The sequence below is a fragment of the Paenibacillus sp. IHBB 10380 genome (genome assembly GCF_000949425.1).
Lineage (GTDB): Bacteria > Bacillota > Bacilli > Paenibacillales > Paenibacillaceae > Paenibacillus_AQ.
The window spans coordinates 3,919,859-4,150,544 of record NZ_CP010976.1; the positions used below are offsets into that span (position 1 = coordinate 3,919,859).

Here is a 230,686-nt window from a genome sequence, read left to right on the forward strand (position 1 = left end):
GATATTCCACCTTTAGGTAATAGAATAAATTTAGAAATTTAGAAGTTTTAAACTGTAGCAGACATACCGATAATAAGCCTTTGCAATTATGCTAGGCTTATTTCACCTTATTCAAAGTAGCCTCATCATACTTTATTTCCTAATAGTGATTTCTAAACTCCGTCTTACTATTTAAGAGTTATTGTCATGATCACTAATCAACCAAACTGGATAAATATAATTCTCCATAAAGATTGCTAGGCGTTATTAATGATCAAATAATTCGTTTATCACTTTTGCAACTAATCTTAATACACGTTGATCATGTCCGAAGTTACTTTGTGAAGATGGATGAAAGGCAGAATTACGTAATTCTCTCAAAGCTTTATATTGCAATTCTTGGTCTGATTTTAATATCCCTTGTTCTATAAGATTTCTTATTTTCGTGTTGAGGTTTAATTGACGTGTACCTTTCTTGTCATAATTAGTACCCATTATCTCATTATGTTTATATGATATTGCACACTCAAACGCTTTATATGATTGCTCGTTTGCTATCGTAAAAAATGCCCAACAAAGAAAGCCGTATACATGTAACGCTAAAGAAACCTCAAAAAGTGACTTCACTTCATCAGGAACACTCGTATTCAAAGAAATATCTTTGACTGAATCAATATAGGTCTGCTCGGTCAAAGCTTCTATCATCCCTGATGCTGTATTTAGCTTTCCAAGTGCCTTAACCTGTTCACATGGAAGATAATAATTCTCTTTTGTTATTATTTTCAATTTCAATATCACCCTTCAATAATCCAACTATTTTTAACGATTAATTCCACTTATCAATATTCAATAAATACCTACCAACCTCTACTCTCTTCATAAATAAAACCACAATTCTATCTAAGGTAAGAGCATATGCTATTGTCGTGCTACGATAACGCGTTAACGTAAATTGTTAATGACTCATTGATATTCTCTCTTGTTTGCAGATAAAAAGTTCAATGTTCTTATCGTGAAGCGTGACATCATTGGCTCTTCTTTACACTTCCATCCGAAAAGTCTATTGAAATATTTGTGATAACTATTAGATGTTTCATAGGATTGTCATGACGGTGAGTCAACTCTTTATCAAATGGCTCGTTAAGGATTTAATCAGTAGAGATAAAAATGAAGGAATTTGGATAAATTTGTCGAATTAATGTCTGATGATAATCAATACTATGGTTGTTCTCTTAGAATTGGGTGAGAATCCTAGAGTATTGGTTTAGGAGTATTTAATTCAATTAATTACTTTAACATCACTTTCATGGAGGACAAAATAATGGAACAAAAACATATCTACATTTTTCTAGCCGTAGTTATCGTTGCAAGTTTACTACAATTTATTAGTATTGGATTCTTAGGCAATAGCATTGCTAGCAATACTCCTGTGCTTGGAGAATTGCTTACATTTATTGATTATCTTTATTTTACTAACTATCTTAAAAACGGATTAGATATGAGCAACATGGTTCCGTTTGGGCTTAGGGCTGTAAGCTTAGTTGCAACTGCGTACACTGTAATTATACTATATGACATTGGGTTTTATAAATTAAATGAATTGTTTAATGATTCAAAAGAATTTGCTCCTATAATAAAAGGAATCACTATTATAGCTGCGATTGTTATCCATTACTTCATATATTATTTTCTTCATACCATATTTATTGGAATTTTATTTCCACTCTACCATAAAATTGAGGAAATCAATAAAATGATTCCAACAATTGGGGTATAATTTAAACATCATTTTGGAAATTAAAATTAACGTGACACATTAGTTCAGTAACCGACACCAATTTGTATCTTTCAGATACTTTTGAATTACCTCATACATATCTGTATCGAAACTCAAGACTCCAACCTTCTTTGATTATCAAGTATCTCATTTTACAGACCATTCACATGTTCATTAATATCTCCGAAACCAAGATTTTCAATAGTGATCAGATAAGTATATGTTATAAATCGTTATTGCTAACCACAATTGCTGGTCTAAGCTTATCTATATCTACAACCTAAACTTCTTACACTTACACTTCACCTATCTTTTAATCGATCCAACGCTTCATTGTAATTGTTAAATAGGAAGTCTAGTCCTTTGTTAAATTCCTCTTGTTCTTCATTTAATAGCTTAACTGCATATTGTTTTAACTTGTTTAACTTTGATTCTGGTAGCTTTTCAATAATCACTTGAAACTCAGCGTTTGACACCACCATTTTTGAACCTCCATTCTCACTAATTAGGGGTACGAAACACTACTCTAACTTAGCATTGTCAATGGTATATCTCGTATTATAAAAGGCTTCATTACTTTATTATTCCCTATAAATGAAGAAGCGAATCCCTCTCCACCATAGTTACTGATGGTATCTAGGGTAGTGTCTATCCCTAACACAAATATGTACTCCTATAACTTCAACCCTTAATTACTGCTTAGCGTTTAAACTTTGAATCCCTTTCACTATGATTTCTATTTCCTCTTTCTTGTCCACATTGAAATACTCGTTAACGTGCTCTATCGCTTTCAAAACGAAATACATGCTAGAGAAAAGTATTCTCGGATATGGCTCTGTATAATGCCCATAATTAAAAGCAACTAACTCACCTTCTTCTATAATAAGGTATGCCTTCTCTAATGTATCAAAAGAGGAATGAACATATCCGCTTAAGTAACGATATGCTAATTGATAATCCATATTCATACCCGATCGTATTGCTAATTCCTCAGTTTTAAAAGTCCTTATTTTTCCATCCTTGAAAAAGGGAGATAATTCATCTTTTAATTCATCCCTTTTAGTAGCATCAATCTTCGCTACTTCAAACACATTCTCGTTTCGTTTATCAAGTAGTACGTTATAAAGCGAATATTTATTTGCCTTATCATTTCTTACAAATTCATCAAAAAACTTTTCATCTATCACTAATAGACGTATAGGTATCACACTTTCCAACATAGAACGTACAAGAATATCAGCTTCGACTGATAAGCCCTTTTTAAGTAACAAAATAATAGATTGAAAATGATTCGATATCTTTGTAACTAGCATATGAATGAGTATTTCCTTATGCTGATCTCCATCGACTTGAATACTTTGTCTTATTTCATTTACTAATCTGTTTACATCATAGGCTAAATTAAACCAAGGAGCGTAATCTTCAAGGGCTTCCTCCATTAATGAGTCAGCTTCAATTCCGAGAAAGCCTTCGCATTCAAAATCCATAACATCACCTTAACTTCCTAAATAAGTTAATATAACTATACCATGCTCTTGATGCTTCATTGCAAACTTCAAATTGCTGTGCTTCTTAAAAACGATTGTACACTCTCCAGACAACGTTCATAACCAAACTAAACAACATGGAGCATAGATGCTAGCGTGCAGTTATGTACTTTACTTGAGATCAAGTTATTATCCTCTTCAACCTCTACCCTACGCCTTAACTCTTAATACTTCTCCATTTTTGAACCCAGTGTACGTTTTGAGGGTTAATAGGTATTTATATTAATTAGCACTTCCAAAGGTCTACCAAAGCACTTCCCTCAGCACTACCTCTACCTACAACCCTCAACCAGCTAACTAAGCAACATAGGCAAAACTATCAAACTGCTTTCTTGACAACAGCTTTCTTAATTGAGACTGAGTGTAGTAATGATTAAAACATGCAACGATACCAGAACTACAATCATCATCTGAAGTAGTGAATGTACTATTCATCACGCATGTTTGTGGTTTCATTTCATCAACCAATTTAATATCACTATCATTAGAATCTAATGAGTCAGTTAATTCATTAACATTCTCCAATACTAATGTCATTCGATATAAATTAGGTTTCTTCCTATGAGTTCCACTCTGCACTCGATTCCGTTCTACGATTTCAATTACTCCAATCTCAGCAAGTTTGTTCATATTCCTTTCAACGGTACTCTCCACAAGACCTGTTGCTTCTGTCATTTGCTTAAGCGTCATGAAGAACACTCCATCACCTCTCGCAAATCGTTTTGCATGAACCAGCATAGAGTAGGTTAAAAGCTTATAATTCTTCATTTTGCAACGTTCAATTATTGCATCAACTTCGCCCTTGCTCACAAAGACTTCCTTCTGTTTCGGAACTATTGTTGAATCGTTCAAGTAAATATAGCTGACAATTTCCTGAATGTCTCTAAAGCATTCATTCTCATCGCTTCTGTAGAATGCTTTATTCTGTTTATTCATCCAATCAATCAGCATCTGCTCTGTCAATTCTCTGTCATTACCCAGATACTTTAAATACAATCCTATCTTAAATAAAGAATTATGCCTTGTTCCAGAAATCTGTAATCCATTCTTCAGTAACTCAATTGCACTGTCTATAATAGAATCTTCCGTATTAAAGTAGATAGGTAAATCTCTGTGTTCAGTAAGAATTTCTTCAGTGTCTATAATGTCAGTTTCAGCAGGTTTATTATTGCTTACCACAAATTCATGAACATCATCATTACGTTCGAGAATATTATGAATTATAGTGCTACTAATTTTCTTGATTTCGAGTAAATAAGTTCCACTATTTTCTAAATTCATAACTGCTAGTCCTGTCTCAACTTCACAATAGCCGCAAAAGTTGCCACTAACCTGATGAATACCAAGTGGAAGTTTAACGCCTTGCTTATCGGTAGGTCTAAATTCAACTTCGCCTTTTTCACATTTTTGAATATCTGCTTCCTTCAAGACAAACTGATAGAACCTTTTAGCTGTAACAAGATCAATTAATTCATTAAAGAAGATTTCAATATGATACCCTTTGTTGCCGCTGAAGCTTATATAGTGATTGTGCACCCCGATACTATCCAATACATGTGAAATGCGGTAGGTCTGCCATCTAGCATACTCAAGGTCTTTATAATCAACATCAAAACAAAGAAATTTGCTGTAAGCTACACCACTAAATACACCAACTGTATGTTTCTGTTCCAAATGACGTTCCATTATGTATGGTAGAAGTTGTGGCATTCCTTTATTCCCATCTCCTGAAACCTTTTTGCTGTTGACTGTACTGTATTTACCATTGCAATCTTGAACTAAATACTTCTTGGTTTGAACTATGTACAAATCATACAATCTATTAATCACATTATCTTTTCTATCCCCTTTTTCCCCTTGATACATCTAAATCCTCTCCTGTCGTATGATAATAAAGAGCATCCACATTAAGTAGATGCTCTAATAATTTTTAATTTTGCTTGATATGAATACTTTCATTTTTTTGCATCCATTTTCATAAATCTTCATGAGAAATATAGCTATTCACAATAACAACTCATTTGAGAAGCTTGTTTAGTCTAATTCCGCTTGATACATATTCTATTTGATATCCCAATTTCGAATCTACTTCTTCATCCGTTTCAAGATCGTATTTTACGTATCTGGTATTCACCACTACACGATACTTGGGACTCTCAGTATCCTTCACATCGCCATTCTGAGACTGTACCAATAGTTTCAAACCATTGCCCAATGTAACTATGCTTCCACTGTCCAAATGCTTTAGTGTCGATGCTGGCACGTTGAACATCGTTTTAACTAACTTCTTTGCATCAGCGACACTTGGGAAATTGTGTTCCTTAATACCAGTACCTTCAAGGATACATATCTGGACAGGCTTCACATTTGCTGTATAACTGTTAACTCCAAATGGCGACACCTTCAGATTCTTGAGTACATAGTTACCATTACTATCAATTCGATCTAGAGTTGGACGATCAGACATATCCTTAGTGACTAAGAATATATCCGTTTGTGCTATCCAATCTGAGTTAATTGTAGGATCATTCTGTAGAGTCTTCACGAACACGTCTACGCTTGGGTATTCACAGAGAATACCACTATATCCCGACTTATGATAATTAGGTTGACCACGACCGAAAGCCTTAATACATGACTCCTTTAGTAAATAAAGATACGGATCGTCCTCAAACTTCTTTAATCTCCACTCTCTTGTGTAATTTGTTCTACATTTCTTGCAGTACGAGTACAACCCATCTTTGTTCTTTTTCTCTTGGTTAAACTCTGTAGTTGGTAACATTTCTTTGCATTTCAAACACTTTTTAGTTTTAATTCCCATAATTATCATTCTCCTTAAGTATATTTTTAGAATTGGTATAAATATTTTCTTTGTAACGTTCTTTCTGATAATTTCATAACATTTTCATAAAATTGCATGACAAAAAGTCTATCCAAACTTAGCTGTAAGGTTCAAGCCAACGACAATTGCACTAGAAAAGTCTACCGTTCCCGAATACTGCGTTCGTCCATTCATATTAATGACATCAGAACTTACGGTTATATCAGAATAACCATATCTTCCAGAACTTATATAAGCACTACTATTGAAGTATATTGTCTTATCATTCCCTCCACTTGGGTCACCTATATGAAGATTATTCCCTACAGTAATATCTGTTCCCACATTAATGGTCGTTCCTGATTCAATTGTTCCCCCAATAATTTTCCCACCTGTAATAACTCCACCACTGATATTCGGTGACTCAATGGATGTTGAAGTTATTCTAGTATTTTGAATGTAGCTTGGCAAAGTTGGAATATAAGGCTTATCAGGTACTTGATCCCAATAAATTACTGCATTTCTTCCCATATGTACATTCCTGCCAACTTCTAATGGTTCAATGGAATTAACTGATATCCTATTCCCAACCAAGGCATTTACTCCGCCAATTTTAAACTCCTTCGCATCTATTGAACCATCCATAACCAAGTTCCCTGAATTAACATCATAGTAAAACTTATCAACCCAATTACCGTTAACATTCTTTTGGAACTTGAGTCCATCTGTAGCATTGAATACTGCTTTTGTTTGGTTGTCACTTCTTGTTACGACTAATCCATTGGTTGTATCTAGTTGAACTGCATCATTCTCATATTTGGCATATCTAATTGGACGTGAATCAATAATTTTTGATTGGTATTCTATAATTTGATCCTTATCAAGGAAATAGTGTGTCAGTCTACCGCCTATCGTTTCACTTGAATGCGTTTCATAAACAGTTTTAAATAATGCATGATTATCTAGTTTTCCATTCAATGACTCTACAAGCTTGTTGGTATTTTCACCTATAACGCCCATGCTCATTGTAATAGTTGATTTTTCACCTTCAATACGTGTGATGTTGTCTGGATTGCTAGAAGAAATGTTATAAATCACAGGAGTTGTGCCTTCCACTTTTGCAATGACAAATTCAGCATGAAGTGTATCACCCAAATCAATATTCGCATTCTTATCAAAAAGTTTCACATGCTTATTTGTAAGCAGTTGTAGCTTTTTCATGCTTCTGTTATCCGTTTGAAGGTATTCGTCCAATACAAGTCTTGTTATTGATTCACTACCACTTCGAAAGACAACCATGTCGTCAATCTTTATGATCTTCTGGCACTCTCCAAGAGCGTACTTCTTTCCACCAATACCAATTGATGTTCTACTATCTCCCGCAATGAAGATTCTGTCTTGTTCCAATATAATTACGCATAAACTCATACCACTTCACCGTCCATTTCTTTGTTATGTTCATCAATAAACTGCATATACTTAACCAGTTTATCGTAACTCAATCCACTGTGAGCGTTTTCAAAGTTGCTGACCTGAGAAACGCTACAACCCATATACTTTGCCAACTCCTTGAATCTAATTTTCTTCTTAAACCTCAAAATACGGTACTTTTCACGAATTTCCATAATTAATAACTCCCTTCGATTCTTATTTTTCCAACGCAAAATAAGAGGATTTCCATCCCCTCAACTGGATAAAATCAAAATAACGTACAAAAGACGTCCCAGAGTTAGGAACGGTCTTTTCTGTAATATTTCAACTATACTTATATTATACCAAAATTTAGATTACTTGTCAAGTTCAGGGATGTTTCCGTGATATTCATAGTGTTTTATTAAGAAAACCCGCTTCTTCATTCTAACAATTGACCTATGAATAGCTATCGAATGTAGATAAAATATAATCCTTGCAGAAACGTTTGTAACCGATTCTTCGACATTGGCTAACACAAGTTAGGTCACTGCAAGTAAACCGCAGACAGGGACTCTGATGTGGTCTGAGTTGTATACTAGCACAGCACCTAGAAGCTGATTAGCACTCCACTCAGGTTGTATGTGTGACAAATGACAGCTATCACGTACATCAAGTATTCCAGAAAGCGTACGAAATCATAAAAATTAGGTACAAAGACCGCGAAAAACACAATAATAGATAATAATGGTAGATACTTAATCAATTTATTAGTAGAATGAACATGCACAAAATCAAAGCCCATACTAGGAAAATTGATTCTATGTGGAGTTAAAAAAGACAGAAGGGGATATGAACCGTGAAGAAATTTCCATTGTTTAGCTTTAGTTTGTTAGTTGCTTGTAGTGTCGCTTTAGGAGGGTGCGGAACCGAGACAACGCCAGTCTCAACATCTAATGTAAGCCAAAAGGAATTGAACTACAAAATCGTTGTCGATGAAAAGTTCAAAAATACTGAACAACGTGAGATTAGAGTTACTACAGAAGAGACCGACTTTGAAGGTATCACTCAAGAAATTCAAAGCAAGTATAAAGATCAAAGCCTCGATTCTCTACATTTATATATACATGCACCTGATGTTAAAGACAACTTCGGAGTGCTGAAGGCACACTCATTCATAGCTTATACACAAAAGGGTGCAGTACAGGCTGGTTTAACGGAAAAAGATTCTTATAAAGTTGAAGTGGAAGCTGATGTCTCTACAGATACGTCAACAACTAATAATAAGGATGACCAAACTAGCAAGGAATGGCAAGATTCCTTCAAAGAGATAGCAGTTTCTCAAGCAGGGACATATGTTGAACTTACTGAAAAAAAAGGGGCATTGCCAGCTGATAGAATCGAAGAATATTCAAAGGTAGTTATACAACAAGCCAATAAAATCGTGGACTCCTCAGTGAAGGATGAATTAACAGAGTTAAGCAATTTAATAAAAGAAGATAAACTTGAAGAAGTAAAATCTTTTCTAAAAAAGCTAGAATAGCTGAACGACTAGAAATAACAGCCCTTAATTTCTTACTCTTAAGGGCTGTTATTCATTGTATAAGATATCCTCTTCTTAATTAGCTACAGAGACTGTCTTTTAAGTGGTCTAATGTGATTTTTAAGTATTAATGAGATAGTACGGCTCCATCATGTCTATAAACTCATTTAGAAAGCATAGTATATTCAATATGTTACATTTGCTCGTTCATCTTTCGAACCGCTTAGATATTTAAAGAATTTAATGGATTATATTTATCATTTTGCTCTCTTAATTCATTCCCCCACATGGCAACATACCTCATCGTGACTACAATGTTTTGGTGTCTCATTAGCTTTTGAATTGCAAAAGCACTCATTCCAGACATAGCAAGCCGATGACAAAATGTATGTCGAAAAGTGTGAGCAGACACTCTAACATCTTTAAAATTCATTTTTTGTCCAAGATATTTAAAAACTAACATCAACGCATTTTCAGTCATTTGATTATTATCCCTTTTCACAAAAACATAGTCACTTAAATCTCCCCAATGCTGCTTACAAAAGATTTGATAAGCTGCTAATTCCTTAGATAACTTATCAGTTATCGGAAGGGTATCTTTCCTCCTACTTTTCCCGAAAACTGCAATAGTTTGATTGACGAAATCAATATCAGACCACTGAAGACTTATGATTTCACCTCTTCTAATTCCCGTTCCAAGAATAGTGACTATCATCATATAATCCCGATAAGCAACATAGCTTTTATCTCGTTGCTTTATACGTCTGTAGAAGTTCAGCATCTGTCGTATTTGTTCATCAGTGAAAACATTAATCTTAACATCTTCTTTTTGCATTTTAACTCGTTTAGCAGGGTTTTTCGTTATGACTTCACATTCCACCATATAGTTCAAGAAGGCTCTAATTCGCATGATTTTAGTATTGATTGAACCTGCTTTATTACCTCGTTCTTGACATTCCATAAGATGTTGACGCACATGGTTATAAGTAATGTCTTCTACACTTACAACCTCATGCTGAATACAATACTCCACAAATGCACCGAGCATGGTTTGATAGTTCCTAATGTTCTTCTCTGTCGTGTTCTTGAACCGTCTGTCATCTAGAAAATCCTGATAAGCAAATTTTAATAACATAAAAAAGACTACCTCCTGTTTTTAGGAAGTAGTCTATACTTTAGAAAATAGTTTTTTACGTGACCAGTTCTCAAACTGAGCGAAAAATAGCCTTAACTATTTCTCAAATGCAACAAGGGTTTTATCCCTTATCACATCATGCCGCCCATTCCACCCATGCCGCCCATATCAGGCATTCCACCGGCTTTTTCTGGTTCTGGCTTATCAGCGATTACTGCTTCAGTAGTCAAGAACATAGCTGCTACAGATGCTGCATTTTGCAATGCGGAACGAGTTACTTTAGCAGGATCAACGATCCCAGCTTCGAACATGTTCACCCATTCGTCAGTAGCCGCATTGTAACCAATACCGATAACTTCTTTTTTCAAGCGTTCCACAATAACTGAACCCTCTTGACCAGCATTAGCTGCGATCGTGCGGATCGGTTCTTCAAGAGCGCGCAATACAATGTTCACGCCTGTTCTTTCGTCGCCTGTTACATCTACAGCATTTACTGCATTGTATACGTTCACGAGCGCAGTACCCCCACCGGATACGATACCTTCTTCAACCGCAGCGCGAGTTGCATTCAGGGCATCTTCGATGCGTAGTTTGCGTTCTTTCAATTCTGTTTCTGTTGCTGCTCCAACTTTAATTACGGCTACGCCGCCTGAAAGTTTAGCAAGACGTTCTTGCAATTTCTCTTTGTCGAATTCAGAAGTTGTATCTTCCAATTGAGCGCGAATTTGATTCACACGAGCATCGATATCCGCTTTGTTGCCGTTACCGTCAACGATAATTGTGTTCTCTTTCGTTACACGTACTTGACGTGCAGTACCCAATTGTTCAACTGTTGCTGATTTCAGATCAAGACCGAGTTCTTCGGTAATCAGTTGTCCACCAGTCAATGCAGCGATATCTTGAAGCATAGCTTTACGACGGTCGCCAAATCCTGGTGCTTTAACAGCAACAGCGTTGAACGTACCACGCAATTTGTTAACAACTAGCATAGCTAGTGCTTCGCCTTCGATATCTTCGGAGATCAACACAAGAGGTCTAGCTTGTTGTACAACTTTTTCAAGCAAAGGTAGAATTTCTTGTGTGTTCGTAATTTTCTTATCTGTAATTAGGATGTATGGATTCTCAAGTACAGCTTCCATTTTGTCCGTATCTGTAATCATGTATGGGGAAATGTATCCACGATCGAATTGCATACCTTCTACAACTTCTAGTTCAGTAGCGAATCCACGGGATTCTTCTACAGTGATAACACCGTCATTACCTACTTTTTCCATAGCTTCAGCGATCAATTCGCCAACCTCATCATCAGCAGCAGAGATTGATGCTACTTGTGCGATGGATTGTTTACCTTCGATTGGCTTAGCAATGTTCTTCAATTCGATTACAGCAGCTTTAACTGCCTTCTCGATCCCTTTACGGATAACCATTGGGTTAGCACCCGCAGTTACGTTCTTAAGACCTTCGCGAATCATCGCTTGAGCAAGTACAGTAGCAGTAGTAGTACCGTCACCGGCTACATCATTAGTCTTCGTAGCTACTTCTTTAACAAGCTGTGCGCCCATATTCTCAAAAGCATCTTCTAGTTCGATTTCTTTAGCAATGGTAACACCATCGTTAGTAATGAGGGGACTACCGAATTTCTTCTCTAGAACAACGTTACGACCTTTAGGTCCTAGTGTTACTTTTACTGCATTTGCCAAAGCATCTACCCCGCGTAGCATAGAGCGACGAGCGTCTTCACTAAATCTAATATCTTTTGCCATGGTGATGTATTCCTCCTTATGGATTATATATTACATGTGTTCTCTTATGTTTAGATGTCATACAAATTGAACTAAAGGGTTAGCTTTAGTTCATTTCATATAATCAACCTACAATTGCGTGAATGTCGCTTTCTTTCATAATCAAATATTCTTTACCTTCATATTTGATTTCTGTTCCGGCATATTTGGAGAAAAGCACCTTGTCGCCTTCTTTAACTTCGAGAGCAACACGAGCCCCGTCTTTTACCAATCCGCTACCAACAGCAATTACTTTACCTTCTTGTGGTTTTTCTTTAGCGGAGTCCGGAAGGACAATCCCAAATGCCGTTGTTTCCTCTTGCTCGATTGGTTCTACCAAAACGCGGTCACCTAAAGGTTTGATCATGAAAAATAGCCTCCTTATTAGTATGTTGTGATACAATATCAAACTGTCGAATATGTATTAGCACTCGACAAGCATCAGTGCTAACAACCACTATTTATGATACTCAACTTGAGCGAACATTTCAAGTCCCTTTACATATTTTATCCCAAAAAATATGCAAACCACTCTACATTCTCTCCTCATCGTCTTGAAATAGCCCTAATACCCAGCCTATTTACATTCCTTTGTGAAAAATCAAACGATTTATAGAAGATGCCTCTCATGAATTTTTCACAACTTGAAGGTCTAGCTTGCTACATCTGTGGTGCACGGTTAACTTATACGTTGGTTCTCGCTACTTCCTTCACAAATGTAATGTCTCTCTCTTTTATAAACTGACCGACATAATTCTTAGGATGGTCGTTCTCCAATAGAGAAATAGCCTCTTCAATATGTACCCATTTCAGAATAAAACCTTGATTTCTCTCTTCTTCCGTATAGCTGGGATCTACCCCTTTATCAGCCACTTCACCTAAATAGCAATACGATATTTGAAGAAGTCTATGTTCATTCCTATACTCGATGATCATTCCAACTTCATCTAAGATACGAGCTTCTACGCCTGCTTCTTCTACTAATTCCCGTTTCAAGGCGGTCACATGATCCTCGCCCTTCTCTAACCCACCACCTGGAAGCTTATGATATTTATCTCTAGAAACATAGATTAACGCCACTTGCTTCGAAGAATTGAATACAACAGCCCTTGATGCCTTTCTAACGGTATATGCAATATTGGGATTACTCAGTTCTTCACGTTCAATATCTGTATCATCTATTTCTCGGATTAATCTCATGCTATGTTCGCCTCCATAACTAACCTAATAAGGCCTTTCTCTTAAACACAATAATAACTTCAACGGTTTGTCCTTGCATGTTGCTCGTATCAAAACAAGATACAAGTTCCCATCCATCGAATCCGTATTGATTCAAATCCTCCTCAAATTGTTCCTCATCCACCTTACCTCCAAGAAAGCCTATGGTCTTATATTTTATCGTTTTATATTCCCATTGATCCATGGTCTCCCCTCCTTTTCTTAAGGTCACGATTAATGAGAATGGCGTTGGATAAAGTGATCTAATTGACTCATATGACCCTGATCATGCCATATGAAATCTTTCAAATATTGTGGAAGACGAAAGGGTTCCTCTGCACCATAGCTTGCCAGATACGACTCCTCAGGTAACTTACGAATATGCTGAATAATCTGTTCTCTATAGTCGATGGTTTGATCAATTAATTGTCTGATGCTAGTCTTCTTCCCGTATTCCATGGCCTTGTCGTTAAATTCATTGAAGTCTTGATGCTGAAGCGTCAATGTCTCTTCCTTGTAAATCTTCTCAATGGCTGTTTCGAAGAAATACTTATCCCATAACATCATATGACTTACTAGTTCACGTAATGACCATTTGCCCTCTGCTATTTCTTCATTCCATACGTCCTCACCATATCCTTCGAGCTTCTTTACGTAACTTATCCACTCACTAAATTGTTCTAATAATTGTTCCTTACTTTCAATAGTCTCCATCATGTCAAACCCACCTATCTTATTGTCTTATTTAATCTACTGAACTTTCTTCAAGTCTTTCATCTTGTTGTCCATTCACATTATGTATTTCACTTCTCCTTGTGATAACTGCATCCCTTCAATATAACCTTTGCTGACCCTGAGCTTCCTCACTAATTATACCAATTTTTTGAAAAAATATGAAACTACTTTTTTTGCTTTTACAACAAAAAGACGAGTTTATCGATCAGAGCCATGATTCTACTCTTGATAGGTTCACTCGCCCCTCTTTATTCATATTCATGCCGCTTATTTTAATTTTCCATAATCCTTCTCAAGCATTGTTTTAACCCTTTTCTCGCAAATACATCGTCCATCCAGCAACATCTAACGGTTCCATGGAAGCGTCATTTGCACCAGGTTGATCTGCCGCCGCACTTTGCGTTGTTAACCTACCGTCGTCATAATGATCATGTAAATCTTGAGCTACCCTTGCGTTATACTCTTTACGAAGCTCCACGTCCTTGCTCTCATTCTGTGTACTCCACATCAGCACGGAGGGACGGTTGTATTGGGAGAAGATCATCTCTCTCCACATTTGATCGGATAGATGTTTCTCCGCTTGAATTTCAAAATGTTTCGTATCAAACTGCCAGATCGGTACCTCACTCATCGTAGCTATGCCAAGTCGATCGGTTAACAAATACGTATACACATGGTTAGGGTAATGTCCTAGACGAACAAGATTAGCGTTTAGATTTAGAATTTCATTTTTCGATCACGATATTCCTGAGGCGTCATTCCAAAACACTTTCGAAATACTTTTATAAAATAAGCTGGATCTAAATAACCGATCTCTTCACTCACTTCGTATGCCTTCATACTCGTGTTGAGCAGCAATTGTCTTGCTTTATCCATCCTCATTTTCAGAATATATTCACTCAGATGAGATATTTAACGATTTTCGTAAAGAGACAAACTTTGTAATAGAAGGTAACGTTGGAGATGCAACAAGTTATCTTATACCCATGAGAGAAATGGTAGATTATGTTGCTGTTTGGATGAATAAGAAAAGAATTTGAAGAAATATTTAATTTAAAAAGGTTCTAATTCATAATCAGTTCTTGCTGAAGATAGAATTCTATGCTGGTTGTAGCGAAGAGGATGGAATTGTCGTGGAGAAGCGTAGCGTTCGCCTTTGCCCCTGAATTTCAACCAAAAAAAACAGTATATTCAAAAAAATTTGGGGGCAACAGCGATCGGAAGGACAATCCATCCGCGTAGCGGTCACTTATCAACGGAATATATTTATCAAGCACTGACTTTGGTGTTGCGCCTTAAAAAAGCGCACTTTTTCTAAATGAAAAGTGCGCTTTCTTGTTTATTCATTTGATCCATCTGTTGGTTTACGAAATCTTTGCTCCAGCTCTTCATCCGCAGCTAACTGCTTGCGATAAATTAAGGAGGATAGAAACACGCTGAACTCATACAATATAAGTAATGGGATGGTCACTAAGAAGTCTGAAATGAAATCTGGTGGTGTGACAACAACCGCTATAAAGACGAGTACAAAATAGGATATTTTACGCATTTTCCGAAGACTCAGTGGATTCAGAATCCTAATTTTGGTTAAAAACATTACAATCACAGGTAATTGGAACAGTAACGACAAAGGCAGTACTAGGCTAAACATAAAACTGAAATACTGTGTCATGCCGTATGTTTCTTTTAACCCCATACTTTGTGTGATAGAAGTCGTAAATGATAATGCCATAGGAAATACAATGTAGTAAGCAAATGCTAGTCCCACTAAGAATAAGATAAAGACAAAAGGTACATATCGAAGTGCAGCTTTACGTTCAATTTCTCGCAGTCCTGGACTCACAAAGGCCCATAATTGGTAGACTATAGTGGGTATAGATAGAACCAAGGAAACAACCATAGCAATCTTCATATAGATCCCGATACCGTCCCAGAAGGAGAAGGCATTGAGCACATAATCTTTAGCTGCATCTGCATTAATCAAGTAAAAATATATTGGCTTAGCGAATACTAGTCCGATCACTAGCCCAATGACAAATACGACTAGGACATATATGATGCGTTTGCGTAGCTCACCTAAGTGTTCGAACACAGACATGCTATCTTGTTCTTCTGACATGATCGCCCACCTTTCGCTATCTACGGCTTTCTGAACACAAGAAGAAACGGCTTCACCGTGTCCTTAAAGGGACGGTAACCGTTTCTCGTAGAAATATAAGCAAAGTATCGTGATAACTTATACCCTTCTTATATTTAAACAAAGCCCCTCCCCGAAGGAAGGGACCTAAGATCTAGCCATATTAAAGTTACCTCTTACTCTGGAAGACGCTTGGATTCAACCTCTTGATGTGTAATGACGGGCTGAGCTACTTGTTCAGTCTTACGCGTAGTAGGCTGGTCGTCCATAATATCACGTGCACCATCCTTAAATTCTTTAAATGTACGCCCGACAGCACGACCTAATTCAGGTAGCTTATTCGGTCCGAACAACAGTAGTGCCAAAATAACAAGTAATATAATTCCTGGCACTCCGATTGAATTAAACATGGATATACCTCCTCATGAATAAAAATCAAGTCAGTTACATTAAAACAATGTGATCAATTTCTAACAATACTCAATAAAGTTATAATACCATAACTTTAGTCACATAAAAACCAAGTAAATGAAGACATATTTGTCTTTATTGTAACTTTTATTGTTTATATTGACCTGTAACCATGAGTAAGGCTTCGGGTAGTTGGTCCATAATTGCTGCTAAACATTCATGAACTCCCTTCGGAGTCCCTGGTAGATTGACAATAAGCGTGCGACCTCTTATCCCACAGATGCCACGAAATAACATAGCGGAACGATCTCTCTGCATCACTGCTGTACGCATAGATTCTGCAATCCCCGGTACTTCCCGCTCAATGACCCGCATCGTTGCCTCTGGGGTTACATCTCGAATCGCAAGTTCAGTTCCTCCTGTAGTCAATACAAGATCTGCTCGAAAATAATCGGTTAACTCAATGAGCGATGCAATAATCTCATCCTGTTCATCCGGCACGATGCGATATTCCACAATCTCTCCGCCTAGCTCCTCTTCCACCAATTCCCGGATGACCTGGGCACTCGTATCTTCACGTTCGCCTCTGGACCCTTTGTCACTCGCTGTTAAGATCGCTGTTTTCCACACCATATGATCACCCTCCTTCTTCACCTCTATATGTTCTTTACTGCTCTAACTGATAATCGCCGCTTTTACCACCTGACTTAGATTGTAATTGTGTGGGTCCGATTACCATGTCTTTCTGCAACGCTTTGCACATGTCATATACTGTAAGAGCTGCAGCTGATACTGCCGTCAAAGCTTCCATCTCTACGCCTGTCTTCCCTGTAGTCTTAACGGTTGCCTCTATATAAAGTTCATTATTGTCATTGTCAGTAAAATGAATATTGATACCTGTCAAAGGTAAAGGATGACACATCGGAATCCAATCCGACGTCTTCTTGGCTGCCATAATACCCGCAACTTGAGCTACGGCGAGTACATCTCCCTTACCGACTTTCCCGGCTTTGATGCTAGCTAATGTTCCTGGCTGCATCGTAACTATCGTCTGTGCTACGGCTGTCCGGGCTGTCACTTCTTTATCGGTTACATCGACCATCCGTGCTCTTCCTTGGTCATTAAAATGTGTCATCCCCATCTATGTAGTCTCCCCCTTGCAATTCACAATACCATTCTCTGTAATGAGAACATCCAGCGCCACATCATGCCCGTCCATGGGTACTTTACTCAACACCTGCATCTCAAACCCAATTCCGATTAATAATGGAGCAGGTCGGGAGATATCTACATGCCGTAGTCGCTCATATAGGCGATCATAATAACCACTTCCGTAACCCAATCTTCCCCCTTTACCATCAAACGCAAGTCCCGGCAAGATAATCGCCTCTGGCACAAAGTCATGTGCTAAGCTTACCGTTTGCGCTACATTAGGTTCAGGTATTCCATACGCACCAGGTGACAAATCACGCCAGTTCCTAATGGTATGTAGCATCATGGAACAATCTTCTTGATGACATCTGGGAGCTAGAACTTGTAGTTGTTGTTGCCAACCCCATTCAATAAGTGACACTGTGCTCAGTTCAGACCGAAATGGAATATACGTTAAAAAGCAACGTATGCCCCTGTTATTCAAATAAACAGAAGCATGATGACATGATTCATACGACCAAATCTCACGTTCACGTTCAGACAAAGCATTTCGCATGCTAGACATATATATACGCAAGTCTTTTTTGATGTCGGATATTCCACGATTGTCCCTATTCATTTCTATACAGCTACCTTTTACGTGTGATTTGCTCTTAGTTTACCACTGTTAATGTCTTTTCGCCAAGAATGGTCTGAAGTCCTGCTCCTAAGTCGCGTATTCAACTCTTTTCATGTAAACTACCTATATATAAGAACATAAATGGAGGTTCCCAAGGCATGCTGCTTCAAGCTACTGGAATTAAAAAATTATATGGTGTCCTTCCCGTTCTTGATGGAATTAACTTGCAAATTCTTGAGAGAGAACGGGTCGGATTAGTCGGCGTGAATGGCGCCGGTAAGTCTACATTTCTACAAATATTAGCGGGTGAAATGTCTTATGATAGTGGCCAAATTTTCAAAGCAAAAGAAACAACCATAGGATACTTAGCCCAAAATAGTGGGTTGCAATCGGATCGTAGTATTTGGGAAGAGATGCTGAGTGTATTCACTCCCTTAATTGAAGCGGAACAGGAACTAAGAACGATGGAGCAGCAAATTGCTGATCCTGCCATGATGGAGAATGACAAGAAATATCAAGACCTCCTAGATCGGTATGCCGTACGTTCTGACTGGTTCAAAGATCAGGGCGGTTATGAAATGGAGACGCGCATCCGTAGCGTTCTACACGGTATGGGATTTGGAGATTTCGCGCCAGATACTTCCGTATCCACACTCAGTGGTGGTCAGAAGACTAGGCTTGCATTAGCTCGTATTCTCCTCCTTGCACCCGATCTACTTATGCTCGATGAGCCGACAAACCATTTGGATATTGCTACATTGACGTGGTTGGAAGATTACCTTAGATCTTACTCAGGGTCGCTATTAGTCGTCTCTCATGACCGTTATTTCCTAGATAGACTTGTCACAACTATTGTGGAAATAGAAAGACATCAATCCAAGCGTTACACAGGCAATTACAGCCGTTATATCGAGCTCAAAGCTGCCGAATATGAATCACAATTGAAACAATATGATAAACAGCAAGATGAGATTTCCAAAATGGAAGCTTTCGTCCAGCGGAACTTGGTACGTGCTTCTACGACCAAGCGAGCTCAAAGTCGCCGTAAATCACTTGAGAAGATGGATCGATTAGATAAGCCTATGGGCGAGCTTAAGAAGGCACATTTCTCATTTGAAGTGGCTTATACATCTGGTAAAGAAGTCCTACAGGTTAAAGAGTTATCCATCGCATTCAATCCCAAAGAACCCCTATTTAAACATGCGTCATTTGATATGCGCCGTGGGGAGACTATTGCTTTAATTGGTCCTAATGGTATTGGTAAATCCACGTTGCTAAAGTCTATGATTGGTACACTCACGCCAACGGAGGGTACGATTCATTGGGGTACGAAAGTCAAAATAGGCTATTACGACCAAGAACAGACTAATCTCGCAACAAACAATACCGTGCTTGAGGAACTATGGAGCGAATATCCACATATGGAAGAGGCACGCATTAGAACCGTTCTTGGTAATTTCTTATTCAGTGGTGAGGATGTACTCAAGAAAGTATCAGCACTTAGTGGTGGCGAGAAGGCAAGGGTTGCTTTAGCGAAGTTAATGTTATTAGAAGCCAACATGCTCATTCTGGATGAACCTACGAACCATCTTGATCTATTCAGTAGGGAAGTACTCGAATCTGCATTGATTGATTATGAAGGCACACTTCTATTCATATCCCATGACCGCTATTTCTTGAATAAAATGGCGGAACGTATTGTCGAGCTTTCAGCTACTGGAACCGAGCAGTTCCTTGGAAATTATGACGATTACACAGAGAAAAAACAAGAATTAGCCGAAATCCGCCAGGAAGCATTGGAGCTAGCTGCCCGTTCTTCTAAAGTAGATGCAGGGATAGATGCTACCGACAAGTCAGGGGTATCCTCCTTCGAAGCAGACAAGCAACTTAAACGTGAAGAGCGGAACCGCCAACGTAGACTTATCGTGTTAGAGGAAGACATCCAGTTACTTGAAGGAGAAATATCCGATTTGGAAGCAGAAATGGCTCTTCCCGACATATTCCAAGATTATATGGCTCTTCAAGAGCGTCAACAACAGGTTCAGATGAGAAAACATAAACTTGAACAAGTATATGAAGAGTGGGAAATACTTGCTGTCGATTAGGCAAATTTCATAAGACCATGCAATGATATTTAAGACATTAAATACAATTGTCAATATTCAAAATAATTTTTTTTATACATGTAGAGAGTTATACACAATCTTATCCCCGATAAAAGTGTATAACTCTCTCTATCTTTTTACATTTAGAGCTTAATATCCTCTATATAATCGCGTTTTGTGTAAAATTCCACTTTTATCCACTAACTTATACACATTATCCACAGTTTTTGTGAAAAAGCTATCCACGGATTCAGTATTATCTCAAACCCCTGTAAATTATGAATTGAGTCGATTTGTACACAATCGTCCTTGAATATGTGGATAACTTTGTCCACATCTTGACAAATTCCAACTTTGTTCGCAAAAAGACAACAGCCGCATACTACATTGGGACATCATGTGCCTTAATCGTTAACCATACCCTATATCCATAATTTTTCTATGTTGTAGGTATATCGCTATGGCTAGGTAGTGTTAGGAAATACTGCTGAAATTCAGCATCCTTGACGTATCCAAGTAGTTCATATAGAGATTGTGCTTTATTGTTGTCTAAGCCCGTTGATAAAGCAATTCCCTTTGCTCTCGTCTCGATTGCAAAATCCTTTACATGATATAATAACTCCTTGGCAACTCCCTTTTTGCGATATTCCTCAATAACATAAAGGTCATTTAGAATCCAAGATCTCTGCATCGAGATAGATGAAAACGTTGGGTACAGTTGAGCAAAACCAACAACCTGATTAGCGGAAGACGCTCTAGCGACGTAAATGACAGACTCCGCATGTTCAAATCGATCCAATAAAAATCGTCTTGCTTCTTCCCGATTAGAGAATTGCTTATAAAAAACACGATATAAATCAAATATGAAACTCAATTCATTTAAAACATTAATCGTAGCTTGAGATACTTTAAGATTTAGATTTATGCTATTACTCATCAAATAGTCCCCCTTCTCCAACATTATGGTATTCATTTGATATCTACACTAATTTTTTTTGCAGGCACTCCGCTATGCAAGCATAAGCTTCCTCTAGGATTTAGAGAATATAGAAAGCGCACTATTGCAAGCGGCGACATAGGCGAGACCTGCTGCCATGATGATGTCTTGATGCACGGCTGTACCTCGATAAATTGTACCTTGCCACTCCACCGTTACAGCAGCTTCCGCATGAGCCTCTTCTCCTGCGCTGAGAGAGTGCAGTTCTAGATCCCCGAAGATTATTTCAGCGTCAATGCCTTGACTAATGGCCGCGATGACCGCTTCCAGTGGACCGTCGCCTGTACTTGTATGAGAAGATTCTCTATTCTCATGAAGATGTCGCAATGTAATAGCTGCCACACGGTTCTGGGCACTTCCTGCCAACACCTGTACCTCTCCTAGCTCATAGTTCTGTGCTGTGATGCCTATTGTACGGCTCACCATTTGCAATAGAAGATCATCACTAACGACCTTAAGCCGATCTGCTGTTTCTTTAAACTCATTATACAGTACCTCTAATTCCTCATCCTGAATCTGTAAACCATAGCGTGCAATTCGATCCTTCAAGGCATGACGGCCAGAATGTTTACCGAGAATAATCATATTCCGTGGAATACCTAATGACTCTGGATTCATAATCTCATAGGTGCTACGATCTTTCAGCAGTCCATCCTGATGAATACCCGATTCATGCTGGAAGGCATTACGTCCCACAATCGGCTTATTGTAGGCCATTGGAAAGTGCATTGCACCACTAACTAATCGAGATACTTCATATAACTTCTCCTTCACAATTCCAGTAGAAAATCCTATCGATTCTTGTCGAATCGTTAAAGCCATAACCAATTCTTCAAGTGCGCAGTTCCCTGTCCGCTCTCCAATCCCATTCACCGTCACTTCAATCTGAGTTGCACCGTTCTGAATGGCTGCCAAACTATTCGCAACTGCGAGCCCTAGATCGTTATGGCAGTGAGCGCTATATTGAACATTGTTGCCGCCCCTTACCCCTTCTCTTACTCTGCGGAACATATCTCCATATTCCCCAGGAAGAGCATATCCTACCGTATCGGGCAAATTAATAATGGTTGCTCCTTCCTCAATCGCTGCTTCAACCATTTCAATCAGATCATCAATTCCCGTCCGAGCCGCATCCATCGCTGTGAATTCAACACGGTCACAATACTGCTTCGCATAGGCGGTCATCTGCCTTGCCTTTGCGACAGCTTCTTTCCGGCTTATTCGCATTTGATGCTGTAGGTGAATATCCGAGGAAGAGAGAAACAAATGTATTCTTCTTCGCTCGGCATCGCGTGTAGCTCGAACGGCAGCATCAATATCACCTTGTACTGCACGTGCAAAACCACATATCTCCACCTGCTGAAACTTCCGCGAAATGGCTTCTACCGCAGCAAATTCACCTGGACTTGAGATGGGAAAACCTGGCTCGATAACATCAACACCTAATTCTACAAGTTTAGCTGCTAACTGTATCTTTTGTTCTGGCTGTAAGCTTGCCCCAGGTGCCTGTTCACCATCTCTTAGCGTTGTGTCAAAAATCGTGATATTCGGTATTGTTGTCATTTCATAAAACCTCCTCAAATTTATACTTTCTGATAACACAAAAAAGCCAGCCATCTCTATATAAGAGACGACAGGCTTTCACCTTCCGCGGTACCACTCTTGTTGATGCCATTACGACTTAGAATTACAGTCTAGACACCCCACTTATCCTCTTCAAAGTACGCTATCCAGAGCCGTATCTGTCAAGAAGTCCCTATATCGGGGGTAAGCCGAAGCTGGTGTACTTATACTTCCACCGCTTGCGCTCCCGGGCGAGATTCGAAGGATTCTGCCGCTACGTCACACCGTCCCGTAGCTCTCTGTAGACATTGGCCCTTTACTACTCCCGTTCATTGCGTTTTATGTTATAAAAATATACAAAAAAGCCCGTCATCTCTCTAAATCAAGAGACGACAGGCTGTTGACCTTCGCGGTACCACTCTTGTTGCTCTTCCTTCTCCCCTAAAGATGGGATATTAACGGAAAAGCCCCTCAAACGCTATGCAGCCATTCTTATCCAAGATAAGAACACACTGATAAGCTTACCCTCTCACGGAGGTCATCGTAACGGTATACTTCCCGGCGTGCACTTACCGAGCCTGCGCAGAGATTTCATGCGCCGTGTTCCACCGTTCCGCTCCCAAGTGAGTTCAGGTTCCTTCGACTGCGTTGCACCACCCCGCAGCTCTCTGTGATTCCCGGATTACCATACTAATCTTGTTCATCGCGTTTGCAACAATCTGGAATTTTATTGATTATACCGAGCATCGCTAATCATTGTCAAGCCCAAATATAATTATACCATTTTATTGGCAGCCCAATCTTCTAAAGAAAGCTGAGGGTCTGCCAACATATCAAGCGATGTAAATTGTCCTTCACACCATTTCAGATAAGCAGCAGCACCAATCATAGCCGCATTATCCGTACAATACTCAATGGGCGGTATAGCAAGATTGATGCCTTCCTCTACACAGCGGCGACTCAGTTCGGTACGAAGCCCACGATTGGCAGCGACTCCTCCACAAAGTAAAAGCTGTTTAACATCATAGGATTTGACAGCTCGTATAGCTTTCGTAACAAGTACCTCTACTACAGACTCTTGAAATCCACGTGCAATGGCTTCGTAAATGGGAGGGTCCCCACGCATTTTCCGCTGATTAATGACGTTTAGAACAGCCGATTTCAACCCACTGAAGCTGAAGTCATAGGAATCAGGTTCAAGCCATGCTCGTGGTAATGGGATTGACTCTTCTGCCTCCATCGCTGTCCGGTCCACATGTGGCCCACCTGGGTACGGGAACCCAATCGATCGCGCTACTTTGTCATATGCTTCACCAACAGCATCATCACGAGTACGCCCAATGACGTCGAATTGACCTTCCTTCTCCATATACACAAGTTCTGTATGTCCGCCTGAAACAACCAGTACCATACATGGGTACTGAATTTCCTGAACCAATCGGTTCGCATAGATGTGTCCTGCGATGTGATGTGTACCAATCAATGGCTTAGATAAGGCAACGGCAAGACTCTTCGCTGCTACCACGCCTACCAGAAGTGCACCTACAAGCCCAGGTCCTTGGGTCACCGCAATGGCGGATAACTCACTCTTCTTAATTCCTGATGCTGCCACAGCCTCATCCAACATAAGTGTGATACTTTCCACATGCTTACGAGAGGCTACTTCGGGCACAACACCGCCAAAAGCTTTGTGTGTCTCAATTTGACTCGAAATCAGATTGGACATCACTTCATGACCGTCTTTAACAACAGAAACAGCTGTTTCATCGCAGCTCGTTTCGATAGCTAGTATATAACAAGGTTTGTATTCATTATTATGTTCACTCATGAATCTATGCGCTTCCTTCCTGACTAGCATGCTCTCGGTATGGAGCCAAATCTGCCCACATAATCACAGCATCTTCATGATTATCTGAATAATAGCCTTTTCGAATTCCTACGGATGTAAATCCTTTTCTCTCGTACAATTTTTGAGCAATCATGTTAGATACACGCACTTCTAATGTGATCCGTAACATGCCGATCTGTGAAGCTGTATTCATCAGCTCTTCCAGCAAAAGACCTCCAAGTTTACGACCACGATATGCTTCCAAGAGAGCAATGTTGGTCACATGGGCCTCATCCACAATTGTCCACATTCCTGCATAACCGATAGGATTTCCATTGTTTTCTAGCACTACATATTTGGCAAAAAGATTGTTTGTCAGCTCATTGCGGAAAGCATCTTCTGTCCATGGTAATGTAAATGCCTCTCGTTCAATAATCATAATGCTAGGGATATCCACCAGTTTCATCGGTCGAAAAGTGAATGAATCATGCTCTTGTTGATGCTCCTGTTCCATGACCATAACTTGAACTATCTCCCTTCCTTAAGGGCTCGTAAGAGATTAGCTTCCGCTTCAGCAAGCTGGGTATAGTTCGGCACCAGCGCATGCATATCATCCATGTCTCCCTTTAATAATCTGTCCGCTCCCAATATCCCCACAAAACGTCCTTCCAAATCGTACGGGACAATGTGAAGATGCTCACCCAGCAATGAAGACAGCTTCGTCGCTGCTTCTGCATGCAGACTGACATCTCCCACAACCCACACAGAGTCAGGTCTATCTTCAACCTCTAGTGTTTCAATAAGACTGATTAACTGTTCAACCCAAGTCTCCATTAAACGAATGCCATCTTGTTCTAGACGATTCGGGATATGTGCCTCGTGATCCATACTAAAGAGCGCAGTAAACACCTGACCTCGACGCGCATCCAACAACGGAATGATCCAGCTAGTGCGCTCCTTATGATCCTGTTCCGTATTTTCTGCTAATTTATTCACTCCAAGGGTATAACCCCCATAAGCTAATGCATGTAAGCTAGAAATTCCTACAACAGGAACCTCCCAAGCCCATGCTAATGTTTTGGCAGCTGTAACTGCAATACGAGTACCGGTATATGAACCGGGTCCGATACCCACAGCAATTCCTTCTACCTGTATATTCGTGGTATTGGATACTTTCAACGCTTCCTCAATAATCGAGAGGATTCGAACCGAATGATTGCGTACACCGTATGCGTTAATCTCGTGCAGCACCTTATCGTTCTCTATAACCGACACAGCCAAAGATGTCGTGGAGGTATCTAGAGCAAGGAAACGCGCTTGTGATTCTGATTCTTGTTGTATACTCATCACTTAAAGACCCCATTCTTATTCAGATTACGGCATAGCTCTTCGTAAGGCTCCCCGAAACCACGCACCGTAATTTTACGTTCTTCAAGGCCTGTAGTCTCTAAATATAGATGCAGATGGGACTCGGGTAATAGTTCATTAATCATCTGAGACCATTCCACGAGACATACACCCTCGCCGTAGAAATATTCGTCCAAACCTAACTCTCCCGCCTCATCTATAGATAGGCGATAGACGTCCATATGATATAAAGGCAACCTACCTACATATTCTTTAATAATCGTAAAAGTAGGACTATTCACAATCCCCTTCACACCTAAATGTGTGGCAAAGCGTTGTGAGAAAGCGGTCTTGCCCGCACCTAAATCACCATCAAGACCAATGACCGTCCCCGGAAGTGAGGCTTCAGCAAGCCATGCTGCTAATTTGTCTGTATCCTCCAAATGATGGGATATGTATACATACTGCTCCCCATTATGATCTTTTTCCACCCTACAAACCACCTTTAATTCCAATTCCAGTTCCCTTACTTAACTTTGACCTTTATTATATCGGTCTATGGTAGGAGCCGCAACAAGAGGCCTCAACCTCTTCCCAGAAGTTAAGACCTCTATACTGCTGTAAATGGCTTATTACCCTGACATCACGCTATTTTCTCTGATCCTACTTTTTCTTTTCATGAAGCCGATCAACACTTACCGTATGCGTATTCGTTGGACGAGACCCCACCTGAACTGTAGCCATACCATATACTTCATCTATATGCTCAATCCATACAGGTTCTCCGTCCAATTGAACAGCAATATTATCCTTATCGCGATAAATATCCAGGGCTCTTTGTAAATCCATAGCATTTACTCCTTCTTATCATCATCTTGGAATTCTGTACTCTCACCAATAAGGCCATTATCTATGGTGACATTCCCTCCACCTAAGCCTTCGTTTACCATACGATCAATATCCAATTCATGAGACTCTTCAGGTCGCTCAGAATCCATACTTGGAATAGCGGTGACGCTCTCCCAATTAATTATGGTTCCGTCCATTTGTTCTAGTTCTTCTTCCTTCATCGAAGATGGCCTCCCAGCATGTTAAGTACCCATAATCCTAGCATCGGCTCTCCTTAATATTCCCCACAGGGAAGTCATTCATTCACCGATTCAGACAGCTCCTAAACATGAAATGAATAAGAGTTGGTTATACTAATCGTTAAAAAAAGCAAAGGAGACGACAAGTCCTATGCATACTGTGTGGAAAGGCGCGATCAGTTTCGGGCTGGTTCATGTCCCTGTAAAAATGTTCTCTGCAACAGAAGACAAAGATATTTCGATGAGGTATGTTCATACCATTTGCGGTAGCCCCCTCTCGTATATTCGTAAATGTCCAGTATGTGATAAAGAAACGCCATGGGAAGAAATATCCAAAGGCTATGAATATGAGAAAGGGAAATTCGTTCTATTTGAGAAAGAAGAGATGGAGCAACTATCTGAACAGGGGAACAAGAATATAACGATTATGGATTTCGTTGATCTAACGGAGATTGACCCCATCTATTTCCAAAAAACCTATTACCTTTCCCCAGATCAGGCTGGATCTAATGCCTACATGCTTCTGCTTGAAGCCATGCGACAATCTGGTAAAATTGGAATCGCCAAAATATCCATACGGTCCAAAAGTAGCTTAGCGGCCATCCGAGTATTAGATGAGTGTCTAGCGATAGAGACTATTTTCTATCCTGATGAAATACGGCCTGTGTCACAAGTCCCTAACTTACCTGAAAACGCAGAAATTAAAGATAATGAACTTACCATGGCCAAAATGCTCATTGAACAACTTTCTACTCCCTTTGACCCAGATAAATATACAGATGACTACCGTGAGGCACTGCTCCAACTCATTCAAAGTAAAGTAGCCGGTCAAGAAGTGAAGATTGCCCCAGTACGCCAAGAAAATAATGTCATGGATCTTATGGCTGCATTACAAGCAAGTATCGAAGCAGTGAAACCTATCGTTAGTGATCCAGGTAAACCTAAGAGCAAACGAGCCAGGGGTACTACAGCTAAATCTGCGAAAACAAGCTCTGAAAGCACCTCAGACGGAACAGAGATTCCTAAGCCAAAACGACGTTCAACAAAATCAACTTCTAAATCAACAGTCTCTTGAAGAGGAACTTAAATGGGAGCATACAGATTAATGGTCATTCCTTACTAATTACCAATCCGGACAAGTTGCTTTGGCCCGAAGTAGGTATTACGAAGGCCATCTACTTACAAAAGTTAGCTTTCCTCGCTCCCTATTTACTCACCTACTGCCGTGACCGACTTCTTACTACCATTCGTTACCCACATGGCGTTGGCGGCACTTTTTTTTATCAGAAAAATGCACCTGAACCGCTGCCACCTTATGTATCTACGTCTTCGCATGAAGATATTAACTATATTCTGCTCAATGGACTCCCTGAACTGTTGTGGCTCGGAAATTTAGCTTCGTTAGAATTTCACCCTTCCCTTCATTATGCTGGAAGTGATCTGCCCTGTGAGTGGATGATTGATCTAGATCCATCAATGGAAGAGGAGCCGCGCATTATGGAAGCCGCCAATATTGTAGGGGATATTCTGTCCTCCCTTGGACTACAATCTGTACCCAAAACGTCTGGAGCTACGGGAGTCCAGATCATTGTACCCATCGAGCAAGGGATTACGTTCGAGGAACTGAGAAGCATAGGTCATTTTGTAGGTCAATATGTCACCGCAAAACATCCTCATTTGTTCACTTTAGAAAGACTAAAGAAACACCGCGGTGACAATATCTATTTCGATTACTTGCAGCATTATGGAGGAAAAACATTAGCCGCTCCTTATACACCAAGGGCCCGTACACTAGCTACCGTATCTACCCCTCTAACGTGGGATGAAGTGAGGCAAGACGTCCGTCCTAGCGACTTCCATCTTCTTAATATCGAGCAAAGACTTCAAGTCAAAGGTGATCTGATCGCAGCCCTCCCCCCCCAACCGGTTAGGCAGATTATTAAACAGTTAGTATAGGCACGCACTCTATAGCAAAAAAGAACCGAAGAGGTATTTAAACTGTACCCTATAGGGTATAGTTTAATTCCTCTTTCGGTTCTTTCATATAGTCTGCTAATGAATCGCTTTTTTCTTAAAGCGTCCGCCTTTAACATCATGGATATTACCAATAGCGACAAAGGCTTGTGAATCCCAATCCTCGACAATAGACTTCAGTTTAGCTTCTTCTAGGCGCGTTATAACGACAAAGATTACTTTCTTATTCTCACCCGAATAAGATCCTTCGCCCTCTAAATAAGTAACTCCGCGTCCTAGACGATGTGTCAAAGCATCTCCTATTTCTCGATGCTTATCACTGATAATCCAGACTGACTTGGACTGATCCACACCTTCATTGGTAATATCTATCAATTTAAAAGCAATATAGTAAGCGATGAGAGAATACATTGCATGGTCCCATCCGAAGACGAAGCCGGCACTACCTAGAATAAAGACATTTATAAACATAACGACTTCCCCAACAGAGAAGGCAGATTTCTTACTGAATAGGATCGCTACAATCTCCGTTCCATCTGTAGAACCTCCAGCACGAATGGCAAGACCTACACCAACGCCCAAGATCACGCCTCCGAATACAGCTCCAAGTAAAGGGTCTATCGTCAGTGGTTCAACAGGGTGCAATAAAGTAGTACCTATTGACATGACTACGACTGAGAAAAGCGTAGATAAGGCAAATGTTTTACCAATTTGCTTATAACCAAGAAATAGAAATGGTAAGTTTAATAACAATAAGAAGACACCAATGGGGATACCGAAAAGATGGGAAAACATGATCGATATGCCCGTAATACCGCCATCAATAATATTATTGGGTACCAGGAAAATTTCAAGCGCTACAGCAACCAGAGTCGCTCCAATAATCATGGTGAAAATTCGGACTAATAGCTTGAGCTTAGACTGAGTTTTCTGTGGTAATTTAGGCTCCTGAGGCCTTTCTTCTACAAATACATTTGAATTTGCTACCATATAATCCCCCCATAGTTCTTGTTAATTTGTATTTCGGTCGAAATATTCATATGTAAGCATTGGGTACGGACTCACTGCCTAGGAATAAGTGAAGGAAATATAATTTTTAGAATGAACAGTCTATATAGTAAGTCAAAATATTGTAGTCCAAGTCATATCCTTGTAAATCCCCTTACAGCATTTGATCTAATTCATCAACATCCTTAACCTTTGGCTGTACCTTATGGCTTACACCCTTATATTATGAATATTACATGATATATATTATATCATAGAAATATTATGAACAAAACGAAAGCAGGTAAATAACTATAATCTTATTATTTACAGTTGCAGGTTAGATAGAAATTAGTGGAGGTATATTCATGTACTATGGGGTTGATGAGGGTTGATGAGGGTTGATGGGGATTAGTGATATTATTTCACGTACAACAGGATATTCAGCATATCCCCCCCCCACTTTAAAGTAGAGGAGATAACATACGACATAGTATTTCTTCTGCCTTTTGTAGACGTGTTCTGTGCCGAAAGGTGTCTAACTGCATTTCAGAGCAAACCTTCAGATCTTCTTCAAAATCGTGTACTAGATGGGCAATGGGCTCTTGTTCAAACAACACAGCTGTCAACTCGAAGTTACAGAAGAAGCTACGCATGTCCATGTTCGCCGTTCCTACAGAGGCAAGTAAATGGTCCACTATAATAATTTTGGCATGAACGAATCCTTTACGATATTGAAAGAAGCGCACACCGGCTAACAATAACTCTTCAACATAGGATAACGATGCCAGATGTACCAATCTTGAATCCGATTGATAAGGAATAATAATTCGCACATCCACCCCACTCACTGCCGCTGTTTTTAGTCCTTCATAAATACTTGAATCGGGTATGAAATAAGGTGTCGTAATCCAAATCCTTTCTTTGGCTATCGTTATAGCTCCGAAGCACATCTCCTGTACAGCGTTCCATGTTTGATCTGGCCCACTGCTTAATATTTGTATTTGCTCCTTTCCTACACATTCATGTGCAGGAAATAAAGACATATCCACGATTCGTTCTCCTGATGCTAATTTCCAGTCATTAAGAAACACATTTTGCAGAAAATAAACAGCATCCCCTTCAATCTCAAGATGTGTATCCCGCCAATAACCTACCTTGGGGTAGAGCCCTAGGTAATCATCTCCTACGTTAAGCCCCCCCACAAAACCCTTTTTTCCATCTACGAGTAATATTTTGCGGTGGTTGCGGTAATTAATACGACGATCTAACGTTGCAATGAATGGCGGAAGGAAGAAGTGAAACTCTACCCCCGCATCCTTGAAGCGCTGTAGGAAGGCACGTTTAAGTTCATAGCTACCAACACCATCACATACCACACGAACCTTCACACCTTCCCGTGCTTTACGAATCATGATATCCTGAAATTTCGTACCGATAACATCTTGCCTAAATATATAGAATTCTACATGGATATGGTCTACTGCCGTCTCCATCGCCTCAAACATAGCTTGATAGGCTGCCTTGCCATCTGTAAGTACACCACTTTTGTTGCAGCCTGTTATGGGGTTCTCAGATAAATGAGTTAAGAGATTAAACAATCGTTCCTCATGGAGAAACTCATCATTACTCATTTCGTCTGCTTTCTCTACAATGACCGCTTCATTCCACAAGTGTCCACGAATTTCCTGAAATAAGCGGGATCCCTGTGAACGTATTTTCGTACGCTTCTTAAACTCTTGAGCTACGAAATAATAAGCTACAAAACCGAAAAAAGGAATAAAAATTCCAATAAACATCCAAGCAACTGCTTTTGATGGGTCCCGAAATTCAAGGATTAGAATGGTTATCATTTGAAAAATAAATATCAATAGTACGATCAGGAGCCACATCATGCAGCTGTCCTCCTTAAGTGACGCTTAAAAAGATACGTCTTCCAAAAATATGTATATATTAGCATTGACCATAACGTGCAAGCTTTATTCAATACAAACCCCGTAGAAGACAAACTGTAACTCTATTTTTTAGAAACTTTTGACATATTCCGAGTAGATTCAGAATAAATAGAGTATAAACAAGCTTTCGTAATTTCTTCACGGTCCAACTAAATCGAGCAACAGAAAGGAGTTGCCATGAAAAGTGCGAAATCAAAACAACACTTGACCCTGCTCGTTCTGCGTGATGCTCAGCATGCTGTTAAGCAAATACAGATTTCAAAGCCCCTACTTATAGCTGTTCCCACGGTTGCCATTCTATGCTTATCTGGTCTAATTGTATCCATGCAGGTTCATTCCTCGCAGGTCATTACGAAGATGGAAAAAGAAATAACATCACAGACCATTGCTAATATGCAAATGGAGTTAACGGTAAACAATCGAGAGGAAGCTATCCTTCGGCTGAAGAATGAAATTGTAAATCTATCTTCTGAAGCAGATGACATGAAGAGCAAGATGACGCGCGTAAGTGAGCTAGAAAAAGAGTTACAGAAATTCATTAAGAAACACGATATTAGTATGCTTCCTCAATCTACAGAAACCCGTACAGTCCCACTCTCTTTAGATGCTTCCAAACACGTAGGAGGAGAATACATCGCTATACATCATAGCGAGATTCTAGATCTTTCTCAGGAAACAAAGGATGATTTCGAGCAAATGAGGAAACTACTAGACACGATGGAACATCATATTCCTGATACGCTTGAAAAGGCCCAAGAAACACAGAAGATCATCTCAGGCACACCCAATGCTTGGCCAACGGTATCTAAAGTACTGACCTCTAGCTTTGGTTACCGATCCGATCCTTTTACGGGTAAAGCTGCTTTTCATGCAGGTATTGATATAGTTGGACAAACGGGCGATCCAATCTATGCCGCTGGTGCAGGCCAAGTGTTGAGTGCCGAACAAAGTGGTGCCCGGGGGCTCTATATCGTCATTCAGCATCCTGAGGGTCTACAAACATCGTATATGCATATGAGTAATATGAATGTATCTCCCGGGGATCAGGTATCTAAGGGAGACGTCATCGGAGAGATGGGTAGTACAGGCCGTAGTACAGGATCTCATTTACACTTTCAAGTCATGAAGCACGATAAAGTTATAAACCCACTTCCCTATATAGACTAAATCAATGAATGAATGGAGGTTATCTCTTATGGCAAGATCGAGAAAATCACGAAATCAACTAACGGCGACAGATACCCTTATTGGATTAGGATCTGAACTAACAGGCACCATAAATTGTGAAGCCAATCTTAGAATTGAAGGGAATTTCAATGGAGAAATTGCATCCCAAGGACATGTGACCGTGGGGGAATATGCGATAGCTCGTTCTAATATTAATGCAAGAGAGGTCATCATTGCGGGTAAAGTATACGGCGATATAGCAACCTCTGGTAAGCTGACTATTACGGCAACAGGTGAAATGTTTGGAGATGTAACTGCCTCTGCCCTTATTATTATGGAAGGTGGCGCCTTAAGCGGTACGAGTACAATGAATCAACCCGAACCTGTTCCTTCCGTTGCTACCTCTTCGAAGGATGCTAGTTCACACTTTTTACAGCCAGAAGTTAGTTAACGACATATGATAGTTCCAAAGAGCCCCGTTGATATAGAGTTATACTCTACATCAACGGGGCTCTAAGTGTTACTTATACTTACGATGAAACATCCCGCTTCTTAAAGACAAACCATGACAACAACAAGAAAAAAATATAATATGCTGCTAGCACGGATACCGAGAAGACAAGTGTACTTCCCGCAGGACCTACAGTACTATTCAAATATCCACTCAAATCCATATGCGTGAATATCAGATATTTCATCCATTCATATCTCTCTGGATTAAATAATGCAGTAAAGATATCTTTTGTGAACATGATGAACAAAGATAACCCAATAGCCAGTCCACTAGAACGAAATACACTAGATACCATGAAGGCGATCGTAGCGACCAAGATGAGTTCAACATATTTAAGTAGTAGTAACATCAATGTGTAATTCATATCATTCCATGCTCCTGAGGTCATTCCAGTGCTACCACCATCAAAGGAGAACCAAATGTTAGACGAAAGAAAAGTAGCAACGAAAAGTAGAGTCGTAGTAAATAAGCTAAATATCACTACAGAAATATACTTTGATAATAAAATCTTGGAACGTTTCCAAGGTCTAATTAACAATAGTTTAATCGTCCCCCAAGAAAATTCACCTGCTACTGAATCAGCTGCAATAACCACGACAAATATCATGTTAAGAAAAAAAGAAACCGTCATCACTATGGTTGTAATTTCCCAGACATTCGGTTGTTCAGATCCCGATGAGAGAGAGAATAAAAACGGCAACAGAAATGAAATAACAACTAATATCGCTATCATAATCCATGTACGAATACGACGATAAATTTTCATATTCTCATTTAACACAAGATTAAAAAAACTACCCAATCTGATCAGCTCCCGTCATTTCCAAAAATTGATCTTCTAGGGAGCGTGTTACCTCACGGATACCATATACCTTAATTCCCGCTTGAACCAAACGCGCATTAATATCTGCCACTTCCTCACGTGACGCTCGCATAACCAATAAATTATTCTCCACTCGGCCTACACTAAGAACGATAGCAGCTTGTTGCGGGTCACTTACATCAAAAGCTATTTCAGTTGCCGAGACAGCGATACCATCCTCTGTTTTCAGTTGGCGAACATCAATGAGGCGACCATTCTGAATGATCGCTACTCGATCGCACATCAGTTCCATCTCAGAGAGTAGATGGCTCGATACGAACACCGTTGTACCTTCTACCTTACATAATTGTCGTAAATAATCACGTAATTCACGTATCCCTTGGGGATCAAGACCATTCGTAGGCTCGTCCAAAATAAGAAGTTTCGGGCGATGAAGTATCGCTTGCGCTACACCTAATCTCTGTCTCATTCCCAGTGAATAAGTTTTGACCTTATCATGGATACGATTGTCTAATCCTACAAGTTTGGTGACCTCTTGTATCCGTTCTTCCGTAATTCCTGACATCATTCGAGCGAAATGTCGTAAATTCTGATACCCTGTCAGAAATTTATACATTTCTGGATTTTCCACAATCGCTCCTACATGAATAATCGCTTTTTCATATTCCTTGATAATACTATGTCCGCATATTACGATATCTCCCTTGGTGATGGATATTAAACCAACCATCATCCGGATCGTCGTTGTCTTCCCTGCGCCGTTAGGTCCTAGGAATCCAAACACTTGACCAGGTTGAATATCTAAAGAAAGATCATCCACTAGTGTTTTGGAAGAAATCTTCTTTGAAACCCCCTCCAGCCGAACCACTGGGTCTTGCTGCATCCTACTCACCCCTCTACGAATAACAAACTTCATGATGTTAAATCTTCATGATCTCATCATAGTTTAGCATATTATCCATGTTGATTCTCCACAATCTTACAATCTTGATATAAATGGGGTTGATTATTAATACAATCTACACAGCAGCCCATCAGTAAGTTATGTCGATAAAAGCCTGTTTTGAAAATCATACTTTTCGTTTCACTTCGAACCATTGTCTCACAATACACACAATAAAATTGAATATATTCAACCACACGGAAAACCTTCCCCTCACGGAATCAGTTCTGTTTTCGACAAAATGCATCGATTAATAAAAAAAATAGTTACATTTTGTATCATTAACAGTAATGTACTTGACATTTATTATATTGTCAAGAGATTCCTTATGTGTAAGGTGTATGGTTCTCTTACATTATTCTTGTCTGTCGAACTTGATATTCGCTAGTTAATTTTTCTCCACTGCTTTAAACTGTTTCCATCTAGTACTTGAATATCTGAAATGATAAACCTACGTCCTTCAATATCACTTAGAATCCAGCTAACCAAGCTCAATGGATGTAAACTTTCGTGCATTTCATTCATTCGAAAGGTCGTTCTACCGTAACTGGTATCTACAACCCATAACCACTCGCTTCCCGTTCGTTTTAAAGAGATTATCTTCTCAATGGTAGGAATCATATAATAACGCTGTAGCTCCTGCTCTGCTTCCCTTCTGCTCTCATCTTCTAACAACGAAAGATCTGCAATCATTGTTATTTCCTCGTCGGCTTCTGATCGAACCGAAATATATTGATTGGGCATAGTTAATGGAAACGTTCGAATCAATTTCACACCTTTATATTTTTTCCCCTCTTCTTCAACTTCAAGTATCCCCTCAAAGTTCCTCGACAGTTGTATCATATGTATTCTTCAACCTCCTGTGGCTCTTCATTCATTTGTTTCTGAGATTCTTGAAGCGCTTGTTTTCTTTGATTTCTAATACTTGAAAGTTTCCTGACGGTGAGGATAGTTCGTCGATAAGTAGTTTTGAAATATAGGGGGGGAATCAGACCGATCGCCACAGAAACAACGAGCAGGCTTGCGTTAGCCAATAATGCTTTCTTGTACGGCTTGCAATAGCCCAATATCCGTTGCAACGAATGATATTTTCGGGTACAACGAAGACACTTTTTGCGCCCAAGTTTTAGGGTTCTTCCTCATTTGGAGCACACGTGAAGTTCAAACTGCGGAGTTCGTTCAGGTATCGGTTCATTACCTTCTGATATAAGCCATCTTTTGTATTTCAGGCAGAGCGCTCTGAAAAGCATCAATATATGGGAGTGTAAAGCGACCCACTTCTATCTCGCAGTCATCCGTGACTACTTGAAGTGAGCCTCCTCCAACCGCTCCCTAATAGATACATTTTGTATCTTTAATCTTCTAATATATTTGTGCTCCTCTTGATAAAGGGATACATACTCACTCCATACCAAGGTAATTCAATGTTTCCACGGCGCTGAATCCATTTCGCAATCATCATTGTAGCTTCATCCATAAGTTAGCAAACCAATAGTCATCATCAATTCATCCAGAAAGGTTGTGACGTCTTGTTCTACTTGATTGCCATCTGCAGGTGATCTTCAATCAAATTATGGACTCGTTCCTTCTCTGTACCTCCTATGGTGTAATAATAAATCCCGTTTATTCTCTTGCCTTGACCATTTAACTCCAAGGTTTCAATCTTATTCAGATCGGAGCGATAATCCGTTATAAATTTCTTCATTTCATCAAAGGTAATATCTGTTTTCACATTATTTCCAACCTCATCAAGCATAGATTGGACGTGAACGATATTGGACATCTGTAGAGCATTCTTCATCGTCTGCTTCAGTATCTCTCTTTGTCTCGCGTTACGTCCGAAGTCTCCTCGCGGGTCATCATACCGCATACGTGAATATGCAAGAGCCTCAGCGCCGTTTAAATCCAACTGGCCTTGCGCAAAATCATGACCCTCATACTGAAAAGAAAAGGGATTCTCAACCTTTACTCCGCCTAGCAAATCTACAATTTGGCTAAGCCCCTCCATGTTTACCTTGATGTAATAATTAATCGGAACATTCAAGAAATTCTCTACCGTCTGAATGGCCATGTTTATTCCACCAAAGGCATAGGCGTGATTGATTTTATCTGTGGTGCCATGCCCTATAATTTCAGTTCGAGTATCCCTTGGAATGTTGAACATAAGAATCGATTCTTTGGATGGGTTCACACTCAATACAATCATAGTGTCGGATCGACCGACATCATTCTTTCGTTGATCTACACCCATGACTAGCACTGTATAAGGTTCTCGTTCATCCATTCTCACAGGCCCTCCACCTTTGAGGTCTAAGGGATCTGTACTTATCGTTACAGGTTTAGTTGGTTCTCTGGGTTCATAGATTGCATTAGCTGTCGATTTCACAGATTCGTACAGATAGATTCCGTAGCCAACTATAATGAATATAAATAAAGATAGAGCCAGCAAGGTAATTTTAATCCAACGTTTCATTAGGTGTTACCCCTTTATTCTTCTTTTTAGATCGATATCATAATAAATGTTCTACTTCAGTTGCAACATGGATCTAATCCTCTTGCTTAGCCTGCGTAAATAGCGATTACATTAATGGAGAACGACTGTCACATGTTTATCATCATCGATCGTATTCAAGTTAGGACGGCCTACCGAATAATAAACAAAAGGTGAGCTTTCTATTTCCTTCGGACCGTATACATTTCGACCATCAATCATTACAGGTTGCTTCATGATAGATGCAAGGTCAGTAAGGTTAATTTCTGCGAACTCCGACCATTCCGTTAGCAAGCAAATCGCATCACAACCTCCAGCCGCTTCCATAGCACTCTTTGACCACTCAATCTCAGGAGCATTAAGCACGAGTCTAAAGTTATCAATAGCAATAGGATCATAGGCCTGTACAAGCGCCCCCTTTTGGATCAAAGTGTTAATAATATCAATCGCAGGTGCATCACGTACGTCATCTGTATTGGGTTTAAAGGCTAACCCCCAGACCCCAATTCTTCGGCCATTTAGTGTTCCTAGTGCATCCTCTAGCTTGTGGATCACATTGAAACGCTGATCCTTATTCACTTCGACAACCGACTTCAGTAGCTTAAACTCATAATCTACGTTCCCAGCGATTTGAATAAGTGCTTCTGTGTCTTTAGGAAAGCAGGAACCACCATATCCAATCCCAGCTTGTAGAAAGGTATTCCCGATTCGCTTGTCATATCCCATGCCTTCCGCTACCTTCGTCACGTCTGCTCCAACCTTTTCACATATATTCGCAATCTCATTAATAAATGAAATTTTGGTAGCCAGAAAAGCATTAGAAGCGTATTTGATCATTTCGCTTGAGCGAATATCCGTGATGACGATATGATCCGTTAATGATTTATGAAGCTCTATCAAAGGTTCTCTAACCCTTGGGTTATCTATTCCAATAACCACACGGTCGGGGAATAAAGTATCCTTGACTGCCGTACCTTCCCGGAGAAATTCGGGTATAGACACGATATCGAATGGATGATCCGTTAGCTCACTAATCCATTGTTTCACTTTATAGTTGGTCCCGACAGGAACAGTACTCTTCGTAACCACGATTTTATATCCATCCATCACTGTGCCAATTTCTATGGCAACCTGCTCAATATAACTCAGATTGGCTTCTCCATTAGGCATAGAGGGAGTTCCAACAGCGATAATAATCAATTCTGAATCCCTTACAGCTTGCCCAATATCTGTTGTAAAGGATAACTTGCCTCTATACACATTGTTATTCAGAAGCTCTTGGAGTCCAGGTTCGTAGATCGGGATTTCTCCGTTTCGTAGCATCTCCACTTTACTCGGATCATTATCAACGCATACCACGTGATTCCCTATTTCTGAGAAGCAAACACCCGACACCAGACCAACATACCCTGTACCTATAACTGCAATTTTCATGGTATTACTCCTTATCTATATACAATTGGCCATAATATCAGACCATTCCATCTTCAAGCGAATAATATCCTCTTCAACCAATTCACTTCCCATTTGCACTTCAATAATCTCCAAATCCCCAATTGCTTTTACACTGTGGCGACTGCTTTCTGGAATTACAAGAACATCTCCCTGCTTAATTCTCCTATGCCTTTCATTAAGTACAAACTCTCCCTCACCCGAAATGATGGTCCACACTTCCCTTCGTTTCAGATGAACTTGATAACTCAGGTTGTGGCCTGCATTAATACAGATCCGTTTCGTAAGAACTTCTACAGATTCTGTATTCTTAGAATAGTCGAGTACTTGGTAGTAACCCCACCTACGTTCTTCGTACATAGGTCGATTGTTCATTCCCTTTAATATTTCTTTGATTCTCGGACTCGCTTCTTTATCACTAACTAGAATGCCGTCAGGACTCGTTGCCACAATAATGTTGGATAAGCCTAGAATGGTTACAGGGATATTAAGCTCATTGATCAGATGAGTATTCAATGAATCCTCTGACACGACACCTTTTCCAAGAATAGGAGAACTCATCTCATCAGTAAGCGTATTCCATGTCCCCAAGTCCTTCCAGCTTCCCTCATACGGCGTTACTACTAAGTGCTTGGTTTTCTCGACAACTTGATAATCAAAGCTGATTTTAGTCAGTTTACTGTACTGTTTAAGCATTTCCTCATACTGGATCGGCAGATTCATTGAGATCAAGAGGTTGATAAGATAATCTAATTTAAATGCAAAAACCCCACAGTTCCAAAGCGCAGCTTGCTTCATCATCACTGCCGCTTCTTCTTCGTGGGGCTTCTCATGAAATTGTTTAACTTTTGAATAATCTACCAAGCATTCGTCCTCTTTGTAAGATTCAGGGATAATGTAACCATATTTCTCGGAAGGATACGTTGGTCTCACCCCGATAAGTGCTATATCCGCTTGAGATCGATCTAGGATGGAATCAAGTTCTTTGACTTTAGTGAAGAAGTCAACTTCGACGTAAGGATCAACAGGTAGAACGACAACCGTTTCCTTAAGACCGATACCCTTTATAGAATAAAGATACGTTGCTGCGAGAGCAATTGCAGGAAATGTATCTCTTCTCTCTGGTTCTACAACAAGTCTTGCTCCATATCCCAACTGGTTTTGCAATATTTCTACTTGTGCCTTACTTGTAGTGATGTGTGTTTGTTGTTCCAATCCTGCGTGTTGAATCTGTCGCCATACTCTCTGTACCATCGATTCTCTAAGTCCACTTGGATCATCCAGCACTTTCAGAAATTGCTTAGAACGCGAATCGTTCGATAAAGGCCACAGCCGCTTTCCAGATCCACCTGACAATAAGACCAGTTGCATGGAATCCCCACCTCCTAAGTTAGAACATATATATCTAATGCGTTAGAACAAAAGACGATCCTCGTACTGTTGTTTGTAATAGTTCTTGTACTCACCAGTTTTGATTCTTTGCCACCATTCCCTGTTATCCAGATACCATCTAATCGTTTCCTGAATCCCAATGCCAAAAGTATAGTGGGGTTTCCATTGCAACTCTTCCATTATTTTTGATGGATCAATGGCATAACGTTGATCATGACCTTTACGATCCTCCACATACCTAATTGAGTCCATCGGTTCGCCTAATAAAGTTAGTATCTCTCGTACAATATCTATGTTACTCCATTCATTATGACCGCCAATATTATACACTTCTCCAGGACGCCCAGCTTGAATAACTAAATCAATAGCTGCTGCGTGATCCTCAACATGAAGCCAATCACGAATATTCAATCCATTTCCGTATATAGGTAATTCTTTATTCTCTAATGCATTCGTAATCATCAAAGGAATAAGCTTCTCTGGGAAATGAAAAGGACCATAATTGTTGGAGCACCTCGTGATATTCGTATGTAGCCCATATGTCTCATGGTAGGCTCTTACTAATAAATCTGCCCCCGCCTTGCTAGCTGAGTATGGACTATTGGGTGCAAGTGGCGTCTCCTCCGTGAAGTATCCTGTCTCTCCAAGCGAACCATACACTTCATCCGTCGAGATCTGAATATACCTAGTCACTTGTAATGCCTTGGCTGCCTCCAACAACGTCTGAGTTCCCATTATATTCGTCTGTACAAAGATATCCGGTTCAGAAATACTCCGATCCACATGAGATTCAGCCGCAAAGTTAACAATAATATTAATATTGTGTTTCTTAATAACAGCATGTACCTGTGATTTGTCGCAAATATCTCCTTTGGTGAAATGATACTTCGGATTATGCTCTACTGAAATGAGATTCTCAAGATTACCCGCATATGTTAATTTGTCAAAGTTAACAATTGAAATACTAGGGTACTTGTTCAACATATATCGTATGAAATTACTTCCGATAAATCCGGCTCCACCTGTAACCAATAGCTGCATTCTATCCATCTCTCCTCCCAAAGTTATTCTCGGCCTGACTTAATCTAGGATGAATCTTATCTTTATCCGATAAAACGATATGGCTGCTATGCCAATCAATTTCAAGCTCAGGATCAGACCACAGAATACCCCGGTCATGCGCTGCAGAATACAGTTCATCCACCTTATATAACACTTGCGTATTTGGCGTTAACGTACAGAATCCATGAGCAAATCCTTTGGGAATCAGAAATTGCCTTTTGTTACTTTCACTTAAGATAACTCCAGCCCATTGCCCATATGTAGGTGAATACTTCCGAATATCTACAGCTACATCATATATAGCTCCCGTAATAACTCTCACAAGTTTCGTTTGTCCCTTTGGCTCCAACTGATAGTGTAATCCTCTCAGCGTACCCGCCTCTGCAGAATAGGAGTGGTTATCTTGGATAAATTCCTGATGAATTCCCACCTCTTCAAATGCGGCTTTATTGTAGCTCTCCAAAAAGAAACCACGATGATCCCCATGCACGGTCGGCTCTATCAACAGGGTACCCTGTAATTTCAATTCTGTAACCTTCAAATACTCCACTCCTTATAGTAGGAAGATTAGATTCATGTGATGTTTAGCCTAAGACAGCAACCCTTTTACCAAAATTCATATCAAACTCCTGATTACGTACCAGCTCATTGGAAAAAGCTAATGAATCGTGAGTACCGGCATCTGTCCACCATCCAGATAAAATATCATAAGTTAACAGTCCTTGATCAATATAGGCATTATTAACATCTGTTATCTCCAATTCCCCTCTTCCTGATGGCTTCAAGTTTCTGATAATATTGAATACTTCAGGATCGTACATATATATACCTGTGACAGCGTATGAACTCTTCGGCACCTTCGGTTTTTCTTCAATGGATTTGATAATTGTATCATCCAATTCAGCCACTCCGTAACGTTCTGGATCGACTACCTCTTGAAGCAGTATCTTCGCTCCCATACTCTGTCTTCTGAAATTATTAACATAATCGGATAACGAATCAGAGAAAATATTATCTCCCAAAATAACCGTCATGGACTGCCCTTGTACGAAATCTTCTGCTAATCCTAAAGCCTGTGCAATTCCACCTGCCTGATCCTGAACTTTGTAAGTGAAATTCACACCAAACTCATATCCACTCCCTAACAAATTAACGACATCTCCCATATGGTCACGTCCCGTGACAATGAGGATATCGTTAATATCAGCATCTCTGAGTTTGTGGATGGAATGATATATCATCGGATACTTTCCTACAGGAAGTAAATGCTTGTTTGTTACCTTTGTTAAAGGATAAAGCCTCGAACCTGTACCCCCTGCTAAGATGATTCCTTTCATGAATCTCCACTCCTCTATTTGATTAAGTTTAAATAAAAACCAGACCTTCAAAAAGGCACTTTCTTCAACCTATAAATTTGTGCTTCATTTTATTTAATATAAACATGGTGACTTTCTCTCGGAATATACACAGGACAAACAAATATACAGCAACCCCAATCACGACACCAACGCCAAACGAAAGGAACAAATTATCCATTGTATTCCGAATTAAGATAACAACTCCACCCATAAGTATTGCTGCAAATAAGTAACTCATGGAGGATTTATTAATAAATTTTATCTCTTTATACTTCAATTTCTTTTTCGCTATAAAATACCTAATACTCACAGCACTAATCTCAGAAATGACTTGTACGATGCCAGCCCCAATGACACCAATGATAGGAATTAATATTAAGTTCAGTACCAGACTTAGTAAGCTAGTTATTATTGCGCAATACAACCCAATTTTCTCTTTCCCTGAAGCTACAAGCACTTGGTATTGGAGATAACCGGATAATGGAGAAAGTATGATTGTCATCGCCATTACCTGCAACAGCGTTCCAGCCTCTAAAAACTCAATGCCCCCTAATATATACATGATGTTTGATGCTAAACAAACGCAACCTACAGTTATAGGTATGGTTATCCATAAAATATAATTAGGTATTTCCGATAAAAGGAACCTAAATTTTTCTTCGTCATTCTCTTTATAATACGAAGCCCTTGGCAAGGTGACATTAGAAATTGCCGTGGAAACAGCGATTGCCATATTAACAAGCGTCTTACTTCTATTCATAAATGCTACTGCTTTAGTATCAATAAAAAAACCAAGCAACACTTGATCCAAATTCGTATAAATACTAACAATAAAAGTGTGGAAGAAGAATACACTAAGCCTCTTAAAGTGTCTGAATGGATTGATGCCCGTGAATCTCAACCTAACATGTTTTCTACTATAAATGTAATTTAATATGCCACTTAAACTTGTAGCTATAACACTGATCAACCCATATATGACGTAGTGATCTGCCTGCTTCACAAACAGAAATATACATATTAAAGATATTGATTTAAAAATTGTACTTCTAATGATAATATAGCGATACTCTTCTATCCCCTGAAAATACCAGTCAATTGCAAACATGTTTAATATAATACTTAATGACATGATGAGATACAGTGGTAATTCGGTATAAAATTGTTCTATATTAAATACGGCAATAAAGTAAATAACTACTACTATTAATGACAGCATTACATTAATAACTACAATCTCCGAGAATATATGTTCAAGTTTTTTTTTATCGTCTCTGGATTTTGCTACTTCACGGACACCATATGTTGCTGTACCATATGTAGCGAACAGAATAAACCAACTAACAATGGTTGCTGCTAAATTGACTTCCCCCAAATTTGAGGCACCCAGAATTCTTGAAACATATGGTGCTGTTATCAATGGAAAGAGTAAGTTTAGACCTGTATATAAAAAATTGTAGATTGCGTTCTTGATTAAAGACTTTTGTTTCATTGATTATGTCCCACCCCCTCCTTTCACGAGTACAATTCGCAGACTTTCGATACACATGTTCTAATATCGAATTCACTAGCTCTTAATTTCTCCTTTTCAATCATGTCCTGCACATTAATTCTATTAAATTGTACATCCATAATATGTTGATATAATTGTTCAACATCTCCAGGATTATATTTCAATCCTGATTGACCATGATCAACAATCTCATCGAGTCCGCCAACGGCAGTAACAATCAAGGGATTTCCAAAATGCATAGCTTCAATAGCAACTCTTCCAAAGGCTTCATTTCTGGAGCACACTACTTCAACATCAGAAGCCTCTCTTAGTGTCATTAAATCATTTGTATAATCTATGAACTGCACCATATCCTGAACACCATATTCCACTACTTTCTGAAGAAGTTGACCATAATATTTCTTTTTTGTTTGACCTATAATCAAAATTCGATAATTCCCCTTTGTGTCTTGTTTCAATCTTTTCGCCAATTCGATTAAATCTTCTTGGCCTTTAATTTTGTACACCGTACCAACACATGTAATTGTAAACGGTTTGGATACAGTAGCTTCTATTCGATTCTTCGTTGAATCTGCTGTAACTGCATTGAGGGGAATACCGTTATAGACAGTTATTAATTTGGTTAAGTCGTGATGTATGCCGTGGTAATTCAATACATTTTGAAAATCCGTTCTTAACTCATTTGAAACAAAGACTACTTTCTCACTACTACCAATGATGGTCGAAGAATACTCTGATAGAAGCTCTTTCTTGATTTCAAACATTTCTTTAACATCTTCACGAACGTGCCATATATGTTTAACACCAGACAATTTAGCAAGATCAGCGCCGAACTTAACTACACTTGTATTGGAATGGATCACATGAATACCTTCTTGTTCCACTGTCCTTTTCATCCTTTGGAGTTGATCTTTTCGAATAAGGGCGAAAAATTTCTTTTTTAACCAATGGATATCTTGCCTAATGTTATCGTAATAATAAAAAGCCTGATAATACGGAATCCCCCGCTTATCAAGCTCTTTTTTTAATGTATCTGAATAAATCAGATCATTCTTCATTTTCATTATAATACTTGAAATATTGAGTGTTTTGGGTATCAACACATAGGGTTTAATGTCAGAAGGCAAACAAGCCAGCAAGTTAATTAAAGAATGCGTTGCTCCGCCTTTGATATTCTCATGGGCTATATACAGAACTTTTTTCATGGTTAAGACCTCTAATTTGTTTTATGGATGATACTAAATGATTGTTACTAACTTCGTTTTCGATCCCCCTTTTCTTGGTGTTTAAGTAGAATATAAGATAAATCAACAATAACGATACAAATATATAGTGATCTCTAAAAGGTTGAGTAGCATAGGAGGATATTAACAAAGTACTAAATATAACAATATAAATGACAATCTTTTTGTTAACACTTGTTATATTTGAAAATAATTTTAATACAAGTACAGAATACAAATTAATTACTGAAATTAAAAGCACAATACCACCCTGAATAAGAACTAAAGAAGAACTATTTATTCCTAAATGAACATGAATATTCTTATCTGGAATGGTAACATTGCCCAATCCAATTCCTAAATCGTTAGCATTATATTTATGAAAAGCCATGTAATTTAGATACGCACGTTCATTGTTCGCATTCGGAACAGTAGAATCACCTGATAAAAAATCTCCAACAAGATCATTAATCTTATTTGCTTCTTCAGAATAATTAGTGAAGCTATAAATCAGGATACAACTAACATAAGCTAGAAATACAATAGGAAGTAATTTGACTATAGATTTTGAAGATATTTTGTGATTTATAAAGTAAAAAACAAAATAAGCGATTAGAAAAGGAAGAAAGGTAATACTAAACATTTTATTATCGTTCAAAATAGAGAGTACCAAAATCACAATAAACTCAACAATTAGCAATGCTAATCTCCATTTAGACTTTGATTCAAGAAAAAAATACAAATTGAATAGTAAGGTAGCGATCCAGATGTAGTTTAGAACACTCACACCATTCATTCCAATTAACCCTGCCATATGATCAAAGATAAAAGAATTATAAACAATAAATTTCCCCATCATAAAGGTTTCAGTTCGATATTGAATATATACAATAATAGCGTTTAATACAAAGTAACAATTTAAAAAAAGAGTCAAATTTTTGGCTAATAACTCTAGTACATTCACAGTATACGTCTTTCTAAGATAGATAAAATACAATATTAACGTACCTGGCATAAAAAGCATTAGTATATTGCTAATGACATTGCTATTGAAGCCAAACTTTTGAATATTTATTGCAAGAACAGTCATAACAAAAAATAATGATAAATAGACTATAAAGTCAAACTTAATCTTCTGCTTTAATAACTGAACTGCAATATAACACAATAAAAAAACATCAAGTATATACCATTCAGGGTATAACACCTTTATGTATCGCAGAAAAAAAGTGTTGATAATAACTATTAGAAGAACTGCCCTATCGAGCTTTTTCATAGTTTCCACGGTAATTAACCCTCTTCAATTCATTTTGAATTCTAAGACCCACTCTCTTCGCATCATTGTTAAACAACATGAAATATTTTAGTTTCAAACGACTCCACAAATATTTTTTCCTTAACTTCTTCTTATTCTTATTCACTAATTGGATTTTATCCTCTTTAAATGATGTACTCCCATAATGATAGATAAATGTGTCATCCGCTAAAATATTTATATATCCTTTTTTAATAACTCGGTAGGAAAAATCAACTTCTTCTCCGTAACCCATCCCGAAAGTCTGTTCATCTAGATATCCAATCAGATGGATAACTGTGCGTTTGATATACAATCCATGACCTACTCCTGTAGGAATCACAGGATAGTGTTTATTGGAGATATATTCAACTAGATTTGAGAACTGCTGTATTGTATATCCTTGGGGTAATTCATTGTCCTTGTTAAATGACGGAACAGAAGCAATGGTTCCATTATTTGTAAGTGTTGTCACAGTGCCTATACGAGGGTTGGAACAAGCAGCTGCATGTAACTTATCAATCCAATTGTCTGTTACTACGGTATCGGAATTCAGTAATATAACATCATTATCTGCATACTTCATACCTCTATTTGCTGTTTTAACAAAACCTAAATTCTTTTCATTTTCAAGTAATATAATTCTTCCATCATCTAATTCACTTAAATATTCATTAATTTCTTTCTCGGGAGAATGATCATTTATGAGAATAAATCGATGTTCTACCTTGTTTGGGCAGGTTAGCAACGATTGAATGCATTCTTTTGTTTCTTCAATCCCCTTATATATAGGAACTATTACATCGATCATAATACACTTCCTGTTCTACCAAATTGAGTTAGTGGATAACTCTATCTCCACATTTCTCTCTACTTGATTGAGATAATTTGTCGATTTAGAAGTCATTAACTCCCTGTAAGATCTTGCAACTGCATCCCATTGATAGGTACTATACAACCGCTCTTTCATTCCTCGGCTCTGATCTTCCATGTTGATAACTTCTCTAAATTGTTCAGCTAGTCTTTCCTTCGTAAACAGTAGTCCATATCCACCTAGGACTTCTTTGCTAAATGGACCATCAATGGCCATAACTTTCTTGCAAGATCCCATTGCCTCTAATAAAGCAGGGTTCGTTCCACCAACTGAATTTCCATGGAGATAACACTCGGCATTCTCTCTCAATACCGCAAGTTCTTCTTGATCGTAATTAGCAGGTAAAATACGAACACCTTTTTTTTGATCAAGGGCCATTAACATTTCGGAATACGGAGTTACATCTCTATACCCTACTAATACAAATTGATATCCTTCTTCGTATAACCTAGATTTAATAAATCCTTCTATGATCTTCAGAGGGAGGTTGTCGAGTTCAAATCTGGTAATTTGAATAAAATACTTTTGTCCATTTAGTTCGTATTTTTTCAAAATATCTAGTTTCTTTTCTTCATCTATTTGCGAAATCATTGGTGCTCCATATGGAATAAATTGCGTATTTCTGAGAAATATAGATTTATAGTAATTTTGAATGGACACGGAATCTGAAATTAATTTTTTGCAAAACAAACATATGAGTAAAGAAGAGAAAAAATAATATAGTTTGAACGGCCATGACCATTTCATTCTTCTCCATTCTAATCCGTCTGTATTTACAGCCATCGGAATTCTAGCCAACCTAGTAAGGAGAATCCCAGGTAAATTAGCATTATTAAACCAAAACACGAAATCGTATTCTTTTCGATGTTTAAACAAGTATTTTCCTGTATTTATTGATGAAACGAAGGTGTCCAGCTTTCTTGATGGACTTCCTTTTACATTAATAATTTTCCTATCATCAATTGAATCATTGTTACCCTCAGATTCAGATCGTCCAAACACATGACAGTCGACACCTTCTTGAACTAATCTTAAGGTAATCTCATCGACAGCCGTCTCAAATCCACCATAAGCAGCAGGTATTCCTCTTGTACCGCAAAAAGCAACTGTAGCTTTCATATGCACACCCCGTTCGACCTAACTTTTATAAACACACATTGATAGAACTTCTTGTAAGGAGTTCAGATATGACTGTGCCGCAGACTGCCATGTCCATTTGGCTGCTTGAGAATATCCCAAAGAAATAAGCTCTGTTTGAAGGTTAGGTTTACCCAGAAGTTCTCCCATTCTTTCGGCAATCCCCAACGCGTTGTTAGGATCAATCAGAATCCCTGCATCACCAATAATTTCTGGGATAGCCGTTGTGTTGGAGGATACAACCGGAACACCGCAAGCCATCGCTTCAATTGGAGGAATACCGAAACCTTCTGCAAAAGTAGGATACACAAAAAGTCCAGCTGCCCGATAAATATGAGGAAGCATCTCGTCATCTACTGAATCTATTATTTTCACATCTTCTTCTAAATTGAGTTCTTTAATTCTTCCGAAAAATTGTTTGAATCCAAAATCAGGACTTCCAACAATAACAAGGGTACCCAATTCATCACACTGCTTCTCTTTTAATATCTTGTATGCATGAAGAAGTTGTATATGATTCTTCCTCGGTTCAATTCTACCCACTGTTAATATATAATTCTTAACTCCATACTTTTCGTAAACAATATCTCTCGATAATTCCTTGTTATTAGGACAAAACCTAGTAAGATCTACACCATTCGGAACCACTTTCACTTTGTGTTCCGGCACCCCGTACAATTCAATAATTTTGTTTTTTGAATATTGAGATACCGTATGAATTTGCTTCGCTTTTTGAGCGGAGTATCTAACCAGGATTTTGTTCCTCAGCACTTCTTTCTTCGTGAAAAATTGAGGATGTGTTTCAAATAAAACATCATGTATGGTCACGATCGTGTCACAAGGAACCATTAAAGGTGAGATGTAGGTCGTATGGTACAGATCAATTTTATTTTCTTTTAGCAGCGGACTCGTTTGATATGTCAACCTTTTGATCTTAGAAGCTGACTTAAATTCAACATATTTGGGTTCATTTCCATAGGGGTATCCTAAAGACCAGTGACCAAAGAAACAGTAGTTATTATCATCCTCCTGCCTCATCACTTCATGATATAAATTTAACAGATAGGTTCTGCTCCCTTGAAACTTACCTGCCAGTACGTGGGCATCTACCCCAATTCTCATTTCTATTCTCCTTTGAACTATCTTTAGAATGCATCTTTGGTTCCAAAGAGCATTCTTATGGTTTTGAAAATAATCCTGAGATCATATGTAATACTTCTCTGATCTATATATCGGATATCCAGTTCCACCATTTTTTCGAATCCAACACTATTTCTACCACTCACCTGCCAAAGACCTGTACATCCCGGTGTTACACGAAGTCTTTGTTTATCATAAGTGGAATACTCTGCAATTTCTCTCACGAGTGGCGGTCTAGGACCCACCAGGCTCATCTCTCCACGAAGAACGTTCCATAATTGAGGTAATTCATCCATACTTGTTTTCCGAATGAACTTCCCTATTTTGGTAATACGGGGGTCATTCTTCATTTTAAACATCGCACCACTGACTTCATTCTGATCGAGCAACTCATCTAGTAAATCTTCAGCATTCGAGACCATCGACCTGAATTTGAACATATGGAATTTCTTCTCGTTCTTACCTACACGAATTTGATGAAAGAATACAGGTCCTTTTGGGTCCTCTAATTTGATAAGTAACGCTACAACTGCAAATAAAGGAGACAATAGGAGTAGACCCAATGATGCTCCCATCACATCCATAGTTCTCTTCATAAAAAGATACAGTTTATCGGAACGAGTATGATTAGGTACGACATGTGGATAAGGTAAGTGTTTCTCAAGGAGTACATCACCTTCATTCCTTCGAGATGTTGGAATCATGTATACTCACCTCTACCTACCAGCAATTGTTGTGTTGCTTGTTTCTCCATTAATTCTTTAAGAGCAACAAGCATCGGAAGTCTTAACTCGTTATTCTGAAGTGCAAAATCCAAAGTTGTTAAGATAAACCCAAGCTTCTCCCCTACATCGTACCGGATGCCTTCAAAATCATAGGCATATACTCCTTGATGTTCATTCAGAAGTTGGATTGCATCTGTCAACTGAATTTCTCCTCCAGCACCTATTCTTTGCTCTTCTAAAAACCGAAAAATATCAGGAGATAATATGTATCTACCCATAATGGCAAGATTAGAAGGAGCCTTACCTTGTGCTGGTTTTTCAACAAATTGATGAACTGAACTCAGTCTACCTTCCGATTTCAAAGGATCTATAATTCCATAACGATGCGTCTGATGAGGCAAGACTGTTTGCACTCCAACAATGGATCGTCCTGTGATCTCATACTGCTCAATCAGCTGCTTCGTGCACGGTAATTCCGAGACAACAATATCGTCACCTAATAATACGGCAAACGGTTCGTCGCCAATGAATTTCCTAGCGCACCATACCGCATGCCCTAATCCTTTGGCTTCTTTCTGCCTTATATAATGAATATCTACATTAGAAGACTTCCGAACTTCATCTAATACTTCTAGCTTTCCTTGTTGAATTAATGTGTGTTCGAGTTCAAATGCATTATCAAAGTGATCTTCAATGGCTCTCTTCCCTTTTCCGGTTACAATGATAATATCTTCAATACCAGAAGCAATAGCCTCTTCCACGATATACTGAATCGTGGGCTTATCAACAATCGGCAGCATTTCCTTCGGCATTGCCTTCGTAGCCGGTAAGAAACGAGTGCCTAAACCTGCTGCCGGGATAATTGCCTTCCTCACTTTTTTCATCACTTACCATCCTATCCTTTTATCTTTATTTAAAAGCATGATTTGTACTGGTTTACATAAAAGTAAACCAGCACAAATCTTACCTTCAATGTGCAAAAATAGGGCATTAAACCCATCCTCACTTCACACCATTGACGATTCACGTCTAAGGTCCAAGGGACCCACAGTATGACCGAGTGCCTACAATGATATAGATATAGTAGGCATTACCTGTAGCTGCATTACAACGCTGTGCTATTTATTTCTCACCATAGTAATAGTAATAAGGGTTATCTTTGCCCACATTTATATTATTCAAGACCACTCCGAGAAATCGTGCATTAACATGTTCTAAGTTTGCCTTTGCCTTCTTAACTACTTCCTTTTTAACTTTGCTCGAGTTCACGACGAGTATGACTCCATCGCAGAATGAGCTCACAATTAATGCATCGGTGACAGCCAATACAGGTGGCGTGTCGAATAAAATGACATCATACAGATCTTTAGTCTCTTCCAAGACCGTTTTCATTTTTCTTGAACTTAACATTTCAGAAGGATTCGGCGGGATGGGCCCAGATGTAATGACATCCAAATGCTCTACGAATGTTTCCCTCACAACATCTTGAAGTTCACATTGATTAGACAATACACTTGTTAACCCAGTTTGATTAGAAACAGTAAATACCTTATGTAACGAGGGCTTACGAAAGTCTACATCGATCAGGAGTACTTTCTTCCCTTCCTGCGCGTAAGCTACAGCCAAATTACTAACTGTAATGGTTTTACCTTCACCAGCCTGAGCAGATGCAACCATGATTGTACGGATCTGCTCATCAATGGAGGAGAAAAGAATATTAGTGCGAAGCGTTCGGTAAGCCTCTGATATCGGAGATTTAGGATTAATTGAGGTAACTAGATTGTGATTCTCATTGATTGAGCGTGGCATAATTGCCTTCACCTACCTGTGTTTGAGATTGAGATTTGGATTTCTTATTAGCCTTGGTGTCATCTTTCCTTATCGTGGTGATCATTGCCAGCGTAGGTAGATTTAGCTCTTTAAGAACTTCAGCTTCATTCTTAAACGTGTCATCTAAGTAATCCAACAGAAATACCAGACCTATTGCGAGCATCAGACTCATTATAAAACCGATCATAATGCTTATTACCGGATTGATATTCACCGGGAATACTTCATCGGTTAATTTAGCCGAACTCAGAAGGGTAACATTATCTACCTTCATAATCTTGGGAACTTGCTCCTTAAATACCGCTGCTATCGCATTCACCGTTTTGGCTGCAACTTCATAAGATGGATCTTGATAACTCAAGTTCATGATTTGTGATTCATTCGTAGTACTGACGACAACGTTACTAGCTAATTCTTTTACTGTTACGTCTAGATCAGGGTACCTCGTAACTACCTTCTCCATCACTGCCGATGATTTAATGATTCCCATATACGAATTAATGACCATAATATTGGTCTGGATCGTGCTATAATCCAATAATTTTGTACCTTCAAATTCATTTGCCTGATTTACGATAAGCTCTGCATCAGCTTGATAGATAGGTTCTGTATAGTACACACTCTTCACAGCTGCGAATGTACAAACCACTATAACAATCGCGATGATGAGCCACATTTTCTTCCGCATGATATTTATATATTCCTTGAGTTCCATAAATCGTTCCTCCTGAGTTTGTAATAAAGCTTCCTTAATCCTCCCTATGAATATCTGATGAAATGAAATGTAAATACATTCTTTTTACATAAATTAAGACACTACTTCTAAACCTTTCTTCTAAAACATTTATGCACTAACTAATGCACTTCCAAGTGATTTATAGTAGAATGAAAGTAAGTATGTTCATTCAGAAGGAGCATTCTTTTAGATGGACAAATTAATATTTCTGCGCATTCCACTTACGTGTAAGTCTTTGGAAACAAAGAAATAATTCAGGTTGAGAAGCATTCTTTTTAGAAGACTTGTATTATATAATTGATGTTCTTTCGTGCTATGTAATTCGACACGGTATTGATATGATTGTTCATAAATCCCTTTACTATCTAGTTTTCCAGAGAGCTTAACCACAGAACTAGAATCTTCAATATCAAAACCAAAAATGACATTTTGTTTCATGGGTAGATCTAAATCACTTAAAAAGCATATTGCATTATCACATAATTCCATTAAAAATATAGGGCGTCGCTTGCTCATTATTTTATTTCCTGCTACTTCTCTAATGTATATATGCGCATTTAGAGAAAGATTGGCCCAAACATGAATATTGGGATTCATGGATTCGCTTCATTCCTTTGAGATCATATTTGTTACATGGATTGAACTAAAATAAGAAATGAGGGTCCTACTTTAATTCAATCTATATGAGGTATAAAAATAATCTGATTAGGAAACTATAGTTATTATCCGATACAATTCGTAACCTATTATCAATTTACGATACAAAATGTATCATGTCAAGCATAATTTGGGATTATCTTTTTTGTGCATTCAAAATAGAAATGGATAGCCTTAGAAGTCTAATTGGGAGGATCATTCATGAATCATGGGAATCGCATAGCAGAACTACGTGAGATACGAGGGTGGACACAAGAAGATCTATCTCGTTCCATCGGCATTACAAGAGCATCACTTTCCCATTATGAGAAAAATCGACGCAAACCTGATTTTGAGATATTAAGCAAACTTGCCGATAAATTTGGTGTTTCTATTGACTATTTAATTGGTCGAACAAACCATACAGAACTAGTAATGGATGACGATGTAAGAGAGTTTGTAGATAATTTAGAACTATCTGATGACAAAATTCTCGAACGCATTAATCTAACGATCGACGGTCGTAGCTTAACAGAGGAAGAAGCCAAGCGATTTATTGCTTTCGTCCGTATGGAACGCATTATGAAATAACTAATCATTCAAAAAAAAAGCCTTAATTCCTAAAGTTATTACTTGGGAACTGAGGCTTTTTATATTTAATGTAGCTTACTATGTCTTTTATTAAGACCAACATGTCATTTCTGTTGAGCCTTTATGTAATCTTTCCATTTTTCAGGATGAATACCACATTGTTGCATTATTTTTAGAATGTCTATCTCTCTCTTCTCCGGTTTCTCTCGATTTGACCGGGCTTCGGTACCAACTTCTTTTCCTTCTTTCATCGAAGATAACCTCACTCTACTTTTCATTTATAGTTTTTCATCCTGATTACTCTTACGTCTGATAAGCCTAATCTTTAATATTATAGCTTACGACCTTCTTATTTGTTGTCGTCTAATGGAACTATCCCGACAATATAATGGTTCTAATTTTGTCGAAAAAAATGGACTTACATCCCAACTCGCAAGAAGCGATCGGGATGTAAGCCCATAATGAAAAACATTGCGCGATTGTGAAAAAAATCAGTATTTTCAGTTACCTCCGGTACGAGCTAGTTCACGCATATTGGCTTCAAAAGCTGCAAGAAGCGCAGCTTCTCCAGTTAATCCACTCTCACGTACTTTCTCGATTTGCTGCGTCATCCGTTTATAATCTTTCGGAATAACACGAACGAATGAATTCAAGCACTCATTCCAGTTATCTAGTATCGATTGTCCTACAGTACTCCCCGTATAAGACACATGATTCTGAATCAATACACGAAGGCTTGCTGCTTCTGCAGCATCTTCTATTCTTTCTAACAATACCATTTCAAGATTACAGTCCCTTATAAAGGTTCCTTCTTTATCGTATACATAAGCAATACCGCCAGACATTCCTGCAGCGAAGTTACGCCCTGTTTCACCAAGTACAACGACACGTCCGCCTGTCATATATTCACACCCATGGTCGCCAACACCTTCAACAACCACCTTAACGCCAGAGTTCCGAACTGCGAACCGTTCACCTGCGATACCTCGAATATAAGCTTCGCCACTGGTTGCTCCGTAGAATGCTGTATTACCGATAATGACATTCTCTTCCGCTTTGAAGGTAGACTTTGGTGAAGGCTTCACAATAAGCTTACCTCCAGATAGTCCTTTGCCTACATAATCGTTAGAATCGCCTATGACTGTCAAAGTCATGCCTTTAGGAACAAAGGCTCCAAAACTTTGGCCGGCTGTACCCATGAATGTAAATTGAATCGTATTCTCTGGCAGACCCACAGCGCCGTATTTACGTGTCAGTTCACTACCTAAGATCGTACCTACGGCTCTATTTACATTAGTGATTGGAAGTACCCCTTCCACCGATGTTCCATTCTCTAAGGCAGGTGCTGCCAAATCCAGTAACTGGCGAATATCGAGTGTCTCTTCTAACTCATGGTTCTGACGCTTACTATTATAAGGTGTACTATTCTCAGGTAGCTCTGGAGAATGAAGTAAGACAGATAAGTCTACACCATGTTTCTTCCAGTGTTCCGAAGCTTGAACCGCATTCAGACAATCCGTGCGTCCGATCATATCTTGAACGGTACGGAAACCTAGTTCAGCCATAATTTCGCGCATATCTTCTGCGATAAATCTCATAAAATTAACCACATGAGCTGGGTCACCCATGAAGTTCTTACGAAGCTCTGGGTTCTGAGTAGCTACACCTACAGGACAAGTATCCATCTGACAGACTCTCATCATAATACAGCCTAGAGCAACTAGTGGTGCTGTTGAGAAACCATATTCCTCAGCTCCTAACAAAGCAGCTACAGCTAAATCACGACCATTAAGCATTTTACCATCGGTTTCCAGAACGACCCGATCTCGCAAGTTGTTAAGAATGAGCGTCTGGTGCGTCTCCGCAAGTCCCAACTCCCAAGGAAGTCCAGCATGACGAATAGAGCCTTGTGGGGAAGCCCCCGTTCCTCCGTCATAGCCGCTAACAAGAATAATATCTGCACGACCCTTGGCTACTCCTGCAGCAATTGTTCCTACACCGACCTCAGATACCAACTTCACGTTGATGTTCGCACGTGGATTGGCATTCTTCAAATCATAGATAAGTTCAGCTAAATCTTCGATTGAATAGATGTCATGGTGAGGTGGTGGTGAGATTAGACCTACACCAGGTGTTGATCCGCGAACTTCTGCTACCCATGGGTAAACTTTGCGACCTGGTAGTTGCCCACCTTCACCTGGCTTCGCACCTTGCGCCATCTTAATCTGAATTTCATCGGCATTAACCAAGTAATTAGAAGTAACACCGAAACGTCCTGATGCCACCTGCTTAATCGCACTCCGGCGAGAATCTCCATTGCTATCCTTAACGAAACGAGCCGGATCTTCTCCACCTTCACCTGTGTTACTCTTACCTCCAACACGATTCATCGCAATGGCGATACTTTCATGAGCTTCCTTACTGATCGATCCGAAGGACATAGCCCCAGTCTTAAATCTTCTCATAATGGATTCTACAGATTCAACTTCTTCTATAGGTACTGAACTTCCCACAGGCTTGAGCTCTAATAATGAACGTATTGTAAGACGTTGCTCATTCTCACCTTGAACCAATTGAGCATATTTCTTATATAGCTTATAATCATTCGTTCGAACGGACTGTTGTAATAAGTGAATCGTCTGTGGATTGAACAGATGCTCTTCACCATCTTTACGCCATTGGTATTCTCCACCTGAATCGAGTTCTTTATCATTACCATCTTTATCTGTAAATGCACGATTATGATGAGACAAAGTTTCCAAAGTTACCTCTTCAATACCGATACCACCGATCCGGGATGGTGTACGCGTAAAGTATTGATCTACAAAATCTGAACGAAGTCCCACGGCTTCAAAAATTTGCGCACCGCGATATGACTGTATCGTAGATATCCCCATTTTGGATAATACTTTAACAACACTCTTAGTAGCCGCTTTAATATAGTTCTTCACTGCTTTCTCATGGGAAATTCCACGCAACATCCCCTGCTGAATCATGTCATCTAAACTCTCGAATGCAAGATAAGGGTTAACTGCACTAACGCCATATCCTAGCAAGAGCGCATAGTGATGGACTTCACGAGGTTCACCTGACTCTAAAAGAATGCTAATCTTCGTCCGCGTACCTTGGCGAATGAGATGATGATGCAAGCACGATACAGCTAATAATGCTGGAATCGCTGCATTATCCTTATCCAAACCTCGGTCAGACAATATCAGAATGTTATGACCTTTATCGATAACACGATCTGCTGCTTCACAGAGTATATTCAAGGCAGTACGTAGCCCCTTCGCCCCATCGGCAGCTAAGAATAAGATCGGAATCGTCATCGACTTAAAGCCTGGACGGTGAACATGACGAATTTTAGCGAAATCCTCATTAGATAGGACTGGTGTATGCAGACGAATATGTCGACAGCTTTCCGGTTCCGGATGAAGTAAGTTACGCTCTGGTCCAATCGTTGTTCCCGTGGCTGTTACGATCTCCTCACGGATGGCATCAATAGGAGGATTCGTTACCTGCGCAAACATTTGTTTGAAATAATTATAAAGTCGCTGTGGACGCTCTGATAATACAGCCAACGGAGCATCATAGCCCATAGATGCAATGGCTTCAGCACCTGTAGATGCCATGGGCTCTAGAACCTTCCGTAACTCCTCATAGGTATAACCGAAGGATTGCTGCAATTGCTGAACATTGTCATGCTTAGGTTCTGGAAGTTCTGGTGCATCTGGAAGCTCAGCAAGATCAATTAAATGCTCATCGAGCCATTCACGATAGGGCTGCTCCGTTGCGATCTGAGCCTTAACCTCTTCGTCAGAGATAATACGTCCTTCCTTCGTATCCACTAGCAACATACGTCCTGGACGCAAACGGTCCTTGTATAGAATGTCTTCTGGGGCAATATCAAGCACACCTGCTTCAGAGGACAATATGATCAAATCATCTTTCGTTACATAATAACGAGCTGGACGTAATCCATTACGGTCAAGCATAGCCCCAATCTGAACACCATCAGAGAAGCCCATAGCAGCAGGCCCATCCCAAGGTTCCATAAGCGTACTGTGGTATTCATAGAAGGATTTCTTCGCTTCATCCATGCTGTTATGGTTATTCCATGGCTCAGGAACCATCATCATAGCTACATGGGGCAAAGAGCGTCCACTCAAATATAGAAACTCAAACGTATTATCAAACATCGCTGTATCCGAACCGTCTGGATTAATGATAGGTTTAATTTTCTCCAGATCATCACCAAACACTTCGCTTGCAAATTGTGCCTGTCTTGCATGCATCCAGTTCACATTACCGCGAAGCGTATTAATCTCTCCGTTATGGATCATATAACGGTAGGGATGCGCACGTTCCCAGCTTGGGAATGTATTCGTGCTGAACCGAGAATGTATTAATGCAATGGCAGACTCTAAATATTCGTTCTGCAAGTCAGTATAGAACTGACCAACTTGAACCGTAGTTAACATCCCTTTATATACGATCTTGCGGCAAGAAAGACTGGATAAATAGAAGGAATCTCCATCTTCTACCTCAGCGTAACGAATCGCAAGCTCAGCTCGTCTGCCGATAACATACAATTTACGTTCAAAAGCCATTTCATCTTGTACTGCGCTACTCCGTTCGATAAAAACTTGGCGCACATAAGGTTTTGCTGCTTTAGCCGATTTCCCTAGCGTATCATCTACTGTCGGCACATCACGAAATCCAAGAAAATTCTGACCTTCTTCGATTATGATCTCTTTAAGAATCTGCTCGTGTGTTTCTCGGATCGCCTGATCTTGAGATAAGAAAATCATACCTACTCCGTAAAGTCCCTTGTCAGGAAGAGTAAAACCTATTTCCTTCGCTTCTCTGGCAAAAAATTGGTGTGGAATTTGTAACATAATACCGGCTCCGTCACCAGAATTCGCTTCACTACCCTGACCACCACGATGTTCCATATTGACCAACATGGTTAACGCTTGGCTCACAATTTCATGAGAAGGTTTGCCTTTGATATTAGCCACAAATCCCATTCCGCATGCGTCTTTTTCATTCTGCGGATCATAAAGTCCCTGCTTAGGGGGGAGTACTGTATGTCTCATAGATAGCAACCTTTCTTTATTATAAAATAAAATCAAAAGAACAAGACTCATTAGGGTAATATGCAACAAACAATCCATTAATAAAAATCCAGATAATTGGTTATCCCATTTTAGCATCGAGCTAACAGCAGCGCAATTTAAACTTTTTTATATATCTGATAAAAAATGTTTCACATCAAAGCATTAGCGTGCGAAAGTTTATTTACACCATTATACGTATAATCATGCAGAAGGCAATCCATCTTTATATGGAAAAGGCACCCCTTAGATAAGGGATGCCTTTCATTCATTAAACAGCTACATTATGTTCAAGCTCAGCTGTATTATTAGAAGATTTCCGTACGAAATACAAGAATGTTGCACTTAGGAAAATGAGTCCAAATATCGCAAGGAACCCAATTTGACTCCACATCATACTAGTATCTCCCGTGGAAATAACCGCTTTATAACCACTAACGCTGTACGTCATAGGGAACCAAGGGTTAAGAACTTTCATCCAGCCCGGAATAAGTTCCAGCGGGAATGTACCTGCACTTGTTGTAAGCTGTAGTATTAAAATTACAATGACTACGAAACGTCCTGGTTGATCCATCCAAGTAACAAAAGCCTGGACAAGGAACATATACGCTAAACTTGTAACAAATGTAAACAGATAGAACATCGGGACATTCTGTACTTCTAAACCTAACACATATAACATCATAATGACAGCAAGTAAGGATTGAATCAAGCCTACACCTGCAAATGAAAGTGACCGACTAATAAACCGGTTAAAACCTGATGCATTAGGTACAGTCGATTCTCTCATAGGTAATACAATCGTTGTGATCAGTGCCCCTACGAACAACCCGAGTGATAAGAAATAAGGAGCAAAACCAGAACCATAGTTCGGTACTTCATTTAGCTTCTCTTCTTGAACCTTCACTGGTTCAGCAAACATGTTGTATGTGGCATCTGTACCTTTAACTTTGCCTGTTTTATCAGCAGCTTCATTTAACTTGGAGGCAAGCTCTCCAGAACCATCTTTCAATTTCACAATGCCTGACTGCAATTCGCCGGCTCCATCATTTAATTTCTGGGAACCATCAGCCAATGTACCTACGCCACCATCCAATTGATTCAAACCGCCAGCTAGCTTATCCGTACCTGCTGCAATATCTCCAGCTCCACCCGCTAACTTCTGACTTCCACTAACCGCATCCGCCATCTTAGTACCGAACAACTTCAAGCCATCCGCCACTTGGCCTTGACCTGCTTCTAATTGATTAGCACCTTGAAGTAGCTTCTGTTGACCTTGATGTAAAGCCGTGCTTCCTTGGGATAACTGTTCAGCACCTTGATGTAAGGCAACTGCACCTTCACTTAATTGCTGCGTACCCGCATGTAGCTTGGTTGCACCCTGTAATAGTTGCGTTTGACCTTGATTCAGCGCCGTTGCTCCTTGCGCTATTTGTTGCTCGCTACTGTGTAGCTTCTCAGACCCTTGAGCTACTGCTTGGCTAGCTGCCAGCAGCTTTTGTACGTCAGGGCTTTGCGCAAGTTCAGGATTAGACTCTACTAGCTGTCCTAAGCCCTTAGCAACGCTTGCTGCACCCGTTGCAACTTGCTGACTGCCTTCAACTGCCTCCTTTAAGCTTTGCGCAAGCTTTGCGCTTCCGCCTTCAGAAGACTTAAGTCCATCTTGCAATTGAGCCGCTCCATCTACACTGGACTGAAGTCCAGATTGTAGCTGACCTGATCCAGTTACGGATTGCTTCAAGCCCGCATCTAACTTTGCGCTTCCTTGTTCAGCAGATAGAAGACCTTTCTGTAATTGGCTAACCCCTTGATGTGCTTGGACCGCTCCATTCTCAAGTTTCTTCTGAGCTGTTTGTAGCTGAGATAGTCCTCCCGAAAGTGTCATCGTTCCATCCTTCAATTGAGCTGCACCTTGCTGTAGATCACTAGTACCTTTAGTCAGAGGCTGTAAGCCATCCTGAAGCTTGGTAGTACCTTCTACCAATTTAGCTAAGTTATCTTTCAGCAGTATCGCCCCATCATCCAATTTAACAGTACCCTCTTGGATGTCACCTGCTCCAGTTCCAGCATCTTTAAAACCTGTTGAGACCGTCTTGATCTGATCAAATATAACCTCAGAATACATCTCTGTAACTTTCGCAGATACCTTAGATTTAATCTGCTCCACAGCCGAACCCCCGATTTGGGATGCTAGGAAGTTATATCCTTCGTTTGGTGAATAAATAAGTTGGGCTGGGTGAGGCTGATCATCCAACACCGTTGTTGCTTTAGAAGAGAAATCCTCTGGAATAATTATGGTCATGTAGTAATGATTAATGGCCATTCCATTGTCTGCTTCTTCTTTACTAACGAATTCCCATTTGAAATCATCACTTTTCTTTAACTCTGTAATCAAATCATTTCCTGCCTGAATCGTCTTTCCTTCATAATTAGCTCCGGCATCACTGTTAACAACAGCGACTGGAAGATCACTCATTTTACTATAAGGATCCCAAAAGGCAGTTAGAAACATACCACTATACATAACTGGAATAAATAAAATAGCAACCAAAGAAACTAACAATTTGTGATTCCTTACCATAGATCCTAAGTCTTTAAAAAATACAGATAATGACTTCATCGTCAACTTCTCTCCTTCTCTATATACAAATACTGTATGACCATTATTGTCAGTTAGTCATTATCAGTCTTAGAAAAACTTCTCTCATTAAAATGGCGGTGTTCTATCATCTCTAGGGCCGCATCATTTTTGTAAGGAAGTTATCTTTACAAGTATGGTTAAATTATAAACGCTGTTATTCAGTTGTTTATTTCGTTACTGCTAAACCATCCAAAAGGAATAAACGAATATACCGTTGAATTTCTTCCTTACTCAAGGGTGCATGGAGCTTATTCAAGTCTGAAGTCAACGTGATGTACAATCTTAACATGACAATCGAGACAACTTTGGGATCACAAGGCTTAATTTCATTATTTCTTAAGGCAATCCCAATCTCTTGTTCTAAATACTCTAAAACAACATTCTCCACTTTATCCAGTGCTTCCAGTGCTTGAGGTGTTCCGAAGTCACGCAGTTCTTGCGATAGCTTAATGATAAGATCATGTTCTCTACGGAATTCAAGGACCGCATTAAGCACTCTGTATAAATTATAGAAGAATGCTTTCTCAGGGATCACTTCTCTTTCTACGATCCGTTTCATCTCTTGGATGACTTCCAATACAATCTCATCGAATAAATCTTCCTTATTCGTAAAAAAAGTATATATCGTTCCTTTACCAACATTTGCAATCTTTGCTACTTGATCCATCGTCGTTGCTTTATACCCAAAAAGTGCAAAAGATTGGGCTGCCGCATTCAGTACTTGCTTTCGACGATCCATCGCAGCCATATTATCCTCTCCTTTCAGATATAATTTTTCCTTAATAATGACCAAAATTCATATTCAGTCATTCAGTCATTTAAATTTAACACTTTATGATTTAAATATCAATCATTATTTAAATATAATCAATTTAATCTTGCTAGGCCGAGGTTCTCCGACCTCAGTCCAAGATTATCCTCGTCTAAGGTCTAGGATGAACTACCGCCTTTGGTCTATTTAGAAAAGTTCGATTTCCATCTATAATACTTAATAGAGGTAATACGACCGGATTTCAAACGTTAATATTCCTTTAATTTGATTATTAAGAGCGCGATGCATGAAATCGATTTAATAAAATATTTATTAAGGATAGTAATAGCGATTCCTATTCTGTAAGATAGAGGGAGAAAGTTGTAGGTGAAGACATGAGAAAAAAGAGAATTCTGTTTTTGTCCGAAGGATTTGGGACTGGGCACACTCAAGCGGCTCATGCTCTCGCCAGCGGAATGAAGAAGCTTCATCCCCATTTGCAGTGCCGTGTGATCGAACTTGGAAATTTCCTGAATCCCACTGTAGGACCTTGGATTCTATCAGCATATCGCAAAACAGTCAGTACAACGCCAGCCATTATAGGTATGTTCTACCGTAACAAGTATGATAAATCATTGAATCGACTAACTCAGCTTGCGCTACATCGCATTTTTTATACCCATGCAGCACAAGTTCTATCTCAACTCAAGCCTGATATCATCATCTGTACCCATCCTATTCCCAATAGCGTCATCTCGCGGCTTAAACGCCAGGGTGTAGATGTCCCGTTGATCACACTCATTACCGATTACGATGTCCATGGAACGTGGGTTAACCCTGAGGTGAATCAATATCTAGTCTCTTCTCCAAGAGTCAAGAATCTTCTTCTTGAACGTGGTGTAGCCTCACATCATATTAAGATGACGGGTATTCCAGTACACCCCGATTTTTGGGAGCGGGGAAATAGAGACCAGCTCCGGGCTGAATTTAACTTAAAATCTCAACCCACTGTTCTTGTTATGGGTGGTGGATGGGGACTCGCTTTCAAACGTGACTTCTTGGTACAGTTGACATCATGGGCTGATCATATCCAGCTTATTTTTTGTGTGGGTAGCAATTTAAAGCTATTGGACAAAATGAAAGAGAACCCAATCTTTGACCATCCGAATATTACGTTGTTAGGTTACTCAAGCCAGATCAACAAGCTCATGGATGTGTCTGACCTCCTTATTACTAAGCCAGGTGGAATGACATGTACAGAAGGACTAATTAAAGGTATCCCTATGATATTTTATGAAGCTATTCCAGGACAAGAAGAACAAAACAGTCTTTTCTTCGTGAACCGTGGATTTGCAGAGACACTCCATTCCACTGTACTCAATAGATGGTTCAAGCGACTTACAACGGATTATGAAGAAGTTGTTGCTGAGCGGAATAATAAGAAATCTACCGAGTCTTATCTTCAGCCTTGTTGCTGCGCACAAACTGTCGTTGATATGCTTAAGATGGAATCACTCGAACAACCGAGAGAATGGACTATCACTCCTTAATATGCTCAAAAAAAACAGCTTCCCGCTAGCTCATGGGAAGCTGTTTTTTTGTTTATATCTTTGTTACTTTCCCCTAAGAAGACAGCACTAAACAGAATAAATAAGAACCCTTATTTATAGAATGTATGATTTCCAATAGTTTTATTATATGTCCGGGTATGCTTAACCGTTAAATCATCTGCTAATTGAAGAGATAGGAAATAATAAGTATCATCACTAACTTCCTTACGCCCATTCATAGCTTCATTGACAGCATGAATAGTATCCTTGTTAGGCTGGACACGTTTAAAACGTCCATTTCTTACAGGACTAAATTGAAATTTCTGATAGATTACCTTTTGAATAGTATTGGGAAAATTGGCTGACCGCAGCCGGTTTAAGACAACATTGGCGACAGCCACTTTGCCTTCGTACGGTTCACCTTCCGCCTCTGCCATCACAATTTTGCGTAGCATAAGCAGTTCTTCATCAGAAACCGCGTATTGCCAAGTCGATTGATCCTTCGCTTGTTGGCTTAGCGTCTTTGTCCGAGTGAAGAATAATACTTGTGGGGGATTTAGCTTAGGATTAACCTCTGCTAATTTCTTCGCTGCAGCCTCTTTTTTGGCTTTAGCTTCTTTCTTTGCCTGTGCCTCTTTCTTTGCTTTAGCTTGCACAACCTTAGCTTTCTTCCTCGCCTCAGCCTCTTGATCTACTTGAAAAAGTACTAAATGGTTTGTTAAAAGATGATTCTTAAAAACGACTTGTTCAGAAGATTTAAGAACTACACTCTTATTCATAAACAGAGATTTCTCATTATCCATTGTATGGAATGTATTCATAGATTCCAATTTCAAAGATGATAACGAATAGCTGTTAGTCTTCTCTAATGGTTGAACAGTGCCATCAGATAAAATACTCGAAGGCATCGTTTCTAGCATTGGAAGCTTACTCTCTTTCTCCCAACCTTGTACTTGTTCTGACTGCAAAAGCAGACATATCACAGAGAAACACACTAAAATAACACCAACTAACAGCGCTATCCAGCGGTTTTGTCTAAATGTACTCATAATCTTCCTCCTATGTTTCCGGCACATTCCCTAATAAGTAACCGAAAATATAGGTTTTGAATAACCTTGAAAAATCATTTTCAGTCCATTTAAACCTTTATTGGGAATGCTTCTACTACCTCATACATCGGCTTAGAGCCTATATGAGTCGTAAAAAGTACAAACTCACTAACACACCATGATAGGGTCTCCACCGAGGATGATATTAACAAATCCCTCTGAAAAGGAGTTTTACCCGTATATTTGCGTGCTACAGTAATATGTGGCCGGTATTTACGTGCTTCTTTGTTAAATTGTAACTCTACTGTTGATTCTACTATTTTCTGTTGAAGACATTCAAGTCGAGTGGTATTACCTGCAACTGTTCTATAAAGCACTCTAGGCGCTTCTGGAACACCGAATGTATCCCACGTCCCCATTTCCAACTTGAACGGCTTAACCTCTGATGCTACATTATTCAAGACTTCACAAAGTGCAGGAATCCTATTAGATTCCGTATCCCCCAGAAATTGAAGCGTAATATGATAGTCTTCCGAATAAGTCCATTTAGTAAACGGAATACCTATCTTATATTGTTTACACTCATTTTGTAAAGTATAGCCTATCGGTTCAGGCACTTTGAGTGCCACGAACAAGCGCTGTGAATCTGGCAATAGGTTACCGCTGCTCACTACTATCCAAGTCCCTTTCGTTATAACAAAATAGTGATTTTGCTCCTTCTAATAGAGTCTAACGAAAATTAACATCCTGTGTTATTATAGCCTTTCCGTTGCCAATCCTCAATCCATTTATTCTAAAAATGGATGCCAAATTAGCCCAAGATATGATTACTTGGGCTGTGTTAATGGAATATTTAAGCCAATAAACCCTTGAATATCAAGGCTTTGGCGTGTCTACACCGTTCAGGATCAAATGCATCCGTATCTCTGCATTTAGTGAGTCAGATACCGCACAATATTTCTTTTCACCCATCTCAATCGCTTTCCAAACACGGTAATCCGGGATTTCTCCATCTACTTTGAATGTTAGGTCAATCGCTGTAAATCCCGTTGGATTTTCTTCTCTCCGTGTTCCCTCAGCTTCAATCTCCAGCCTATGGATGGTAGAAAGAAATGCGTCGAGAATCATCGTAATATCAATCCCCATACAACCTGCTAATCCCGCCAATAACAATTCCATAGGAGTAGCCCCTTTTCCCTCTCCACCGTATGCAGGTGTCGCATCCATACCAACTGAATACCCAGAAGCTCCTACTGCATTAAAGGATCGTTTGCCATTCCATGTAGTTGATACTTTCATAATTATACCTACTTTCTATTTTAATACTCTCAATAGGGTTCAATGCTCTGTAATTTGGCGCAAAAACTTCTTAGCACGGTCAGACTTCGGCTGTTCAAAAAATGAATCAGGCGTACCTTCTTCCACAATAGATCCATCTGCCATAAATATGACTTTATTGGCTACCTCGCGAGCAAACTTCATTTCATGGGTTACAACCACCATCGTCATTCCCTCTTTGGCTAGTTGCTGCATGACGGCAAGAACTTCTCCCACAAGTTCTGGGTCCAGTGCCGAAGTAGGCTCATCAAATAACATGATAGCAGGATCTATGGCCAGTGCTCTTGCAATTGCTACCCGTTGCTGCTGTCCACCCGATAGTCTTGAAGGATAAGTATCCTTCTTGTCAGTCAATCCTACGCGTGCCAGCATCTGCTCTCCCTTAATGTTCGCCTCTTCTCTACTCATTTTTTTAACAGTTAGAAGAGCCTCCGTCACATTGCCAAGAGCCGTCTTATGTGGATACAGATTGAATTGCTGAAATACCATCCCGGTCTGACGACGTATATCGCGAATCAACTTGTGTTGTTGCCTTCGTGGCATATTAGCATCTACTCGCACACCACCCACTTCAAAGCTACCTCCGGAAATATCCTCAAGACCATTCAAACACCGAAGCAAGGTACTTTTACCTGAACCACTAGGCCCTAGTAGTACTACAATCTCATTCTTAGCAACCTCTATATTTACTTCTTGGAGTACATTAACATGATTGAATTGCTTAGACAATCCGTGGGTACTAATCATTTTCATTCTGCTCATCCCCTGATTTAATAAGCTTTGGACATGCGCTTCTCAATGGCATTCAGTATGCTGGAGAACACCGTGCTCATCACCCAATACATCGCTGCAATTGCAATATAAAATGGCATATATACATAATACTGAGCCACAAGTAATTTCGCCGACTGAAGCAATTCTGTGACTGCAATAGTGGATACTAATGACGTCTCTTTGAGCATCCCAATAAATGTATTTCCCATAGGAGGAATCGCTACCCTTATTGCTTGAGGGTAAATAATTCGCCGCATCGTTTGCCAAGAAGTCATACCTGTAGCATAAGCCGCCTCAGTCTGGCCTTTAGGGATAGACATAATGGCTCCCCGAAATGTTTCTGAGAGAAACGCTCCTATATTCACACTGAGAGTAACAAAGGCTGCCGTCAACGGACCTAATGTAATGCCGTAATCCACCAGACCATAGTAAACAATGAAAATTTGCACAAGGGTTGGGGTTCCTCGGATAATAGATACATAAATACGAGCCAGCCCACGCACCAGTCGATTTCCTTTCATTCTCGCCATGGCGGTAATAACACCAATAATAAATCCAAAGAAAATGGATACCAAGGTGATTAGCACTGTATAGTAAGCACCCATCATTAAAAAAGTGAAATTCTGATAGACGAGATCCATCTTATCTGATTCCTTTCTATAGACACCAAGCTAAACTAACTTCTAAACTCTGTGTTTATTTAGATGAGGGTTCTTCCCCAAACCACTTAACGAAAATTGTTTTGTAAGTACCGTCGGTCTTCATGTCCTTTAAAGCTTGATCCAGCGCATCCCGAAACTCCGGATTATTTTTACGAACAGCGATTCCTGCCGAATCCGCTTTGATCGCTTCTCCAACTGCCTTCACTTGAAATCCATTTTTATCAATAATAGGTTTAAGCGCATATAGATTATTAATCGTTGCATCAATTCGACCTGCATTAAGATCCTGCAGTGAGGTATTTGCATCATCGTATGTTTTGATATTGAATTTCCCAACCTTAGGAAGGATTTCATTACGTAAATAGGTTTCATCATTCGTACCCAATCCTACGCCGATATTGTTACCTTTGAAATCCTCCAACTTCGTAATATCGTTATTGTTGCTTTTCACAATAATCTTGACTTCATTTGTAATATAAGGTTCAGTGAAATCCATTTGCTTCTGACGGTCTTCAGTAATTGTCATTTGACTTATCACGGTATCGAATTTCTTCGCTTGCAGACCTGCAACCATACCTGAGAACTCTTGCGCTACAAACTCTGCCTTTACCCCTAAACGATTCGCGACCTCCTTGGCAATATCAACATCGAAACCATCCATTTCTTTATTCTCATTCAAAAAATTGTAAGGAGGATAAGTCCCCATCAATCCAACTTTCATGACTCCAGCATCTTTCACTTGCTGTAACAAATTACTGGAGGATTCTTGGGCATTATTATTTGTTCCCGGCTTATTAGTAGCGGTATTCGCCTTATCTCCACAAGCACTTACAATCACACTCATCACTAATATTAATGCAAGTACAAAAACTCTAGGTTTTCTGTATTGTATATTCATTCTCATATCTTTCCCTTCTCTTTTAAGTTTGAAATCCTTACATTGGTATCCCCTAAACTCCTCATTCACTTGCCTAAAAGCCCAAAAAATTCAAATTTAGCCGTCTCAGCTGCTAATTCTTCGATTGTCCTTGAGGAGAAATTTGAATCTGGTTCGGACGGTATGAATAACCATCGAGAGATAACACCTTCAACTAGGCTCATTAACATAGCGGCTCGTAACTCTGCATCAATCGTGGACGATAACATTTCAAGTTCAATCGCTCTTTGAATGTTACGTCTAAAGGCCCGTTCCATCGCCGCCTTAGTCTCGTGAATAGCACCACTAATCACGCCGTTGGCACCTGTTCCACTAAGAAGTAATTCCATGAGGTAGCGATTATGATCGGCGAACAAGAATAGTCTGATGAATAAAGCTTCCGAAGCTTGTTCCATCTCCTTCACTGTTGCATAGCTTTGCCGATAACCTTGTCCAATAACCTCCAAAAGTTGCTCTTGTCCTTCTCGAATAATTTCTAATGCTATAGCTTCTTTACTTTTGAAATACCAATAGAAGGTTCCCTGAGCAACACCAGCCTCACTAACGATATCCGAAATTTTCGTGTGATGATAACCCTGTCTTGCAAATCGTTCTAAGGCAATCTGTAAAATCTGTTTTCTCCGATCAGATCCTTTGTTATGTTCTACTTCCTTACTGATTTCAGAAGCTTCATTATTCATTCTCGGTCCTCCTGATTGACTAGTCAGTCGATAAAATAAATCCTATAGGATAACTATGATATTGTCAAGGGAATTCGAAGCCTATGCGATTTCCTTTACATTCTGGTATGATTTTCAGAGAAGGATGAAATATTAGATTCATTATTTAGGAGGATAAAAGATGAAACAAATAGTTAGTCTGCACAACTTATCTCCCGAACAATTAAAACAGATTAAGGATGTTGCTCCAGAATATAACGTAACCATTAGCAAAAGGTCTGAACTAGATTCTAAACGGTTACAAGAAGCAGAGATTCTCATTGGATGGTCCAAGGGAATAGAGGAACATGTTCTTGCTGAGGATAGCAAGCTACAATGGATTCAGACTTGGTCTGCGGGTGTAGATAAGCTACCGCTGGATCAACTAGCGACAAGAAATATATTGTTAACCAATTCCAGTGGTGTACATGCTATCCCTATATCGGAAAGTATTTTTGCCATGATCCTTGCCTTCTCTCGAGGTGTGCAACGGGCCATCCTGAACCAACATGAACAGAAATGGGACCCTAAAGTCGGATGGAATGGATCTAGTACACTCTCGGAGCTTAACGGCAAAACAGCTGTGATTGTAGGCGTTGGCGAAATTGGTAGTGAAACAGCTCGACTTGCCAAGGCTTTTGGCATGAAGGTGATCGGCGTTAGACGTTCTGGTAAAGATGCTCCACATGTGGATCACATGTACACCATGGGAGGGCTACACGAGGCACTTAGTCAAGGAGACTATATTATCAACATCCTTCCACTAACGGATGAGACTTATCACATGTTCGATACAGCAGCTTTTGCTGCTTTCAAACGAGAATCTTGCTTCATTAATGCAGGACGCGGACCAACCGTTCATACTGCCGCTCTAGTGGATGCACTGAGAGAAGGCATTATCCGCTCAGCTGGACTTGATGTATTTGAAGAGGAACCCTTACCGCAAGACCATCCCCTCTGGACGATGGAACAGGTGTTAATTACGCCTCATATTGCAGGCAGCACTGAGCATTATGATGAGCGTGTTGTGGATATTTTTGTGGACAATTTGAAAGCTTATATAGAAGGAAAAAGATTGCCACGTAATCTAGTCGACTACGATTTGAAATATTAAGGCCTGAAATATTGATGGGGCTCTAAATTAGTACGGGGAATGGAAGTCACTGTAAGTATGGTTGGTCGCACTTCTATTTTGCCAAAGAGAGGTTTCTTTTTGCTATATTTGACGATTCTAGACAGGGTTCCCGCTGAAACTAGCGGAGAACCTCTCAGAACACCTACTTCAGTATTGCTCAAAAGACAGAGGTGTCCCAAGCAGCCATTTGCATGGCTTTTGGGACACCCCCTAATAGAATTACAACTTCACCTTCATAAAACCTTCGATTCTCTCCAGCGCTTCCGTTAATTTTTGTAGGGAAGCTGCATAGGAGCAGCGAATATATCCCTCTCCACCTGCTCCAAAAACATGACCCGGAACTGCCGCAACACCTACCTCTCGATGCAACTGCAAAGCGAAATCTTCTGATGTCAGTCCAGTATGAGCGATCGAAGGAAAGGCATAAAATGCTCCCGCCGGTTCATGGCAAGGCAATCCAATCGCTCGAAATCCACTAACCAGCAGCTTTCTCCGCTCATCGAAGCATTGTTTCATGTCTTCCTTATGCTGCATTCCGTTCCGCAGTGATTCAATGGCAGCAATTTGACCGAGCACTGGGGCACACATCGCAGTGTATTGATGAATTTTCAGCATCGCCGCAATTAATTCCCGATCACCACAGGCATAACCTACTCTCCAGCCGGTCATTGCAAATGCTTTGGAGAAGCCGCTAATGACAATTGTTCGTTCTATCATCCCAGGAAGAGAGGCAATACTAACATGGTGGCTGTTATACGTGAGCTCTGCATAGATTTCATCTGAAATAACAAGTAAATTATTCTCTTTTACAATTTGTGCAATAGGCAACCAATCTTCATATGACATTACTGCTCCTGTAGGATTAGTTGGAAAATTTACCATAAGAAGCTTGGAACGCGGCGTGATCACCTTCCGCAATGCTTCCGCAGTAAGCTTAAAACCCTGCTCGGCTGAAGATTCAACCTCTACCGTGACTCCCCCGTTCAAATGGGTAATCGGTGAATAAGCAATATAGCTCGGAGAAGGTACGATAATCTCATCCCCGGGTGTAATGAAGGCTCTCAGAGCCAAATCCACGGCTTCGCTACTTCCCACCGTAACTATGACCTCGCTAGTTGGCTCGTAGCGGAGGTTGAAGCTTGTGTGCAGATAAGCGGCAATCTCCTCTCTAAGCTCCAGTAAACCGGAATTCGGTGTATACATCGTTTCCCCTTTGTTCAAGGCACGAATACAGGCAGCTCTTACATGCTCCGGTGTAACGAAATCAGGCTCGCCTACGCCAAGCGAAATAATATCCTCATTCCCTGCACTTAGGTCAAAAAAAGCCCGAATCCCCGAAGGCGCAATCTCCCGCACACGCGGAGCAATCCACTCATTTTGCATGGCTGCACACCTCTTCTCTTGAACTCTTTTCCTTAAGGGAAAGGGAGATGATCTCGTCCAGCAGTCCGCTGAATGTGTACCCTGCCGCTTGCGCGCTTTTGGGTAAAAGACTGGCCTTCGTCATGCCCGGTAGCGTGTTCACCTCCAGCACATATGGAATACCATCCTTAAGTAGCATATCTACCCGTGCGTATACACTACATTTTAGTGCTTTGTAGCAGCTCAAGGCAGCTTCGCGTACCCGCTCATGCACCTCTGTAGGTAGTTCAATTATCCGTTCTTCTGCTCCTCCGTCCTCATACTTAGCACTATAATCGAACCACTCAGTATGCGCTGAAGTAATCCCTAGAATGGGTAACAGCTCTCCGTTCAGAATGGAGCAGGTGATTTCCTGACCTTGAATGTAGCTCTCGATCAAAATCGACTGATCACAGGCAAAAGCTTTCTGCACTGCGCTTAGCAGCTCCTTAGGACCGCTCACCTTTTCCATTCCGATACTCGAACCGCCTGAACACGGCTTAACCATAACGGGATAACCAAGTCGTTCTACTGCATCTACCGAATAATCCTTCATGCTGTCCCAACACAGCCAATCTGCCGTATTCACGCCTTCGTAGCGCATAAGCTTTTTGGAAAGATCTTTGTCCATGCAAATGCTACTAGACAAAACCCGGCTTCCCGTATATGGGATTCCCATCGTCTCCAGCGTCCCTTGAACAGTGCCATCCTCTCCATAAGCTCCATGAAGTGCAAGCAGCGCGATATCGATGCCTTTTGCCTGTTCAATGAGCTCCTCACGTTTCGTGATCACAATTGGAGTAATTTCATATTTATTTGGATCGAGATTCTTCAATATCTCTTTCCCACTATTCATTGACACCTCATATTCTGAAGATACCCCGCCCATAATTACGCCTACCTTCATCTTAAGCACCTCTTCATCCCATTAGTTGCCGTGCAGTCCTACCAATAATTTCAATTCCCTTGCGGATATCCTCATCCGTCACTCTGGAGAAACCGATCCGTATCGTATTTTGACCCTTGCCGTCCGTGAAGAATATATCCCCCGCGGTAAAAATAACCCCCTGCTCATGACATGCCGCCAGCAGCGCTCTTGTATTAAAACCCTCTTCGAAAGTTACAAAAAGATGCAAACCACCATCACCGGTGAGTGCCCTATATGGAATGAATTCCTTACAGCATTGCAGGGTTAATTCGTATTTCCGTTTATATTCGGCTCTAGCTTTTTTCAAATACTTCTCTAAATTTCCACCCAGTAAATACTGATACAAAATGGATTGATCCAGCGTCGAGGTATGAATCGTACGTGCGCGCTTGACGCTTTCGAGGTAATAAATCAACTCCTGATCTGCCAGCACCCAGCCTACACGCAGTCCAGGAAACAGAACTTTTGAGAAACTGCCGAGATAAATGACACTATTGCCACCACCCGCCGCTGCGATGAGTGGAGCTACATGAGAACCCGAATATCGTAATTCCTCGTTAAAACCATCCTCGATCACCGGTATCTCATACTGGGTCATCAGCTTCATGAGCCTCTGTCTTTTCTCAGGAGACATTACAATGCCAGTCGGATTATGGTAAGAAGGGACAAAGTATGCACAATCAAAGGATTTTTGCTGCAGTGCCTTCTCCAGCTGGCCCAGATCAATCCCATCTCGCTCCATAGGAATTCCGGTGATCTCATAACTGAGCAGCTTCAGATTCTTGATCGCCGTATGGTGCGTCGGATTCTCACAAATTACCGAACCATTCTTTTTGCTCAGGGCTGACAAAACAATATCAAAACCTTCTGTAAAGCCATTGGTGATCAAGATATCCTTGCCCTTCATTTCAACGCCCTTGTGCTCCATATATTGCTTCAAATAGTCTATTAAAGGCTTATACCCTTTGGCATAGCCGTAATTTAGCAGAACGTTGCCTTCTACCGACATACGGTCCATAAAGGCCCGCTTCACATTATCCAGATCAAACAGACTCTCATCGGGTGCAATGCTCGTGAAGGAGATTGTTCCCTTCTCCGCTCGTATCCCGCGTTTCATGATATCCAGTTCCTCAGCCAGCCGCGCATGATCGTTTATACGCGTCTTCCAATCCATCGTCCAGGAAGTAATCGTCTCGCTACCGGGAGGCGTGGGTGCGACATAACTTCCCTGCCCCTGCACCGCATAAGCAAAGCCATCATCCTCAAGACCTGCATAAGCAGAAATTACGGAATTTCGGCTAACCTTAAGCAGCGTGCTAAGCTCACGTGTGGAGGGTAGCTTCTGATTGCCTTGCAGGCCACCTTTAACAATTAAGTGCTTCATGTAATCCTTAATCTGTATATATACCGGCCGTCCGGCTATGAGCTTAAAATCCTTAAACATCTCTCAATCGCCTCCATAGCTATCATGTCACAATCCATCAGGTAAAAAAAGAACCACAACCTAGGGATTTTACTCCGGCTGTGGTTCTTTGATCGGAAAGTTCTTACAAATTCGGCTAAAAACTTGGCCGCTCGTTCAATAAAAATTCTCAGTATAAATGTTACTTTAACCATCTATTCACAATCTTAGACTATTCGATTTTAACATAGCGGGGTCTTCTGCGAATGGGAAATGATTTTGCGAGAATGCCGGTAGAAGAAGCAATTCTTCCTATCATCGAATTGTTAGAAAATCCGCCTAAACCTTCTTTATCTGCTTATAAACAGCGAAAAGAAGTAAGTCTTGCGATGAAAACTTTTGATAAAGAAAATGCTCAAAGGCTTTATAACAAAACGGTTCAATTGATGAAAGGAGCTAAGGAAAAATGAAAACTATTGCAATAATTGGTGCGGGACCTGGATTAGGATTATCTCTTGCGAAAAAATTCGGGGAACAAGGCTTTAAGGTAGCTGCCATTGCACGCAACCCTGAGAAATTAGCCATTATCGTAAATGAACTAAACAAGCTAAATATTGAAGCAAAGTCTTATATCGCGGATCTCACGGATTTGGCCGCTCTAAAAGAAGCAATACAATCTGCTAAACAAGATTTTGGTCGTATTGTTGTATTGGAATTTAGCCCTTATGCAGGACCGGATAAATTCAGACATGTGTTAGAGACAACCCCTGCAGACGTCTTAGAACAAGTAAATGGCCATTTACTGCCTGCCATTCTATCCGTAAACGAAGTATTGCCAGACATGATCAATAATGGTTCGGGGGCGATTCTATTTACAACAGGCTTATCTGCCATGGCCCCTCTTCCTATTATTGGGAATATCGGAATCGTCATGTCGGGTCTTCGCAACTATGCGACAAACCTGCACAATGAATTAAAAGAAAAAGGTATATTTGTTGGACATTTATCAATTGGAACCTTCATACAGCCGGGTACAGCAGGTGATCCTGATTCCATTGCAGAAGTTTGGTATAACTTATACGAAAGAAAGAATCGCTTTGAAGAAACGTTCCCTCAAGGGATTGATCCAACTAAACTGTCAAATTAATTATAAGGCGATAAGAGGGTCATTAAATGGCTATCTTATCGCTTTTATATAGCTAACAGTAAGGTATCACGAACAACGTTTTGTTCTATAATTACCGCAATTTCGTCGCTACCGTATTGTTTGGCAACTTCTATCATTTTTGAAGTGGATTGAATATGAATTTCGTACTTATTTCGATTTTCATCATCATTTATAACATGTTCTGCTCTTCACACCCTATTCACATAACCATACATTACGAATAAAGTTCCCCTTATATACGGTATAACGATCCACGTTGTCAAACCCTGCCTCTTCGATCAAATCCTCTATATATTACGTTGATCATATTTGCCATCCAAATACCTTTCCTCAACGTTAATCAAGATCGTAAATTGAACCTACCTTGAGACCGTACAGCTCATTGTATATCTTCTCTGCAAAGGCGTCCGTCATCCCTGCGATGTAATCGATCACCATATGCTCCCAAGTCCATATTGGATTAGGTTGACGTTGATCTCGTTCATATCGCTGTAACCAGTCTGTTGGAATAATCGACCTAGACATTTCGGGGTCTAAGAAGGCATTCCATAGACGCCTGATAATCCACTCACTTCTTTTTTGCAAACGTTGTACTCGAAGGTCCTTAATCATCGTAACCCAAGCAAAACTTTTCAAAACGCTCACGGTCCTTAGCATATCTTCATTCTCCGCATTATCTTTGACGAACGTAACCTTTTTCCAATCCCCATCCGGTATCACACCCAGATTACTTACAAATAGACTTACCCAATACGCCTTAACTTCTCGTCTAGTCCGAGAATAATCATGTTCGCATATTAGCATTTTCTCTTTCCATACTTGTAAAAAGGAATACAGAACCTCTTCAACTTTCGATTGAATTTGTTCATTCTGCCATCCATCCCAGAAAGCATCCTCGAGCGTAGTAATCTTCTCTACGATTAATCGAATCGTATTAGGATCAAACAGAAAATACTCATGCACCTCTATTTTACCTGCCTTAATTCCATCCTCTAGATCATGCGAGGAATAGGCAATATCATCACATAGGTCCATTAATTGCGCTTCTAGGGTCTTCTTATAATCTGGAATATCCCAGTTTTTACGTATTTCCGAAATATAGGCCCATTCATGTTGATAAAGACCCTTCTTAAGTAAAGTTCCGGGAAATGGATACTTATTAATGCCCAGCAGTACAGCATCTGATAAATTTAAGCCATCTATATTTTCTCTCTTCTCGAGAAACATAATCAATCGAAAATTGTGCGCATTCCCTTCAAAATGCTCATACTTACTCTCAAGGCTACTACGAACTTCCATAAGTTGCTCAGGAGAGACATGCCGTCCTTTGGTAGCAGCCTTAAGCTTCTCATCAATGAGGCATTCAAGAATACCATCAAGTACCTCTTCTCCTTTATGCCCAAAAGGAGGATGTCCGAAGTCATGCGCAATCGATGCACACTCAACCACTTCGGGATCAATAACAAGTCCTGGATTATCAGCTTTCTCTAATGTCACCTCAGGATAAGAGCGTAATAAGCTCTTAGAAGCTTCACGTGCAATCTGAGCGACCTCAAGGGAATGTGTCAACCGCGTACGATAGTAATCCCCTGTTCCTGCACCGAATACCTGCGACTTACCTTGAAGCCTACGAAACGTGGGAGAATGTATGAGCCTTGAATAATCTCGTTCATACGTAGCACGAGAGGCATCTATCTTCGTTAGCTCAGGATGTTGGCGATGTTCTCTTTTTTCTTTTAGCGTCATAGTCATTCTCTCCTAACTGCATATCCAAAATTTTATCTATCTCTTTATGATTATGCTCTATTATAAACGAAATAAGTATACAACGCCTACGGCGGCTTTTATGTTAGAGAGGTAAAATGAATGCAAACTAACGGTGAACAACTGCTTAGGAGAATAAATATTTCAACTTTCAAAATAAGTCCGTGTAATTTACGGACTATTTTTGTTTATGGCATGTAGTCTTTTTCTGTTCTATCTATCCACGTTATTCTTTGTTTCAAATTATTTATAGTATAATGGTTACAACTATATGAGATGGAAAAGAGGGAACGGATGCCTACTATACTGGTTGCTGATGACGATGCGAACATTCGCGAACTTGTCTGTTTGTTTCTACGCAACGACGGATTCGTAACAGCCGAAGCCGCAGACGGCAAGGAAGCACTGACCGTCTATGCCTCGACGCCTGTCGATTTGGTCATACTTGATATTATGATGCCAGTTATGGATGGATGGACGTTGTGCAAGGAGCTTCGCAGGGCCAACCCTGATCTTCCGCTGCTCATGCTGACGGCTAGAGGAGAAACATGGGAGAAAGTGAAAGGTTTCGAACTTGGGACGGACGATTATTTGACGAAACCATTCGATCCGTTGGAGTTGACGGCTCGTGTTAGGGCATTACTGAAACGATACCGGATTGGCTCCACGCAGACGATCCAGTTCGGCAACGTCATCCTTGATCGGCAGACCTATAAGGTGATGAGAGGGACAGAGTCGTTCACGTTGCCGCTCAAGGAGTTCGAATTGCTGTATAAGCTCGCTGGAACCCCCGGACAAGTCTATACGCGCGAGCAGTTGATCGATCAAATTTGGGGGATCGATTACGCCGGAGATGATCGAACAGTAGACGTACATATTAAACGCCTGCGTGAACGGTTCGCGACGACACCCGATTTTCGTATCGAGACGGTGCGTGGGCTTGGGTACCGCGTTGAGGTATACGAATGATCAGATCCTTATATATACGTGTTGTCCTGACATTTCTAGTCTCCGTCATCGGGGGCACGATTATTTCTTTTTTTGTGTCAACTTGGATATTTGAAGAAAAATTGAACGAAAACGCTCAAATCAACTTACGTAACTTTGGTCAAGACATCGTCCGGATTTACAAGACCCTTCCGTTACGTGAAGCGGACTCGTTCGTAAGTGGAATGAAGCAGCTCGATTCCTATTATATTCGAATTTACGAAGCAACGGGTCAGTTCCAGTCTTACGGAAAACTTAACGGACACAAAACTGCCACTGTGACGATGGAGCAACTAAAGAAAGTATTAGATGGAGGAGTTGTTCAAGACGCTCCGAATGGTATTGCTACGGTCCTCTTAGGGTTGCCGTTGAAAACGGAAATGGGAACGAAAGCGATGTTTTTGGAAACTCTCTCCCCCCCTTCTGCCACTTTTGTCGCAAAATGGGGATTGATCTTTGCAACCTGTTCGTTGATTGCAGGAAGCTTATTGATTCTAGTTGCCTCTGTATTTCTGGTAAGACCGATCAAAAAGCTGACAAAAGCGACCAAGCGTATAGCAGCTGGAGATTTCAACGTCAAGCTGAATATTAAGCAAACGAGTGAGCTGGGTACTTTGGCTCGCAGCTTTGAAGAAATGATGCACGATCTGCAGCAACTTGAGCAGATGCGCAGGGAATTCGTAACGAACGTGTCGCACGAGGTTCAGTCTCCGCTCACCTCGATATCCGGTTATGCTCTAGCACTCAAGCAAGTAGACCTCGCAGATCACGAACGAAGCCGTTATCTTGATATTATTATCGCTGAAGCGAAGCGGATGTCCAAGATGAGCGATAGCCTGCTAAAGCTGAGTTTGCTTGAATCGCAGTCACAGCAACTGCGGCTCGTCACGCTCAGTCTTGATGAACAAATCCGACGGGTCATCGTGGCTCTCCAGCCGCAATGGTCTGCTCGCAACATACATTTCGAGCTTGATTTACAGACCGTTAAAGTAACGGCTGATCATGACCAGTTAAATCAGATATGGACGAATATCCTCGGCAATAGCATCAAATTTTCCGAGGATGGCGGTGTGATTAACGTAAGCATCAAACAAGATATCAAGAACGTGACAGTCCGAATATCCGACACTGGCGTCGGTATTTCCCTCGAGGACCAGAAGCGTATATTCGAGCGGTTTTTTAAGGCCGATCGTTCCCACAGTCGTAAGTATGACGGTAGTGGTATGGGACTCGCCATCGTTAAACAGATCGTATCGCTTCATCAAGGTGACATCCGAGTGGAAAGTGAGCCCGGCCAAGGAACGACCTTCATTGTCACCTTGCCAATCACAACGCCGACAGCGTAATTAGATTCCTATTGTATAATTCGGATTGTCTAAACGCTGTCCCATATTCTCCATGCTACGGCATTATGTGCAAACTTCCTTGCATGTGACGTCGTAGCATTTTTTTGCTTGTTCATACTCCATTCATATTGTCGTCACAGTGAATTCATCTTCGTCGTATATGCTTTCCTTAACGGCTCGTTAAGGCAGCCAAATAAACAGATGAGGTCAGGAGAAGATGAGCGTGACACAACAAGAGGAAATGAAAACGAGGAATGGAACGAGAACAAATAAAGTACGAAACATTTTGCTTAAAATAATAGGAACAATAATTATAGCAATTGTGCTTTTTCTAGCCATTGTTTTTATCGTGAATGTGATCTGCAACAAATCGGAGCAAGGTAAAATAGAATCCTATGGTCAGTCTGTAACCGTCGATGGGAAAAATATGAATGTTACCATTCAAGGAAAAGGCGAAGAAACCGTCGTGCTCCTACCTGGTTTTGGAACAGCAGCACCTGCTCTTGATTTTAGGCCGCTAATAGAAGAGCTATCACCATTTTACAACGTCGTCGTAGTTGAACCTTTTGGTTATGGATTAAGTGATCTAACTGACAAGGAACGAAGCACAGAGAATATTGTGAGTGAAATTCATGAAGCGCTGCAGGGTCTTCATATTGATCGTTATATTCTAATGGGCCACTCCATTTCAGGGATTTACGGACTCGATTATGTGAACAAGTATCCCAACGAAGTGAGTGCATTTGTCGGGCTCGATAGCAGTGTTCCAACGCTAAGCGAGAAGAGGTTTTCATCTTCAGAAATAGAGACTGTTAAACTACTCAAAAAATCAGGTTTCTCCAGATTGCTAATGAAACCGGATACCGACGTATATGCTGAACTACCCTATGATGATCAAACAATAGAACAAATCAGAATTCTTATGCACAAAAACATGTATAATCCCAACCTATTAAATGAAATTGAACATATGTATTCCAACTTTAAAGCAGCTGAACAGCTAACTTTCCCTCCAAATCTACCTGTCATTTTCTTTATCCAAGCGAATCACCCGGCAACGGACAGATGGATTCCCGAGCACGAGAAGCTAATAAAGGATTCTGTACATGGTGAAGTGGTGCTGCTGGAAGCAGATCATTATTTGTATCGTTCCCATTCCAAAGAAATTGCTGAAGGATTCAGGGGTTTTATGAAGGAAAACCAATAAATTGTTCACGCCAATTTATCCGCCAATGACGCCACAGTATTTATTAATATATTTGCTTGTTCATATTCAGTTCATATTGACGTCACGGGGAGTACATTTTCATTGGTTAAGATTTCATTAGCAGCAATGAAGAAAACCCAACAAACAGTTCAAGACAGGAGAAGATGACAGTGACACAACCAGAGGAAAAGAAAACGAGGAATAGATCGAAGATAAAGAAAGTGCGAAACATTTTACTTAAAATTATAGGAGCAATCGTTATCGCCATTGTTCTTTTTCTAGGTATTGTTTATATCACGAATGTGATCAGTAGTAATTCGGAGGCGAAACGAATAGAGTCTTACGGCCAGCACGTATCTGTAGACGGGAAAAATATGAATGTGTTAATTCAAGGCGAAGGCAAGGAAACGATCGTGCTTCTGCCTGGTTATGGAACAGCTACACCAGCGCTTGATTTCAAGCTGCTTATCGATGAATTATCTCCATTTTACAAAGTTGTCGCAGTTGAGCCATTCGGTTATGGATTGAGTGATGAAACGGAAAAAGAACGAACTGCGGAGAATATCGTAAGTGAAGTTCACGAAGCTCTTCAGCAGCTCAATATTAACCGATACATGCTTATGGGCCACTCCATTGCAGGCATATACGGAGTTGATTATGTGAACAAGTATCCAGATGAGGTAACTGCATTTATCGGAATCGATAGCAGTGTTCCAACACAACCGAGTATTACGGATGCTAAATTCCCATTAAAAACGTTTGCACTTCTCAGAAATTCAGGTCTCTTAAGATTAATGATGAAAGTAAGTGCTGATCCATATGATGGACTCGCATTTGATGATCAAACGGTAGAGCAAATGAAAATCATTTCGAATAAAAACATGTATAATCCCACGACCTTGAATGAGATGGATCATATTTATTCTAATTTTAAAGGGGCTCACGATTTAACCTTTCCTAAAAACCTTCCACTTCTTCTCTTTGTACAAGCGAATAATGAAGGTGTAGAAGGATGGATACCTCTGCATGAAGAGCAGATTAAAGACTCGGTACATGGAAAAGTAATAACCATGGATGGATCACATTATTTACACCATACCCAATTCAAAGAAATCGCTGAAAACTTCAGGGCATATATGGAAGGAATTAAATAAGAAAAGTTGTATCATTTGGATTGTCTAAACGTTGTCCCGTATTCTCCATGCTACGGCATTATGTGCAAGCTTCCTTGCATGTGACGTCGTAGCATTTTTTTGCTTGTTCATACTCCGTTCATATTGTCGTCACAGTGAGTTCATCTTCGTCATATATGCTTTCCTTAACGGCTCGTTAAGGCAGCCCAACAAACAGATCAAGACAGGAGAAGATGAGAGTGACACAACCAGAGGAAAAGAAAGCGAAGAATGGATCGAGGGCCAAGAAAGTACGAAACATTATACTTAAAATACTAGGAGCAATCGTAATTGCCATTGTTCTGTTTCTAGGTATTGTTTATATCACGAATGTGATCAGTAACAACTCAGAGGCGAAAAAGATAGAGCCTTACGGTCAGCACGTATCAGTAGACGGGAAGAATATGAATGTGTTAATTCAAGGCGAAGGCAAGGAAACGATCGTGCTTCTTCCAGGTTATGGAACAGCTGCACCAGCGCTTGATTTTAAGATGCTCATCGATGAGCTATCTCCATATTACAAAGTTGTGGCGGTTGAGCCATTCGGTTATGGATTAAGTGATGGAACTGAAAAAGAACGAACCGCAGAGAATATCGTAAGTGAAGTTCATGAAGCTCTACAGCAGCTTAACATTAACCAATACATGCTCATGGGCCACTCCATTGCAGGCATTTACGGCATTGATTATGTGAACAAATATCCGGATGAGGTAACTGCATTCGTCGGAATTGACAGCAGTGTTCCAACACAACCGGGTATGGATGCCAAATTACCTACAAAAATGTTCGGATTTCTTAAAAAATCTGGTCTCCAAAGATTAGTGGTCAAATTTGGTGGTGACCCTTATGCTGGACTCCCATTTGATGATCAAACTGTAGAGCAGATGAAAATGCTATCGAATAGAAACTCAAATAGTTCCACGATGTTAAATGAGATGGACCATATTTCTTCCAATTTTAAAGGGGCTCAAGGTTTAACCTTCCCTAAAGATCTTCCACTTCTTCTCCTTATTCAAGCGAATAATGAAGGTGTAAAAGGATGGATACCTTTGCACGAAGGACAGATCAAAGACTCGGTACATGGAAAAGTAATAACTATGGATGGCGAACATTATTTACACCATACGTTATTTAAAGAAATAGCTGAAGATATTAGAGCATTCATGAACGAAGCGAAGTAAATATCCTGTAAAAGTCTACTCGTGATTTCACAGATGTGCATTAATGAAAATGAAAAGCCGTCCTGTGGGACGGTTTTCCACAGTTTGTCCAATTCAGCCGGTGTCCTGCCGCATACTTTATTTCCCAGGTTTCAACCGCTCATGCTTGAATTAGGGTCTATTGATGAAAGAGAGGGATATAAATGAGATTTTTTGAGATACTTTTAGTTCTATCCTGTTTCGCTTTACTCGTAAATCTATTGTTTATTAAAAGAAGCACAAAGAAAACAGGAGTGGCTCTATGTACAGGAAGTAGCGTTATATTGGTAGTTCAGTTGTTGGTTGAGGGATACAGATGGCAGTTGCTTTTGGTATATATCATGACGGCTTTATTCATACTCATCGTTTCATTCAGGCATTCCGAAAAGATGGTGAATCTAAAAATAGGGAAGTTGTTGAAATATAGTTTATCTTCCCTAATCGTCATTCTGCTAATTGGTTCTACCGTCTTGTCTGTATACTTACCTGTTTTTGATTTGCCGAAGCTTGATGGCCCAGAGAAAGTGGGTACTCAAACATTTCATTTTACGGATCAAAACAGAGATGAAGTCTTAACTGAAGATCAAAGCGATAAGAGGGAGTTAATGGTTCAAGTCTGGTACCCTACTGAAAATAGAAATAACAACAAGCGTGAAACTCTTTTTCCAAATGATAAAGAAATGTTCAAAAAGTATATTCAGAGCTTCTCTGCTTCTTTAAAGCTGCCTGACTTTGTGCTCGATTACTGGAAGTATAATAGAACCAACTCTTATGAAAATGTAGAAATATTGCCTTCTACAAGTCCTTATCCCTTGGTACTGCTATCTCATGGCATGGGAACCAGTAGAGTTCTACATGCATCACAGGCAGAGAATCTGGCCAGTCATGGGTTTATCGTGGTCACCATCGATCATACGTATAGCACCTTTGCTACCCTTTTCCCGGATGGACGTGTAACGGATTATAAAAAAAATACGACTACACTAGATGATCGTACAAAAACAGGTAATATATGGACGAAAGACGTGGAGTTTGTAATCGATCAAATCGAAAAGCTGAATTCAGGTGCAATCGAAAGTCAATTTAAAGGGAAGATCGATTTAAATAACATAGGCGCGATGGGGCATTCTTTTGGGGGTGCAACCGCGTTTAATGCAACTTATTTAGATCAGAGAATCAAGGCCGGGGTCAATATGGACGGGTCACTATATGAAGTGGAAAATAGAGAGGATATAAACAAGCCGTTTATGTTCATGAGATCGGGAAGTTTTAAAGACTGGTTAGTCAATTTTGAAAATGATAGAAATTCGGATAATGAAGTGAATAAATTTCTTTCAGATGAGCTGCACATTATGAAAAATGTTATCGAACATGGGGGAAATGTGATTTATGTAGAAGGAACACAACACTTCAATTTCACGGACCTTCAATTCTATTCGGAGTTGATTAAACTCACGGGAATAACAGGAGATATAAATGGTAAAAGAGGATCACGCATCGTAAACCAATATGTACTCGATTTCTTTAACAAACAACTGAAAGGAACGGATGGAAATCTGATTCAGGGGCCAAATGACATGTACCCAGAGGTGAAATTTATAGAACCGGGAGACCTCGACTGATAATGTACGACTGAGTAGAGTGAATTCGGGGTTGGATGTAACGATGCCTTCAACTGTCCATTCGGATTGTCTAAACGTTGTTACCCGTATTCTCCATGCTACGGCATCATGTGCAAGCTTCTTTGCATGTGTCGCCGTAGCATTTTTTTGCTTGTTCATACTCCGTTCATACTGTCGTCATAGGGAGTACATCTTCGTCGTATAAGCTATGTTTAATGGCTAGTTTAAAGTAGCCATTAAACCAATGAGGACAGGAGAAGATGCGCGTGAAACGAAGTGAGGTAATGAAAATGAGGATGGGCACAAAAACAGGGAGAAAACGGACTTCAATCGCCGCGTTAACCCTAGTATTAACCATGCTGGCTCCAATGTCTGCGATGGCCGCTCCGGCTACGAGTAACAGCACTCTTACTTATGATGCAACAAAGAAAATAGTTGCTGAGAAAGCCAAGATACTAACAGAAACTTACGGTACTACGAGTCTGCAATATGCGCTCATCGATGGTGGAGAGATTGTGGTCTCCGGTCAAGCAGGCAAGAATGATATAAACGACAAGGTACCTCTAACGTCTGATACGATCTATGGCATAGGATCAACCAGCAAAATGGTGCTTACAGCCGCTGTTATGAAGCTTGTTGACGAAGGAAAGATTGATTTGGATCTGCCTGTTGTGAACTATTTACCTGATTTTAAGATGAAAGACAACCGCTACCCACAGATTACACCGCGCATGCTGCTGAATCATTCCTCCGGTCTTCTAGGCACCTCAAGCAATAATGCAACATTGTATGGAGATAATGATACTTACTCACATGATACTTTTTTAGAGCAATTGGCGATTCAAAACTTGAAGGCAGATCCAGGAGCATACTCAGTATATTGTAACGATGGTTTTACGCTAGCTGAGATTCTGGTCGAGAGAGTTAGCGGCATGGGCTTTACTGCATTTATTCACAAATATTTTACTGCGCCTCTGGGTATGGACCATACGAAAACACCGCAGGATCTTTTGGATCCAGCGAAAATGGCGGGGATTTATTCCCCTTTGTATGAGGGACAACTTCCAAAAGAAAATTATAACATCATTGCTAGTGGAGGCATCTACTCCACAGCTGAAGATCTCGCCAAATTCTCGCAAATCTTCACGGGACAGGTCGAGGGCATTCTTTCTAGTAAGTCAGTAGAAGCTATGGCACAAGAAGAATATAAAAGAGGCATGTGGTCAGAGGATAGCGATACGTCTATCTCTTTCGGATTAGGGTGGGATAGTGTGAACTTGTTCCCATTTAACGAATACGGCATCAAGGCGGTTACAAAGGGGGGAGATACCATATCGTATCATTCATCATTAGTGGTGCTCCCGGAATACAACATGGCTGCAGCGGTTACCTCTTCAGGTGGTTCAAGCGCAAAAAATCAATTCATTGCGAGTGAACTGCTGCTCCGTGCACTTCAGGAGAAGAATATTATTATAGAACGGAAGCCGGAAAAATCATATGGTGTGCCTTTAAAGGCAGATATACCGAAGGAAATATCCCAGTATGCAGGTATTTATAGTGGTGGTTCAGGTAAGCTAATGAAGGTAGAACTGAATGCTGCCGAACAATTGTCTGTAACCACACTTACAGCTCCTAACAAGCCTAATCAAAAGTATACGTATACGGCTGATGGTTCTTTTGTGAACGATGAAGGCACAGAAAAGTTGAAATTCGTTGTGGAGAAGAATGGGCGCACCTACTTGTGGTCCCGTTCATATATATCCGTACCGGGGCTTGGACAGTTAGCTTTCTCAGAATATAATGCAGAGAAGCTTGAAGTGAGTGAATTATCTCAGGAGATTAGCACCTCATGGGAAAAGCGTGAAGGCAAAAAATACTACTTGATGAATGAGAAATATACATCAACGTTCTATCTCAATGTTACACCAATCATAACTATTCATTTCCTTAAAGAGGTTCCAGGCTATGTCTCGAATCATAAAATTACTGGAGCAAACGAAGCGGTGAATCAACTGCAAATCCCTGGCATGGCTGGTCGTGACACGAAGGAAATCAATTTCTTCCAGAAGAATGGATTGGAGTATGTTACGTTAGGAGGTAACGTATACGCTAGTGAGGAACTTGTAAAACCACTCCATACGGGTACACAATCTTCAACAACGATCCAAGCGGACGGCTATGCCAAATGGTTTTCAGTGCCTGCGGCTGCCAAAGGAAAGGTTATGACAGTTAAAATGCCTTCGAATAGCTCCTTTGCAGTATATGATCAAGCAGGTATTTGTATTAACCACACCGTGGTCACCGGTAAGAACCAGGTCTTATTACCAGAAAACGGTAGAGTCGTATTTGCAGGTGAAGTTGGCTCCAAGTTCACTGTTTCATTGAAAAAATAAATACGAGCTTGTCTAAGAGGCTGTCCCTAAGGTCATTACTGACCTTATGGGACAGCACTTTTTTTGTGCGGCCATAGAGAGTAACATCAAGATGATGAATCAAAGATCGAACGAACAATGAAAGCAACCTTAGAACCCCCTTTAACCTAATACATTACATTAAATAACATTAAATATTAATTCTATGTAAACTCACATATCAAATGATAGATATACTATTAAACAATGAAATATCACAGGATTATTTTTACTTTTCCCCATTGTCACTATATAATTATATATAATATGTAGGTATTCATTACATATTTCCACAAACTATCACTTCATGTTGAATACTTTAATAGAAATGGAGGCTGCTCTTATATATTCATTTCAAATATCAAATTTATTCTAGGAGGATACTTTATTACATGAATACAAAAAAATGGCTAACATCACTAACTCTTACCCTCAGTTTGCTAATCGGTTCAGTTGGAACAGTTGCTGCAAACGGTACTACAACTACTACTGATACACAACCTACAGGTAAGCACATTACAATCCTACATACGAATGACATGCACGCTCGGGCAGTAGAGGCTTCCCCCGCTCTGGGTTTTGCAAAGCTCGCAGGAATTATAGATAGTTACCGCAGTAAGAATCCGAATACACTCTTATTAGATGCAGGTGATGCTGTTCACGGTACAACCTTTGCTACTTTAGTAGAGGGTGAAAGCGTTGCCACTGTAATGAAAGAAATGGGATATCAAGCGATGGTCCCAGGTAATCACGAATTCAATTATGGATATCAAAGACTAGTAGAACTATCTAAAATCATGGGGTTCCCTGTGCTCAGCGCTAACATCAAAAAGAAAGACGGTAGTCGTCTTTTTGATCCCTATTTAATTAAAGAAGTCGATGGTGTGAAAGTGGGCATTATTGCGCTGACCACTCCAGAAACAGCATATAAGACAAATCCCAAAAATGTAGAGGGCTTGAAATTCACAGACCCTTCAGCTGAGGCTAAGGTATTCGTTGATGAGCTACGTGATAAGGTCGACGTGATTGTCGTTATAGGTCACCTTGGACAAGATGAATCCAGCACAGATACCAGCTTCAAAGTAGTAAAAGAAGTTCCTGGTATTGATGTATTCATTGACGGACACAGTCACACTGTACTGGAAAACGGCTTGCTCTCAGACAATAATACGCTCATCGCAAGTACGGGTGAATATACAGAACATTTAGGTGTTGTTGATTTATGGGTGGATAGTGGTAAGGTGACGAAGAAGACAGCTACGCTCATTGATGAAAAAGAAGCTGTAAACGTGAAGCCAAATGCGAAGATCGCCACCTTGGTAGACTCCATCTTAGCGAAGCAAGAACCTCTTCTGAAAGAAGAAGTTGGAACTACACCCGTGAAGCTTGAAGGAACTCGCGAGAAGGTTCGTGCAAGTGAAACGAACTTAGGGGATCTAATTACAGATGCTATGCGTGATATTAGTAGCTCTGATGTCGCTATCACGAATGGCGGTGGAATCCGTACCTCCATTGATGCAGGTACAATTACCAAAGGCGGTGTGATCACAGTCCTTCCGTTCGGTAATCAAATCGTAACCCTCAATGTAAGCGGAGCTGATCTTAAAGCTGCTCTTGAGAACGGCGTCTCTGATTATCCAGAACCAAAAGGCGCTTTCCCACAAGTGTCTGGTCTAAGCTTTCAAATTGATCCATCACAACCCCAAGGTAGTCGCGTCCATTCTGTCATGGTTGGAAGTAAAGCATTGGTTCTAACAGCTACCTACAGCCTAGCAACGAATGACTTCATGTCTGTTGGTGGTGACGAATACACGATGTTCAGTAAATATACACAGGCCGGAATGTACGGTTCGTTAGATGAAGCATTGATCAAATTCATTAAAAAGAATAAAACGATTAGTACAGAATCGGCAGATCGTATCACTGAAGGAAAACTTGCTATCGTAGAACCCACACCTGAGACTAAACCAACAAAACCTGTGACACCTACACCGAAGCCAGAAGTTAAGCCCGTTCCTACTCCTAAACCTGAAGTGAAACCCGCTCCAGTTAAGGACACTAAGGTCCATGTGGTTAAAGCAGGAGATACACTTTATAGCATTTCTAAGAAATACAATACAACATGGCAAGTATTACGTGACCTTAACCACCTAAAAAATGCCCATTGGATATATCCAGGTCAAAAGATTACACTTTCTGCAGCCTAAAGTCATAAACTCACAATATGATAGCCATATTCTATTTAACCCAAAAGAACCACGAACACACTCATAGGTGTTCGTGGTTCTTTTTTGTGTCATAAGACAATCGTTAATGGGCGACTTGCGATCTAAAGTCATCTCGACTCGAAAAGTTCGCATGATAGAATATGACGTCTCCATCCATAAGTGAGAATCGCTGTTTCTTCGGGTCTATATACGTTCTGCTGAACCCTTCCATCTGCCACTGATTCATCAGAGGGGCATGAATATATTGCAGATGTGGATGCGTGATATTCCCATTCTGCAACGTCTCAATATCGAAATTCACAGTAATATATCCCTGCTTCATAAATATAGGCGCGTGATCATCTAAAGTGTGCGTCCGGCCATATTCGGCTACATTTGTACCTTTCTTTACCGCATATACATCGGCTGGAATACTGTACTCCCCGTACCAGTGTTGGATGGAAGCATTGGCTCGTTCTAGATCAACACTACTAGGCAGGTTGTATTTCGGTCCCATCAACGTACGGACGCTACTTGGTAAGGTCAGATCATTATAGCGCCCTATCCACGTTTTTTGCTTGCTTAATTTCTCGATATATATCTGAGTAAACTGCGCTAGAGTCCCTACTTTCCGAGCTGCATCCTCGTGATTGTACAGATATCTTGCTGTGTCCTGAAGCTCTTCTGTAGCTACATTCCGTAACCGATCATTTAGAATCACATATCGTCGTTCTATATCTTGCGCGGAACCTAGCTGAATCATGGTCTTAGAGCCACTGTTATAATATAAATCTACAGCTTGTCTACTTGTTCCATCCTTACTTACATAATAGAAACTTGGCGTGATGACAATCCCATCTTGGTTACGGAACATGTTGCCTTTCGTTTTGAAATCAAATTTGAAATGATAACCTGTTTTGACGGCTACATTCTGATGGCTTGAACTCGGATGTTTTCCTTGCGCCACCGGAAGTACATATGGTGCAGTATTTCCACGGGGATCTCCATCAATTGATTTATCCCCTACCCAGTAGGAGAAGCCGCTTGGTGTACTGCTTCCCTTCTTCGTACGAAACACCGTTTCCCAGTTATAATCAGCGATGTCCGTCACATGAAAATCATAGAGTCGTCCGATAACTTCTACAGACACCGTGTCTGTGGCAACATGGTTTACCAGATCCCGGTTCGCATCGGGTTCAGTATCTAGCTTGGCTGGCGCATTCTCAGCAATCGTTCTGAAATAGACCGTATAATCACCTTCATCTACCCACACCGGAAGAAAGAAACTTATATCTAACTGATGAATGGGCACATCGATCCATGTGTGTTTCGGGATGAATTGTGTCCTCGCCGCATTATAGACATCGAATGGAAAGTAGACCTGCTTGGTCATTATGTATTTCGCGTAATCTCTATTCCCATACCCAGGATATTGCACATGCTGCCCTGCGGTAGGTATTCTTACTGTAAAAGGTCTGTCTAGAATAAACGCTGCGCGATTCATATTAGGTGTCGTCTTCTGGTTATGTTCCTTATCATCTGTAACGGAGGAGTAGTTTACAACCGGTGTATGTACCGTTACCGTGTTGATATGGTTGATAGAATAATTCTTTCCAGTACTGCCCCCTACATGACCGTCAAGGAGATCATAAAAGATCGTGCCTGAGCTTGATTGATTGGCTTTGTTTATAAGTGTTTTACGAATGAGCTGCTTGTCCAGATATAATACGTTGTCACCGATCATCGGAGACTCTTTAATCTTTCCAGGCGTGGGTGCTTTTTTTATAGCCATTTCGTCGCTCATGATGACATCCCCATTAAAATTCACCCTATCATTTTGTACATCGGCATCCTTGGTCTGAGATTCAGCCATGTCTTTTAACAAATCCGAATGGTCATCTGGAGTAGGCTCGTCATATCCTCCATCTTGTGGTGGTGGAGAGAATGAAATCTTCCCTGTTTTTTTGGGATACACATGATCATTTACAGACTCACTATGCTTGGATTCTAGCGTTGGCGGTATATATCCCGTTGGGTTTATCGTAACCTTACCGCTAGGTAAGGCATAGTTACTCATGGTTGCGCTGTTAATTTTGTAGACTTCTAAATTGTTGATCTTCCAATAGTCATAATCGCGTGTGAAACTAAATGAATAGTTCTTAGGCTCTGTTCGGGTCATCGGTTTATCTGGCACGGGTTTTGGTTTTCCGTCAGGCCCCTTTATAGGATCTTGTTTTATTTTCCAATTCAAAACGTATTTCAGGTCTACGCTACAATCATATTTGATCTTCCCGACCATATTTCCGAATGTGTGCTGAAATAAATAGTTCAGTCCTAACGTATTCGCATATAGATATTCCGAGGTGGGTATCCCTTGTCCCACATCGAATCTATAGGGAGAATTACTAGGATCATCTGCTTTAATCACGCCTGTTGCCTTCGGGTCCATAGAGATGGTCTGTGGTGCAGATGCTTGGCTTGGAGGTTGAATTGTATACGTACAGCTTCCAATCCCTTCTGGATCGGGAGGTTTAGGATTTTCTCCATCACCGTCTTTGATGTAAACTTCATACTCGTCTGGATAGCGATACGTAAAAGTCTTAATATCATATCTGTAAAAAGCAAAGTAGTACATCATGGCTGCACCCGGCGTTCCCAAGTTAACTCTTTCACCTTCATGACCATGATCCTGTGTAAATGTGATCTCTGCTTGATCAAGATCTAACACTTTCATATTCTTAATTATTGTGGTTGGATCTGTAAATCCGAAAACCCCTGTGGGAGACGTTACTTGTATTGCATCGACAATAGAAACATTAAATCCATTTTGAAAAGGATTGGCGGCCTTAATTGTTAAAGGATCATTATCGATATATTTTGTGGTGAACTGTCCGTAATCTACCGAACCAACACTTACATAAGGATTTTCCCGAGTGTAAATAACTGGTTGTGTAATTAATCGACCGGGCCACTTATCCCTCAAAAATCCATTTGCAGTATCACTACCAGGTGTGGTGATATTCCCAAGGGTATAGTTATCACCACCACCGGGTTTCCAGTGTACATCTCGACTTCCGCGTTCCCATGCAAACCATGATCCATTTTTTTGATTATTAGCTGATTTTACGGGTACTCCCTGTCCATCCAGACTAATTCGATCTGTATATTTCTGTGAATTTACATTTATAGTCCGATAAGATTCACCATCTTTTTTCAAAACAATCTTTGTTATAATTTTCCCAGAACCTGCATCTAAGTTGAACGGTTTGGATTTCAACGTTTTCTCTTTGTAGAACACAGAATGATGTGATTTTTTAAGTTCAGTATCAGGTTTATTATCGTATAGAATATCTGCTGTTTTCCATAATATTTCTTCTTCGGCAGCTTCAATTGGTTCAATAAATAGTGACTGTAAACTGTAAGTGACTAAGCAAGTTATCAGAAAAACCTTCATGAATTTTCTCGATTTAAAATTCATATCATTACCCCCTATTAGAATAATCCATTAGTTTGAGGGCCTGATACTTTTACAACGTCTTGTGACAAATAATTGTGACTTGATACTGACGGTGTTATAAGTTCAATTCTTAAGTCCGTACCTTGTTTCCATCCTGTTTTTGGAACAATAAACAAAGGAGAGTCCGATGGTTTGTTTTCAAAAACCCAAGCGACTGTGTTTAGTTGTCTCCCTGCAAAAAAGAGATCCCTATTGGGTGAATTAAATCCAGTAAAATATAACGGAACAAAAGGCTTATCAAAATATTTATCAGGAGCCTTGTTGTATAAAATTTTAGTTTTATAATATAAAATATAACTGTTCATAAACTTACTTACTGGTATCCCCTTCTGTGTACTAATGACATCATTTTGCCATTTCAATGTAGAGATTGCAGGAATTTGTTTTAAGTTCGGATCATTCGGATCAGTGAGGTCAATTGCAATTAATTCTGTAAGCTGTCCTTTCCAATTCCCATCTTTCGAAGTAATGGTCATCTTCTCTTCATTCCAAAGTTCCTCTACGTTCTCAGTCTTCCTTGAATCAACGAAGAATTCTGGCATTACGGTGAAAATATTCGTTCCATGCCAAGCGATTTCTGCACTCGAAACAGCATACTTATCAACGGGTAATGTTTCGCCTTTATTCACTTTCAAAATACGCTCAATAATCGTCACAGACTGCGCCCGAGTCGTCTTTTCAATCAGGCCAAGCTTTCCTGCACCCAAACCTGTAATAAGGCCCTTTTTAGTAGCAAGATACATCCACTTATCCTCTTCTGTTTCAAGTTTACCCGAAGCACGTACCGCGACTTTAGCCATTTCTGCGCGCGTCATCGCTTTATTCCACTCTGATTCCTTGTTGTTAAAATCGCTATCTAGATATAATTTATTCTCCTGGGCTGTTTTCACATAATCCTCATACCATTTCCCTGTTCCCTTCTCTACCGTTAGACCTAAAGCAGTCACTGACATTTTCACAAATTCAGCTCTTGTCACTTCTGCATTAGGTTTAAAGAATCCACCTGGATAACCATCGACATAACCTTTTTCTACAGCTGTTCTAATCGTTCTTTCTGCCCAAAAGCTAGCTTTAACATCCTTGAAACCGCTCACAGAAGCTGCAATCGAAACATTTGTAGTTAAGCCTGTCATTCCTGAAAATGCGATAGTCCCTGCCATCAATAATTTCATAAAAACTTTCATTTTCTACACTCTCCTATGATTTGAATGGATATTTCGGTTCCTTCTTTCCTAAAGAAATGGTTGGTCTAACATTCGCTTACTAACAGTGTTACAGGAAAATAGATTAGTATCTAAGTAGCAGCGGAGAGGACGGAATTGTCCTGAAGAAGCGAAGCGTTCGCCTTTGCCATCAGATTTCTACCGCTATAAGCGGTATATGATCAAGAAATCAGAGGGCAACAGCGGTCATCCATCTATCCCATTTCAGTTCTGAATTCTACCACCTCCTTAAATAATATAAAGAAAGAATATAGAGAAATTCACTGTCATTTTATCATACCTCAGACCTATAATGGTATAATATTCCTTTATAGGTAATGATGTAGAACTATTTCTCACATCTCATAACGACAAAAAAGACGAATTTCCTCTAAGGAAATCCGTCTTGTTCTTCAAGAAGGGTTGGTCTCATTCATGGATCATTATTCAAGAACCACTATAGTACCTGCTCTTTAATATGCGTCTCAGCAAACTTCGGAGGATTAAACCATTGCCCACTTTGGGCCCACGTTGAATCTAATGGAATCCATTGATTTTTACTACTTAAATATACTTCATTCCATGCATGAGGTCCATAGCCACCCTGTCCATTATAACCTAATCCAGTAACTACCTTAACCTTGAGTCCTTGTGATCTAGCCATGATAGCATATAACCTAGAGTAATCAATACAGACACCACGCTTAGTATCAAATGTATTCTGAGGTGTCTGCTCATGCCATATTCCCTTTTGTTCATAATCATCGACTTTATCATAATCATAATCTATTCTACTGCCCACCCAATCATAGAGTAGACGAGCTTTCTCTTCCTCTGAATCACCTTGCTTCACAATTTCAGCAGCTGCTTGCTCAACGTCAGCAGGAATCTTGTGGTCGATGATATCATACTTACGCTGTAGTATTCCTCCAAGCTCTTTCTCAACAGCTTTGGTGAACACTGGAAGATTGTCCTTAATTAGATTACCAGACAACGGTTCAAGAATAGACTTCGCACTATCCTTATATATGGCAGAAGCCTCTACATATTGACTAAAGGTACTTAGTGGATTCAGCGTGACATAAATAAAAAGGACAGTCACAACAACGATACAACGTGCTGCACCAATCAAAGTTCCTATCCCAGCACCTGCAATACGGCTAACGATGTTAGCAGGTTTACCTCTACTTGTAGCAAACAAGGCGAAGCGTCGTCCGAACAGTAAGGCCACTAACATATGCAGCAAGAAGCGAATGATACTATACCCAATAATAAATAACACGGCAAATCTCATAAGCGGAAAATCAGCCATGGAAGTTACCAATGTATAATACATCTGTTCCCAGCCCTTAAGATCTCGGTTAGGTAACCTACTTCCATAGTCTGCTAACCACTGTTGAACCTCTGAAGATAACCACAATGTACAAGGAATAGATAAGGCAAGCGCAATTAAAGTAAGCAACCCATCCCGGAACAACGATAGAAATCTTCCAGCAGAGTTAGAAGCCCCTCTACGCCATCCCTGAAATAACGATACTACGATAATTAACAATAATAATATCGTTACCAAGTTAAACTCTTGAATACTCTCCACCCAAGAGTACAGCATTAAGACAACCCCCTATGAACGATTGTAGGGATGGAGAACATCTCTATTTACCCACTGTATCGCTCTTTTTAGCATCTGTGATAAACGTTTTGATCGTATCCGTTACTTGCCATTCCCCCAAATTAACACCTCTAAACGTGACTTTCACCTTATCTTTTCCAGCTTGACCCTCTAAGAGTAAATTTGGGGTCGTCACTGCGAAAGTTCCGTCACTGCTCGTTGTATATTTGGCATCCTGAGCTTCCTTTATCATTGCATTCATTGCTTCTTTCTTTACGGTATCGACCGTTGCATCCTTCACAGAAGCTACACTATTACTTATCTGATCCAGAGAAACACCACTGTACACGAGAAGTCCCACCACAATAATAATAACAAGTGCCCATTTCACCATCGTTTTCACTACATTAAGAACAACAAACAATACAACGAGGGCAATGATGATGATCAACCAGTTTTGCTTAAGAAAATCCATCCATACCTGTACATCCATTACGATAACCCCCCATCTACTTTGCATAACAAATGATCCTCATGTCTGCGTAGAATCATATTCGCTAATTATACATTATTGACAGTAAACCTGTCAGCCTAACCCTCTTTCGAACAAAAAAAGGGTATAAGTTGTCCTGTTCTAACGTACAAGTAGATAGATTGAATAAACCCCTAGCTTCCTTTATTGAAAGGAGTATCTCCATGAAAACTGCTCTTTGGCTGTACTTGTTTTTGTTCTTAGCCTTTTTTGATCTCCATGCCCAATATCCAATACTTACTCCATTCGCAGTGTCTCTTGGAGCAGCTCCTGTATTTATCGGCTGGATGATGGGCATTTATGCGCTGACTCATATTCCAGGCAATCTTATAGCAGGAACGGTTATAGATCGTCATGGAAGTCGCCGCTACATCATTTTCAGCCTTGTATCCGCAGGTGTCATCTTACTTCTTCAAGCACATGTAGAATTCCCTTGGCAACTCATTGTCTTGCGATCACTCAGCGGTTTTGTGCTTGCCTTTCTTTCCCCAGCTTGTCTGGCTTTGCTTGCATCCTTATCACAAGACTTAGTAAAACAAGGGAAATACATGTCAGGACATGGTGTCATCCATACCCTTGCATCCGTAATCTCGCCTGCTGCTGGAGCCTTTATTGTAGCTAATGTTGGATTCGCAACTACCTTTCAGAGCCTTGGTTGGTTGCTCATCGGAACTGGAATCATGGCCATTTTCTGTGTCCCAGCTCCCAAACATCTGTCAAACTCTTCTCAACATGTATCACAAGCTAATGTCAACAGCACGACTCCGATACCAGCAGTCATTCCTTGGCGTTACTTCGTGTTACCTTTCGTTATTTCCTGTGCTCAAGGTATCCTCTTCTTTGAACTACCTCTTCGAGATACCGGCATATCCGGGATGATGTCGACGGGAATTCTCTTTTCAGTCCTTAGTATTGGCGCTCTCTTTACATTATGCTTACTTTTCCTGAACCGATATTCTCCTTTTAAGCGTGTCGTTGCAGGTGTTTTACTCATGGCCCTTTGTTTCTTTTGTCTGGCTGCTGTTCATCGTATTCCATTGATGGTTACTTTGTTTATCTTAGGTTCTGCCAAAGGGCTTATATTCCCAGCTATGGCATCTCTATTTATTAAATTAAGTGGGGGATTTAGATTAGGTAGGGTCTTCTCTTTACAATCGATTGCCATGTCCCTTGGCTCCTTTATCGGACCTGTAGCTGCTGGACAAATTAGAGGCAACATTTCTCCTTATTTTATCGGTTTTTTACTGTTAATGCTGGGGTTAATGTTACTTCCTGTGTATCGTAAATCAAGCTCTATCCCTTACCCATCCGTCTTACACAGCAATCCCGACTTAATCTAGGGCTATAACCTATTCGTCCTTTTATAGGCTGTTATACAATCATTTAACCCACCTCCACATAGGATACAGTGTGGTAAACAACCACAAAGGTGAAAGTGGGGTGAAACATAATGAGTCAATTTCATCAAGCATGCTGTCCTCCTGTAAAGACTGCACCTATAGCTGTAGCGCCTGTATGTCCATCGGTACTAGGAGCATCTACAGGAATTATTCTGGTACTGTTTATCTTACTGGTTATTATTCTACGTACTTTTTGCTTCTAAACCACTCCTAACATCTTATATACGTGGCCCCGCCTAATTTACAGGCGGGCCGATATTTTTTGCATGCTTAGCGCAAAAAGAGCTACACTAGAGATACTCGGATGTTACATATCTACATTTCCCGGGTAATTTCGAGGAAATCACTCCTTTTAAGCTGAGAGGTAAACGTCATGTGTATCTATATAATTGTCGAAGGTAAGAACGACCGCAGTAAGCTCCGCCCTTTACTCCAGCCTGAGATAAACATTGTGTGTACATTCGGAACTCTGAATTCAGACAAACTTGAAGCCTTACGAGAACAAATCTACGATCATGAAGTATATTTATTTATGGACAATGATAGTTCTGGCAAAAAAATTAGAGGTATACTCAGAGATGCTTTTCCGGATGCTACGCAAATCTACACAAGCCCGGGTTACGCCGGAGTAGAAGGAACTCCTGAAGAGTACTTAATAGCTCGATTAGAAAAGGCCGGACTTCAAGAATTTATTATTTATGAAGCACAGTAACACAAAAGCCTCTTACAAGTCACCGTGTACTGTGACTTATAAGAGGCTTGTTTATTGATTATTATCTGTAATGAACACCTTACTTTGCCAGATCCTTGATATCCTGTGCAAGTACATCTACAGTTACATTCTCTGTATCATTAGCATTATACAATTTACGAACTTGATTATCTCGATCGACTAATGCAATTAGATTAGCATGGGAATAGTTATCTTTGTTATTCCCAACAATAGCAATTTTAAATGATTTCTCGGCTAGATCCCATATTTTCTGCTTATCTCCTCTAAGGAAATACCAACCGTTATAATCCACATTGAACTTATCACCGAACTTTTTCATTTCTTCCACAGTGTCTACCTCAGGATCAAATGAAATAGAGACGAATTCCGCTTCTTTCCCAAATGTCCCATCCTTAATCAGTTTATCCTGTACTTGAGACAACATAAATGTCGTGACAGGGCATACATCAGGGCAATTGGTGAAGAAGAAGTAGAATAGTCTTACTTTGCCCTTCGTATCATCACGCATAACCGTGCTTCCATCAACATTTTCTAAAGAAAAATCCTGAACTTCTGCAATGATCGGTAGCTTTTGTTTACCTATGTCTAACGACTGAACGAGTAAATACCCAGCCATGATGACCATGACAGATAACAGAAGCCAAGTCCATTTGTAACGTTTTAGCATTTTTATCAAAAACTCCCCTCCGTAATTGCCCTGTCAAAGCGATTTAATGTGATGTATTAATAATCAAAACGATAAGACTTACCGTTAAATAATTTATGGAAAAGAAGAACATAGTCTTGGCCCATGCTTCGGTATCTTTCGCTTTAAATCCTGTAAATGAAAGATACAACCATACAAGCGACAATCCTAAAGATATAATCATGTAATAGATACCTGCATATCCATAACTGTACATTAAAATGGGTATCGGTATTAAACAAATAATGTAAGGAACCATTTGGATTTTAGTCCGTGGTATTCCCTTCACAACAGGTAAAAGGGGATATCCCGCTGCCCGATACTCTTCAACTCGCCGAATTCCAAGTGCCCAGAAATGAGGCGGCTGCCATATAAATAATAACGCAAACAACAATATAGCTCCCATATCTACTTTACCTGTGACTGCGACATAACCAATGAGCGGTGGAACCCCCCCTGAGATTCCACCAACAGATGTACTCCAAGTAGATGTACGCTTCAACCAAAGTGTATATACCACAACGTAAGCCAGCATACCAACGATACCGAACACGCCCGCAAGCACACCTGAAAAAGTGAATAAAATCGTTAATCCTAGGACTCCTAATATTATGGCATACCATAATACTACCCCTGGTTTCAACTTACCTGTAGGAAGTGCACGTTCTCTGGTCCGTTCCATCTTCAAATCCAGTTCACGGTCAAAGTAGTTGTTAAAGACACAAGAAGATGCAAGAATAAGGATGGTACCCAGGAGAGTTAGAATCATTTTTCCAAACTGAATATCCCACTGGGACGCAAGCCAATAACCCGCAAAAGCAGACATAAAGCTTGAACGGATGATTCCCGGTTTCGTTATATTAATGAAATCTCTCCAGGTTGCTGATTTACTAGGTGGCTTCTTGCTTGATGAAATCGCTGCGGAATCCGAAGAGACTTGATAACTTATGTGATTATCCACTCCTAAATTTCCTCCTTTTGAATGTATAGTAGAGGAAAAATAGCCTCCGCTATAAAGTTTATCATATTAAAAGTAAAAAGTGTTCGCCAATTGGCCGTATTTAATTTCATCATTTCGACAATTTGATGACATTTGTTCACTTGACATACCAATAAAATGATTCAAAAATGGGTAATTACTATAGTAAGACTAAAATTAAGGAGAGATCGCAATGGACACTGGCACACATTTAGTTATGGGAATATCGCTTGCAGGGCTAGCCCATATCGATCCTGCCGTGGCGGCAAGTCCTTCACTCGCCATAGCTGTTACAATTGCAACCGTATTAGGTTCACAAGCTCCCGATACAGATAGCGTATTACGTTTAAAGAATAACGCTGTGTATATACGCAACCACAGAGGAATTACTCACTCACTCCCTTTTTTACTGTTATGGACCGTGCTTATCACAGGTCTAATTTCATTAATATTTCGTGATGCCTCCGTTCCTCACTTGGCACTCTGGACTGGTATAGCCGTATGTGTTCATGTATTCAGTGATCTATTTAATACCTATGGAACTCAGGCCATGCGCCCATTTACTGAGAAATGGATATCGTGGAATATCATTCATATTTTTGATCCATTTATATTTGGTACTCACCTAACCGCCATATTGCTCTGGGGACTTGGTATGTTACCTCCTGCTCCACTATTCTCTATTCTCTACGGTTTAACTGCCGTTTACTACATTTGGAGAACTCTCGTTCATTTCTCAAAGACAGCAGAAGTGGCCAGACTTGATGCTAAGAATAAACAAGGCGATACCTATTACGTCATTCCAACCATATCCCTCAACCATTGGCATGTTGTCAAAGCGCAAAGTGATGGCAGTTATGATATGGGTACTATTCATTATCATCAACTGGAGTGGAAGGATCATGCAATATCTTCCAAGCATCCAGCGGCTGAACACTCTAAGAATCATTCAAACGTTAAAGCGTTCCTCTACTTCACTTCATTTGCTGTCGCAGATGTAGAAGTTACATCTACTGGATTCATCGTGCGTTGGGCTGATGTTCGTTATCGTCATCGAACCCAATATCCTTTCGTAGCTGTGGTTGTAATGGATAAAGACTTCAACACTAGAGCGTCATATATCGGTTGGCTTAGCCACGAAAAGATGAATGAAAAGTTATACATTGATTATTCCTCTTGACATTAGCAAGCAACATGAGTCTAATATAATAAAAAGCCCAGAGCAAGTGCTCCGGGCTTCTCTATTCATGAGAATGAAATTACTGATTCAGGTTAGAACCCGAAAGAGACTGTTCTGCAAGCTGTACTAGACGTTTAGTCATGTATCCTCCCAAAGAACCTGTCTCACGAGAAGTATAGTTACCATAATAACCATCCTGAGGAATTGTTACACCAAGTTCTTGAGCTGCTTCCATCTTCAATTGTTGAAGTGCTGCTCGTGCCTGAGGTACCACCAAATTGTTTGAACTAGATTGTCCTTGTGCCATATTAAAAATCTCCTTTCACTTCTCAAGTCTGTTAATGAAGTGCAAGCTTGCAAGCTTAGTATGGCTACATTTTGTAAGGTTATTCGGTAGACTTTTTATTTTAATATGGAGGTTTTTGACATGAGTAAGGTTTTGTCAATTTGGTTCTCAGTTTCGTCTATACTTTTGCTGGCAGCTTCCGCCATTGCTATCAGTCATTATGCCTGGCTTGCCTTACTTCTAGCTGTTCTAGCTATCTTTAATATCGGCTGGGGATTTATAATTAAAGCTAAACATCGGAAATCCTCAATTAAGAGCTGAATTAACGCTTCTTAGGTAAAAAGCCCATTCTTTCCTTCACATCATCCACTGTGCGCGTGGCTACTTCTAGAGCGCGTTCAGCTCCCTGAGCTAAAATATCATGAATTTGACCTGATTTGCGTATTTCCCCATAAGACTTCTGTAAAGGTTCTAATACAGCGATGATTGATTCTGCAACATCTTTCTTAAACCCACCATACATAGCGCCCTCATACTTAGCCTGAACATCCTTTATGGGCATGCCAGCACACTGCGAGTAGATACTCATTAGATTACTGATTTCAGGCTTCGTTTCAAGATCATATCTCACTTCAGAGCCTGAGTCTGTTGTAGCACGGCTAATCTTTTTACGAATAACATCAGGTGGATCCAAAAGGGTGATATGACTTCCAGGGTTAGGATTACTTTTACTCATTTTTTTGCTGGCATCATCAAGCGACATGATTCTCGCTCCCACTTCGGGATAATAGGCTTCTGGAATAGTGAAATATTCACCATAACGATGATTGAAGCGACTAGCTAAGTCTCTTGTCAATTCTAAATGTTGCTTCTGATCGTCTCCTACAGGAACTAAATCTGCATTGTATACAAGAATATCTGCGGCCATTAGAGAAGGGTACACGAATAAGCCTGCTCCAATAGAATCTTTACCTGCTGATTTATCTTTGAATTGAGTCATACGTTCCAACTCACCCATCGATGTTAACGTTGTCAACAACCATCCTAGTTCTGCATGTGCAGGAACGTGAGATTGTAAATAAATATTTGATTTATTTGGATCTATTCCTGCCGCAATGAATAACGCAGCCACTGATTCCGATTGCTCACGCAGTGCCTCTGGTTCTTGTGGAACAGTGATAGCGTGCAAGTCCACTACCATGAAATAACATTGATAATCATGTTGCAACTTCACGAAATTCTTCATCGCACCAATGTAGTTACCGAGTGTGAGTTGACCACTTGGCTGTATGCCTGAAAGTACCGTTTTCAATGCAATCCCTCCTCATTTTAGAAAACAAAAAAAGCCCCATCGTCACAAAGGGACGCGAGACGTGGTGCCACCCTAATTTATTACAGTGAATACAAAGAATCTTCACAGATCCACCTCACTGTAACCTTGATATCCTGTAACGGAGAATAAGCCGGCTCGTCTAATAAAGAATTAAGAATAACTCCTGTTCAACACAGCACTCATGGGTCCATTGGGCAAAGAGGTTCCACCGATTCGCATCATCCATCGGCTTTCTGAAGGAGTACCCCTTCTCTGCTTACTTATCCCTGTCATCGTATTTACCTTATCACATTTAACTTCTACAGCAATGATAAAACTTAGGTGCGTCGTTGTCAAACTCCTTTTTTTACGAATAACTTATAATCTGGTATGATAAATTAAGTTAAGGTAAATCCATTAAATTTATAGTGGGAAAAGGAGCATCGATATGAAAAAAGTGACTAAAGGAAAATGGAATGATTTCGATACATATATCCTTCATAGCCATAATCTTGAAATTACACTGTTACCTCAATTGGGTAACAACGTGATTGCTATTTGGGATAAGCTTGAACAGCGGCATGTTATTCGCCCGCCTGATGAGCAAGATCTCGATTTCTATATGCTGAAACCTTATCATTTTGGTATGCCTATGTTAATTCCACCGGGAAGAATTAGAGACGGTCAATTTACTTTTGAAGGTAAAAATTATCAATTTGATCGAAATACGGCCGGTGATCATCATATTCATGGCTTACATAGAACTCAAGCGTGGTGCGTCAGTGACATTCAAGAAGATGAAGAATGCTGCATCGTTACGACGGAATTCAATACAGCCGATGATGCCAAATGGATGGCTCAATACCCAGCTCCACTCAAACTTGAAATGACGTTCAAACTTCAAGGAGCAAAATTCACTCAACATTTAAAAGTAAAACACTTAGGAGAAGGTACCATCCCATTTGGAATTGGATATCACTCATGGTTTCTACTGGACGGTCGTCCTGAACAATGGAAACTTCAAGTGCCTGTAAAAGCTCTATACGACATGGATCATGATCTACTTATAAATGGTGAACTTCTGCCATTGAACGACCTAGAAGAGTTAAATTCAGGCTTAAATCTGAAAGATACTAATTTTGATACTCTTCTAAGAGCAGATACAGAACAACCTACGGAAGCCATCTTGCTTCATGAAGATGGTTACGGAATTAAATATGCTGCTGATCGTCGTTACTTCAAGCATTGGGTACTTTATACTAAGGGAATCGCACATGATTATCTATGCATTGAACCTTATACGTGGCTACCCAATGCTCCCAATCTTACACAAGGACCTGAGCTAACAGGATTAATCACACTAGAACCTCAACAGTCTTTTGAAACAGAACTTTATTTAGAAATCATAAATCGCCCTAGCGTTAATTAAGCAATCTATAACTCCACCTTCGGCTTGCCCATACGGCAAGCCTTTTTCTGTATACCTTAAGTTATTTAAAGCGCTATATTTCATTTGAAATTCAAGCAATAATTACCAACCTTTTTCAGTCTCCTTTGCCGTATGTTTTCAAATGTTTATAACCATAATAACTTCATAAAGGTACAGAGGAGGTGACAAACATGGGTCAAGCAGGTCAACAAAATCAAGGACGTAGTGGTCGTTCTAACAACTTGGTCGTTCCTCAAGCAAATGCTGCTTTACAACAACTTAAAATGGAAGCAGCTCAAGAACTTGGTGTGACAATTTCTCAAGATGGTTACTATGGAAATTACACTTCCCGTGAAATGGGTTCTTTGGGAGGATACATCACTAAACGTTTAGTACAAATAGCTGAACAACAATTATCGGGTCAATCTAACCAATAATTGAGTTTCGCCATAATTACATTAAAAGACGGCCTTTTCCCCAAAGGTCGTCTTTTTCTTTACAAATGAAATCGTATTCAAAATATAAAATATAAATTAATATAATTCCGATGTGGTGTCTTGATATGTATTACGTGGATAGCGAATCATTAAGTTAGCCATGTTGTAGTTGGATTCGAGTATTGCATCAATGATAATGGTACCCTGACGTACCATAAACTCATAAAATATTTCACCGTGAGTCCAGTGATGTTTATATTTAAGACTTTCTAGAGCCATTAGCCGAAATGAGGCTTGATGTGCTGAACTAAGACCACCTTCAAATGGAGATAATTTGCCATTGCGACCTGAAATCGGGTTGTGGCGAATCCCAAATTTCCCTACTGCATTATTTCGTATTTGCACAAATAAAGTTCCTGAAGATAATCCTGATAATTCTACTTCCAATTCCTTAAATATCATGTCAAACTGTCTCGCCAATGAGAGTTGATCTATTTTGATCATATTGTCCCTTCTTCCTCTTATACCACCCGTCTAGGGCTTATGACTCATTATAGTCCTTGTAAATTGAAGCATCAACATAATGCAACATAATTGGGTATTTATTCCTAAAATTTGCGCATTTATGGTTTTTTTACATGTTATATTTAGATAAAAACCCCCTATATTCGACACATTAAGTCATAGTTAATGTTAAACAACCATCTTCCTAAAGGAACGACAGCATTCGTTTTCCGCTGAAATATGAAAGGTAGTTACTTTTCAATCATTTATAAAAAGAGAACCTCAATGAAGATGAGGTTCCCTTTTATCACTTTATATTTATACTAAGTGCTCCGTCATTTGCAGGAACTCTTTAACATCAGCAATACACAGATCCATCGCACTCTGCCAGAACTCAGATCCTGTTAAATCAGTATCTAAATGCTTCAACGCTAATTCCTCTACCGTCATCACACCTGTATCTCTCAATAATGCATCATATTTATCGGCAAAGGAAGCTCCCTCTTGTTGAGCACGCACATAAAGCCCCGTACTGAACATGTAACCGAATGTATAAGGATAGTTATAGAAAGGTACCCCTGTAATATAGAAATGAAGCTTGGATGCCCAGAAGTGAGGGTGATAGGAAGAAAGAGCACCACAATAAGCTTCTTTTTGTGCCTCTTCCATTAATTCGCTAAGTTCTTGAGCACTGACAAGTCCCTCTTTACGTTTGTCATAAAAACGTGTCTCGAACAAAAATCTAGCGTGAATATTCATGAAGAATGCAATACTATTTTGAATTTTTTCTTCTAACAGCCCAATTTTCTCTTGAACATTATTAGCATCTTTAACTAACGCATCTGCTACGATCATTTCTGCAAAAGTTGATGCCGTCTCAGCAACATTCATCGCATAGTTCTGATTCAATACAGGCAGGTCGTTCATCAGGTGTTGATGATAACCATGACCTAGTTCATGTGCCAAAGTTGAAACGTTAGAAGGTGTACCGCTAAATGTCATAAAGATACGTGTTTCTTTACTTAGAGATAGTGAAGTACAGAACCCACCTGGACGCTTACCTGCACGATCCTCTACCTCAATCCACTGCTTATCAAAAGCCATCTCCGAGAAATTAGCTAACTTGGGACTAAACTTCCGAAATTGTTTCACGATATTCTCAGCAGCTTCTTGATAAGTTACTTTGCTAGATACTGCACCTATTGGCGCCTCCACATCAACCCAACTTAACTTATCTACACCGAGAAGCTTAGCCTTACGCTCTAAGTATTCGACAAACATAGGTTTGCTATCGATAATGACCTTCCACATTGCATCTAATGTTTTTTCTGACATCCGATTAATCGCTAGTGGCTCTTTTAGTACTTGATCCCAGCCTCTACGACCATACAGCTTAAGTCGGAATCCGGCTATGTGGTTCAACGTATCTGCACAATAGTCCTCAGCTTCTGTCCATGTATGTTCCCATTTCGTGAACATTTCTTGTCTTGCATTAATATCTGGAACATGGAGCTTATTCGCAGCTTGCCCAGCGGATAGCATCACGGTCTTTCCATCCTCTTCAAAGGGGATTTCTATGCGACTTACAATCGTATCATAGAAGTCGCTCCAGCCATGATATCCGTCCACTGCTAAATCCAGTGCCAAACTTTCCAGCTCCGGACTTAGTTTCTCACGTGCAAGATCACGACTCTCATTCAAAATAAAAGAAATGCCTCGTACTTCTTCCCGCGCCATCCATTGTTCCCATGTATGATCATCCGTGCTGCGCAGTAAGTTATCAAACTCTCCACTGACACTTTGTAGTTGCGCCTGTAAGGAAGTTACTTTACCAGAGAGCTGAATAGCTTTCTTGTCCTGTTGATTTTGAGCTCCAAGACACGAGACGAAAGCAGCTGCTTCAGACAATCGTTCGATACAACTCGATAGAGAAACGATAAACTGATCAAAAACAATCGTCTCCTCAACACGGGTTGGAACTTTAGCAGTAAGCATTATGTTCTTAATTTTCTCTATGTCCTGTTCAAACGTTAGTAAGAAGGAGGCAAATTCTACGGAAGACGATCCCCCTGAAAATAATGATTCTAAATCCCATGTTAGTGCTAAATTTGATTTCAACTTGTAAACCCCATTTCATTTTCTGTTATAATGCTAAAAACAACTATAAGGAGGACATTCTTTATGAAACCTTTACAAATATCAGCAGAGACAGCTATCACCCTATCTAAGAAACTAGGTGTGCCCATCGAACACCTTATGCATATGCCTCAGCATATTTTACTTCAAAAAATCACAGAACTTAGTAAGCAAGAAACTTCTAAACCTGATGATGAGAAAGATCCATCATGATTCCATTTCGAAATACATGGCCTTATGAGATTGTTATGAGTGACATCTATGTACAATATTGCCCTTTTTGTAACAGCCATAACGTCCTTCTTCCCATGAAGCCGAAAGAACTTCAAACCATTCATGAAGGTAAGAAAAAAATACTTGTCTTTCCTTGCTGCAATAACAATATAAAAATCATTGATACAGATACCGACTACCTATTATGTGATCGACCTTTACGTTAAAGAACACACACAACCAATAAATATAAGAAAGGAACTATAGTTATATTAACTACAGTTTCTTTTTTTATATGTGTTTATTCAAGAGCAGCGTTCATTTGCTCTGGAAGTTCCATTTCCTTGGCCATCATCTGCTCACGCAATAAAGCCCACTGTTCCCTTGAGGCCCGAATCATAGCTGCATCTATAATGTTCTTATCGTTAATAACACGAGAGAACCATTTCACAGCTTCATGGAAATGACCGACTCTTCTATTGAGCTCCCCTATCAAATATAACAAACGTGCATTGTTAGCTCCTACTCCTTCTACTTCATATACACGGATATAAGAGTCTAAACAATACTTCAAGAATCGTTGCTCTTGTTCATAATCACCCTTATAGCGATACAGCCAAGCGATATGTTGGAGATGACTTGCTATAATACGTTCTGTATCCCCAATCGTCTGTGCACAGAGCAGCGCCAACTTGTATGTTTCTAGCGCTGTCTCCCATTCACGATGTCCCGCGAAATCACGCTCAATCCAGCGCCGACTCATCTTCCCCTCAAAAGTCTTCTTCTGGGCATCGTTTAACCTATCAGCTGAGTTTTCTGTGGATGCAAATCCACATTTGGGACACACTCGAACGACATAAAAGTCAGGATTTTCATTCTTGTAATATGCACAAAAATCGGAATCTGTTCGAATAGATTTTTTGAAACTAGGCCGAACTCGAGATGTCATAAATTCATGCTCACAAAAACTGCATGAAACTGAAATGGAATAGAGTGGTTCTAGCGTAGTCAATATCCTTACGTCCTCTCCGTGTAACCAATTTAATTGCTAGCTATCGCTGTTAATAAAGTGATAAGCAGGACCTGAGAGCCTATTCAATACAAAAACACGTAGCTGCTCTTCCACCCCAATATCATGAAGCGCTTCCTCCATACAATGAAGCCATGCTTTGGCATGTTGCTCTGTAATTGGAAAAGGGAGATGCCGTGCTCTCATCATAGGGTGACCGACCGCATTAGAATACAGGGAGGGTCCCCCGAAAAACTGACTCAAAAACATGTATTGCTTGTCCATAACATCTGAAATATCCTGTGGAAAAAGTGGACCTATTAAAGGATGTTTCTGTACCCTGGGATAGAACGATTCTACAAGTTCACGTACCATCTTCTCGCCGCCCAGGTTGTCATAAATACTCAAGCTTGGATTCATTTATATCGCCAACTTTCATGTCGATAATAGTTAAGTCGATTAATTATATCAAAAAACATAAAAAAAGGCGCTAAACAATGATGCTTTAGCGCCTTTATCATATTTAATAGCTGCTCCATTCTTCTTCGCCAGAACGGATTAGAGAGGCACGTATAACATACACAAAAACACAGACGAGAATACCGACAATAAAACTCATTGTTCTCATCACTCCATCCATATCTGAATTCAATCAAAGGTAAGCTTTATTTATTATATTTTACCATAAATAATTTAAAAAAACAGCTCCATCTGAAAGCGCTTTCTTACTTTTTTTAGTAATGATTGTCCAACGATTATCATAAAGCTATGTGAGAGGGATATCTGTGTCTATAAGGAACTCGTCTGGAGGCTAAGCTCATGACTATAAAATCTCTCAACATAATGGTTCTAATCACCCTTTTGATGGGATTGTGTATATTAATGCTTAGTTATCCCGAGGCATACTTTGAGGCTGCCCTACGTGGGTTGGCCATTTGGTGGGATGTTCTCTTCCCTTCTCTTTTCCCCTTCTTTATTATATCTGAAGTTCTGCTTGGATTTGGCATCGTTCATTTAATCGGTACCCTCTTAGACCCTGTGATGCAACCCTTATTCCGTATACCCGGAAGCGGTGGCTTTGTTGTGGCCATGGGTTATGTCTCTGGATACCCCATAGGAGCTAGATTAACTGCTAATTTGTGGGAACAAAAGATGATCAGTCGCGATGCGGGAGAACGATTAGTTGCCTTCACAACTTCATCTGATCCTATATTCCTGATTGGTGCTGTATCTATAGGTTTTTTTCACGATTCATCCATCGTACCTATACTGGCAGTAGCCCACTACGGCGGAGGACTATTGATAGGAATCATTATGCGTTTTCACGGATCTAGATCAGAGAATCCACAACATTCGCAAAATTCACCTTCTCCTATGTTTAGCCTAAATCGCCTTAAACATGCATTTCAATCTATGCATAAGGCTCGAATGGAAGATGGAAGAACGCTTGGAGAGCTTCTACTGCAAGCGGTTCAATCATCATTTCAACTTATTATTGTTGTAGGCGGACTTGTTGTATTCTTCTCCGTATTTCTAGAATTACTCACTCAAGCAAAAATTATGTCAGGTCTCTACTGGTTCATGGAGCGGGGGTTAAACCTTGCAGGACTACCAGAATCCTTGTCTCAGTCCCTCGTTGGCGGATTATTCGAAGTGACCTTGGGTGCGCGCTCAGCTGGTGAATCTGCTTCCATTCCCCTTCAATATAAGGTCGCAGCTGCAGCATTCGTTCTTTCTTGGGGAGGTCTATCCGTTCATGCACAGATTGCAAGTATTCTTCATTCCACTAACTTACGTTACCTCCCCTTCATGGTCGCACGCTTCGTCCATGGTGTTATCGCAGCCGTTCTGGTATTGCTACTGTGGAACGTGTTTATGCCTGGATCGGGAGTTCTAAGTACGTTTCAAGCCTTCAATTCACTAACTCTACCGACCCTTATTCCAACAACAGGAGGATTCACCGGTATTCTTACACTTTTTGTTATTATTCTAATTGTGATGCTGTTACTATCCCTCTTACTTACTGTGATTACAGGAATCTGGTCGATGGTTCGCCGCTCCATTAACAAATGAAACATTGTGTTCTAGTGCGATATTGATTATGATCGATGTATATCATAACAAAGGAGCTTATCACCCTTGAGATACTATGTACTGGACCGCGGGGATCAGTTATCTGTTGATTTAGCAGAGCAATTCCACCAACTAGCGGCACAGCTTCATTTTACATTAGATGCAGAATCGCCTGAAATCGTTATATCCATAGGTGGAGATGGTACGATGCTCCATGCTTTTCATACGTTCATTGACCACATTCCTGATATTGCTTTTGTAGGGGTACATACAGGTCATTTAGGATTCTATTCTGATTGGAAAGCAGACGAGCTTCCAGAGCTTATTGAGCTGATGAGCGGTAATATCACTACAGGCCATTCCAACCCACGTATTGTGAAATACCCGCTCCTTGAGCTCGAAGTTCAGAAGAAATCCGGAACAACTTCCTACATTGCCTTAAATGAATTCACACTTAAAGGTGTGGACGGTACACTTGTAGCGCAGATCGACATTAACAATCATATCTTCGAAATGTTCAGAGGCGATGGTATATGTGTCTCCACCCCTTCAGGCAGTACAGCGTATAACAAGAGTCTCGGAGGAGCAATGGTGCACCCTTCCATTGAAGCACTACAAATAGCCGAGATAGCGTCTATTAACAATCGTGTCTTCCGTACCATGGGCTCGCCATTGCTTCTTCCTAAGCACCATCACTGTGACATTCTGTCACGTAAAGACCAGCGTTTACTACTCACAGTTGATCACAATAATATATCTATTAATGATTTGATTTCAGTTCGTTGCCGAGTATCTGAACAGAAAATTAGCTTTGCCCGCTATCGGCCATACCCTTTTTGGAATCGTGTGAGATCATCTTTCCTAGGATAATGAGAAGAGAATATATGTATGACAAACAAGCAGCCCCTAATCAGGGGCTGCTTGTTTCTTCTTCTTTCAAAATATTTATTTCTTCATTCGGTACATTTATTTCTTCATTCGGTACATTTGTATCTTCTTTCGGAATATTTGTTTCTTTATCTTTGAGAACAGGCTCTCGGCTCTTCTGTAAAACAAAGAAAGCACACCCGAAGTTACAATATTCGTTGATATAATCTTCCATACTAGATATAGCTGTTTCTTTGTTGGCTTTAGGATGGTTATCCCGGTAAAATCCCTTCAAGCGTAACTGGCTATATCCCCAATCACCGATGATATAATCATATCTCTCCAACACGTCACTGTATCGACCACGGAAGGCCTCAGGGTTCCAGCCACTTTTGTGGTCTTTCAGAATTTCATAATTTTTACCACCTACAAGAATCAAGCACACGTCCCCTGCCTTTCCTCATTAGAAATGAAATGATCATATATTGTTATCAAACATGCTCAGCGGCTGATTGCACCTGCTTATGTGCATGGTATGAACTTCGTACAAGTGGGGCAGATTCAACGTGACTAAAACCACGCTTCAAGCCTTCTTCCTTCAACAATGCGAAATCTGCTGGCGGTATATACTTTACTACATCCAAATGTTTAGGCGAAGGTTGCAAATATTGACCTAACGTTAGAATATTACATCCAACCGCTCGCAAATCATCCATGGACTGCAAAATTTCATCCCATTCTTCCCCAACCCCAAGCATAATACTCGACTTCGTAGGTATAGAAGGTTGTAATTCTTTAGATCGTTGTAGCAATTCCATTGAACGACTATATTTAGCCTTTGCACGGACTCGATCTGACAATCTTTCTACTGTCTCAATATTATGATTCAGAATATCAGGTTTAGCATCCATAACCACTTTCAGGGCTTCAGGATTTCCCATGAAATCTGGAATTAACACTTCTACACTACATAGTGGAAGTTGACGGCGTACAGCGTGAATGGTGGCAGCAAAAATGGAAGCCCCTCCATCCTGTAAATCATCCCGAGCTACACTCGTAATAACACAGTGCTGTAGATTCATACTCACAGCAGCTTCTGCAACCCGTTCAGGCTCACCCAGATCAAGTTCTGTTGGCATTCCTGTATTCACAGCACAAAAGCGACATGCACGTGTACATATATCTCCCAAAATCATAAAGGTTGCTGTTCGATTCGCCCAACATTCATATATGTTAGGACAACGTGCTTCTTCACACACGGTATGCAACGTCTTGGAACGCATCATGTTTTTAATTTCCTGATAGTTTTCTCCGGTTGTCATTTTAATGCGAATCCAGTCCGGCTTAGGTTCCTTCGTAGTACTTCTGGACAATAGTAATACCTTCTTTCACTAAAGGGTAGGCTGTTACTCGTTCCATATTATATCATGAAACCCATTGGATTACCTTACTTACAAGTGCTGAACAAAAGTACTGAATAAAACACTGCTTCTGGAGTTAATCTAATGACATCAGCACACTGTTCGGTCTAGGACTCGAATTAGAGCATATAAGGAGGTAGACTGATGGTTTCTCTTCACAATCACACTCGTAGATACATTATTTCTATAACCACCGCAGTCTTATCCATCTATTGTTGTCATCCTACGGATGCAGCTACAATAAATGTATCTACACCCAGCATTGAAACGAAACAGCAGGATGCATTGGCATCCCGTAAACTTTTATATGAAAAAATCAGTGTGGTCACTAACATTCCATGGTATAGAATCGCTGCCATCGACCAATATGAACACACTATGACGAAAGTCCATCCGAAAGATCGCGCTCATCCTCCTCGGCTAACAGGTATTTATATGTCTGAACCCCTCTGGGCAGGCTGGCTCAATCCGGATCAAAAGGACAATAATCCTGAGTCAATCTCTTTCTTTAAGGGCTATGGACGCGATGGAACAGGCGACGGTGTGGCAGATGTCAATAACGATATGGATGTTCTCTACAGTATGGCTAATTACTTACTTAAGTATGGTCAATCTAAGGATGACTTCAGCATTGCCTTATGGGAGTACTATCATAATAGCCGCTCCGTTCAACGAATTCAGCAATTTTCCAAGCTATATGAGAAGTTCGATTCACTTGATCTGAATAAACATACTTTCCCATTGCCTGTAAACAGCCAATATTCATATCGCAGTACTTGGGGGAGTGGACGCAATTGGGGTGGATTCCGAATTCATGAAGGTACAGACTTATTTGCAAGCTATGGTGTACCTGTACGTAGTACGTGCTACGGAGTAGTGGAGATGAAGGGTTGGAATAGGTACGGTGGCTGGCGAATTGGCATCAGAGATATTCATAACCATTACCACTATTTTGCTCACTTGAAGGGCTTCCAGAAGGGAATAAAAGCCGGCGATGTTGTAAATCCGGGACAAGTCGTTGGTTGGGTAGGTAGCTCCGGTTACGGAAAGCCGGGTACACAAGGAAAATTCCCACCCCATTTACATTATGGTATTTATCGAGATAATGGATTTGCAGAATGGTCATTTGATCCTTATCCTAGCTTACTTCAGTGGGAGCGAACTGAACGGAAATCACTTCAAATCAAAAAAGGTAACTCGTGAACATCAGAGTTACCTTTTTTGGCTCTAACCTGTATGTTTATGGATTTCCATTCGTCTTGGTGTGGGATTCTGGCCCCTCTAATAACTTAGACACATCATCCTTTCCTTCCACCTTACCAGATGATCCTGTCGTTCCAAGTGGGAGTGAAATATTAGGTGCATTTGCCCCACTACCACCCACCGGCTCTCCCTTAGAATTGTAGTAATACATCGGCACATCTCCCACAACAAGCAAATACGATATAGGAATTTCAGTCTCTACAAATTCAGATTCCATATCGAACGGTATAACTACCGCTACTTCAACACTGACATGAATATACACCTCTACAAGAATCATATTAATGCCTGCATCACTTTGCCTTGTATTCAGATCTATCTTTGCAGCTCCTTGAGGCTCGATCCTGACAGGAATCTTAGGTCCAAACGAAGCCAGTACAGGACTACCTAACGCCTGACCTAAAGGGATGTGTTCTGCCAATTGATGAACATCCTTTAGTGTAGATTGGACAACATTATACGTATCTGATGTAATTTTCATATGCTCAGCATAATTCAGCATGAATCCTGACACTTTACCCGAAGTATCCGTCTTCCAGTCGACCAATTGTTCAGCCTTCGTTCCTTGTGTCACCTGCGCGGTAATCGCTTTATTAATCGCCTCAGTGGCAATTTGCTTAACCCTTATTTTGGCTAAGTGCATAATAGGGGGCTTCATTTTATTATCCACATAGGAGAACCCTTGCAACAGTATAATCACAAAAACAAGACAACCTAAGAGCCATAATCTACGAGTACTTCTAGGCTTACTGCTTGAACTATGCCATCTATGTCTTCTTCTCATGTTCAACCTCCTGCCACGGTAAGACTCCATATATTCATATGATGCCTTATAACAAAAAAGAAGAGCAGGTTGTCTGCTCTTCTTAAAGGTCGGTTGATTAGAGTGATGAAATAAGTCTAAATCAACTTCGTTAACTAATTCATGATTTATTCTTGTCTAAAATGTCGTTGTCTCATCGCCTCAAACAGCAATACAGAAGAGGCCATACCCACATTCAATGATTCTGCTTGTCCACGCATAGGAATAATCAAGGTGTCGTCTACGAGCTTCTGTACGCTCTCTGATACACCCTTAGCCTCATTACCAACCAATATCCATGAGGTGTCTGCAAAGTTATACTCGTAGCATGTAGAGCTTGCTTGAAGGCTAGTACTAACAACACGCGCTCCGTTTTGCTTAGCTTGAGGTAAGATATCCAATAAATCCCCTTCAATAACAGGCATATGAAACAACGAACCCATCGTGGAGCGAATCGTCTTAGGATTATATAAATCTGCACAACCACGACCCATAATAACACCGTCCGCACCTGCAGCATCTGCACTACGAATGATTGTTCCTACGTTCCCAGGATCTTGAATACCATCTAATACGATGACCAAGCTATGGTTAACTTCAAGAAGCTTGCTAAGTTCAGATGAATGTTTACGAATAACCGCAAATACAGGTTGTGGCGTCACCGTGTCCGTACATTTTGCAATAACGGCTTCCGAGACCCCAACCCAATCCATGTCACCCGAATCAATTCCCATAAGTTCTGAAGGGATCCCTTTATCTACATCATAGGCTACCACTTCAATATCCGCCTTACTTTTCAGCGCTTCGTGTACCAGATGTGTACCTTCAATAAGATATTTATTTGTCTTGTCCCTATACTTCTTCTCCAACAATTGCGCCCATTCCTTGACTCGCGCATTCTGAGGGGATGTAATCACCATCTGTAATCATCCTTATCGTATCCGTAATTATTTGGGATATGCCAGTTCCAATTTAATCAAATCTTCGGGTTTCCCCAAAATAACAAGAACATCATTTTGTCTCAAAAGCTCAGTCGCATCTGGTGAAATATTCATATTAGTACCCGTCTTAATCGCCATAACGTTGCACCCAAACCGTGCTCTGACATTTAGGTCAATTAAGTTCTTACCCACCATAAGCTCAGACACTCTCATCTCAACAATACTGTAATCATCAGACAACTCTATATATTCCAGAATATTAGGGGATGTTAAATGATGGGCAACACGTAATCCCATATCCCGCTCTGGATAAATCACCTTATCTGCGCCAATTTTCTGAAGAACCTTACCATGTAGTTCATTCTGAGCTTTAACGATAAGCGTCGGAATGCCCAAATCCTTTAATATGAGAGTCGTTAAAATACTGGCTTGAATGTCCTCACCTATAGCCACTACAACGACTTCAAAATTGCGAATACCGAGCGCACGTAGTGCCTCTTCATCGGTAGAATTAGCTGAAACGGCATGTGTTACAATGTTCGACATTTCTTGAATCCGTTGTTCATTGGAATCGATCGCTAGCACATCAAATCCCATGTCCGTAAGTGCATTGGCTACACTAGAACCAAATCTCCCCATTCCAATAATGGCGTACTGCTTCTTTGCCATGATACAACCTCCAGATTGTCCTCAAGTTAATCATTTTATTATATCATAAAGACTAACGAACTTGAATTTTGACGCTGCTGGTAGGGAATATTAATGGATGATCTCACAATGAAGCAGGAGGGATAATATTGCCAGTATTACTCGATTTGCGTCAGGCTATCATCCACAAAGTTCACGACAAGAACGATAAAGAATTTCGTGAAATGATCGAAGGTTCGGTTGATGGTCCGGAAGCTGCACTCCCTGGACTTGGTGCCATATTCGAAATGATCTGGAAGAACCTAGACACTACGAAGCAAGACGAATTGATTCAGATTGCTCAGAACCATCTAAGAACTGTAACCCCGACACCTATATCGTAAATTCCATTGCCAGTCATAACAAAATCCCTTCGCCATCAAAGGTGAAGGGATTTTGTTATGATATTTTATATCAAATGAAACGGATATCTGTTAGGGTGCAACTTCGAGGAATTTAGCATTCGGGTTTTTGTCCATAGCCGTCCGCATCGCGTATTCATTCTCGAATAACACGACATAATTCTCCTTCTTATCTTTAACTAACGTTGAATTGATTCGGAACTTACTTGCATCAATGTCATCGTCAATCAGCCATCTTGCGAATTGATACTGCATTCTTTGCAGTTGTACATCCACACCATACTCGGCCTTCATTCGATATTCAAATACCTCGAACTGGAGCTGACCAACCACACCTAGAATGGTATCGTCGAAGCTAACGGTTTTGAACATTTGAATCATTCCTTCTTCCGTTAACTGGTCAATCCCTTTCTGATATTGCTTATGTTTCAGTGCATTTTTAACTGTGACTTTCGCAAAAATCTCTGGAGAGAACGTTGGAAGTTCTTCAAACACCATTTCGCTATCCTGACTCAAAGAATCCCCTATCCGAAAAACACCTGGGTCAAAGAGACCAATAATATCACCTGGGTAAGCTTCCTCTACAATGTCACGATCCTGAGCAAGAAATTGTTGCGGTTGGGACAGCTTGATGTCCTTGCCAGCACGAATATGCTTCACAGTCATCCCACGTTGGAATTTACCCGAGACAATACGCAGGAATGCAATTCTGTCCCGATGCGCAGGGTTCATATTCGCTTGAATCTTAAATACAAATCCAGAAAATTTCTCATTCGTAGGTTCTACAAGCCCACCTGCACTAGCCCTTGGTTCAGGCTTAGGCGCAAGCTGTAGGAAATTCTCGAGGAACGTCTGAACACCAAAGTTATTAATCCCACTTCCGAAGAATAAAGGTGTCAATTCACCACTGTTTACCTTCTCCAGATCAAAAGGATCTCCCGCTACATCTAGTAGCTCTAAATCCTGACATAATTGATCATGTAAATATTCGCCAGCCATTTCACGAATAATGGGATCACGATAATCTGTCACTTTCTGAACTTTGATCACAGAGTGATCATTCCCTTGGAAAAGCTCCACCTGATTCTTCATGCGATCATACACACCACACAAATCACGACCTGTACCAATCGGCCAGTTCATAGGAATGGAGCGAATACCTAGGACTTGTTCCAATTCTTCCATTAGATCAAAAGGACTGCGGCCTTCACGATCTAACTTATTAATAAATGTGAAAATGGGAATACCCCGCTTCGCACATACTTGGAACAATTTTATCGTCTGTGCCTCTACCCCTTTGGCAACGTCAATTAACATGACTGCACTGTCGGCAGCTGTTAAAGTACGATACGTATCTTCACTGAAATCTTGGTGACCTGGGGTATCCAAAATGTTAATGCGATGTCCGTTATAATCAAACTGCATCACCGAGGAAGTTACTGAAATTCCCCGTTGTTTCTCAATCTCCATCCAGTCACTCGTGGCATGCTTACTCGCTTTACGAGCTTTTACAGTTCCTGCTAATCGAATGGCACCCCCAAATAGGAGCAGTTTTTCCGTTAATGTCGTTTTCCCAGCATCCGGGTGAGATATAATCGCAAATGTTCTGCGCTTATCCACTTCCTTCTGCAAAGATTGGTCTGATCCTTTGCTCATTTCACATTTCCCTTCATCACTAAATTCATGTTTATCATTGTACCACATTCTGAACGCAAATTACCCTCACACAAAATATGCATGAGGATAATTTGATAGAATGAACCAGCTACTGCTTTTGCCAGATCACTTTGTCTTCAATCTGACCATTAACTGGCCACCAGTGGAATCCATCTTCTTCAAGTAACTTATCTGCTTCAATAGGTCCCCATGATCCCGCAGGGTATTGTACAATATCTCCAGGATTTTGCGCCCAAGCTTCTGCAATTTTATCCACAAAGGACCATGCTGAAGCCACTTCATCCCAACGAGTGAAATAAGTTGATTCACCACGTACTGCATCATGAAGAAGTCTCTCGTAAGCTTCCGGCGAGTTAATACCGATCATACAACTTTGACAGAAATCCATAGCAAGTGGCTCAATATCACTTTCGGAACCTGGTTTCTTGGCGTTGATTTTCACATAGATACCTTCCATAGGATTCACTCTAATCACTAGTAAGTTAGGCTCTAATGTATGTTTTTGACCCAAGTAAACATTCGTAGGCATGCTGCGGAATTCAACGACGATTTCCGTAGTTTTAACAGGGAGTCTTTTTCCCGTCCGAATATAGAAGGGCACACCTGCCCAGCGGAAATTATCGACAAATAAACGGGTTGCAAAGTACGTTTCTGTATTGGAATTCGGGTCTACCTTATCCTCTTCACGATAAGCAGGTAATTCACGATCCTGTGAGCTACCTTTAGCATATTGACCACGAACAACGTTCTTCTTCACTTCTTCAACCGTATGATACGGACGAAGTGAACGTATGACCTTCACTTTTTCATCACGAATATCTTCCGGCAACAAGCGGCTTGGTGGTTCCATAGCAATCATTGTCAGCATTTGAAGCATATGATTCTGGCCCATGTCACGCAGTGCTCCTGCATGATCATAGTAACCTCCACGTTCTTCAACGCCGACCGTTTCACTTAAAGTAATCTGTATATTAGCAATATGCTTATTATTCCATAAAGGTTCAAAGAACGCATTGGCGAACCGAATAACCTCAATATTCTGTACCATCTCTTTACCTAAATAGTGATCAATACGGAAGATTTCTTCTTCTTTGAAAACTTCACGGAGCTGTTTGTTCAACTCTTTAGCCGATTCCAGATCGTATCCAAAAGGCTTCTCAATCACAAGGCGATTCCAGCCTTTACTTTCCAACATGCCGCCTTTTTGTAAATTATAAGACACGCTTCCGAACAACTCCGGTGCTAACGCTAAATAAAAGATACGATTGCCCGGAACTTGATAACGAGCTTCAATCTGTTCTGTCTGTTCCCTTAATTCGCGGAAACCATCTACATTATTTATATCAAGCGATTTATATTCAAAATGCTGTGCAAATGAGTGCCATTCTTCATTATCTTCTGCTTTATAACGGCAAAATTCTTGAATAGAATTAAAAAGATCTTCTCTGAACTCGTCCTGTGACCGTTCACGACGTGCCACACCAATTACCGCAAAATCCTCAGCCAATTTACCTTCACGGTACAGACTATAGATTGCTGGGAAAAGCTTTCTTCTTGCCAAATCCCCGGTTGCTCCGAAGAGAAAAAATACCGCACCTGGGGTCTGCAATTGTTCAAGATTTAGATTTTCAGCCATGGCTCCTCATTCTTTCTATGTAATATAGTGTATTTTTATTCATCATTTTAAATATATCCATATCTATTTTCCACAAGATATTTCTTGATGCGTTGTTATTTTATCATACTGTGCTGAATCTTACCATCCTATTCCTGACAAAACCACTCAGATATAAAAATAATTCACTATTCATTCAATATTCAATTGTAATCACTGGAAACCCAATCGTAATACGATTGCCCCCACGAACTCCATCCTGATGAACAGCTGTCTGTAGATCCATCCTATTCGTGCCACTCTTCAAATTTAAATCAAGTGATGGCGCTGTATAGGATTGGCTAAGTGTCGTTGTATCCACGTAGCGATCTAACTGTTGAATAGCCATATGGGACTTTACATGAGCTTCAACCTTTTCCATACTCTTACTAATGCTTTCTACTTTTTTACTATTCCCTTGTACTGAAGCATTCCATTCAACCGATATCCCGATTTCTTTCAATCCTTGTTTATATTTATCCTGCAGATGCACAAGTGTAGTCAATTGCGTTGCACTTGATGCCTCTAACTGAACAATGACATAGCTCTTATCTTCGGATATCTGTTGCCAATTTAGCCTTACATCAATCCCTTCTATCTGCGTAAGCGAGCGGTATGTCGTATGCTCTGAATCCACCAACTTCTCTATTGGAGACAAGTCCATGTTGTTCACGAAATTTCGCACAGTTTCAGATATTGTCCCTTGCCCATTTTTAGCCCAAGATCCTTGCCATTTCACAACGGTTCTAAGTGAGGAATCTAAATCTATCGATTCTTGCCCTAATTTCACTAAAGTTCGTAATTGGCTTTCTTCCGTGCCACCCTGCTGGGCACTTGATGTGTTCCATGTAAAACTAAACAATACCCCAACGATGCATAAAAGAATAATAGCTATCATCATATTGTTCTTCATTTCAAACGCCTACCTTTCGATTTTCACAATCTATGAATCTATTAGATAGGTTACCCTTCGTCTAGCTTTTTAATACCTCTTACAACACAAACAAAAAAACCCTGAGTAATGATCTCAAGGTTTCGCCGTTTAAACGTCACTATATGTATAGCTACTCAGCAAGTCCATTCTTGTATGCATAGATTGCCGCCTGTGTTCGATCTTCCACATCTAGCTTAGCTAAAATATTAGTTACATGGAATTTCACCGTTTTAATCCCAATAATCAAATCATCTGCAATTTCTTGATTTGACTTGCCTTTAGCCAATGAACGAAGCACATCCATCTCTCGTTCAGTCAATTCTTTATGTGCAGCTTCTACTACAAGCGGATTGCGAATGCGATTCATCATTTTGGAGGCTACTTGTGATTCCAGTACAGATTGCCCTCGTGCAGCAGCGCGTATCGCTTCTGCAATCTCACTCGCGCGTGAAGTTTTGAGAAGGTAGCTAAATGCGCCTGCCTCGATGACGGGATACATTTTCTCATCATCTAAATAACTTGTTAGTACAATCACTTTGCAGTCTGGATAAAGCTTGAGTAATTGACGTGTTGCCTCAATCCCGTCCATACCATCCATGACAAGATCCATCAATACAACATCAGGTTTATATTCTCTAGCAAGTCTGATGCCCTCTTCCCCACTCCCAGCCTCTCCAACCACTTCTATACCCTCTTCTGTTCCAAGAACTGCAGCTAGGCCTATTCTCACCATTTCATGATCATCTACAAGTAGAACCTTAATCTCTGAATCATTCTCCATGTTTCTCCTCCCCCAATTCTTCATACACGATAGGTATTGTAATCTCTATCCGAGTTCCTTTACCTACAGCTGTAATAAACTGAATGGAACCCCCGATCTCCGTCACACGCTCTGCCATATTCGATAGCCCATAGGAAGTTTGCTTCTTATCCCCTAATTCGAATCCTATCCCATCATCTCGTAGCATGACCTTAACCGTATCCTGCCTCAAATGGATTCGAATCTCCATCTTTTCCGCTTTGGAATGACGAAGCGTATTCGACATTGCCTCTTGAATAATTCGAAACAAATGATTCTCAATACCCTTCATTAAATGAATTTCCTTATCCATCTCAAACACAATTTCCATTGGAACTTTCTCTTTGAGTTCATTCACTAGATCCATAAGACCCTGCTCTAAAGGTTTACCTTCCAAATATACGGGTCTTAAATGAAGAAGTAACGCACGCATCTCGGATTGAGCAACAGCTGCCATTTCCTCTATCAAGGCTACCTGCCGCTTTGCTTTGTCAAAATCCTTATCAAGCGTTCTTCCCACCGCCGTAGCTGTCATAGAAATCGCAAACAACTGCTGGGATACAGCATCATGTAACTCACGAGCAAGTCTCTGTCTCTCCTCTACAATCGCAGATACCCTTGCTTGTTCTGCCAATTGGGCATTGTGAGTCGATAGTCGCTGTAACGAAGTAACTTGATCTTCCCACTTCTTGCTGATCCTGCCCAGCTGTTCGCCTAGTCGGCCCACCTCATCTTGCCCGAGAGTTGGCATAGAACGAGCAACGTTACCTTTCTCCCATGATAACAAGGTTTCACGTAACAATTCCAGCTTCCGTTTTATACGATAGCTCTGATAGAAACCGAATATCGCCCCAATCCCAACGGGAGCTAGAATAAGTGTAGCACCAGCCTGAATACCTAATTTCCAAGAGTCAAAAGGTGCCAAATAACCGTATGTATATAACACATAAAAGATAACCAGAAGTAAAAGAAAAGAAAGAAGGGCTCCCTCGCCCATACTTCTGGCTACCATGTTCGTAGGTTTATTACTCTTCACAAGAGAATCCCTCCTATCTTCAGGATAAGCGAATATCCATATCTCCAACTAAGTACGACACAATAAATTTAATCTTATATTCACTACTTGAGTAATTTGGTGATTTCCAAGATATACGATTCATCATGCCACTATCCTTATTCCCATCAAAATCGATAGAACCGAATAAGACAAACGCTTCAATCTCTACACCGTAATACTCCGGAATAGTCATATCCATATCACCCATGATTCCTTGGAACATCATGACCGTCTGCTTATCCTCAGGCATGCCAAGTGACAAATCTAAATCCGCTTCACCAAGCACATGCCAGACACTCGTATTTCGCATAACCCAAGGGGCTTGATCCCAATCGAAATGTGACATGAAACTGAGCTTTTGAATAAAACCCTCTTTAGGCTGCTCTCTCTTTGCTTTAGCATAAAAAAGTCCTAAAGAAATTAAACATATCGCAATAACAAGAAAGAAATGATCCAATAAAATCAAAGCGGCACCGATTCCCATAAAGAGATACCCTTTTTGAAAGTTGCCGCCACGAATTTTGTAAATACCTAATACTATGAATAGAAGCGCGACGATGGTAAAGAAGTCCATCAACTTGCCGAATAGCATAAGAAATCCAACACTAATCAGACACATCGCGATTATTCGGTTTCTCTTTTCCATGCCGCACCTCCCTCTATTAATAATTTGCGAATTTGGAAAAGCCATACTGCATGGAATTCCATACGGCATGGCTTCACCTTCTTAGCATATCACATCATTACTTACGAACAATACTTATTATTTACTTTCACTCTTAGGTGCTGGAGCATTAACCTTGTTCTTCAAAGCGTTAAGCTGTTCTTCCACCTTCAACTGTTTTTCAGCATCAACTGGATTGGACACACTCGCATAAGAACTACGGTATGGGACTTGCATAACGTCTGCTTCCGCTTCAAGTTGCATAATTTTCTCTTCCATACGGTGGAATCCTAGAGATGCACTACCACTCTCAATATTGTGAAGGCTACTTACTTGAGACATTTGCTTTTTAGCCTTAGCCATCTGTGCACGAGTTACTAGTTCATTGCGTTTATTACGCATTTTGTAGAACTCATCTTTCATTTCATGCAATTGTTGCACTAGCTCTTTCGCTTGACTCTCGGATTGAATATGCAGACCTTGGTACTCGGAATATTTTTGGTCAAAATATATTTTTTCTTCAAGAAGCTTACGTGCCACTTCTTCCTGTCCATTCTTCAATGCCAACTCAGCCTGAGCCTCGCGTTGTGCCCCCATCTTCACAGCTTCATCTACGCGTTGCTTCATGCGACGTTCATTCGCCATTTGTTTAGCTACGGTCACCTCAGCTTCATGAATCTCAGCCTCCATGTCACGCAGATATTGATTCAACATCACAATCGGGTCCTCCACTTTATCCAATACCTCATTTACCGACGCCTTTGTCATATCTTTAATTCGTTTGAATACTCCCATTGTTTACACTTCTCCCTTCTCGTACTTAGATAATTTTATTTTTAATTCTTCCACTTCTTTTTTCAGAGCCTTTTTCTCAATATCCTTCATCATGTCATCCAACTCAGAGGTGTCTGAACTAAATCCACCTGAATTGTTTCTCTTATCATCAAAGCCATAGCCATTAAATTGATTACTGTGAGTTGGGCCTCCATTGTATGGATTACTGTGAGTTGGACCTCCATTGTATGGATTACCTCCATTAAACCCGTAACCACCTGGACCTGAAGCTCCATGTCCATAAGAATTAAATGGCGGTACCGATTCCTTTGGAATAACGAGTGAAGCTACGATGTAGACAAACAAGGTCGTTCCGCCTGTAAAAGGAATACTGAGCAATACTAGGATTCTTAGCAATGTAGAATCGATACCAAACACTTCCGATAATCCACCGCATAGGCCAGTCACCATTTTATTACGTGTTGACCGATACAATTTGCTCATGCTGCTACTCCTTTCCGCTGTTGTTCAGCTTTTCTTTCAGACGAGCCAGTTCCTTCTCAAGAACAGAAGATACCGTTATACTCGCTTGTTCAACGTAATCTTGACCCATTCGACGTAATTCACGTAAACTACGTGCTTCCAGTTCCCAATCGGTAATCCGATCTTCGAGACGGTTAAACATCTTAGGCACATCTTTTCCACCAAAATCACCCATACGTTGGTTCATGCGTTGTTGAAGTCTTAAATTTTCCATTCTTGCAGCGTAATATTGACGTTTACTATATACCGATTGATATTCGAGCTTCAATTCGTTCATCTGATCTTCAAGCTCACGAAGGGATAATCTACTCTGTTCCAGTAGTTCGCTATATTGTTCTAGCTTTTCTTCATGAATTATTTTCTCCTGAAGTGCTAACTTTGCCAGATGATCCTCACCCGCTTTAAGGGCTAACAGTGCCTGCTCTTCACGCTTATTTCTCATAGATGTTGCTTGGTCAACCTGCTGCTTCAGTTGCTTCACATGAGAAGCGTACTGTTGAAACAACTTTTCGACTTCCGTAATATCATCACGTGTAGCGATCAGGAATTGATCAATGAGCTTCACAGGATCCTGACTTTGTTCCAGACGTTCATTTAATGTTGCTACCGTTATATCACGCATTCGACGAAAAACACTCATACCTTCTACTCCCTCCTTAAGCTAACACCTTGTTTCAATTGTTATACATTTTTAATTAGTAAGTCGTGTTCTTTTTCTTTAAAAGAGATATTCCGTAAACCAACAATATAATCCCTAGTAGTGGTCCAATGAACCAAGACAGCTTTCCAATTAATACTAAAATACCTATCGCTAGAATAATCCAACCGATAACTACTTTACCGCGACGTACACCATAGTAGCCTAAGGCAATCATTAGTATTGGAAACAATAATCCAAACAATCTACCCAGTAACGGTCCGAATACTCCCAATAGCATTAAAGCTCCAACAAAGATAAGTACTGCAGCCAATCCATTTCCACGTTTTGTTTGCATCCATTTCTCACCGCCTCTCTCAAGGTCTCAACCTTATGTACTTATTGTAGGTGTAAATCAAGTTTCTCAAAACAGACCAGAGGCGGTAATTCATCCTAGACCTTAGACGGGGAGAGTCTTGGACCGAAGTCGGAGAACCAAAAAAAAGAAACCATGGCGTATATAACCCAATGATTCCTTACTATGATCCAGTAACCCACTGACACTAACGTCAGCGGGCTTTTATTACTTTAAGTTCTTTTTACTGATGTACTCCATCCTTGAATGAACTCATGAACTCGGCTTTATCATAATACCTACCTTATCAAAATATGGCCGAAGCTGCTCCTGAAGCTGATCTAAATCTTTTTTATCCTTTTCCGTTAGTCGCTCCATATGGAGACTGCGATCCGGATCCATAACCTTTGCATCATATGATCTCATCTCATTTAGTTTTTTTGTGAAATCAATTAATTCATCTTTGCTAAATGTTTTCTCTGCGTTCTCAATTACTCCGTTCCAGAAAATATCCCTATCTACAAGTTTATCTTTATCATTATCTATTTCCTTCCCCAATGATTCTAATTTACTCAATTTTTCAAATAAGGGCTCTAATTCTACAGTCAATCTCTGAAACGTTTCTTGGTCAGCAGCGTTTAGTTGCTCTGGGTGAATTACGCCATCAGCATCTGCATATTTCAGATTAAAACTTCCAAACTTTTTGATTAAAGACATAAACGTTGTAAATTCGTCTTCGGTAAAGCTTTGTTTAGCGAATTGTAATTTGGCTTCGAGTTCATCATATCTCTCCTGTGTTCCTCCGATTGATGCGACATTTTCTTGTGAACCATAGATGGAATCAGCCAAATAGTTATACCCTGCATAAACTCCTGTAGGGATTAATAAAGTAGCAGCCAGAATACTTGCCACGAGCCATTTCTTCATTCGTCTTCCTCCTTGTTTGGACACAACTTGTTTCAGTATGCTTTCTTTAAGTTCCGGTGGAGCAATCCACTTCTTGCTTTCTTCCTGGAATGCTGATCGTAACTCTTCATCAAGACTCATGCAGATCCTCCACCTTTCCCACAATAAAATGGTTAGACCTCTGCTTCTGACGCAGCTTCTGTAGAGCAGCGTGGATACGTGATTTCACAGTCCCCAGAGGGATGTCCAATATGGTAGCAATCTCTTCTTGGGCGTATTCATTCAAATAATGTAGAATCACAACTTGCTTCAGTTTGTACGAAAGACGGTCTACGCTCGCAAGTAAGGAACGATTCGATATTTTGTCCACGACCTCATTGGCGAAGTCGTATTCCATGGCTTGATCAACCTGTTCAGCTTTGTTGATGATTCGGAGATGCGTCCATCTCTTTCTTCGATAAGCATGAATTTGTCGCATGACCAAACCCATTAGCCAAGGACGAAAGGGTCGGCTTACGTCAAATTGTCCAAGAGACCGATGTACTTGAATGTAAATCTCTTGAACCGCATCATCTACATCGGATGGTTCTCTAACGAGGAAATGAACGGCTTTGTAGACATCTCGAATTGTTATTTCATATAACTCACTGTACGCTTCACGGCTGCCGGCTAGCGTAAGCTCAATGAGTTTCTTATATTCTTGTGGATTGTTCATCGGCCATCCCCCTTCGCCCTTACACTATATATTAGAAAGTATACAATATATCGTTCGATTTATTTTTCATGAAGATTCTAAATACTATAGCCTGATCCCTTCCTTCTTTCGTTGTAACAGCCAAACGTTTTATTGTTTCGGTATCTTGCTGATACATTCGTGAATCCGTACAAACATCCATTTCAGGGGGTATACTATTTATGAGGTGAACATTATGGTTAAGCATATGAAGCAGAATCAGGAGATGTTATTCCGTCAGGAGGATGTGGATAATACGCTAAACGTGGAAATACTGACAAATGAAAAATGGCAAGCCATCATCAACAATGATGCTTCTTACGACGGCCAGTTTTTTTACGCGGTAAAGACCACTGGCATTTTTTGCCGACCCTCCTGTAAATCGAGACCACCAAAAAAAGAGAACATCTACTTATTTGAGACCGCTGAACAAGCCTTATCCGCAAAATTTCGTCCGTGCAAGCGATGTAAGCCTACAGGCCAACGTTTGCCAGATGATGAATGGATAGCTGTGGTGACAGAATACATTGACAAGAACTATATGGAGAACTTACCGCTGAATATGCTCGCAGATATCAGTCATGGCAGTCCATATCATTTACATCGGACATTCAAGAGAGTCACGGGCATAACACCCGTTGAGTATATCCAGCTACAACGAATCGAGCAGGCTAAGAAACAGTTACTATCTTCTGAGAAATCTATTGTTGAAGTTGGCCTATGCGTGGGCTTGGCTAATACATCCTACTTTATCACCCTATTTAAAAAGAAAACGGGGTATACACCCGCAGGCTACCGTCAGTTTCAGCTCCAAAACAAGGAATGAGGTATTTGATCATGAAAAACTACACTAATTTACTAATCTACTGGACTTTATTAACGCATGAGGATTGGAATATGTATATCGCGGCTACTTCTGAAGGACTTTGTTTTGTAGGCTCTCAGAATCAGCCCTATGAAGAATTGACCCACTGGGCAAAATCTCGGTTTCCAGGGAGCACACTCAGTCAGGATGATGAAAGACTGCAGCCTTATGCAACCGAGCTTATCGAGTATTTGCAGGGGACGCGAAAAAGCTTTACAGCTCCCTTCGACTTTCATGGAACACCATTTCAATTGGCCGTGTGGAATGCACTTTGCAGCATTCCCTATGGTCAAACCAAGTCTTATACGGATATTGCCCATCAGATCGAAAAGCCAGCCGCCGTTCGCGCAGTAGGCACTGCTATTGGTGCAAATCCCATTTTGATTACGGTACCCTGCCATCGAGTAATCGGGAAAAATGGGGCTCTAACGGGCTATCGTGGCGGCATAGACATGAAAACGAAACTACTCCAATTAGAACAGGATGGCATACTTATTGAAGGAGGTTTACAGCATGTCTGATCGTCTCGCTGAACGTATAGCTGATCTGGATTGGAATTCACTCCAACAATCGTTGGACGTACACGGGTATGCCAAACTCCCCTCTTTATTAAATACAACAGAGTGCCAAGAAATCATCAACACTTACGAGGAAGAGGATCACTTCCGAAGCACGGTTAACATGGCTAGATATCGATTCGGAATTGGGACGTACAAATATTACGATACTCCCCTTCCAGATGTACTGCAACAGCTGCGTGAAGGTTTATATCCGGAACTTGCAAAAACAGCAAATCGTTGGCTCGGCCAATTGGGTCACGCAGCCGCTTACCCGGTAACGTTGATGGATTTTCTAGATCGATGCCACAAAGAAGAACAAACCCAGTCAACCCCATTAATTCTGAGGTATGAAGCCGGCGGTTACAACTGCTTGCATCAGGATTTGTATGGGAAAGTGTCTTTCCCCTTCCAAGTAGTGTTCGCCCTCAATCAAAAGGAAGAGGATTACACAGGTGGAGAGTTTCTACTGGTAGAGCAGCGACCCCGTGCGCAAAGCCGAGGTCACGTTATCACATTAGAACAAGGTGAGGGTCTAATTTTCCCGACCCAACACCGACCTGTTTTGGGAACGCGCGGATATTACAAAAACACACTCCGACATGGCGTTAGTACGATTACATCTGGGATAAGATACAGTCTTGGTATTATTTTTCACGATGCTAAGTAGAGTTATCTTTCATCTTCGAGGATGGGATCTTGCTGACAACATTGCATAATTCAACTTATCTTGACCATGACTAAACTTTCGGGAGTAATCGTATGAAAACAGAATATTTATACAAAACACCAAAAACGCTCTTGAACAAAGGAACTGGTTTTCTCTCCGGCTATAGTCATTCGCTAAATCCTTATACGGGTTGTTCATTTGGTTGTTCTTACTGTTATGTACGACAAATGCCAGTCTCTACTTTTCGTAACGCGGAGTGGGGCACTTGGGTTGATGTTAAGAAAGATGCTGCTCACGTGTTCCAAAAGGAGCTTCAGAGAGCCAAAACCAAAGGACCCGTCACCATCTTCATGTCATCGAGCACCGATTCTTATCAACCTATTGAGCACAAAGAACAAATCACCCGATCTTTACTGGAGGTCATGGCTAACGATCCACCCGATTTTTTATTCGTCCAGACCCGCAGCCCTCTTGTTAGGAGAGATATTGATCTGTTGTTACGCCTAGGGAAGAAAGTACGTGTGAGTATGACGGTTGAAACTGACCTTGAGGACATCCGCAAACATTTTTCTCCGAATGCCCCTCCCATTCCCGCTAGGTTAAAGACCCTTCAATTATTGACTGAGGCGGGTGTACCTACGCAGGCAACGATTGCGCCTGTGTTACCAAGTAGCGAGGGTTTTGCGGAAATATTACGTTCACTAGTAGATCGGGTGTGTGTGGATGATTATTTCATGGGAGACGGCAGTGGCGGGAGACGAACTCGTAATTTAGGTATTCAAACGTTGTACAAACAGATAGGTATGGAAGATTGGTATCACCCCGCTGCCTATCGCATGGTCTATGAGCGATTGCTTCAGGTTTTCTCCAAGGATCAGCTTTATGTGAGCCAACAGGGATTTGAGCCTTAGAGCATACAGAAGATGAAGGCATGATTGTCGTTCATAATCCGAGCGACCACTTTCATATGTTGGATTCCCCAAAAATACATTGCATAATATGTAGAGTAGCCTATTATTCGTTTCCACGGATGATAGGCTACCTTTTACAGAATGGACTCTGACCTTATCCTCTGGGGAGTTTTATTCCCATCTCCACTTCAATCAAGCCTCTTTATTTTCGTTTCAAGCTACGAATCCTTTTTTTTGTTTCTGGATCCACGCGGTAAGACTCTGTTATTTTTTGCAGAGCTTTGTTGTATGTGAAATCGTCCAGTGAATTGCTATTCAAGTATGTCATAGTAGGTTCAGGCAGCTTTACATAACAGATTGATACTGCCCAAGCGACCGCCATTTTCACATAATATCCCTCATGTTTAGCATTGTCCAGTAGCTGTAACACTCGACTAATGTATTCTTCTTCAATGTAGAAATTAAGAAGCATGACTACACCAAAACGTATATCATATTCATTTTCAGACGACAGATACGGCTGCAAAAAATCCCATACTTGTTCCATATTCGTTTTAGTGAATTTTAGCCCTACACAGAAACTATCGCATACTGACCAATTATCAATTTTAGGCACAAACTTAGCCACATATTGCAAAATTTCTTCAATGTCTGCTTTTACATAACCAATAACCATGCCCTGTAGCATGATTTCCTCAAAATATTCACTTTGAGCATGTTCTATATAGATACGCCAATCTCCCTTTGCGATTTTTTTTGCCAATTTACGCAGCTCCGGCAGACGAACCCCCACAACATTATTAACATTCGGGATAAGTGCAGAGGCGAACTTTTGATACTCCTCATCCACCAATTCAAATATCTGTACTCTAATCGTTTTGTCCACTTCATGTACTCCTTGTCGCTTAATTTCTACTTATTCAAATGAGATGGTCCACAGGTATATAGAAGCAACTGAACCCAGAGGTGAATATCTTAGACGATATTCTTCAAACTGCTCTTGTGAAAGTTCACTTAGACCATACAATTTCATCATTCCGCGGCGAATGGCTATATCCCCCCAACTGATTACATCAGGGCGTTCCATTGCATTAATAAGCATCATTTCTGCCGTCCATTTACCAACTCCATTTAAGGTTATCAATTTCCTGACGACCTCGCCATCTGATAGAACATACAGTTCATCCAAATCAAATGCGCCTTGTTCAATCATACGGGCAACATTTTGAATGCAAACCGCCTTTTTCATCGTCATCCCACATCGTTGGATATCATCGGCTGTCTGTATGGCTATATTTTGCGGAGTTATCTCACCAAATCGATCCTGTATCCTTGTCCAAATCTTGTGGACCGCCTTCACAGAAATAAGCTGGCCTACAATGGCATAGACGAGCGCCGTGAACAGATCGGGAATAATGACACGCTCAACCTTGCCCATTCGAGCTATCGCTACCCCCAGTGTTACATCCACGCTTGTAAGATAGTCCATTTCTTCTTGTCCATATTCAAAATATTTTGTTTTAACGGTTTGCATCGAATTCCCCTCTGTATATCTGCTATTCCCTAGTGGCAATCTCGAGACCTCCCACTTGATATCTATATACTCACTGATTAATTACTATAGCATTACTATACCTCACCAGGCTCCAAATGTACGTATAGCCGAATAAGATAGCAAAGTAACGAAATTCAATCTCATAATATAAAAAAGATGACTCCTGAACCATTCAGAAGTCACCTCTCAGTCGTTTATATAGCTTTGTTAGTCCATCCTATGTTCACAACCAGAACACCGTTCAAGGGACCATTTGCGCCCCTTTGAACAGTGACGTTACCTGTATTAACGAAGATTCGGAATGTCTACCTCTGGATTCGTATCGACTTCGTAGTCTACGCCGTCGGTTTCAAAGCCAAAGAGTTGGAAGAACTCCTTGCGGTACCCTTCCAGATCAGAAAGGTCATACACGTTATTCGTCTCTAGCTCTGACCACAACTTCGTGACCTCAGCTTGAATTTCCGGCTTCATTTCCCAATCATCAACACGGATTAAACCTCTTCCATCTACAAGCGTCTCCTTCGATCCATTATAGAGTCGATCAGAGAACAACCGATACATTTGCTCGATACAGCCTTCGTGGATACCCTGTTCCTTCATAACTTTGTAAAGAGCAGCAATGTATAAAGGTACTACAGGGATAGCTGAGCTGGATTGTGTTACGAGTGCTTTATTCACTGACACAAATGCGCGTCCGCCGTGAGTTCCAAGCTTCTCGTGAAGTCGTTTCGCTGTTGCTTCCAAATCATTTTTGGCATAACCAATCGTTCCTTCACGATATACAGCGTGTGTAATTTCTGGTCCAATATACGAATAAGCAACGGTAGTTGCACCTTCTGCTAGCACACCAGCCTGTTCAAGCTCATCTATCCACATTTCCCAGTCCTCACCGCCCATTACAGCAATCGTTTGGCGAATTTCCTCTTCACTCGCAGGCTCGATCGTTGTTTCCGTTACTTCGCCATTGTGGAAATTGACGGTTTTATTCGTATAGGTTTCACCAATCGGCTTAATGACAGAAGAGAATGTCTCGCCTGTTTTTGGATGTGTGCGGCGCGGTGATGCCACACTATAGATAACCAAATCAATTTTTCCAAGCTCGGTGCGGATCAAATCAATCGTTTTTTCTTTAATCTCATCGGAGAAAGCGTCTCCCACGATACTGAATGATTGACGGTTAGCTTCTTTGGCAGCTTCCTCAAACGCAGCGGAATTGTACCAACCTGCAGAAGCTGTGCGTGCACCCTCTGCAGCTTTGTCGAAATAAACGCCGACCGTGTTAGCCCCAGCAGCAAATGAAGACACGATTCTAGAAGCCAGTCCATAGCCTGTAGAAGCGCCTATCACAAGCACATTACGTGGGCCTTCGATAGCTGGTTGGGATTTTACATAGTCGATTTGACGCTGTACTTGTTTAGCACAGCCTTCCGGATGTGCAGTCGTACAAATAAAGCCTCGTGTTTTAGGTTGAATAATCAAATTAAGTAATTCCTTCCTATAGTAAAATTTTCTAGTATTCCTTGATGCAGAACATTTATATCCTATTTTACCGATTACCCGCGATAAAGCAAAGGGGGAGCGTTGATTAAGGAGAATATTTTTGAGATTTGAGCCATTTTTAAGAGCACTCCTTTATAAAAAGACTCTTGAGCAACTGCAGCTCAAGAGTTTTTATCAGTAAATAGCTTATTCACTTAACTATTCCATAATGGCTTCATCGTTGCTAATAACAATTTGTGCTTCAAATACGTACGCATGATTCATGCCAACCACAGTCTTGAAAAAGCTCAAAGGAACAAAAGCGTTATTCCCAACCAATTGTGGAGAAGCCCCTAATTGAATAGAAGTCGCACTGGAATTCTTGTAGTTATCCTCACCTATTTTTAATGAAGCAACCTCACCAAACATAATACTCTTCAGCTTATTATTCCAAGTAAGGTCATATTCTAGAGCTTCAGCAATGGCTCGAAGTGGAACCATAACCGTCCCACCTTCATTGATGAATGCTGCTGGAGCTTTGATTATTTTGTCATTCACGACGATCTCCATAGTAGAAACATCTCCAATCATTGTAGACATTTCCTCATCCGTTAATTGATGAATGGGAGGCACTTCTTTTTCGAATAATACAACAATTTTCGTTGGAGTTGTTTGTGCTGGAATACTTCTTGTTGATATGCCGTATGAAACAACAAGTTTTCTGTTTGTGAGTTCACCTTCAAAAGCCTTCCCATCCTGGGACACCACTGTGGTCTGATCTGATTTATTCAGCTGCAGCGAATGATCAGCGCTAACCAGATCCTTGTCAAATAAATCTACCTTTATATTCTCATCTTTAGGATGATTAGCTGTAATAACTTTAACATTGTATTGAGCTGGATAAATTAAAATCATCGGTGCATTTGCTTCATAGTAACCGGTAATTGTGGAGCCCTCAGCAAGTTCAATTACATTTGCTAGATAGGTGTCAGTAGATATTACAAAGTTGGCTATGCCACCCTCTGCATTTTCAACTAGCACGTACTTCGTACCTGCAACACCTTCAACATCACTTATTTTCTTCACCGTTCCTGTGAAAGAATTGTAATATGACTGATTTTCTACCTGTCTGTCACCTATAGGCATAGTTTCATTTATTGACATAATTTCTTTTATAGGCACAATTTCCTTAGCTTGTACCCCATTGTTACTAGAGGGTAAATCATTGGCAGCGTTAGCTGTTACTGCGAGGAGAGAAAATACAGCCAGAGATAATAAGCCTGCAAATAACTTTTTAGAAATTCTAATAAGAAACGAAAAAGAAGAGGTCACTTGTACCCCTACCGTTATTATTAATAGTTCATATATTCTTCTAGTTACAGATCATTGCTGAATTACGGTAATTTACATCTCTAATAAGAATCAAGTATATTTACTAATAACAGAAAAAAGGTTTATAAAATCGCTTCGAAAAGCAATCTTATAAACCTTTTTTGTATACCGATGGCCGGACTCGAACCGGCAAGCCTCTCGGCACCGCATTTTGAGTGCGGCGTGTCTGCCAATTCCACCACATCGGCGTAATTCATGGTGCGCCCTAAGAGATTCGAACTCCTGGCCTTTTGATTCGTAGTCAAACGCTCTATCCAGCTGAGCTAAGGGCGCATATTTTATTAATTAATTAATGCGGAAGACCAGACTTGAACTGGTACGATAGTCACCTACCGCAGGATTTTAAGTCCTGTGCGTCTGCCGATTCCGCCACTCCCGCATATTAAATTAATGGAGGCGCCACCCAGATTTGAACTGGGGATAAAGCTTTTGCAGAGCTGTGCCTTACCACTTGGCTATGGCGCCGTACAAAAATGGAGCGGACGACGGGAATCGAACCCGCGACCCTCGCCTTGGCAAGGCGATGCTCTACCGCTGAGCCACGTCCGCATATAATGGCTGGGGATATAGGATTTGAACCTATGCATGACGGAGTCAAAGTCCGTTGCCTTACCGCTTGGCTAATCCCCAACATTAGAATTAATGGGGCGACTGATGGGACTTGAACCCACGAATGCCGGAACCACAATCCGGTGCGTTAACCCCTTCGCCACAATCGCCATATTATTATCTACATCATAGTGAAACAGAACAACTCATTCAAAAAAATGGGGCGACTGATGGGACTTGAACCCACGAATGCCGGAACCACAATCCGGTGCGTTAACCCCTTCGCCACAATCGCCATGTTATTATCTACATCATAAATTTCTTTGGCAGGGGCAGCAGGAATTGAACCCACACCAACGGTTTTGGAGACCGTTGTTCTACCTTTAAACTATGCCCCTATAAAAGAAATGGTGGAGGATGATGGATTCGAACCACCGAACTCGTAGAGAGCAGATTTACAGTCTGCCGTGTTTAGCCACTTCACTAATCCTCCAAAACAATGGTGCCGGCGAGAGGACTTGAACCCCCAACCTACTGATTACAAGTCAGTTGCTCTACCAGTTGAGCTACACCGGCGCACCAAATATTCAATTTACAATGAAAATGGTGGCTCGGAACGGAATCGAACCGCCGACACAAGGATTTTCAGTCCTTTGCTCTACCGACTGAGCTACCGAGCCATATTGAAATATCACTACTATAAAAATGGCGGAACCGACGGGATTCGAACCCGCGATCTCCTGCGTGACAGGCAGGCATGTTAGACCGACTACACCACGGTTCCACATATTCTATTCCTTAGCAAAGGAATAATTGGTTGCGGGGGCAGGATTTGAACCTGCGGCCTTCGGGTTATGAGCCCGACGAGCTACCGGGCTGCTCCACCCCGCGTCATTTACAAAATATTTAATTTCATCCATATATCCAGTAGAGGATCGTATGGTGGAGGCTGAGGGGATCGAACCCCCGACCCTCTGCTTGTAAGGCAGATGCTCTCCCAGCTGAGCTAAGCCTCCATTAAATAGATGAATATTATCATATCACATATATCGAGTTTAAAGCAAGCTTCTTTTCGATATTAATAAATATGGTGACCCGTATGGGATTCGAACCCATGTTACCTCCGTGAAAGGGAGGTGTCTTAACCCCTTGACCAACGGGCCTAAAAGTTTTACGAAGTAAAGCTCGCTTCGTAAGCATAAATACTATGGCGGAGAGAGAGGGATTCGAACCCTCGAGACGCTTTTGGCGCCTACACGATTTCCAATCGTGCTCCTTCGGCCAACTCGGACACCTCTCCATATGGCTCCCCGAACAGGGCTCGAACCTGTGACAACTCGATTAACAGTCGAGTGCTCTACCAACTGAGCTATCAGGGAATATAACTATTATTCAAGGTTTAATCCTTGAAAACTAGATACGAAACGAATTTGCAATGTTAAAACAGCATATGCTTCCGAAGTAGTTTCACTTCATGAAACTTTTAGGATAAGCCCTCGACCGATTAGTATTGGTCAGCTCCATGCATTACTGCACTTCCACCTCCAACCTATCTACCTCGTCGTCTTCAAGGGGTCTTACTAATTGGGAAATCTCATCTTGAGGGGGGCTTCACGCTTAGATGCTTTCAGCGTTTATCCCGTCCGCACGTAGCTACCCAGCTATGCTCCTGGCGGAACAACTGGTACACCAGAGGTGCGTCCATCCCGGTCCTCTCGTACTAAGGACAGCTCCTCTCAAATTTCCTGCGCCCACGACAGATAGGGACCGAACTGTCTCACGACGTTCTGAACCCAGCTCGCGTACCGCTTTAATGGGCGAACAGCCCAACCCTTGGGACCTACTTCAGCCCCAGGATGCGATGAGCCGACATCGAGGTGCCAAACCTCCCCGTCGATGTGGACTCTTGGGGGAGATAAGCCTGTTATCCCCAGGGTAGCTTTTATCCGTTGAGCGATGGCCCTTCCATGCGGTACCACCGGATCACTAAGCCCGACTTTCGTCCCTGCTCGACTTGTAGGTCTCGCAGTCAAGCTCCCTTCTGCCTTTGCACTCTTCGAATGATTTCCAACCATTCTGAGGGAACCTTGGGGCGCCTCCGTTACTCTTTAGGAGGCGACCGCCCCAGTCAAACTGCCCACCTGACACTGTCCCCGAACCGGTTTACGGTCCTAGGTTAGAACCTAGATACGATCAGGGTGGTATCCCAACGGCGCCTCCGTAGAAGCTTGCGCTCCTACTTCTCAGGCTCCCACCTATCCTGTACAGATCGTACCCAAATCCAATATCAAGCTGCAGTAAAGCTCCATGGGGTCTTTCCGTCTTGTCGCGGGTAACCTGCATCTTCACAGGTATTAAAATTTCACCGGATCTCTCGTTGAGACAGCGCCCAAGTCGTTACGCCATTCGTGCGGGTCAGAATTTACCTGACAAGGAATTTCGCTACCTTAGGACCGTTATAGTTACGGCCGCCGTTTACTGGGGCTTCGGTTCATAGCTTCGGGTTACCCCTAACCACTCCCCTTAACCTTCCAGCACCGGGCAGGCGTCAGCCCGTATACTTCGCCTTGCGGCTTCGCACAGACCTGTGTTTTTGCTAAACAGTCGCTTGGGCCTTTTCACTGCGGCCCCCTCGTGCTATTCACACTACCGGGGCACCCCTTCTCCCGAAGTTACGGGGTCATTTTGCCGAGTTCCTTAACGAGAGTTCTTCCGCGCGCCTTAGAATACTCTTCTCGCCTACCTGTGTCGGTTTGCGGTACGGGCACCTTCTCCTGGTTAGAGGCTTTTCTTGGCAGTGTGAGATCATGACCTTCGCTACTATAATTTTCGCTCCCCATCACAGCCCAGCCTTCATGATGTGCGGATTTGCCTACACATCAGCCTCACTGCTTAGACGGACACTTCCATCAGTCCGCGTCACTACCCTGCTGCGTCACCCCATTACTCATAACGGATTACGGTGGTACAGGAATTTCAACCTGTTGTCCATCCACTACGCCTTTCGGCCTCGCGTTAGGTCCCGACTTACCCTGAGAGGACGAGCCTTCCTCAGGAAACCTTGGGCTTTCGGCGGATCAGATTCTCACTGATCTTTTCGTTACTTATACCGGCATTCTCACTTGTATGCTGTCCAGCGCTCCTTACGGTACACCTTCAACCTGCATACAACGCTCCCCTACCCCTGATGCAAAGCATCAAGCCATAGCTTCGGTGGCGTGTTTAGCCCCGTTACATTTTCGGCGCAGAGTCACTCGACCAGTGAGCTATTACGCACTCTTTCAATGGTGGCTGCTTCTAAGCCAACATCCTGGTTGTCTGTGCAACTCCACATCCTTTCCCACTTAACACACACTTGGGGACCTTAGCTGATGGTCTGGGCTGTTTCCCTTTCGACAATGGATCTTAGCACTCACTGTCTGACTCCCGGAATTCGAGTCTATGGCATTCGGAGTTTGACTGAGTTTGGTAACCCTTGCGGGCCCCGCACCCAATCAGTGCTCTACCTCCACGACTTATTTCCGAGGCTAGCCCTAAAGCTATTTCGGGGAGAACCAGCTATCTCCGAGTTCGATTGGAATTTCTCCGCTACCCCCACCTCATCCCCGCATTTTTCAACATGCGTGGGTTCGGGCCTCCAGTGCGTGTTACCGCACCTTCACCCTGGACAGGGGTAGATCACTCGGTTTCGGGTCTACGTCCACGTACTAAAATTCGCCCTATTCAGACTCGCTTTCGCTGCGGCTCCGGCTTCTCACCTTAACCTTGCACGGGAACGTAACTCGCCGGTTCATTCTACAAAAGGCACGCCATCACCCATAAATAGGGCTCTGACTTTTTGTAAGCACACGGTTTCAGGTTCTATTTCACTCCCCTTCCGGGGTGCTTTTCACCTTTCCCTCACGGTACTGTTTCACTATCGGTCGCTAGGTAGTATTTAGCCTTAGCAGATGGTCCTGCTAGATTCATACGGGGTTTCACGTGCCCCGCACTACTCGGGATCCGTCTCGGAGGGATTAGACTTTTGGTTACAGGGCTTTTACCTTCTATGCCGGGCCTTTCCAGACCTCTTCACCTAACCTAATCCTTTGTAACTCCATGTGAGACGTCCCACAACCCCAAAGAGCAAGCTCCTTGGTTTGGGCTGTTCCGCGTTCGCTCGCCGCTACTGACGGAATCACTATTGTTTTCTCTTCCTCAGGGTACTTAGATGTTTCAGTTCCCCTGGTCTGCCTCTACATTCCCTATGTATTCAGGAATGAGTAACTGCGAATTACCACAGCTGGGTTTCCCCATTCGGACACCCCCGGATCAAAGCTTGCTTACAGCTCCCCGAGGCAGTTTCGTTGTTCGCCACGTCCTTCATCGGCTCCTAGCGCCTAGGCATCCTCCGTGTGCTCTTAGTAGCTTAACCATTTCGCTCATTTGTTGCGCTGTCCGCTCTCTTGTCCGTTCATTTCATCTATTGAGTGAACCCATTAGAGGTTGAAATGAACTCCCAAAGGATCGATCATCACATCAAATTCGCTAGCTACCTTTACACTTCATTCAATTCATAATGAGTTGAATGTTAAATATAAAAGAATGTTCTAAATCGTAAATTCGTTTCGTTATCTAGTTTTCAAGGATCAAAGTCATTTCTACAAGAGAAATAACATAGTTGAAAGATTGCTCTTTCAAAACTGACAACGAGTGAGGAAATATTCATGGAATCTATTGTTCCATAAGTCTTATCTTGACTCTTAGTTGAATGTTTCCGTTGCAGGAAACGATTCTCCATAGAAAGGAGGTGATCCAGCCGCACCTTCCGATACGGCTACCTTGTTACGACTTCACCCCAATCATCTACCCCACCTTCGGCGGCTGGCTCCCTTGCGGGTTACCCCACCGACTTCGGGTGTTGTAAACTCTCGTGGTGTGACGGGCGGTGTGTACAAGACCCGGGAACGTATTCACCGCGGCATGCTGATCCGCGATTACTAGCAATTCCGACTTCATGCAGGCGGGTTGCAGCCTGCAATCCGAACTGAGACCGGCTTTGGTGGGATTGGCTCCATCTCGCGATTTCGCAGCCCGTTGTACCGGCCATTGTAGTACGTGTGTAGCCCAGGTCATAAGGGGCATGATGATTTGACGTCATCCCCACCTTCCTCCGGTTTGTCACCGGCAGTCTGTTTAGAGTGCCCACCATAATGTGCTGGCAACTAAGCATAAGGGTTGCGCTCGTTGCGGGACTTAACCCAACATCTCACGACACGAGCTGACGACAACCATGCACCACCTGTCTCCTCTGTCCCGAAGGCCGCCACTATCTCTAGTGGATTCAGAGGGATGTCAAGACCTGGTAAGGTTCTTCGCGTTGCTTCGAATTAAACCACATACTCCACTGCTTGTGCGGGTCCCCGTCAATTCCTTTGAGTTTCAGTCTTGCGACCGTACTCCCCAGGCGGAGTGCTTAATGTGTTAACTTCGGCACCAAGGGTATCGAAACCCCTAACACCTAGCACTCATCGTTTACGGCGTGGACTACCAGGGTATCTAATCCTGTTTGCTCCCCACGCTTTCGCGCCTCAGCGTCAGTTACAGCCCAGAGAGTCGCCTTCGCCACTGGTGTTCCTCCACATATCTACGCATTTCACCGCTACACGTGGAATTCCACTCTCCTCTTCTGTACTCAAGTCACCCAGTTTCCAGTGCGACCCGGGGTTGAGCCCCGGGATTAAACACCAGACTTAAATGACCGCCTGCGCGCGCTTTACGCCCAATAATTCCGGACAACGCTTGCCCCCTACGTATTACCGCGGCTGCTGGCACGTAGTTAGCCGGGGCTTTCTTCTCAGGTACCGTCACTCCAAGAGCAGTTACTCTCCTGAATCTTCTTCCCTGGCAACAGAGCTTTACGATCCGAAAACCTTCATCACTCACGCGGCGTTGCTCCGTCAGACTTTCGTCCATTGCGGAAGATTCCCTACTGCTGCCTCCCGTAGGAGTCTGGGCCGTGTCTCAGTCCCAGTGTGGCCGTTCACCCTCTCAGGTCGGCTACGCATCGTCGCCTTGGTGAGCCGTTACCTCACCAACAAGCTAATGCGCCGCAGGTCCATCTGTAAGTGACAGATTGCTCCGCCTTTCAACATTCTCTCAGGAGAGAAAATGTATTATCCGGTATTAGCTACCGTTTCCGGTAGTTATCCCAGTCTCACAGGCAGGTTACCTACGTGTTACTCACCCGTCCGCCGCTGAGTATTAGGAGTGCAAGCACTCCATCAACTCCGCTCGACTTGCATGTATTAGGCACGCCGCCAGCGTTCGTCCTGAGCCAGGATCAAACTCTCCAATAGAATTGAAAAGAGCGATATGCTCATTTTGAAACAAACTGGCGAGAATTTGCATTCTCTACCAAATGATTTCTCATTTGTTTTGACTTCACTTTCATGAAATCTTTACTCACTCGTTGTTCAGTTTTCAAAGATCAATTTCTCTTTCGTCATCACCAGTCATTCTCGGCGACAACTTCTATATCATATCATGCCATCCATTATTTCGTCAAGAGTTATTTTTCAATAAAATTTTTCTTGATTTGCTGTTATGATCTCAAAATCATCATATCTCGTTTAATGGGGCGAGTTATAATTTATCACAGAATATATAACGGAGTCAAATTATTTTTTAAATTATAAACATTGGCAATAATTAAGGGGATTACCACCAATGTTCCTTACTTCATACATCCTTAACACCTTCATTCTATCTTTGCTTGATACAGAATGTTCTGATTCCCTCGTATATTACTATTCCGCACAATAACCTCTTTGACAAAAGAGTGGTACACTAATTTACGCAAAACGAGCGGCAACTCTGTACTCACGGACATTAGCTCAGGATGGTGTATTAAATCTTCAATACTCCACGCTTGTATTCGACCACTCAATATACGTAGTAGTAGTACAGAACACTGCGCCATCTTGGACATGACGGAGAACTCGCATCCTAACAGAACTAGCTCAATTCTTTGCTCAACAGTTTCCTTGCTTACCGTTAATTCTTCATATAATTTATGAACAGCAGAATTCAATCCCCTTACCTGCTCCCACACATAAGAGCGTGGAAGAATACCACGTTCAATAAGTTCAATCCTAGCCCAGTGATGCAGTGACTCCATGACACTGTGATAAGCATCCATAATACGATGCTCTTCCATATAACGCTTAGCTTCTACATACAACCATAAGAACCGCGAAAACTCTAAGAACATCATCTGGTCACGAAGCTGTTGTTCAAAACTCTGGAATTCAAGACGAAGCTTCAACAGATCACCTTCATTATCCAAGAGAATATCACCCTCTAAGAGGTATTTCACCACATCTTCTTTGTCTCCAGCAATTAACCACTTCCGAAGTTCTACTAAGTTAGTATGAAGAATTTCGCAGCGGCTGTCTTGAATAATCGTATGTTCAACCTTTGAATATCTAGCTCTCGGTTCATGCACGACTAATATTTGATATTCAAAGTCATAGAGTAATGCTCCATGATCACGGTATCGGATTTCATGATACGCAATACTCCCTATAGTACTTTCATCAAATATTTCCCTTTTAAAAAACAAATCGGGTTGCTCCACAGTTCCCAATCCCCTCCATACTTCTCTTGGCGTAAATAGGCCAATTCAGTTATACTTAATTACTTCTACACATATATACAAGTTCCTTCTTTAATAATCTCAACTATTCTAATGATAGGGGATCATATCATGATATTTAAATCTGCTAAAATCAATGCTTTTCGCTTATGGGGATTACTTTTAACTATGATTGGGATGGGCCTTATGGTTCTAGGAACGGGAGGTATTGTATTCTGGGGACATACCGGCAAAGTGTTTGCAGGCATCGGCCTTGTAATCGGACTTATAGCTATGGTTGGAAGCTTAGCGATCTACTTCTGGGCTGGTATGTTATCTACTAGCGCAGTTCAAATCCAATGCCCCGAATGCGACAAACTCACAAAGATTCTAGGTCGTACGGATCGTTGCATGTTCTGTAGAACGATGCTGACACTCGATCCAGATAAAGCTAATATTTCAGCCGATTTACTGCTAGATCAGCGTGCTCAAGAAAATGTATCTGATCCTAATGCGACTAAAGCACCGAACGAGTCGCTTTCCAAATAAGTGACCTAAAACTCAGAGGATTATCCAATGATTGAATCAACAGATCGATCATCACACTTAATTCATATTTCAGCGTGATATAGATAATTAAATTGCTTCGCGATTTCAAAAGGCCAGTATTCGTTCACCTACGAAAAGGATTGAAAGTTTATACTTTCTAATATTAAAAAAACGGGCATCCTTAAATTTAAGGACGCCCGTTTTTTATTGACCTAAATTATTGAATCATATTATGATTTCCGAATACATTAAGGAGCTACACCCTTCAGTACTTCCCACACCTGTTTGTTAGAAAAACTTCTGTTCCAAGAAGCAATCCCTCCAAGATTCAATGATTTCACTAAATCTACTCTGGCCTGTAATGATACTTCATCTTCTATCCATATTTTCTTGAGTATACCCTCTTCCGTGTATTCAACATAGTTTTGTTGGGGACTTTCCAGATAGCTTGGTGTTAACTTCTTTGTGCGGATAATTTCTGCAATACTGTCCATTCCCACAGATTTGGAGCTAACCTTTGTTTTTCCATCTACCATTTCCTCAGACCAAATCCGTGTATAGAGCGGTATCCCTAGAATCAATTTCTCTGGTGGAACATGATCTTCTGTTATTATTTTTTGTAATGCTGCCTCTACCCACGGAAGTGAAGCTACTGAACCCGCTTTGGGACTAGCTGCCCAGTGCTCATCATATGCCATTACGATTAAGTAATCAGCAACCGATCCAAGAGCTTCTCGATCTAGAAAAAGTGACCACATTTCACTCTTCGATTTAGGGGTAACATCTACAGAAATAATTAACCCCCGAGCTTCTGCTAAAGGTTTAATTTCACGTACAAATTGGGATATGTTATCCCCATCTTTCGTATATACATTCTCGAAATCAAGATTAATGCCATCTAAGTCATACAGTTCTGCATACTTTAGCATCTGATTAATAATATTAATTCTACTCTTAAATTTAGACATGGCTTCGGATGTCAAATCGGGTTCAAAGCTATTACTAAGTAGTCCCCATACTTCCATCTTCTGACCATGAGCCCATTTCACATAAGAAGAATCGGCCTGGCTACGAACATTCCCTTCCCCATCAATCATACTAAACCATGTAGGGCTAACCACATTCACTCCAGGTAATTTCCCTATTGAATTCGGGTCAGGTTTCCGCTGATATACAGCCTCCCATACCAAATTAACAGGCTTCCCTTTCCAGCTACGTTCTGCTCTTGTAGTTTTCTGAGCTGGAACCTCAATTACCTTATTCTTACCCATTACGATATGTTTCTTCTCCATGTAACCTGCATACCCATTATCAAGTTGTACAAAATCCCAGTCTTCATCATTGGTTTTCCATACCCGAAGCTCCGTATCATTAGACACATCAGTTAGAATCGGAGAATGGATTGAATGATCTTGACGTATTGCTATCGTCTTGTCAGGCTTGCCAGCATCTACCTTGCCCATAGGGATAGTCTCCCCTGCTCGCATCAGTAAAACCGCGCCCGTATTAGCATCTTCATGAATTTTAATGCCATACAGTTCTTTTAGAGGCTGGAGAGGCAAATATAACACCCCCTCCGTTTCTTCTGGCGCAAACCTAAGCTGGATAGATTGATTATTGACTTCAGCTGTCTTCTTATCAGTCTTCAAATGCATTAACTTCGCTGGCGTGGTCAGAATGATAGATTTCGACTCCAATTCATAACGAATATTAGGGTCAACCACCTCTTGTAGCACAGGTAACGGCAACATTAAATTATCGCCAGTGCCTACGGCAGAATACTCTAACAACTCCCCTTTTACAAAAATAGGCTTGTTAAGCCCTTTCCAATCAGGCTCAACATGCTGTGAATTAGGTAACTGTTGCATTACGATGTAATAGGCTGATACAGCAAGCAAACATACAACTAACAATAGACTGAAACTGCGTTTCCCCGTCCTTCGACGCCCTTGTGTTGTTCTTCTCAATCTTATAATCCTCCGTGTGTCATCAATTGTAATCATCTTCTTATAACAAAAAAACGCGAGGAATCCTTCCTTAGGAGTCCGCACGTTCCTCATAAACACACCATTAAAGTTACTTACAAACTTGGCAGACCCCATAAAGTTCCATCCGCAAACCTTTAATCTTAAACCCTGTAGCTAATTCAGCCTCATGCTCCACCGACTCTAATGAAGGGTACATGAAATCTTCAATTTTACCACACTTCTCACAAATGACATGATAGTGATCTGTTACATTTGCATCAAATCGACTAGAGTCATCCCCATATGTCAATTCACGAACCATTCCAGATTCCATAAACATTTTGAGATTATTGTAAACCGTCGCTACACTCATGCTTGGGAACTTAGGCTCTAAAGCACGGTATATTTCATCCGCTGTTGGATGGCTCATCGATTCCATCAGATAGTCCAAAATGGCATGACGTTGGGGTGTGATCCGGACTCCGGAAGTTTTTAATTGTTCCAATGCATGTTGGACACGCGTTGCCATCTAACCCACCACCTTATTTAGATCATTTCGAAATATATAGTGAAAGCCTTACTATAGGATCTTTAGTATCATTATTATTATATTAATGTTATTATCTGATAATTGTCAACGAAACCTCTCTCATTGGTGGGAGTAGTTGTTTGGTTTTTTACCATTTTCAGTATTTGTTCACAACTAAGTCACTATTACCTTCAATGCTAATGGAGTGCTCCCCCGTGCCAATAATCCCTGTAATCGTCTTGTTATCCAATATTAATGTAGGCATAGTTGTTTTAATCTCCCCATAGCTTATAGATCCCATAATTTCATAATCTCCAGAATAAGGAAGATAAAGTTTCATTTCACCGACTGCGCTATAAATGTTCCAATCGCCTCCAATTTCACTAGAAGACGTCTTCACTCTGCCATTCAGAGACTCTGCCTTCAGACTCCTTCTAACTTCTTTAACATCAATGTTCCCATTTTTAGTTGAAATATCAGTCTCACCTAATGCTCTCACTACAGATAGATTACCCACTTGGGTGGATAAACGAAGTGAACGGGTAATATCCATCGCTTCCATATTTCCCTGAGAAGTCATTAAATCAGCAGAACCATTAAGATTATTAACTTGAATAGCACCATTCGAGGTTGAACCCTTCACATCACCAAGGACATCCCTAATACCGATCTTGCCATTGGCTGTCTCCAATGAAATATTCTTAATTGCCTCAACATTCCGTAGTGTAATATCGCCATTCATGGTGCGAATTTGAAAATTAAATCTTCTATTCTCAGGGAGTGTGATATTTAAATCCATGCGCGGTTGGCGCTTACCCGATTGTCCGTAAGGCTTTCCTAAGGTCTCTACTTTAATCGTTTTTCCTTCTGAAATCTGTACTATAGACTCCTTAAATATTTCCTTAGCCTCAGGACCGGTAATTTGGTCAACCCACACTTCTGTATCAACTTGCACATCATCTACCGGCTCCCGATGTAACCAAATGTTTCCGTTAATGTTGTCGATCACAATATCTTGGCTATTAAAGGAAACAGGAATTATTTCTCTGTCTTTGAAAAAGTGAGCGCCCTTCTGTTCACTGTAATCCACTGCCGCAGCTGTTAAATTGAGACTGACCTTATTCCATAAATGAAGATAATGTTCTTGATGAGTTACAACAAATACACTAGCTGTAAGAATTATGGAGAGGGATAGTCCCCGAATATCAAGACGAAACTTAGAACCAGAAGCTCGTTCATGATCTCTAGCAAATAGGTATAGAAGAATAGACTCAATTCCCCACATTACAACCAGAAGTGGCCACCATGTCAAGAGCAGTAGCGTATAGTCAGTTCCCCGGATTTTATCCGTCAAGAGTAATATACCGGTTACAATTAACAGCAACGTTGCCGTATATCGTCCAACCTGAATTTTACGCTTACTGTTCATTTCCTCCATGCCTCCTCCCGCTGTTAGACGTATTTAACGCTTTATACTCTGTACCATTTCACGGACCAAGTAAACTATTCCTAAAGCAATCAACACAACCGCGACTGTAATCTCACCATACATCTCTATATACATCGCTAACCAAACCGGTTTCTGATACAAGAAAAATAATAACAATCCACCGAAAACTAATAACACACCAAAAGATAAGCCCTTTTCAGCCAAAAAAGGATTAGGTCGTTGTCGTATAGTCTCTCCGACATCATCCCGCTCCGTTCTACGACGAGAAATAATATAATCCGCTGCCTGTAACGCATCAAATACGTTATAGAAATAAGTGACTGGAATCATCAGGGCTAACAATATTAAAAGAGGTACATTGATCTGCATACCCGTAGAAGAGAAATATAAAATTGCTGAACAGTCTAGAAGTAGCGCTAATATAAATAACTCACCTCTTTTGAACAAGCCGAGATAGATGTGTCCCATGCCAGGAAGTAGTGCCGCTAATAGTCCAGCCGTAAATTTACGTTTCCGCAATCGGTATGGCCTGATTTGTTTCTTCTTCTGTTGTTTATGTTCAAAACTTGTGGAGGATCGTAGTTGTGTATAGTCCATCTTGAATCCCACCTTCATCTCTAACTTACAGTTAAATCAATTAAATATTACCCTATTACAAACCTATAGTAACTGGTAATAATCTGGGCACTGTAAAAAAAGATCCCTGAATGGTCAAAAACCCCCGAGATAACCCGGGAGATCTTGTTTCTATTATTCTAAATTCACCATGGTTATTCCATCTATTTTACGTATTTTTGAAGTGAGAGCAATCGGATCTAAGGTACGTTTAATAAGGACATGCAGTGATATTTCGATGGTAGTTTTCGGGGGTTGCGGCTCACCGTAAGGTGTATCACTTCGATCATTGACGATGATTTTCCGAATGGTAATCCCTTCATCATAAAGTAACTCCGAGATGTCATCGAGTAATCCAGGTGAAGAAATGGCATTCATATTGAGAAGATGTAACTTATTTACACTAATATAACGCTGTTCTAGCTTATTAAATATAATTAAAGTGAATAAAATCAGTATCGTAGATACAATGGCAGCGAAATAAAATCCTGCACCTACAGAAAGTCCCAATGCAGCTACAACCCATACGGAAGCAGCTGTCGTCAGTCCTGTAATCGATTTACCCGTAAACAGAATCGTCCCTGCACCCAAAAATCCGATCCCCGTAATAACTGCTGATGCGAGGCGGGCCGGGTCCATCCGTATATTTGTTTCGTTAGCAAAATCAGAGAATCCATATATGGATAACATAATAATTAAAGTGGATCCCAAACACACTAAAATATGAGTACGTAGCCCCGCTGCATGGTTAGATCTTTCTCTCTCCCATCCCACTAATCCACCAAGAAGCATAGCTAGTAATAACCGGAGTAAAATTTGTACGTTATCGATAAGCCAAGGATTATACAAAGCTATATCTCTCCTTCAAATGCTATAGTTATACTCTACAACCTTATTCTAGAGAAGATTGATTTAGTCTTCTATGAAATGTAGTCAGTTCTACATTTGGTGCTACTTCATACTTATCAAATGGAATAAATCCATATTTCAAATATAGGGAAAATGCCGGGTCATTGCGAGTACCCGTAGATACAATAAATAAAGGAATGTCTGAATATTTACTCAATACATACTGAATCAAACGCCCCGCGATCCCTTTTCGAAAGTGTCCAGGACTCACCATCATACGAGTAAGAGTCAAAGTCCCTTCCCCCTCGCTAAGAACAGCTATCGCTCCTAAAAGTTCTCCATCATCATCCATTTCACCATAAAAATGTTCCCCACAGTCACGAAGGGTTTCATACGTATCAAGTAAAGGAGGAATATCAATAAATCCAATTTTCTCTGCTTCAAGCCGATAGGCTACCTGTTGCAAACGCCAAATTTGATTTACTGTTCCTTCATCATTCAACGATAGTTCTATAGTCATATTATATTCTCCCTTTTAACAAATGACTTCATTCCATAAAAATAAGAGGACTTGTCGCTTTCGACAAGCCCTCTTTGCAATCTATCAGCGACTTAATACATCAACAAGTAATTTATTAACCAAAGCTGGGTTAGCTTTCCCCTTACTTTCTTTCATAACCTGCCCTACTAAGAAGCCGATCGCTTTCTGCTTACCGGCATTATAATCCTCAATAGATTGTGGATTCGCTACAACGACTTGCTCCACAATGGTCAGAATTGCTCCCTCGTCACTAATCTGTACAAGACCTTGCTCTTCTACAATTTGTGCTGGAAGCTTACCGCTTTCGATCATTTCTTTAAAGACCGTTTTGGCAATTTTGTTGCTGATCGTCCCCTTCTCAATAAGACCAATCAACTCGCCTAGACCTTGTCCTGTAATTCTAACTTGTGAAAGTTCTAAATTGCTACTGTTCAGATATCCTAATACATCACCCATGATCCAATTAGATACCGCTTTGGCATCCTTCGTATAATTCAGACTTTCTTCAAAGAAATCTGCAAACGTTTTGGTCGAGGTTATGACAGCTGCATCGTAGCTAGGCAAGCCATACTCTGTTGTATAACGTTCTTTACGTGCATCCGGCAACTCTGGAATAGTAGCACGAATGCGCTCTTTCCACTCTTCGTCTATGAGTAACGTCACGAGATCAGGATCTGGAAAATAACGATAATCATGCGCTTGTTCCTTACCCCGCATAGACAGTGTTTTTCCTTGTGTTTCATCCCAGCGTCTTGTTTCCTGCACAACCACTCCGCCATCATCCAAAATCTCAGCTTGGCGGAATTGTTCATATTCCATGCCCTTCTGTACACCACGGAAAGAGTTCATGTTCTTGAGCTCCGCCCTCGTGCCAAATTCCTTTTGTCCGTAAGGACGAAGACTAATATTGGCATCACAACGAAGCGAACCCTCTTCCATCTTCACATCAGACACTTCGCAATATTGCATAATAGCCCGTATCTTCTCAAGGTAGGCACGAGCCTCCTCCGGTGAAGAAATATCCGGCTCCGAGACGATCTCAACAAGAGGTGTACCTACACGGTTAAAGTCCACCAATGATGCATACCCCCCATCGATATGAGTGAGCTTACCTGCATCTTCTTCCAAATGGAGACGAGTTATTCCAATCCGTTTAGTCTCTCCGTTCACTTCAATGTCGATCCAACCATGTTCTCCGATCGGTTGATCGAATTGTGAAATTTGATAAGCCTTAGGAGAATCGGGGTAAAAGTAGTTTTTGCGGTCAAATTTACTTCGATCCCCAATGGTACAGTTAAGTGCCATCGCTGCTTTCATAGCATAGTCTACCGCTTGACGATTAAGAACAGGCAATACGCCTGGATGACCTAGACATATTGGGCAAGTGTGAGAGTTAGGCGGTGCTCCGAAAGATGTGGAGCAGCCACAGAAAATTTTGGACGCTGTATGTAATTCGACGTGAACTTCCAGTCCAATTACCGTTTCATACTTGGATGTAGACATGATTATTCCCCCTCCTTGTCTCTTGAATTATGACAGCTCTGGTCGCTGTGTATGATATTCCGTGTTCTGTTCGAACGCATGAGCTACCCGCAGCACGGTGGATTCGTCAAAAGCTTTACCAATAATCTGTAAACCTATAGGCAATCCATCGGCAAATCCACACGGAATGCTGATCGCAGGAACACCTGCAAGGCTAACCGGAATGGTAAGGATATCGTTAAGATACATCGTAAGTGGATCATCTACCTGTGCTCCCAATTTGAATGCAGTTGTTGGAGCTGTAGGTCCAATAATAACATCATATTTCTCAAATACTTGATCAAAATCACGTTTAATCAATGTACGGACTTTTTGCGCTTTTAAATAATAAGCATCATAATATCCCGAACTAAGTGCATAAGTACCTAGCATAATCCGACGTTTAACCTCTGGTCCGAATCCTTGACTCCGTGACTCATGATAAAGATCAAGGAGATTAGCGGGATTATCCGAACGAACACCATAGCGAACGCCATCAAATCGTGCCAAATTCGATGATGCTTCAGAGGATGCAAGTAAATAATAAGTAGCTACAGCATATTCTGTATGTGGTAATGATACTTCTTCCCACACTGCCCCAAGACCTTCCAGGACTTTCAATGCCGCCAGTACCTTCTCTTTGACAACCGTATCGACGCCTTCGCCTAGGTATTCCTTAGGAACGGCAATACGTAGACCTTTGACATCTCCAGTCAAGGCATTTAGATAATCAGGAATCTGAACATTAGCCGATGTAGAATCCATTTGGTCATAACCCGCAATAGCTTGAAGGACATATGCAGAGTCCTCGACATTCTTTGTAATCGGTCCTATTTGATCTAGTGATGAAGCAAATGCAACTAGGCCAAAACGTGATACTAAACCATAAGTTGGCTTCAATCCTACAACGCCACAATAAGATGCAGGTTGACGAATGGACCCCCCTGTATCAGAGCCAAGGGTGAAATAAGCTTCACCTGCTGCTACGGAAGCAGCTGATCCCCCACTTGATCCACCAGGTACATATTCTAAATTCCAAGGATTGTGAACCGGATGGAAGCTAGAATTCTCGTTAGATCCACCCATAGCAAATTCATCCATGTTCAATTTACCGATAACTACAGCATCTGCATTACGAAGCTTACTCGTAACAGTAGCGTCATATACCGGATTAAAATTACTTAGAAATTGACTTGCACAGGTTGTACGGATGCCCTCGGTTACGATGTTGTCTTTAATACCCACAGGTAAACCGAACAAAAGTCCACGATCCCCACCTGATGCTAATTGATCATCGAGCTTCCGCGCAGTTGTCCTAGCCCCTTCTTCATCCAGCGTAAGGTATGCCCCTACTTGGCTATCCCGTTCGCTAATCGTCTTGAATGCCTGATCCACCAAATCGGTAGGAGACAATTCTTTCGAATGCATCTTGTTATGTATTTCAGACAATTTATAATCAAACAAGCTCACAACTTATTCCTCCTCTCTATAATGAGACAACTATTCCAATACTGCTGGAACTTTAAATTGGCCTTCTTCTTCCTCTGGTGCATTCGCAAATACCTTATCAAGAGGCAGACTATCACGCACCTCATCTTCACGCATAACGTTGCTAAGATGAAGAACATGGGTTGTTGGTTCAATACCCTCTGTATTCAGTCCATCCAGCTTTTCTGCATATTGAAGAATCGCATTCATCTGCTCTGTAAATACCAACTCTTCTTCAGAACTCAAATTGAGTCTGGCAAGCTTGGCCACATGCTGAACATCTTGGGTTGTTATATTCATATCATTCATTCCTCCCTAATTTTTCTCAAGTAGTACAGGACTAGCACTAAAGCTAGTACTTGAAAAACAGCGATGCAGGAAGACCGCTACGATGACGGATTATTCTTACGATCGCTGTTGCCCTCAGATTTCTTGATTGTATAGTGTCTATAGCGGTAGAAATCCGATGGCAAAGGCGAACGCTATCGCTTCTACAGAACAATTCCGTCCTCTTTGCTCCAACTCTGCACAATCCATTATTTTCTGCAAGCACTGCTTTTCGTGTTGAGCCAATACAGAATTAACTTATTACGCCTTTAGGATAATGTTTATAATTATAGGGTAGAATCTCCGACAATTCAATGACGACCGGTTAACATATTCAGCCAAGTAGCTACGACTTACCGTCTTTATTCAAGGACGGTATCCGTGTCTACGAAATATAAGGATAAACGATTTCGCCTTCCCAAATGGATCGCGTTGATAGATGACCGCTACGCGGATGGATTGTCCTTCCGATCGCTGTTGCCCCCAAATTTTTTTGAATCTACCGCTCTTTGCGGTGAAAATTCAGGGGCAAAGCGTATGCTTCCGAAGTAGCTTTCCAAAGGAAAGCTTTTAGGCGAACGCTACGCTTCTCCACGACAATTCCAGTATCGAAGCTACCATCAGTATAAATTTCGAATTTTATACAAGCACTGATTATAAATTAGATCCTTATACTTTCTAATATAAAAGAAGAGTCGGCATAAGCCGACTCTTCTATATCCAGGCGCGAAGATTAACTTGTTTGATAAACTCTGCCTGTGTTAATGCTTCCGTCGAGATCATCTCGCTCTCCTCGACAGACTCCAGATCGCCGTTCATCACATGATGAAATAGCTTCTCGTTATATGTCGCTAATGCATAATCAATTAGCGCTTCCTGTGTTGTCCGTTCCGCCTCTTGCTCCATAAGCCGCTCTTCCAGCTCTACATCACCACTAGGTACAAAGAAATTGCGATTGACCTTGGGCATACGAATAATATAATCAAAACCATTATCCGGGTTGCGATCATAAGCGATTAAATAACCATAATCTCCTATAGGAAGATTCTGCTCAAAGGCGTCCGCGACAATGACAATTTTTTCCCCTATATTTAACATCTTCTACCTCCTAGATGTCTATAAATGCGTGTTCAAAAAGTCGACGATTCAGCACCACAGCTTATGCTTACGATGCCGCGTTTTTTCAAAACGCTTCAGAAGGTGAGCTCAGACCGAAGAAGGAGTAGCGGAGTTACACGTTTTCTAAGAAAACAACTTCGTAAGCATACGCTAGCAAACCTACATGAGCAACGGACTTCGAGGGTTGAACTCAGATTCGATGCCGAATATTCTTCTAGCATTACTTCGTGATCAATGGATGACTTTTTGAACAACCTCTATAAGATAATTTATAGTCTACTAAAAAAAGATAGTGGTGTCTACGGTAAGCTATGAAGAGGAATCAGTTGCTAGTAGGTAGCTCGCGCCTTTGGAGTAGATGAGACGCACTGAGAAGCGAAAGAATAATGATACCTACTGTGATCAAACAGCATACAACAACTGTAGAAACGGGAAGCCCATTCCCAATCAATGCCTCTGCAGCAAGGGATGTGAGACGCGCTGGACTCCAGGTAAACCAAGTAGGAAGGATTCCATGTAAGAGAGAAAAGAGGCCTAGAATAGTTAAAGTCACGAAGGCCGCAGGAGCTCCTCGTAGAACGGTACTGAATAGAAGCGTAAACGTGATCCCTAGCATAAGCCAAAGACCAAACAATCCAAATGATGCTACAGCACTCTTCCAAGATAATGATCCTATCATTTGATAGGTGTAAAAGAATGCTGCTATATATCCAATACCAAAGGCAAGGAGTAGCTGTGTACATTGAGCAAACCATTTGGCAATAATGATAGAAACCGACGAAATAGGCCTTACCATGATTAATTCCGCAGTACCCCCGTAACGTTCTCCAGATACACTATTCATACCTGCAAGTACGAGGACTAGAATGCCCATTGTGCTATATTGACTCAATACTTGAACCATAACCACTGACGACGTTGGGATCTCATAAAATGAGAGCATCTCAGGTGGGACTCCCCCCGACATCTGCAATATATCTGGCATAAAAACGCTGATGATCGGTTGCATGATCCCTAATATTGCAAAGACAACAGGTATCCAGAGCAGTTTAAAGCTGCGAGACATTTCTAGCATTTCTTTTCGATAAAATATCCATGTACCTCTCATTGCTCACTCACCACTTTCACAAACATATCTTCTAAGGAAGAGCTCCCTACTTCGAATTTCACTAGAGGGATGTGATTCTCTGCAGCATCTTTCATTAGCCAATCTCTTGCAGACCGCAAGTCATGAACCGTTAATTCTGCAATGTCTCCTTTCATATCTACCTGATTCACAAAAGGTTTGCTCTTTAAAGAATCAAGCCATAACAATGCATCGCGTTCCCGCTCCACTTGTACAATCACAAGGGGCTGACGATATTTCTCTCTTAAAGATGTAAGAGATCCCTCCTCAGCTAAGTGCCCCTTCGTCATCACGAGGAAATCATCACAAATTTCCTCTGCATCATGTAAAACATGTGTTGAGAAAAGAACGGTTGTTTCTTCCTTTATTTGACGAAGAAGGTTAATCACTTCTCTACGTCCAATGGGATCGAGAGCAGATACGGGCTCATCCAGTAACAATAGTCTCGGCTCGTGAACAAGGGCCTGCGCAAGTCCAAGGCGTTGTTTCATCCCTCCGGAATATCCAGATATCCGACGTTTAGCTGCATCTTGTAAACCTACCCTCTCCAGTACGGCTTCAGAACGGATGGCTGCTTCCTTGCGTTCCATTCCACTAAGTTCAGCCGCAAAACGAATATATTCTCGCCCTGACATCCAGCCATAAAATGTAGGATGCTGAGGCAAATATCCAAGTGACATACGGTAATCCGCAAGCCCCTTACGCTCACCAAAAGTTATATCCCCTGAGGAAGGTTGAAGAAGTCCTGCAAGCATACGTAATGTCGTTGTTTTACCTGCACCATTTGGTCCAAGTAGAGCCACACATCTCCCTTGTTCCAATTGAAATGTTAACCCTCTAACTGCATTTTCTTTACCGAAATTTTTGGTCAGTTCTGTTACTCTTAGTAAACCCATTACACATCTTTCCTTCCAACAACAAAGTAGAGGATACTTCCAAACATATTCAGCAATACAATAATAAAAACCCACATCCACTTAGGACCGCGAACCTCTTCTGCTCTGGATAAAGAGATTAAACCGATCACGGCAAGCACAAACTGGAGAACAAAGATCGGCAGAATCAATGGCCAATAAGCAAGCAATTCCATATTATTCATCCTTTCTTGCATGGGATTTCTTACGCTCATCAGGAAGTCGAACGAAAAAGAGGTATATCAAGAGGGGTGTAGGTATATTAGTCAAGCCCCATAACCCCCATAACCAGCGCCATTTCCCCCGTTTGCCAGCATCAAGAAACATCCATGTTCCTTGAAGAAGAAGAACCAGTACAAGAGGTACGATGATCCATAAGGGAATCTCCTTAAGCTCTGTCATCCTATTCCCTCTTTTCTCCGCTGAATGGCAAAGTGTATAACGATAGCAAATGCTACAATAAAACTTCCCCCTTGAATAACCCAAAGACTCCAAGGTGCCGAGTATACTAATAACGTTCCACTGCCAACTACAAATAAGGAGACTAACCAGAACAATAACAACTCTACCATCATGAACTTTCGGCGCCTTTTCCAGCGTTCATTAATGTGATCTTTCAAATGTTCTTTGGATGGTATTGAAGAAGGGTCCAGTATATGATCCATTCTGTCTAAACTTTGACGTAATTCGATTAGAAACGTCTCTTCCTCTGTTCCTTTCTCATCATTCCAACCCATAGTTATCTCATCTCCTCTCTTAATTGACGAACACCTTTGGCAACTCTTGATTTAACGGTTCCTGAGGGAATAGCGAGCATATCGCCAATCTCCTCGTAGGTATAGCCATAATAATGCTTAAGTAGAACGGATACCCGATGCTCCCTAGATAATCCTGCTAAAGATTCCAGTACGTCGCTCCATTCTTCGTTCCTACTCTCAAACTGCCACCGAATTCGGCGGATTCCTTGTTCCTTAAAGAGCCAATTCTTCTCTCTCTTTTTACGTCGCATTTGATCCATATATATACGAGTACCTATCGTCATCAACCAAGAAGAGAATGAGGAAGAACCATCATAAAGACTTATCTTCTCGATACAACGGAGTATTGTGTCTTGAGCCAGATCCTCAGCCATAATGGGATCCATTGTGACTTTGACTAAGTATTTATATAAAAAGGAGTAGTGTTCATGTATCAGCTCTGCTAGAACTTCAGCATTTCCTTGCTGTGCGAGTTTAATTTGATTCCGTTCCTCTGTCCTCATTTTCCACACCCTCTTCCATCAGCGACAGGTATAATACGAATAGGTTGAACATTTCGTTCATTTCTGTTTTCAAAAAAAAAATCCACAACAAAATAAAACACGCAAACCGGGATTCATCCTCAGCTTGCGTGCTTTTGTTGGGTAAAGCTACATTTATTAACTACAATTGTATCAATATTCACGGGTCTTGTACAGGTGGAATTTGCCGACTGCTGTCGTTATCCATTGATGTTGGGTAATCTTCGTATTAAACATATGGATTGTTAGAGCGCTCATAGCCAATTGTAGTACGAGAACCGTGTCCCGGATAGACCTTCACTTCGTCATTTAGCTTAAATAATTTATTGTGAATGGAGTCCATTAGATCTCGTTCTCGTCCGCCATAAAGATCTGTCCTACCCACACCTAATCGAAACAGTACATCTCCAGCGAAAAGATCATTGCCACAGAGTAAGCTTACACTTCCTGGTGAATGACCCGGTGTATGGTATACATCGAAACGATGCCCAATTAATTCTAGTTGCTGACCTTCTGCTAGGTCATACTCTGCAACATCAGTAGAGAGGGGTTCAGTCACCTGTGGCCAATTTAACGATCCGTTCAACTTCGATGAGGTTAACCATTCACTCTCCAAGGCATGTAGATAAACTGGACATCCTTTGAGCTTGCGAATCTCGTCTACTCCTCCCATATGATCGAAATGGGCATGAGTAAGCACGATGGCTTCAATTTCTAGATTTAGATTATTCATTCTAGTGATTAATGCTCCGGGGTTCATTCCAGGGTCAATAATGATCCCTTTCCCCTCTTCATTCCTGAGTAAATAAGCGTTAGTCTGCAATGGGCCTAAGCAAAAGCTTTCTATTGTTAACATATATAATTAGAGTCCCGATATTAATTCGCGCAGTTCTTTAAGAATCGCTGCACGAACATCGGCTCCTTCCCCATAGGCTTCCTTCATTTGAGAACGAACTACAGTCATTTTGTCAGCATAGTCCGGAGCTTCACGATCTGAATTATCTTTCTTGAAATCAATCATGAACTGTTGTACATGCTTAGGTCGAGGTCCCCATTGACCTAGTACATGACCCCCGGTATCTAGAAAGATAACAACGGGTACGGATCTTCCACCCATTGTCAGAAATTGATCCATAACATCAAAGTTTTCTTCAAGGATTAATATTTCGGTAGGGATACCTGCTGTCTCTAGAGCATGAAATATAACAGGTGCATTCTGGACGACATCTCCACACCACTCTGCCGCAAGAAAAAGCACACGAAGATCATCACGATGATTCAGACTTTCAAAAAACTCACGATCTTGATCATTCTCCCAAGAAAACTCATCATAATTAGCCTGAAATGCCTCCTGGTTACGTTGCATCCCCTCCATAAAACTCTTAGGTGAGATGCCTGTGTTAAATTTATTAGCTAAATTAATACTCATGATTATGCTCCTCTCTTACGTCTGGATTGGGTCCACTTCACAAGAACATACACAATTAATAAAGCAAGTGCAATTAAAAGAATAGGCATAATATAAGGTGCGGCTTCCTCATCAATAGTCTCCCATTTATCACCTAATACAGTTCCAAGATAAACGAATAGGATAGACCATGGAATAACAGCCAACGTCGTTAATAAAGTGAATTTCCCTAAATTCATTTTAGATATTCCTGCAGGAATAGATATAGCATGTCGTACTATTGGTATAAATCGTGCCGTAAAGATAACACCTGTACCATATTTTTTAAACCATTCCTCTGAGGCATCGATCTGTTTCTTATGAATGAAGATATATTTTCCATACTTCTCAAGTACAGGTCGACCGCCATAACGGCCAATCCAATAAACAAATAACTGCGCTATGACCCCACCAATGGTTCCAAATAATACAGCTCCCCAAAAGTTGATTCTTTCGGTTGATACAAGATATCCACCATAGGCAAGTACGATTTCACTAGGTATGACTTCCAACATTAGTCCAAACATGATCCCGAAATAACCTAAACTTTGCACCCAGTGAAATAGTTGACTAACAATCTCCGTAATGAACTCCACTCTGGCCCTCTTTTCTCAATGTATTCTGATATATTGTCCAAATTGAGCTAAGGTCTACGCGTTTACGCTCGTTTAAGTCTAGCTCCTATACCATCTATATTCTATTCTAGCATACGGTAAGACATAACTTCTACTTGCCCAATTGCTGAGTCAGAGGTGTCTTTCGTCTAAGCTACTGCATAAATTATAAAAAAGGAGTGAGATCAGTGGCCCCCATTCCCAAAGCTAAAGATGCAACACTCCCTACCCCACGGGGTATTCGTAGAGCATGTAAAAAAGAACTATATCGTGCAATCAAACGAATGAAAATACACATCTCTGACAACTTACTCAAACAAGGTGAACAATTGTATTACCATAAGGTCATTGGGAATCTAATCTGGATTCATGAGAACCACAGCAACCGAAAATTGTTATGCCAATGGTGGGAGCGTGAAGTAAGCGAAGAGCTAGCCACGCTATGGGAAATAGATCAAGATAAGCTAAACCATGCATTCCGTGACGGCTTCGGAGGATAGGTTCATGTACACAGATTAACCCTCTCACAACTACTTTAAGAGGTTGTTCATAAAGTCAGCTATGGTGCTGAATAGTCGGCTTTTTGAACTCGCACTTAAACGTAGGGGTGGAGGGGCTTTGGTGTGGTCAAGGGGAGGATGGAGCATCCATGGCACACTTTGGGGCCGATTCTGGAATACGTGTAGAGAGGATACTCCGAAGAAGCTCAGAACAAATCATACGGACGAAGTTATATATGATACTTCTCATGAAATCTCCAGACATGAAATTATGGGCCTCATTGAGTCTGAGCAAGCATTGCCAACTTATTCCCCCAATTTGTCGCTGCATCCGTAAGCTTGAAATCTCGATCATTGCGGTACCCCTCATGTTGATTAGCCTCTTCTAACAGCTCCTGATATTTCAGATACATTTCCGTGCCTGTCTCTGCCAAGAGTCGTGATTCATAGATATTACCTTCATGACGTTGAGTTTGGGATAACTGGTATATCGTCTCCAAACTCTGGCTCCATTTATTCACATTATATGGATCTAAGGATAACCCCTTATTCAGCCATTCTATATATAAATTAATGTGTCCCACGGCTCCATACGCCTTGGACATCTCCCATACTAACCGTGGATGATTAGGAGCATAAATCAGACTATTCCTAAGTACTTGTATCCTCTCTTGCTCCGTTGAAGCTCGTTGAACCAAAGCGAGTGCTGTCTCTACATTCGCAGGGTTCCATTGTAATGAAGCACGAAGCAAAGCCTGAGAGGACGACTTATGGATAGTATGTGAAGCTTGTCTATATAATCTAGCGCCCATTTCCCCTCGTAATGCTAAAGTAGTCAATCCCACTGTTGTAACTAACCATAAACCAATCATAGCAACCGGAATTATTCTTGATCGAGGGTGTCGGTATACTATAGGTTCTACGTTAGGTTCTGAGTAATCATCTGACATAGCACGGGCTGCCACTCCCCATGCCATTAACCAAAATAACAATATCCAGCTGAGACTATAACTCCAATCGAAATCCACGGCACTGTGTAGGACCAAAACCAAGTATGAAGGAAGTAATACTCGGTTGTTCTTCAACAGCGTCGTCCCTATTGCCAGTAGTAAAATCATCACGATGATTATCCCTAACAGTCCTGTATTAAGTAGCATATCTAAATATCCGTTGTGCACTTCACTTCCTACATACGGCTGCGATTGAATGGCTGGGTATGACCATCGCCAAGTGTATCCTCCCTGTCCAATCCATGGGGACTGCTGCACTAGTCTCCATGCATCACGATAGATGATTCCACGTGCTGAAACCGTGCCAAAATTCGCGGTCAGTCGCTCCTGCACGGTCGTCCAGACGGCGAGCACTCCTATCGTCCATAGTGCTGCACCGATGATGAGAGATGTAATGGCGTGGGCGCTCACAAGGGAGTGGCGGCTCTGCCATAGCCGCCATAACCCTAGGCCGGCGAGTACACTGCCTGCCCACAGCCCGGCCAGCCACATCAGGCCGGGCCCAAGTGGTGGAGCCAGCTGAACGTCCGTCAGCTGGCGGTAGAGCACAGCCGCGCAAGCCACCGGCGCAGCGGCAAGAAGGAGCGGCGGCGTGAGCCTCCGCCGCTCTAGCACTAAGCCAGCGGCCGCGGCGAAGCCGGCCGCGAGCCAAGCCCCGCGCGACTCACTGAGGAGCAGCGCGGCGGTGTAAGGCAGCAGCGGCATGATGCCAAGCAGCACGCTGCGGGCAGATGGGTGCCGCTGTACGAGCGGCGCTAGCGCAAATAGCCGCTCCAGAAGGAAAGCGGCCATAATAGCTGCAAATGTGTTAGGATATTGCAGCAGACCAGCTAATCTAGCTCCCGTTGCACTAATTCCTAAATTATCTGTATGAATAATACTAAATGGGATATCTATGACTCCATACACCGTTAATAATGCTGACGAGGTTAGCAATGCCCCCATCATATGCCACCCTACTCGAAGAACAATCTTCCCCTTGTCTATGCACCCAATACTATAGGCGAGAATCGCGAAATGACTATACAAACCCCACTTCATGAATTCAACTACAGTACCTTGCAGTGAAAGGGGGCCCATAAATACGTGAAATAGATACAATCCCATTATGACAAATGGACATATTAGAATCACCTTCATTAACAGGTTAGGAACATGCCACTGCCCCCTATTTCTCTTATTCAATATCGGAACGACTATAATAAAACACACAATACTCAAGCAGAGTAGAATCGGATATAAATCTACAGCAAAGAAGACACCTGTTTGGAGACAACACGCAACGCCAACGATTATAACAGCAATATAGGACAGATTTAATCTCCAGCTATTCATAGCATCATTCCCTTTCAGCCATTCCTCCCATCATTATGACCCTAAATAACCACCATTTAACCTAAGATACATCCTCTTTCCTATGCAAAAAAGAACTAAGGTCGATGGGGTTGAAGTTTATCTTCACGCTAATTGCGTAAGTAAACAACCCCTTCTACTTTAGTTCAATCTTTAGAGATATTAATTCAACATGAATTTATATCATTTATCAGAAGGTAATAAATCTGCACATACTCGCTCTAAGTACGGTGAAATTTTCAAGAAATCTCGAAACTCTGTGTACTCTTTCCACAATTGTTCACGATCCCCACTGTCACCTTTGACCGCACGAATCAATATGTTCTTAGGCGTATGTTCCATATCGATAAATTCTAGAAGCTGAGTACGATACCCCATAAGATCTAACAATTTAGCTCGGACGCCATCTGTAGCCAGCGAAGCAAAACGTTCTTTCAATATACCGTGCGATAAGAGCGGGTTCAGAACAGGATTCTGGACTTGATTGAACAATTCATGCTGACAGCAAGGTACGGACAGAATAACAGATGCATCCCAGCGAACAGCTTTTTCCAATGCCGCATCTGTAGCTGTATCACATGCATGAAGCGTGATGACCATATCCACCTGTTCCAATTCATCATAGTCAGCGATATCCCCAACAAGAAATTTCAAGTTACTGTAGTCTAGCTTCTGTGCAAGGTTGTTACAATGCTCTATGACATCTGCCTTAAGATCCAACCCAACGATATTCAATTCTCTTCGTTCCTGTATTGCTAAATAGTGATATACCGCAAACGTTAGGTACGATTTGCCGCATCCAAAGTCAACAATGGTAAGGGGGCGTCCTTCTGGCAGACTAGGAAGTACATCCTCCACCATCTCTAAGAAACGATTGATCTGTTTGAACTTATCGTATTTACGAGCAAGTACTTTACCCTGATCATTCATAATCCCTAGCTCCACTAAGAAAGGAATGGGTTGTCCTTCTTCAAGTACATACTGTTTTTTACGGTTATGGGCCAAATCTACTTCACTTTTTGACGCAGACTTCGTAAGAATAGACACTTTATATTTCTTACTAATTAGAATCTGATAATCAGCTTCCGGTGTGCATATCATACCTTGGCGAAACGTTTGTTCGAAAAGCTCTAACATGATCCCTTCCGCTTCTTCCGCGGGTACATTCTTATGAACAACCTTATTGCTGTAATGATAGGCAAATTGGTAATAAAGCACTTTTTTCAATTCCACTGGCTTGATCTGCACTTTATGGTAAGAGTCATCATCCCGCTTACGAAGCTGGCTCAAAGTTGCTGTAATTAATGAAGATTCCTGAACGATCTGCTGTAACAATCTGCGTAATGATTCCAAGAGGGTACATCTCACTTTCTATTCTTTAAATTATCTACTTTGGTACCTTATCATACCCATTGCATATATCCAAATAATTTCTTAATTCATCTTTAATTGCATTGCTTTCATGCCATCCACTACCTCTTCACGAGGCAATCTACCCTGTTCCAACTTATCATCATCTACTTGCATTAACCGTTCATAGAAAGAGACTCCCTCCATAGGATCTATTTCTCCTTGATCTAAAAGACGGTACAGCACATTCTCAGCCTCTGCATACTTACCTTGCTTATCTAAATAGACAAATAACAGTTGATCGGTCCCGGAGGGTAACCGATACTCCTTAATCCGTTCAAGTAATCCCTCGATCTGATGATGTAGATCAAATAATTCTCTATTTGCACCATAGTTATCCGCATATAAGAACAAATGTAATGACTTCATGAACCGAGTCAATCCTTCATCACTTTCGCCCATATCTGTATAAATCTTTCCTTCCTCTTCTAACAGTCGAGCTACACCTTGCATTTTGTCCGACTCTAGAGTATCTCTGAACCGGAACATGTCTATGAGGTCTTCCTTAGAAAGTGAATTTAGTAGGCGGGAGTTCAATCTGAAATCCTTACCTAATAATTCATCTATTTCCCAAAGGGCTTCTGTAAATTTACGTTGTTGTCTAAGGACGAATACCTTAGCCACCATTTGAGTCATATCCTCTACTAACCGAAGAATGTAATCTTTACGAAACATATTCATTCCTCCTATGGCTTACTAATTTACATATACCACCCTTTTATTCTTCTCGATTGTACGTCATACACGTAGGCAAATCCAGTTATCTATATAATGAACTATAAGGGTTTGTCTTTAGCTCATTTTATCTATGTCATCCGCTCATCAAAAAAACCGGAAGCATTGGGCTTCCGGTCTACTTTAATATATATGGAAGTCTAAGTTTACACTAAGACTTCACTTTCTCTAAGTAGGACATGATGATATCCGCTAACTCTTCAGGTGTCTCTAACATACTCATATGCCCTGCACCAGCAATTGTCACTTGTGTTACATTCGGATGATCTACAGTGAATATCTTATCTGGCGTTATCACACCATCTTGCTCACCTGCGACCAAAAGGACCGGAAGCACAGTAGCAGATAGAACATCTCTGCGATCTGGACGTTCTCGCATAGCCATCGCAACGCCTGATGCTCCTTGTGGCGGTGTCTTATAACCAATCTCCTTCACTCGTTCCACAAGCTCTGGACTGGACAGTACATGATCTGGAGCAAAAAGATTAGGAACTAAGCTATCTACAAAAGCTGTAATCCCTTCATTTTGAATCGTACTGACCGCATTCATACGCTTCTCTTTCCCCTCATCACTATCTGGGTAGGTTGTTGAATGGATCAGCGAGAAACCATCGAGTCGTGAGGCATATCTTTGAGCAAAAGATAACGTAATATATCCACCTAGGGAATGACCTAAAAGTGTGACTTTGGGAATATTTAATTCATCTAATAAATTCAGGAGATCATCAGCCATTTGTTCAATTGTATAAGCACCCATAGGAGCGTCTGAACGTCCATGACCACGCAAATCTGGCATGATACACCGATACTTAGCTGACAATATCGGAGCTACTTTTTCCCAGTATTCAGAACTTCCGCAATATCCGTGCAAAAGCACGATAGGCTCTCCCTGTCCTTGTTCTACATAACAGATGATATTTCCATCGCAGTTTACTTTTTCCATTATCATATCCTTCTTTCTTTGTATGAAGACTGAACGATTAATTTCTGTTCAATCTTTCTCATTATGTACAACGATGGAACATGTTAAAGGTATATATAGAGTGAGTGAATATATATTATTAATCTAAATAAAACCTTTTGAACCACGAATAGGCTAATTATATAAAAAAACTAAAGACGAACTCTTACTCTTAATGAATCAACAACTTTTTTTGAAGGGGCGTAAACTATCTTTCAATCTATATATTTAATAAGTTTAAAACCCTTGGCAATCGATAAGGATATCTGTTCTGCCATCTTCATAACATGATAAAGAGACGTCATCTGCAATGTCGAGTATGGCTTAGGACCCTTTATATTTACTACTGCAGCTACACTATAGTGTCCTACAGGGGGCAATGAGATACCCACAGATTCTGCTGGAATAAGGGGCTGTTGTGAGACAAGATAAGATCCTACACTCCCAGCTTGCCCCAGACAAGCGTCAATGGCAATCACAATATGGTCCGAGGGGATTTCCTCGAAACGTGCCTTCAGATTATAAGCATCACAGGGTAAAGCTAGTGTACCCACAACATTTGGAACTCCATAGTCTACCAATTGACTGCCCACAAGTGGACCGAGGGCATCCCCTGTAGATCGATCTGTACCGATACATAGAAAAGTAATTGTATGTAACGAATGTTGCTCATAAATATGTTCAAAAAATACAGCTAATTGCTGCTCGTTCATCTTTTCACGCTCACCCATGTCTTTCCTTTATCCTCCTTACATCAATCTTTCCACTCTATTATTTATCATGATTGTACTCTGAAGTAACTAAATTTAAGAACGCATTCGATAAATTTTTAAGTAAAATGGTGGATTGTCTCCTAAGCATGTTACAATATAGTAAGCAATTTTGTGTAGAGAGGATGTTTATTATAATGGATTTAAGTCATAAGACTCCAGAGAATATTGAGTTCATGATTGAAGAAATTAAGACAAAGTTACGAATGGCTAGTGGAGCAGCAATGCAAGCAAGTGCATTTTCTGTAGACCAATATGAGGATATTCAAGATATTTATAACCTAGTAAGAACCAATAACAATTTGAGTATTTCAGAAGTTGAAGCACTTGTATCTGAACTCGGTCGATTACGCCGCCAAGCATAAGAACAATATAATGCCTCCTGCCTCCCCGCTTGCAATAAGCGAAGGGTAAGCAGGAGGCTTTATTTGTAGTGCAAAGATTCTAGTCTAGGGTAGGTCTATAAGAATAAATTCTGATATTCCTTCACAACTACTACCTTTGATACGAAGATCACACGAATGATGAATTCGAGCTGCATCTCCAGGCTCTAAATGAAATGTACCATCATCACAACTGATTTCCAAGTGACCTGAGATAAGGAATAAGTGGGTTCTTCGCTCTTCCTTCTGTGGAAAGATGATTTCTTTACCTGTCTCAAGATAGGGTAAGTAAATGGATACATCTTGATGGATGTGCAGGGGTGTTTGACTTCCACTTGATGTAGTACCATGCCCCACTACAACCGGTTGAAGTTGATTCCTTCTCATTTCTGTCGGGAATCTTTGATGCTCCCATGTCGATTGTAGGTTAGAACTTGTAGGTAGAAACCACATTTGCAAAAATCGTACAGGCTCTGTCATCGACGGGTTACTCTCGGAATGATTCACACCTGTCCCGGCACTCATAACCTGTACAGTACCCGCATCTAATAAATACTTATTTCCCAAGTCATCTTCATGTAGCAATGTCCCCGAGATAACATAACTTACAATTTCCAAGTCATGATGCGGATGCTTCTTGAAGCCTTCTGTTGCATTCAGTTGATTGTCATTATGTGCCAGCAAACATCCGAAATGTGCATTGCTTGGATCATCGTAATCTGCAAAGGAAAAACTAAATTCACTATGAATCCATCCTCGCTCCGAAGTGTGACGCTCTGCTGATGTTACGACTTTAATCATGTTCATCCACCTCCATGTTTTTCATGAAGCAAACTTCAGTTTGCCCGCACGAACAAAGAAATTAATTTCAGCTTTAATGGTTAAGGTAAGTTAATCAAATTTGATACTTAGTAATTACCCCTCCATTCAAAACTTCAATCACTCCAAGCATGGGTGTCCCACGAATGCACAACCGTTAAGTATTTAATTGGAATACCGTTTTTGCGTACCCGACTTTCTTACCTCCATCATTATAAATATCCTTCATATAATGTTGCTTCAGTAGCTCGATGGTCTTGGCTCCTGAATATCCAATCTGTTCAAGAATACTTTCAACGATAAATGCCCATTCCTCTTCTGATCCATCTAACACTTTGAATGCGATACCTATCTTTTCTTTCTTAAGTCCGAAACAATAGACGCCTTTGAATCCTCCCTTTGCGACAATGTTATCATCTTGTAATATTAGAGAATCCACACGGCCCGTTCCACCAACCATCTCTGGATACAAGTTCATCGCACGTGTAATGATGCGAGCTGCCTCCCGCGTAGGCTCATCTTCAATACGTTCCGGACAAGCTAGCTTCATATACGCGGTAGCTAATGCAGATAAGGGAAGCGCAAACACTGGCAACCCACAACCATCTACTCCAATTGAAATGTCCTCCCGTTCTATTGCAGCTAAGTTAGCAAGGGTACCGATAATTTCCTGTTGTAAGGGGTGATTGACCTCCGCATAGGAATCTAATGGATAACCCTTCATTGCACTATAAGCAAGTAAGCCTAAATGTTTACCTGCACAATTATGGAATAATTTACTTTTATTTCTATTATGACGCAGTACGTCTTCTTTACTCTGTTCATGTAATGGGTAACTTGATGCACAGACCATCTGTGAATCCTGAACTCCAACTTTACCGAGTATACCCTCTAAAGTTTCTATATGATAAGGTTCTCCGATATGGGAAGCCGTCATAATAGCAATTTCTTTGTCGCTTAACTTATAGTAATCAACTATGCCACCTCGGATCGCGGGGATAGCTTGAAATGGCTTAGCTGATGATCTAGTAAAGGTTACAAAGTGAGGATCACCAGCAGAAGCTATGACCTTTCCTTGCTCATCTACAATGCTTATATGTCCACTATGGGCGCACTCCATAACGCCTTCACGGTATTCTTCAACGAGTTTGGTTTCCATGATGCGTGTTCTCTCCTTCAATTCTTAAGTATCATATCTCACATTCACACAACAACTTATTCAGTATAGTACAAAGATGATATCATTTATAGATAGTTAGAACCAAATTTATCCCCTTTCAAGTGCCATGCTGGAGAGCTAGACTGTTTCATAACCTGCACTGTAGTTTAAATATCAAGTAAGCAAGTGAAACACTAATCTTCTAACAAGCTTAAAAGGAGGTAACATGATATGTGGGGTATCTTAATTAGTATAGTAATGGCAATCATTATTGGATTCATTGGTGATGCAATAGTAGGTAATAACATGCCAGGTGGCATTCTCGGTTCTATGATTGCCGGTTTCGTTGGTGCTTGGATAGGAGCTTCTCTATTCGGAAACTTCGGACCTCAACTCGGTGGATTCGCAGTTATTCCAGCCATATTAGGTACAGCGATCTTCGTTTTTCTTCTCGGTCTACTTAGTAGAATATTTAGACGTACTACCTAAACATAGGTTATAGTTATATATATCCAAATAAAATTTAAGGAGTGTTGTAATTATGAGTCAAACAGAAAAAGATCAGCCGGTGCAAAGTAGTGGTGGTACTTTCTTTAAAGGAGCCTTAATTGGTGGTTTAATAGGTGCAGCAGCAGCCCTCTTGTTCGCTCCTAAACCTGGGAATGAGTTACGTGAAGACTTAAGTGACAAGTTAGCACTTGTAACAGATAAAACGAAAGAAGTTGCGGGTACGGTTACCGACAAAACAAAAGAAATGGCTTGTGCTGTTACTGACAAAGCTACCGAAATTGCGAGAAATGTTTCTACCAAAACTTCTGGTATAGCTACGACTGTAGCTGAAAGTACTAGCCATATCGTAGATAGTGTTAAAAGTGCTTCCGCTGATGTTGCTAAAGACGTGAAGGATGAATCCAAGGAAGTTTCTATGGAAATTAATAAAGAGCTGAATCCAAAGGTTTAATAAACGATGGGTTCACGTAAATAGCCAGCTCTTATAGCTGGCTATTTTTGTGCCAACTTACGGAAGATCCAAGCGGTTAAACCTCAGATAGAGAGGCAACTACTCAATAACTAAAGCAAAAAGCTATGAAATAGATGAAGATGAACACCCCTTTAGTGATTTGCAAAGTTACATTGATGCTTACAAATAAAAATGAAACGCTGTACTCAAATTTATGAAGAGGTGTAAGAGTAGCATTCCATAAATATGCTATTCTTACACCTCTTCTATTTATAAAATGGATACATTTACAGATGATTATCCTCATGTGATTTTCCACGAAGTAAATCACCTGTCCAACCCTTCTTGACCATCCACATATACATTCCAACTGTGCTGAGTGAGATAAAAAGACACATACCTATAAAACCCCAAGGCGCTTCCATAAAAGGAATGATGTCAAAATTCATTCCCCATATCGCCCCAAGCACGGTTGCTGGCATAAAAACCGCCGTGATAATAGTCAAGGTCTTCATAATCTCGTTACCTCTATACGAAGAGACTGCATCGTCGATAGAAATTAAAGTATCGATCTCATCGCTATAATGTTTGAATAATCGATCTATCCTCTCTACCCTGTAATATAGCTGTTGATAGAACTTACTGGTTTCCAGCCCATCATGAAATGCCTCATGAGCAGCCATAACTAATTCCTGAAAGGAAATGAACAAACTGTTCCAATACAATAATTCAAATCGAGCAGTTAATATCTGATCCATTAAATTACGTCGATTGCTCTTTTCCATTATTCGCTCTAATTCACGTAAGTTAATTTCAAATTGATCCATACCTTGATGTAAGTAATGAAGGATAGTCCTCGTTAGTACGAATAAACCATCTTTAGCATCCTCACATTGTTCGAACATGATCATTCGATCTGCTTGGTTCATAACACCCCAAGTATCGTCATCGATATTAATCGTAATTAACGTATCTTGATTAATAAAATAATGATATTGCTGATAGCTTCGATCCTTACCAATGGTCGAATTTACAGAATACATCATCGTACCAAAAATCACCGGGTCTACACCATTAGGAAAGCGAACACTTATGTAACTACCTTTCACTTTAGGAACGATATCAAGCCATTCTTCTGTTCCAAGAACATTTCTACGTAGCTGTTCAAGTTCTACAGATGACCAGTTCTCAATTACAAGATCATGCCAGTTCCACTTTTGAGAAAAAGAAATTCGGCTATGATGCCTCCTGCTGTTCCCCTCATACTCCATTCACTCAAAGCTCCTCTCCATAATATGTAATCATCTCATTTGGAATTAAAAAGGACACGCTTCGTATTCCTCTAAGAGAAAAACAGCGTGTCCTTAACAGCGTGTGTGCAATCATAACCATACGTTGGTTCATACATTCGTCCCTTTATAAAGAAGATAAATTAGACATAATTTCTTTCAGTTTCTCTGTTGCTCTCTTCTGAATTCGCGATACACTCATTTGGGAAACTCCTAGTTTCTGTGCAATAGAACGTTGTGATTCGCCATCTTGGAATGCAAGCAGTAATACCTTTTGTTCCTGTTCCTTCAGCTGGCTAAGCGCCTGTTGTATATCCATATGTTTCTCTAAAGAGTCGTAGTCATTCACATCAGAACTAATTAACTCACCTAGAGTAGCACCTGACTCTTCTTGTGAAAGTGGAGAATCCAATGAAACATAATGATAACATTCACGTCCGGCTAATATCTCCACCGTCTCTTCCACCGTCAGATCTAAAAATCCCGCAATTTCTTGAACATTAGGGGAGCGCTCTAATCTGACATTTAGTTCATCAATAGCACGCTGAACTAAAGCACCTTTTTCCTTTATTCGTCGAGGAACTTGAATATACCAAGATTTATCCCGTAGATAATTCTTCATATGTCCAATCATACTCTTCATAGCATACGGCTCAAAGGGAATGCCCAAGGTGATATCGTACTTCTGAAGCAAACGAATTAAAGCCATCTGTCCCACTTGAAATAAATCTTCATATAAATCAGGGCGGTTACGGGCAATTTTTCCAGCCGCCATCTTAACCATAGGTTCATATCTGCGGACCAGCACGGTTGCGAGTTCATTATCTTTCGTCTGCTGATATTCCCAGATTAGACCTACTGCCTCGCTCATGGACTCGGGGGGAGTCACATTCTCACTCATGCCATTTCCTCACTTCTCATGATGCGTTTTGTAAGTACAACAACTGTACCTTTACCCGCAAGACTTTCTACGCTGACATCGTCCATAAGTGCCTGCATTAGATAAAACCCAAGACCACCCACTTGAACTTCACTAAGATCCTTATCGTGTAACGTTACATGGCCACTCTGTGGATCTACATTATCAAAGCTCTCCCCTTCATCTTTGACAATGATGGATAACACATCAGCATGTATTTCAAAAGTGACTTCTACTGTTCCGTCCGCTTGACTATATGCGTAGAGCACAGAGTTATTACACGCTTCTGAAACAGCAACTTTCATATCTTCAATTTCTTCATATGAGAAGCCCATCTTGGAAGCAATTCCATACAAGTTCAATCTTACAACATCAACATAATCAGCACTTGCTGGTAATGTTAATACAACTTTCTGAAATTCAGAATTCATTTTGCTTTCGATCCTTTCCTATTAGGAATTCTCTTGGGATGCAAAGAACTTCGCTATACCCGTCATATCAAACAACTTTTGAATTTGAGCTGGAACATCCTGTACAAGAAATTGAGCATTCATCCCATGTCTAGCTTTAAGAATAGACAATAGAATCCCAATACCTGTGCTGTCAATATACTTTAAATTCTTCATGTTAATAATTAGATTCAGATCAGAATTTCCAATGAGAGGCTCCATCACTAAACGAAAATCAGGAGCAACAGATAAGTCTAATTCTCCTTGTAGAAAAACAGTACACGATCCTTCAGTCGTTTCCGTTGTAACATTAAACTTTTCATTTTTATTTGTATTCATAGGCACTCTCTCCTGATAACAATGTTTTTACTATCATTAATTAATAACCCAATTCATCTATCATTGAAACACTAACATTCTAATTTTTCAACAGTGATCATCAACCGTGATTCATGCGCGGTTCCGATAAATGCTCTTGGTTAGGATTCGTATACAAAGATAATATATGCTGTACGTTACTCATTTTGATAGGTTTACTAATATAATGATTCATTCCAGATGCAAGGCATCGCTCTTCAATTCCTTCCATTACGTTGGCTGTCATAGCAATAATAATCGGCTTTTCTTCCGTTACCGCAGACTCTCTAATTTTAGCTGTCGCCTCTAATCCATCCATGACAGGCATTTGTAAATCCATAAATATGAAATCATAGCCTTTATGCTCATTAAACATATCCATAGCTCGTTTACCATCTTCTGCTAGATCAACCGTTAACCCCATTTTATTTAACATGCTAACCATCAGCTTCTGATTAATCGGGTGGTCTTCTACTACCAATACATTAGCCTCTAAGTTTCCCTTTTGTGTTGGATGAAGGATTATATCATGTTCAAAACAAGCTTCGTGCTCTTTTTCATTCGGCGGACGAACCATGACATTAAACACAAACGTAGCTCCTTTTTCCTCCATCGACTCGGCACGAATTTCTCCACCCATGATCTCAACCATAGCTTTACATATAGCAAGACCCAACCCTGTTCCACCGTATTTACGTGTCATGGAAGAATCGAGTTGGGAGAAAGGTTTAAATAGGCGGTCTACTTTGTCAGGGGATATACCGATCCCCGTGTCCTTAATCGTAAACTCCAGAGAATACTGTCCCTCAGCATGTTGCTCAGATACTACTAAATAAACCCCACCCTGATTCGTAAACTTAACAGCGTTGGCAATTAAATTAATTAATACCTGTCGGAGTCTTGTCATATCACCATAGAGAATATGAGGAATTTGTTCATCAATGAAATACACCAGTTCAATATTCTTTTTTCCAGCCTCCATCGTGAACAAACCGAATACTTCCTCTATGCATGCCTGTACGTCAAATGGATGTTCTTCTAGCTCCATTTTTCCAGATTCTAACTTGGTAAAGTCTAATATGTCGTTAATGACTGTCACAAGTGCATCCGCACTTTTACGAACAATTTCACTGTACTCTTTTTGATCCTCTTGTAAATCTGTTTCCATCAAGAGATCAATCATTCCGATAACCCCATTCATCGGTGTGCGAATCTCATGGCTCATCATCGCTAGAAACTCGGTTTTGGCATTCATGGCAATTTCTGCCGCTTCTTTAGCCTCCATGAGTTCTTGATTCATTTTCTCTAATTCCTGCGTTTTTTGTTGAAGTAACATGGATTGCGACTTGTGTTTCTTGTTCGTTAAATACATTGCCACGAATCCTTCAATTTTAGATTTTAGGATTTGTGGAACAAATGGTTTAACCATATAGTCAATTGCTCCAGCGGAATAACCAGCAAAGAGATGCTCGGCTTCCTTACTATTCGCAGAAATAAATATAATAGGAATCTCTTTTGTCTTGTCTCTTGCCTTAATTAATTTAGCAGTTTCAAACCCGTCCATACCAGGCATCTGTACATCCAATATAATCACAGCAATTTCGTTCTTCAAGAGACATCTCAAAGCTTCTTCTCCTGAATTAGCCTTAATAAGATTATACTGTTCACTTTCGAGTACAGCTTCTAGTGCTAGTAAATTCTCTGGTCGATCATCTACTAGCAGTATATGAATCGGTTCTTGAACCCCCATATATTCCTCGCCCCTCGTCAATTCATTTTACGATATATTTTTTCTGTCTTATCTATTATTTCATAAGAATTTCCGTATTTCGTAAATTGAATGGATTCCTTCGAACCTAGCACTAGAATACCGAAACGACTTAAACTCTCATGAAATAGTCCATGAACATGATCCCGAAGGATATCGTTGAAGTAAATCATGACATTGCGACAGAGAATAACATTAAATTCATTAAATGAACGATCTGTCGCCAAATTGTGTTCTGCAAAAATCATATTTTTTTGTAAAAACGGGTGGAACTTAATCGAATTATACTTGGCTGTATAGTACTCTGAGAATGAGGATGTTCCACCCGCTTCAATGTAATTTTTGGTGTATAACTTCATCTTCTCAATTCCAAATATCCCTTCTTTGGCTTGCTTTAGAGATTGGCTGTTCATATCTGTTGCATAGATCCGAGCCTTATCATATAGCCCTTCCTCATGAAGCAGGATCGCCATGGAGTACACTTCCTCCCCAGTGGAACATCCTGCATGCCAGATACGAATATATGGGTAAGTCCGCAGTATAGGAACGACATGTTTCCGAAAAGCCAAGAATAGTTCAGGGTCCCTAAACATTTCCGTAACAGGGATAGATAAGCTATGGACCAAACGATCAAAAATTGCACGATCATGCAGTACCCTTTCTTGCAATGAAGATATAGTAGTTAATTGATTGGCATGTATGAAATGCCAGATCCTTCGCTTAAGCGAAGGAATGGCATAGTTTTGGAAATCGTGACCATAGAATCGATGCATCCCTTGTAATAAAAGCTCAAGTTCAATATTTTCACGTTCTACATCTACTGTTTTTATTACCTTTTCTTCATACTCGGCATCATCCATCGAAGTCATTGTCTTTCCCTGCTTCCTCTTTACGGCTAATGTGAACTAACTACTATTCATTAACCAAAAACAACGGTTACGAATACAACCATACCCTCATTAGTGAAAGAAGTTGTTCTGTTTGTATCGGTTTTTTTACATAATCTGAAGCTCCAGCCTCAATACACTTGGATCGATCCTCTTTCATAGCCTTCGCTGTTAGTGCAATAATGGGTATTTTACAATACTCAGGATTCTGCCTGATCAGCGTCATAGCTTCGTATCCATCCATTTCAGGCATCATCATATCCATAAGAACGATGTCGAAATCTTTGCGATCCTCTAGGATATCTATCGCTTCTCTTCCATTCTCCGCAAATATCACTTCCATACCGTAACTTTCTAGCACACTAGAGAGAGCAAAGACATTACGTATATCATCATCCACGAGCAATATCTTTTTGTTATCAAAAAGCTCTTCCTTATTATGAAGTCTTTGCAATATCTCCCTTTTTTCATCTGGTAAGTTAGCCTCTACTCTGTGAAGAAACAACGTCGTCTCATCTAGAAGACGTTCTGGAGATTTAACATCTTTAATGATAATGGACTCGGCATATTTACGAAGTTTCATCTCTTCCTTAGGATCAAGGTCCTTGCCCGTATATATAATAATAGGTAAATCAGATAAATTCTCATCATCTCGAATCTGATCAAGCAATTCAAATCCAGTCATATCCGATAGCATTAAATCGAGTACCATACAATCATATCTTTGATTGCGAAGAAGCATCAATGCTTCTTTACCCGATGATGCTGCCGTAATCGATACATCGTCATGATTGATAAACTCTATAATAGCATTACGCTGAATTTCATCATCTTCTACAATAAGTAAGTGCTTTAATGAATTATCTGTATACGATTCAATATGCGAGAAAGCTTCATCAAGCGCACCTTTGGATGAAGGCTTCTTGAGATAGGCAATGGCCCCCATCATCAAGCCTTGCTTCACTTCATCGATGACCGATACGATATGAACTGGAATATGACGTGTTAACGCTGAATTCTTCAATTCATTAAGAATGGCCCATCCATCCATAACAGGTAATTGAATATCCAGAATAATGGCACTCGGCAAATAAGTCTGAGCCATGGACAACCCTACATCACCCTTTGTTGCTACCAATGCTTTAAAGCCTCGAGTTCTCGCCATATCAAGAAGTATGGCTGCAAATTTCACGTCATCCTCAATAATGAGCAACGTTTTGTCGTTCTCTTGAAGGGAATGACGATCATCCTCAAGCGGCTCCTCTGAATGGTCCATGATGCTATTATTGACATTGCCTACATAACTTGAATCTACGAAGCTTACTCTACTCATCATGGATTCTGAACTTGTTGCAGCAGCTACTTCTGCTTCAGTTAATACTTCATTCGGAGAATTCACTGGTATGTACAATGTGAAGCAGCTACCTTCACCTTCAGAGGATTGCAGATCAATGTATCCGCCAAGCAGATGAGACAATTCTCTACTGATAGAAAGACCAAGCCCCGTACCGCCATATTTGCGACTTGTCGTTCCATCCACCTGCTGGAATGCTTCGAATATAATATCTCTTTTGTCGATAGGTATGCCTATCCCTGAATCTTTAACAGATAATGCAATATATTCTTGGTCTTTCTTCAGATGCCCAGGAAGTTCATTCGAATTAGCTAAATTTATCCCAAAACTAATGGAACCCGCATTCGTAAATTTAAAAGCATTGCTGAGTAAGTTCCGAAGAATTTGCTTCAATCTGTGCCCATCCGTCACCACTTCATCAGGTAAATAATCGCCATACTTTATGTTGAGAGATAGCTGTTTCTGATCTGCTAATGGCATGAAATTCTGCTTCACGAAGTTATCGAGATCTTTCAAACGAATAACCTCTCGATTAATATCCATCTTCCCTGCATCAACTTTGGACAAATCAAGAATTTCATCAATCATCTTAAGTAAATCTGCTCCCGACATATAAATCGTATGCGCATATTCCACTTGCTTAGCATTTAGATTGCCACCCTTATTTTCAGACAATAGCTGAGACAAGATAAGAAGACTATTAAGCGGTGTACGCAATTCATGCGACATATTGGCCAAAAATTCCGATTTATACTTCGCTGTAATAGATAGCTGAATCGCTTGTTGTTCTAATTGTGTACTTGTTTTCTCAATTTCATAATTCTTCTCTTCTAATTGCTGAACTTGGTCTTCCATCGTCCGAGTCTTAGCAATCAGTTCCGTATTAAATTGTTCCAGTTCCTCTTGTTGTCTTTGCAAAAGAACTTCAGATCTTCTAAGCGCGCTTGTCTGTTCCTCCAAATTGTCATTAGATCTGCGTAGCTCTCCTTGTTGTGTCTGAAGCTCTTCAGATTGACATTGTAGCTCCTCTGTCAATGCCTGTGATTCACGTAACAATTCTTCTACACGTAATCGACGACTAACATTATTGATCACAATGCCTAGATTAGAGGTTAACTGCGAAATTAGTTCGCGTTGCAATGGTGTAAATGATGTGAATGAAGCAAGCTCCACTACACCTAAGAGTTCATTCTCGAACAAAATAGGATAAACTAGTAGACTTACAGGTGAGGAGCTTCCAAGTCCTGATTGAATAGACAGGTAATCTTCAGGCACTTTATTAATATAAATGGCCTTCTTATCCATGGCACTTTGTCCGATCAACCCTTCCCCAATTTCAACAACTTCTTTGGCGAGTACGTCACCTGAACTCGCATATGTTCCATAAACGGATAGACGATTGGGATGATTAGGATCACCTTGAATATAGACGGCACCGTAATGCGCTCCTAATACAGGAGTAAATTCACTAATAAACGTTTGAGATAATTGTTTTAACGACTGAACACCACGCAATAACTCCGTCACTTGACTTGTATGAGAACTGAGCCAGTTCTGATCCTTCTGACTCTGTAGATATTTCATCTCTAATTGTTGCTTTTTCTCAATATCCTCTGCCATTTCTTTAAATACGTGTGCAACCTCACCAATCTCATCCTTCGAGGTGATATTAATCCGTCGAATGGTCTTTATCTTACCTTTACCGAAGCTACTAATCATCATGTTAATGACGTTAAGACCTTTGGTAATACTTGGAATTATCCACATAATGATACCTAATCCAAGTAGAAGTCCCACAACCATAATGGCTGTCGTCATTTGAATGGTGCTTGTATATGCTGCCTTGATATCCTTCATTTCCTGATCAATCCGTAAATCCTGATAGGTAGCTAGCTCATTCAAGCTATCGAGTGCCTTTATTTGAACAGCTAGCCCTGTTTGATTCCGATACGCAAGGGCTTCTTCTAAATTTCCTGTTGTTAATAGCTCTATTTCGACTTGTTCGTATTCCTCAAATTCACTCCAAGCTTCCTGAACACGATTCAGCACCTGCTTCTCCTCAGTCGTGTCCCCACTCTCCATAAGCTGATTCATATATTGATTCGCTCGAGTGATCGTGCTCTCTAATTCTTGTCTGTCCTTACTATTATCAATTGATGAATTCGTATCTGTAAGAAGCATATCCATTAACATACGGGAAGAGGTATTGACTTCACCTCGCATGCCACTTGTATTGCGTACTTTGACATATCTTTCTTGATACACTTGATCTAACTGTTCGTTCATATAACTTAAACGATCGTAACCAATCATAGTCAATACAATCATAATGAGCATGAGTGTACTGAACCCGATCAGTAACTTTGTCTTTATTTTCATTCCGGCGTTTCTCCTTCTTTCAACGTTATCCACACCAAGCATTTGTCATCATCTCTTTCCTGCTGCAATTCACTATTAAAAAATGCCTGCCTCATTAATTCTTCGTTCCACTCATGGTGGCCCTCTAAATGTCCGATCAGGAAATCCATTTGCGCGTCATGCTCTCCTTCAACAATCTCCATCAATCCATCTGTATATAGCACAATATGCCCTTCATCTTCATAATATATGGACTGCGGCTTCATCTCGATTTTATCGAACAACCCTACAGGACAACACACTTCATCCAACAGAATAATCCGCCCATTCCCTTGAAAAAAGAGTGCTGGAGGATGCCCCGCATTTACATAATCAATACGCTTCATTCGTGTATCGACTACTAAATATATCGCTGTAAAGTAATATTGCACCAGTTCATTCTCAATATATAGCTGATTGAATCTTCTGTTCAATTCTTGAATAACCTTCTCCGGTTCCACATGTGTTGTTACGGTATCTTTCAATACAGAGGCAATGAACATACAAAATAATGAAGAAGAAATACCATGTCCCATCATATCAAGCAAAATAATACCGTAACGACCATCCCCTAGAGGATACCAAGCATATAAATCTCCAGCTAATTCCGAAGCAGGCTGATAGAGGGCATGAACTTCAAAGAGATCCTCTTCTAAAGGAGAGGTTAGAACAGCATTCTGAACCAAAGCTGCCAACCTAAGCTCTTCCTGAATCCGCTGATCTCTTTCTTTATGCCAATCGTTCTCTTTCTTTAATCGTAGCGCTAGCCGAATTCTAGCCATAATTTCCACTTTGTTAATAGGCTTGGTTACATAGTCTGTAGCTCCACTATCTAAGGCTTCAGCTAACTTCTTGGAATCCCCTACTGCCGTTACCATAATAACGGGAATATCTTTAAGATGGTCATATTCCTGAATAATTCGGCACGCTTCAATCCCGTCCATTTCAGGCATCATCATATCCAAAAGAATTAAATCGATGTCTACCTTTTTGGTCACAACGTCACCTGGATGATTACCGATTCCTAATATTTCAAACATCTCTCTTGCAGATGCGGCCTTATCTGTATTTCGATAGTTTTCTTTTTTGAGAATTTCCCGAATTATAATGACATTCGTAGGATTGTCGTCCACAATTAATATTTTCATAAGCCGCTCCTTAGGTTTCATAATTACATTAATAAACGATAACACTAACGATTAAGCATATTATATAAAATGGACTAGAATCTATAAGACTTGGTTACGGTAAACTTATACCCCTACAATCCAAAAATACAGATGAGGAATGGAATAAATTCCATCCCTCATCTATGTCTTTAAATCGTGATCATAGTACACACTATAAGTAATAAATCACCTGAGAAAAACTATGATCTCTTGGCAATAACAAGCACTTTACCAAGATCTAATTCTTTCTCGTAGAAATCCGCTTCCGCATCGGTAAATCCTAATGAGGTAATCTTAGCACGAAGCTCATCTCCCCGTGAACGAAACAAATTGGCTATGGAATCGAAAACTCCTTCTTCTTTAATCCCAATCTCATCTGCATTTGCAGTATCAGCAATACGATCTGTACGATCTTTATCGTGCGCAAGAACATAAATATTTTCATAGATATATCCAGCAGTTTGTAATTGCTTAACTTCTTGAACAGCCTGAACACCATTCTCAACGACTTTTGCATACGATTGTAAATTTGTTGAATCCATAGTTTCACTCTCCTTTAATTTGTTATTATTCTATTAACCGCTACGCTTCCAATTGAATCGTAAAATCAAGTTAAAAAGCAGATTCATCGAAAAAATCTACACCTTCTATTGTTTCCGAAATAGGATCCTTATACACTTTAATTGCACTTGTACCTCTACTATATCCATATCCATCCTCTGCATTAAATTGGGGTTCTCCCAATGCTTCACGGATTCGATTATGACTAAGCTCTATTACCTGTCCGTTAACTTCCATCATTCCTGCAGAAGAATTGATATGTACATAATCTACAATGCCATGGCAAATCCCTATGGTGGAATCAGCATATCGGTATTCGTCACAATCCAACATTGAAATATAAGTGACTTCTAAGGGTTCCCCCTTCTTAGAGATCACATCTTCCTCTTCATCCCAAAGTGAGATTCCATTCATCTTATCAAAGGTATCCAATGATTCGGGGATCATAGAGTCTGTAATGGTTGGAGATACATTCCATGTGGCATGATTAATTGTTGGGGAAGCTACTTCGCTAACAAGAACAGACTCTACAGGTGAACCAGACACGAGGGGTAGTATACCTAACATAAGCACAATAACCTTCAACATGATTCTCACCCTTTCTGCAAACTCGTGGTGAGCAGACTTCAACGGCTAAATTCGTTTTAATGTCGGAACTTCTTCCATACTTCAGCGGCCACATCAACATATTTAACCCAGCTCGGAGCAGGCTTAGTTGCCCCTGTACTATTATTGACCGTAGCATAAGATTGAACTGTACGTTGTTCAGCTGAACTTGCAGCAGACTCGTGTGATGGTTGTGGAGCAGATACATGGCGCTTATTACTCTTCATTTTATCTATGAGTGTCGTGGATACTTGTTTTGCAGCTAAAGTTACCTCACTTAGCACTTCACCAATATTCTGTACAGAATCCATTACAGGATCAATTTGTTTCATCTTGGCTTGAACATCGACTGTAATATCATTAGCGTGTCTTATCGTTTGTTTAACCTCATAGCTCAGTTCATCAATCGTTTTCTGTACCTCTTGTAACGTTTGGGTTGTTTTGTCTAGCGACTGAGTAGCCGCTCGTAATGTCTTAATTAAGAAAATAACGAGTACTGCAAACGCAACTGCTATAAGAGCAACACTAATTTCAATCATTCTTATCTCTCCTTCAAATTTCATAATGTTTGTTGTCAGTTAGTACCCTTTCATTATAGGGGCGAAACAACCGTTACTCCAAGGGAAAGTTGTCTCCATATAGTGAACAATGACAGAATGTTTCATCTTTTGGGTACTCGGTTAATTAGCAACTACAAGGGAGCAACGTCATATAATCTTCTTTAACTCTTCTCCCCCTATGCTTATGAAAGTATGGGATAAAATATCCTTTACACATCATCACAAATTAAAGAAAGTAAGGTGAACAATTATGTTGAAATGGTCTGTTATACTTTTAATCGTTGCTGTCATCGCAGGAATCTTTGGTTTCTTCAGCATCGTTGCGGCAGCGACATCTATCGCGAAAATTCTCTTCTTCATATTCATCGTTCTGTTTATCATCTCGCTCTTTACAGGTCGTTCTAGAACCCCATAACTTCAGCAAGAATGAATCATTATTATGTACATTAGAGAGATAACAAAAAGGTTAGAAGTAGACGAAACCCTAATTGCCTAGAAAGTATGAGGCACTTGGGGTTTCGTCTTTTCTTCGTCTTATTTATTATCTAACCATTTTTTATCTAGCAGTAGTGAGGGAATCAACGACCAATCTATTTTGAAAGAAAGAAGTATGCCATCCGTTCTAAACTTGAGCTTATCAACCTCCACTAGATTAGGTAAATGATCTTTAAGAGCTATGTGAATAGGCGATAATGACATAGGTATACATGCGTCCGGAATTTTGATCTTTCTGATGGTCGTTGAACGATAATATAGAATTAGTTCATTCCCTTCAGGCTCCATATGAAAGGTTATTGTTGCTCCAAAAGGAATCAACCCCCATTTTCCATTCAATGTCGCCGCCACTTCCTGTCCATTGAAATCAAAGTTGGCCCCGGTTATATCTACAGATTGTTTATGTTCGCCTACATATTCGATCAACTTTTTCTTAGCAAGATTATTGAGCTCGTCCCGGCTTAATTCAATCTCTGGTGTATGATTAGAAAGCATTTCCATGATCTTTTCTTTCAGGTCAATAGTGTCATAATTCAGATCTAATTCTTTATCTGGTGAAATGTACCATATAGCTCCAGCTATTAGTATTACTATGAGTATGAACATTATGAGAATAATACGTCTAATCACACGCAAATCATCAGTCTCCTTCCGACATAAATCGTATATATTCAACATCCTATCTTCAAATTATACGGTAAAAACAAGATATTGTCGTGTCATTAAAAATAAAGTCTTTGTTAAGTTGGTTCAATTTCCCATTTTGAGTTTATTACTATACTGTACAGCAAGCAGTACTACATAGATTTGAGGAGGAGTAATAATATGAAAAAAATAATCACAGTAACAGCAGCATTCGGTATCATGGCTTCCATGGCGACAAGCGCATTTGCCGCAGAAACAACAACGACTACGGGAACGACTACTACAACTACAGCAAATGGAGTGTCTACAACAGTAAACGATAAAGACACTAATTTAATCATCAGTACACCAATCATTACTTCTGAGGACGTTGTAACTTTCCCTAAAGAACCTGTTCAATTGCTAAAAACAACTTTCTTTTACAACGCCCCTAATGGCAAACGAGTGGGCGCACTTTCAGCACAAATAATAAGCACAACAGGAAATAAAGTAACCGGCATTGTTGCAGGAACTTGGGTCGAAGTTTACACATGGCTTGGAACATCATGGATTCTCGTAGACTAATTCATGAATTCACATACCTTAAAAGAATTGGGATTTATTCCAGTTCTTTTTTTGGCAAAAAAAGAAAGACAGTCTTCTCTCTCACTGTCTTTCAACGGCCATCAACGTTTCATTCTTCGGTTCAATGTGAACCTGAACCTGCATAATGTTGTAGTCTTTCTTCATTAGCTCTTCGATATCATCACAAATCTGATGTCCTTCTATAATTGTTAAATTCGCATCTACATCAATGACGACGTCAACTAACACATAATTACCATGAACTCTTGCTTTAACATCCTTAATTCCCTCAACGCCAGGTATTCGAGAAATTGTACTACGCAAGTCCATTAATTGACTCTGATCAAAACCGTCCGTTAAGCTGTAAGTAGAATCCTTAAAAATATCCCAAGCCGTCTTACAAATAATGATACCTACGGCAAAGGCAGCTACAATATCAAGCCATGGTAGTCCGAATTGAGCCCCAATAATTCCAACAGCTGCTCCTATACTAACAAGAGAATCTGACAAGTTATCTTTGGCTGCCGCCATGAGTGCTTTATTATTAATTTGATTAGCTAGTTTACGATTAAATGCATATACGCCTAACATTCCTATTGCACAAATGATGGCTACACCTGCGGACCATAGATTAGGGGGTTCTGATTTGCTCCCATTAAACAGTGTACGCGTGGTCTCCACTATAATTTGTATCCCGACCATTGCCATAATAAATGAAGCAATTAGTGCTGCAACCGTCTCCGCACGGAAGTGGCCATAAGCATGATCTGAATCGGGCGGCTTTTGGGAAATACGCAAACCGATCAATACAGCTACAGAAGCTACGATATCTGTTAAGTTGTTAAAACCATCGGCCAATAACGCACTTGAAGCAAATAGATAACCACTCACCAATTTAAGCGCAGATAATAATAAATAGGCTACAATGCTAACCCAAGCCCCACGCTCTCCTTTGCGTATCTCTTCATATACATCCGCCATTGTTTATGCCACCCTTCTATTCAGAAGATTCCTAATTACATCATTACCTTATCCTAACAAACGTATCCTTAGTGGGTCCATAGGAACAGCGTTCCATAAAGTAACGAAGAAATTGCCACGATGCCCCCTTGTAGGGTTATTTAAAAACGTTTAGAATGAGGACAGAACCCCGAAGGGAGGGTCTTACTTATGACCGAAAAAAACAATGAAGTAAAAAAAGTTAATTTGGCTGACGCCATACGCCAAAAATTAGAACAGAAGAAACAGCAATCCTTTACAGGTAGAAATGGTGGATTTCAACCTGACTCTGCTAAAACTCTAAAATCTCAAAACAACAAAAAACCAAATAATCAACGTCGCCGTACAGGCGTGTAATTCCAACAGTTCATAACACAACAAAAAGAGGCTATTCCCCATTAATGGGATAGCCTCTTTTGTATCTATTCAGTAGTTAGAGGTTGTTCAAAAAGTCATCTATTGATCACGAAGTAACTCTAGAAGAATATTCGGCATCGAATCTGAGTTCAACCCTTGAAGTCCGTTGCTCATGTAGGTTTGCCTACACTCCGCTACTCCTTCTTCGGTCTGTACTCACCTTCTCGGTGCTGAATAGTCGACTTTTTGAACTCGCACTTATAGCTATTATTCAGCTGGATACATTTTCTCACGAAGAGCTTTAACCTCTTCGTTGTCCAAGTACTCATCATAACTCATAGAGCGATCAATGATACCATTCGGCGTAATTTCGATAATCCGATTGGCAATCGTTTGAATGAACTGATGGTCATGTGATGTGAATAAGATCGTACCATCAAAGTCCGTGAGACCATTATTAAGTGCAGTAATGGACTCCAAATCCAAATGGTTCGTCGGTTCATCGAATATAAGAACATTGGCACCGTTTAGCATCATCTTGGCTAGCATACAACGAACCTTCTCTCCACCAGAAAGCACACTTGCCTTCTTCAGAGCTTCTTCGCCTGCAAAGAGCATCCGTCCTAAGAATCCACGTAGGAACGTTTCATCTTGATCTTGGGAATACTGACGCAGCCAATCCACTAGGTTCATCTCTACGCCATCGAAATACTTAGAGTTGTCTATAGGGAAGTAAGCTTGGGTAGTCGTGATACCCCAAGTATATTCGCCTGAGTCAGCCGCTTGCTCACCCATAAGAATGTCAAATAGAGTGGACTTAGGCAAACTATTTGGACCTACCAACGCGATCTTATCACCCTTATTGACTACAAAGTTCAGGTTATCAAGAATAACTTCGCTATCAAAAGATTTATTAAGCCCGTCAATGGTAAGTAGTTGTTTACCCGCTTCACGTTCTGGCTTGAAATGTAAGAAAGGATATTTACGACTAGATGGACGAATATCATCCAGCGTAATTTTATCTAATTGCTTCTTACGAGAAGTTGCTTGCTTGGACTTAGATGCATTAGCCGAGAAACGTTGAATAAAGGCTTGAAGTTCTTTAATCTTCTCATCCTTCTTCTTGTTAGAATCGCGTGCTAAACGCAAAGCAAGCTGGCTAGATTCATACCAGAAATCATAGTTACCAACATATAACTGAATCTTTCCGAAATCAATGTCCGCAATATGCGTACAAACTTTGTTCAGGAAGTGACGGTCATGAGATACTACAATGACAGTGCCTTCATAATCCATTAAGAAATTCTCTAACCAGCCAATCGATTCAAGGTCCAAGTGGTTGGTAGGCTCATCTAGTAGCAAGTTGTTCGGACGTCCGAACAACGCTTGTGCTAGCAATACCCGAACCTTCTCGTTACCACTAAGCTCTTCCATCTTCTTATCATGTAGCTCGCGATGAATACCTAGACCAATCAAGAGTGCTGCTGCATCGGGTTCTGCATCCCAACCATTCAGTTCAGCAAATTCACCCTCCAACTCGCCTGCGCGAAGTCCGTCTTGTTCTGTGAAGTCGGATTTCGCATATAACGAATCCTTCTCCTTCATAATCTCATATAGACGAATATGTCCCATAATAACAACTTCTAAAACTGGGAATTCATCATACTCGAAATGGTTCTGCTTCAGAACGGCCATACGTTCACCCGGTGTCATGTGAACATCACCTGAGTTAGCCTCAATTTCACCAGAGAGAATTTTTAGGAAAGTTGACTTACCTGCACCATTGGCTCCAATGAGACCATAACAATTGCCCGGATTAAATTTTATGTTTACATCTTCAAAAAGTGCGCGCTTTCCATAACGGAGTGTCACGCCGCTTGTACTGATCATGAAGTATTACCAGTCCTTTCAAATTATACTTCTCCCATCATACCATAGATGACGCGCCTTTTCGAAGTGTAATCATTGAATTACAGTTAATTCCGCTTTCTTCCCTCAGGATGTATCTTTAGAGTCTGTCCACAGCTTAGGACTTGTACACGATGATCTGCTATCGCTAATCGCTCTCTTTCAGCCTTCATCCGATCTAATGCTTCTCTTGCGGTGTCCTAGGATTTACTCATTACTGTAGCAAAAGCAGCTCATCCTCTAACAAGGAACGAGCTGCTTTTTTTAATCATCTGATCACTTTTACGATTACAGAGTACCTGTTTCGCTTCTTTGCCTTTATTATACTTTAAATTGTCGTAAATACATTTGTAGATCTTCCGCCATTTTCGCCAACGACTGTGCCGAAGAGCTGACTTGCTCCATCGCAGCCAACTGTTCTTCGGTCGCCGCAGACACATCTTGCGTCCCCTCAGCCGATTTCTCCGCCACATTCGTAATAAAGTTTACTTGCTCGACAGCGTAATCGGTGCTCTTATTCATTTGCATCGAGTAAGCCGTAACCTCTTGAATTTGAGTTGTCACTTGCAGTACCGATTGCATAATTTCATTAAAAGATGCGCCCGCTTGGTTAACAACATCGATACCTACGGCTACTTCGCGTGTGCCTTGCTCCATAGATTCGATGGCTACTGTCGTTTCACTTTGAATCGCTACAATTAGCTCGGTAATTTGCTTGGTTGACTCTCCCGATTGCTCAGACAGTTTCCGCACTTCACCGGCTACTACAGCAAATCCTCGTCCATGTTCGCCTGCTCGAGCCGCTTCGATCGCTGCATTAAGAGCGAGTAAGTTCGTTTGCCCCGCAATATCAGACATTACCTTAACGATATTATCAATTGCAGCAGATCGTTGCCCTAGCCGCTTTATCGTTTCGTTAATGGAGTTTACCGTAACGTGAATAGATTGCATCTGATTCATAACCACTTGAATGGCCTGATTGCCGATATCGGCACTTTCGGATGCTGTCAAAGCAGAGTTGGCTACACTTTGCGCGTTAGTCGCAATTTGCTGTACGCCCTCTGCTACCTCCCGAATTGAGTGTACGCTCTCTTCAACGTTTTTCAGTTGCTTCTCCGTTCCGTCAGCCACATCTTGAATCGCCATCGCAATATGCTCGGTTGCCTTACTCGTATGCTCTGCGTTTGCAGACAGCTCCTCTGCGGACGTAGCCACGTCTTGGGCCGTTCGATTCACTTGCTGAATGAAGCCGCGCAGAGTCGTAATCATTGTATTGACGGCTCCTGTCAGCTTGCCAACTTCATCATGCGTTTTTACTTGCAACGCTTCTTGGCTTAGATCGCCCTTCGATACACGTTCAGCTGCGTTTGCTACCGCGACAATTGGCCGCGTAATTTGTTGTGCAATAAAGATTGCAATGAAGATAACCGCTAAGCTTACAAGCAGAACAATTATCGTCACATTAGTTTTAATGGAAGAAACTGCTGCTGTAATTGAGTCTTCCGGAATGTGCAAGTACAGGCTATAACCTGTCGTTGGCACAGGCGCGTATGCAACTGAATAATTTTTCCCTGCTTCATTATATACATAGGAAGTCGATTTCGCTTTATCTCCAGCTAAGATATTAGCTAAGCCATTCGTCAACTTTGCTTCTTCAGCTGTTTTGCCGATCAGCTCTTTATTCGGATGAAGCTGAATTTTGCCTTGGTTGTCCACAACAATCGGATAGCCAACGCCATTATCAATATACAAATCTTTTAAAATGTCAGACGTAAATCCTTCAAAGTTTACGAGTCCAGTCAGAACACCCTTGACACGATCACCAATCCCTATAACCGGAGCCGCCATAATAATGGAGCGTTGGCCCGTCGTCTTTGCTAGAATAACATCCGTGTACGTTACTTTTCCTTCCAATCCGTTTTTGAAAAATGGACGGCTCCCCAAGTCAATACCTACGCTTTTTTCAAATGTATCAGCTTTCACAAGGCCGTCCGCACCAATAAAGGTGCTGCCGTCGTACTTGTCTGTTGTCTTTTTTAACGACTGTATATACTTCATCTTTTGTTCGTTATCGTCCGAACGAATATCTGACGTTGTTGCCAGCAGCTGTATTTCAGACATGCGTTCCCGTAAGAACATATCCATCGTGTTGGCTTTACTCTGTACGAGGGAAACGTAGGAATCATTTTGTTTCTCAATCAATTTAGTTGAAACCGTGTAGTAGACGTACAAGGAAGTTGAAATTAAAGGAATAAACGAAACGACCAAAAACCAAGCGATTAGCTTATTTTTTAACTTGCCTGTAAACAGATTACGTATCAGATCCTTAGCCTTGGAAGCCGAACTTTGTTCGACAGGTTCTTTCATCTATTATTCCTCCACCTTATCCATTGAAATCTCTAATTTAAGCTGTACGGCATGTGTTGTCGGAGGGTGTATGGGTGTCATGATGTCTCATATGCGTATATTTTAGAGGAGACAACTAGGGAGGTCCGGAAATTTCCGAACTTTATCCCCGTTGTCGATTTCATTATTTTATAGGATTAATACCCAATAGACGCGCCTTCACCACGAGGGTCAGCGCCACCGAATTTCACGTTAGTTTTCGGTTCGATAACGATCATACCGGATTGACCAACTTGGTCCGTGTAATTGTCAATCTTCTTCACTGGATGACCACGACGGATAAGCTCATCCATAACGGATTGCGGGATACGTCCTTCCATCTTCAAGTCATTAGCAGAATCTCCCCAGTTACGGCCATGCAGCCATCTTGGCGCTTCAATAGCATCCTGCACACTGAAGCCAAAATCAACGAAGCGTGTTACAAGTGCTGCTTGCGTTTGAGGTTGTCCCTCCCCACCTTGTGTACCGTATAGCATATACGGCTTGCCGTCTTTCAGCAGCATTGCAGGGTTCAGTGTATGGAACGTGCGCTTCTTGGGCTCCAAGTGGTTGATGTTGCTCTTATCCAAGGAGAAAAAGCTTCCGCGGTTCTGTAACAGAACCCCTGTATCTTTTGCCACAACACCTGCGCCCCAGTCAAAGTAATGGCTTTGAATGACGGATACGGCATTGCCGTCTTTATCTACAATACCTAACCATACAGTATCACCCTTAGGATCAAGTGGTTTAACTGCTTCCGCGGCTTTTTTCATGTCGATGCGGTCAGCCATTTGTTTACCGTGCTCTTTGGATAACAATTGGTCAACTGGAATTTTAACAAACTCCGGATCAGTCAACCATTTATCGCGATCAGCAAATGCTTGCTTCGTCGCTTCAACCATAACATGGTAGTAGTCAGCTGTGCCTTCGCCCATGCTCTTCAGATCAAAGTTGTTTAAAATGTTTAAAATAGATAATGATGCCATACCTTGGGAGTTAGGCGGTACGTTGTATGCTTTGTATCCACGGTAATCCACGGAAATAGGGTTTACCCAATCCGCTTTGTGGTTAGCAAAGTCATTGTACGTCAAGGAACCTCCGTTAGCTTGAATATCAGCTGCGATCTTCTTCCCGATGTTGCCTTTGTAGAATGCGTCTGTACCTTTATCTGCAATTGTCTTCAGCGTGTTCGCCAAGTCTTTTTGCACAAGCATTTCGCCTGCTTTGTAAGGTTCACCGTTAGGCTTCAAGAACGTCTTGCGGAACGTTTCAAAACGCTGCAAGTTTTTCAATTCTTTATCCTTTGTGTCGATGGCACTTTTCGTCCATGACTCTTGATTAGGTGTCACCGGATAACCTTTCTCAGCGTACTGAATGGCACGCTCAAGCACGTTGTCCAGATCCATAGAATTACCCATAGATTTTTTCGCGTATTTGTAAGCTTCTCCCCAACCAGACACTGTTCCTGGAACTGTGTTTGCCGCCAAGTAGCCGCGAGAAGGGATTACATCAAAGCCCTTTTTTTTGTAGAAATCGATCGTCGTCTTCTCACCTGAGCGACCACTCGCATTTAATGCTTTTACTTCTTTTGTCTTTGCGTTATAAATAAGCCAGAACGCGTCTCCACCGAGTCCTGTATAGTGAGGATACACAACCGAGAGCGCTGCTTGCGCTGCGATTGCTGCGTCTACAGCGTTACCGCCCTCTTCAAGCACTTCCAATGCTGCGGCAGAAGCCAAATAATGCGGTGTTGTAACGATTCCGTTTGGTGCCATCGTTGTAGGACGACCCGCCGCACCTGCAGTGGCCGATAAAGTCGAGAAGCATAACATTGTCGTCAGCAACAGGGTTGTACACTTTTTCAAATTAGTTCTCATGTTTCTCCTCCTAAGTAATATATATTCTTGATGGCTATGTAATGTATTAGAACCTAACCCTTAATACCTTTTACCTCCTTTTAAGGTAACAATCACCACTGTAAAAGCAAGATAAAGATGACATTGCAGTAAGAGAGCCCCTCCCATATCAGAAGAAACTCTCTCTCTACAGGATGAGGTGAATCCCATCCATCAATGTCATCTTATTTATTAGCGTTGCGATGACAGGCAACTGGCTGGCATAACCTGTGTAAACACAAGCGGTAGCCCCTGTAGTTTTGCGACCTATTCTTTCGAATAGTGTGCTTTTTGCTGTAATTGTATTTGTTCATGAACATATCATCATATAGGAGATTATATCCTATCCATCAATTTCCATCAATAGTCGACAAATTTCGAGTAAATATACCGAAATCAGCATTTTTTATTGGTTGTATTTACCACAAGTGGATGTTTTACTAGAGATAACCCATTTTCCCAGCAAAACTAACTTAGCATATGAGACAGTTACCACTAAGACAGACTTTCACTTTCTACAAATAGCATTCATTCACAGTGTGGCTAAATTGATCCCTATATACCGTTTATTGAATTTCAGTCGCTAAAACATCCTTATTTTTGGTTTTCTTATAAATGAGGTAAAATAACGTAGAAGAGGAGGTTGATCATACTTATGAAGATCACGTTTATAGAACCGACACCAAGCCCCAATTCAATGAAACTCCACTTGGATGAAACGGCAGAGGCAGGTATAAGAAAAACATATACTTTAAATAATGAACGCTCAGCTCCCTCTTGGATTAGAGAGATGCTTCATATTCCAGGCATAAAAAGTGTGTTCCACACTGCCGATTTCATAGCCCTAGAACGTAAAGGGAGTGCGGATTGGTCTATTATTCTTGGTGAAGTGCAAGAGCGCTTTGGACAGGAAGGTCTGACCCAGGCGTTGTCTGAATCGTCTGAGGATTTAGGACAACACTATGGTGAGGCGGATGTATTCGTACAGTATTTCCGTGGTATCCCTATGCAGATTCGCGTAAAGGCGGGTCCGCGTGAAGAACGTATTGCCCTCTCTCAGCGATTCACTGAAGCCATCACTGAGGTTGCTACAGCTACCATGATCAAAGAACGTAAATTGTCTGAATACGGGGTTCGTTATGGAGAACTAGAGGAAATTGCCCGTGAGGTAGAACAGGAACTAGAAGCTGCCTATCCTCCAGAACGTCTGCAACAAGTCATTCAACAGGCTATCGCTCACGGCGCAAGTAACGAAGAATTCACAGAAAAACGAGGAGAACTTTCTGATGAAGAGCTAGCTGTAGCTCTTGAGAATAGTGATTGGCGTATTCGTTATGCTGCAATGGATAGAATGACTCCGACGGAAGCGCGAATTATTTATATCCAAACCGCCCTTCGAGATGCCAAAATGCAAATGCGCCGTCTAGCCGTTGTCTATCTTGGTGACTTGAAAACACCTGAAGCTATGGAGCTTCTATACGAAGCACTTAAAGATAGTTCTGCAGGTGTACGCCGTACAGCGGGTGATACGTTATCAGATATTGGTGATCCAGTAGCTACTCCTTACATGACCGAGACACTCAAGGATAGCAGTAAACTTGTTCGCTGGCGCGCTGCCCGTTTTCTATATGATTTAGGTACGGAAGATGCCCGAGAAGCTCTTGAGGTTGCAGTAGGAGATTCAGAATTCGAAGTAAGTCTACAGGCCAGAATGGCTCTTGAACGTATTGAATCCGGTGAACAGGCTGCAGGAACCATATGGCAGCAAATGGCTAAGCGGACGAATACTTAAAGAAGTTGTTCAAAAGTCGTCTATTAATCACGAAGTAAGTCTAGAAGAAAATGAAATGGAATAAGGACGGTGCTACCCTCGTGGGAACCGTCCTTATTCCATTTATAATATTAATAGTTTGTTCTTAGCTCTTCCCTCTTCGCTTCTACCGAGAATGATTCCCTATTCAACCAGCCAAATAGACCTGCAAGTAAGCTAATCCCACCCGCAACCAAATACATATTCATAATTCCTAGTTGTTCAGCCACCCAACTCATGAATAATAGTGAGACACCGAGAATCAGATTAAGCAATACTGCTTGCGCAGAAAGGACCTTAGGTAACATATCCTTACTCGTGCTTCGCTGAATCATCGTTCTCCGGGAAACAGCTGACAACTCAGTCATAGGACCCATGAGCACTACAATCAACAATGCCATTGGAGCAGATGTATTGAGCGCATAGATAGCTATTAATACAGCATAGCCTACCATTCCAGTCAGCATCGCCATAAACAGTCTCTTTTCTAGACGGTTGACCAGCGCTACGACTAGAATACCTCCCAGTACAGCTCCAGCAAAATAACTAGCATTGATATATCCCCACCACTGCTCGTCCTTTAGCAGTACCTCTTTAACAAATAAGAGCATAAATGCGCCCACCCATACGGAACCACCCAGCATGTCAGTCATATCCATAATGGTCAACGCTCTTAGCCTTGGTGAATGCCATAATGCCAACCAGCCTTCACGAAGTGTATGCCACCGAGAAGGCTGCTCCATAATCGCATCTTCGATATACTCGTCTGCTGTACTTAAGGATAACGAAATCGGTGATATTCCTCTCTGCTGCGAGGATACGCTCCTCCAGTCCCATAAGTTACGCCGAGGCGGTTCAGTCGGATCTTCAATCCTTGTTGTTACAATCATCGCGAGTCCATATCCCACTGCTACAATCATAAGTGTAGGAAAAGAACCGATCTGAGAGACTAATAAGCCGCTGATCGCCCAGCCTGCAAACTGTACCACCTGATCCGAGATTGCAACCAACCCATTAGCCTTCAACAATGCCTGATCATTCACCAAGCGAGGAATAAGCGCATTTCTTGATGGAGTCGTCCATCCGTCAAGAAATGATAGCAGGATAACTGAGGTAAATATGACGGGTAGGCTATCCCCCCCGACCCATGGTGACATATACAGAGCGAGTCCTCCAAATAGAAGGAACTGTCCAGTCTGGGAGATTAGTAATAGAAAAGGAAGTCGGTACCTGACCACCATCAAAGGCGCTAGTATTCCACTTATAAGCTGAGCCATCACTCTGAAGAACGGAATTAATGTAGCGAAGATAATCGAACCGCTTCCATTAAGAACAAAGGTAGTTAACGCCACCAAATAAAGTACGTCAGCGGCATTAGATACCGTCTGCGTACCCCACAAGTAATAAAAAGACCGCTTAAACATAACGCGCTGAACTCCTTCTACTGTTAATATTCATGTTGAAAGATCTTAGTTATCATCAAATCGGTCTCATTTGGCCTTCCCTCCCCATATCATGGTGTATTGTTATGACCTACTTCCAGGTTACATTCACCATTAAATCACCTGTATTCTCAAAATCGCTATAATTATAGGATATCCCTTTGATATTAAGCTTGTATAACCCCTGCAATACTTCCATCAGTTTATCTTTACTACCGTGGAAACGAAATAAGATGGAATGATCGCCCTCGCTAATGACCTTCTTCACTTTCGTGTTCAGCCCAGCCGAAGAACTCACAATCTCTCCTGATTCGTATAAATGATAATGAAGTTCCTTCACCAATTTCGTGTAAAAGGCTTTCTTACTTCCTCCCTGTTTAACGAGCGTAGATAGCGTATTTCTATATAGCGTTGTTGCTGCTGGGTAAGGTTTCGTCCATGTATGGTCTTTACGCATCTGCTCGTCATTCCGCAAATAATAACCTATAGCCACCTTGTTCTTCTGGTCAGGGACGGGGTCATCCCACGTTGTATCGAGATGATACCATTTACCAGATACTAGCACTAAATTCCAAGCATGAAGCTGCCTGTTACCTCCCGACTGAACTGCACCTTCTACGATCATATTTTTGATCCCAGCTTCTTTTAACGTTTTATAAGTTAAAAGTGAATAACCCTGGCATACGGTACTTCCTGTACTAAGTCCATCATATGCTGTGTATTTCCGTAAAGTTGTATCATATTTCAAGTTCAGTACGACCCAATCATGAATGACTTTCACTTTCTCATGATCGTTCATTCCTGGAACGATGATCTTTTTCAATACACTCTGGACCTTTTTTGTGACAAATGCGGTCTCCTGAGCGGTTTCCCGGTAACTGAGTTTAACTTTCACATCCGCTGAATTCTTACCTCCTTGATAAGAGTATCCATAGCTTTCAATCGTATAGTTTATGTAAGGATCGCTCTGCATCGCCTGATCTAGAGCTTGCTTTATTTGCGTCTTAAGCGATATCGTTTTCCCTTTATACACAAACTCCAACACGTCTTTACGGTCATTCATCGCTGATAATAGGATCTGTTGAATATCATCCACGGAACGTACCACCTCAAATTTGGAAGTAGCGTAAGCCTTTTCCCAATCAGTGGCAGGTGGAACGACTCCCACCATCAGGGTTCCGATTAAAATTATTTTAAAGAGTCTGTAGGGACTTCTATTATTCATGGAATACCTGCCCTTCTGTATACTGGGAATTTATAATCATAATTGTATCAACTATATATATGCTTAACTAACAACTTATACACCATTAAATTTATTGTAACAATAACAAAGCTGCGATTCCTCCATCATACCAATAGAGGAATCGCAGCTTCAAGTTCTCTATGAAATTATTGACGGAAAGCTGCCAATTTCTCATTCAATTCACGGGTCTGTCCGTATACTTCTCGATAAAGGTTAAACAATTGTTCATAAGTAGCTACGGCATTTGGGTTCGGTGTATAAGATTTCGCTGTCGACAGGAAGGCAGATGCACAAGCTTGTAGAGATGGGAACCATCCGCAACCATAAGCCGCCAACATCGCTGCTCCCATGGCTGGTCCTTGCTCACTTTCAAGCTTCAGAATCGTGGCATTGAACACGTCTGCCTGCATCTGTAACCAGACTTCATTCTTAGAACCACCACCAATGGAGATGACCTCGGACACCTGCTTACCTGATGCACGTAAAATATCAATGGATTCTTTCAATGAGAACGTGATTCCTTCCATCACAGCACGACTGAAGTGTGAAAGTGTATGACTGGCATCTATTCCAATAAAGCTGCCTCGGATGGTTGCATCAGGGTGTGGTGTACGTTCTCCCACGATATACGGAGTAAAGAGCAGTCCTCCACTCCCTGCTGATATCTCTTCAACTCCTGCGAGCATTTGATCGAACGTCAAGTCTTCAGCAAAGGTTTCCTTGAACCATTGTAAGCTGTACCCAGCCGCTAACGTAACGCCCATAATGTAGAATGCATCTTGCTCCCCATGGTTAAAGAAATGAACCTTCCCTTCAAAGTCCAAATCCTTGCGTTCCTCATAAGACAGAATAACTCCAGATGTTCCGATACTACACATCGTCTGACCTTCGGACAGAATGCCTGTACCGATGGCCCCACATGCATTGTCTGCTCCACCTGCAAATATTTTGGTAGAAGGAAGTAGACCTGACTTTTCCGCAATTCCTGGAAGTAGCGTACCCACCTGATCAAATGATTCGACTAGTTTAGGACAGAGCGATACAGGTAATTCGAATGCACTTGCAATCTCCTCACTCCACTGCTTGTTAGTCACATCGAGTAACAATGTACCTGCCGCATCAGAATAATCCATCGCATAATCACCTGTTAAGCGGTACCGAACATAATCCTTTGGTAATAAGAATAATGCAGCTTGCTTCAGAATATCAGGTTCATGTTCTTGTAACCAAAGGATTTTGGGAAGTGTGAAACCCTCCAAGGCCCGATTGCGTGCAATATCAAGCAATTTACTACCCAGCGTTTTCTCAATCTTACGGCACTGTGGCGTAGTACGCGTATCATTCCATAGAATCGCATTACGTAGCACTCGACCCGATTCATCCACTAATACTAATCCATGCATTTGACCAGAGAAGCTGATCCCTTCAACTTCTGATGCCTGCACCCCAGATTTATTCATTAATTTATGGAGAGAGGTAAGGGTCTTCTCTACCCATTCCTCTGGATTCTGCTCACTATAACCCGGCTTCGGCTGAAGCAGCGGATAAGGTTCGGATACTTCATAGACTACACGGCCTTTTTTGTCCACAAGCACGGATTTCACTGCACTGGTGCCCAGATCAATCCCTATCACGTAACTCATTATACCCCCCCTAGATGTAGTATAGTAGTATATAGAAAGAGCCGCCGCCTTCCCGTGGGAAAGGAGCTGCGGCTCAAGATTCATCATTATCAAAGACTACTCAATAGCGTAAATGTATTGGTTAAGTGTAGCTCTTAGGTGCTCTTGGCGACCTGATTGGTTCTTACGAGGATTCTCATTGTTCAATGCATATTCAGCCAATGATGTTAATGTAGCTTTGCCTGATACAACGTCAGCGCCGATACCTTCGCTAAAGCTGCTGTAGCGTTTCTCAATGAAATCTTCAAATACACGATCTTCGATCAACTTAGCTGCAACTTTAAGACCTTTTGCATAAGTGTCCATGCCTGCAATGTGGGCCAAGAACAAATCTTCAGCTTCGAAAGAAGCACGACGTACTTTAGCGTCAAAGTTCACGCCACCACGACCGATACCACCATTCTTAAGAACTTCGTACATTGTGAGTGTTGCATCATAGACATCCGTAGGGAATTCATCTGTATCCCAGCCAAGCAACATATCGCCTTGGTTAGCATCTAAAGATCCTAACATACCGTTGATACGAGCTACACGAATTTCATGGTCAAATGTATGTCCTGCAAGTGTCGCATGGTTTGCTTCAAGGTTCAATTTGAAGTGTTTGTCCAAGTTATACTTCTGCAAGAAAGCAATGGTTGTTGCTGCATCATAATCATATTGATGTTTCGTAGGTTCTTTCGGTTTAGGCTCGATCAAGAATTGAGCTTCAAAACCAATTTCTTTCGCATAATCTACTGCAAGTTGGAACATCCGAGCTAGATTATCTTGCTCTAATTGTAGGTCTGTATTCAGTAGTGTTTCGTAACCTTCACGACCACCCCAGAATACATAGTTCTCAGCACCAAGACGTTTACCAACCTCAATACCTTTCTTAATCTGAGCAGCTGCATGAGCGTATACATCAGCATTACAAGTGGAAGCCGCACCATGGACATAACGAGGGTTCGTGAACATGTTCGCCGTATTCCAGAGCAATTTCTTACCTGTTGCTTTCATTTTTTCTTCAATTAATCTAACGATTACGTCTAAGTTGCTATGAAATTCTTTCAGAGTATCACCTTCTGGAGCAATATCTACATCGTGGAAACAGAAAAATGGTAGACTCATTTTCTCCATGAATTCAAAAGCAGCGTCTACACGAATCTTCGCAAGATCCATGTCACTATATTTATCCCAAGAACGTACTGCAGTGTTAGCGCCGAACTGATCGGAACCTCCCGCAGTTAACGTATGCCAGTAAGCCATACCGAAACGGAAATGCTCTTCCATTGTTTTGCCGGCCACTTCTTCTTCCGGGTTATAAAATTTAAAAGAATAGGGATTGGTTGATTTGCTACCTTCATAAGCAATTTTTCCAACATTCTCAAAATGGGCCATGTGATCATGTCCTCCTCTTCATTATTAAAAAGTAATCGTTTACACCGCTATCCTATCATATCTGTTATACTTTGTCTATTGGTTAAACTAAGTTATCTTTTCTATATTTTCGCCCCAAAGGATGTGTGAATTTCATATGAAAATTACAGGTGATCAAGCTCTAGTCAAAAAAATTAATAAGTCCATTGTGCTCGATACGATTCGTAGGCATAACCCTCTCTCCAGAGTGCGGGTATCCGAAATAACCGGTCTGAATAAAGCTACAGTATCCAATCTCGTGCTCGAATTAATAGAAACCCATTTGGTGCAAGAGATCGGCCCTGGAGAATCCAGTGGTGGGCGCAAACCGCTAATGCTGCTCTTTCATCGAAGTGCTGGACACGCCATAGGTCTGGAACTTAGTGTTACTCATTTGAAAGGTATATTAACCGATCTAGAGGATGAGATTATTACAGAACAGAACTTCGTCCTAAGTCAGCGCGACCTTCCCTATGTATTAGAGAGAATGAAAGAACTCATTCATTCCTTAATAGAGTTAGCTCCTGCCTCTCCACATGGTATTGTAGGGATTGGTGTCGGTGTTCCAGGTATGGTCGCCGAAGATGGAACTGTATTGTTCGCACCCAACCTGGGTTGGGTGAATGTGCCGCTAAAGTCACTTCTTGAACAATCTTTCGGCATCCATGTGACCATTGATAACGAAGCTAATGCAGGTGCCCAAGGCGAACTTCATTACGGTGCAGGCGCAAATGTCCAGCATCTAATCTATATCAGTGCAGGCATGGGGATTGGCTCAGGTATTATCTTCGCTGGCGAGCTATATAAAGGAGCCTCGGGTTATGCTGGTGAAACAGGTCATATGACCATTGAAGCTGATGGTCGCATCTGCTCTTGCGGAAACCGCGGTTGCTGGGAATTATATGCTTCCGAATTAACTTATCTAGATCAATCCAGGAAATTACCAGCCCAATCTACAAGAGAGCTGATCCTACATGCACAAGAACAAGAAAAAAGTACACTTGCGTTATATGAAGAAATTGGACACTATCTAGGGATTGGAATAACAAATATTGTGAATAGTTTTAACCCAGAGCTGGTCATTATTGGAGGTCCCCTGTCAGAAGCCAAGCCATGGCTTGAGTCTTCTATTCAAGCTATTGTTGCAGAACGAACCTTGCCTTATCATAGGCGACAACTACAGATTCAATTCTCCTCTCTCGGTAGTCGCTCAGCTATGATTGGCGCCTCATATGCTGCTGTATCTCAGTTTTTGGGACGCATCCGAGTTTCCCAATAGAATCTAGCAACTCAATTTATGTTAAATCGACGTAAATTCGTCGCATTTTTGCCTTCTTTATTCTTATCATTTGAGATTGATTTCGATATAATAGAAATACTGTATATGATATTAGTCATTGCAATACACATTTTATCTATTCAGAAATCTACATTAATAATTTCTCAGTAAAGAAATGGAGAGAAAATCCGTGACTTACGTTGACACATCCAATATTTCGGCGCAAATGTTTGTAACCGTGTTATTATTCTTAGTCGTAATTGCTCCTCTATTCAGCCTCGGAGTATTGCGGTTGTTTCAATCTAAGCGTAAATCCGGGTTAATGCTTATCGGTCTAGGTATAGGTGTCTACATCGTATTCCAAATCATCATGTCGGCATTCTATTGATATTACTGCATTAGGATTAAATTCACATCCATGAATCGAGTCGCAATGTAATGAGTTTTATAACACAAAGAGGCCGTAACTTCTTATAGCTAGAAGTTACGGCCTCTTATATTTACATTTACCCGAATGAAAGCTATTATGCTTCTGGGTCCAATGCCTTCTTGAATTGTGTCATATTCATTCCCACAATACGGTGTTCCCCGATTACAGTAACCGGAACTGCTCTAAGCCCCATATCCCATACTTGCTGCGCAAATTCGTCGTTTTCCTCAATGTTGCGCTCTTCAAACTGAATTCCTTTGTCTCCTAGATACCCTTTCACTTGTTTACAGTGAGGGCAATTCGAGCTTGTATATACAACAACGTTATCCATGTTAACAGTCTCCTCTATTCTTGATTTTTAGATGTAACTTATTGATCATAGATGATTTTTTGAACTACCTCTTCTTACAACGCAACCTTAGCATGCTCTAAGCTCTCTAGATACTTCTCACAATCCATTGCTGCCATACATCCGCTACCTGCGGCAGTAATTGCTTGTTTATAACGTGTATCTTGAACGTCACCACAAGCAAATATACCAGGGATATTCGTCTCAGAAGTACCAGGCTGTACAACAATGTACCCATTCTCATCCGTTGTAACGCGACCACCTAGAAATCCTGTATTCGGATGGTGACCAATCGCTACGAATATACCACTTGCTTCAATAAATTCTTCTTCACCAGACACATTATTCAACAATCTAAGACCCTTCACACCACGTTCATCAGCTAAGACCTCTTGAGGAGCACGGTTCAGTGCCCATTCAATTTTACTGTTTGCACGAGCGCGATCCTGCATAATCTTGGATGCACGTAATTCGTCACGACGGTGAACTAACGTAACCTTAGTTGCGAAGCGCGTTAAGAAATTGGCTTCTTCTAGTGCGGAATCTCCCCCACCTATGACAACAATCTCTTTACCACGGAAAAAGAACCCATCACATGTTGCACATGTACTCACACCACGTCCGATGTTTTCTTGCTCACCAGCAATCCCTAAATACTTCGCCGATGCACCCGTAGAAAGAATGAGCGTATCGGTTACCAATTCACCCAATCCTTCTACATTCAACTTGAATGGACGGCTCTCCATATCTACGCTATTCACCCAGCCCGTACGGAATTCTGCACCGAAACGCTCTGCTTGCTTACGCATTTGATCCATTAGTTCAGGGCCCATGATACCATCAGGAAAACCCGGGAAATTCTCAATTTCGGTCGTTGTAGTCAATTGACCACCTGGTTGCGGACCTTCAATAACGAGTGGATTCATATTAGCTCTTGCTAAGTAAATAGCAGCGGTTAGACCTGCCGGACCTGTTCCGACGATAATAGATTTGTACATGTTGTATCCTCCTATTTTCCATAGATCTTTAAAATATGATATAAACCTTAATTAAAATGATTATTATATAGAAACTATTATGATCCATATAGGGAATGCTGTCAACAACATAGCACACATTTATCAAACTAAATTGTGAACAATTTAATGAATGTCATCTAAGGAGTCTCAATCCATTTAGAATAACTAGTATTGTACTTCCTTCATGACCAATGACACCAAAGGGTAGAGGAATATTCGTGACAAAGTTACTTGTGATCAGCAGTAGAATAATACTAATGGCAAACACTATATTTTGCTTAATGATTCTCTGTGCTCGTCTGGCAAGTGTTATCGTACTCGCAATCTCTTCAATATTGTCATTCATAAGTACGACATCCGCGACCTCTAATGCTGTCCCGCTTCCGTTCATTCCCATACCTATACCAACGGTTGCTGTAGCTAGGGCAGGCGCATCATTAACTCCATCTCCGACCATCACCACATGACCGTACTGCTCCCGCATTTGTTTGACATAATTCACCTTATCCTCTGGCAATAAATCAGCATAAATATAATCTACACCCATCTGCTCTCCGATCACTTGGGCTGTATCCGCACGATCTCCTGTCAACATCACGACACGAATACCTAAAGCTTGCAGAGACTTCACCGTTCTTACCGCCTGCGGTCTGATCAAATCTTTCAAGGCTATCATGCCTACTACCTGATCTTCATCCATAATAACGGAGACAGTCTTCCCTTCTGAGGTAAGGCGGTTACGATGGTTAACCCACTCTGATTGAACCGATGATTCATCCAAAATGCTACTCTTGCCTATTCTCCACATCTTTCCTTCAACCTCAGCTTCAATCCCCCATCCCGTCAACGACTGAGCCGAATCAGCCGACTTCAACTGGACTCCTTCTTCCTCTGCTCTACGCAGAACAGCCTTTGCCAACGGATGCTCGGATAACTGCTCTACTGAGGCACAGATGGATAGCAGTTCATTTCGGTCATATCCTTTTCCAACAATAAAATCCGTCACTTGCGGTGTTCCCATCGTAAGCGTTCCTGTCTTGTCAAAGGCCACTACCGAAGTCAGCGCCATATTCTCTACGTGGGCTCCACCTTTGAAAAGAATTCCTTTACGCGCCCGATTGGAAATCGCGGACAGCATGGCAGGCATAATCGAAGAGACTAAGGCACAGGGAGAAGCCACAACGAGAAATACCATCGCCTTGTAGAAGGAATTACCCCAGCTCCAACCTAACAGCAATGGTGCGATCCCGATTACTACTAGCGTTACGAGAACGACAATCCGTGCATAGATCGATTCAAACCGTTTGATAAAACGCTGTGAATCAGGAACTTCGCTCTCCGCTTCTTCCACTAACTTAATGATTTTGGCAAAGACAGTAGCTTCGGCTGACTTCGTCACCTCAACATATAACACACCTTCTCCATTCAGCGTACCTGCGAATACTTCATCGCCCGTTGTTTTGTCTACTGGATGTGCTTCACCCGTAATGGAAGCCTGATTTATAGAGGAATACCCACGCTGAATTTGACCATCTGCTGAGATCAACTCACCTGGCTTCACAAGAAATAGATCTCCGACTTGAAGCTGACCAATAGGAACCTCCGTCATCGTCCCATTCTCGATTAGAATCGCTGTCTCAGGTTTAAGCGCCATAAGAGAAGAAATATCCTTCTTACTCCGTTCCATTGTGTAGCTCTCTAATGCACCACTTAAGGCAAATATGAAGATAAGCAAAGCCCCTTCATTCCAATAGCCTATCGTGGCTGCCCCCATAGCGGCTGCGATCATCAGTAAATTCACATCCAGATCACGTTCTTTAATAAGGGTCTGAACACCTTCCTTAGCCTTGACCCATCCGCCGAGCGTATAAGCGATCACATAGATGAGAACCGATAAGATATCAGACCACTGCCCCACTGTCCAAGCGATCAAAGTGAGCGCTCCACTACTTAATGCAGCGAGCATCTCTGTATTACGAAGCATACCGCGTAAATCGAATTTCCTCTGATTCCGAGGATTCGGTTGATTGGCCATTTTGCGATTGGAGATTGTTACCATTGATGAAGCCTTGTATGCATTTTGCATGATAAATACCCTCCTTATTGATAATGACTTCCATTATTACTTCCCTAAAAATGGCACAAGCTGCTCCGAGTGACCCGGAGCAGCTTGTTTAAATGAGAATGATACTCATTTCTTGTATCTATGCAATTATTTTTCCCATAAGCAACTTATGCTTTTATTATATGCCGACATCACTCCAAAGTAAATGATATATATGACCATCAAGGAATAATGATTAAAGTGCGAGTTCAAAAATCAGACTATTTGTGAACAACCTCTTAAACAAAAAAAGATGAGCAAAGGGTCTCAGGAAGACCCCTTCGCTCATCTCAGGTAGAACTAACGTCTAATCAAATTCCTATAGAGCCATGATGACTCTGCAAATCAGTAACGCTCTCCGTTAACTCCCACTGTGCTGCGCTTAAACGAACGCTTGATAATTCCGTCAAATTACAACTTACTTCATTAATTCCAAGCCTATACACATCGGGTAAATCTACGGCCGTTAAAGCACCCACTGTGCGAATATCAATGTATGGCTTCATTCTCCGTACACTCCGTAAGGTTTCCACCTCTAGTACGCAACCCGATGAGCCTATATTAATAACAGTATCCGTATTAGGATCACCTGAGTTTTCCTGCCATTCCAATACTAATAAATTCGTAAAGCGTGCCATCAGAACGGCTATTTCTTGCGAGATCCTCTCCGTTACCAGCACACCAACACGGTATTTCACCTGCCGATACATATGACATAAAGTTTGTTCTGCAACTCGGTCAATGAACTCAATGCAGGCTGCTAATTGTTCCCCGCTCACTGGATTAGGAATCAATAGATCTAGCGTATAATCTTCTCCCTGTTGTTCACAGCGTAATATAGCTCTAAAAAGTGCTTCTAACTGAAGATCTTGTATGCCATTCAAAGGATAAGGCTCTATCATACTGTCTGCAGGTGAACGTAAACTAACCGTCATCGGGGCACCATCTAATTCATGCAAAAGGGAACGCCATTGCTCTTGTTGTATACCCAACAACCGCTGTTGTAATGACTGTGGAATCTGCTCCTCTCTGTTTACTATACGAGCAGCGAATAATTCTCGCACATCGTTAGTAAGGAGTAAGTTTGCGCAACTAACTAATCCGAGCCCAGCAGCGCCTAACTTCTTGCCTAGCTGAGCATCCTTGGGCGTCACTCCGTTTGCAAATACACGTAAATGCCTCACTTGATCGCTCCATAACAATAAGCGTTCTGGCGCAGTAGGTACATTCAACTGCTGTAGATGTGCAGCATTTCGTACAATTTCCCCAATATAATTGGCGTCTGTACACAGTAATGCTTCTTCACGTGATAATGTTCCTAATGCAACCATTTCTATAAGTGAGACTATCTCAGGAAGGGTATACGCACGATTTTGTCGGTCTTCATGTGTCCGATATAAACTACCTTTCCTATAGGAAGATAATTGACTTTGTCCAAGATAGCGTTCATCTGCTTCCGCAGCAGCTTGCTCCGAATACACCTGTAATAAGAACGCTCTCATCTCTATAGACTTGAAAAAGTCCTCCGTATTGTAGAAGTCATGGTTACACCGTTCACGCTTCATTTCAGCTGTCCACCCTCTTTTCCCTTAGTACACTCTACATAAGATTATTAAGCATGAACCCAAAATATACAGACAGTTCCACTGTATTTAACAAAAATACACCTTCCCTCTCCATTTGGAGAAAAAAGGTGTCAAGGATTACGGATTAATATGCATCTCACTATAGAATGAAATAAACCACTTATTACTGGCTATTCTTAATCGCTTGCTCAAGATCATTCAGGATATCGGCAATCGATTCCGTTCCAATCGACAAACGAATCATTTCCGGACGTACACCAGCTGCTACTTGTTCTTGTTCAGTTAACTGTGCGTGTGTCGTGCTGGCAGGATGAATAATGAGTGACTTAGAGTCACCTACATTCGCTAAATGTGAGAATAACTTAACACTTTCAATCAGTTTGCGGCCTGATGTTGCACCGCCCTTAATTCCAAACGTTAAGATCGCTCCCTGTCCCTTCGGCAAATACTTCTGTGCCAAATCATAGGAAGCATGGCTCGGTAAACCTGCATAGCTGACCCACTCTACATGCTCATGATTCTCTAAATATTGTGCTACTTTCAGCGCATTCTCACTGTGACGCTCCATACGAAGGTGAAGTGTCTCCAACCCTTGCAACAATAACCATGAGTTGAACGGCGAAATGGATGATCCTAGATCACGAAGTAGTTGCACACGAGCTTTGATAATATAAGCGATAGGTCCTACTGCTTCTGTATACACGACACCGTTGTAGCTTGGGTCTGGTTCCGTAAGCCCCGGGAATTTGCCACTAGCCTTCCAATCAAATTTACCAGCATCCACGATTACGCCACCTATAGACGTCCCGTGACCACCAATGAATTTCGTTGCCGAATGGACAACAATGTCAGCTCCATGTTCAATTGGACGGAGCAAATACGGGCTTGGAAAAGTGTTATCTACAATAAGAGGAAGGCCATGCTCATGAGCAATCTTAGCGACAGCCTCAACATCAAGTACGCTACCCTGAGGATTACCGATCGTTTCTGCATAAAGGGCCTTGGTCTTATCCGTTATTGCCGCACGGAAGTTCTCAGGATTATTAGAATCAACGAAATGAACTTTAATCCCAAGTTTGGCGAATGTCGTAGAGAATAGATTATATGTACCACCATATAGGCTTGAAGAAGATACGATCTCATCTCCTGCTCCAGCTATATTCAGTATCGAGAACGTAATAGCTGCTTGACCTGAGGCCGTGGCAAGAGCGCCTGCGCCACCTTCCAATGCTGCAATCCGCTGCTCAAATACATCAGTAGTTGGATTCATGATTCTTGTATAGATGTTACCGAATTCTTGTAGTCCAAATAGATTCGCTGCATGCTCACTATCGCGAAACCCATAAGAAGTTGTCTGATAAAGTGGGACCGCTCTTGCAAAAGTGGTAGGATCGATTTCTTGGCCTGCATGTACTGCTAATGTCTCAAATGATAGCTTCTTTTCCTCTGGCATAAATAATACCTCCCTTATAATTTCCCATATTCTCTCATACTTCTATCACTTTGAAAAGGTAGAACTCAAAATAATTCCAACTATTTTTATAAGTATAGTGAAATTCAATACTACGATGCTTATTTATACAAGAAGAAACGGCTTCGCCATCTTTAAAGGGCGGTAACCGTTTCGTCAAATGATTGCAATTGCTCTTATATTCTCTACGGTTACCTCAAAATTACCGGAAGATCCTCAATCAGCTTTTCTCTCGCTAATGGATCTGTTGTGATGCCAAGACTTCCAGCAATGAAATAAACCTTTCCGGCTTTAATGGCCGGAAGATCTCTCCAGATCGGTCCTGTGATCATTTCCTCCGCTGCTCTTCGTTCTTTTTCATCAAAAAACACTATAAAGATTCTATCCCCTGCCAACTCTGGCAGTAGTTCAGCGGATATATCGATATATCCATAACCCTTAGGATCTTCAATCAGTTTCTGAATAGCCTGAGTCGGCTTAAAGCCATTCTCATGGTAAATAAAGCTAGGCAAATAGCTGGTTGTATATACGCTGAGCCTATTGGCACCTAACATATACTGAAAGACCGACGCTGTTTCATCAGTTTGAATAATGTTATCCTGCACTAATGACTTCCACATCTCTGTTACTTTGACTTCATGCTTGGCCAGAAATGCCTCCGCTTCTTTCTCATAGCCGAACCATTCCCCGATTCTCTTAATCCGGTCTGCCATCGGATCCCACTCGTTCGTCAGAAGGACAGGTGCAACTTTAGAAATCGCTTCAATCTGTGCCGAATCCGTAATAGAGGTAATAATAATATCCGGCTGCAGTTCAATTAATTTTTCAACATTTAGAGGCCAGCCTACATCCGCAACATCTTTAATTTCTTCTTTATAAACTGCATTTTCAAGGCCGCCTTGAACTAATCCTACGGGTTGAATACCAAACAACAAAATATCGCCTACCGTATTATCCGTATACACAACTCGCTTGGGCGAGCTCGGGATTTCGACCTTTCGTCCCTTGATATCAGTAACGATTTTCGTCTCGGCAGTTGAACTTTCCTTGCCTGCTGTCTGAGATACTTCCCCTTCTGTCTTGTCTCCCCCGTTGTTGCTACTGCAAGCGCCCATCAAAGCAGCGATCAAACAAAATATCAGACTTAACAGTAATAACTGTGACCTCTTCAACATGAATGTCCTCCTACACGTTTTCCTTTTATTGATAATGATTATCAACATCATTTATTATACATGCTATTCCATTTTGACATCAATGGAGAGAAAGGCTGTTTTTTTGTACCATTGAGATGGCTTAATGATGGATATATCGATACATTGAAATAAAGGAAACTTTCGTGTAAGATCAATTTAATTGATAATCGTTCTCAAATATGGAGGTGCTTCATTTGAATCTGGAAACTCTTGGAGCTACAAGTCCAATCAACGCAATACACTTTGAACTACACAGCATGGTGCAGGGAAGCTTCTCCCACAACTTGATTGTTCCACAACAGCACCTGGATACCTATATCATATTAGCGATCGAAGAAGGAGAAGGAGTCCTGGTCTGGAACAACCAAGAGCACCACCTACTATATGGAACATGTTTCCTGATTGACCCCGATTCTAATATTGAAATCAAAAATGTCAAAAATACCAACCTATGCCTATGGCTGTTGACATTCTCTGTGCATTCCACCATAAACCCCTCTTCTGCCTACTTGAAATCGGGTGAATTCTGCGTGCCATCCTTCGAGTCTTTAATTCGTGGGTTTAAAGGCATCGCAAAGCATCAGAACGACCGTGAGGTACTAGAGCAAATGGCCAATCATTCCAGATTCCAAAAGGTAATTGGCGGTCTCCTTCCACATATCGGGCATAACAAAACAACCGAAAGCAGCAGGCAAGCTGTTTCCGAAATCATTGCGCAATTGAAGGAGAATTACCAGGAAGATGTATCCGTAGAGGAGCTTGCTGCGCGAGCCCAAATTAGCAATCGCAGATTTACACATTGGTTTAAGCTATTAACCGGAACCAATGTATCCGGCTACATGACGACTTTACGAATGAATCAAGCCAAACAGTTGCTTCTGAGCGGTGGACGCTTGCAGGAAATTGCCAGTACGGTAGGCTACCGAGATGAATTTTATTTTAATCGACGCTTCAAGCAAACGGTAGGCATTTCTCCCGGCCAGTTCATCCGCAATCATAAGAAAAAGCAAATTAATATTTGTGCAATGAGTTGCCTCGGCCATCTACTTGCGCTTGGTATTCGTCCAGCCGCTGCCGCAAAAAACTTAACGAATAATTATCATTTGAGAGAACTCAGCTCTGATATTCATAAGGTCAACAGTATTCCCTTTCAGCTCGATGAGATTGCCAATCTTCATCCGGAGCTGATCCTCGCTGCGGATCAACAGGATTACGATAAGCTGTCGAAAGTCGCTCCTACCCTATTGTTCTCAGCCAATGAACATAAGCCGCCTGCTTTGCTCCGGATGCTTGGAGAAACATTTGGCAAGCAGAATGAGGCAGAACAGTGGATTTTACAGTACAAGCGAAAGACACAGCGCAACAGAGCAAAACTGGCCGGTATTATTCCAAGCCATGAAACATTCTCGGCCATTGAGATTCGAACCGACTCCATTTATGTTTTCGGCAATTATTGGTGTAGGGGTGCTTACAATTTGTATGATGGACTGGAACTTGCAGCTCCAGCAATCATTCAGCATGAAATGATAGATAAAGAAGCCTATCGCATTATATCCGAGGAGCAATTGCCGCTATATGTAGGTGATCATCTTTTCTTGACGGTCGTCGATCCGGTTCGCTTCAAGCAATTGTCAAACACTCCATGGTGGAAATCAATGCCTGCTGTATCACATAACCAGGTCTACCAAACCAATCTTCTGAATTTTGGTGTTAGTGATCCGATCTCTTTGTATAATCAGCTTGATATACAAATGAAATTACTGCTTGCACGATGAAGTCTTCTTGACCTCGAAACTTCTTAATAGGTAAAGGTTTGGCATCCTGAGAAGAGAAGCCCTTGTTGTTATCCAAGGATGCTCTTTGAAACAGAGAATGACGAGCCTATGGCTCGTCATTCTCTGTTTCAAAGCGATTAGCCCACTTATTCATCTTCCTCTCTTATGCCCAGTGCAAGATTCTTCTCCTTGAACCGTTCGTTATGAGATGAAACATACGCCATCTCCGTAGCTTCAGGATCCATATATAACTTGGCGCTATTTAGCGCCAGTGCGCCACTCGTAAATGTGCCAGCAATCAGCTCGACTTTACTGCCATAAGATACGAAATCGCCGGCACCGAAAATGCCAGGGATGTTAGTATCCATCCTTTCTCCGACTTCTAAGTTCCATTCTCCCATGTTCAGACCCCAGTCACGAATTGGACCATAATCGATCTTCATTCCATGGTTCACGATCACTGCATCAACCTCTAACTGCTCGCGTTCCTCCGTTTCTACATGGATGATTGTCACGTGTTCGATGCTCTTCCCGTTACTGCTATGGAGAGCTTCAACCGCAAAAGGTGTACGGATGTTGACGGAGGATTGCTTCATAGTTGTTACATTTCGTTCATGTCCTCCGAATCGATCACGTCGATGAACCACCGTTACGTTTGCGGCAATCGGCTCTAGCTCATTCGCCCAATCCACTGCCGAATCTCCGCCTCCAGAGATAAGGACTCGCTTCCCTCTGAAGCCTTCAAGCTCTTGTACTGTGTAGTACAGATTCGTTACTTCATAACGATCAGCTCCTTCAACCTCCAGCTTGGCAAGCTTTCGGATTCCATAACCAATCGTCAATATGACCGTTCTCGTATGATGACGCTCACCACTTGCGGCCGTCAGGATGATCGTGCCATCCTCCTGACGTTCAAAATCGATAATCCGCTGGCCGAGTACAATAGTAGGGTCGAAGGTACGTGCCTGCTCGATCAATTGGGCAATCAACTTCTCACCGCGAATCGGGGTTATACCGCCTACATCCCAAATCATTTTCTCAGGATACGTAAGAATTCGTCCCCCCAACTCTTGTTGCGACTCAATCAGCTTCGTCTTCAAATCGCGCATGCCACTATAGAAGGTCGTATATAATCCAGCGGGGCCTCCGCCAATAATCGTTACATCGTATAGCTCTAAATGTTCATTCATCTTTTGCCTCCAGCTTCATGTTTTAAATGATATTAATTATCATTGTCATTAACTGTACTATAATTTGATTTGCTGCTATTAACAATGGAGAAACTGGTCGTTCTTCATACGGAAAGCATCACTTTAGTATAAAACACAAATTTCAGAACTCATTCGTTATGACATTCACATGGATTATACCGAGATCTAATTCAGGACATCCTCTCGGAACAGTCTCTCTACAATAATTAATGTAAAAAAACCAGTGTTCATGCCCTCTTTGGAGGTCTTGAACACCGGTTCATTTTCTGCTACGTTTGCTTAGATATTACGTAGGTTCTTAGTAACTGCTTTGGGACTGCTCCCCTTGCGCGATTGCCACTCCACCACTAGTCCCTATTCGGGTTGCACCCGCTTGAATCATCGCTTGTGCATCCTCTGCACTGCGTACTCCACCTGAAGCCTTAACACCCAGATCTGGTCCGACAGTCTTACGCATTAATGCGATATCCTCAACGGTAGCTCCTCCGGTGGAGAATCCAGTAGATGTTTTGACATAATCAGCCCCAGCTTCAACAGCTAGTTGGCACGCACGCACTTTCTCTTCTTCAGATAGTAAGCAGGTCTCAATAATAACTTTAGTCAAAGCTTGTCCACGAGCAGCCGCAACAACCGCAGCAATATCCCGTTTCACAAGTGCATCATCATGGTCCTTCAAAGCTCCAATGTTAATAACCATATCTACTTCTGTTGCCCCATTAGCAATGGCATTCGTAACTTCAAATGCCTTAACTTCTGACGTAGAAGCTCCAAGTGGAAATCCTATGACCGTACATACTTTCACTTCGGGTGTATCCTTCAATATTTCATGCGCCACTGCAACCCATGTTGGGTTTACACATACCGAGGCAAAGAGAAAGGTTTTGGCTTCTTCAGCCAGCTTAATTACTTCATCCCGACTAGCATTTGGCTTCAATAAGGTATGGTCGATCATTCTAGAAACTGATGCTTGGTTCATTATCTCGTTCCTCCTATACTCTTCTTAGAAATCTCAATTTTTCAATCAACAACTACTGCTATTATGGAATTATTTATCCAAAAATGCAAAGGTCCACCAATACATGTTTTCATTATGATCATTAAAAAAGCTATCCGACTCAATAGATGATATCGGATAGCCCTTACTTCGTAAGTTTACTTATTATTTAATGGAATCGAGATATTCTGTGATCTGAGTCGGTGTCTTGGCAAATTTACTATGCAAGTGGGCAATCTTCTCCCCATTTCGATACACTAACAGACTCGGTATACCTCGAACATCATTCTGTTCCGAAATATTTGGGAATGATTCCACATCCATAGCATAGAAATGTTTGTCGGGATTATTGTCTATAATTCCATCCATAAATTTATCCAATGTCTTGCAGTCAGGACACCATGTTGCATCATATTTAATAACAGTTAATTCATCACCTTGCGTCAGCTGTTTATATTGTTCTTCTGTTTGAATTCTTTCCATGTCTTTGTTCCTCCTATGTGTGGCTATACCCTAAGTCTTATTCGCTATGCAATGATAAAATTCACACTCGAATGACTTAATGTACATTTTAACCATTATTTTTTTTTTTGCAAATTCATGTTTAACAGCAAAAAGCGCAGTTTGGCCAGATTCGGCATAACTGCGCTTTTTGTTGAACACTCTAGATTTTATTCAATGTTTCAGTCAACACCGGTACAATCTGAGATTTACGTGATACTACGCCTTTTAGAATGGCTTTGTTATCGTCTAGCTTCACATTGTAAGCTTGCTCTACCGCATGTGCTGAAGCTCCAAGTGCTAAGGCTACAGAATCATTATTCAGAATATCTGTCACTACAAATACGAACAGATCCAAACTCTTAGCTGCAATAACATCTGTGAGCGCCTTCTCCAATTCTGCTTGACGAGCCAGAACATCGTTCGTATCCACAGCATTGACTTGAGCGATCTCAACCTTAAAGTTCCCCATTTGGAACTCCTTAGCATCAAGGGAGATCAATTCACTGATACTTTTATCACTAAGGTCTGCTCCAGCTTTAAGCATTTCAAGACCATAGCTCTCCAAATTAACACCAGCGATTTCAGCTAGCTCCTTAGCTGCAGCTACATCTTCATCTGTACAAGTTGGAGATTTCAATAATAGGGAATCTGAAATGATAGCCGATAGCATTAAGCCCGCGATTTCTTTACGAATAGCTACCCCTTTTTCCTTATATATTTTATTAAGTATAGTCGCTGTACAGCCTACAGGCTCTGCACGATAATACAACGGATGGCTCGTCTCAAAATTCGCAATACGATGGTGATCAATAACCTCGATAACACGAACCTGATCAAGATCACTTACACTTTGTTGACGTTCATTATGATCGACTAGAATAACTTCTTGCACTTCATTCGCTACCGTCTCCACTTGACGTGGTGCTGATACTTTGAAATGATCAAGTGCATATTGTGTCTCACCGTTAACACTACCTAGACGAACAGGTTCTGCATCCACACCCATTGCTTTCTTGAGTTCCGCATACGCAATGGCAGAACAAATGGTATCACTGTCTGGATTTTTATGCCCAAAAATAAGAACTTTACTCATAATCATTATTCTCTCCTTCTCGTCTTCGATAATAAATACGCCAGAATGATTGTCCTATGTATAGATTATAACTTCAATGGTGACTTATTCCAATCCCTTTACAGAGAATAATTCCAAAATAGACAAGGATGCACGACTTCGTTGTATTATTAAAGGGACGGCACAGCCGTCCTTTATTTAAAGACGCTATCCGCCCATCGCATCCGAAGACTCATTCCCTTGTCTAACCATGAGCATACATGCCAACGCCACGAGCAAACTCGCCGATGCACAATAGAACAATATGGAATACCCAAAGTTATCGATCATCTGACCCAGTAAAGGTGGAGATGATATGGCAGCTAATGAAGATACTAAGTAGTACAATCCTGTTCTTGTACCAATACTCTCTTCCTTACCTGTTGAAATAATAAAAGGGTAAGAGTTGATATTAATACATGCCCAGAACATCCCCCCTATGAGCAGTACAACACGAAGCATGAGTAAATCTTTCACGAAGATGACAAGAGTAAAGACTACAAACAAGCCACATATGCCTGTAATGATCATCTTTCTCTTTCCGAATCGTTTGCCCAACAATCCACTTGGAATCGCAAAGAGAACAAAGGCTACAGAGAAGAAGGTAAGTGAGAAGGCAGAGGCCTTCTCACTCAGCCCAAGATAGTTCTTACCATATAAAGTGAACAAAGTTTCAACACCTTGATAAGAGACGAACCAGAAAAAAATAGCGGCTAGTAAAAATAACGTCGTACGATCAAACTGACTTTTTAACGAAATACGGGGTATCCTTGTTTCTTCCGAGTTCACGCCATCTCTCTCTTCCTTAATCGATCGAGAGACAACCAGAAGACAAATAAGTGTTACGATTCCCGCAGCTATGAAAGGTGCCGACCGATGAAGATCATACATCATGGAGCCTACACCAAATGCAATGATAGATCCTACTCCGCCCATGAAATTAATAATTCCGTTTGCTTTCGTGCGTCTATTCTCTGGTGTAATATCTGGCATTAATGCAATGGTCGGGGATCGATACAGGCTCATAGATAGATTCATCAGGATCATGAATAATAGAAGAGTGAATAACCCCGTATGAAAGGGAATAATAGCTGTGAAGATCGCAGCAAGTGGCATTCCTACTAGCAAATAGGGGATTCTTCGACCATATCGAGTTCTAGTACGGTCACTTCGATTCCCTATCCATGGTTGTAGAAACAGCGCAAAATAATTGTCTATTGTCATCAAAAAGCCCACAACGGCTATGCTTTGTACGTAATTTTCCAGAAAGAAAGGAATGAATGCATTATATAATGCCCATGTAATACTAATACTGAAAAATCCAAAGCCCAGCAACCATGTTCTTTTCACTGGCTCACGCTCCTCTATTCGCCAATAGTTCAGCTAATTTATCAGGATAATCTGTAATAATACCAGAAACTCCAGCTTCCATCAGTGCCTTCATTCGATCGGGCGCATTCACTGTGAAAGGGTGATAATCTTTACCATGCTCCACGGCTTCCGCAATAAACTCTGGAAGTACAGCAAGGTGATTCGCATGAAGCGCATCAGCTCCTACAGATGAAGCATAGTCCCATGGCCGATACAATCCTTCCATATACAAGATTCCTGTCCGAATCTCAGGAGCAATCGATTTACAGTGGACTAAGGAGTAATGGTTAAAGCTAGAAATCACGACTCGCTCAGCCATTCCATATTGCCTAACAAGGTTAATGACCTTTTCCTCCATCCCCGGATACATAAAGATACCATTCTTTAATTCAATATTTAGTATCGTATCCCGCACACGAAGAAGCTCTAATAGCTCTTCCAATGTAGGGATGTGCTCCCCCTTAAATGTCTCTCCAAACCAAGAACCGGCATCCTGCGCGGATATTTCCTCTGATATCATGTCTTTCACAAAGCCCTCTCCAGCAGTGGTTCGGTTGATGGCCTCATCATGAATTAAGACGAGTTGTCCATCCTTCGTCATCTGAACATCCGTTTCAATACCTGTTGCACCTAATTCAAGACTTTTGGTAAAAGACGCCATCGTGTTCTCAGGACATACCGCAGATGCGCCTCGATGTGCAAAATTAATGATCTTCTTCATCATTCATAGTTCTCTCCTTTTGTCAGTTTCACTTTGTTTTATTATAGTTTCTATTGTTGTTAGATATATCATCTGAATGTAAAAATAGAAAATAAAGACCCCATCCTTGTAAGATTGGGGCCGTTAAAGAAATATAATGATAAGACACATCATCTTATAGGAAACTTCGTTAGTCTTCTTTTACAACGGATGGCTCACGAAACAAGTACTTTAACAATGGCGGAGCCACTAAAGTAGTTAGAATAACCATAATAATAACGGAAGTGAAATATTCAGGCTGTAGCAAGCCTGCTTCCAAACCTGTGGCAGCGATAATTAGAGCCACTTCTCCTCTTGAGATCATCCCCGCTCCAATAGCAATAGAGGAATGATTGTTAAATCCAGTAAGGCGTGCTCCGAGTCCTCCACCGATCCACTTACTTACAATAGCAACAAGTGATAGTACAATTAGAAACACTATTTGTTGCCCTACACCCTCAAACGATACATTCAATCCAATACTCACAAAGAAAACAGGAACAAAAATAGAGTAAGCAATCGGCTCCAGCTTCTTCTCTACTGTATGCTTAAATGAAGTTTGCGAAATAGCGATGCCGGCTGCAAATGAACCTATAATACCAGCCATACCCATGATATCTGCAAAATAGGCAAATCCAAAACATATAATTAAAGCAGCGCTCATCGTTGCTTCTGTTACTCTGAGTGGCGCAAATATTTTCATAAATCTTGGCACAAGTAACCATCCCGCTACAATAATGACTGCGAAGAACAACACCTTTTTACCGATTAATAGTCCTAATGAAACATCTGCCCCAGTTCCGAGCAGACTCATCATCACCGCAAGTAGAATGACCACGAGTACATCATCCACAACAGCAGCGCCCAGAATCGTTGTGCCTTCGCGCGAATTCAACTTGTTCATATCCTTTAGCACCTGAGCAGAAATACTGACCGAAGTAGCACTAAAAATAACACCCATGAAAAGAGCATAGTTATGTGGAAATCCGAATACTTCTGCAACTGCGAATCCCCCAAGGAAAGGAAGAATAATACCTCCAACAGCTACAGCCAGTGCGGACTTCCAATTTCTCCGAAGCTGATCCAGGTCCGTCTCAAGACCCGCTATGAACATGAGTAACAGCACACCAATTTCCGACATTTCATGAATAAAGCTGCTATCACTTGGAATCCATCCTAAGACGGCAGGACCTAGAATAACCCCAACAATTAACTTACCCAGGACTGCTGGCTGCCCTAATCGAACAGCAAGATCACCTGCAACTTTAGTGAACACTAGAATAAGTACAAGATATAAAACAAAAGCCATAACTCCATCTCCCTTTTCTTCTATCCATAGTAACTTTCCTCTTTTAACGATTCTTTATGAAAAAAAGCATACAAAAAGAGGGACCCACAGAACTGGTCCCTCAAAAAAAAACAGAAGGAGCCCTTGGTGACAGGCTCCTCCAATAAAACAATACTGCATATAATTAACCGTTACTATAACTATATAGCTATTCTATAAGTTTGTAAACTACGTCACAGCAGCTTAACCTCATTCTGTTCTAAATTTAGAAGCAGCTTCCTTAAGATCTTTACTCAAGTTATCAATCGTCTCAATCATGTCTGATAAGTTCTGAACCATAGCAGATTGCTCCTTAATGGTAGCTGTAACTTCCTCCACTGAGGCGGATACTTCTTCTCCAGAAGCAGATAAACTCTGAGCAGATTCCAATACATCATCCTTGCTTTGTTCCATATCTGAGATTTCACTCGCCATCGGTTTAATCTGATCTGTAATCTCAATAACATTCCTTAAGATCGTGTCAAATGCTTCCTCTGTTTGACCTACATATTGATTCTGCTTACTTGAGATCTCTCTGATTTCTTTCACACTCTCATTATTCTCCCCAACATATTGAAGCGTCTGTTGAATAATGACATTAATCTCATTCGATTGCTTCGAGCTTTGTTCTGCCAATTTACGGATTTCTGTTGCTACAACTGCAAATCCTCTACCATACTCTCCGGCTCTTGCTGCTTCTATGGAAGCATTCAGTGCAAGTAGGTTAGTTTGTGTTGCAATCGCGGTAATAGCACCTGTGATCTCACTAATGCTATGTGAACTCTCTTCTAGTTTAGAAGTAATCCCAGAAATTTTACGTACTTCTCCTTCGTTCTTATCATTAATTTCAATCAAGTTCTCAATAACTTCTTTATTAGCATGAAATACCTCAATAATATTCTCGGCTCTTTCTTTTACAGACTGCGCTCTGTTATTAATATTATTAATTTTGTCTCCAACCTCATTAAATTTATCTACGATGTGTTCTGTATCATTCGATTGAGATTCCGTCGCTTTAGCAATTTCCATCGTCGTTGTTGCAGTCTCCTCAATGGAAGAAGCTGTTTGCTTCGAGGATGTTTCTAATTCTTGAGTACTGTAATTGAGTACATAAATAGTGCTATTCATATTCGAGATTAAATCTTTATTTAATCCAACCATGACGTTGAAACTATCTGCCAAGTCCTTGAACTCACTGTTGTATCGACCCGTAGCAGCCACCGTTAAATCACCAGATGATAACTTTCTGAACAAATTCGTAAGTTTAATGACCGGCTTTGTAATCGTTCTGGATAATAGCAATCCAAAGGTAACCGCGATGATCAGGGTAATGATGGTTACAATAGCTATGTTAGTGAACAATGTATCAAGTGGTTTTTTGATATCTCGATAGCTATCTTCAACGACAACTGTCCAATCTGCTTCAGGTATCTTCGAATACCTCATAAATTTATCTTGATAATCAATATTCCCTTGAATAATCTTGTCTACAGCTTTCTCTTTCAGAAGATTGGTCATATCAGCTGATTCTATCTTTTGCCCAATAAGCGTAGCATCTTGAGAGTGATATATAATCGCCCCATCTCGGCTTAAGATATAGATCAATCCTTCTTCATTGATTTGGATACCCTCCAATTTATCAACGAACATGGAAGTATCTATAGTACTGATGTAAACTCCAAGCACTTTGCCATTATCATCTTTAATGGGCTGTGCGAAGGAGACAATTAACGTATTAGTCGATTTTGATATCAAGGCATCACTTATATTGGATTTCCCTTTTACTGCTTCTTGAAAATACTCACGATCTGATCGATCGGCTTGAATCGCAACAGGACTACTACTTGAGATAACCTTCCCTTTAGAATCGACAACCATAAGGGTTTCAATTCCTTTTATTCCTTTAATGCTTTGAGTCAATATGTCATTTGATCTCGTAAACGATTGATTTTTAGCAGAAAAAAAGTCTTCTTCAGACAGCTTATTCTCATTACGCAGCTTTAATAAGTCTTTGAAGTCGCTATGAATTGAGATCAAATAAGCCATTTCTTGTTCTAACTGAACGGTTGATAATAAACTTTCCCCAATCCTGTCAGCATTTGCGTTCATTTCGTCCTTGCTCTTATCAAGAAGTAAACTTGAACCAAACATATACATGGAAGCACTTGTTCCTATAAGTACAACAATGACAAGCATACTTATAAATAGAGGTAATTTCACCCTTAAGGAGACATTTCTAACCGTGTTATTCCACGCTGCTATTCTATTCTTCATTGAACTCTTCCCCCGATAACATTAATGAGTAACATTTGTCTATGACTTTGCATTAGCATCATATTTATGTTATCGGAGGAAATATATCTTTTGATGAATGGAAAAAATACACTCTCTATTATTTCATTAGGATCTCCCGAAGGAACGGGTCCAATGTCATGATAAAGAGTGCACTATGTAACGGTTAAAATGGATATCAATTCTACAACATCTTCTTCTCTAATTGTTCAATCATGTCTATTCATACTTGTGGTTTGTTCGACAGATACTTTCTCATAATTCATATCACTTATTTGTTCTTTCCATATCTATTACCTCACCTGGTTGTAGAACCTTACCCGCTAACCCTTTCCTCTCTAGTTGTTGCACAAATGCTTGAGCATCCTGCTGAATAAGAGGGAATGTATTATAATGAACAGGTACAGTCATCTTCGCGTTATACCACTCGGCTGCTTGAAGTGCATCATCAATGCCCATCGTATACTTGTCTCCTATCGGAACGAAGGCAATATCAATGGAATAACGATCTCCGAACATTTTCATATCCCCGAAAAGACTCGTATCACCTGCATGAAGAATCGTTAGCCCTTCTGCAGAAATGATATATCCTCCTGGCATACCTGCATACATAATCCGTTGCTCTTCTTCCAATACAATACCAGAGCTATGAAAGGCTTGAATCATTTTAGCTTTGGCGAAACCAAGATCAACAGTACCACCGATGTTCATATCAATCGTTTTGACACCCTTCCATGACATATAAGTGGCAAGTTCCACATTGGCAACAACGGGAATATCATTTGCTTTAGCAATGGGCTCTGCATCTAGGATATGATCTATATGTGCATGGGTTAAGAGAACCGCATCTGTCTTAATCTCTTCCGGTAATGTGATCGCGAGCTCATTGCCACGTAGGAATGGGTCTATAATGAGAGACTTTCCCCCTGTAAAAATCTGAATACATGAATGGCCATGATACATAATTTCCATATGTTTTTCCCTCCTATTTGGATTAATGGCTTCTATCTAAATTTAATTATCCCCATTTATTGTCGGAGTAATTGCTAATCTCCACCCCCACCACAGCTAGAGCAACTAGACGAAGAACAGCTTGATGTCGACCCACTATCTCCACCGCCTCCTCCACTATCTGAGCTACTATCATGACTTCCGTTATCCGTACAATTCTCATCCCAGCCGTTGCAGATGTATCCGGAAGAATCACCCGTATTTGCTGTATCCTTCTTCTTCTCATCCTCTAAGGAATATTGTTGCATATGTTCTTCAAACCCGTTGTCATTCTGATAAGAGTGAAACATCATCGCACCCGCCATATAGGGCATGAAATCGGCATTTCCCCTCGAAGGCCTTGCTTCATCGTAAGCTGTATTGTGCTCAGCTCCACTAATTTGTCGTTTCGCCTTAGCAATCAAAAGATGAACCACACTCCGAATTTCCGGATATTGTTCAACTGTCCGTTGGTTAAACAGGCTTTTGACTAATGACTCTTCGCTCATTAGAAGAAGTTCCTCAATGCGGGTTATGTCAAGTGGATGACGAAAGAAGGATTTCCAAATGGCTCCTGTATACGGAGAGACAGTGAACAATTGACTGTACACCCACTCGAACCAAGCTCGTTCACCCGGATTAGGTGAGGACGCTGTACTTGAGTGAGGTGCATGATGAATGGAGGAGCCAATGAACGTTTCACCGAACTCTTGGTACTCGCGAGTAAACATTAACATCTCATGCCAGATGTCATCTACCGAATCACTATACATAGGCACAGATTTCATAATAGCTGTCATCATGAAATAACGTTTCAGCTCAAAAAATTTCCAATCAAATTCAGCTTCAGACATACGTGGGTATTTCTCTAACATTCTACCCTTAAGCTGTTTAACGAAATGTTTGGGTAATCCCGCTTGTAGGCGAGATTCAGCATCACGCAATATGACATCCCGTTGTAAGTTAAGCTGCTTGGGTACTAGATGTTTCTTATAGTTAGGCTGACGGCGCCTATTTCGAAAAGTTTTACTTAAACTTCTGATCATAAAAAAGATAGCAACCACAATAATAACCGTAATCAATACCTGCATGATCACCCTCCACTTCCATCAGTAATTTCACTATACCTTGATTATAAAAGCTAAAAAATCACGAACAACTTTTAGTAGATTAAGGTATAATATTGTTATCTTACACGATATAACGAGGAATTTAAATGACTGAAACTACACGTATTGATTGTATGAAATGCCAATATTTCTATGTTACATGGGATCCAAAGTACCCCAAGGGATGTAAAGCTTTTGAGTTTAAAACACATACCATGCCAAGTCTAACCGTATTAAGATCTTCCGGTAAGCCATGCATGAACTTTGAGCCCAAGATACAAGCGAGACCCTGATTTGTTTCCCTTAGATACTAAAGCATGGATATAAACAAAGAAGAGGATAAGGTTAACTGCGTTATAGCAGCTAATACCTTATCCTCTTCTCTGTAATTCTTAACTATTATACCTGTTGAATCTTAATCAAATTCGTTGTACCCGCGCCTAAAGGTACTCCTGCAGAAATAACAACCGTATCTCCTACTTCAATATATCCTGTCTGTGCTGCGTTACGAATAGATGACTCGATCATTTCATCTGTCGATGTCACCTTATCCCCTTTGACAGGAATGACACCCGAAAGAAGACAAATCTTAGCCAACACATTCTCATGCTGTGTAATCGCGATAATCGGTGCTTTAGGACGATATTTGGAAACCATACGTGCTGTAAAACCGCTCTCTGTAGATGTAATGATCGCTTTCGCGTTCAGCTCAAGAGAGGATCTCACCACGTTCTGGCTAATGACTTCTGTAATGTTTGTGTTCTGCTGTGATCTCTTCTTGTCAAATTCAGATTTGTAGTCGATCATCTCTTCCGCTTTTCTAGCAATAGCCGCCATCGTCTGAACCGATTGAACAGGATATTTACCTGCAGCTGATTCACCTGACAGCATCACTACATCCGCTCCTTGAAGCACTGCATTTGAGACGTCACTAACCTCGGCTCTTGTCGGACGTGGATTAACCTGCATGGATTCAAGCATATGAGTAGCAACAATAACAGGCTTACCTGCTAAGTTACATTTATCAATCATTTCTTTCTGCATTCTTGGTACGTCTTCAATTGGAACTTCTACGCCCAAGTCTCCACGTGCCACCATAATTCCATCGGAGGCTTCAATGATAGCATTTAGATTAATAACGCCTTCTTCATTCTCAATTTTAGAAATAATCTGTACATGCTCCGCTTTATGTTCTTTAAGAATGCTACGAATTTCCATAATATCTTCTGCTTTTCTTACGAATGAAGCAGCTATAATCTCGATGTCATGCTTTAACCCGAATCCAATATGAAGAACGTCGCGTTCAGTCACACCAGGTAGAGTGGTTTGAATTCCAGGAAGATTGACCCCTTTTCTAGGCTTCAATGTTCCACCACTAACGATTCGACAGTGAATATCATGACCCTTAATAGCAAGAACAGTCAGGTCTACAAGTCCATCATCAATCAGAATCCGATCATTGGGCTTAATGACTTGTGTCATATCTGGATAATTGACAGAAATCCGACTAGCGTCACCAAGTACCTCTTCCGTCGTCAGAATAAGCTCATTACCAACGACTAGCTCACATGATGCTTCTTTCAATTTACCTATACGAACCTCTGGCCCCTTGATATCCATCATAATGGGGATAAAGGTATTCATCTCTTTTGCCGCTTGGCGAACATTCTCGATTCTTTTCACATGATCCTCAAGCTCTCCGTGAGCCATATTTAATCTACCTACTGTCATCCCCGCTTGAATCATTTCTTTCAATACCGAAACGGAGTCACATGCAGGTCCCATAGTACATATAATTTTTGTTTTTAGCATTATTTATTCCTCCTCGTTTTTTTTCAATTGTATCTTCTATTCAAGAATGGCACTATGAACTATAGTATAATGATTGCACTATAGTATGATTATTGGGAGCGATTATTATCATAGTTGTGACAGATGTCCATCAAGATAACGGAGTAGATTGGTACGAAGAACGAACATTAGATGAGGAGACTTGGCACTTAAGTCTGATGACCTACGGGAAGTGCGTATACTGGGTGAATGAGAACAAGATCATCATGGAAAAGGGAGATATCCTGCTCATACCAAGCCATGTTCCGTATTATGGGAAGAGTATTCCCACAGTATTCCATACCAAGTATGTGATTAATTTCAACAAATCATGCACAGGCGTTACACTACCTATCCTTAGTTCATATGGATTAATGAAACAGAAACTAGGATGCTATGAATTAATTTATGAACGTTTTAAGACAATACTGAATCAATGGCTGGAACAACCTTCATATTATGTGATGATGGCGGAGGCGTTGCTTACCGAGGCGTTGATATATATGAATCAAGAATGGGATCGTGGCGTAATCCCTCCAGAAACACATCGACAGGTGGATAGTATGAAGGATTATATTCAGAAACATTACCGTGAAAAAGTGACTAAGTATGAACTGGGTGAAGTTATCAAAAAAACACCCAATTATGCTGCAACTCTATTTCGTAGCGTTACTAATCAGACCATTAGTCAATATGTACACAACCAGAGAATCAAAACAGCCATGTATGTACTCACAGAATCACAGTTAACGATAGATGAGATATCTACATTTGTAGGTTATAACGACGTCTCCTATTTCTACCGTATATTTAAGCGAATTACAGGCAACTCTCCATCAGACTTTTTACATGAGCGCTCATCCATTTCATAACTAATTTCACACTAATTCATAAGAAGAACCCTTACATATCTGTGTAAGGGTTCTTCTTATGATGCTGGTATATAGCTGATATTCATAAAAAGCATTAATCCGTTTGCAATTGATCTCAAATTTGCATTTGCTATTTGTCACAGAATGTTCAATAATTATAAAAAGACACAAAACATTCACAAATTAAAAAAGGGGATGACTTCAAATGAACAAACCAGAGTATAAACGCGAAAGCCAGGTTTTTCTTGTTTTTGTTGCCTTAGGTATCTTTTACGCCGTTTTTTATAGCGTATTTATCCTGATGTCTATTCATGGGTAATAACGTTCAATGCAGGGTGAATGGTGTTTCTTCTATCTTCATTATGTTAGAATGAGCGATTCCTACAGGGAAATTCGAATGCAATAGACATTCGTTACCCTAGTGAAAGGAAATCGCTCATTTTATTAATTATCCTCAACAATCCTAATTATAGTTCCCGAGTGACTCCCCAACTCTCTAGAAGTGACAAAGCCCCTTCATGCTCGGGCTCCATGGCTAAAGCTCGACGAGTGTAGTCCAATGCCGTTTCTTCAATACCAACCTCATCGTAGCAAATTGCCATATTATACATTACGTTGGCATCCGCCTTACTCACATTTCGTGATCGTTCAAAGAAAAACAACGCCTCCTCGAACAAATCCATTTCAAACAATACCATGCCACACTCTATAGCCAAATCATGATTCTCGTCCATGGGATAGTAGCGTGACCACATGAAGTGAATCCCATCATGGATGTCACTCATTTCTTCATCACTACTCATTGGAAGTAGGTTCTTTATACGATCCGTGCTCTGAAGAAACCATTGAGTATCGTGGCCACTTAATCGCCATAAGGAATAAATTTGGCGTAGCTCCATTTGTTCCAAATGTTCATCAAACCATTCTTTCATACTAAAGAAATCATCTGGTCCAAAGCGATCTATAAACCGCTTATATGCTAGGCGGGTATTTACATGACTTGTGGGATCTTGAAGCATAAGAATACAACCAACATTTAAGTTTTTGTAATGATGGGTAGTAAAGAAAGACTGTGCACCTTTTTGCTCAAAAAAGGTTTGAATGGCTTGATAATTTGCAGTTAAAGAGAAGCTTCCGTGATGAACCAATCTTGGGGGCTCGGCAAATTCCCAGTTCTCTAATCGGTGGTCACCTTTATCTGCTGTAAGCAGAAGGAACCCCTCTTGCGACAACTGACGAAGTCGTTCTAGACATGCCAATCCAATCTCTGGAAAGAGAATATGTGAATCCTCAAGCTTTTGTTGATACAGACCTATAACGGCGTGATACGGGTACGCATCCTCTTCGTATTCGGGCGCTCTACGATAATGATACTCTGGGATGAGTTTATCCAACATATCTGATGTATTAAGATTAGTCGTTCCTTCTGGAGAATGTAGCGAAACATTGCACTCAAAAATCTTGCCTTCACCCACATAGATCAATTCTTGCGGAATACTATCAAAAAAATAATTAGCAATCACTAGCAATGGCTGCTGCAAGTCAGCAGGTCGTACAACAAGGTTAGATTGCGTCAAATTAAGCTCTGTATCATACATAGCATCAAAATGTGCAAAATCTAAAACCCCCTGTTGGACAAATGTTAAGAGACTAGGATGCTGCTGCCAATAGGCTATATTTTTGAGAGGCAAATCACTCATGACATAACGAAAAGGAGGAAGTGGGATATTGGCAAAATCCCTTAACTCGCACAACTCCTTAAGAATATAGAACGCTAATCGACCCGAACCTGCTCCAAGCTCAAGAATCGTGACCGGTTCACTTGTATAGCCTAAGCTAGCTCTATCTTGAAGAAACCCAAATATCATCTCCGCATAAGCCACTGCAATAAATGAATTATTCGTTATGTAATGTGGGACTTCTTCACTCTGCCAAGCCTTCATCCCCTGCTCTTCATAATAGGATCGCTGTAGCTCCCAAATGGGCGATTCACTGAATCGATAGATCTGTTGTTCTGTATGTGTCATTTATTTAAACCTTCTTTACTATAATTGTTGAACTCGTTACACCGAAGGAAAGTCGCTCCCCCTCACAAATGATATCATGGGCGCTCATTACATCATAATAAGGTATACTGGGCTGAACAGGATTTCTGGATGGCTGACAGTTGGCGCCCTTGGTGCCAAACCTCAATTCTATTGCTGGTGTGACCCAACTGATTCAAACCTGGCGAGGAGCTTCGTCGAATAACCAGAGGCAATCGTTTCGATATTCCGGTTAATAATAAGGGCCGACTTCGACAAACAATTTGTAGTGAAGATCGCTATCTAATAAGTATTTCCATTAATTATTGAATGATATTGGCTACCTTAGCTATCTTCAACCAATTGGGGAACTCATCAAACAGACGCTCATAAAGATCAGTATCACTAATGGATTCAATATCATTAAGATTAAAAAAGTTTGCGTTATCCACAACGCGACCTGCGATCGTATCCAGCTTTCTCAGGACACCAAATTCCGACTCTCCTATTCCGACAAATTGCCAGAAGATTGGTTTGCTGGAGGAATGGATTACTACTTTGTCAATCGTATCTCCGGACCCTCGTTTCACTCCACCATCATTGATAAAAACGACGTATGCTGGTAGGTTACTCGTATCCTCCACCGTAAATTTCTTGATCACATCCCGCATGACTGGGGGCTCATCGTTCCTACCGAATTTTGATATCTTCTCATTGTTGAGTATGTACTTTTCGACGTAACCTTCTATGTTCTTCTCTGTTGCAGCTGGTAATCTAGAGAACTTAGTGTCATAAATCCAACAATCGAGAGACCCGTCATCGTCGAAATGGATGGCTACCGCCAGTATCCGTTCAATCACCTTTTGTACAACCCCACCCTTGTAGAGTTTTCTCATTGATCCCGAACCATCCAATACAAGTCCTATTCGAGCTTGCACTTTCGTCAAATCCATTTTAGTTAAGACCAGTTGTGCATTTTGTTTGTGCAGATTAATGTTCAAAAAGAATCGCCTCTCCTTCTTCTATTCTGATATCTAGTTAGCCTATTACATCTTCCATTATTTTTATAATTTTACCTTGGGTCTCTTTGTATGTACGAACAAGCGCTTGGATTTTATCGAATTCATCGTTCCCTGGACCGTAATTATCCATAAACATTTGTTTTAAGATGTCGTTGAACATATCCATTTTTTCGTCACACAGTCTAACTTCTTGCTCAAATACATCCCGTAATGAACTGTTTTGATCCACATAACCATTGTAATCGCTTGTTCGATTGATACGATCGTTAACACTTTCTCTACTATGGGTTGGTTCGTCTTGGTCTTGCTTTGAAGGATCTAAATCAATTGAGGTTCTCAAACTAGATAATAGGATGTTTTCCTTGGCTAGCATGATTTGAAAGCTTTTATTTTTAAAAAGATCAATCATCACAACTCTGCAAAGCTCGCGGTTTTGCAAAAGAATACCGTCAAATGGATGTATTGTCCAGCATCCATGTTTCAGGTAAATATTGAGTTTGAATGTTTCACTGCCATATTGGTATTCCATGTTAATATTAGTATCGCTAATTATTTCAAATGAAAAGTCTATCATTGAACGAACCTCCTAATTTTTATCATTACGTCAATTCTATCAGATTTCTAATTAATCGAGTATAGATATAAAAGAAAGCCTCCCATCTTAGGAGGCTCTGAATAGCTTATTTTTGTAACTCTATTATGGACTCTGCCCTGTTGTTGCTTGTTATTACAATTAAAACTGAAATCAATATCCCGAGACATACATAAGAAATCATAAATATCATCTCCTCTTCTAATCTATCTATATGAACAAGAAGGTCCATCTATGAATAGTATGTTCGGATAACTGTTTTTTAAACAAAAAAGAGACCTCTCGGCCCCTCTTCACATCAGTATCATTCGTCTTTCTGTCTCACGTACTTAATAAAGGATATTACTCAATTCGCTTGTAGCAGCAGTCTCTTGAATGCCCGTAGTTTGTGTGCCTGCTTCCAATCCAAGACGTTTTGTCATTTGTTGATTAATAGCTGTCAGTTTTGGAGTAAGTTCGTTACACGAAGCAATGATGTCACGATTCGATTTCTCGGATGTATCCAGCGCGATCATCAAATCAGACATAGCCTGATTAACAGCTTCCAAAGACATTGCTGGTTTTTTTAGCAATTCAGCTGATTTTTCCGTTGTAGTTTTAAGCATTGCCGCATTGTCTTTGAATGTGTTCTCTATCGTACTGTTCACACTTTCCACAGCATTTGCTACCTTTATTTGATTCTCTATCGCCAGTGTAATTAGTGCCGATATTTTAATAAGATTTGCTGCCTTATAGACTGCATTGTTTACGGAATCTATCAATTTATCGTTTGTGTCATTAACAATATCAGTAGCTGCAATTGCTTGGTTGAAGAGCATGATGTCTTCGGTCATGGACATAATTCGGGTAACGACCTTCCTCAGTCCACGTTCCAAGTATGTTTTGCGGCTTTCATTCTCTGGATTATTAATCTCTATTTCGAAAAGCTCTTTCAATTTATTACCCATTGCAATTTTATACTGGAGATTGTAAATTTCTTCGAGAGAGCTACGCTTCAATACTCTCATGCTGATAATATCTTCCTCAAGCGTATCTTTCCCGCTCCTAAGTCCAGCCACGATCGCATCAATATTCGTTTTAACGGATTGATACTTATACACGTAATTTTTTATAGGCGATTTACGAACCAGTTTGCCGAAGAATCCGACATTTTTACTTTGTTGTAAGGATTCGCACTCGTTTCTCAAAGACAGAATCAGGTTTGATACCTTATCGGATTTCCCTGACATCAATTCGTTAACTGGTCGGTCTAGTTGTGTAAGAGCTTGTCCAGCCTTTTCCTGTGTCTTGGCTCCCAATTTCCCTACCTCGTCCATTAGGGTATCTAATGATAATGTATCTGCCTGAGAAACCTTCTGAATGATTTCTGACGCTTCTTGAATAACCTTCTGCTCATCTTCCTTTTTCAATTCAATGATCTGTGTAGACATGTTCAATTGACCTCCTCTTCATTTTAGGAATTAGCATACCGTTTGTGGATGACTTCCGCCCTCGTTTGTAATTCCAATAAATCCTTGTGTTCGATCGTTGCAACGATATCAGAGATTTTATTGTTCACATCTCGAATACCATT

Annotated in this window: 218 protein-coding genes, 18 tRNA genes, 2 rRNA genes, 1 pseudogene, 1 riboswitch and 2 other annotated features (2 of these 242 cut by a window edge); of the genes and pseudogenes, 51 read left to right on the top strand and 188 right to left on the bottom strand. The window is 40.9% G+C overall.

The features are described from left to right. Window positions 1–42: the 3' end of a hypothetical protein gene (locus UB51_RS17680; RefSeq protein WP_144407034.1), read on the top strand. The gene continues 1,305 nt to the left of window position 1, outside the view; only the last 42 of its 1,347 coding nucleotides appear in the window; its start codon lies beyond the left edge, outside the window; its stop codon occupies window positions 40–42. A gap of 204 nt (window positions 43–246) precedes the next feature. On the opposite strand, the gene UB51_RS17685 is transcribed toward UB51_RS17680, so the two are convergent. Further along, window positions 247–765 carry a hypothetical protein gene (locus UB51_RS17685; protein WP_144407035.1) on the bottom strand — a complete coding sequence of 173 codons (519 nt, stop codon included), beginning with the start codon at window positions 763–765 and terminating at the stop codon, window positions 247–249. 535 nt (window positions 766–1,300) lie between these two features. Between UB51_RS17685 and UB51_RS17690 the strand changes: the two genes are divergently transcribed. Then, the gene (locus tag UB51_RS17690) at window positions 1,301–1,756 is read left to right on the top strand and encodes a hypothetical protein (protein ID WP_044878430.1); all 456 of its coding nucleotides are present in this window, start codon (window positions 1,301–1,303) and stop codon (window positions 1,754–1,756) included. 302 nt (window positions 1,757–2,058) lie between these two features. Here UB51_RS17690 and UB51_RS17695 read toward each other — a convergent pair whose 3' ends face one another. From UB51_RS17695 to UB51_RS17720, 6 genes are all read right to left on the bottom strand, one after another. Next, entirely contained in the window at window positions 2,059–2,238 is a 180-nt protein-coding gene (locus UB51_RS17695) for a hypothetical protein (RefSeq protein WP_044878431.1), read from the bottom strand. Window positions 2,239–2,448: 210 nt separating this feature from the next. Then, on the bottom strand, window positions 2,449–3,243 hold the full coding sequence (locus tag UB51_RS17700) for a DUF5677 domain-containing protein (RefSeq protein ID WP_044878432.1): 795 nt from the start codon (window positions 3,241–3,243) through the stop codon (window positions 2,449–2,451). Window positions 3,244–3,600: 357 nt separating this feature from the next. After that, the gene (locus UB51_RS17705; protein WP_044878433.1) at window positions 3,601–5,169 is read right to left on the bottom strand and encodes a TOTE conflict system archaeo-eukaryotic primase domain-containing protein; all 1,569 of its coding nucleotides are present in this window, start codon (window positions 5,167–5,169) and stop codon (window positions 3,601–3,603) included. A 151-nt stretch (window positions 5,170–5,320) separates the two neighbouring features. Next, window positions 5,321–6,124, bottom strand: a complete 804-nt coding sequence (locus UB51_RS28575) for a hypothetical protein (protein WP_044878434.1) — start codon at window positions 6,122–6,124, stop codon at window positions 5,321–5,323. 108 nt (window positions 6,125–6,232) lie between these two features. Beyond that, window positions 6,233–7,531, bottom strand: coding sequence for a hypothetical protein (locus UB51_RS17715; protein ID WP_144407036.1), 1,299 nt, complete (start codon window positions 7,529–7,531; stop codon window positions 6,233–6,235). Between the two features lie 17 nt (window positions 7,532–7,548). Further along, entirely contained in the window at window positions 7,549–7,749 is a 201-nt protein-coding gene (locus UB51_RS17720) for a helix-turn-helix domain-containing protein (RefSeq protein ID WP_044878436.1), read from the bottom strand. A gap of 644 nt (window positions 7,750–8,393) precedes the next feature. Here UB51_RS17720 and UB51_RS17725 point away from each other — a divergent pair. Next, a complete protein-coding gene (locus UB51_RS17725) occupies window positions 8,394–9,077 on the top strand; it encodes a hypothetical protein (protein ID WP_044878437.1) in 684 nt (227 codons plus the stop codon). A 223-nt stretch (window positions 9,078–9,300) separates the two neighbouring features. On the opposite strand, the gene UB51_RS17730 is transcribed toward UB51_RS17725, so the two are convergent. The 13 genes from UB51_RS17730 to UB51_RS17785 all read right to left on the bottom strand — a co-directional run bounded on the left by UB51_RS17730 (window position 9,301) and on the right by UB51_RS17785 (window position 18,265). Then, window positions 9,301–10,212: a tyrosine-type recombinase/integrase gene (locus tag UB51_RS17730; protein ID WP_044878438.1), complete on the bottom strand. Its 912-nt coding sequence runs from the start codon at window positions 10,210–10,212 to the stop codon at window positions 9,301–9,303. 131 nt (window positions 10,213–10,343) lie between these two features. After that, window positions 10,344–11,975, bottom strand: a complete 1,632-nt coding sequence (gene groL, locus UB51_RS17735; RefSeq protein WP_044878439.1) for a chaperonin GroEL — start codon at window positions 11,973–11,975, stop codon at window positions 10,344–10,346. Window positions 11,976–12,078: 103 nt separating this feature from the next. After that, on the bottom strand, window positions 12,079–12,360 hold the full coding sequence (gene groES / locus UB51_RS17740) for a co-chaperone GroES (protein WP_044878440.1): 282 nt from the start codon (window positions 12,358–12,360) through the stop codon (window positions 12,079–12,081). 317 nt (window positions 12,361–12,677) lie between these two features. Continuing rightward, entirely contained in the window at window positions 12,678–13,193 is a 516-nt protein-coding gene (locus UB51_RS17745; RefSeq protein ID WP_044878441.1) for an NUDIX domain-containing protein, read from the bottom strand. A gap of 19 nt (window positions 13,194–13,212) precedes the next feature. Beyond that, window positions 13,213–13,416: a DUF4177 domain-containing protein gene (locus UB51_RS17750; RefSeq protein WP_044878442.1), complete on the bottom strand. Its 204-nt coding sequence runs from the start codon at window positions 13,414–13,416 to the stop codon at window positions 13,213–13,215. 29 nt (window positions 13,417–13,445) lie between these two features. After that, window positions 13,446–13,928, bottom strand: coding sequence for a DinB family protein (locus UB51_RS17755; RefSeq protein ID WP_052675998.1), 483 nt, complete (start codon window positions 13,926–13,928; stop codon window positions 13,446–13,448). Between the two features lie 322 nt (window positions 13,929–14,250). Then, entirely contained in the window at window positions 14,251–14,670 is a 420-nt protein-coding gene (locus UB51_RS17760) for a glycoside hydrolase family 2 TIM barrel-domain containing protein (RefSeq protein WP_082063181.1), read from the bottom strand. Beyond that, window positions 14,664–14,858, bottom strand: coding sequence for a helix-turn-helix transcriptional regulator (locus UB51_RS27295; RefSeq protein ID WP_324607783.1), 195 nt, complete (start codon window positions 14,856–14,858; stop codon window positions 14,664–14,666). The genes UB51_RS17760 and UB51_RS27295 overlap by 7 nt, the downstream gene beginning before the upstream one ends. A 427-nt stretch (window positions 14,859–15,285) precedes the next feature. Continuing rightward, window positions 15,286–16,065, bottom strand: a complete 780-nt coding sequence (gene tatC / locus UB51_RS17765) for a twin-arginine translocase subunit TatC (RefSeq protein WP_044878444.1) — start codon at window positions 16,063–16,065, stop codon at window positions 15,286–15,288. Between the two features lie 194 nt (window positions 16,066–16,259). Then, complete coding sequence (locus tag UB51_RS17770) at window positions 16,260–16,493, bottom strand: twin-arginine translocase TatA/TatE family subunit (RefSeq protein WP_044878445.1); 234 nt, start codon at window positions 16,491–16,493, stop codon at window positions 16,260–16,262. Between the two features lie 148 nt (window positions 16,494–16,641). After that, on the bottom strand, window positions 16,642–17,127 hold the full coding sequence (locus UB51_RS17775) for a MogA/MoaB family molybdenum cofactor biosynthesis protein (RefSeq protein WP_044878446.1): 486 nt from the start codon (window positions 17,125–17,127) through the stop codon (window positions 16,642–16,644). 34 nt (window positions 17,128–17,161) lie between these two features. Beyond that, window positions 17,162–17,635, bottom strand: coding sequence for a cyclic pyranopterin monophosphate synthase MoaC (gene moaC, locus UB51_RS17780; protein ID WP_044878447.1), 474 nt, complete (start codon window positions 17,633–17,635; stop codon window positions 17,162–17,164). Next, the gene (locus tag UB51_RS17785) at window positions 17,636–18,265 is read right to left on the bottom strand and encodes a 5-formyltetrahydrofolate cyclo-ligase (protein ID WP_044878448.1); all 630 of its coding nucleotides are present in this window, start codon (window positions 18,263–18,265) and stop codon (window positions 17,636–17,638) included. Window positions 18,266–18,423: 158 nt separating this feature from the next. Between UB51_RS17785 and UB51_RS17790 the strand changes: the two genes are divergently transcribed. Then, complete coding sequence (locus UB51_RS17790) at window positions 18,424–20,370, top strand: ABC-F family ATP-binding cassette domain-containing protein (protein ID WP_044878449.1); 1,947 nt, start codon at window positions 18,424–18,426, stop codon at window positions 20,368–20,370. A 439-nt stretch (window positions 20,371–20,809) separates the two neighbouring features. Here UB51_RS17790 and UB51_RS17795 read toward each other — a convergent pair whose 3' ends face one another. The 8 genes from UB51_RS17795 to UB51_RS17830 form a co-directional block, all read right to left on the bottom strand. Beyond that, a complete protein-coding gene (locus UB51_RS17795) occupies window positions 20,810–21,307 on the bottom strand; it encodes a GNAT family N-acetyltransferase (RefSeq protein WP_044878450.1) in 498 nt (165 codons plus the stop codon). A gap of 93 nt (window positions 21,308–21,400) precedes the next feature. Beyond that, complete coding sequence (locus tag UB51_RS17800; protein WP_044878451.1) at window positions 21,401–22,930, bottom strand: 2-isopropylmalate synthase; 1,530 nt, start codon at window positions 22,928–22,930, stop codon at window positions 21,401–21,403. A 60-nt stretch (window positions 22,931–22,990) separates the two neighbouring features. Next, window positions 22,991–23,272, bottom strand: a binding site (T-box leader). A gap of 433 nt (window positions 23,273–23,705) precedes the next feature. Next, window positions 23,706–24,758: a tRNA (adenosine(37)-N6)-threonylcarbamoyltransferase complex transferase subunit TsaD gene (gene tsaD / locus UB51_RS17805; protein WP_044878452.1), complete on the bottom strand. Its 1,053-nt coding sequence runs from the start codon at window positions 24,756–24,758 to the stop codon at window positions 23,706–23,708. A 4-nt stretch (window positions 24,759–24,762) separates the two neighbouring features. Continuing rightward, entirely contained in the window at window positions 24,763–25,272 is a 510-nt protein-coding gene (gene rimI, locus UB51_RS17810; RefSeq protein WP_044880267.1) for a ribosomal protein S18-alanine N-acetyltransferase, read from the bottom strand. Window positions 25,273–25,286: 14 nt separating this feature from the next. Next, window positions 25,287–26,105, bottom strand: coding sequence for a tRNA (adenosine(37)-N6)-threonylcarbamoyltransferase complex dimerization subunit type 1 TsaB (gene tsaB / locus UB51_RS17815; protein WP_044878453.1), 819 nt, complete (start codon window positions 26,103–26,105; stop codon window positions 25,287–25,289). Continuing rightward, on the bottom strand, window positions 26,105–26,596 hold the full coding sequence (tsaE, locus tag UB51_RS17820) for a tRNA (adenosine(37)-N6)-threonylcarbamoyltransferase complex ATPase subunit type 1 TsaE (protein ID WP_044878454.1): 492 nt from the start codon (window positions 26,594–26,596) through the stop codon (window positions 26,105–26,107). Before tsaE ends, tsaB begins: the two co-directional genes overlap by 1 nt. Window positions 26,597–26,768: 172 nt before the next feature. Beyond that, window positions 26,769–26,954 carry an H-type small acid-soluble spore protein gene (locus UB51_RS17825; RefSeq protein WP_044878455.1) on the bottom strand — a complete coding sequence of 62 codons (186 nt, stop codon included), beginning with the start codon at window positions 26,952–26,954 and terminating at the stop codon, window positions 26,769–26,771. A gap of 5 nt (window positions 26,955–26,959) precedes the next feature. Next, entirely contained in the window at window positions 26,960–27,175 is a 216-nt protein-coding gene (locus UB51_RS17830) for a hypothetical protein (RefSeq protein ID WP_044878456.1), read from the bottom strand. Between the two features lie 169 nt (window positions 27,176–27,344). On the opposite strand from UB51_RS17830, the gene ku reads away from it, so the two are divergent. Next, window positions 27,345–28,268 carry a non-homologous end joining protein Ku gene (gene ku, locus UB51_RS17835; protein WP_044878457.1) on the top strand — a complete coding sequence of 308 codons (924 nt, stop codon included), beginning with the start codon at window positions 27,345–27,347 and terminating at the stop codon, window positions 28,266–28,268. Beyond that, window positions 28,265–29,149 carry a non-homologous end-joining DNA ligase gene (gene ligD, locus UB51_RS17840; protein ID WP_044878458.1) on the top strand — a complete coding sequence of 295 codons (885 nt, stop codon included), beginning with the start codon at window positions 28,265–28,267 and terminating at the stop codon, window positions 29,147–29,149. The genes ku and ligD overlap by 4 nt, the downstream gene beginning before the upstream one ends. A 96-nt stretch (window positions 29,150–29,245) precedes the next feature. Here ligD and UB51_RS17845 read toward each other — a convergent pair whose 3' ends face one another. Together UB51_RS17845 and cls are read right to left on the bottom strand one after the other, a co-directional pair. Continuing rightward, a complete protein-coding gene (locus UB51_RS17845; protein WP_044878459.1) occupies window positions 29,246–30,157 on the bottom strand; it encodes a YitT family protein in 912 nt (303 codons plus the stop codon). Between the two features lie 461 nt (window positions 30,158–30,618). Continuing rightward, a complete protein-coding gene (cls, locus tag UB51_RS17850; protein ID WP_044878460.1) occupies window positions 30,619–32,049 on the bottom strand; it encodes a cardiolipin synthase in 1,431 nt (476 codons plus the stop codon). A gap of 237 nt (window positions 32,050–32,286) precedes the next feature. Between cls and UB51_RS17855 the strand changes: the two genes are divergently transcribed. Continuing rightward, entirely contained in the window at window positions 32,287–33,276 is a 990-nt protein-coding gene (locus UB51_RS17855; RefSeq protein ID WP_044878461.1) for a M23 family metallopeptidase, read from the top strand. A 28-nt stretch (window positions 33,277–33,304) separates the two neighbouring features. Then, window positions 33,305–33,727 carry a bactofilin family protein gene (locus UB51_RS17860; RefSeq protein ID WP_044878462.1) on the top strand — a complete coding sequence of 141 codons (423 nt, stop codon included), beginning with the start codon at window positions 33,305–33,307 and terminating at the stop codon, window positions 33,725–33,727. 79 nt (window positions 33,728–33,806) lie between these two features. Here the strand turns inward: UB51_RS17860 and UB51_RS17865 are convergent, their stop codons facing one another. The 20 genes from UB51_RS17865 to UB51_RS17965 form a co-directional block, all read right to left on the bottom strand. Next, entirely contained in the window at window positions 33,807–34,592 is a 786-nt protein-coding gene (locus tag UB51_RS17865; RefSeq protein WP_082063183.1) for an ABC transporter permease, read from the bottom strand. Next, the gene (locus UB51_RS17870; RefSeq protein ID WP_044878463.1) at window positions 34,585–35,496 is read right to left on the bottom strand and encodes an ABC transporter ATP-binding protein; all 912 of its coding nucleotides are present in this window, start codon (window positions 35,494–35,496) and stop codon (window positions 34,585–34,587) included. The genes UB51_RS17865 and UB51_RS17870 overlap by 8 nt, the downstream gene beginning before the upstream one ends. Before the next feature lie 444 nt (window positions 35,497–35,940). Further along, window positions 35,941–36,399, bottom strand: a complete 459-nt coding sequence (locus UB51_RS17875; RefSeq protein WP_044878464.1) for a DUF1854 domain-containing protein — start codon at window positions 36,397–36,399, stop codon at window positions 35,941–35,943. A 691-nt stretch (window positions 36,400–37,090) separates the two neighbouring features. After that, the gene (locus tag UB51_RS17885) at window positions 37,091–38,029 is read right to left on the bottom strand and encodes an LCP family glycopolymer transferase (RefSeq protein WP_044878466.1); all 939 of its coding nucleotides are present in this window, start codon (window positions 38,027–38,029) and stop codon (window positions 37,091–37,093) included. 111 nt (window positions 38,030–38,140) lie between these two features. After that, a complete protein-coding gene (locus UB51_RS17890) occupies window positions 38,141–39,481 on the bottom strand; it encodes a UDP-glucose dehydrogenase family protein (protein WP_044878467.1) in 1,341 nt (446 codons plus the stop codon). 15 nt (window positions 39,482–39,496) lie between these two features. Continuing rightward, on the bottom strand, window positions 39,497–40,870 hold the full coding sequence (locus UB51_RS17895) for a sugar phosphate nucleotidyltransferase (protein WP_044878468.1): 1,374 nt from the start codon (window positions 40,868–40,870) through the stop codon (window positions 39,497–39,499). 42 nt (window positions 40,871–40,912) lie between these two features. Continuing rightward, a complete protein-coding gene (gene rfbB / locus UB51_RS17900; protein ID WP_044878469.1) occupies window positions 40,913–41,932 on the bottom strand; it encodes a dTDP-glucose 4,6-dehydratase in 1,020 nt (339 codons plus the stop codon). 1 nt (window position 41,933) lies between these two features. After that, a complete protein-coding gene (gene rfbC / locus UB51_RS17905; protein WP_044878470.1) occupies window positions 41,934–42,494 on the bottom strand; it encodes a dTDP-4-dehydrorhamnose 3,5-epimerase in 561 nt (186 codons plus the stop codon). Between the two features lie 43 nt (window positions 42,495–42,537). Then, on the bottom strand, window positions 42,538–43,290 hold the full coding sequence (locus tag UB51_RS17910) for a sugar phosphate nucleotidyltransferase (protein ID WP_044878471.1): 753 nt from the start codon (window positions 43,288–43,290) through the stop codon (window positions 42,538–42,540). 64 nt (window positions 43,291–43,354) lie between these two features. Continuing rightward, on the bottom strand, window positions 43,355–44,803 hold the full coding sequence (locus UB51_RS17915) for a flippase (RefSeq protein ID WP_044878472.1): 1,449 nt from the start codon (window positions 44,801–44,803) through the stop codon (window positions 43,355–43,357). A 23-nt stretch (window positions 44,804–44,826) separates the two neighbouring features. Then, the gene (locus UB51_RS17920) at window positions 44,827–46,029 is read right to left on the bottom strand and encodes a glycosyltransferase family 4 protein (RefSeq protein ID WP_044878473.1); all 1,203 of its coding nucleotides are present in this window, start codon (window positions 46,027–46,029) and stop codon (window positions 44,827–44,829) included. Continuing rightward, on the bottom strand, window positions 46,001–47,332 hold the full coding sequence (locus tag UB51_RS17925; RefSeq protein ID WP_044878474.1) for a hypothetical protein: 1,332 nt from the start codon (window positions 47,330–47,332) through the stop codon (window positions 46,001–46,003). The genes UB51_RS17920 and UB51_RS17925 overlap by 29 nt, the downstream gene beginning before the upstream one ends. Then, complete coding sequence (locus UB51_RS17930) at window positions 47,307–48,152, bottom strand: glycosyltransferase family 2 protein (RefSeq protein ID WP_044878475.1); 846 nt, start codon at window positions 48,150–48,152, stop codon at window positions 47,307–47,309. Before UB51_RS17930 ends, UB51_RS17925 begins: the two co-directional genes overlap by 26 nt. Window positions 48,153–48,167: 15 nt before the next feature. Next, complete coding sequence (locus tag UB51_RS17935; protein WP_044878476.1) at window positions 48,168–49,334, bottom strand: DUF1972 domain-containing protein; 1,167 nt, start codon at window positions 49,332–49,334, stop codon at window positions 48,168–48,170. Between the two features lie 18 nt (window positions 49,335–49,352). Then, complete coding sequence (locus UB51_RS17940; RefSeq protein WP_044878477.1) at window positions 49,353–50,474, bottom strand: glycosyltransferase family 4 protein; 1,122 nt, start codon at window positions 50,472–50,474, stop codon at window positions 49,353–49,355. 23 nt (window positions 50,475–50,497) lie between these two features. Then, complete coding sequence (locus tag UB51_RS17945; protein WP_044878478.1) at window positions 50,498–51,196, bottom strand: sugar transferase; 699 nt, start codon at window positions 51,194–51,196, stop codon at window positions 50,498–50,500. Then, window positions 51,193–52,101, bottom strand: a complete 909-nt coding sequence (gene galU, locus UB51_RS17950) for a UTP--glucose-1-phosphate uridylyltransferase GalU (protein WP_044878479.1) — start codon at window positions 52,099–52,101, stop codon at window positions 51,193–51,195. Before galU ends, UB51_RS17945 begins: the two co-directional genes overlap by 4 nt. A 238-nt stretch (window positions 52,102–52,339) precedes the next feature. After that, on the bottom strand, window positions 52,340–53,026 hold the full coding sequence (locus UB51_RS17955) for a CpsD/CapB family tyrosine-protein kinase (protein WP_044878480.1): 687 nt from the start codon (window positions 53,024–53,026) through the stop codon (window positions 52,340–52,342). After that, window positions 53,007–53,762: a YveK family protein gene (locus UB51_RS17960; protein WP_044878481.1), complete on the bottom strand. Its 756-nt coding sequence runs from the start codon at window positions 53,760–53,762 to the stop codon at window positions 53,007–53,009. The genes UB51_RS17955 and UB51_RS17960 overlap by 20 nt, the downstream gene beginning before the upstream one ends. A 207-nt stretch (window positions 53,763–53,969) precedes the next feature. Continuing rightward, entirely contained in the window at window positions 53,970–54,380 is a 411-nt protein-coding gene (locus UB51_RS17965; protein WP_044878482.1) for a hypothetical protein, read from the bottom strand. Between the two features lie 261 nt (window positions 54,381–54,641). Here UB51_RS17965 and UB51_RS17970 point away from each other — a divergent pair, with 261 nt between their 5' ends. Beyond that, on the top strand, window positions 54,642–55,010 hold the full coding sequence (locus UB51_RS17970) for a helix-turn-helix domain-containing protein (RefSeq protein WP_044878483.1): 369 nt from the start codon (window positions 54,642–54,644) through the stop codon (window positions 55,008–55,010). A gap of 104 nt (window positions 55,011–55,114) precedes the next feature. Here UB51_RS17970 and UB51_RS28350 read toward each other — a convergent pair whose 3' ends face one another. The 4 genes from UB51_RS28350 to UB51_RS17985 all read right to left on the bottom strand — a co-directional run bounded on the left by UB51_RS28350 (window position 55,115) and on the right by UB51_RS17985 (window position 63,516). Further along, window positions 55,115–55,261 (bottom strand): hypothetical protein, encoded by a 147-nt coding sequence (locus tag UB51_RS28350; protein WP_160297284.1) that lies wholly within the window; start codon window positions 55,259–55,261, stop codon window positions 55,115–55,117. A 249-nt stretch (window positions 55,262–55,510) separates the two neighbouring features. Continuing rightward, the gene (gltB, locus tag UB51_RS17975) at window positions 55,511–60,109 is read right to left on the bottom strand and encodes a glutamate synthase large subunit (protein WP_044878484.1); all 4,599 of its coding nucleotides are present in this window, start codon (window positions 60,107–60,109) and stop codon (window positions 55,511–55,513) included. 289 nt (window positions 60,110–60,398) lie between these two features. Beyond that, window positions 60,399–62,747, bottom strand: a complete 2,349-nt coding sequence (locus tag UB51_RS17980; RefSeq protein ID WP_044878485.1) for a YhgE/Pip domain-containing protein — start codon at window positions 62,745–62,747, stop codon at window positions 60,399–60,401. A gap of 187 nt (window positions 62,748–62,934) precedes the next feature. After that, window positions 62,935–63,516: a TetR/AcrR family transcriptional regulator gene (locus UB51_RS17985; RefSeq protein WP_044878486.1), complete on the bottom strand. Its 582-nt coding sequence runs from the start codon at window positions 63,514–63,516 to the stop codon at window positions 62,935–62,937. A gap of 398 nt (window positions 63,517–63,914) precedes the next feature. Here UB51_RS17985 and UB51_RS17990 point away from each other — a divergent pair, with 398 nt between their 5' ends. Next, window positions 63,915–65,069 carry a UDP-N-acetylglucosamine--LPS N-acetylglucosamine transferase gene (locus UB51_RS17990; RefSeq protein WP_044878487.1) on the top strand — a complete coding sequence of 385 codons (1,155 nt, stop codon included), beginning with the start codon at window positions 63,915–63,917 and terminating at the stop codon, window positions 65,067–65,069. A gap of 110 nt (window positions 65,070–65,179) precedes the next feature. Here the strand turns inward: UB51_RS17990 and UB51_RS17995 are convergent, their stop codons facing one another. From UB51_RS17995 to UB51_RS18025, 7 genes are all read right to left on the bottom strand, one after another. Beyond that, window positions 65,180–66,118, bottom strand: a complete 939-nt coding sequence (locus UB51_RS17995; protein ID WP_044878488.1) for a cell wall hydrolase — start codon at window positions 66,116–66,118, stop codon at window positions 65,180–65,182. An 89-nt stretch (window positions 66,119–66,207) separates the two neighbouring features. Further along, window positions 66,208–66,789, bottom strand: coding sequence for an RNA 2',3'-cyclic phosphodiesterase (gene thpR / locus UB51_RS18000; RefSeq protein ID WP_052675999.1), 582 nt, complete (start codon window positions 66,787–66,789; stop codon window positions 66,208–66,210). 205 nt (window positions 66,790–66,994) lie between these two features. After that, entirely contained in the window at window positions 66,995–67,417 is a 423-nt protein-coding gene (locus UB51_RS18005; protein WP_044878489.1) for an OsmC family protein, read from the bottom strand. A 39-nt stretch (window positions 67,418–67,456) separates the two neighbouring features. Next, complete coding sequence (locus UB51_RS18010) at window positions 67,457–68,203, bottom strand: amino acid ABC transporter ATP-binding protein (protein ID WP_044880270.1); 747 nt, start codon at window positions 68,201–68,203, stop codon at window positions 67,457–67,459. Window positions 68,204–68,226: 23 nt separating this feature from the next. Beyond that, window positions 68,227–68,871 (bottom strand): amino acid ABC transporter permease, encoded by a 645-nt coding sequence (locus UB51_RS18015; RefSeq protein WP_044878490.1) that lies wholly within the window; start codon window positions 68,869–68,871, stop codon window positions 68,227–68,229. Window positions 68,872–68,926: 55 nt separating this feature from the next. Beyond that, the gene (locus UB51_RS18020; protein ID WP_044880271.1) at window positions 68,927–69,790 is read right to left on the bottom strand and encodes a transporter substrate-binding domain-containing protein; all 864 of its coding nucleotides are present in this window, start codon (window positions 69,788–69,790) and stop codon (window positions 68,927–68,929) included. Window positions 69,791–69,855: 65 nt separating this feature from the next. Continuing rightward, window positions 69,856–70,509, bottom strand: coding sequence for a TetR/AcrR family transcriptional regulator (locus tag UB51_RS18025; RefSeq protein ID WP_044878491.1), 654 nt, complete (start codon window positions 70,507–70,509; stop codon window positions 69,856–69,858). A gap of 160 nt (window positions 70,510–70,669) precedes the next feature. Between UB51_RS18025 and UB51_RS18030 the strand changes: the two genes are divergently transcribed. Next, a complete protein-coding gene (locus UB51_RS18030) occupies window positions 70,670–71,641 on the top strand; it encodes a D-2-hydroxyacid dehydrogenase (RefSeq protein WP_044878492.1) in 972 nt (323 codons plus the stop codon). 240 nt (window positions 71,642–71,881) lie between these two features. Here the strand turns inward: UB51_RS18030 and UB51_RS18035 are convergent, their stop codons facing one another. Genes UB51_RS18035 through UB51_RS18045 form a run of 3 tightly spaced genes read right to left on the bottom strand, consistent with a single transcriptional unit; the run spans window position 71,882 to window position 75,435 of the window. Further along, the gene (locus UB51_RS18035) at window positions 71,882–73,045 is read right to left on the bottom strand and encodes an aminotransferase class I/II-fold pyridoxal phosphate-dependent enzyme (RefSeq protein WP_044878493.1); all 1,164 of its coding nucleotides are present in this window, start codon (window positions 73,043–73,045) and stop codon (window positions 71,882–71,884) included. Further along, window positions 73,035–73,970, bottom strand: coding sequence for a D-alanine--D-alanine ligase (locus tag UB51_RS18040; RefSeq protein ID WP_044878494.1), 936 nt, complete (start codon window positions 73,968–73,970; stop codon window positions 73,035–73,037). The genes UB51_RS18035 and UB51_RS18040 overlap by 11 nt, the downstream gene beginning before the upstream one ends. Before the next feature lie 13 nt (window positions 73,971–73,983). Next, window positions 73,984–75,435, bottom strand: coding sequence for an aminotransferase-like domain-containing protein (locus UB51_RS18045; protein ID WP_044878495.1), 1,452 nt, complete (start codon window positions 75,433–75,435; stop codon window positions 73,984–73,986). Between the two features lie 224 nt (window positions 75,436–75,659). On the opposite strand from UB51_RS18045, the gene UB51_RS18050 reads away from it, so the two are divergent. After that, entirely contained in the window at window positions 75,660–75,863 is a 204-nt protein-coding gene (locus UB51_RS18050; protein ID WP_044878496.1) for a hypothetical protein, read from the top strand. After that, entirely contained in the window at window positions 75,860–76,540 is a 681-nt protein-coding gene (locus UB51_RS18055; RefSeq protein ID WP_044878497.1) for an SDR family NAD(P)-dependent oxidoreductase, read from the top strand. The genes UB51_RS18050 and UB51_RS18055 overlap by 4 nt, the downstream gene beginning before the upstream one ends. 357 nt (window positions 76,541–76,897) lie before the next feature. On the opposite strand, the gene UB51_RS18060 is transcribed toward UB51_RS18055, so the two are convergent. After that, window positions 76,898–78,307 (bottom strand): deoxyguanosinetriphosphate triphosphohydrolase family protein, encoded by a 1,410-nt coding sequence (locus tag UB51_RS18060; RefSeq protein WP_044878498.1) that lies wholly within the window; start codon window positions 78,305–78,307, stop codon window positions 76,898–76,900. Window positions 78,308–78,619: 312 nt separating this feature from the next. On the opposite strand from UB51_RS18060, the gene UB51_RS18065 reads away from it, so the two are divergent. The 8 genes from UB51_RS18065 to UB51_RS18100 all read left to right on the top strand — a co-directional run bounded on the left by UB51_RS18065 (window position 78,620) and on the right by UB51_RS18100 (window position 90,476). After that, window positions 78,620–79,294, top strand: a complete 675-nt coding sequence (locus UB51_RS18065) for a response regulator transcription factor (RefSeq protein ID WP_044878499.1) — start codon at window positions 78,620–78,622, stop codon at window positions 79,292–79,294. Further along, a complete protein-coding gene (locus UB51_RS18070) occupies window positions 79,291–80,658 on the top strand; it encodes a sensor histidine kinase (protein WP_044878500.1) in 1,368 nt (455 codons plus the stop codon). The genes UB51_RS18065 and UB51_RS18070 overlap by 4 nt, the downstream gene beginning before the upstream one ends. 217 nt (window positions 80,659–80,875) lie before the next feature. Further along, complete coding sequence (locus tag UB51_RS18075; protein ID WP_082063185.1) at window positions 80,876–81,865, top strand: alpha/beta hydrolase; 990 nt, start codon at window positions 80,876–80,878, stop codon at window positions 81,863–81,865. A 170-nt stretch (window positions 81,866–82,035) separates the two neighbouring features. Continuing rightward, window positions 82,036–83,019, top strand: a complete 984-nt coding sequence (locus tag UB51_RS18080) for an alpha/beta hydrolase (protein WP_044878501.1) — start codon at window positions 82,036–82,038, stop codon at window positions 83,017–83,019. Between the two features lie 218 nt (window positions 83,020–83,237). Next, entirely contained in the window at window positions 83,238–84,218 is a 981-nt protein-coding gene (locus UB51_RS18085) for an alpha/beta hydrolase (RefSeq protein WP_044878502.1), read from the top strand. A gap of 182 nt (window positions 84,219–84,400) precedes the next feature. Further along, entirely contained in the window at window positions 84,401–85,858 is a 1,458-nt protein-coding gene (locus UB51_RS18090; protein WP_044878503.1) for an alpha/beta hydrolase family protein, read from the top strand. A gap of 260 nt (window positions 85,859–86,118) precedes the next feature. Further along, window positions 86,119–88,251, top strand: coding sequence for a serine hydrolase domain-containing protein (locus UB51_RS18095; protein WP_234405469.1), 2,133 nt, complete (start codon window positions 86,119–86,121; stop codon window positions 88,249–88,251). A gap of 410 nt (window positions 88,252–88,661) precedes the next feature. Then, window positions 88,662–90,476, top strand: coding sequence for a 5'-nucleotidase C-terminal domain-containing protein (locus UB51_RS18100; RefSeq protein WP_044878504.1), 1,815 nt, complete (start codon window positions 88,662–88,664; stop codon window positions 90,474–90,476). A gap of 103 nt (window positions 90,477–90,579) precedes the next feature. Here UB51_RS18100 and UB51_RS18105 read toward each other — a convergent pair whose 3' ends face one another. The 4 genes from UB51_RS18105 to UB51_RS18120 form a co-directional block, all read right to left on the bottom strand. Further along, window positions 90,580–93,954 (bottom strand): DUF5704 domain-containing protein, encoded by a 3,375-nt coding sequence (locus UB51_RS18105; protein ID WP_052676000.1) that lies wholly within the window; start codon window positions 93,952–93,954, stop codon window positions 90,580–90,582. 14 nt (window positions 93,955–93,968) lie between these two features. Then, window positions 93,969–95,177: an S-layer homology domain-containing protein gene (locus tag UB51_RS26590; RefSeq protein ID WP_052676001.1), complete on the bottom strand. Its 1,209-nt coding sequence runs from the start codon at window positions 95,175–95,177 to the stop codon at window positions 93,969–93,971. Window positions 95,178–95,652: 475 nt separating this feature from the next. Beyond that, window positions 95,653–96,804, bottom strand: a complete 1,152-nt coding sequence (locus UB51_RS18115; protein WP_044878505.1) for a transglutaminase domain-containing protein — start codon at window positions 96,802–96,804, stop codon at window positions 95,653–95,655. A 43-nt stretch (window positions 96,805–96,847) separates the two neighbouring features. Beyond that, the gene (locus UB51_RS18120; protein ID WP_324607720.1) at window positions 96,848–97,324 is read right to left on the bottom strand and encodes a hypothetical protein; all 477 of its coding nucleotides are present in this window, start codon (window positions 97,322–97,324) and stop codon (window positions 96,848–96,850) included. Window positions 97,325–97,500: 176 nt separating this feature from the next. Here UB51_RS18120 and UB51_RS18125 point away from each other — a divergent pair, with 176 nt between their 5' ends. From UB51_RS18125 to UB51_RS18130, 3 genes are all read left to right on the top strand, one after another. Beyond that, a complete protein-coding gene (locus UB51_RS18125) occupies window positions 97,501–98,676 on the top strand; it encodes an MFS transporter (protein ID WP_044878507.1) in 1,176 nt (391 codons plus the stop codon). 110 nt (window positions 98,677–98,786) lie between these two features. Further along, window positions 98,787–98,939: a hypothetical protein gene (locus UB51_RS28355; protein WP_160297285.1), complete on the top strand. Its 153-nt coding sequence runs from the start codon at window positions 98,787–98,789 to the stop codon at window positions 98,937–98,939. Between the two features lie 170 nt (window positions 98,940–99,109). After that, window positions 99,110–99,448 (top strand): toprim domain-containing protein, encoded by a 339-nt coding sequence (locus tag UB51_RS18130; protein ID WP_044878508.1) that lies wholly within the window; start codon window positions 99,110–99,112, stop codon window positions 99,446–99,448. A gap of 79 nt (window positions 99,449–99,527) precedes the next feature. On the opposite strand, the gene UB51_RS18135 is transcribed toward UB51_RS18130, so the two are convergent. Next, window positions 99,528–100,136, bottom strand: a complete 609-nt coding sequence (locus tag UB51_RS18135) for an SCO family protein (protein ID WP_044878509.1) — start codon at window positions 100,134–100,136, stop codon at window positions 99,528–99,530. A gap of 43 nt (window positions 100,137–100,179) precedes the next feature. Beyond that, on the bottom strand, window positions 100,180–101,115 hold the full coding sequence (gene cyoE, locus UB51_RS18140; RefSeq protein ID WP_044878510.1) for a heme o synthase: 936 nt from the start codon (window positions 101,113–101,115) through the stop codon (window positions 100,180–100,182). A gap of 211 nt (window positions 101,116–101,326) precedes the next feature. Here cyoE and UB51_RS18145 point away from each other — a divergent pair, with 211 nt between their 5' ends. After that, window positions 101,327–102,313, top strand: a complete 987-nt coding sequence (locus tag UB51_RS18145; RefSeq protein ID WP_044878511.1) for a metal-dependent hydrolase — start codon at window positions 101,327–101,329, stop codon at window positions 102,311–102,313. Window positions 102,314–102,392: 79 nt separating this feature from the next. Here UB51_RS18145 and UB51_RS18150 read toward each other — a convergent pair whose 3' ends face one another. Continuing rightward, window positions 102,393–102,620: an alpha/beta-type small acid-soluble spore protein gene (locus UB51_RS18150; protein ID WP_044878512.1), complete on the bottom strand. Its 228-nt coding sequence runs from the start codon at window positions 102,618–102,620 to the stop codon at window positions 102,393–102,395. A gap of 120 nt (window positions 102,621–102,740) precedes the next feature. On the opposite strand from UB51_RS18150, the gene UB51_RS18155 reads away from it, so the two are divergent. Further along, window positions 102,741–102,920 (top strand): hypothetical protein, encoded by a 180-nt coding sequence (locus UB51_RS18155; RefSeq protein WP_044878513.1) that lies wholly within the window; start codon window positions 102,741–102,743, stop codon window positions 102,918–102,920. A gap of 1 nt (window position 102,921) precedes the next feature. On the opposite strand, the gene trpS is transcribed toward UB51_RS18155, so the two are convergent. After that, window positions 102,922–103,911, bottom strand: a complete 990-nt coding sequence (gene trpS / locus UB51_RS18160; RefSeq protein WP_044878514.1) for a tryptophan--tRNA ligase — start codon at window positions 103,909–103,911, stop codon at window positions 102,922–102,924. Between the two features lie 45 nt (window positions 103,912–103,956). Next, window positions 103,957–104,214, bottom strand: a binding site (T-box leader). A 145-nt stretch (window positions 104,215–104,359) separates the two neighbouring features. Between trpS and UB51_RS18165 the strand changes: the two genes are divergently transcribed. Together UB51_RS18165 and UB51_RS18170 are read left to right on the top strand one after the other, a co-directional pair. Beyond that, on the top strand, window positions 104,360–105,340 hold the full coding sequence (locus UB51_RS18165) for an aldose 1-epimerase (protein WP_044878515.1): 981 nt from the start codon (window positions 104,360–104,362) through the stop codon (window positions 105,338–105,340). A 191-nt stretch (window positions 105,341–105,531) separates the two neighbouring features. After that, window positions 105,532–105,777 carry an alpha/beta-type small acid-soluble spore protein gene (locus tag UB51_RS18170; RefSeq protein WP_044878516.1) on the top strand — a complete coding sequence of 82 codons (246 nt, stop codon included), beginning with the start codon at window positions 105,532–105,534 and terminating at the stop codon, window positions 105,775–105,777. A 96-nt stretch (window positions 105,778–105,873) separates the two neighbouring features. Here the strand turns inward: UB51_RS18170 and UB51_RS18175 are convergent, their stop codons facing one another. Beyond that, window positions 105,874–106,281, bottom strand: coding sequence for a hypothetical protein (locus tag UB51_RS18175; RefSeq protein WP_044878517.1), 408 nt, complete (start codon window positions 106,279–106,281; stop codon window positions 105,874–105,876). 318 nt (window positions 106,282–106,599) lie between these two features. Beyond that, a complete protein-coding gene (locus UB51_RS18180; RefSeq protein WP_044878518.1) occupies window positions 106,600–108,399 on the bottom strand; it encodes a M3 family oligoendopeptidase in 1,800 nt (599 codons plus the stop codon). Window positions 108,400–108,462: 63 nt separating this feature from the next. Here UB51_RS18180 and UB51_RS27300 point away from each other — a divergent pair, with 63 nt between their 5' ends. Next, window positions 108,463–108,630, top strand: a complete 168-nt coding sequence (locus UB51_RS27300) for a YycC family protein (RefSeq protein ID WP_082063186.1) — start codon at window positions 108,463–108,465, stop codon at window positions 108,628–108,630. Next, complete coding sequence (locus tag UB51_RS29110) at window positions 108,627–108,857, top strand: hypothetical protein (RefSeq protein ID WP_082063187.1); 231 nt, start codon at window positions 108,627–108,629, stop codon at window positions 108,855–108,857. The genes UB51_RS27300 and UB51_RS29110 overlap by 4 nt, the downstream gene beginning before the upstream one ends. A 74-nt stretch (window positions 108,858–108,931) precedes the next feature. On the opposite strand, the gene UB51_RS18185 is transcribed toward UB51_RS29110, so the two are convergent. Further along, a complete protein-coding gene (locus UB51_RS18185) occupies window positions 108,932–109,642 on the bottom strand; it encodes a DUF2225 domain-containing protein (protein WP_199924946.1) in 711 nt (236 codons plus the stop codon). Window positions 109,643–109,678: 36 nt separating this feature from the next. Further along, window positions 109,679–110,059, bottom strand: coding sequence for a globin domain-containing protein (locus UB51_RS18190; protein ID WP_044878520.1), 381 nt, complete (start codon window positions 110,057–110,059; stop codon window positions 109,679–109,681). 399 nt (window positions 110,060–110,458) lie between these two features. On the opposite strand from UB51_RS18190, the gene ylbJ reads away from it, so the two are divergent. Further along, window positions 110,459–111,712, top strand: a complete 1,254-nt coding sequence (gene ylbJ / locus UB51_RS18195; protein WP_044878521.1) for a sporulation integral membrane protein YlbJ — start codon at window positions 110,459–110,461, stop codon at window positions 111,710–111,712. A 66-nt stretch (window positions 111,713–111,778) separates the two neighbouring features. After that, window positions 111,779–112,582 carry an NAD kinase gene (locus UB51_RS18200; RefSeq protein ID WP_044878522.1) on the top strand — a complete coding sequence of 268 codons (804 nt, stop codon included), beginning with the start codon at window positions 111,779–111,781 and terminating at the stop codon, window positions 112,580–112,582. A gap of 40 nt (window positions 112,583–112,622) precedes the next feature. On the opposite strand, the gene UB51_RS18205 is transcribed toward UB51_RS18200, so the two are convergent. Next, entirely contained in the window at window positions 112,623–113,018 is a 396-nt protein-coding gene (locus UB51_RS18205) for a YutD family protein (RefSeq protein WP_044878523.1), read from the bottom strand. Window positions 113,019–113,070: 52 nt separating this feature from the next. Continuing rightward, window positions 113,071–113,952 carry a lipoyl synthase gene (gene lipA, locus UB51_RS18210; protein WP_082063189.1) on the bottom strand — a complete coding sequence of 294 codons (882 nt, stop codon included), beginning with the start codon at window positions 113,950–113,952 and terminating at the stop codon, window positions 113,071–113,073. A 192-nt stretch (window positions 113,953–114,144) separates the two neighbouring features. On the opposite strand from lipA, the gene UB51_RS18215 reads away from it, so the two are divergent. Next, a complete protein-coding gene (locus tag UB51_RS18215; protein WP_044878524.1) occupies window positions 114,145–115,203 on the top strand; it encodes a M23 family metallopeptidase in 1,059 nt (352 codons plus the stop codon). Window positions 115,204–115,240: 37 nt separating this feature from the next. Here UB51_RS18215 and yunB read toward each other — a convergent pair whose 3' ends face one another. The 3 genes from yunB to UB51_RS18230 form a co-directional block, all read right to left on the bottom strand. Then, on the bottom strand, window positions 115,241–116,047 hold the full coding sequence (gene yunB, locus UB51_RS18220) for a sporulation protein YunB (protein WP_044878525.1): 807 nt from the start codon (window positions 116,045–116,047) through the stop codon (window positions 115,241–115,243). Window positions 116,048–116,193: 146 nt separating this feature from the next. Further along, window positions 116,194–116,985, bottom strand: a complete 792-nt coding sequence (locus UB51_RS18225; RefSeq protein WP_044878526.1) for a TrmH family RNA methyltransferase — start codon at window positions 116,983–116,985, stop codon at window positions 116,194–116,196. Between the two features lie 27 nt (window positions 116,986–117,012). After that, window positions 117,013–117,675: a potassium channel family protein gene (locus UB51_RS18230; RefSeq protein ID WP_044878527.1), complete on the bottom strand. Its 663-nt coding sequence runs from the start codon at window positions 117,673–117,675 to the stop codon at window positions 117,013–117,015. Window positions 117,676–117,803: 128 nt separating this feature from the next. Between UB51_RS18230 and UB51_RS18235 the strand changes: the two genes are divergently transcribed. After that, complete coding sequence (locus UB51_RS18235; RefSeq protein ID WP_044878528.1) at window positions 117,804–118,037, top strand: small acid-soluble spore protein SspI; 234 nt, start codon at window positions 117,804–117,806, stop codon at window positions 118,035–118,037. Between the two features lie 90 nt (window positions 118,038–118,127). Here UB51_RS18235 and UB51_RS18240 read toward each other — a convergent pair whose 3' ends face one another. The 12 genes from UB51_RS18240 to UB51_RS18295 all read right to left on the bottom strand — a co-directional run bounded on the left by UB51_RS18240 (window position 118,128) and on the right by UB51_RS18295 (window position 128,770). Further along, complete coding sequence (locus UB51_RS18240; RefSeq protein WP_044880277.1) at window positions 118,128–119,711, bottom strand: peptide chain release factor 3; 1,584 nt, start codon at window positions 119,709–119,711, stop codon at window positions 118,128–118,130. A 109-nt stretch (window positions 119,712–119,820) separates the two neighbouring features. Then, on the bottom strand, window positions 119,821–121,368 hold the full coding sequence (gene zwf, locus UB51_RS18245) for a glucose-6-phosphate dehydrogenase (protein ID WP_044878529.1): 1,548 nt from the start codon (window positions 121,366–121,368) through the stop codon (window positions 119,821–119,823). A gap of 175 nt (window positions 121,369–121,543) precedes the next feature. Next, window positions 121,544–122,299, bottom strand: a complete 756-nt coding sequence (locus UB51_RS18250) for a YwmB family TATA-box binding protein (RefSeq protein ID WP_044878530.1) — start codon at window positions 122,297–122,299, stop codon at window positions 121,544–121,546. 151 nt (window positions 122,300–122,450) lie between these two features. After that, a complete protein-coding gene (locus UB51_RS18255) occupies window positions 122,451–123,101 on the bottom strand; it encodes a response regulator transcription factor (protein ID WP_044878531.1) in 651 nt (216 codons plus the stop codon). Continuing rightward, the gene (locus UB51_RS18260) at window positions 123,091–124,155 is read right to left on the bottom strand and encodes a sensor histidine kinase (RefSeq protein WP_044878532.1); all 1,065 of its coding nucleotides are present in this window, start codon (window positions 124,153–124,155) and stop codon (window positions 123,091–123,093) included. The genes UB51_RS18255 and UB51_RS18260 overlap by 11 nt, the downstream gene beginning before the upstream one ends. Before the next feature lie 19 nt (window positions 124,156–124,174). Then, the gene (gene liaF, locus UB51_RS18265) at window positions 124,175–124,822 is read right to left on the bottom strand and encodes a cell wall-active antibiotics response protein LiaF (protein WP_044878533.1); all 648 of its coding nucleotides are present in this window, start codon (window positions 124,820–124,822) and stop codon (window positions 124,175–124,177) included. 117 nt (window positions 124,823–124,939) lie between these two features. Next, entirely contained in the window at window positions 124,940–125,635 is a 696-nt protein-coding gene (locus tag UB51_RS18270; RefSeq protein ID WP_044878534.1) for a PspA/IM30 family protein, read from the bottom strand. A 3-nt stretch (window positions 125,636–125,638) separates the two neighbouring features. Continuing rightward, window positions 125,639–126,118 (bottom strand): PspC domain-containing protein, encoded by a 480-nt coding sequence (locus tag UB51_RS18275; protein ID WP_044878535.1) that lies wholly within the window; start codon window positions 126,116–126,118, stop codon window positions 125,639–125,641. Between the two features lie 4 nt (window positions 126,119–126,122). Next, entirely contained in the window at window positions 126,123–126,797 is a 675-nt protein-coding gene (locus UB51_RS18280; protein ID WP_044878536.1) for a PspA/IM30 family protein, read from the bottom strand. Window positions 126,798–126,852: 55 nt separating this feature from the next. After that, window positions 126,853–127,152: a LiaF transmembrane domain-containing protein gene (locus tag UB51_RS18285; protein WP_044878537.1), complete on the bottom strand. Its 300-nt coding sequence runs from the start codon at window positions 127,150–127,152 to the stop codon at window positions 126,853–126,855. A 270-nt stretch (window positions 127,153–127,422) separates the two neighbouring features. After that, window positions 127,423–128,196 (bottom strand): DUF3600 domain-containing protein, encoded by a 774-nt coding sequence (locus UB51_RS18290; RefSeq protein ID WP_044878538.1) that lies wholly within the window; start codon window positions 128,194–128,196, stop codon window positions 127,423–127,425. Then, window positions 128,186–128,770, bottom strand: coding sequence for a sigma-70 family RNA polymerase sigma factor (locus UB51_RS18295; protein ID WP_044878539.1), 585 nt, complete (start codon window positions 128,768–128,770; stop codon window positions 128,186–128,188). Before UB51_RS18295 ends, UB51_RS18290 begins: the two co-directional genes overlap by 11 nt. 244 nt (window positions 128,771–129,014) lie before the next feature. Here UB51_RS18295 and UB51_RS18300 point away from each other — a divergent pair, with 244 nt between their 5' ends. The 4 genes from UB51_RS18300 to UB51_RS18315 all read left to right on the top strand — a co-directional run bounded on the left by UB51_RS18300 (window position 129,015) and on the right by UB51_RS18315 (window position 131,791). Continuing rightward, window positions 129,015–129,614 (top strand): bifunctional transcriptional activator/DNA repair enzyme AdaA, encoded by a 600-nt coding sequence (locus tag UB51_RS18300; protein ID WP_044880278.1) that lies wholly within the window; start codon window positions 129,015–129,017, stop codon window positions 129,612–129,614. A gap of 11 nt (window positions 129,615–129,625) precedes the next feature. After that, window positions 129,626–130,174, top strand: a complete 549-nt coding sequence (locus UB51_RS18305) for a methylated-DNA--[protein]-cysteine S-methyltransferase (RefSeq protein WP_044878540.1) — start codon at window positions 129,626–129,628, stop codon at window positions 130,172–130,174. Next, window positions 130,167–130,880, top strand: coding sequence for a 2OG-Fe(II) oxygenase (locus UB51_RS18310; RefSeq protein WP_044878541.1), 714 nt, complete (start codon window positions 130,167–130,169; stop codon window positions 130,878–130,880). Before UB51_RS18305 ends, UB51_RS18310 begins: the two co-directional genes overlap by 8 nt. A gap of 92 nt (window positions 130,881–130,972) precedes the next feature. Beyond that, on the top strand, window positions 130,973–131,791 hold the full coding sequence (locus UB51_RS18315; protein WP_044878542.1) for an SPL family radical SAM protein: 819 nt from the start codon (window positions 130,973–130,975) through the stop codon (window positions 131,789–131,791). 202 nt (window positions 131,792–131,993) lie between these two features. Here the strand turns inward: UB51_RS18315 and UB51_RS18320 are convergent, their stop codons facing one another. From UB51_RS18320 to UB51_RS18440, 25 genes are all read right to left on the bottom strand, one after another. Next, on the bottom strand, window positions 131,994–132,677 hold the full coding sequence (locus UB51_RS18320; RefSeq protein ID WP_044878543.1) for a DNA alkylation repair protein: 684 nt from the start codon (window positions 132,675–132,677) through the stop codon (window positions 131,994–131,996). A gap of 30 nt (window positions 132,678–132,707) precedes the next feature. Beyond that, window positions 132,708–133,325, bottom strand: a complete 618-nt coding sequence (locus tag UB51_RS18325; RefSeq protein ID WP_044880279.1) for a DNA-3-methyladenine glycosylase family protein — start codon at window positions 133,323–133,325, stop codon at window positions 132,708–132,710. A gap of 306 nt (window positions 133,326–133,631) precedes the next feature. Continuing rightward, window positions 133,632–134,825, bottom strand: coding sequence for an enoyl-ACP reductase FabV (gene fabV / locus UB51_RS18330; protein WP_044878544.1), 1,194 nt, complete (start codon window positions 134,823–134,825; stop codon window positions 133,632–133,634). A gap of 219 nt (window positions 134,826–135,044) precedes the next feature. Then, the gene (locus tag UB51_RS18335) at window positions 135,045–136,157 is read right to left on the bottom strand and encodes a stalk domain-containing protein (RefSeq protein ID WP_199924947.1); all 1,113 of its coding nucleotides are present in this window, start codon (window positions 136,155–136,157) and stop codon (window positions 135,045–135,047) included. A 166-nt stretch (window positions 136,158–136,323) separates the two neighbouring features. Beyond that, window positions 136,324–136,405: transfer RNA gene (locus tag UB51_RS18340), tRNA-Leu, on the bottom strand. An 8-nt stretch (window positions 136,406–136,413) separates the two neighbouring features. Then, window positions 136,414–136,490: transfer RNA gene (locus UB51_RS18345), tRNA-Arg, on the bottom strand. 20 nt (window positions 136,491–136,510) lie between these two features. Further along, window positions 136,511–136,596: transfer RNA gene (locus tag UB51_RS18350), tRNA-Leu, on the bottom strand. A gap of 12 nt (window positions 136,597–136,608) precedes the next feature. Beyond that, window positions 136,609–136,682: transfer RNA gene (locus UB51_RS18355), tRNA-Cys, on the bottom strand. A 9-nt stretch (window positions 136,683–136,691) separates the two neighbouring features. After that, window positions 136,692–136,766 (bottom strand) — tRNA-Gly (locus tag UB51_RS18360). Between the two features lie 6 nt (window positions 136,767–136,772). Then, window positions 136,773–136,847 (bottom strand) — tRNA-Gln (locus tag UB51_RS18365). A 13-nt stretch (window positions 136,848–136,860) separates the two neighbouring features. Continuing rightward, a tRNA-His gene (locus UB51_RS18370) sits at window positions 136,861–136,936 on the bottom strand. Window positions 136,937–136,985: 49 nt separating this feature from the next. Then, window positions 136,986–137,061: transfer RNA gene (locus UB51_RS18375), tRNA-His, on the bottom strand. A gap of 29 nt (window positions 137,062–137,090) precedes the next feature. Continuing rightward, window positions 137,091–137,164: transfer RNA gene (locus tag UB51_RS18380), tRNA-Trp, on the bottom strand. A 10-nt stretch (window positions 137,165–137,174) separates the two neighbouring features. Then, window positions 137,175–137,259: transfer RNA gene (locus UB51_RS18385), tRNA-Tyr, on the bottom strand. A gap of 7 nt (window positions 137,260–137,266) precedes the next feature. Continuing rightward, window positions 137,267–137,342: transfer RNA gene (locus UB51_RS18390), tRNA-Thr, on the bottom strand. A gap of 28 nt (window positions 137,343–137,370) precedes the next feature. Further along, window positions 137,371–137,446: transfer RNA gene (locus tag UB51_RS18395), tRNA-Phe, on the bottom strand. Between the two features lie 26 nt (window positions 137,447–137,472). Then, window positions 137,473–137,550, bottom strand: a tRNA-Asp gene (locus UB51_RS18400). 30 nt (window positions 137,551–137,580) lie between these two features. Continuing rightward, a tRNA-Met gene (locus UB51_RS18405) sits at window positions 137,581–137,657 on the bottom strand. Window positions 137,658–137,706: 49 nt separating this feature from the next. Next, a tRNA-Val gene (locus tag UB51_RS18410) sits at window positions 137,707–137,782 on the bottom strand. Window positions 137,783–137,854: 72 nt separating this feature from the next. Further along, window positions 137,855–137,929 (bottom strand) — tRNA-Glu (locus tag UB51_RS18415). A 45-nt stretch (window positions 137,930–137,974) separates the two neighbouring features. Next, a tRNA-Ser gene (locus UB51_RS18420) sits at window positions 137,975–138,066 on the bottom strand. A gap of 3 nt (window positions 138,067–138,069) precedes the next feature. After that, a tRNA-Asn gene (locus UB51_RS18425) sits at window positions 138,070–138,145 on the bottom strand. A gap of 105 nt (window positions 138,146–138,250) precedes the next feature. Continuing rightward, window positions 138,251–141,180 (bottom strand): 23S ribosomal RNA (locus UB51_RS18430). A 368-nt stretch (window positions 141,181–141,548) separates the two neighbouring features. After that, window positions 141,549–143,104: ribosomal RNA gene (locus tag UB51_RS18435) — 16S ribosomal RNA — on the bottom strand. Together the 16S and 23S rRNA genes with 18 tRNA genes alongside form the textbook arrangement of a ribosomal RNA operon. Window positions 143,105–143,505: 401 nt before the next feature. Further along, on the bottom strand, window positions 143,506–144,384 hold the full coding sequence (locus UB51_RS18440; RefSeq protein WP_044878545.1) for a nucleotidyltransferase-like protein: 879 nt from the start codon (window positions 144,382–144,384) through the stop codon (window positions 143,506–143,508). A 129-nt stretch (window positions 144,385–144,513) separates the two neighbouring features. On the opposite strand from UB51_RS18440, the gene UB51_RS18445 reads away from it, so the two are divergent. Beyond that, entirely contained in the window at window positions 144,514–144,930 is a 417-nt protein-coding gene (locus UB51_RS18445) for a YgzB family protein (RefSeq protein WP_044878546.1), read from the top strand. Window positions 144,931–145,178: 248 nt separating this feature from the next. On the opposite strand, the gene UB51_RS18450 is transcribed toward UB51_RS18445, so the two are convergent. The 19 genes from UB51_RS18450 to UB51_RS18540 form a co-directional block, all read right to left on the bottom strand. Then, window positions 145,179–146,897 carry a glycosyl hydrolase family 18 protein gene (locus UB51_RS18450; protein ID WP_324607721.1) on the bottom strand — a complete coding sequence of 573 codons (1,719 nt, stop codon included), beginning with the start codon at window positions 146,895–146,897 and terminating at the stop codon, window positions 145,179–145,181. A gap of 109 nt (window positions 146,898–147,006) precedes the next feature. Next, window positions 147,007–147,426 (bottom strand): peroxide-responsive transcriptional repressor PerR, encoded by a 420-nt coding sequence (perR, locus tag UB51_RS18455; protein ID WP_044878547.1) that lies wholly within the window; start codon window positions 147,424–147,426, stop codon window positions 147,007–147,009. 157 nt (window positions 147,427–147,583) lie between these two features. Next, complete coding sequence (locus UB51_RS18460; protein WP_044878548.1) at window positions 147,584–148,855, bottom strand: DUF4097 family beta strand repeat-containing protein; 1,272 nt, start codon at window positions 148,853–148,855, stop codon at window positions 147,584–147,586. A gap of 33 nt (window positions 148,856–148,888) precedes the next feature. Continuing rightward, window positions 148,889–149,473 (bottom strand): hypothetical protein, encoded by a 585-nt coding sequence (locus UB51_RS18465; RefSeq protein ID WP_044878549.1) that lies wholly within the window; start codon window positions 149,471–149,473, stop codon window positions 148,889–148,891. 153 nt (window positions 149,474–149,626) lie between these two features. Beyond that, the gene (locus tag UB51_RS18470) at window positions 149,627–150,340 is read right to left on the bottom strand and encodes an MgtC/SapB family protein (protein ID WP_044878550.1); all 714 of its coding nucleotides are present in this window, start codon (window positions 150,338–150,340) and stop codon (window positions 149,627–149,629) included. 43 nt (window positions 150,341–150,383) lie between these two features. Further along, window positions 150,384–150,860, bottom strand: coding sequence for a GNAT family N-acetyltransferase (locus tag UB51_RS18475; protein WP_044878551.1), 477 nt, complete (start codon window positions 150,858–150,860; stop codon window positions 150,384–150,386). Between the two features lie 84 nt (window positions 150,861–150,944). Next, the gene (gatB, locus tag UB51_RS18480; RefSeq protein WP_044878552.1) at window positions 150,945–152,384 is read right to left on the bottom strand and encodes an Asp-tRNA(Asn)/Glu-tRNA(Gln) amidotransferase subunit GatB; all 1,440 of its coding nucleotides are present in this window, start codon (window positions 152,382–152,384) and stop codon (window positions 150,945–150,947) included. 27 nt (window positions 152,385–152,411) lie between these two features. After that, window positions 152,412–153,872 carry an Asp-tRNA(Asn)/Glu-tRNA(Gln) amidotransferase subunit GatA gene (gatA, locus tag UB51_RS18485; protein ID WP_044878553.1) on the bottom strand — a complete coding sequence of 487 codons (1,461 nt, stop codon included), beginning with the start codon at window positions 153,870–153,872 and terminating at the stop codon, window positions 152,412–152,414. 30 nt (window positions 153,873–153,902) lie between these two features. Next, window positions 153,903–154,190 (bottom strand): Asp-tRNA(Asn)/Glu-tRNA(Gln) amidotransferase subunit GatC, encoded by a 288-nt coding sequence (gatC, locus tag UB51_RS18490; RefSeq protein ID WP_044878554.1) that lies wholly within the window; start codon window positions 154,188–154,190, stop codon window positions 153,903–153,905. Between the two features lie 741 nt (window positions 154,191–154,931). Then, window positions 154,932–155,315 carry a hypothetical protein gene (locus tag UB51_RS18495; RefSeq protein WP_044878555.1) on the bottom strand — a complete coding sequence of 128 codons (384 nt, stop codon included), beginning with the start codon at window positions 155,313–155,315 and terminating at the stop codon, window positions 154,932–154,934. A gap of 343 nt (window positions 155,316–155,658) precedes the next feature. After that, the gene (locus UB51_RS18500) at window positions 155,659–156,444 is read right to left on the bottom strand and encodes an ABC transporter permease (RefSeq protein WP_044878556.1); all 786 of its coding nucleotides are present in this window, start codon (window positions 156,442–156,444) and stop codon (window positions 155,659–155,661) included. Beyond that, complete coding sequence (locus UB51_RS18505) at window positions 156,441–157,358, bottom strand: ABC transporter ATP-binding protein (protein WP_044878557.1); 918 nt, start codon at window positions 157,356–157,358, stop codon at window positions 156,441–156,443. Before UB51_RS18505 ends, UB51_RS18500 begins: the two co-directional genes overlap by 4 nt. After that, complete coding sequence (locus tag UB51_RS18510; protein ID WP_044878558.1) at window positions 157,358–157,552, bottom strand: PLDc N-terminal domain-containing protein; 195 nt, start codon at window positions 157,550–157,552, stop codon at window positions 157,358–157,360. Before UB51_RS18510 ends, UB51_RS18505 begins: the two co-directional genes overlap by 1 nt. Window position 157,553: 1 nt before the next feature. After that, entirely contained in the window at window positions 157,554–157,778 is a 225-nt protein-coding gene (locus UB51_RS18515) for a hypothetical protein (protein WP_044878559.1), read from the bottom strand. Beyond that, window positions 157,775–158,113: a YxlC family protein gene (locus UB51_RS18520; protein WP_044878560.1), complete on the bottom strand. Its 339-nt coding sequence runs from the start codon at window positions 158,111–158,113 to the stop codon at window positions 157,775–157,777. Before UB51_RS18520 ends, UB51_RS18515 begins: the two co-directional genes overlap by 4 nt. A 2-nt stretch (window positions 158,114–158,115) precedes the next feature. After that, window positions 158,116–158,637 (bottom strand): RNA polymerase sigma factor SigY, encoded by a 522-nt coding sequence (gene sigY / locus UB51_RS18525; RefSeq protein WP_044878561.1) that lies wholly within the window; start codon window positions 158,635–158,637, stop codon window positions 158,116–158,118. Window positions 158,638–158,884: 247 nt separating this feature from the next. Next, window positions 158,885–159,511: an MBL fold metallo-hydrolase gene (locus UB51_RS18530; protein WP_044878562.1), complete on the bottom strand. Its 627-nt coding sequence runs from the start codon at window positions 159,509–159,511 to the stop codon at window positions 158,885–158,887. 6 nt (window positions 159,512–159,517) lie between these two features. Beyond that, complete coding sequence (locus tag UB51_RS18535; protein WP_044878563.1) at window positions 159,518–160,084, bottom strand: thioredoxin family protein; 567 nt, start codon at window positions 160,082–160,084, stop codon at window positions 159,518–159,520. 2 nt (window positions 160,085–160,086) lie between these two features. Further along, on the bottom strand, window positions 160,087–160,698 hold the full coding sequence (locus tag UB51_RS18540) for an undecaprenyl phosphate transporter UptA (protein ID WP_044878564.1): 612 nt from the start codon (window positions 160,696–160,698) through the stop codon (window positions 160,087–160,089). A gap of 206 nt (window positions 160,699–160,904) precedes the next feature. Here UB51_RS18540 and UB51_RS18545 point away from each other — a divergent pair, with 206 nt between their 5' ends. Beyond that, a complete protein-coding gene (locus tag UB51_RS18545; RefSeq protein ID WP_044878565.1) occupies window positions 160,905–161,216 on the top strand; it encodes a hypothetical protein in 312 nt (103 codons plus the stop codon). A gap of 278 nt (window positions 161,217–161,494) precedes the next feature. Here the strand turns inward: UB51_RS18545 and UB51_RS18550 are convergent, their stop codons facing one another. The 5 genes from UB51_RS18550 to yyaC form a co-directional block, all read right to left on the bottom strand. Then, on the bottom strand, window positions 161,495–163,561 hold the full coding sequence (locus tag UB51_RS18550) for an O-antigen ligase family protein (RefSeq protein WP_044878566.1): 2,067 nt from the start codon (window positions 163,559–163,561) through the stop codon (window positions 161,495–161,497). Between the two features lie 201 nt (window positions 163,562–163,762). Beyond that, complete coding sequence (locus tag UB51_RS18555; protein ID WP_044878567.1) at window positions 163,763–164,932, bottom strand: class I SAM-dependent methyltransferase; 1,170 nt, start codon at window positions 164,930–164,932, stop codon at window positions 163,763–163,765. An 81-nt stretch (window positions 164,933–165,013) separates the two neighbouring features. Next, the gene (locus UB51_RS18560) at window positions 165,014–165,664 is read right to left on the bottom strand and encodes a DUF6483 family protein (RefSeq protein ID WP_044878568.1); all 651 of its coding nucleotides are present in this window, start codon (window positions 165,662–165,664) and stop codon (window positions 165,014–165,016) included. Between the two features lie 211 nt (window positions 165,665–165,875). After that, a complete protein-coding gene (locus tag UB51_RS18565) occupies window positions 165,876–166,667 on the bottom strand; it encodes an alpha/beta fold hydrolase (protein ID WP_044878569.1) in 792 nt (263 codons plus the stop codon). 233 nt (window positions 166,668–166,900) lie between these two features. After that, window positions 166,901–167,416, bottom strand: a complete 516-nt coding sequence (gene yyaC, locus UB51_RS18570; protein ID WP_044878570.1) for a spore protease YyaC — start codon at window positions 167,414–167,416, stop codon at window positions 166,901–166,903. A 176-nt stretch (window positions 167,417–167,592) separates the two neighbouring features. Here yyaC and UB51_RS18575 point away from each other — a divergent pair, with 176 nt between their 5' ends. Beyond that, entirely contained in the window at window positions 167,593–167,820 is a 228-nt protein-coding gene (locus tag UB51_RS18575) for a DUF1128 domain-containing protein (protein WP_044878571.1), read from the top strand. Between the two features lie 84 nt (window positions 167,821–167,904). Here the strand turns inward: UB51_RS18575 and UB51_RS18580 are convergent, their stop codons facing one another. Further along, entirely contained in the window at window positions 167,905–168,639 is a 735-nt protein-coding gene (locus tag UB51_RS18580; RefSeq protein ID WP_044878572.1) for a pirin family protein, read from the bottom strand. 175 nt (window positions 168,640–168,814) lie between these two features. After that, window positions 168,815–169,816 (bottom strand): asparaginase, encoded by a 1,002-nt coding sequence (locus UB51_RS18585; protein WP_044878573.1) that lies wholly within the window; start codon window positions 169,814–169,816, stop codon window positions 168,815–168,817. Between the two features lie 231 nt (window positions 169,817–170,047). On the opposite strand from UB51_RS18585, the gene UB51_RS18590 reads away from it, so the two are divergent. Beyond that, window positions 170,048–170,305 carry a GlsB/YeaQ/YmgE family stress response membrane protein gene (locus tag UB51_RS18590; protein ID WP_044878574.1) on the top strand — a complete coding sequence of 86 codons (258 nt, stop codon included), beginning with the start codon at window positions 170,048–170,050 and terminating at the stop codon, window positions 170,303–170,305. A gap of 52 nt (window positions 170,306–170,357) precedes the next feature. After that, the gene (locus UB51_RS18595) at window positions 170,358–170,777 is read left to right on the top strand and encodes a YtxH domain-containing protein (RefSeq protein ID WP_044878575.1); all 420 of its coding nucleotides are present in this window, start codon (window positions 170,358–170,360) and stop codon (window positions 170,775–170,777) included. 287 nt (window positions 170,778–171,064) lie between these two features. On the opposite strand, the gene UB51_RS18600 is transcribed toward UB51_RS18595, so the two are convergent. From UB51_RS18600 to UB51_RS18650, 11 genes are all read right to left on the bottom strand, one after another. Next, complete coding sequence (locus UB51_RS18600) at window positions 171,065–172,048, bottom strand: magnesium transporter CorA family protein (protein ID WP_044878576.1); 984 nt, start codon at window positions 172,046–172,048, stop codon at window positions 171,065–171,067. A 145-nt stretch (window positions 172,049–172,193) separates the two neighbouring features. Further along, window positions 172,194–172,967, bottom strand: a complete 774-nt coding sequence (locus UB51_RS18605; RefSeq protein WP_044878577.1) for a sigma-70 family RNA polymerase sigma factor — start codon at window positions 172,965–172,967, stop codon at window positions 172,194–172,196. After that, window positions 172,964–173,416, bottom strand: a complete 453-nt coding sequence (gene rsbW, locus UB51_RS18610) for an anti-sigma B factor RsbW (RefSeq protein WP_044878578.1) — start codon at window positions 173,414–173,416, stop codon at window positions 172,964–172,966. The genes UB51_RS18605 and rsbW overlap by 4 nt, the downstream gene beginning before the upstream one ends. Window positions 173,417–173,437: 21 nt before the next feature. Then, the gene (locus UB51_RS18615) at window positions 173,438–173,773 is read right to left on the bottom strand and encodes an STAS domain-containing protein (protein WP_044878579.1); all 336 of its coding nucleotides are present in this window, start codon (window positions 173,771–173,773) and stop codon (window positions 173,438–173,440) included. A gap of 100 nt (window positions 173,774–173,873) precedes the next feature. Continuing rightward, a complete protein-coding gene (locus tag UB51_RS18620) occupies window positions 173,874–175,541 on the bottom strand; it encodes a response regulator (RefSeq protein ID WP_044878580.1) in 1,668 nt (555 codons plus the stop codon). Between the two features lie 17 nt (window positions 175,542–175,558). Beyond that, window positions 175,559–176,428 carry a CheR family methyltransferase gene (locus tag UB51_RS18625; protein WP_044878581.1) on the bottom strand — a complete coding sequence of 290 codons (870 nt, stop codon included), beginning with the start codon at window positions 176,426–176,428 and terminating at the stop codon, window positions 175,559–175,561. Window positions 176,429–176,495: 67 nt separating this feature from the next. Beyond that, entirely contained in the window at window positions 176,496–180,179 is a 3,684-nt protein-coding gene (locus tag UB51_RS18630) for a response regulator (RefSeq protein ID WP_044878582.1), read from the bottom strand. After that, entirely contained in the window at window positions 180,176–181,345 is a 1,170-nt protein-coding gene (locus UB51_RS18635) for a PP2C family protein-serine/threonine phosphatase (RefSeq protein WP_044878583.1), read from the bottom strand. The genes UB51_RS18630 and UB51_RS18635 overlap by 4 nt, the downstream gene beginning before the upstream one ends. A gap of 221 nt (window positions 181,346–181,566) precedes the next feature. Continuing rightward, window positions 181,567–181,908: a YflT domain-containing protein gene (locus tag UB51_RS18640; RefSeq protein ID WP_044878584.1), complete on the bottom strand. Its 342-nt coding sequence runs from the start codon at window positions 181,906–181,908 to the stop codon at window positions 181,567–181,569. Between the two features lie 70 nt (window positions 181,909–181,978). Beyond that, on the bottom strand, window positions 181,979–182,515 hold the full coding sequence (locus UB51_RS18645; protein ID WP_052676002.1) for a hypothetical protein: 537 nt from the start codon (window positions 182,513–182,515) through the stop codon (window positions 181,979–181,981). Between the two features lie 56 nt (window positions 182,516–182,571). Beyond that, a complete protein-coding gene (locus UB51_RS18650; protein ID WP_044878585.1) occupies window positions 182,572–183,072 on the bottom strand; it encodes a DUF948 domain-containing protein in 501 nt (166 codons plus the stop codon). A gap of 271 nt (window positions 183,073–183,343) precedes the next feature. Here UB51_RS18650 and UB51_RS27310 point away from each other — a divergent pair, with 271 nt between their 5' ends. Next, window positions 183,344–183,508 (top strand): DUF1328 domain-containing protein, encoded by a 165-nt coding sequence (locus UB51_RS27310; RefSeq protein WP_044878586.1) that lies wholly within the window; start codon window positions 183,344–183,346, stop codon window positions 183,506–183,508. 119 nt (window positions 183,509–183,627) lie between these two features. On the opposite strand, the gene UB51_RS18660 is transcribed toward UB51_RS27310, so the two are convergent. Further along, a complete protein-coding gene (locus UB51_RS18660) occupies window positions 183,628–184,224 on the bottom strand; it encodes a hypothetical protein (protein ID WP_052676003.1) in 597 nt (198 codons plus the stop codon). 189 nt (window positions 184,225–184,413) lie between these two features. On the opposite strand from UB51_RS18660, the gene UB51_RS18665 reads away from it, so the two are divergent. Continuing rightward, the gene (locus UB51_RS18665) at window positions 184,414–184,797 is read left to right on the top strand and encodes a hypothetical protein (protein ID WP_044878588.1); all 384 of its coding nucleotides are present in this window, start codon (window positions 184,414–184,416) and stop codon (window positions 184,795–184,797) included. Window positions 184,798–184,878: 81 nt separating this feature from the next. Here UB51_RS18665 and UB51_RS18670 read toward each other — a convergent pair whose 3' ends face one another. Beyond that, complete coding sequence (locus tag UB51_RS18670; protein WP_044878589.1) at window positions 184,879–185,778, bottom strand: cation diffusion facilitator family transporter; 900 nt, start codon at window positions 185,776–185,778, stop codon at window positions 184,879–184,881. Window positions 185,779–185,967: 189 nt separating this feature from the next. On the opposite strand from UB51_RS18670, the gene UB51_RS18675 reads away from it, so the two are divergent. Beyond that, a complete protein-coding gene (locus tag UB51_RS18675; protein WP_044878590.1) occupies window positions 185,968–186,153 on the top strand; it encodes a hypothetical protein in 186 nt (61 codons plus the stop codon). A 267-nt stretch (window positions 186,154–186,420) separates the two neighbouring features. On the opposite strand, the gene UB51_RS18680 is transcribed toward UB51_RS18675, so the two are convergent. The 4 genes and pseudogenes from UB51_RS18680 to ggt all read right to left on the bottom strand — a co-directional run bounded on the left by UB51_RS18680 (window position 186,421) and on the right by ggt (window position 192,323). Beyond that, window positions 186,421–188,043: an ABC-F family ATP-binding cassette domain-containing protein gene (locus tag UB51_RS18680; RefSeq protein WP_044878591.1), complete on the bottom strand. Its 1,623-nt coding sequence runs from the start codon at window positions 188,041–188,043 to the stop codon at window positions 186,421–186,423. Window positions 188,044–188,129: 86 nt separating this feature from the next. Next, window positions 188,130–188,261, bottom strand: a pseudogene (locus tag UB51_RS29800) (MBL fold metallo-hydrolase); the annotation flags it as partial. A gap of 121 nt (window positions 188,262–188,382) precedes the next feature. Next, window positions 188,383–190,428 (bottom strand): methyl-accepting chemotaxis protein, encoded by a 2,046-nt coding sequence (locus UB51_RS18685; RefSeq protein WP_082063192.1) that lies wholly within the window; start codon window positions 190,426–190,428, stop codon window positions 188,383–188,385. 176 nt (window positions 190,429–190,604) lie between these two features. Next, window positions 190,605–192,323, bottom strand: coding sequence for a gamma-glutamyltransferase (gene ggt / locus UB51_RS18690; protein WP_044878592.1), 1,719 nt, complete (start codon window positions 192,321–192,323; stop codon window positions 190,605–190,607). A 224-nt stretch (window positions 192,324–192,547) separates the two neighbouring features. Next, window positions 192,548–192,640, bottom strand: a riboswitch (cyclic di-GMP riboswitch). Window positions 192,641–192,996: 356 nt separating this feature from the next. Here ggt and UB51_RS18695 point away from each other — a divergent pair. Continuing rightward, complete coding sequence (locus UB51_RS18695) at window positions 192,997–194,133, top strand: virulence factor (protein ID WP_044878593.1); 1,137 nt, start codon at window positions 192,997–192,999, stop codon at window positions 194,131–194,133. A 110-nt stretch (window positions 194,134–194,243) separates the two neighbouring features. On the opposite strand, the gene UB51_RS18700 is transcribed toward UB51_RS18695, so the two are convergent. The 4 genes from UB51_RS18700 to xylA form a co-directional block, all read right to left on the bottom strand. Further along, window positions 194,244–195,575, bottom strand: coding sequence for an MFS transporter (locus tag UB51_RS18700; protein WP_044878594.1), 1,332 nt, complete (start codon window positions 195,573–195,575; stop codon window positions 194,244–194,246). A 109-nt stretch (window positions 195,576–195,684) separates the two neighbouring features. Further along, window positions 195,685–196,818 carry a transglutaminase domain-containing protein gene (locus UB51_RS18705; RefSeq protein ID WP_044878595.1) on the bottom strand — a complete coding sequence of 378 codons (1,134 nt, stop codon included), beginning with the start codon at window positions 196,816–196,818 and terminating at the stop codon, window positions 195,685–195,687. A 167-nt stretch (window positions 196,819–196,985) separates the two neighbouring features. Beyond that, window positions 196,986–198,482, bottom strand: a complete 1,497-nt coding sequence (gene xylB, locus UB51_RS18710) for a xylulokinase (RefSeq protein WP_044878596.1) — start codon at window positions 198,480–198,482, stop codon at window positions 196,986–196,988. 96 nt (window positions 198,483–198,578) lie between these two features. Continuing rightward, entirely contained in the window at window positions 198,579–199,898 is a 1,320-nt protein-coding gene (gene xylA, locus UB51_RS18715) for a xylose isomerase (protein WP_044878597.1), read from the bottom strand. 136 nt (window positions 199,899–200,034) lie between these two features. Here xylA and UB51_RS18720 point away from each other — a divergent pair, with 136 nt between their 5' ends. Together UB51_RS18720 and UB51_RS18725 are read left to right on the top strand one after the other, a co-directional pair. Beyond that, window positions 200,035–201,195 carry an ROK family protein gene (locus UB51_RS18720; protein WP_044878598.1) on the top strand — a complete coding sequence of 387 codons (1,161 nt, stop codon included), beginning with the start codon at window positions 200,035–200,037 and terminating at the stop codon, window positions 201,193–201,195. A 190-nt stretch (window positions 201,196–201,385) separates the two neighbouring features. Next, window positions 201,386–201,583: a hypothetical protein gene (locus UB51_RS18725; protein WP_044878599.1), complete on the top strand. Its 198-nt coding sequence runs from the start codon at window positions 201,386–201,388 to the stop codon at window positions 201,581–201,583. A gap of 136 nt (window positions 201,584–201,719) precedes the next feature. On the opposite strand, the gene UB51_RS18730 is transcribed toward UB51_RS18725, so the two are convergent. The 6 genes from UB51_RS18730 to UB51_RS18755 form a co-directional block, all read right to left on the bottom strand. Further along, entirely contained in the window at window positions 201,720–201,956 is a 237-nt protein-coding gene (locus UB51_RS18730) for a glutaredoxin family protein (RefSeq protein WP_044878600.1), read from the bottom strand. Window positions 201,957–202,030: 74 nt separating this feature from the next. Then, the gene (gene trxB / locus UB51_RS18735) at window positions 202,031–202,972 is read right to left on the bottom strand and encodes a thioredoxin-disulfide reductase (protein WP_044878601.1); all 942 of its coding nucleotides are present in this window, start codon (window positions 202,970–202,972) and stop codon (window positions 202,031–202,033) included. Between the two features lie 154 nt (window positions 202,973–203,126). Then, window positions 203,127–205,079: a heavy metal translocating P-type ATPase gene (locus UB51_RS18740; RefSeq protein WP_044878602.1), complete on the bottom strand. Its 1,953-nt coding sequence runs from the start codon at window positions 205,077–205,079 to the stop codon at window positions 203,127–203,129. A gap of 329 nt (window positions 205,080–205,408) precedes the next feature. Next, window positions 205,409–206,662, bottom strand: a complete 1,254-nt coding sequence (locus UB51_RS18745) for a hypothetical protein (protein WP_044878603.1) — start codon at window positions 206,660–206,662, stop codon at window positions 205,409–205,411. Between the two features lie 184 nt (window positions 206,663–206,846). After that, on the bottom strand, window positions 206,847–208,136 hold the full coding sequence (locus UB51_RS18750) for a homocysteine synthase (RefSeq protein ID WP_044878604.1): 1,290 nt from the start codon (window positions 208,134–208,136) through the stop codon (window positions 206,847–206,849). Window positions 208,137–208,345: 209 nt separating this feature from the next. Beyond that, a complete protein-coding gene (locus tag UB51_RS18755; protein WP_052676004.1) occupies window positions 208,346–209,329 on the bottom strand; it encodes an ABC transporter substrate-binding protein in 984 nt (327 codons plus the stop codon). 215 nt (window positions 209,330–209,544) lie between these two features. Between UB51_RS18755 and UB51_RS18760 the strand changes: the two genes are divergently transcribed. Further along, window positions 209,545–211,125 (top strand): helix-turn-helix domain-containing protein, encoded by a 1,581-nt coding sequence (locus UB51_RS18760; RefSeq protein WP_044878605.1) that lies wholly within the window; start codon window positions 209,545–209,547, stop codon window positions 211,123–211,125. A 146-nt stretch (window positions 211,126–211,271) separates the two neighbouring features. On the opposite strand, the gene UB51_RS18765 is transcribed toward UB51_RS18760, so the two are convergent. From UB51_RS18765 to pyk, 11 genes are all read right to left on the bottom strand, one after another. Then, the gene (locus UB51_RS18765; protein ID WP_044878606.1) at window positions 211,272–212,315 is read right to left on the bottom strand and encodes an NAD(P)/FAD-dependent oxidoreductase; all 1,044 of its coding nucleotides are present in this window, start codon (window positions 212,313–212,315) and stop codon (window positions 211,272–211,274) included. A 319-nt stretch (window positions 212,316–212,634) separates the two neighbouring features. After that, a complete protein-coding gene (gene deoC / locus UB51_RS18770; RefSeq protein WP_044878607.1) occupies window positions 212,635–213,312 on the bottom strand; it encodes a deoxyribose-phosphate aldolase in 678 nt (225 codons plus the stop codon). Window positions 213,313–213,495: 183 nt separating this feature from the next. Next, window positions 213,496–213,813, bottom strand: a complete 318-nt coding sequence (locus tag UB51_RS18775; RefSeq protein ID WP_044878608.1) for a thioredoxin family protein — start codon at window positions 213,811–213,813, stop codon at window positions 213,496–213,498. Between the two features lie 181 nt (window positions 213,814–213,994). Beyond that, complete coding sequence (locus UB51_RS18780) at window positions 213,995–214,927, bottom strand: manganese-dependent inorganic pyrophosphatase (protein WP_044880285.1); 933 nt, start codon at window positions 214,925–214,927, stop codon at window positions 213,995–213,997. Between the two features lie 186 nt (window positions 214,928–215,113). After that, the gene (locus tag UB51_RS18785) at window positions 215,114–216,295 is read right to left on the bottom strand and encodes an SLC45 family MFS transporter (RefSeq protein ID WP_044878609.1); all 1,182 of its coding nucleotides are present in this window, start codon (window positions 216,293–216,295) and stop codon (window positions 215,114–215,116) included. A 4-nt stretch (window positions 216,296–216,299) separates the two neighbouring features. After that, window positions 216,300–217,037 carry a glycerophosphodiester phosphodiesterase gene (locus tag UB51_RS18790; protein WP_044880286.1) on the bottom strand — a complete coding sequence of 246 codons (738 nt, stop codon included), beginning with the start codon at window positions 217,035–217,037 and terminating at the stop codon, window positions 216,300–216,302. A gap of 169 nt (window positions 217,038–217,206) precedes the next feature. Then, window positions 217,207–218,364, bottom strand: a complete 1,158-nt coding sequence (locus UB51_RS18795; RefSeq protein ID WP_044878610.1) for a cation:proton antiporter — start codon at window positions 218,362–218,364, stop codon at window positions 217,207–217,209. Window positions 218,365–218,592: 228 nt separating this feature from the next. Continuing rightward, on the bottom strand, window positions 218,593–220,656 hold the full coding sequence (locus UB51_RS18800) for a methyl-accepting chemotaxis protein (protein ID WP_044878611.1): 2,064 nt from the start codon (window positions 220,654–220,656) through the stop codon (window positions 218,593–218,595). Window positions 220,657–220,941: 285 nt separating this feature from the next. After that, window positions 220,942–221,646: a metal-dependent hydrolase gene (locus UB51_RS18805; RefSeq protein ID WP_044878612.1), complete on the bottom strand. Its 705-nt coding sequence runs from the start codon at window positions 221,644–221,646 to the stop codon at window positions 220,942–220,944. 74 nt (window positions 221,647–221,720) lie between these two features. Next, entirely contained in the window at window positions 221,721–222,755 is a 1,035-nt protein-coding gene (locus UB51_RS18810; RefSeq protein WP_052676005.1) for a hypothetical protein, read from the bottom strand. A 417-nt stretch (window positions 222,756–223,172) separates the two neighbouring features. Continuing rightward, window positions 223,173–224,585: a pyruvate kinase gene (gene pyk / locus UB51_RS18815; RefSeq protein WP_044878613.1), complete on the bottom strand. Its 1,413-nt coding sequence runs from the start codon at window positions 224,583–224,585 to the stop codon at window positions 223,173–223,175. Window positions 224,586–224,692: 107 nt separating this feature from the next. On the opposite strand from pyk, the gene UB51_RS18820 reads away from it, so the two are divergent. Next, the gene (locus UB51_RS18820; protein WP_044880288.1) at window positions 224,693–225,475 is read left to right on the top strand and encodes an AraC family transcriptional regulator; all 783 of its coding nucleotides are present in this window, start codon (window positions 224,693–224,695) and stop codon (window positions 225,473–225,475) included. Window positions 225,476–225,942: 467 nt separating this feature from the next. On the opposite strand, the gene UB51_RS18825 is transcribed toward UB51_RS18820, so the two are convergent. The 5 genes from UB51_RS18825 to UB51_RS18845 all read right to left on the bottom strand — a co-directional run. Next, window positions 225,943–227,502, bottom strand: coding sequence for an SAM-dependent methyltransferase (locus UB51_RS18825; protein ID WP_044878614.1), 1,560 nt, complete (start codon window positions 227,500–227,502; stop codon window positions 225,943–225,945). A gap of 320 nt (window positions 227,503–227,822) precedes the next feature. Continuing rightward, the gene (locus tag UB51_RS18830) at window positions 227,823–228,452 is read right to left on the bottom strand and encodes a vWA domain-containing protein (RefSeq protein WP_044880289.1); all 630 of its coding nucleotides are present in this window, start codon (window positions 228,450–228,452) and stop codon (window positions 227,823–227,825) included. Window positions 228,453–228,537: 85 nt separating this feature from the next. Then, window positions 228,538–229,095, bottom strand: a complete 558-nt coding sequence (locus tag UB51_RS18835) for a hypothetical protein (RefSeq protein ID WP_044878615.1) — start codon at window positions 229,093–229,095, stop codon at window positions 228,538–228,540. A gap of 347 nt (window positions 229,096–229,442) precedes the next feature. Next, window positions 229,443–230,543, bottom strand: a complete 1,101-nt coding sequence (locus UB51_RS18840; RefSeq protein ID WP_044878616.1) for a toxic anion resistance protein — start codon at window positions 230,541–230,543, stop codon at window positions 229,443–229,445. A 23-nt stretch (window positions 230,544–230,566) separates the two neighbouring features. After that, window positions 230,567–230,686 carry the 3' portion of a hypothetical protein gene (locus tag UB51_RS18845; RefSeq protein ID WP_445322335.1) on the bottom strand. It continues 540 nt past the right edge of the window, so only the last 120 of its 660 coding nucleotides appear in the window; the start codon falls outside the window, past its right edge; its stop codon occupies window positions 230,567–230,569.

Excerpts from the sequence above, each read along its gene's own strand:
- UB51_RS18095 (WP_234405469.1), top strand. The coding sequence starts at position 86,119 with ATGCGCGTGAAACGAAGTGAGGTAATGAAAATGAGGATGGGCACAAAA.
- ylbJ (WP_044878521.1), top strand. The coding sequence starts at position 110,459 with ATGACTATAAAATCTCTCAACATAATGGTTCTAATCACCCTTTTGATG.
- UB51_RS18135 (WP_044878509.1), bottom strand. The coding sequence starts at position 100,136 with ATGCTAAAACGTTACAAATGGACTTGGCTTCTGTTATCTGTCATGGTC.
- UB51_RS18295 (WP_044878539.1), bottom strand. The coding sequence starts at position 128,770 with ATGAACAATCCACAAGAATATAAGAAACTCATTGAGCTTACGCTAGCC.
- UB51_RS18215 (WP_044878524.1), top strand. The coding sequence starts at position 114,145 with ATGGTTTCTCTTCACAATCACACTCGTAGATACATTATTTCTATAACC.
- UB51_RS18065 (WP_044878499.1), top strand. The coding sequence starts at position 78,620 with ATGCCTACTATACTGGTTGCTGATGACGATGCGAACATTCGCGAACTT.
- UB51_RS18530 (WP_044878562.1), bottom strand. The coding sequence starts at position 159,511 with ATGTTAACAATAGAAAGCTTTTGCTTAGGCCCATTGCAGACTAACGCT.
- UB51_RS18800 (WP_044878611.1), bottom strand. The coding sequence starts at position 220,656 with ATGAAGAATAGAATAGCAGCGTGGAATAACACGGTTAGAAATGTCTCC.
- UB51_RS17990 (WP_044878487.1), top strand. The coding sequence starts at position 63,915 with ATGAGAAAAAAGAGAATTCTGTTTTTGTCCGAAGGATTTGGGACTGGG.
- gltB (WP_044878484.1), bottom strand. The coding sequence starts at position 60,109 with ATGAGACATACAGTACTCCCCCCTAAGCAGGGACTTTATGATCCGCAG.
- UB51_RS18230 (WP_044878527.1), bottom strand. The coding sequence starts at position 117,675 with ATGGCAAAGAAGCAGTACGCCATTATTGGAATGGGGAGATTTGGTTCT.
- rsbW (WP_044878578.1), bottom strand. The coding sequence starts at position 173,416 with ATGAATTCTGAATTTCAGAAAGTTGTATTAACATTACCAGCAAGTGCT.
- UB51_RS17985 (WP_044878486.1), bottom strand. The coding sequence starts at position 63,516 with ATGGCTGCGATGGATCGTCGAAAGCAAGTACTGAATGCGGCAGCCCAA.
- UB51_RS17870 (WP_044878463.1), bottom strand. The coding sequence starts at position 35,496 with ATGCAGCAAGACCCAGTGGTTCGGCTGGAGGGGGTTTCAAAGAAGATT.
- UB51_RS18280 (WP_044878536.1), bottom strand. The coding sequence starts at position 126,797 with ATGAGTGTTTTTCGTCGAATGCGTGATATAACGGTAGCAACATTAAAT.
- tatC (WP_044878444.1), bottom strand. The coding sequence starts at position 16,065 with ATGTCAGAAGAACAAGATAGCATGTCTGTGTTCGAACACTTAGGTGAG.
- UB51_RS18590 (WP_044878574.1), top strand. The coding sequence starts at position 170,048 with ATGTGGGGTATCTTAATTAGTATAGTAATGGCAATCATTATTGGATTC.
- UB51_RS18270 (WP_044878534.1), bottom strand. The coding sequence starts at position 125,635 with ATGGGAGTATTCAAACGAATTAAAGATATGACAAAGGCGTCGGTAAAT.
- yyaC (WP_044878570.1), bottom strand. The coding sequence starts at position 167,416 with ATGGGTGAGCGTGAAAAGATGAACGAGCAGCAATTAGCTGTATTTTTT.
- pyk (WP_044878613.1), bottom strand. The coding sequence starts at position 224,585 with ATGCTAAAAACAAAAATTATATGTACTATGGGACCTGCATGTGACTCC.
- UB51_RS17830 (WP_044878456.1), bottom strand. The coding sequence starts at position 27,175 with ATGAAGGAAGAAGAACTAGAACAAATGGACGGAACCATAATTAATTGG.
- UB51_RS17955 (WP_044878480.1), bottom strand. The coding sequence starts at position 53,026 with ATGCCACGCTCAATCAATGAGAATCACAATCTAGTTACCTCAATTAAT.
- UB51_RS17845 (WP_044878459.1), bottom strand. The coding sequence starts at position 30,157 with ATGGTAGCAAATTCAAATGTATTTGTAGAAGAAAGGCCTCAGGAGCCT.
- UB51_RS18750 (WP_044878604.1), bottom strand. The coding sequence starts at position 208,136 with ATGCCAGAGGAAAAGAAGCTATCATTTGAGACATTAGCAGTACATGCA.
- UB51_RS18780 (WP_044880285.1), bottom strand. The coding sequence starts at position 214,927 with ATGAGTAAAGTTCTTATTTTTGGGCATAAAAATCCAGACAGTGATACC.
- UB51_RS18740 (WP_044878602.1), bottom strand. The coding sequence starts at position 205,079 with ATGCAAAATGCATACAAGGCTTCATCAATGGTAACAATCTCCAATCGC.
- UB51_RS18445 (WP_044878546.1), top strand. The coding sequence starts at position 144,514 with ATGATATTTAAATCTGCTAAAATCAATGCTTTTCGCTTATGGGGATTA.
- UB51_RS18680 (WP_044878591.1), bottom strand. The coding sequence starts at position 188,043 with ATGATCAGTACAAGCGGCGTGACACTCCGTTATGGAAAGCGCGCACTT.
- UB51_RS18825 (WP_044878614.1), bottom strand. The coding sequence starts at position 227,502 with ATGACACATACAGAACAACAGATCTATCGATTCAGTGAATCGCCCATT.
- UB51_RS18790 (WP_044880286.1), bottom strand. The coding sequence starts at position 217,037 with ATGAAGAAGATCATTAATTTTGCACATCGAGGCGCATCTGCGGTATGT.
- UB51_RS18150 (WP_044878512.1), bottom strand. The coding sequence starts at position 102,620 with ATGGCACAAGGACAATCTAGTTCAAACAATTTGGTGGTACCTCAGGCA.
- UB51_RS18055 (WP_044878497.1), top strand. The coding sequence starts at position 75,860 with ATGAAAACTATTGCAATAATTGGTGCGGGACCTGGATTAGGATTATCT.
- UB51_RS18840 (WP_044878616.1), bottom strand. The coding sequence starts at position 230,543 with ATGTCTACACAGATCATTGAATTGAAAAAGGAAGATGAGCAGAAGGTT.
- UB51_RS18090 (WP_044878503.1), top strand. The coding sequence starts at position 84,401 with ATGAGATTTTTTGAGATACTTTTAGTTCTATCCTGTTTCGCTTTACTC.
- UB51_RS18520 (WP_044878560.1), bottom strand. The coding sequence starts at position 158,113 with ATGGGTTGGAATGATGAGAAAGGAACAGAGGAAGAGACGTTTCTAATC.
- yunB (WP_044878525.1), bottom strand. The coding sequence starts at position 116,047 with ATGAGAAGAAGACATAGATGGCATAGTTCAAGCAGTAAGCCTAGAAGT.
- UB51_RS18635 (WP_044878583.1), bottom strand. The coding sequence starts at position 181,345 with ATGAAAATATTAATTGTGGACGACAATCCTACGAATGTCATTATAATT.
- UB51_RS28350 (WP_160297284.1), bottom strand. The coding sequence starts at position 55,261 with ATGAAAGAAGGAAAAGAAGTTGGTACCGAAGCCCGGTCAAATCGAGAG.
- UB51_RS17915 (WP_044878472.1), bottom strand. The coding sequence starts at position 44,803 with ATGAAACAAAAGTCTTTAATCAAGAACGCAATCTACAATTTTTTATAT.
- UB51_RS17935 (WP_044878476.1), bottom strand. The coding sequence starts at position 49,334 with ATGAAAGCTACAGTTGCTTTTTGCGGTACAAGAGGAATACCTGCTGCT.
- UB51_RS18705 (WP_044878595.1), bottom strand. The coding sequence starts at position 196,818 with ATGAATAATAGAAGTCCCTACAGACTCTTTAAAATAATTTTAATCGGA.
- UB51_RS17895 (WP_044878468.1), bottom strand. The coding sequence starts at position 40,870 with ATGCAACTGGTCTTATTGTCAGGTGGATCTGGAAAGCGGCTGTGGCCT.
- UB51_RS18290 (WP_044878538.1), bottom strand. The coding sequence starts at position 128,196 with ATGAGTCTTGATGAAGAGTTACGATCAGCATTCCAGGAAGAAAGCAAG.
- UB51_RS17730 (WP_044878438.1), bottom strand. The coding sequence starts at position 10,212 with ATGTTATTAAAATTTGCTTATCAGGATTTTCTAGATGACAGACGGTTC.
- xylA (WP_044878597.1), bottom strand. The coding sequence starts at position 199,898 with ATGGCCCATTTTGAGAATGTTGGAAAAATTGCTTATGAAGGTAGCAAA.
- galU (WP_044878479.1), bottom strand. The coding sequence starts at position 52,101 with ATGAAAAAAGTGAGGAAGGCAATTATCCCGGCAGCAGGTTTAGGCACT.
- UB51_RS17980 (WP_044878485.1), bottom strand. The coding sequence starts at position 62,747 with ATGAAGTCATTATCTGTATTTTTTAAAGACTTAGGATCTATGGTAAGG.
- UB51_RS18810 (WP_052676005.1), bottom strand. The coding sequence starts at position 222,755 with ATGCAGGTATTGATTACGGTTATTATTGTGGTTGCTATCTTTTTTATG.
- UB51_RS18720 (WP_044878598.1), top strand. The coding sequence starts at position 200,035 with ATGAAAATTACAGGTGATCAAGCTCTAGTCAAAAAAATTAATAAGTCC.
- UB51_RS18125 (WP_044878507.1), top strand. The coding sequence starts at position 97,501 with ATGAAAACTGCTCTTTGGCTGTACTTGTTTTTGTTCTTAGCCTTTTTT.
- UB51_RS17890 (WP_044878467.1), bottom strand. The coding sequence starts at position 39,481 with ATGAAAATTGCAGTTATAGGTACAGGGTATGTTGGTCTGGTGTCGGGT.
- UB51_RS18050 (WP_044878496.1), top strand. The coding sequence starts at position 75,660 with ATGGGAAATGATTTTGCGAGAATGCCGGTAGAAGAAGCAATTCTTCCT.
- UB51_RS18115 (WP_044878505.1), bottom strand. The coding sequence starts at position 96,804 with ATGCTGTACTCTTGGGTGGAGAGTATTCAAGAGTTTAACTTGGTAACG.
- UB51_RS18580 (WP_044878572.1), bottom strand. The coding sequence starts at position 168,639 with ATGATTAAAGTCGTAACATCAGCAGAGCGTCACACTTCGGAGCGAGGA.
- UB51_RS17995 (WP_044878488.1), bottom strand. The coding sequence starts at position 66,118 with ATGAGTACATTTAGACAAAACCGCTGGATAGCGCTGTTAGTTGGTGTT.
- UB51_RS17930 (WP_044878475.1), bottom strand. The coding sequence starts at position 48,152 with ATGATCGATGTAATAGTTCCTATATATAAGGGGATTGAAGAAACAAAA.
- groES (WP_044878440.1), bottom strand. The coding sequence starts at position 12,360 with ATGATCAAACCTTTAGGTGACCGCGTTTTGGTAGAACCAATCGAGCAA.
- UB51_RS18700 (WP_044878594.1), bottom strand. The coding sequence starts at position 195,575 with ATGTTTAAGCGGTCTTTTTATTACTTGTGGGGTACGCAGACGGTATCT.
- UB51_RS18045 (WP_044878495.1), bottom strand. The coding sequence starts at position 75,435 with ATGTTTAAGGATTTTAAGCTCATAGCCGGACGGCCGGTATATATACAG.
- UB51_RS18575 (WP_044878571.1), top strand. The coding sequence starts at position 167,593 with ATGGATTTAAGTCATAAGACTCCAGAGAATATTGAGTTCATGATTGAA.
- UB51_RS18685 (WP_082063192.1), bottom strand. The coding sequence starts at position 190,428 with ATGAAAGAACCTGTCGAACAAAGTTCGGCTTCCAAGGCTAAGGATCTG.
- ggt (WP_044878592.1), bottom strand. The coding sequence starts at position 192,323 with ATGAGAACTAATTTGAAAAAGTGTACAACCCTGTTGCTGACGACAATG.
- UB51_RS18765 (WP_044878606.1), bottom strand. The coding sequence starts at position 212,315 with ATGAATGAACATTTAGAGCTATACGATGTAACGATTATTGGCGGAGGC.
- UB51_RS18565 (WP_044878569.1), bottom strand. The coding sequence starts at position 166,667 with ATGGAAAAAGTAAACTGCGATGGAAATATCATCTGTTATGTAGAACAA.
- UB51_RS17705 (WP_044878433.1), bottom strand. The coding sequence starts at position 5,169 with ATGTATCAAGGGGAAAAAGGGGATAGAAAAGATAATGTGATTAATAGA.
- cls (WP_044878460.1), bottom strand. The coding sequence starts at position 32,049 with ATGATGTGGCTCCTGATCGTACTATTGATATTTATTTTTCAAATGATA.
- UB51_RS17695 (WP_044878431.1), bottom strand. The coding sequence starts at position 2,238 with ATGGTGGTGTCAAACGCTGAGTTTCAAGTGATTATTGAAAAGCTACCA.
- UB51_RS17720 (WP_044878436.1), bottom strand. The coding sequence starts at position 7,749 with ATGGAAATTCGTGAAAAGTACCGTATTTTGAGGTTTAAGAAGAAAATT.
- UB51_RS18250 (WP_044878530.1), bottom strand. The coding sequence starts at position 122,299 with ATGAAGAACAATATGATGATAGCTATTATTCTTTTATGCATCGTTGGG.
- perR (WP_044878547.1), bottom strand. The coding sequence starts at position 147,426 with ATGGCAACGCGTGTCCAACATGCATTGGAACAATTAAAAACTTCCGGA.
- ku (WP_044878457.1), top strand. The coding sequence starts at position 27,345 with ATGCATACTGTGTGGAAAGGCGCGATCAGTTTCGGGCTGGTTCATGTC.
- UB51_RS18585 (WP_044878573.1), bottom strand. The coding sequence starts at position 169,816 with ATGGAAACCAAACTCGTTGAAGAATACCGTGAAGGCGTTATGGAGTGC.
- UB51_RS18170 (WP_044878516.1), top strand. The coding sequence starts at position 105,532 with ATGGGTCAAGCAGGTCAACAAAATCAAGGACGTAGTGGTCGTTCTAAC.
- UB51_RS28355 (WP_160297285.1), top strand. The coding sequence starts at position 98,787 with ATGAGTCAATTTCATCAAGCATGCTGTCCTCCTGTAAAGACTGCACCT.
- UB51_RS28575 (WP_044878434.1), bottom strand. The coding sequence starts at position 6,124 with ATGGGAATTAAAACTAAAAAGTGTTTGAAATGCAAAGAAATGTTACCA.
- UB51_RS17745 (WP_044878441.1), bottom strand. The coding sequence starts at position 13,193 with ATGAGATTAATCCGAGAAATAGATGATACAGATATTGAACGTGAAGAA.
- tsaD (WP_044878452.1), bottom strand. The coding sequence starts at position 24,758 with ATGAGTGAACATAATAATGAATACAAACCTTGTTATATACTAGCTATC.
- UB51_RS18600 (WP_044878576.1), bottom strand. The coding sequence starts at position 172,048 with ATGGAGTATGAGGGGAACAGCAGGAGGCATCATAGCCGAATTTCTTTT.
- UB51_RS17795 (WP_044878450.1), bottom strand. The coding sequence starts at position 21,307 with ATGAGTAATAGCATAAATCTAAATCTTAAAGTATCTCAAGCTACGATT.
- UB51_RS18300 (WP_044880278.1), top strand. The coding sequence starts at position 129,015 with ATGTTATTCCGTCAGGAGGATGTGGATAATACGCTAAACGTGGAAATA.
- UB51_RS18630 (WP_044878582.1), bottom strand. The coding sequence starts at position 180,179 with ATGAAAATAAAGACAAAGTTACTGATCGGGTTCAGTACACTCATGCTC.
- UB51_RS17700 (WP_044878432.1), bottom strand. The coding sequence starts at position 3,243 with ATGGATTTTGAATGCGAAGGCTTTCTCGGAATTGAAGCTGACTCATTA.
- deoC (WP_044878607.1), bottom strand. The coding sequence starts at position 213,312 with ATGAACCAAGCATCAGTTTCTAGAATGATCGACCATACCTTATTGAAG.
- UB51_RS18285 (WP_044878537.1), bottom strand. The coding sequence starts at position 127,152 with ATGCAAACAAAACGTGGAAATGGATTGGCTGCAGTACTTATCTTTGTT.
- UB51_RS17970 (WP_044878483.1), top strand. The coding sequence starts at position 54,642 with ATGAATCATGGGAATCGCATAGCAGAACTACGTGAGATACGAGGGTGG.
- UB51_RS17945 (WP_044878478.1), bottom strand. The coding sequence starts at position 51,196 with ATGATTCCAACATCTCGAAGGAATGAAGGTGATGTACTCCTTGAGAAA.
- UB51_RS18155 (WP_044878513.1), top strand. The coding sequence starts at position 102,741 with ATGAGTAAGGTTTTGTCAATTTGGTTCTCAGTTTCGTCTATACTTTTG.
- UB51_RS18305 (WP_044878540.1), top strand. The coding sequence starts at position 129,626 with ATGAAAAACTACACTAATTTACTAATCTACTGGACTTTATTAACGCAT.
- UB51_RS18460 (WP_044878548.1), bottom strand. The coding sequence starts at position 148,855 with ATGAACAGTAAGCGTAAAATTCAGGTTGGACGATATACGGCAACGTTG.
- groL (WP_044878439.1), bottom strand. The coding sequence starts at position 11,975 with ATGGCAAAAGATATTAGATTTAGTGAAGACGCTCGTCGCTCTATGCTA.
- UB51_RS27310 (WP_044878586.1), top strand. The coding sequence starts at position 183,344 with ATGTTGAAATGGTCTGTTATACTTTTAATCGTTGCTGTCATCGCAGGA.
- UB51_RS18625 (WP_044878581.1), bottom strand. The coding sequence starts at position 176,428 with ATGACTTCGATGGATGATGCCGAGTATGAAGAAAAGGTAATAAAAACA.
- UB51_RS17920 (WP_044878473.1), bottom strand. The coding sequence starts at position 46,029 with ATGAAAAAAGTTCTGTATATAGCCCATGAGAATATCAAAGGCGGAGCA.
- UB51_RS18535 (WP_044878563.1), bottom strand. The coding sequence starts at position 160,084 with ATGAGTATTAATTTAGCTAATAAATTTAACACAGGCATCTCACCTAAG.
- UB51_RS27300 (WP_082063186.1), top strand. The coding sequence starts at position 108,463 with ATGAAACCTTTACAAATATCAGCAGAGACAGCTATCACCCTATCTAAG.
- UB51_RS18500 (WP_044878556.1), bottom strand. The coding sequence starts at position 156,444 with ATGAGAGGTACATGGATATTTTATCGAAAAGAAATGCTAGAAATGTCT.
- UB51_RS18190 (WP_044878520.1), bottom strand. The coding sequence starts at position 110,059 with ATGAATCCAAGCTTGAGTATTTATGACAACCTGGGCGGCGAGAAGATG.
- UB51_RS17800 (WP_044878451.1), bottom strand. The coding sequence starts at position 22,930 with ATGACAACAATACCGAATATCACGATTTTTGACACAACGCTAAGAGAT.
- UB51_RS18040 (WP_044878494.1), bottom strand. The coding sequence starts at position 73,970 with ATGAAGGTAGGCGTAATTATGGGCGGGGTATCTTCAGAATATGAGGTG.
- UB51_RS18310 (WP_044878541.1), top strand. The coding sequence starts at position 130,167 with ATGTCTGATCGTCTCGCTGAACGTATAGCTGATCTGGATTGGAATTCA.
- UB51_RS18515 (WP_044878559.1), bottom strand. The coding sequence starts at position 157,778 with ATGACAGAGCTTAAGGAGATTCCCTTATGGATCATCGTACCTCTTGTA.
- UB51_RS18165 (WP_044878515.1), top strand. The coding sequence starts at position 104,360 with ATGAAAAAAGTGACTAAAGGAAAATGGAATGATTTCGATACATATATC.
- UB51_RS17875 (WP_044878464.1), bottom strand. The coding sequence starts at position 36,399 with ATGATACAACTGTCGAGGAACTTTGAGGGGATACTTGAAGTTGAAGAA.
- UB51_RS18475 (WP_044878551.1), bottom strand. The coding sequence starts at position 150,860 with ATGACTATAGAACTATCGTTGAATGATGAAGGAACAGTAAATCAAATT.
- UB51_RS18015 (WP_044878490.1), bottom strand. The coding sequence starts at position 68,871 with ATGGATCTCGTCTATCAGAATTTCACTTTTTTAATGATGGGTGCTTAC.
- UB51_RS17965 (WP_044878482.1), bottom strand. The coding sequence starts at position 54,380 with ATGAATCCCAATATTCATGTTTGGGCCAATCTTTCTCTAAATGCGCAT.
- UB51_RS18550 (WP_044878566.1), bottom strand. The coding sequence starts at position 163,561 with ATGAATAGCTGGAGATTAAATCTGTCCTATATTGCTGTTATAATCGTT.
- UB51_RS17750 (WP_044878442.1), bottom strand. The coding sequence starts at position 13,416 with ATGGATCAATGGGAATATAAAACGATAAAATATAAGACCATAGGCTTT.
- UB51_RS18120 (WP_324607720.1), bottom strand. The coding sequence starts at position 97,324 with ATGCAAAGTAGATGGGGGGTTATCGTAATGGATGTACAGGTATGGATG.
- UB51_RS18615 (WP_044878579.1), bottom strand. The coding sequence starts at position 173,773 with ATGAATACAAATAAAAATGAAAAGTTTAATGTTACAACGGAAACGACT.
- UB51_RS18130 (WP_044878508.1), top strand. The coding sequence starts at position 99,110 with ATGTGTATCTATATAATTGTCGAAGGTAAGAACGACCGCAGTAAGCTC.
- UB51_RS18060 (WP_044878498.1), bottom strand. The coding sequence starts at position 78,307 with ATGACGCTAAAAGAAAAAAGAGAACATCGCCAACATCCTGAGCTAACG.
- UB51_RS18025 (WP_044878491.1), bottom strand. The coding sequence starts at position 70,509 with ATGAATAATGAAGCTTCTGAAATCAGTAAGGAAGTAGAACATAACAAA.
- liaF (WP_044878533.1), bottom strand. The coding sequence starts at position 124,822 with ATGGAAAAGAGAAACCGAATAATCGCGATGTGTCTGATTAGTGTTGGA.
- UB51_RS17785 (WP_044878448.1), bottom strand. The coding sequence starts at position 18,265 with ATGAATAGGGACAATCGTGGAATATCCGACATCAAAAAAGACTTGCGT.
- UB51_RS18010 (WP_044880270.1), bottom strand. The coding sequence starts at position 68,203 with ATGATTAGTACCCACGGATTGTCTAAGCAATTCAATCATGTTAATGTA.
- gatC (WP_044878554.1), bottom strand. The coding sequence starts at position 154,190 with ATGAATATAACAACCCAAGATGTTCAGCATGTGGCCAAGCTTGCCAGA.
- UB51_RS17690 (WP_044878430.1), top strand. The coding sequence starts at position 1,301 with ATGGAACAAAAACATATCTACATTTTTCTAGCCGTAGTTATCGTTGCA.
- UB51_RS18645 (WP_052676002.1), bottom strand. The coding sequence starts at position 182,515 with ATGTTGAAGGTTATTGTGCTTATGTTAGGTATACTACCCCTCGTGTCT.
- UB51_RS17960 (WP_044878481.1), bottom strand. The coding sequence starts at position 53,762 with ATGGAACTCAAGGAATATATAAATATCATGCGGAAGAAAATGTGGCTC.
- UB51_RS18670 (WP_044878589.1), bottom strand. The coding sequence starts at position 185,778 with ATGGCGGATGTATATGAAGAGATACGCAAAGGAGAGCGTGGGGCTTGG.
- UB51_RS18510 (WP_044878558.1), bottom strand. The coding sequence starts at position 157,552 with ATGGAATTGCTTGCTTATTGGCCATTGATTCTGCCGATCTTTGTTCTC.
- UB51_RS18240 (WP_044880277.1), bottom strand. The coding sequence starts at position 119,711 with ATGAGCAAAGGATCAGACCAATCTTTGCAGAAGGAAGTGGATAAGCGC.
- UB51_RS18505 (WP_044878557.1), bottom strand. The coding sequence starts at position 157,358 with ATGGGTTTACTAAGAGTAACAGAACTGACCAAAAATTTCGGTAAAGAA.
- UB51_RS29110 (WP_082063187.1), top strand. The coding sequence starts at position 108,627 with ATGATTCCATTTCGAAATACATGGCCTTATGAGATTGTTATGAGTGAC.
- UB51_RS18805 (WP_044878612.1), bottom strand. The coding sequence starts at position 221,646 with ATGGAAATTATGTATCATGGCCATTCATGTATTCAGATTTTTACAGGG.
- UB51_RS18005 (WP_044878489.1), bottom strand. The coding sequence starts at position 67,417 with ATGAAAGTATCAACTACATGGAATGGCAAACGATCCTTTAATGCAGTA.
- UB51_RS18755 (WP_052676004.1), bottom strand. The coding sequence starts at position 209,329 with ATGTTGAAGAGGTCACAGTTATTACTGTTAAGTCTGATATTTTGTTTG.
- UB51_RS18595 (WP_044878575.1), top strand. The coding sequence starts at position 170,358 with ATGAGTCAAACAGAAAAAGATCAGCCGGTGCAAAGTAGTGGTGGTACT.
- UB51_RS18775 (WP_044878608.1), bottom strand. The coding sequence starts at position 213,813 with ATGGAAAGAATTCAAACAGAAGAACAATATAAACAGCTGACGCAAGGT.
- UB51_RS17775 (WP_044878446.1), bottom strand. The coding sequence starts at position 17,127 with ATGGTGTGGAAAACAGCGATCTTAACAGCGAGTGACAAAGGGTCCAGA.
- UB51_RS18145 (WP_044878511.1), top strand. The coding sequence starts at position 101,327 with ATGGACACTGGCACACATTTAGTTATGGGAATATCGCTTGCAGGGCTA.
- UB51_RS18695 (WP_044878593.1), top strand. The coding sequence starts at position 192,997 with ATGAAGATCACGTTTATAGAACCGACACCAAGCCCCAATTCAATGAAA.
- UB51_RS17790 (WP_044878449.1), top strand. The coding sequence starts at position 18,424 with ATGCTGCTTCAAGCTACTGGAATTAAAAAATTATATGGTGTCCTTCCC.
- UB51_RS18035 (WP_044878493.1), bottom strand. The coding sequence starts at position 73,045 with ATGCAAAATGAGTGGATTGCTCCGCGTGTGCGGGAGATTGCGCCTTCG.
- UB51_RS18620 (WP_044878580.1), bottom strand. The coding sequence starts at position 175,541 with ATGGGGGTTCAAGAACCGATTCATATACTGCTAGTAGATGATCGACCA.
- UB51_RS17825 (WP_044878455.1), bottom strand. The coding sequence starts at position 26,954 with ATGGATTTACAAAGAGCCCTGGATATTTATCGCGATAAGGATAATATT.
- tsaB (WP_044878453.1), bottom strand. The coding sequence starts at position 26,105 with ATGAGTATACAACAAGAATCAGAATCACAAGCGCGTTTCCTTGCTCTA.
- gatB (WP_044878552.1), bottom strand. The coding sequence starts at position 152,384 with ATGTCTACATCCAAGTATGAAACGGTAATTGGACTGGAAGTTCACGTC.
- UB51_RS18640 (WP_044878584.1), bottom strand. The coding sequence starts at position 181,908 with ATGGATTCAACAAATTTACAATCGTATGCAAAAGTCGTTGAGAATGGT.
- UB51_RS18100 (WP_044878504.1), top strand. The coding sequence starts at position 88,662 with ATGAATACAAAAAAATGGCTAACATCACTAACTCTTACCCTCAGTTTG.
- sigY (WP_044878561.1), bottom strand. The coding sequence starts at position 158,637 with ATGAGGACAGAGGAACGGAATCAAATTAAACTCGCACAGCAAGGAAAT.
- UB51_RS17940 (WP_044878477.1), bottom strand. The coding sequence starts at position 50,474 with ATGAGAATTGGGGTAGATGCCCACGTACTGGCAGGTAAGTTTCAAGGG.
- UB51_RS18665 (WP_044878588.1), top strand. The coding sequence starts at position 184,414 with ATGAAAAAAATAATCACAGTAACAGCAGCATTCGGTATCATGGCTTCC.
- UB51_RS18020 (WP_044880271.1), bottom strand. The coding sequence starts at position 69,790 with ATGAATATACAATACAGAAAACCTAGAGTTTTTGTACTTGCATTAATA.
- UB51_RS17860 (WP_044878462.1), top strand. The coding sequence starts at position 33,305 with ATGGCAAGATCGAGAAAATCACGAAATCAACTAACGGCGACAGATACC.
- UB51_RS18175 (WP_044878517.1), bottom strand. The coding sequence starts at position 106,281 with ATGATCAAAATAGATCAACTCTCATTGGCGAGACAGTTTGACATGATA.
- rfbB (WP_044878469.1), bottom strand. The coding sequence starts at position 41,932 with ATGCAGCTATTGGTTACAGGTGGAGCCGGATTTATCGGAAGTAATTTC.
- UB51_RS18275 (WP_044878535.1), bottom strand. The coding sequence starts at position 126,118 with ATGAGCAAATTGTATCGGTCAACACGTAATAAAATGGTGACTGGCCTA.
- UB51_RS18465 (WP_044878549.1), bottom strand. The coding sequence starts at position 149,473 with ATGGACTATACACAACTACGATCCTCCACAAGTTTTGAACATAAACAA.
- UB51_RS17755 (WP_052675998.1), bottom strand. The coding sequence starts at position 13,928 with ATGATGGAGACTATTGAAAGTAAGGAACAATTATTAGAACAATTTAGT.
- rimI (WP_044880267.1), bottom strand. The coding sequence starts at position 25,272 with ATGGAACAGGAGCATCAACAAGAGCATGATTCATTCACTTTTCGACCG.
- UB51_RS18225 (WP_044878526.1), bottom strand. The coding sequence starts at position 116,985 with ATGGTGATTACATCCCCTCAGAATGCGCGAGTCAAGGAATGGGCGCAA.
- UB51_RS18070 (WP_044878500.1), top strand. The coding sequence starts at position 79,291 with ATGATCAGATCCTTATATATACGTGTTGTCCTGACATTTCTAGTCTCC.
- xylB (WP_044878596.1), bottom strand. The coding sequence starts at position 198,482 with ATGAGTTACGTGATAGGGATTGATCTGGGCACCAGTGCAGTGAAATCC.
- UB51_RS18560 (WP_044878568.1), bottom strand. The coding sequence starts at position 165,664 with ATGTTTCGTAAAGATTACATTCTTCGGTTAGTAGAGGATATGACTCAA.
- UB51_RS26590 (WP_052676001.1), bottom strand. The coding sequence starts at position 95,177 with ATGAAAGTTTTTATGAAATTATTGATGGCAGGGACTATCGCATTTTCA.
- moaC (WP_044878447.1), bottom strand. The coding sequence starts at position 17,635 with ATGGGGATGACACATTTTAATGACCAAGGAAGAGCACGGATGGTCGAT.
- UB51_RS17855 (WP_044878461.1), top strand. The coding sequence starts at position 32,287 with ATGAAAAGTGCGAAATCAAAACAACACTTGACCCTGCTCGTTCTGCGT.
- UB51_RS18745 (WP_044878603.1), bottom strand. The coding sequence starts at position 206,662 with ATGAAGCGTGAACGGTGTAACCATGACTTCTACAATACGGAGGACTTT.
- UB51_RS18675 (WP_044878590.1), top strand. The coding sequence starts at position 185,968 with ATGACCGAAAAAAACAATGAAGTAAAAAAAGTTAATTTGGCTGACGCC.
- UB51_RS18835 (WP_044878615.1), bottom strand. The coding sequence starts at position 229,095 with ATGATAGACTTTTCATTTGAAATAATTAGCGATACTAATATTAACATG.
- UB51_RS17910 (WP_044878471.1), bottom strand. The coding sequence starts at position 43,290 with ATGAAAGGAATCATCTTAGCAGGGGGTACAGGTTCGAGGCTTTATCCT.
- UB51_RS18105 (WP_052676000.1), bottom strand. The coding sequence starts at position 93,954 with ATGAATTTTAAATCGAGAAAATTCATGAAGGTTTTTCTGATAACTTGC.
- UB51_RS18650 (WP_044878585.1), bottom strand. The coding sequence starts at position 183,072 with ATGATTGAAATTAGTGTTGCTCTTATAGCAGTTGCGTTTGCAGTACTC.
- UB51_RS18030 (WP_044878492.1), top strand. The coding sequence starts at position 70,670 with ATGAAACAAATAGTTAGTCTGCACAACTTATCTCCCGAACAATTAAAA.
- UB51_RS17885 (WP_044878466.1), bottom strand. The coding sequence starts at position 38,029 with ATGAAACGTTGGATTAAAATTACCTTGCTGGCTCTATCTTTATTTATA.
- UB51_RS18605 (WP_044878577.1), bottom strand. The coding sequence starts at position 172,967 with ATGAGTGAGAATGTGACTCCCCCCGAGTCCATGAGCGAGGCAGTAGGT.
- UB51_RS18830 (WP_044880289.1), bottom strand. The coding sequence starts at position 228,452 with ATGGATTTGACGAAAGTGCAAGCTCGAATAGGACTTGTATTGGATGGT.
- UB51_RS18495 (WP_044878555.1), bottom strand. The coding sequence starts at position 155,315 with ATGTTAAATATAGGGGAAAAAATTGTCATTGTCGCGGACGCCTTTGAG.
- trxB (WP_044878601.1), bottom strand. The coding sequence starts at position 202,972 with ATGTACAAATCTATTATCGTCGGAACAGGTCCGGCAGGTCTAACCGCT.
- UB51_RS18730 (WP_044878600.1), bottom strand. The coding sequence starts at position 201,956 with ATGGATAACGTTGTTGTATATACAAGCTCGAATTGCCCTCACTGTAAA.
- UB51_RS18315 (WP_044878542.1), top strand. The coding sequence starts at position 130,973 with ATGAAAACAGAATATTTATACAAAACACCAAAAACGCTCTTGAACAAA.
- UB51_RS18075 (WP_082063185.1), top strand. The coding sequence starts at position 80,876 with ATGAGCGTGACACAACAAGAGGAAATGAAAACGAGGAATGGAACGAGA.
- UB51_RS18255 (WP_044878531.1), bottom strand. The coding sequence starts at position 123,101 with ATGGAGAATGATTCAGAGATTAAGGTTCTACTTGTAGATGATCATGAA.
- zwf (WP_044878529.1), bottom strand. The coding sequence starts at position 121,368 with ATGGCTGAAAATCTAAATCTTGAACAATTGCAGACCCCAGGTGCGGTA.
- UB51_RS18795 (WP_044878610.1), bottom strand. The coding sequence starts at position 218,364 with ATGGCTTTTGTTTTATATCTTGTACTTATTCTAGTGTTCACTAAAGTT.
- UB51_RS18325 (WP_044880279.1), bottom strand. The coding sequence starts at position 133,325 with ATGCAAACCGTTAAAACAAAATATTTTGAATATGGACAAGAAGAAATG.
- UB51_RS17770 (WP_044878445.1), bottom strand. The coding sequence starts at position 16,493 with ATGTTTAATTCAATCGGAGTGCCAGGAATTATATTACTTGTTATTTTG.